The 185039-nt window shown below is 38.5% G+C and carries 163 protein-coding genes and 2 pseudogenes (1 of these 165 only partly in view); 75 read left to right on the forward strand and 90 right to left on the reverse strand.

Going from position 1 to position 185039, the window contains the following annotated elements; translation table 11 throughout:
- From WAA20_RS20100 to WAA20_RS20125, 6 genes are all read left to right on the forward strand, one after another.
- Window positions 1–495 carry the 3' portion of a transposase gene (locus WAA20_RS20100; protein WP_073390584.1) on the forward strand. Its footprint begins 1245 nt before the window's first position, so only the last 495 of its 1740 coding nucleotides appear in the window; its start codon lies beyond the left edge, outside the window; the stop codon is at window positions 493–495.
- 14 nt (window positions 496–509) lie between these two features.
- On the forward strand, window positions 510–740 hold the full coding sequence (locus tag WAA20_RS20105) for a hypothetical protein (RefSeq protein WP_027206638.1): 231 nt from the start codon (window positions 510–512) through the stop codon (window positions 738–740).
- Complete coding sequence (locus WAA20_RS20110; RefSeq protein ID WP_073390582.1) at window positions 740–1474, forward strand: hypothetical protein; 735 nt, start codon at window positions 740–742, stop codon at window positions 1472–1474. The genes WAA20_RS20105 and WAA20_RS20110 overlap by 1 nt, the downstream gene beginning before the upstream one ends.
- Before the next feature lie 155 nt (window positions 1475–1629).
- Window positions 1630–1980 (forward strand): helix-turn-helix transcriptional regulator, encoded by a 351-nt coding sequence (locus tag WAA20_RS20115; RefSeq protein WP_027207983.1) that lies wholly within the window; start codon window positions 1630–1632, stop codon window positions 1978–1980.
- 116 nt (window positions 1981–2096) lie between these two features.
- Complete coding sequence (locus WAA20_RS20120; RefSeq protein ID WP_073390546.1) at window positions 2097–3056, forward strand: hypothetical protein; 960 nt, start codon at window positions 2097–2099, stop codon at window positions 3054–3056.
- 118 nt (window positions 3057–3174) lie between these two features.
- A complete protein-coding gene (locus WAA20_RS20125) occupies window positions 3175–3867 on the forward strand; it encodes a histidine phosphatase family protein (RefSeq protein WP_073390547.1) in 693 nt (230 codons plus the stop codon).
- 134 nt (window positions 3868–4001) lie between these two features.
- Here WAA20_RS20125 and WAA20_RS20130 read toward each other — a convergent pair whose 3' ends face one another.
- On the reverse strand, window positions 4002–5405 hold the full coding sequence (locus WAA20_RS20130; protein ID WP_081373998.1) for an aldehyde dehydrogenase family protein: 1404 nt from the start codon (window positions 5403–5405) through the stop codon (window positions 4002–4004).
- A 570-nt stretch (window positions 5406–5975) separates the two neighbouring features.
- Here WAA20_RS20130 and WAA20_RS20135 point away from each other — a divergent pair.
- Entirely contained in the window at window positions 5976–6146 is a 171-nt protein-coding gene (locus tag WAA20_RS20135) for a hypothetical protein (RefSeq protein WP_167562772.1), read from the forward strand.
- The gene (locus WAA20_RS20140) at window positions 6143–7603 is read left to right on the forward strand and encodes a cobyric acid synthase (RefSeq protein WP_073390550.1); all 1461 of its coding nucleotides are present in this window, start codon (window positions 6143–6145) and stop codon (window positions 7601–7603) included. The genes WAA20_RS20135 and WAA20_RS20140 overlap by 4 nt, the downstream gene beginning before the upstream one ends.
- A 190-nt stretch (window positions 7604–7793) precedes the next feature.
- On the opposite strand, the gene WAA20_RS20145 is transcribed toward WAA20_RS20140, so the two are convergent.
- The 7 genes from WAA20_RS20145 to WAA20_RS20175 form a co-directional block, all read right to left on the reverse strand.
- Window positions 7794–9440 (reverse strand): IS66 family transposase, encoded by a 1647-nt coding sequence (locus WAA20_RS20145; protein WP_338802853.1) that lies wholly within the window; start codon window positions 9438–9440, stop codon window positions 7794–7796.
- 151 nt (window positions 9441–9591) lie between these two features.
- Complete coding sequence (tnpB, locus tag WAA20_RS20150) at window positions 9592–9936, reverse strand: IS66 family insertion sequence element accessory protein TnpB (RefSeq protein WP_110072105.1); 345 nt, start codon at window positions 9934–9936, stop codon at window positions 9592–9594.
- Window positions 9933–10346: a hypothetical protein gene (locus tag WAA20_RS20155; protein ID WP_110072106.1), complete on the reverse strand. Its 414-nt coding sequence runs from the start codon at window positions 10344–10346 to the stop codon at window positions 9933–9935. The genes tnpB and WAA20_RS20155 overlap by 4 nt, the downstream gene beginning before the upstream one ends.
- Window positions 10347–10703: 357 nt before the next feature.
- On the reverse strand, window positions 10704–12197 hold the full coding sequence (locus WAA20_RS20160; RefSeq protein ID WP_073389460.1) for an aminotransferase class III-fold pyridoxal phosphate-dependent enzyme: 1494 nt from the start codon (window positions 12195–12197) through the stop codon (window positions 10704–10706).
- Window positions 12198–12209: 12 nt separating this feature from the next.
- Complete coding sequence (locus tag WAA20_RS20165) at window positions 12210–12632, reverse strand: GtrA family protein (protein WP_073389462.1); 423 nt, start codon at window positions 12630–12632, stop codon at window positions 12210–12212.
- A gap of 11 nt (window positions 12633–12643) precedes the next feature.
- Window positions 12644–13543, reverse strand: a complete 900-nt coding sequence (locus WAA20_RS20170) for a class II aldolase/adducin family protein (RefSeq protein ID WP_073389463.1) — start codon at window positions 13541–13543, stop codon at window positions 12644–12646.
- 165 nt (window positions 13544–13708) lie between these two features.
- Window positions 13709–15301, reverse strand: a complete 1593-nt coding sequence (locus WAA20_RS20175; protein ID WP_073389465.1) for an FGGY-family carbohydrate kinase — start codon at window positions 15299–15301, stop codon at window positions 13709–13711.
- 451 nt (window positions 15302–15752) lie between these two features.
- Between WAA20_RS20175 and WAA20_RS20180 the strand changes: the two are divergent.
- From WAA20_RS20180 to WAA20_RS20215, 8 genes and pseudogenes are all read left to right on the forward strand, one after another.
- Window positions 15753–15890, forward strand: a pseudogene (locus WAA20_RS20180) (MerR family DNA-binding transcriptional regulator); the annotation flags it as partial.
- A gap of 115 nt (window positions 15891–16005) precedes the next feature.
- Complete coding sequence (locus WAA20_RS20185) at window positions 16006–16536, forward strand: GNAT family N-acetyltransferase (RefSeq protein ID WP_073389467.1); 531 nt, start codon at window positions 16006–16008, stop codon at window positions 16534–16536.
- Window positions 16537–16667: 131 nt separating this feature from the next.
- Window positions 16668–18089, forward strand: coding sequence for an ATP-binding protein (locus tag WAA20_RS20190; RefSeq protein ID WP_073389469.1), 1422 nt, complete (start codon window positions 16668–16670; stop codon window positions 18087–18089).
- Between the two features lie 181 nt (window positions 18090–18270).
- Window positions 18271–18606 (forward strand): metal-sensing transcriptional repressor, encoded by a 336-nt coding sequence (locus WAA20_RS20195; protein WP_073389471.1) that lies wholly within the window; start codon window positions 18271–18273, stop codon window positions 18604–18606.
- 142 nt (window positions 18607–18748) lie between these two features.
- A complete protein-coding gene (locus tag WAA20_RS20200) occupies window positions 18749–21523 on the forward strand; it encodes a heavy metal translocating P-type ATPase (protein ID WP_073389473.1) in 2775 nt (924 codons plus the stop codon).
- Window positions 21524–21633: 110 nt separating this feature from the next.
- A complete protein-coding gene (locus WAA20_RS20205; protein WP_242951221.1) occupies window positions 21634–22311 on the forward strand; it encodes a hypothetical protein in 678 nt (225 codons plus the stop codon).
- Window positions 22312–22390: 79 nt separating this feature from the next.
- Window positions 22391–22861 carry a GNAT family N-acetyltransferase gene (locus WAA20_RS20210; RefSeq protein WP_073389474.1) on the forward strand — a complete coding sequence of 157 codons (471 nt, stop codon included), beginning with the start codon at window positions 22391–22393 and terminating at the stop codon, window positions 22859–22861.
- 25 nt (window positions 22862–22886) lie between these two features.
- On the forward strand, window positions 22887–23417 hold the full coding sequence (locus tag WAA20_RS20215) for a VanZ family protein (protein WP_073389475.1): 531 nt from the start codon (window positions 22887–22889) through the stop codon (window positions 23415–23417).
- Between the two features lie 186 nt (window positions 23418–23603).
- On the opposite strand, the gene WAA20_RS20220 is transcribed toward WAA20_RS20215, so the two are convergent.
- Window positions 23604–24530 carry a zinc ribbon domain-containing protein gene (locus tag WAA20_RS20220; RefSeq protein WP_073389477.1) on the reverse strand — a complete coding sequence of 309 codons (927 nt, stop codon included), beginning with the start codon at window positions 24528–24530 and terminating at the stop codon, window positions 23604–23606.
- A 474-nt stretch (window positions 24531–25004) separates the two neighbouring features.
- Between WAA20_RS20220 and WAA20_RS20225 the strand changes: the two genes are divergently transcribed.
- Window positions 25005–26186 (forward strand): hypothetical protein, encoded by a 1182-nt coding sequence (locus WAA20_RS20225; RefSeq protein ID WP_073389478.1) that lies wholly within the window; start codon window positions 25005–25007, stop codon window positions 26184–26186.
- A 131-nt stretch (window positions 26187–26317) separates the two neighbouring features.
- Here the strand turns inward: WAA20_RS20225 and WAA20_RS20230 are convergent, their stop codons facing one another.
- Entirely contained in the window at window positions 26318–26662 is a 345-nt protein-coding gene (locus tag WAA20_RS20230) for a helix-turn-helix domain-containing protein (RefSeq protein ID WP_073389480.1), read from the reverse strand.
- Between the two features lie 133 nt (window positions 26663–26795).
- Between WAA20_RS20230 and WAA20_RS20235 the strand changes: the two genes are divergently transcribed.
- From WAA20_RS20235 to WAA20_RS20245, 3 genes are read left to right on the forward strand one after another with little or no spacing between them, the layout of a single operon-like run.
- Window positions 26796–26993, forward strand: coding sequence for a 4Fe-4S binding protein (locus WAA20_RS20235; protein WP_073389481.1), 198 nt, complete (start codon window positions 26796–26798; stop codon window positions 26991–26993).
- Window positions 26993–27583 (forward strand): 4Fe-4S binding protein, encoded by a 591-nt coding sequence (locus WAA20_RS20240; protein ID WP_073389483.1) that lies wholly within the window; start codon window positions 26993–26995, stop codon window positions 27581–27583. The genes WAA20_RS20235 and WAA20_RS20240 overlap by 1 nt, the downstream gene beginning before the upstream one ends.
- A 9-nt stretch (window positions 27584–27592) precedes the next feature.
- Window positions 27593–27982, forward strand: coding sequence for a C-GCAxxG-C-C family protein (locus WAA20_RS20245; protein ID WP_073389484.1), 390 nt, complete (start codon window positions 27593–27595; stop codon window positions 27980–27982).
- 193 nt (window positions 27983–28175) lie between these two features.
- Here the strand turns inward: WAA20_RS20245 and WAA20_RS20250 are convergent, their stop codons facing one another.
- The gene (locus WAA20_RS20250) at window positions 28176–29678 is read right to left on the reverse strand and encodes a sodium:alanine symporter family protein (RefSeq protein WP_073389486.1); all 1503 of its coding nucleotides are present in this window, start codon (window positions 29676–29678) and stop codon (window positions 28176–28178) included.
- A gap of 450 nt (window positions 29679–30128) precedes the next feature.
- Between WAA20_RS20250 and WAA20_RS20255 the strand changes: the two genes are divergently transcribed.
- From WAA20_RS20255 to WAA20_RS20290, 8 genes are all read left to right on the forward strand, one after another.
- Complete coding sequence (locus tag WAA20_RS20255; RefSeq protein WP_167562754.1) at window positions 30129–32573, forward strand: toll/interleukin-1 receptor domain-containing protein; 2445 nt, start codon at window positions 30129–30131, stop codon at window positions 32571–32573.
- 320 nt (window positions 32574–32893) lie between these two features.
- Entirely contained in the window at window positions 32894–34708 is a 1815-nt protein-coding gene (locus WAA20_RS20260) for a hypothetical protein (protein ID WP_073389489.1), read from the forward strand.
- Between the two features lie 177 nt (window positions 34709–34885).
- Window positions 34886–38380 (forward strand): EAL domain-containing protein, encoded by a 3495-nt coding sequence (locus tag WAA20_RS20265; RefSeq protein WP_073389490.1) that lies wholly within the window; start codon window positions 34886–34888, stop codon window positions 38378–38380.
- A gap of 106 nt (window positions 38381–38486) precedes the next feature.
- Window positions 38487–39002 carry a hypothetical protein gene (locus tag WAA20_RS20270; RefSeq protein WP_073389492.1) on the forward strand — a complete coding sequence of 172 codons (516 nt, stop codon included), beginning with the start codon at window positions 38487–38489 and terminating at the stop codon, window positions 39000–39002.
- Window positions 38999–39808, forward strand: a complete 810-nt coding sequence (locus WAA20_RS20275) for a response regulator (RefSeq protein WP_073389493.1) — start codon at window positions 38999–39001, stop codon at window positions 39806–39808. The genes WAA20_RS20270 and WAA20_RS20275 overlap by 4 nt, the downstream gene beginning before the upstream one ends.
- Before the next feature lie 145 nt (window positions 39809–39953).
- Entirely contained in the window at window positions 39954–41153 is a 1200-nt protein-coding gene (locus WAA20_RS20280) for a hypothetical protein (RefSeq protein WP_073389494.1), read from the forward strand.
- A 101-nt stretch (window positions 41154–41254) separates the two neighbouring features.
- Window positions 41255–42142: a cation transporter gene (locus tag WAA20_RS20285; RefSeq protein WP_073389496.1), complete on the forward strand. Its 888-nt coding sequence runs from the start codon at window positions 41255–41257 to the stop codon at window positions 42140–42142.
- A 260-nt stretch (window positions 42143–42402) separates the two neighbouring features.
- The gene (locus tag WAA20_RS20290; protein ID WP_338802865.1) at window positions 42403–43266 is read left to right on the forward strand and encodes a DegV family protein; all 864 of its coding nucleotides are present in this window, start codon (window positions 42403–42405) and stop codon (window positions 43264–43266) included.
- Window positions 43267–43588: 322 nt separating this feature from the next.
- On the opposite strand, the gene WAA20_RS20295 is transcribed toward WAA20_RS20290, so the two are convergent.
- A complete protein-coding gene (locus WAA20_RS20295) occupies window positions 43589–43825 on the reverse strand; it encodes a GlsB/YeaQ/YmgE family stress response membrane protein (protein ID WP_073389499.1) in 237 nt (78 codons plus the stop codon).
- Between the two features lie 422 nt (window positions 43826–44247).
- Between WAA20_RS20295 and WAA20_RS20300 the strand changes: the two genes are divergently transcribed.
- From WAA20_RS20300 to WAA20_RS20360, 13 genes are all read left to right on the forward strand, one after another.
- Window positions 44248–44655, forward strand: a complete 408-nt coding sequence (locus WAA20_RS20300) for a (deoxy)nucleoside triphosphate pyrophosphohydrolase (protein ID WP_073389501.1) — start codon at window positions 44248–44250, stop codon at window positions 44653–44655.
- A 51-nt stretch (window positions 44656–44706) separates the two neighbouring features.
- Window positions 44707–45450 (forward strand): YwaF family protein, encoded by a 744-nt coding sequence (locus tag WAA20_RS20305; protein WP_338802866.1) that lies wholly within the window; start codon window positions 44707–44709, stop codon window positions 45448–45450.
- A 186-nt stretch (window positions 45451–45636) separates the two neighbouring features.
- Window positions 45637–47547 carry an AAA family ATPase gene (locus tag WAA20_RS20310; protein ID WP_073389504.1) on the forward strand — a complete coding sequence of 637 codons (1911 nt, stop codon included), beginning with the start codon at window positions 45637–45639 and terminating at the stop codon, window positions 47545–47547.
- Between the two features lie 112 nt (window positions 47548–47659).
- Window positions 47660–49129, forward strand: coding sequence for a methyl-accepting chemotaxis protein (locus tag WAA20_RS20315; RefSeq protein WP_073389505.1), 1470 nt, complete (start codon window positions 47660–47662; stop codon window positions 49127–49129).
- A gap of 235 nt (window positions 49130–49364) precedes the next feature.
- Entirely contained in the window at window positions 49365–50063 is a 699-nt protein-coding gene (locus tag WAA20_RS20320; RefSeq protein WP_073389507.1) for a response regulator transcription factor, read from the forward strand.
- 188 nt (window positions 50064–50251) lie between these two features.
- A complete protein-coding gene (locus tag WAA20_RS20325; protein WP_073389508.1) occupies window positions 50252–51181 on the forward strand; it encodes an ABC transporter ATP-binding protein in 930 nt (309 codons plus the stop codon).
- Entirely contained in the window at window positions 51159–51923 is a 765-nt protein-coding gene (locus WAA20_RS20330; RefSeq protein ID WP_073389510.1) for a hypothetical protein, read from the forward strand. Before WAA20_RS20325 ends, WAA20_RS20330 begins: the two co-directional genes overlap by 23 nt.
- Window positions 51924–51939: 16 nt before the next feature.
- Window positions 51940–52677: a hypothetical protein gene (locus tag WAA20_RS20335; protein WP_073389511.1), complete on the forward strand. Its 738-nt coding sequence runs from the start codon at window positions 51940–51942 to the stop codon at window positions 52675–52677.
- A 12-nt stretch (window positions 52678–52689) separates the two neighbouring features.
- Window positions 52690–53973 (forward strand): erythromycin esterase family protein, encoded by a 1284-nt coding sequence (locus tag WAA20_RS20340; RefSeq protein WP_073389513.1) that lies wholly within the window; start codon window positions 52690–52692, stop codon window positions 53971–53973.
- Between the two features lie 62 nt (window positions 53974–54035).
- Window positions 54036–54911 carry a HAMP domain-containing sensor histidine kinase gene (locus WAA20_RS20345; protein WP_073389514.1) on the forward strand — a complete coding sequence of 292 codons (876 nt, stop codon included), beginning with the start codon at window positions 54036–54038 and terminating at the stop codon, window positions 54909–54911.
- Between the two features lie 157 nt (window positions 54912–55068).
- Window positions 55069–56049, forward strand: a complete 981-nt coding sequence (locus WAA20_RS20350; RefSeq protein ID WP_073389516.1) for a hypothetical protein — start codon at window positions 55069–55071, stop codon at window positions 56047–56049.
- Between the two features lie 206 nt (window positions 56050–56255).
- Entirely contained in the window at window positions 56256–57539 is a 1284-nt protein-coding gene (locus tag WAA20_RS20355; protein ID WP_073389517.1) for a histidine kinase, read from the forward strand.
- A 129-nt stretch (window positions 57540–57668) separates the two neighbouring features.
- Entirely contained in the window at window positions 57669–58490 is an 822-nt protein-coding gene (locus WAA20_RS20360) for a response regulator (RefSeq protein ID WP_073389519.1), read from the forward strand.
- Between the two features lie 107 nt (window positions 58491–58597).
- On the opposite strand, the gene WAA20_RS20365 is transcribed toward WAA20_RS20360, so the two are convergent.
- Together WAA20_RS20365 and WAA20_RS20370 are read right to left on the reverse strand one after the other, a co-directional pair.
- Window positions 58598–59362: a hypothetical protein gene (locus WAA20_RS20365; RefSeq protein ID WP_073389520.1), complete on the reverse strand. Its 765-nt coding sequence runs from the start codon at window positions 59360–59362 to the stop codon at window positions 58598–58600.
- 486 nt (window positions 59363–59848) lie between these two features.
- Window positions 59849–60913, reverse strand: a complete 1065-nt coding sequence (locus WAA20_RS20370) for an AraC family transcriptional regulator (protein WP_073389522.1) — start codon at window positions 60911–60913, stop codon at window positions 59849–59851.
- A 149-nt stretch (window positions 60914–61062) separates the two neighbouring features.
- On the opposite strand from WAA20_RS20370, the gene WAA20_RS20375 reads away from it, so the two are divergent.
- The 4 genes from WAA20_RS20375 (at window position 61063) to WAA20_RS20390 (ending at window position 65766) form a co-directional block, all read left to right on the forward strand.
- Window positions 61063–61986, forward strand: coding sequence for a sugar ABC transporter permease (locus WAA20_RS20375; RefSeq protein ID WP_073389524.1), 924 nt, complete (start codon window positions 61063–61065; stop codon window positions 61984–61986).
- A gap of 12 nt (window positions 61987–61998) precedes the next feature.
- Entirely contained in the window at window positions 61999–62970 is a 972-nt protein-coding gene (locus tag WAA20_RS20380; RefSeq protein WP_081373936.1) for a carbohydrate ABC transporter permease, read from the forward strand.
- A gap of 58 nt (window positions 62971–63028) precedes the next feature.
- Window positions 63029–64669 carry an ABC transporter substrate-binding protein gene (locus WAA20_RS20385; protein ID WP_073389526.1) on the forward strand — a complete coding sequence of 547 codons (1641 nt, stop codon included), beginning with the start codon at window positions 63029–63031 and terminating at the stop codon, window positions 64667–64669.
- A 68-nt stretch (window positions 64670–64737) separates the two neighbouring features.
- On the forward strand, window positions 64738–65766 hold the full coding sequence (locus WAA20_RS20390) for a glycosyl hydrolase 53 family protein (protein WP_081373937.1): 1029 nt from the start codon (window positions 64738–64740) through the stop codon (window positions 65764–65766).
- 282 nt (window positions 65767–66048) lie between these two features.
- Here WAA20_RS20390 and WAA20_RS20395 read toward each other — a convergent pair whose 3' ends face one another.
- Together WAA20_RS20395 and WAA20_RS21085 are read right to left on the reverse strand one after the other, a co-directional pair.
- Entirely contained in the window at window positions 66049–67053 is a 1005-nt protein-coding gene (locus WAA20_RS20395) for an IS30 family transposase (protein ID WP_338802795.1), read from the reverse strand.
- The gene (locus WAA20_RS21085) at window positions 67050–67361 is read right to left on the reverse strand and encodes a helix-turn-helix domain-containing protein (protein ID WP_366151405.1); all 312 of its coding nucleotides are present in this window, start codon (window positions 67359–67361) and stop codon (window positions 67050–67052) included. The genes WAA20_RS20395 and WAA20_RS21085 overlap by 4 nt, the downstream gene beginning before the upstream one ends.
- A 392-nt stretch (window positions 67362–67753) precedes the next feature.
- On the opposite strand from WAA20_RS21085, the gene WAA20_RS20400 reads away from it, so the two are divergent.
- The gene (locus tag WAA20_RS20400) at window positions 67754–69043 is read left to right on the forward strand and encodes an IS30 family transposase (protein ID WP_139263702.1); all 1290 of its coding nucleotides are present in this window, start codon (window positions 67754–67756) and stop codon (window positions 69041–69043) included.
- A 289-nt stretch (window positions 69044–69332) separates the two neighbouring features.
- Here WAA20_RS20400 and WAA20_RS20405 read toward each other — a convergent pair whose 3' ends face one another.
- The gene (locus tag WAA20_RS20405) at window positions 69333–69764 is read right to left on the reverse strand and encodes a DUF3237 family protein (RefSeq protein WP_073386944.1); all 432 of its coding nucleotides are present in this window, start codon (window positions 69762–69764) and stop codon (window positions 69333–69335) included.
- Between the two features lie 567 nt (window positions 69765–70331).
- On the opposite strand from WAA20_RS20405, the gene WAA20_RS20410 reads away from it, so the two are divergent.
- A complete protein-coding gene (locus WAA20_RS20410; RefSeq protein WP_073386953.1) occupies window positions 70332–71852 on the forward strand; it encodes a 4Fe-4S dicluster domain-containing protein in 1521 nt (506 codons plus the stop codon).
- Between the two features lie 163 nt (window positions 71853–72015).
- Here WAA20_RS20410 and WAA20_RS20415 read toward each other — a convergent pair whose 3' ends face one another.
- Complete coding sequence (locus WAA20_RS20415; RefSeq protein WP_073386943.1) at window positions 72016–72618, reverse strand: LURP-one-related family protein; 603 nt, start codon at window positions 72616–72618, stop codon at window positions 72016–72018.
- A gap of 262 nt (window positions 72619–72880) precedes the next feature.
- Here WAA20_RS20415 and WAA20_RS20420 point away from each other — a divergent pair, with 262 nt between their 5' ends.
- Entirely contained in the window at window positions 72881–74296 is a 1416-nt protein-coding gene (locus WAA20_RS20420) for a glycosyltransferase (RefSeq protein WP_073386941.1), read from the forward strand.
- Window positions 74297–74605: 309 nt separating this feature from the next.
- A complete protein-coding gene (locus tag WAA20_RS20425; protein ID WP_081373760.1) occupies window positions 74606–76369 on the forward strand; it encodes an alpha-glucosidase in 1764 nt (587 codons plus the stop codon).
- A gap of 236 nt (window positions 76370–76605) precedes the next feature.
- On the opposite strand, the gene WAA20_RS20430 is transcribed toward WAA20_RS20425, so the two are convergent.
- The 3 genes from WAA20_RS20430 to WAA20_RS20440 all read right to left on the reverse strand — a co-directional run bounded on the left by WAA20_RS20430 (window position 76606) and on the right by WAA20_RS20440 (window position 81155).
- Window positions 76606–79029, reverse strand: a complete 2424-nt coding sequence (locus WAA20_RS20430; protein ID WP_073386940.1) for a family 43 glycosylhydrolase — start codon at window positions 79027–79029, stop codon at window positions 76606–76608.
- 513 nt (window positions 79030–79542) lie between these two features.
- Window positions 79543–80148 carry a 2-dehydropantoate 2-reductase gene (locus WAA20_RS20435; protein WP_073386938.1) on the reverse strand — a complete coding sequence of 202 codons (606 nt, stop codon included), beginning with the start codon at window positions 80146–80148 and terminating at the stop codon, window positions 79543–79545.
- Window positions 80149–80552: 404 nt separating this feature from the next.
- Window positions 80553–81155 (reverse strand): ECF transporter S component, encoded by a 603-nt coding sequence (locus WAA20_RS20440; protein WP_073386937.1) that lies wholly within the window; start codon window positions 81153–81155, stop codon window positions 80553–80555.
- Between the two features lie 275 nt (window positions 81156–81430).
- Between WAA20_RS20440 and WAA20_RS20445 the strand changes: the two genes are divergently transcribed.
- Together WAA20_RS20445 and WAA20_RS20450 are read left to right on the forward strand one after the other, a co-directional pair.
- Window positions 81431–83044, forward strand: coding sequence for a CTP synthase (locus WAA20_RS20445; protein WP_073386935.1), 1614 nt, complete (start codon window positions 81431–81433; stop codon window positions 83042–83044).
- A gap of 83 nt (window positions 83045–83127) precedes the next feature.
- Window positions 83128–84363 carry an LL-diaminopimelate aminotransferase gene (locus WAA20_RS20450; RefSeq protein WP_073386934.1) on the forward strand — a complete coding sequence of 412 codons (1236 nt, stop codon included), beginning with the start codon at window positions 83128–83130 and terminating at the stop codon, window positions 84361–84363.
- Between the two features lie 175 nt (window positions 84364–84538).
- On the opposite strand, the gene WAA20_RS20455 is transcribed toward WAA20_RS20450, so the two are convergent.
- A complete protein-coding gene (locus WAA20_RS20455) occupies window positions 84539–86239 on the reverse strand; it encodes a methyl-accepting chemotaxis protein (RefSeq protein ID WP_073386932.1) in 1701 nt (566 codons plus the stop codon).
- Window positions 86240–86440: 201 nt separating this feature from the next.
- On the opposite strand from WAA20_RS20455, the gene WAA20_RS20460 reads away from it, so the two are divergent.
- On the forward strand, window positions 86441–87574 hold the full coding sequence (locus WAA20_RS20460; RefSeq protein ID WP_073386930.1) for a hypothetical protein: 1134 nt from the start codon (window positions 86441–86443) through the stop codon (window positions 87572–87574).
- Between the two features lie 182 nt (window positions 87575–87756).
- Here WAA20_RS20460 and WAA20_RS20465 read toward each other — a convergent pair whose 3' ends face one another.
- A complete protein-coding gene (locus tag WAA20_RS20465) occupies window positions 87757–88191 on the reverse strand; it encodes an Hsp20/alpha crystallin family protein (RefSeq protein ID WP_338802800.1) in 435 nt (144 codons plus the stop codon).
- 105 nt (window positions 88192–88296) lie between these two features.
- On the reverse strand, window positions 88297–88752 hold the full coding sequence (locus WAA20_RS20470; RefSeq protein WP_167562698.1) for an Hsp20/alpha crystallin family protein: 456 nt from the start codon (window positions 88750–88752) through the stop codon (window positions 88297–88299).
- A 384-nt stretch (window positions 88753–89136) separates the two neighbouring features.
- On the opposite strand from WAA20_RS20470, the gene WAA20_RS20475 reads away from it, so the two are divergent.
- From WAA20_RS20475 to WAA20_RS20485, 3 genes are all read left to right on the forward strand, one after another.
- Window positions 89137–89817, forward strand: a complete 681-nt coding sequence (locus WAA20_RS20475) for a YoaK family protein (RefSeq protein ID WP_073386927.1) — start codon at window positions 89137–89139, stop codon at window positions 89815–89817.
- Window positions 89818–89879: 62 nt separating this feature from the next.
- Complete coding sequence (locus WAA20_RS20480) at window positions 89880–91025, forward strand: SAM-dependent methyltransferase (RefSeq protein ID WP_073386925.1); 1146 nt, start codon at window positions 89880–89882, stop codon at window positions 91023–91025.
- A 202-nt stretch (window positions 91026–91227) separates the two neighbouring features.
- Window positions 91228–91566 carry a hypothetical protein gene (locus WAA20_RS20485; protein ID WP_073386924.1) on the forward strand — a complete coding sequence of 113 codons (339 nt, stop codon included), beginning with the start codon at window positions 91228–91230 and terminating at the stop codon, window positions 91564–91566.
- Window positions 91567–91691: 125 nt separating this feature from the next.
- Here the strand turns inward: WAA20_RS20485 and WAA20_RS20490 are convergent, their stop codons facing one another.
- Window positions 91692–91922: a hypothetical protein gene (locus WAA20_RS20490; protein ID WP_073386922.1), complete on the reverse strand. Its 231-nt coding sequence runs from the start codon at window positions 91920–91922 to the stop codon at window positions 91692–91694.
- 339 nt (window positions 91923–92261) lie between these two features.
- On the opposite strand from WAA20_RS20490, the gene WAA20_RS20495 reads away from it, so the two are divergent.
- Complete coding sequence (locus tag WAA20_RS20495) at window positions 92262–93335, forward strand: DnaJ C-terminal domain-containing protein (protein ID WP_073386920.1); 1074 nt, start codon at window positions 92262–92264, stop codon at window positions 93333–93335.
- Between the two features lie 400 nt (window positions 93336–93735).
- Here WAA20_RS20495 and WAA20_RS20500 read toward each other — a convergent pair whose 3' ends face one another.
- The 11 genes from WAA20_RS20500 to WAA20_RS20550 all read right to left on the reverse strand — a co-directional run bounded on the left by WAA20_RS20500 (window position 93736) and on the right by WAA20_RS20550 (window position 109794).
- Entirely contained in the window at window positions 93736–95346 is a 1611-nt protein-coding gene (locus WAA20_RS20500) for an extracellular solute-binding protein (RefSeq protein ID WP_073386919.1), read from the reverse strand.
- A 314-nt stretch (window positions 95347–95660) separates the two neighbouring features.
- Window positions 95661–97166: an extracellular solute-binding protein gene (locus WAA20_RS20505; protein WP_073386918.1), complete on the reverse strand. Its 1506-nt coding sequence runs from the start codon at window positions 97164–97166 to the stop codon at window positions 95661–95663.
- Between the two features lie 176 nt (window positions 97167–97342).
- Window positions 97343–98287, reverse strand: a complete 945-nt coding sequence (locus WAA20_RS20510) for a carbohydrate ABC transporter permease (protein WP_139263696.1) — start codon at window positions 98285–98287, stop codon at window positions 97343–97345.
- Between the two features lie 58 nt (window positions 98288–98345).
- Window positions 98346–99281 carry a carbohydrate ABC transporter permease gene (locus WAA20_RS20515; RefSeq protein WP_073386915.1) on the reverse strand — a complete coding sequence of 312 codons (936 nt, stop codon included), beginning with the start codon at window positions 99279–99281 and terminating at the stop codon, window positions 98346–98348.
- A gap of 18 nt (window positions 99282–99299) precedes the next feature.
- Complete coding sequence (locus tag WAA20_RS20520) at window positions 99300–101819, reverse strand: DUF5696 domain-containing protein (RefSeq protein ID WP_073386913.1); 2520 nt, start codon at window positions 101817–101819, stop codon at window positions 99300–99302.
- On the reverse strand, window positions 101816–102436 hold the full coding sequence (locus tag WAA20_RS20525; RefSeq protein WP_073386912.1) for a YIP1 family protein: 621 nt from the start codon (window positions 102434–102436) through the stop codon (window positions 101816–101818). The genes WAA20_RS20520 and WAA20_RS20525 overlap by 4 nt, the downstream gene beginning before the upstream one ends.
- Window positions 102415–103911, reverse strand: a complete 1497-nt coding sequence (locus tag WAA20_RS20530) for an NHL repeat-containing protein (RefSeq protein ID WP_167562697.1) — start codon at window positions 103909–103911, stop codon at window positions 102415–102417. Before WAA20_RS20530 ends, WAA20_RS20525 begins: the two co-directional genes overlap by 22 nt.
- Before the next feature lie 12 nt (window positions 103912–103923).
- Entirely contained in the window at window positions 103924–104796 is an 873-nt protein-coding gene (locus tag WAA20_RS20535) for a carbohydrate ABC transporter permease (protein WP_073386909.1), read from the reverse strand.
- A complete protein-coding gene (locus tag WAA20_RS20540; protein WP_207649284.1) occupies window positions 104797–105672 on the reverse strand; it encodes a sugar ABC transporter permease in 876 nt (291 codons plus the stop codon). It lies immediately after the preceding gene.
- Between the two features lie 89 nt (window positions 105673–105761).
- A complete protein-coding gene (locus WAA20_RS20545; RefSeq protein WP_073386906.1) occupies window positions 105762–108695 on the reverse strand; it encodes an extracellular solute-binding protein in 2934 nt (977 codons plus the stop codon).
- A complete protein-coding gene (locus WAA20_RS20550; RefSeq protein WP_073386905.1) occupies window positions 108685–109794 on the reverse strand; it encodes a glycoside hydrolase family 43 protein in 1110 nt (369 codons plus the stop codon). Before WAA20_RS20550 ends, WAA20_RS20545 begins: the two co-directional genes overlap by 11 nt.
- Window positions 109795–110173: 379 nt before the next feature.
- Between WAA20_RS20550 and WAA20_RS20555 the strand changes: the two genes are divergently transcribed.
- Window positions 110174–112009, forward strand: a complete 1836-nt coding sequence (locus WAA20_RS20555; RefSeq protein ID WP_073386903.1) for a histidine kinase — start codon at window positions 110174–110176, stop codon at window positions 112007–112009.
- Window positions 112010–112323: 314 nt separating this feature from the next.
- The gene (locus tag WAA20_RS20560) at window positions 112324–113706 is read left to right on the forward strand and encodes a response regulator (protein ID WP_073386902.1); all 1383 of its coding nucleotides are present in this window, start codon (window positions 112324–112326) and stop codon (window positions 113704–113706) included.
- Window positions 113707–113812: 106 nt separating this feature from the next.
- Here WAA20_RS20560 and WAA20_RS20565 read toward each other — a convergent pair whose 3' ends face one another.
- Window positions 113813–114172: a hypothetical protein gene (locus WAA20_RS20565; RefSeq protein WP_073386900.1), complete on the reverse strand. Its 360-nt coding sequence runs from the start codon at window positions 114170–114172 to the stop codon at window positions 113813–113815.
- 276 nt (window positions 114173–114448) lie between these two features.
- On the opposite strand from WAA20_RS20565, the gene WAA20_RS20570 reads away from it, so the two are divergent.
- Entirely contained in the window at window positions 114449–115051 is a 603-nt protein-coding gene (locus WAA20_RS20570) for a hypothetical protein (RefSeq protein WP_073386899.1), read from the forward strand.
- On the opposite strand, the gene WAA20_RS20575 is transcribed toward WAA20_RS20570, so the two are convergent.
- The 3 genes from WAA20_RS20575 to WAA20_RS20585 all read right to left on the reverse strand — a co-directional run bounded on the left by WAA20_RS20575 (window position 115043) and on the right by WAA20_RS20585 (window position 118165).
- A complete protein-coding gene (locus tag WAA20_RS20575; protein ID WP_073386897.1) occupies window positions 115043–117088 on the reverse strand; it encodes a UvrD-helicase domain-containing protein in 2046 nt (681 codons plus the stop codon). The two genes, WAA20_RS20570 and WAA20_RS20575, sit on opposite strands and share 9 nt — an antisense overlap.
- Window positions 117089–117162: 74 nt before the next feature.
- Window positions 117163–117687 (reverse strand): NUDIX hydrolase, encoded by a 525-nt coding sequence (locus WAA20_RS20580; protein ID WP_073386896.1) that lies wholly within the window; start codon window positions 117685–117687, stop codon window positions 117163–117165.
- Window positions 117688–117784: 97 nt separating this feature from the next.
- The gene (locus WAA20_RS20585; protein ID WP_073386894.1) at window positions 117785–118165 is read right to left on the reverse strand and encodes a hypothetical protein; all 381 of its coding nucleotides are present in this window, start codon (window positions 118163–118165) and stop codon (window positions 117785–117787) included.
- A 309-nt stretch (window positions 118166–118474) separates the two neighbouring features.
- Between WAA20_RS20585 and WAA20_RS20590 the strand changes: the two genes are divergently transcribed.
- The gene (locus tag WAA20_RS20590; RefSeq protein WP_338802811.1) at window positions 118475–121687 is read left to right on the forward strand and encodes a fructose-specific PTS transporter subunit EIIC; all 3213 of its coding nucleotides are present in this window, start codon (window positions 118475–118477) and stop codon (window positions 121685–121687) included.
- 80 nt (window positions 121688–121767) lie between these two features.
- Here WAA20_RS20590 and WAA20_RS20595 read toward each other — a convergent pair whose 3' ends face one another.
- Window positions 121768–122250 (reverse strand): helix-turn-helix transcriptional regulator, encoded by a 483-nt coding sequence (locus WAA20_RS20595; protein WP_073386892.1) that lies wholly within the window; start codon window positions 122248–122250, stop codon window positions 121768–121770.
- Between the two features lie 155 nt (window positions 122251–122405).
- Between WAA20_RS20595 and WAA20_RS20600 the strand changes: the two genes are divergently transcribed.
- The 4 genes from WAA20_RS20600 (at window position 122406) to WAA20_RS20615 (ending at window position 125244) form a co-directional block, all read left to right on the forward strand.
- The gene (locus tag WAA20_RS20600) at window positions 122406–122948 is read left to right on the forward strand and encodes a TetR/AcrR family transcriptional regulator (RefSeq protein WP_073386890.1); all 543 of its coding nucleotides are present in this window, start codon (window positions 122406–122408) and stop codon (window positions 122946–122948) included.
- Between the two features lie 19 nt (window positions 122949–122967).
- Window positions 122968–123816, forward strand: a complete 849-nt coding sequence (locus tag WAA20_RS20605; protein WP_073386889.1) for an NAD(P)H-binding protein — start codon at window positions 122968–122970, stop codon at window positions 123814–123816.
- An 82-nt stretch (window positions 123817–123898) separates the two neighbouring features.
- On the forward strand, window positions 123899–124612 hold the full coding sequence (locus WAA20_RS20610) for a DUF1295 domain-containing protein (protein ID WP_338802814.1): 714 nt from the start codon (window positions 123899–123901) through the stop codon (window positions 124610–124612).
- A gap of 107 nt (window positions 124613–124719) precedes the next feature.
- On the forward strand, window positions 124720–125244 hold the full coding sequence (locus WAA20_RS20615) for a hypothetical protein (protein ID WP_073386886.1): 525 nt from the start codon (window positions 124720–124722) through the stop codon (window positions 125242–125244).
- A gap of 92 nt (window positions 125245–125336) precedes the next feature.
- Here WAA20_RS20615 and WAA20_RS20620 read toward each other — a convergent pair whose 3' ends face one another.
- From WAA20_RS20620 to WAA20_RS20665, 10 genes are all read right to left on the reverse strand, one after another.
- Complete coding sequence (locus WAA20_RS20620) at window positions 125337–126263, reverse strand: RluA family pseudouridine synthase (RefSeq protein ID WP_073386885.1); 927 nt, start codon at window positions 126261–126263, stop codon at window positions 125337–125339.
- A 142-nt stretch (window positions 126264–126405) separates the two neighbouring features.
- Window positions 126406–126978, reverse strand: a complete 573-nt coding sequence (pssE, locus tag WAA20_RS20625; protein ID WP_073386884.1) for a PssE/Cps14G family polysaccharide biosynthesis glycosyltransferase — start codon at window positions 126976–126978, stop codon at window positions 126406–126408.
- Entirely contained in the window at window positions 126975–127436 is a 462-nt protein-coding gene (pssD, locus tag WAA20_RS20630; RefSeq protein ID WP_073386883.1) for a PssD/Cps14F family polysaccharide biosynthesis glycosyltransferase, read from the reverse strand. Before pssD ends, pssE begins: the two co-directional genes overlap by 4 nt.
- A gap of 220 nt (window positions 127437–127656) precedes the next feature.
- Window positions 127657–128124 carry a S24/S26 family peptidase gene (locus WAA20_RS20635; RefSeq protein ID WP_073386882.1) on the reverse strand — a complete coding sequence of 156 codons (468 nt, stop codon included), beginning with the start codon at window positions 128122–128124 and terminating at the stop codon, window positions 127657–127659.
- The gene (locus WAA20_RS20640) at window positions 128121–128390 is read right to left on the reverse strand and encodes a PqqD family protein (RefSeq protein ID WP_073386881.1); all 270 of its coding nucleotides are present in this window, start codon (window positions 128388–128390) and stop codon (window positions 128121–128123) included. Before WAA20_RS20640 ends, WAA20_RS20635 begins: the two co-directional genes overlap by 4 nt.
- An 82-nt stretch (window positions 128391–128472) precedes the next feature.
- Window positions 128473–128646: a hypothetical protein gene (locus tag WAA20_RS20645; protein WP_167562696.1), complete on the reverse strand. Its 174-nt coding sequence runs from the start codon at window positions 128644–128646 to the stop codon at window positions 128473–128475.
- A 143-nt stretch (window positions 128647–128789) separates the two neighbouring features.
- Window positions 128790–129680, reverse strand: a complete 891-nt coding sequence (locus tag WAA20_RS20650; protein WP_073386880.1) for a hypothetical protein — start codon at window positions 129678–129680, stop codon at window positions 128790–128792.
- On the reverse strand, window positions 129673–130665 hold the full coding sequence (locus tag WAA20_RS20655) for an ABC transporter ATP-binding protein (RefSeq protein ID WP_338802817.1): 993 nt from the start codon (window positions 130663–130665) through the stop codon (window positions 129673–129675). The genes WAA20_RS20650 and WAA20_RS20655 overlap by 8 nt, the downstream gene beginning before the upstream one ends.
- The gene (locus WAA20_RS20660; RefSeq protein ID WP_338802818.1) at window positions 130649–131371 is read right to left on the reverse strand and encodes an ABC transporter ATP-binding protein; all 723 of its coding nucleotides are present in this window, start codon (window positions 131369–131371) and stop codon (window positions 130649–130651) included. Before WAA20_RS20660 ends, WAA20_RS20655 begins: the two co-directional genes overlap by 17 nt.
- Before the next feature lie 39 nt (window positions 131372–131410).
- Window positions 131411–132481 (reverse strand): hypothetical protein, encoded by a 1071-nt coding sequence (locus tag WAA20_RS20665; protein WP_073386878.1) that lies wholly within the window; start codon window positions 132479–132481, stop codon window positions 131411–131413.
- Between the two features lie 62 nt (window positions 132482–132543).
- Here WAA20_RS20665 and WAA20_RS20670 point away from each other — a divergent pair, with 62 nt between their 5' ends.
- Window positions 132544–133224 (forward strand): response regulator transcription factor, encoded by a 681-nt coding sequence (locus WAA20_RS20670; protein ID WP_073386877.1) that lies wholly within the window; start codon window positions 132544–132546, stop codon window positions 133222–133224.
- Between the two features lie 10 nt (window positions 133225–133234).
- Window positions 133235–134044 (forward strand): HAMP domain-containing sensor histidine kinase, encoded by an 810-nt coding sequence (locus tag WAA20_RS20675; protein WP_167562695.1) that lies wholly within the window; start codon window positions 133235–133237, stop codon window positions 134042–134044.
- Here WAA20_RS20675 and WAA20_RS20680 read toward each other — a convergent pair.
- Both WAA20_RS20680 and WAA20_RS20685 read right to left on the reverse strand, forming a co-directional pair.
- Window positions 134016–135029: a glycosyltransferase family 2 protein gene (locus WAA20_RS20680; protein ID WP_338802819.1), complete on the reverse strand. Its 1014-nt coding sequence runs from the start codon at window positions 135027–135029 to the stop codon at window positions 134016–134018. The genes WAA20_RS20675 and WAA20_RS20680 overlap by 29 nt on opposite strands.
- Window positions 135030–135052: 23 nt before the next feature.
- Complete coding sequence (locus WAA20_RS20685; protein WP_338802820.1) at window positions 135053–136300, reverse strand: nucleotidyltransferase family protein; 1248 nt, start codon at window positions 136298–136300, stop codon at window positions 135053–135055.
- 214 nt (window positions 136301–136514) lie between these two features.
- Between WAA20_RS20685 and WAA20_RS20690 the strand changes: the two genes are divergently transcribed.
- Together WAA20_RS20690 and WAA20_RS20695 are read left to right on the forward strand one after the other, a co-directional pair.
- Entirely contained in the window at window positions 136515–136763 is a 249-nt protein-coding gene (locus WAA20_RS20690) for a PqqD family peptide modification chaperone (RefSeq protein ID WP_338802822.1), read from the forward strand.
- A gap of 123 nt (window positions 136764–136886) precedes the next feature.
- A pseudogene (locus WAA20_RS20695) lies at window positions 136887–137756 on the forward strand (glycosyltransferase); the annotation flags it as partial.
- A gap of 33 nt (window positions 137757–137789) precedes the next feature.
- Here the strand turns inward: WAA20_RS20695 and WAA20_RS20700 are convergent.
- The gene (locus tag WAA20_RS20700; protein WP_073386870.1) at window positions 137790–139046 is read right to left on the reverse strand and encodes a nucleotidyltransferase family protein; all 1257 of its coding nucleotides are present in this window, start codon (window positions 139044–139046) and stop codon (window positions 137790–137792) included.
- A 122-nt stretch (window positions 139047–139168) separates the two neighbouring features.
- Between WAA20_RS20700 and WAA20_RS20705 the strand changes: the two genes are divergently transcribed.
- Window positions 139169–139318 (forward strand): hypothetical protein, encoded by a 150-nt coding sequence (locus tag WAA20_RS20705; protein WP_167562694.1) that lies wholly within the window; start codon window positions 139169–139171, stop codon window positions 139316–139318.
- Window positions 139319–139345: 27 nt separating this feature from the next.
- Here WAA20_RS20705 and WAA20_RS20710 read toward each other — a convergent pair whose 3' ends face one another.
- From WAA20_RS20710 to WAA20_RS20810, 21 genes are all read right to left on the reverse strand, one after another.
- Window positions 139346–141259 carry an asparagine synthase-related protein gene (locus tag WAA20_RS20710; RefSeq protein WP_073386869.1) on the reverse strand — a complete coding sequence of 638 codons (1914 nt, stop codon included), beginning with the start codon at window positions 141257–141259 and terminating at the stop codon, window positions 139346–139348.
- A gap of 14 nt (window positions 141260–141273) precedes the next feature.
- The gene (locus tag WAA20_RS20715; RefSeq protein WP_073386867.1) at window positions 141274–142179 is read right to left on the reverse strand and encodes a hypothetical protein; all 906 of its coding nucleotides are present in this window, start codon (window positions 142177–142179) and stop codon (window positions 141274–141276) included.
- A 14-nt stretch (window positions 142180–142193) separates the two neighbouring features.
- Window positions 142194–142625, reverse strand: coding sequence for a lasso peptide biosynthesis B2 protein (locus tag WAA20_RS20720; protein ID WP_073386866.1), 432 nt, complete (start codon window positions 142623–142625; stop codon window positions 142194–142196).
- A 330-nt stretch (window positions 142626–142955) separates the two neighbouring features.
- Window positions 142956–144068, reverse strand: coding sequence for a glycoside hydrolase family 5 protein (locus tag WAA20_RS20725; RefSeq protein ID WP_073386864.1), 1113 nt, complete (start codon window positions 144066–144068; stop codon window positions 142956–142958).
- A gap of 87 nt (window positions 144069–144155) precedes the next feature.
- On the reverse strand, window positions 144156–145712 hold the full coding sequence (locus WAA20_RS20730; RefSeq protein WP_073386863.1) for a glycoside hydrolase family 5 protein: 1557 nt from the start codon (window positions 145710–145712) through the stop codon (window positions 144156–144158).
- A gap of 110 nt (window positions 145713–145822) precedes the next feature.
- Window positions 145823–146938: a polysaccharide pyruvyl transferase family protein gene (locus tag WAA20_RS20735; protein WP_139263694.1), complete on the reverse strand. Its 1116-nt coding sequence runs from the start codon at window positions 146936–146938 to the stop codon at window positions 145823–145825.
- Window positions 146939–146958: 20 nt separating this feature from the next.
- Window positions 146959–147972 (reverse strand): glycosyltransferase family 2 protein, encoded by a 1014-nt coding sequence (locus tag WAA20_RS20740; RefSeq protein WP_073386860.1) that lies wholly within the window; start codon window positions 147970–147972, stop codon window positions 146959–146961.
- Between the two features lie 42 nt (window positions 147973–148014).
- The gene (locus tag WAA20_RS20745; RefSeq protein WP_073386859.1) at window positions 148015–148974 is read right to left on the reverse strand and encodes a glycosyltransferase family 2 protein; all 960 of its coding nucleotides are present in this window, start codon (window positions 148972–148974) and stop codon (window positions 148015–148017) included.
- The gene (locus WAA20_RS20750; RefSeq protein ID WP_073386857.1) at window positions 148967–149983 is read right to left on the reverse strand and encodes a glycosyltransferase family A protein; all 1017 of its coding nucleotides are present in this window, start codon (window positions 149981–149983) and stop codon (window positions 148967–148969) included. Before WAA20_RS20750 ends, WAA20_RS20745 begins: the two co-directional genes overlap by 8 nt.
- Window positions 149984–149986: 3 nt before the next feature.
- Complete coding sequence (locus WAA20_RS20755) at window positions 149987–151528, reverse strand: lipopolysaccharide biosynthesis protein (RefSeq protein ID WP_139263692.1); 1542 nt, start codon at window positions 151526–151528, stop codon at window positions 149987–149989.
- A complete protein-coding gene (locus WAA20_RS20760; RefSeq protein WP_073386855.1) occupies window positions 151525–152364 on the reverse strand; it encodes a glycosyltransferase in 840 nt (279 codons plus the stop codon). Before WAA20_RS20760 ends, WAA20_RS20755 begins: the two co-directional genes overlap by 4 nt.
- Before the next feature lie 27 nt (window positions 152365–152391).
- A complete protein-coding gene (locus WAA20_RS20765) occupies window positions 152392–153387 on the reverse strand; it encodes a glycosyltransferase (RefSeq protein ID WP_073386854.1) in 996 nt (331 codons plus the stop codon).
- 4 nt (window positions 153388–153391) lie between these two features.
- Complete coding sequence (locus tag WAA20_RS20770) at window positions 153392–154381, reverse strand: glycosyltransferase (RefSeq protein WP_073386853.1); 990 nt, start codon at window positions 154379–154381, stop codon at window positions 153392–153394.
- A 21-nt stretch (window positions 154382–154402) separates the two neighbouring features.
- Window positions 154403–155317, reverse strand: a complete 915-nt coding sequence (locus tag WAA20_RS20775) for a beta-1,6-N-acetylglucosaminyltransferase (protein WP_073386852.1) — start codon at window positions 155315–155317, stop codon at window positions 154403–154405.
- Window positions 155318–155364: 47 nt separating this feature from the next.
- A complete protein-coding gene (locus tag WAA20_RS20780) occupies window positions 155365–156465 on the reverse strand; it encodes a glycosyltransferase family 2 protein (protein WP_073386851.1) in 1101 nt (366 codons plus the stop codon).
- Window positions 156455–157159, reverse strand: coding sequence for a hypothetical protein (locus WAA20_RS20785; protein WP_139263690.1), 705 nt, complete (start codon window positions 157157–157159; stop codon window positions 156455–156457). The genes WAA20_RS20780 and WAA20_RS20785 overlap by 11 nt, the downstream gene beginning before the upstream one ends.
- A 521-nt stretch (window positions 157160–157680) precedes the next feature.
- Window positions 157681–158673, reverse strand: coding sequence for a glycosyltransferase family 2 protein (locus tag WAA20_RS20790; RefSeq protein WP_073386849.1), 993 nt, complete (start codon window positions 158671–158673; stop codon window positions 157681–157683).
- Window positions 158663–159352 (reverse strand): hypothetical protein, encoded by a 690-nt coding sequence (locus WAA20_RS20795; RefSeq protein ID WP_073386848.1) that lies wholly within the window; start codon window positions 159350–159352, stop codon window positions 158663–158665. Before WAA20_RS20795 ends, WAA20_RS20790 begins: the two co-directional genes overlap by 11 nt.
- Before the next feature lie 7 nt (window positions 159353–159359).
- Window positions 159360–160304 (reverse strand): hypothetical protein, encoded by a 945-nt coding sequence (locus WAA20_RS20800; RefSeq protein ID WP_073386847.1) that lies wholly within the window; start codon window positions 160302–160304, stop codon window positions 159360–159362.
- The gene (locus WAA20_RS20805) at window positions 160304–161113 is read right to left on the reverse strand and encodes a CpsD/CapB family tyrosine-protein kinase (protein ID WP_073386846.1); all 810 of its coding nucleotides are present in this window, start codon (window positions 161111–161113) and stop codon (window positions 160304–160306) included. Before WAA20_RS20805 ends, WAA20_RS20800 begins: the two co-directional genes overlap by 1 nt.
- A 224-nt stretch (window positions 161114–161337) precedes the next feature.
- Window positions 161338–161697 (reverse strand): hypothetical protein, encoded by a 360-nt coding sequence (locus tag WAA20_RS20810; RefSeq protein ID WP_139263688.1) that lies wholly within the window; start codon window positions 161695–161697, stop codon window positions 161338–161340.
- A gap of 309 nt (window positions 161698–162006) precedes the next feature.
- On the opposite strand from WAA20_RS20810, the gene WAA20_RS20815 reads away from it, so the two are divergent.
- Window positions 162007–163485, forward strand: coding sequence for a nucleotide sugar dehydrogenase (locus tag WAA20_RS20815; RefSeq protein WP_073386844.1), 1479 nt, complete (start codon window positions 162007–162009; stop codon window positions 163483–163485).
- Between the two features lie 49 nt (window positions 163486–163534).
- Here the strand turns inward: WAA20_RS20815 and WAA20_RS20820 are convergent, their stop codons facing one another.
- From WAA20_RS20820 to WAA20_RS20875, 12 genes are all read right to left on the reverse strand, one after another.
- Entirely contained in the window at window positions 163535–164830 is a 1296-nt protein-coding gene (locus WAA20_RS20820) for a polysaccharide pyruvyl transferase family protein (RefSeq protein ID WP_073386842.1), read from the reverse strand.
- A gap of 72 nt (window positions 164831–164902) precedes the next feature.
- Window positions 164903–165481 (reverse strand): rhomboid family intramembrane serine protease, encoded by a 579-nt coding sequence (locus WAA20_RS20825; protein WP_073386841.1) that lies wholly within the window; start codon window positions 165479–165481, stop codon window positions 164903–164905.
- A gap of 101 nt (window positions 165482–165582) precedes the next feature.
- Window positions 165583–166578, reverse strand: a complete 996-nt coding sequence (hypE, locus tag WAA20_RS20830) for a hydrogenase expression/formation protein HypE (RefSeq protein WP_073386839.1) — start codon at window positions 166576–166578, stop codon at window positions 165583–165585.
- 15 nt (window positions 166579–166593) lie between these two features.
- The gene (hypD, locus tag WAA20_RS20835) at window positions 166594–167637 is read right to left on the reverse strand and encodes a hydrogenase formation protein HypD (protein ID WP_073386837.1); all 1044 of its coding nucleotides are present in this window, start codon (window positions 167635–167637) and stop codon (window positions 166594–166596) included.
- 31 nt (window positions 167638–167668) lie between these two features.
- On the reverse strand, window positions 167669–167881 hold the full coding sequence (locus WAA20_RS20840) for a HypC/HybG/HupF family hydrogenase formation chaperone (protein WP_073386835.1): 213 nt from the start codon (window positions 167879–167881) through the stop codon (window positions 167669–167671).
- Between the two features lie 183 nt (window positions 167882–168064).
- Complete coding sequence (locus WAA20_RS20845) at window positions 168065–170770, reverse strand: carbamoyltransferase HypF (RefSeq protein WP_073386833.1); 2706 nt, start codon at window positions 170768–170770, stop codon at window positions 168065–168067.
- 77 nt (window positions 170771–170847) lie between these two features.
- Window positions 170848–171234: a 4Fe-4S dicluster domain-containing protein gene (locus WAA20_RS20850; RefSeq protein ID WP_073386832.1), complete on the reverse strand. Its 387-nt coding sequence runs from the start codon at window positions 171232–171234 to the stop codon at window positions 170848–170850.
- Between the two features lie 20 nt (window positions 171235–171254).
- The gene (locus tag WAA20_RS20855) at window positions 171255–172334 is read right to left on the reverse strand and encodes a nickel-dependent hydrogenase large subunit (RefSeq protein ID WP_073386830.1); all 1080 of its coding nucleotides are present in this window, start codon (window positions 172332–172334) and stop codon (window positions 171255–171257) included.
- Window positions 172334–172906 (reverse strand): NADH-quinone oxidoreductase subunit C, encoded by a 573-nt coding sequence (locus tag WAA20_RS20860; RefSeq protein ID WP_073386829.1) that lies wholly within the window; start codon window positions 172904–172906, stop codon window positions 172334–172336. Before WAA20_RS20860 ends, WAA20_RS20855 begins: the two co-directional genes overlap by 1 nt.
- Window positions 172906–173358, reverse strand: a complete 453-nt coding sequence (gene nuoB, locus WAA20_RS20865) for an NADH-quinone oxidoreductase subunit NuoB (protein WP_073386827.1) — start codon at window positions 173356–173358, stop codon at window positions 172906–172908. The genes WAA20_RS20860 and nuoB overlap by 1 nt, the downstream gene beginning before the upstream one ends.
- 20 nt (window positions 173359–173378) lie before the next feature.
- Window positions 173379–174242, reverse strand: a complete 864-nt coding sequence (locus WAA20_RS20870) for a complex I subunit 1 family protein (RefSeq protein WP_073386826.1) — start codon at window positions 174240–174242, stop codon at window positions 173379–173381.
- Window positions 174239–176182, reverse strand: coding sequence for a proton-conducting transporter membrane subunit (locus WAA20_RS20875; RefSeq protein ID WP_073386825.1), 1944 nt, complete (start codon window positions 176180–176182; stop codon window positions 174239–174241). The genes WAA20_RS20870 and WAA20_RS20875 overlap by 4 nt, the downstream gene beginning before the upstream one ends.
- Before the next feature lie 357 nt (window positions 176183–176539).
- Here WAA20_RS20875 and WAA20_RS20880 point away from each other — a divergent pair, with 357 nt between their 5' ends.
- The 3 genes from WAA20_RS20880 (at window position 176540) to WAA20_RS20890 (ending at window position 179594) form a co-directional block, all read left to right on the forward strand.
- Window positions 176540–176878 carry a hydrogenase maturation nickel metallochaperone HypA gene (locus tag WAA20_RS20880; RefSeq protein ID WP_196228807.1) on the forward strand — a complete coding sequence of 113 codons (339 nt, stop codon included), beginning with the start codon at window positions 176540–176542 and terminating at the stop codon, window positions 176876–176878.
- A gap of 253 nt (window positions 176879–177131) precedes the next feature.
- Window positions 177132–177674 carry a hypothetical protein gene (locus tag WAA20_RS20885; protein ID WP_073386823.1) on the forward strand — a complete coding sequence of 181 codons (543 nt, stop codon included), beginning with the start codon at window positions 177132–177134 and terminating at the stop codon, window positions 177672–177674.
- Between the two features lie 180 nt (window positions 177675–177854).
- Complete coding sequence (locus WAA20_RS20890; protein ID WP_073386822.1) at window positions 177855–179594, forward strand: carbon starvation protein A; 1740 nt, start codon at window positions 177855–177857, stop codon at window positions 179592–179594.
- Between the two features lie 167 nt (window positions 179595–179761).
- Here the strand turns inward: WAA20_RS20890 and WAA20_RS20895 are convergent, their stop codons facing one another.
- Complete coding sequence (locus WAA20_RS20895; RefSeq protein ID WP_073386820.1) at window positions 179762–179941, reverse strand: hypothetical protein; 180 nt, start codon at window positions 179939–179941, stop codon at window positions 179762–179764.
- A gap of 573 nt (window positions 179942–180514) precedes the next feature.
- On the opposite strand from WAA20_RS20895, the gene WAA20_RS20900 reads away from it, so the two are divergent.
- Window positions 180515–180667, forward strand: coding sequence for a hypothetical protein (locus tag WAA20_RS20900; protein WP_167562693.1), 153 nt, complete (start codon window positions 180515–180517; stop codon window positions 180665–180667).
- A gap of 105 nt (window positions 180668–180772) precedes the next feature.
- Here the strand turns inward: WAA20_RS20900 and WAA20_RS20905 are convergent, their stop codons facing one another.
- Together WAA20_RS20905 and WAA20_RS20910 are read right to left on the reverse strand one after the other, a co-directional pair.
- Window positions 180773–181066: an HU family DNA-binding protein gene (locus WAA20_RS20905; RefSeq protein WP_278246678.1), complete on the reverse strand. Its 294-nt coding sequence runs from the start codon at window positions 181064–181066 to the stop codon at window positions 180773–180775.
- A gap of 274 nt (window positions 181067–181340) precedes the next feature.
- Complete coding sequence (locus WAA20_RS20910; RefSeq protein ID WP_073386819.1) at window positions 181341–181979, reverse strand: bifunctional (p)ppGpp synthetase/guanosine-3',5'-bis(diphosphate) 3'-pyrophosphohydrolase; 639 nt, start codon at window positions 181977–181979, stop codon at window positions 181341–181343.
- 165 nt (window positions 181980–182144) lie between these two features.
- Here WAA20_RS20910 and WAA20_RS20915 point away from each other — a divergent pair, with 165 nt between their 5' ends.
- Window positions 182145–183839: a GGDEF domain-containing protein gene (locus WAA20_RS20915; protein ID WP_073386817.1), complete on the forward strand. Its 1695-nt coding sequence runs from the start codon at window positions 182145–182147 to the stop codon at window positions 183837–183839.
- Window positions 183840–185039: the final 1200 nt, after the last annotated feature.

Consider the following 185039-nt stretch of genomic DNA (forward strand, 5'->3'; position numbering starts at 1 on the left):
TTTGTGTTTTTTGAAGAAAAGATGCCTGTTATAGAGCTGGAACTTAAGCTTTGCGGATATTTTGTTATTGTCACATCAGAAAAGATGACAGCAAAGGAAGCGCTGGAAATCTATAAAGGGAGGGATGCATCCGAGAAACTGTTTTTATCAGACAAGACTTTCCTTGGCAATCACTGCTTAAGGATTGGTTCTGATGAATCAGCCACATCTAAGATCTTCATCGAGTTTGTTGCGCTGATAATAAGAAACCGTATGTACAACTATCTCAAGGATGAGATGAAGGAAATGGCTACCAAGCCTAATTACATGACAGTTCCTGCTGCAATAAGAGAGCTGGATAAAATCGAAATGTCCCGTCAGCTTGATGGGGTATACAGATTTGACCATGCAATAACAGCGAAGCAAAAGACAATACTCAAGGCATTTGGACTTACTGATGCAAATGTAAAATACAGGGCGCAGGAAATAAGCAAGATGCTTGAGATGGCAGATTGATGGAGGGTGATGATATGGCTAGAATGACATCGATGGATGCACTTGAAACTAAGATAGAGAAGGCACAGGAACAGGTGAGCAGAACGAAGAAACAGTATGATGCTGCTCTTGCAAGACTTAGTGATCTGTTGGACAAACGGGATGCGCTCAGAAGGGATGAACTTGTAAAGGCAATCCTAAAGAGCGATAAGACATATGAGGAAGTACTGGAGTTTCTTGGCTCCGGCCAGGAAGAGGCAGAATGATGACTGATCAGACAGAGATAATTGTCATGCTTTTGAAGAAACTTATAGATAAAAACGGACCCGAGTATCTTTTGGAGAAACCTTATGATGCTTATAAAGAACTGAACAGATATATGGAAGCAGACAACGCGGTTACTGCTGCGATGCTTTGTTTTCTGGTGAGCGGGCTTGTGAGCGATGCAGAGAAAGGCTGTGAGCCTGAGGAACTGTCAAAGGCTATACAGAAGAAATGCTGTTTCAACAAGAAGATGTCGGATCTGCTGTCAAAGATCTTCTGTGTACTTTATTCGGAAGAAAACAAGACAGAGTGGAAAGCAAAAGACAGTGAAGGGCTATCGGAGTTCCTGAAACAGGAGCATACTTTCAGATGGGAAGGATGCTCTGTCTGGGATGCAGGGAATGGTACAGTGGACTGCTACTATGATGCGGACATGGTATTGAAGCCGACTAAGGAAGCCGGGAAAACAGATGGTCTGAAGAGTATGCTAAAAAAGAATCCATTTGTTACGACAGATGCGATTTATAAGTTTTATGAAAAGGAACTATGTAAGTACCTCGACCATGAATTTGAAGAGTATTGCACCTGCGATGATTATTACCAACCGGTGGTTGAAGATTTTGAACTGGAATATGATGTGAAAGCCTGGGCAAAGAAAAATGGATTCAATGTCATCTCATGCAATGGAGATGGTAGAGATGACGGATATGAACCCAAGTTCAGAAGAGGTTGGTGAGAGACAAAAGACGACTTTTAGTCGGAAAAATCGTGGAAAATGAGGATTACGAAGAATTGACGCTTTATATATTTAATGATAAGATACGTATATTAGTATATATACATGTACTGTGGATGTAGCATTTCAGTTTTTATGGAAGGATCATTTTATCAATGCTTATAAGAGATCGTATATTTCAGAAACTTGATGAACTGGATATGACACAGAAGGAGTTTTCTATAAGAACAGGTATACCCCAGACTACTATCAGTGATTGGCGTAAGAAGAGGACTAATCCAACAGCAGAGAAGATAATGGTGATTTGCAAGGTGCTTGATGTCACACCGGAGTGGCTTCTTTCTGGGATTGAGCCGCAAGGAGACAGAGGTAACCCCCAGAAATGGTATGCTATAGATTCTGAAACTGAAGTTGGTAGATTAGTAGTAACTTTTAATGCTATGAATCATGGAATGCAGGAGAGGCTTCTAGGCTATGCGGAGGCACTTTCTAAAATGAAATTTTAATTTAAAATTCAAATACGTATAATAGGATTATTATAAAAGCACATTGAATGCAAGTTTTTGACATATAGCTTGCTAACAATAAATATAAATGCAATAATCGGAGTAAGAGAAGGAATATGGACACAAATTTATCCCAGACTATAGATATTACTACTGAAAGAGCCAGATACGATGAATATATAAAAGAGATTTTATCTGACAAGCAGATTTTGGCTAGAATATTAAAATATACTCTTGAAGAATTTCAAGATACAGATATAGATACTATAATTGCCAATATAGATGAACCAGAAGTTTCAAAAGTTAGAGTAGAACCAGGGCATACCAATACAGAGACTATAAAAGGGGCACCCACTGAAGATAATGTGCCTGGCGAAGGGAAGATTTTCTTTGACATAAGATTTTCAGCTTATTCCAAGGATGAGCTTATCAAGATTCTGATTAATATTGAAGCTCAGAAGAGCACGAATACATCAAAGCTAGGATATCATCTTGATAACAGAATAATTTATTATCTGGGACGAATGATATCAGCCCAAAAGGAAGTAGAGTTTGCAAAGTCGGATTATGATAACTTAAAGCCTGTAAGAAGCATATGGATATGCATGGATGCAGGTGATAATGAAGATTCTATTAATCGTATTAGATTTGTACAAGATACTGTATTTGGAAAAGATATAGAGTTTTCTAACATTAATAAGGTTCAAGGCATTATAATAAGGTTAAGAAGTAATGAAAATGTTGCAGAATCGAGGAATTCACTTATAGCAATGCTTGAAGAGCTTCTAAAAAGAGAACCTGTGGATATTAAGAAGCAGCGTTTGTCAGAAAATTTTGGACTAATGATGAGCGTAGATACTGAAAGGAGACTTGGTGATATGTGCAATTTAAGTCAAGTTCTAATAGATCAGGGAGAAGAAAAAGGAAGAGTAAAAGGAAGAGAAGAAGGAAGAGAAGAAGGGAAAGTAGTAGCCAGATTTGAGGATGGCATGAATATAGAAACAATTGCTCATAAATCACAGCTGTCTGTTGAGAGGGTTAAGGCTATCCTGAAAGAGGAAGGACTTATATCTTGATTTCGTATTAGAAAAGCGCTGCTCTACCTGTTGTTATAGCGGTAGAGCAGTTATTATTTTCAATATATCTGTGCATCTATGAATTAATCTGTAAACAATTTTAAAGAGGCAACCAAGTATGAGACTAATATTTGTAAGACACGGCGAACCCAATTATGAAAACGACTGCCTGACGCAAACAGGCAGAGAACAAGCTATCAAAACAGCCGAAAGGCTTAAGAACGAAAATATCAGAGCCATATACTCATCTCCAATGGGCAGAGCTATAGAGACAGCATCTTTTACAGCCAAAGATCACGGCCTTGAAATTGAGAAGCTTGATTTCATGCATGAGATCTGGTGGGGAGATAAGGACAAGGACAGCAGCGAGAAGATTCCACTTAATGGACATCCATGGTCAATTGCTTACAATGTGCTGACAGAGTCAGATGACTATGTTGCAGGTGATAAGTGGAAAGAGCATCCATTTTTTAAGAACAACATTTGTATGGACTATTTTGATAGGATAAACCAGGGAACTGATGATCTTCTCAGGAAGTACGGATTAGAAAGAGAAGGAAGCTTTTACAGATGCGTGGAAGAAAATGACGATACGATTGCTATTTTTGCCCATGGAGGGTCAGGCGCGATCATGTTTTCACGCCTTTTGGCTATCCCGTTTCCAATAGTACTTACAACTCTGCCTTATGGCTTATGCTCAGTGTCAGTTTTTGAATTTTCAGCTCTTAAGGGTGAGATGACGATCCCAAGGCTGGATATTTTTAATGATATGAAGCATCATGATAACCACAGCTTAAAATATGAAATGTAAATATAAAAACTATAAATACCTTAATCTTGTCAAAAGAGATTGAGGTATTTATAGTTTTAATGACATTCCTATTACTTATGCCCGAATTTTATATAAATAGTATTGAGATTATAAGCATCATAGCTTGAATAGGTCTATTTTTCAAACATTTTGATCATCTTAAGTTTAATATCCTTGTAAGGATGCTCTCTCAGTGGCAGATTAAAGTGATTACTTCCAATAAGAACAGAGCAAGGATGTGTAAATTCCATAAATCCCCATTTTCCGTGATAAGCCCCCATACCGGAGTGGCCAGTGCCGCCAAAAGGAACGCCCTTTACCATCATATGAAGGCATACTTCGTTAATGCACCCACCGCCGAACTGGCTTGATGACATTACCTTTTTTGCCCAATTAATGTTTTTAGTAAATATATAAAGAGCAAGTCCGTGTTCTCTCTTTGCAATAGTATCAAGAAGGCTGTCGATCTCGCTGTCCTTGTATGGAACAACAGGAAGAAGAGGATTGAAAAGCTCGTGATTAACTATAGAGTCTGTAGTCTTGCAGGGATATATTATGGTTGGCTCGAACTTAAGAGTCTGGCGATCGCCCTTTCCGCCGTATATAACCCTGTCTTTGTATTCATTACACTCTTTTTCGCACTTGTCGTAAGCGCCCTGGTTGATAAGGTGAGGATATTCGCCGTTAGTAAGCGCATATTTGCCAATCTGGCGCTCAAATTCGATTTTAAGTATTTCCAAAAAGCTCTCCGCAACTTCACTTGCGACAGCAACCTGATTTATATTGATGCAGATCTGACCACTGTTAAGCATCTTAAAAAATGAAATCTTTCTCGCAGCATCCCTAAGATCGGCATCTTTCCTTACTATGCACCAGTTTCCGTTCTCGCCGCCCAGCTCCAGCGCAACAGGAGTGAGGTTCTTTGAAGCCATCTCCATAACGTGTTTCCCAACCTTGGGAGAGCCTGTATAGAATATCTTGTCGAATCCTGCATCAAGGCACATATCCGCAACATCATGCCCGCCATCAAGTACAGCCACATATTTCTCTGGGAAAAGATCTGCGATCATCTTTTTAAGCAGAGCTGTAGAATGCATTGATTTGGAACTTGCCTTAATAACCGCAGTATTACCACCGGCAATAGCAGGAATCAGAACCCCGATCGAAAGCGTAAAAGGGAAGTTAAAGGGACTTATGATAAGCGTATTGCCATAAGGCATCTTGTAAACCTTGGTAATGATACTCGGAAAGCAGGTAAGCCCGCTAAAATGCGTTTCAGGCTTCGCCCATTTGCCAAGTCCTTTAATAGTTTCATTGATCTCAAGGATCAAAGTGCCAATATCGCAAAAGTATGCCTCGGCTATATGACGTCCAAGATCTTTTGTAAGCGCTTCCTCAATTTCCTTTTCATATCGGATGACACAGGCTTTTAACCTTTTGAGCTGCTTTATGCGAAAAGAAATATCGAGTGTCTTTCCGGTTCTGAAAAACTGTCTTTGCTCTACTAATAAATCATCTACATAAGACTGTGATATCATAAGGAAACTCCTCCGTTTTTTTGTATATATTAAAAATATGACGTAAGGGTCAAAAGTCATTTCGATTCGAGCTTGCTCGAAATCGAATATGAATTTATGACCCGCAAAACATGAGCAAAGTAGCACGTAGTGCGGATTTGCGAATGTTTTAGGATTGTGAGAGTTTCGAAGAAACGGAACAATCCGTTAGTCATAAGGTGTCAAAAGGAACTTTTGACACCTACCTCAAAATATAAAAATGATTATCCATACTATATTTTATCTTAAAATTAATCTTACCATGCAAATGCCTAAAAAGGTACTGGAATAGCAATTCAGCTCTTTGCACCTAGTACAGGTCTTATTAACCTTGCGATCACAAAGCTTGGTGGTGAATCAGTTCCATTCCTTAATGAGGGTAGTCACTGGGTATGGACATATGTATTCCTTGGTGTATGGCAGAGCTTTGGTTGGAATTCAATCGTTTATTTTGCTTCAATGGCAGGCATCAACTCAGAGTTGTATTTATAAATGCTTCGTATGTGCTTATTGCATGTACGAAGCATTTTTTGTATAAATGAAGTAGAATATTTGAAAGAAATAGAATATTTGAAAGAAGTAGAATATACAAAAGAAATAGAATATATAAAAGAAATAGTATATAAAAGAAGTAGATTTAAAAAAGTAGAATGTGTAAACGAAGAGAAAGGAATAATCCAGTTACTCTCTAAGAGTATTGGATTGTATGTGACAAGATTATGAGTTCTAGTTCTAAGGTGATCATGGTACAAGGTACAATGTCCAATGTAGGAAAAAGCCTATTAGTTGGCGGATTGTGCCGTGTATTTAAACAGGATGGATATAGGGTGGCTCCTTTCAAGTCACAGAATATGGCTCTTAATTCTTTTGTCACAGAAGATGGATTAGAGCTTGGAAGAGCGCAGGCTATGCAGGCCGAGTGCGCTGGAGTAAAGCCATCTGTATATATGAATCCAATTCTCTTAAAGCCTACAAATGATATAGGCTCTCAGGTTATTGTAAATGGCGAAGTTATAGGTAACATGCCGGCCAGAGACTATTTTAAATATAAGAAAAAACTTATCCCAGACATCATGGCTGCCTACAATGAACTTCAAAAACAGGCAGATATCATAGTTGTAGAAGGTGCCGGAAGCCCTGCTGAGATCAATCTTAAGTCAGATGACATAGTAAATATGGGACTGGCTGAGCTTATAGATGCTCCGGTACTTCTGGTAGGAGATATCGACAGAGGCGGAGTATTTGCACAGCTCCTTGGAACACTACAGCTCCTTGAACCTCAGGAGAGAGCTAGAGTTAAAGGCCTTATAATCAACAAATTCCGCGGAGATAAGAGCCTGCTTGATTCCGGAATAGACATGATCGAAGAGATGGGCCACGTACCTGTAATTGGGACAGTGCCATATACGAAGCTCTTAATAGATGATGAAGACAGCCTTAGCGAAAGACTTGATAAAGACAGCTTTAACGATGGATATTCAATTGATATAGCTGTAGTTAGATTCCCAAGAATATCCAACTTCACAGATGCTGCGCCATTTGAAAGTATCGAAGGTGTAAATGTCCGCTTTATTACAAACCCGAGAGAGGTAGAAAAGGCAGATCTTGTAATTCTTCCCGGAAGTAAAAATACTATCGCAGATCTTAGATGGATGAGAGAATCAGGAATGGAAGCCGCAGTCAAGAAGTTTGCAACAAAAGGTCCTGTAATAGGCATATGCGGTGGTTTCCAGATGCTTGGAAATACGATTAGCGATCCTGATAAGGTGGAAGAAGGCGGAAGCATTAGAGGCCTTTCACTTCTTGATACTACAACTATTCTTAAGGACAAAAAGAACAGAAGCCAGTGCCAGGGAATGCTTGAAGAGATGGACGGCATATATGAAAGCATTTCTCATCAAAAATACGTGGGCTACGAGATACATATGGGCGAAACCAAAAACTTTCAAGGAGAGAGTATAACCTATATGCAGGAAGGAAATGTCTTTGGGACTTACGTACATGGCGTATTTGATGAAGGAGATCTGGCTCTTCGCCTTATAAAGAGAATTGCATCTGATAAAGGAATAGAGCTAGAACAAACCATGGATTATCAGGCATTCAAGGAACAGGAATATGATAAGCTTGCTCAAGTGATTCGAGATAATCTAGATATGGAGTTTATTTATAGTATTATATAAACAGGATAAGTATTGTTATCTGGTCTTATTATTGAATTAGGAAGTTTATCGTAAGCGCTAAGTTTTCCGGTGGTAACGCATGCCACCCCAACTAATTATTAGGTACAAGGGCATAACGCCCATAAAAATATACCCCGATTACTATGATTTCAGTAATCGGAGCACCTTGACAATTCACATATGATAAAGATTACATTGAATCAAAGATGGCATTTTGCTGCTGAATGTAAAGCTTATCCAACGCTTCTTTACACTCGGGATTCCATGGAGAAAGTTTTTCCAGTTCTTCATCACTCAAATCCGATGTTGGACACTTGGTAAGGAGTAGTTTTAGATAAAGATATACATCTACTCCGTTTGCTTTTGCTGTTTCTACCATGGAATAGGTTAGAGCACTTGCGTTGGCACCTTTGGTACTGTCAGAGAACAACCAGTTCTTACGTCCTGTAACAAAAGCCTTACATGATCTTTCGGAAGTATTGTTGTTAAAACTGCAACCTCCATCCTCAAGATATGTTTCAAGATATGGTCTTCTGTTTTGGATATATACTATAGCCTTGTGGAATCTTGTATTTGGGGACGTTTTTTGATCATCTACCCAATTCCAGAATCCTTCAAGAACTGGTTTTTCTTTCTCGATACGATATTTCTTTATGGCATCATAAGTAACGCCCTTCTTTTCATGGATTTTTCGTTCCATATCGAAGAGCCTGTCTATATATACCAGTCCCTGTACAGCAGGTTGGGCAAGATCATACTGCTGGCCTTTAGGAATGGCATCTATCAGATAGCGTCGTATATGCGACCAACATGAAGTCCGCGTACAGTCTTTCAACTTGTTGTACCCGCTGTAACCATCTGTCATCAGATAACCATGAAAACCATCAAGGAAATCTTTTGCAGTATCACCGGCACGAGTTGGTGAGTAATGGAACAATACTATCTGTTCCTTATCAAACTCCCCCGAACGGAATACCCACATGTACGACTTGGATTCAGCTCTTCTTCCAGGTTCTTTAAGAACCTGAACGGGAGTTTCGTCTGCCATTGCATATCTGCCTGAAACAAGTTTTCTTCTGAAGTACTCAGCCATAGGTGTAAAGAACTCTTCAGCATTTTTGGTAATCCAGCTTGCGATTGTTCCACGGCAGATTTCTGCTCCATACATCTTGAAATCTTTTTCCTGTCTATATAGTGGAAGGCTGTTAACGTACTTCTGATACATTACCCAGGCAACAGTTCCTGCTGATGCCATACCATGAAGCATGTGTGGATGTCCATCTCGACCTTTTACGATGTATGGAATTTCTGCATTTACTTTGCAGTTAGGGCAGCCGTAGCTGATGCTGTAATACTCGATTATCTTTATGGCAGGCTTTATGATCTCGATTTCTCTGCGTACAAACTCTTCACCTATCTTTTCGAGGTGAGTACCACAGACTTCGCATTTTCGCTGATCTTCCGGAACATCAAGATAAACCTTCTGTGTCGGAAGGTTAGCAAACTTATCTGCCATAGTGGTTTTCTTTTTACGTGTATGCTGCTCAACAGAGATGAATTCCTGTTCTTCCGGATCATCATCAGATGCAAGAGTTTCCGCTTCATCAAAAAGGCTTAACTGTCCTTCGATATCATCACGCTTTTCACTGGACTTTCCAAAAAGCTTTTTGGTCAGATAGTCTATCTGTTCGCGAAGCCTTTGCTCTTCCGCCAGATGCTCAGCTTCACGCTTATTAGCAGCCTCAATGAGTGAATTGAGATTCCCGATAGTTTTATTTAATTCTTTGATGTTGTCTTTCAGCTCTATAAGCTGAAGATCTTTGGAATCTCTTGTCACTTAAAGCCTCCTTAAGTCTGATACATAGATTTTATCAGACATTAAGAGCAATTAATATCGGCAAATATGCCAAAGTACAAGAAAACTTGACCTCGTATTAATCCATTTAAGGGGCTTTGGAGAAAACTGCACAAAAAGCAGAACCGAAATTTCAAGAAGCTCTGATGGCCTTAGGCTGTTCGATATCGATGCCTGAAAGAAGCCAGTCAAACTCACGCCAGGTAAGATTTCTAACTTCATCTTTATTTCTGGGCCAGCGATATCTGCCTTGCGTAACAGAAAGCCTCTTGTAAAGGAGAACAAATCCATCAGACTCCCACATGAGTATCTTCAGACGGTCTGCTCGTCTTCCACAAAAAAGAAAAAGCGCACTGCTTCTTGGATCCATGTGAAGCTTATCTTCAACGATAGCACATAACCCATCAATGGATTTTCGCATATCTGTATAGCCACAGACAATGTATATCTCATCTGCAGCTGTTATATCGCCGATCATGAAAGACTCCTCAAGACTGAGAGTGTCTTAGAAACAAGATCCGGATCAGCTCCGTTACAAAGAGAAACTCTTGCTCCACCAATCTCGATTTCTATCATATGTGAATTGTCAATGTGCGGCACCACTTTAGGAATATATTCCTCTGGTGGTTCGATATCTGAAACGATATCTACTTTGACCACATCCTGCTTAGAGCAGGTCAGGTCGTGTATATCATCATGCGGACATCGCATTGGAGATGGTACTTCATATGCCTTCTGTCGAAGCCGCTTGATAGCACTATAAAAGGTATTTTTATTAATACCATTGATCTGACACCATTGATCATCGGTCAAACCACTCTGACGACATTCAGTAACAATACGGAACCAATCGTCAAGAGACTTGTAACTTGTTAATGAATCTGACATCTTAAACCTCCTGATATAGACACCAAAATGTTGTCTAATAGTTCAAATCAGCAACACTGGTGTGACAGTAAAATGTGGTCTGTTGTTCAGATTCATTATGAAGTATTTAGGCGGATTTCAGAATCCGCCGGAAAACTTAGCGCTTACAGTTTATCTTTGCCTCTATACTTTTAATAACGAAATATATCTTTGAACTCTACATTTAATAAAGAATAAGATATGTCCTATATGATTAAATAACAAGGCTGCACCAACCCTAAGAATTGGCGCAGCCTTAATTATTAGCTCAAAGCTTATTAGATCAAACGATTATATTTATAATCATAAATTGATGTTTTTGGATCAGACGATGATAATTTAGATTAGTCCTTTATCCGTCTTCTTAACATGTTTAAATACATTCTCAAAGCGGTTCAGCGCTTCATCGATAATCTCAGGCGTATCAGCCATAGATGTGTAAAGCCTTGAACCTGCAAGTGTTACAAGTCCGTTGGCCATGTATGCGGCTCCCATCTTTTCCATAGAATCCTTACGAACATACATCATATCCTTATGCTTCAAGAGTCCTGTTGCGGATTTAATGAAGCTAAGTGATGAGAAGTCAAAGCTCATAGCGCCTGTACATTCAAGGTGTACGATAGAACCTTGATTATATGCAACATAAGGAAGAGAGTATCTGTCGATGAGTCCCTTTAAGCCGTCGCAGAGTCTGTCGCCCATCTTGCCGGCAATCTCGCATGCGCCTGTGCGGGCGATTTCCTGAATCGCAGCAGTACCGGCAACGCAGGACAGAGGGTTAGCAGCAAGAGTTCCGCCAACGTAGGCTCTGTGCTTACCTGTGGCAAGGCCGGCTGCCATAAGACTTGCGTATTCTTTTTTGCCACCAACGCCGCCAGCTGCGGGATAGCCGCCTGCAACGATCTTACCAAAGATAGTAAGGTCAGGACGTACATCGAAGTATTCCTGGGCTCCGCCGATGCCTACACGGAAGCCGGTTACAACTTCGTCGAATACCATAAGTGCGCCGTATTTGTCGCAAAGCTCGCGTACATGTTTGTTGTAATCCTTAGCAACAGGTCTTGTGCCGCTTTCAGGACCTACCGGCTCTATAAGGATAGCTGCTGTGCCGCCTTTAAGCCTGTTTCTCTTAAGGATTGCTTCAAGCATGTTGAGGTCATTTGGCCTGCACTCGTCAGTTTGGCGATATGCTGCAGAAGGGATTCCGTGAGATTCAAGAAGACCTCTAGAACCTGGTATCTTTAGACCATATACAAGCTGATCGGACCAGCCATGATATGCTCCGCCGATCTTGATAATGCGCTTTTTGCCTGTTGCAATGCGGGCGATTCGAAGAGATGCCATGCAGGCTTCGGTACCTGAGCCAAGCATACGGAACATCTCAACGCCGGGCATATGTTTATTTATTTCTTTAGCGATCATAAGCTCTGATTCATGCAGAAGACCTGTTACAGGGCCACATGTTTCCAGCAGCTCGAGAACTTTTTTCCTAACAGGTTCATAATTACTTCCAAGAATAGTAGGACCACCTGCCTGAAGGAAATCGATATACTGGTTGCCATCTTTATCATAAAGATAGGCACCCTCAGCTTTAGCCATACACATAGGGAAAGGCTTGTTGAAAGCAAGGTTGTGCTGCACGCCGCCCGGAATATAGTTCTTGGCTTCTTCAAATACAGCTTTTGAACTCTTGCACTTCTCGTCGAAGTACTTCATAACCTCATTATTATAATATTCATCATCAACTTCCCAGATTGGCTGACTTGTCAGCTCCTTAAGTCTGCGATTGATATCGGCGGGATCATCCCACCTAGAAATACCACAGTTGTTCATTTACATCCTCCTTTAAGCTGAAGCTCTTTTATTAGTATCGAGGGTCGCTTTAAACACTACGAACCTGTCATACAGATATTCAGTGATAAAATTTAGTGCCATATTAAGCCCAGTCACAAGATATTCGTTCCAGCCAAGGCTTTCAACCAGGAAGTTACCACTAATTGTTGTTACCGGTGTGAAAACAAGGTAAAAAGCCGCTACCTGCATCATTGCGATAGGAACGTTGCCCGCTGACTGGAATGTGAATGCGCGGTTCAGCGTAAAATTCCAGACTACAGAAAGGACAAGCGCGATCAGATAACATGGCCAGTAGGGCCAGTTTAATAGTTCATTTAGTATGGTAAAAGAAACTATTTCAATAAGTCCTGCTGATATAGAAAAAAAGACAAATTTGACCATCCTGACGATTTCTTTTTTCTTCCTTTTATCCATATGGCTCCTTTCTATTTGTTTTTCTGTTTAGAATACTTAAACTTGTAAACTGTTCTCATTAGTATACAGTCAAAAGAAGATAAGCGGCCATCTATTCCTAGCGCTTCAGTATACTTTTTGCATATAATAGCTTTATTTAGTAAAAGAGACAGAGCCTGAAGATCATCTTCAGAAAGTCCTTCTTTGGCTTTGGCGACAGCTCCAGTACTATATTTTGGGCCAATCATCTGAGCCATATCATCAAGCTGAGCTTTGAATGGTGCTATTTTATCAGATTCTTTTTCAGGAGCATCCGTATCCATTTTCTTTAATCCAGCAATCTTACAAGCTTCTTCAATTGCATCAGTTCCAATCTTCTTTATAACAGCTCTCTTGCAGACTTCTTCAAGAACTTCAGCTTTCTTCAAAGCATCTTCAACATCTTTTCCCAAGATAAGAGCTCCGTGATGAGCCATCAGCACAACCTGTGAGTTCTTGAGCGAAGATGTGACATTATCAGCAAGCTTATCAGTTCCGGGAAGTCCGTATCCTGCAATCGAGATCTTACCAAGAAGATCTTTTTCTTCAGGAGACATCTCAAGCTCATTAGTAGTCGCAAGTCCTACCGCAGTTGCATAGTCTTGATGAGTATGTATTACAAAGTTCACTTCAGGATACAGCTTATAAGCTGCGGCATGAATTTTCTTCTCGCTTGAAGGCTTGCGAGATCCTTCCCAGGTTTTAGTTTCCATGTCATAGATCGGAACATCACTACCTTCCATATTTTCGTAGCCAAGACCGCTAGGAGATATGGCAAACTTTGTGGCATCTTTCCTTGCGCTGATATTACCCCAGGTCCTAGCTACAAGGCCTTTATCAAGAAGTCTTCTTCCTGTATCAGCAACAAGCTGTTTAATTTCGTTATCATTCATTATTCAGGTATCCTCCCTACTTAGGATCAATTCCTTATTAATAATCTGATCAAAGATGGATATGTTAAAGCACAGGTTTAAATATATGTGTGCTGTATATGTGTTTCAGCCTGTATAATATATAGCTGATATTTTATATATAGATAATGATATGTCGCGTCTATACTAATCATTTAATGCCATAAACGCCTTGGCATTCGCATCATGAAGCTTCACAAATACGTGATAATTCTTATCATAAACCGCCTTATTATCTGGATTTGGAATATACGTATCCTTAACAGTGACGAAATCCCTCGCACTTTCAAGCGAAGGAATAAGTCCAAGGCCAACCCCTGCGATCATGGCAGCGCCAACCGCGCCCACATCCTGTGCATCTTCAACCGTTTCAATCTTGCGATCAAGTATATCTGCCAGCATCTGGCAGGTAACAGGAGATAACGCGCCGCCACCTACAAAACGGATAACTTTATTTGTAGTAACCTTTTTCTCAGAGCATTCCAGCATCCAGCGAAGGTGGAAGCATATGCCTTCAAGAACCGCCCTTAACATCTCAGTTTTTCCAGTCTCCAGCTTTATGTTAAAAAACATTCCAGCCGCATCCGGATCTTCGAACGGGCATCTATTACCGTGAAGCCAAGGGGTGAAGATAAGTCCGCCGCAGCCTGGTTTAGCTTTTTTCACAGTCTCACTAAGATAGTCATAAAGACTCATACGTATAGATGTCTCGGAATCAGCAACAGTCTGCTTTTGAAGATATATACCAATTTCATCAAGAGCCAGATGCTCTTTTACCCATTCAAAACATTTGCCTGCAGTTTCCATCTCGGCAAAATAGTTGTAGATGCCGTCCTTAGCGCCGACAACAGCAGCGATCATGGATACGATATCCACTTTCTGCTTGTCAGTAACAGTAGAAACCCAGCCGGATGTGCCGGAATAGATATGCGTTTCGCCAGGATTTATACAGCCTGCGCCGACACCTATTAAAGTAGCATCGCCTCCGCCGCCAAAAACGCGTGTATCTTCTGAAAGACCGAGCTGCCGAGCAGCTTCTGTAGTCAAAAAACCTACCTCGTCACTACAGTCGATGATCTCAGGAAGATGATCCATCCTTACGCCGTAAGTCCTGCAAAGGGAACGGTTCCAGCAGTTCTTACCATTTCTGGTGTCATAAAGGAATGTCGCGTAGGCGCTGTCCCTTGTCATGACCATCCTGCCTGTCGCCCTGCTGATCAGATATTCTTTTACATCGAGCCATTTGTAGACCTGACGATAGATTTCAGGTTCATGCTCGCGCACCCAGATGTATTTCCAGATAGGATCCTTGACACTCGTGGGCGCAGCCATAGTTATAGAAAGGCTCTTTAAGAGCTTATCAGCGCCAAGACCGGATATTTTTAGTCCTGTGCCGCCGAACTTTTCAAACACGTCTTCAGCTCGCTGGTCCATATAGCTCATAGGACGTCTTAAGGCTTTTCCGTTTTTATCAACAAGAACCAGCCCCTGCATCTGAGAGCAGAAGCTTAAACCCTGGATTTCAGAAGGAGAAACGCCGGACTTTGCAATAAGCTCCCGAGTGGTAGAGCACATAGCATCCCACCATTCGTCGGCATCCTGCTCGGCGCCGCCGTTTTCAAGAATATAGAGCTGATATGAAGCATAGACTCCGCAGATAAATTTAACCTTACCATTCAGAGAAAAAAGACAGGTTTTGACCCCGGTTGTCCCTACATCATAAGCAATGACATATCCCATGACACCCTCCCCCTATTTATCAACAAATGAAAACCAACTGAATCACAAATTTATGATAAAGAAATACATGGACGTTCTTCTTTGAACTCCGTATTACTGGAAATGCCTACATACTAGGTAAAAAAATTTAGAACAAAAAAGATAATTAATAGCCGGATTGTTAAGTACAAACGAAGCATTAACAATCCTCATACTATTACCATAGAATGTCCGGAAGTCCGTGTCAATGGGAATTATATATACTAAAAGTATATAAACGCAGATAAATACTGTACATTGCAGACAATAGCCTGTTGTATGCCGCATGTTTCTTGGGTATAATTATGAAATATGTTGACTCCGACGTAACGTAATAGCTTACGGTTGTATTAAATAGAATCAAAATATTTTTTGCCAAAGAATTACGTAGTGAGTATTGCGTCTGACTATCACGGCGAAGGAGGATTTTCCAATGATGACTGTAAATGAAGTAAGCAAGCTGACAGGAGTAAGCATCAGGACTCTCCAGTATTATGACAGGATCGGTCTTTTGAAACCTGCCAGGTATACAGAGGCAGGCTATAGATTATATAGCGATGAGCAGCTTGATTTGCGCATATAAACTGCAACTCTATGGAATATGTAAGTTATAGAAAGTATTTTATATGTGCAAGGATAGTAAATATATAAAGTATATGCCTATGACAAAAAGGAGGAAGTTATATTTGAAAAATAGCAATGAATCAATGAACAAGATACAGGTAGTCCCCTTTACAATGGACTACTTAAATGATTACTACAAAGCATTCAACGAGGAGATTACCAAATATCAGTGGCCAGATCCATTCGAAACCGAAGATGATGCCAAAGAACTTCTTCAAAGTTTTGTAGATGAGATGGAGTCTGGAGATACACTTGTTTATTCACTTCTTTCAGAAGATGGAACCTTCCTTGGAAGCTCAGAAGTGCACGCTCTTAAAGAAGAGTGCCCCGAAGTAGGAGTTTGGATCGTACAATCTGAATGGAATAAGGGATATGCTTATAAAGCTCTTAAGGCTGCACTTGATGCTGCATTCGAGGAATTTGGCAAGACTCAGTTCTTTTATGAAGCAGATGTTCGTAATATTGGTAGCATGAAGCTTCTTAGAAAATTCGAGGATGAATATGAGATCATAGAGCAGCCGGCTGAAAAGCTGACCACAGATTCAGGCAAAGAGCTGGAATTGCAGGGTTTTATCCTTAAGAGAAAATCTTAATAGTTGTGAATTGCTGTTGAGATGGTTTGACTTAAATGTTTTGGCGGAATATAACACAAATAGAGTATATATTCCGCCAAAAACATGTCTGAAAGATTGGTTTTGGCGATTTATAGGCGAGGATAACATTTATGAAGATTGTTGGAAGAAAACGCGAAAAAGACTATCTGATGCAATGCCTTAAGTCTAAAAGGCCGGAGCTTGTTGTTGTATACGGCAGACGAAGAGTAGGAAAGACATATTTGATCAAAGAATATTTTAATAAGCAGTTTTCATTTTATGCTATAGGCCTTACTGATGAGAAGACCAAGGAACAGCTTAGGGGCTTTAGTGCCAGTCTAAATGAGTATGGTTATGAAGATAAAAGCGTTCCGGCAGACTGGTTTGAGGCATTTTCACGCTTAAAGATGCTTCTTGAAAGTGACAATGTATATCGCGAGCCAATAAATAATAAGAGGGTTATATTTCTTGATGAGCTTCCATGGATGGATACAGTCAGATCAGATTTTAAGAGTGCACTTGAGTATTTCTGGAATAGCTGGGCATCATCACAGGAAGACCTTGTGCTTATAACCTGTGGTTCTGCAACATCGTGGATAATCACTAATTTGCTCACAAACAAAAAGGGATTTCACAATAGAGTAACAAGGCGTATTCACCTTGCTCCATTTACACTTGCAGAATGTGAGAAGCTATTTGAATTAAATGATGTTGTCATGACCAGAAAACAGATGATCGAGAGTTATATGTTTTTTGGCGGAGTACCGTATTATTTAAACCTTATGGATTCACGCCTTAGTCTTACGCAGAATGTAAATGAGATGTGCTTTAAGGAGCTGGGTCCGCTTCATGATGAGTATTATAGTCTTTTTCATTCATTGTTTGATAATCCGAAAAAGCATATGGCAATACTTGAAGCTCTGGCTAAGAAGAAAGAGGGCTTGACCCGGACTGAGCTTTCGAAAATTGAAGAAATTGGCGGTGGATCAATTCTGACCAAAGACCTAAGAGAACTTACTGAGTGCGGATTTATTAGGAAATTTAATTCGCTTTCTGATAGAAAAAAGGATGAGTTTTATCAGATCATAGATCCATTCACGTTATTTTGCATCAAATTTCTAGTGAATAAGAAGTTTGATTCCTGGAATGAATATATCAATTCTCCCGGCTATAATTCGTGGAGAGGTAATTCTTTTGAAATTGTATGCCTTAATCATATAGATCAAATAAAGGCATCTCTTGGTATTAGCGGCATTGAGACAAACGAATTTGCATGGCGGAGCAACGCTGAAAATGGAGCTCAGATAGATCTTATCATTAGTAGAAAAGATGGAGTGATCAACCTTTGCGAAATGAAATTTACAAATGAAGATTATTCGATTGATGCTGATGAATATGAAAAGATACAAAACAGACTTACACAGTTTCAAAATGTATCAGGGACCAAAGATGCTATTCATGTAACAATTATATGTGGAACAGGATATAAGCAAAATAAGTATTCAGGAATTATTCAGAATGTTATCCTGGGTGACGATCTGTTTGATAATTGAAGCTGAGGCGTGAGGCTTCACTAACAAGACAAAGAGCGTGTATAGATAAAGAAGTAGGGACTTAGAAAATTAATTCCTTGCTTCTTTTTTAATTGCACAAAATGTATTTGACAAGATACCCCTAAGGGGTATATGATGAAAAACAAGGATACCCCTGAGGGGTATGAAAAGGAGGCTCTCTATGCCGGATAATTCAAATAAACATGAAGAAATGCAGGAATCATGCCCCCACTGCTCAGGCAAGACCAAGCAGAGGGATGTTAAAGAGTATAAAGACCTCATGAACAGGCTTAAAAGGATAGAAGGCCAGGTTAGAGGCGTTGAAGGAATGCTTGAAAATGATGCGTACTGCACAGATATCCTGATGCAGGTTTCAGCGATAACCTGCGCCCTTAACAGCTTTAACAAGGCGCTTCTTGCTAATCATATGAAAACCTGCGTAGTAGATAATATCAAGGAAGGCAATGAAGAAGTGATAGATGAACTTGTCACAACTCTTCAAAAGTTAATGAAATAGCCTTCTGAAAAGAGATTGTGATTAAGTTGGGTACTAAAAACATGAAGTAATAAGTTTGAAAAGTATAAAATTCCCAACACGACTTGGTGTCGCGAGCTCCACCAATGTTGAATTAATAATGACTCGCGATGTGAGGGTAATCATGAAACAATACAATGTAACAGGAATGAGCTGTGCAGCCTGCCAGACCAGAGTTGAAAAGGCAGTAAATGCCGTTGAAGGCGTTGATAGCTGCGCAGTAAGCCTCCTGACCAACTCAATGGGAGTTGAAGGTTCGGCTCGTCCGGAAGATATAATCGCAGCGGTAGAAGCTGCAGGATATGGGGTCAGCATAAAGGGAAGCAGTGATTCAAAGTCTTCCATTTCAAATGCTGATGATTCCCTTGAAGATAAAGAAACCCCTAAGATGAAAAAAAGGCTCATAGCTTCTATAGCCATCTTGATACCTCTTATGTATGTGTCAATGGGCCATATGCTGTGGGACTGGCCACTGCCGCCATTTCTTGATGGCAACCACGTGGCTATGGGCTTATATCAGCTTCTTTTATCAGGGCTTGTAATGGTGATAAACCAGAAGTTTTTTATAAGCGGATTTAAAGGACTTATCCATAGATCACCTAACATGGATACGCTCGTGGCGCTTGGTGCTACTGCATCATATGCATACAGCGTGTGGGCCCTGTTTGCAATGACAGGGACAGTTCTTAACGGCGATACCGATAAGACCATGTATTACATGAACCAGTTCTATTTCGAAGCAGCGGCTATGATCCTTACGCTCATTACAGTTGGCAAGATGCTGGAAGCAAGGTCCAAGGGTAAGACAACCAATGCTCTTAAAGGGCTCATGGACCTGTCCCCCAAGACAGCTGTAGTCATCAGGAACAATACTGAAACTAAAGTTCCTATCGAAGAAGTAAAGGTAGGAGATAGATTCGTAGTAAGACCCGGCGACAGCATACCTGTGGATGGCAGAGTTGTTGAGGGTGAAAGCGCTGTTAATGAGTCAGCACTTACAGGAGAAAGTGTTCCTGTGGAAAAAGGCTTGGGAGATACAGTATCTGCCGCAACCATCAACACTTCAGGCTATATGGTCTGCGAGGCTACAAGGGTTGGCGAAGATACCACCCTTTCAGCCATCATCAAAATGGTAAGCGATGCAGCTGCGACCAAGGCCCCTATTGCCAAGATCGCAGATAAAGTTTCGGGAATCTTTGTTCCTGCGGTTATAAGTATTGCAGTCATTACCTTTATAGCCTGGCTCATTGCGGGCCAGACCGTAGGCTATGCAATAGCAAGAGCCGTATCAGTTCTTGTAATAAGCTGCCCGTGCGCACTTGGCCTTGCAACTCCTGTAGCAATCATGGTTGGTAACGGCGTTGCTGCTAAGACCGGAGTTCTCTTTAAGACAGCTGCTTCACTTGAGCAGGCTGGCAGAACCCAGATAATCGCCCTTGATAAGACGGGAACTATTACTACAGGCCAGATGAAGGTTACAGACATCATTCCTGTAAGCGGCATTGCTGATAAGGAACTCCTTACAGTAGCCTACGCCCTTGAGTCTAAGAGCGAACACCCTATCTCCAAGGCAGTTACCCAATATGCTTTGGAAAAAGAAATTGAGCTTTTCGAAACAACAGATTTTGAAGCCCTTTCAGGTAAAGGTCTTAAGGCAAAGCTTGGCGGCGAAGAAATTTGTGGTGGAAATCTTGCCTATATAAAAAGTATAGTAGATAGTGTGGGCAATACAGACAGAGTAGGAAATACAGATAACACAGGTAATACAGATGGTGCTGGTATGACAGATAGTACTGGTGTTGCAGGTAGTAGTACAAAGGCACCACTAGAAGACGAAATAGCTAAAGCATCACAGAATCTTGCAAGTGAGGGAAAAACTCCTATATTTTTTGCCAAAGGAGAGAACCTACTTGGAATCATCGGGGTATCTGATGTCATAAAAGAAGACTCTCATAAGGCGATAGAAGAACTCAAGAACATGGGAATCCACACCGTGATGCTGACAGGCGATAACGAGATCACAGCCGCCGCCATAGCAAAACAGGCAGGCGTTGATGAAGTTGTAGCTTCCGTCAAGCCAGATGGCAAGGAAGCAGTCATTAGACAGCTCATGAAGCACGGAACGACCACAATGGTCGGCGATGGAATAAATGACGCTCCAGCCCTTACCAGTGCGGATCTAGGAATAGCCATCGGCGCAGGAACAGATGTTGCAATTGATGCCGCAGATGTGGTACTTATGAAGAGCAGCATAAGTGACGTCGCAGCAGCTATAAGGATTTCAAGAAGTACTTTACGGAATATTCATGAGAATCTGTTCTGGGCTTTCTTCTACAATGTACTTGGAATCCCGCTTGCAGCTGGCTGCTACGTGGCGGCTTTTGGATGGGAACTTAATCCTATATTTGGCGCGGCTGCCATGGGATTATCAAGCTTTTGTGTAGTATCTAATGCACTAAGGCTTAATTGGATTAAACCATATGATAGTGCTAGAGATAAAAAGGGTAAGAATTCCATTACAGGAAATCTTATACAAAAGGAAAATAGTAGCGAAAACTCAGATCAAGTGAAAAATGAGATCGCAAATAAAGTAAAAAATGAAACCTCAAAAGTAGAAAATAATGAGATTTCAAAAGAAACAGATGTTATATTAAAAAATAATACTGATGAAAACAGAAAGGAAGAAACAATTATGAAGATTACAGTTAATGGAATGATGTGTGGACATTGCGAGGCACATGTAAAGAAAGCGCTTGAGGCTATAAATGGAATCGATCTTGCAGTAGCTTCTCATAACGATAACCTTGTTGAGATCACAACATCCGGAGACGTTGAAGAGTCAGCTATCAAGGCAGCTGTAGAAGAAGCCGGATATGAGTATGCAGGTATAGTGGGATAAAATAGCATAAAGGCCATTTCCATTAGACTTTGTTCAAAATCGGATATGATTAAAAATTTAATATTTATAAAAAATGAGTCACTATCTAAATTAGTGACATGGGGCTAAGAATGTTTAACAATCAGAAATTGAAAGAAAACAGAACCCGCAAAGCAATTCTTTTAAATATGCTTATAGCGGCGGTTAGCTTATTTGTAAACGGATTTGGTGTTTATCTTACTATACAGGCCAACATCGGGGCAGGTCCCTGGGATGTACTGAGCCTGGGTGTTGCTAAGACTTTTGGAATCTTATATGGTACGGCGTCGGTAATCATCTCATACAGCATCCTTGCTATTGATGTATCAATGAAGGCGCCTATCGGGATAGCAATGTTCATCGATGCCTTTGTGGTTGGTAAGTCGGTAGATCTGTTCAACCACATAAACCTTGTTCCAAAGTGTAATTCAATGGTTACAGGAATAATCGTAATGCTGCTAGGGCTTGTGATCATGTCCTACACACAGTTTACGTACATGAGCGCTGCCCTTGGCTGCGGGCCCAGAGATACACTTTTAGTAGCACTTGCCAAAAGAGCTAAACGTATCCCAATTGGGATCGTAAGTATTACTCTTTTAAGCCTTGCCACCTTTATCGGATGGCTTTTAGGCGGACCTGTAGGAATCGGAACACTTATCTGCGCTTTTGCAACAGGACCGATCATGCAGATGGCTTTTTCTTCAGTAAAGTTTGATGCAACAAGCGTTCATCACCAGCATTTACTAGAATCATGGAAAATATTCATTTAGTATAACGCATTATACTAACGTCATATGAAGAAAAGCCCTACAAGTGTCCCGCTGAAATGAAGAGAAGAGGTTAAAATATATGGCTATAATTGTTAGACGTGCAAAAAGCGAAGATATACCTGCTATCATGGAGCTTCTCAAACAGGTCAATAAGGTTCACTACGATGGACGCCCGGATCTTTTTAAACTTGCAACCAAGTACACAGAAGACGAACTTGAAGCAATCCTTAATGATGACAATACCCCGGTATTTGTTGCTGATAAAGATGGAAGTATACTGGGCCACGGCTTTTGCGTCTTCCAGCGCCCTGCTAATACAAGGCTCTTAACAGATATACTAACTCTATACATTGATGATATATGCGTAGATGAGAATGCAAGAGGAGAAAATGTTGGCAGATCTATCTATGACCACATTTTAGACTTCGCCCGCCAAAACGGCTGTTATAATGTCACACTCAATGTATGGAACTGCAATCCTGGCGCTATGAAATTTTATGAAAAGCTTGGTCTTACGCCATACAAGGTAGGTATGGAGAAGATACTATAAGCATTATAGAAAGGCAAGAGATTTAATGGTAGTTAGAATCACACTTTTGCAGATGCTGATCTTTATAACGATCATGTGGATAATTGTAAGAGCATCTGTAGCAGTTATAAAAAAGCGCTTTTCAATAAAACATGAGCTTAAGATGCTTCTTGTTTATATATGCCTTATCGTGATCGCCAGATTTGTTTACTTTGATCTGCATATCGAAAAAGGCACGACACCAACGCTTATCATGGTTTTAACATGGACAGCAATATACAGGGTATACACAGTTCCATTCTATTTTCTTGTAGACAGGTATGATGGATGGCTTGTGAATATCATCGGCAACATTGCAATGTTCATTCCGGTCGGCATAGTCTGGCCTATCTGTTTTGAAAAGCTTAACACCATGAAAAAAACAGTTCTTGCAGGCTTTGGTTTAACTCTTTTCATAGAACTAAGTCAGATATTCTGCGACGGAAGACACACGGATATTGACGATCTTTTTTTAAATACACTTGGAGTTGTGATCGGAGCAGCAATACTATTTGCAATAAGAAAGTCCAAAGAATAATGGTTTAAAGTATACTGAACCTATTACTATAAACATAATAATTGTAGATTATAAAAGAAATGGAAAACAGATTATTGAACCTGGTACTATGATCCCAGCTGGACCCATGTAGAATGCACACCAATGTTCAGAAACAGCACAAAAAATGCCCCCTGGCATACATACCGGGGGACACTATTTAAACCATTAGTACAGGAAATTTGCTGCCCATACTGACGCCTGTAATGATGCTAGCTGCTCATTAGTTCTTACCTGCTGAATTTTGATTTCTTCAAGAAGTGAACAGACACTCTTCATAGCATTCATCATATTCTGTGAACGCTGGTACTCATCAAAGGCGCGAACAGCCTCCTGAAGATTATTAACCCTGGTGTTCGAGTATGAATCAACAAAGTAAGAAAGTGCACTGCTAGATCTGTATGCAGGCGGACAGTAACAGATATAGTCCTTGATTGCCAGCACTATTTCATTACGCTGCTTCTCATAATTCTTTATTTCATTCTCAAGCATCGGTATTTCATGGTTCAGATATCTTAACTTCGTTTCCCTTGAAGATTTACGATATTTGTTCTTTAACGGTACTATGGTTAAAAAGAATATGGCAGGCAAAATTAGCAACTTAGCAACCGAGTCCACTGCTTCCTGATTAGATGAGTTGGTTACTATAATGGCATAAATAAGACCTCCACCAAACGCTACTACAAAATTTGCAATGAAGAACCTAACAATGTATTCTGAAAAACTCGGTTTTTCACCCTCATATTCTTTTTCCGCTTCTATTAAATATTGGCGATTTTCTATTGCAAGCGTTAACTGCTCAATCTTTTTAACCGGAGAAATCAATTTATTGTAGAGCGTAAACAGGCAATCGTTGAGGCTCAGGTTATCAACTGATTCTACTCTGTTTGCAAAATCCGTTTCATTTATTCCGGCTTGCGCCATTGATGCCCCCGATACTTCTCTCAATCTAAAGCCGCTTTTATGTCCGGTTTTAGTCTCAACCGCTGCATTCTGAACTGCCACCTCCTCTTTCTTCTTAATCTTGTTCCCGCACGCTGAGCAAAATCCTGCATTATCTGATACTATTGCTCCGCATTTTTCGCAAAAAGCCATTGTAATCCTCCCTCAATTAAAACTAATCATTTTAGTAACTCAAACTACTATGTATTTAGTAGTTGATTTATAAAAATAAATGAAAATCATTTATTTTTGGCTATAGATAATAAATCTCCTTCCAGCATCCCCCTCGACTTGCCAGATCTTATCTAAATATCATTAAGCTCAACTTTCAAAAAATGGAAAATTATGCCTTATTGAAACTGCATTTGATGACAAAAACATTATATATACATGTATATATAATGGCAAGTATCAATAACTGTGTGATACTTCTGTGATATTTGTTTTTGTATGCTTATCTACGTAAACAACAAGCAAACATATTCCTGATCAAAATCAGGAAGTCAAATATCAGATCAAAGGAGAAAATGAGTTTGAATAAATTCAAACTCTAAGACGTGGCATCGCGAGCTCTGCCACGTCCAACCATTAGTCACTCGTTTCACTCGCGACATGAGGTTAATAATTATGAAAAAGAATTTAGGTGTTGCAATTGCAGGAATAGCTATGCTGGCTCTTGTTGGATGCATAGGAGTACAGCATGGAGAGATCATAGAAAACGCAGACGTAGAGGTAGAAACCTCTCAGGTTGTTACAATTGCTAATCCTTGGAGTGATTGCACAGAAGAGGAAGCATATGTAGATGCTCCTAACGGATTCACAGCTCCTGAAGGCGCAACTAATGTAAGATGGAGCATGTTGAAAGATGATCCAAGCGAATACGCATTAGGACCGATGGTTCAGATGACTTTCGACCTTGATGGATCTTCTTTTACAGCAAGAGAACAGGCTACAACAGGAGAAGAGGTTACAGATATATCCGGAATGCATTATGACTGGATCTATTCATCAGATGTAACCCTTGCAAACTGGGCTGGTGGCCAGATGCCTGCAAAGACATTCTTATATCTTGGAGAAGATGAACAGGCTGAGCTTTGCACATGGTTTGATATCGAAACAGGTTATTCATATTCAATAGGCGTTGCAGCCAAAGACCTTGACGGATTCGATATTCAGGCAATCGCAGAGCAGATCTACGATCCCGCAAAGCAGATTGGTGCAAACATGCCTGATGATGAAGTTATAGATGCAGCTACTATCAATGCGACTGAGAATTCAATTGGCGCCATGAAGATGTATAGCGAGGAGTCAGCTCCTGAAATTGATATCACAGGATGCGATACTTTCACCCAGATCGTTGATCAGAAGCTTTCAAAGGGCATGGGATATGCAAATGTAACATTAAACGGAGAAGATGTCCTTCTCGTATGCAGCATGGCATATGACAACCTTGACGGCAATATGGCTGCAATCGATGCAACAATATTCATGTACAAGGATGGAGTTCCCTGCGAAGTTGGTAAGGTTTGCAGTGGCGGCACAGCATATCCTCTTACAGTAGTAGACGGAAAGCTCATCACAGGCAGCAATCACTGGATCTGTAAATATGTACTTTCAGGCGATAAGCTCATGATCATGGAAAAAGCTTCTGTTGTATATGATGAATATGGCGATGGAACATACTTCTATGAGTCAGAAGATGGCGGAGATTATTCAGCCATGAGTAGTGCCGATTCAGAAGAGGTTTTTGATCAACTTATTGATGAAATGTTTGCAGGTGAAGTTGTAAATTTTTCAGTTGTTGAGTGATTTTTAGAGCCTGCAATTCCCCAAAATATAGATTTGAGGAAGCAATCAGAGTTGGTTGCTTCCTCTTTTAAAATTAATCTTAAAAAGAGCTTAAGTCCTATAATGAAGGACTGAGGCTCTTTTTTCACAGATCATAAATTCTCTTCACCCCATTTTTTGAGCTCCAACAAAATAGGGATGAGGCTTTTGGCTTTAGGCGTAAGGTTATATTCAACCCTTACCGGCATTTCATCATACTGCTTTCTCTCAACAAGGCCATCTGCTTCAAGCTCTTTAAGAGAATTAGCAAGCATGGTATTGGTTATGCCATCAACAGCGCGGTTAAGCTGCCCGTAGCGCACAACCTCGTTATAATCGATGACACACAAAATCATGATCTTCCACTTGCCGCCAATAATATCTAATACTTTTTTTAGACTACAGCCCTTTCCTGCGATCTCTTCGCAGAGGGGCTCTTTCTTCGCTATTTTACTCATAGTATCTTTTTCCTTACCAGGTTAATATAAACTGAATACTTGATATATATTTTATACCACCTATAATATGTATATCGGCTAAAAAAATCAAGTATATAAGTTTCAGGCAGAAAGATAGGAGAATTTATAAGACATGAAAAAAGCAGTAAATGACACTCAAAGGTGCGCTGCCTGCGGAGCATGCGCATTACAGTGCCCACGTCAGGCCATAAACATTTATAGAGGCTGCTATGCTGTAGTTGACGATTCTATATGCGTAGGTTGCGGAATCTGTGAAAAGGCGTGTCCTGCAGGATCTATCAAAGTATTAGAAACAGGAGGCACAAGATAATGACAAAACCTAAGAATAAAAAACATTGGTATGAATACCTTTGGATATGGTCAATATTATATTTTGCTCTGGGATTTTTTAACATCCTCTTTGCATGGCTGGGGCTAATAGACTTTGTCCTGCCTTTGATATTTGCAATCGTAGGTGGGAACAAGTGGTTTTGTAATCACCTGTGCGGAAGAGGCCAGCTCCTCTGGGTTCTTGGAAGAAATCTAAAATGCTCAAGGCAAAAACAGGCTCCGTCCTGGATCTCATCAAAGTGGTTCAGATATGGCTTTTTAGCCTTTTTCATGACAATGTTTGGAACAATGATATTCCAGACATATATGGTATTTTCCGGAGTGGATTCACTCAAAAAAGTTGTAAAGCTCTTTTGGACTTTCAAAGTCCCGTGGAAATGGGCATATAATGGAAGTATATTCCCGGATTGGGTTGCACAGTTTGGCTTTGGCTTCTACAGCCTCATGCTTACATCAACTCTTATCGGGCTGATACTAATGGTTATCTATAAAGAACGCACCTGGTGTTCATTCTGCCCCATGGGTACGATGACACAAGGCATATGTAAGATCAAGGCAAAAGAAAGGTAAGGAGAAGATATGACATTAACAGAAAGAGCCGAAAAGGCAGTAGAATTAAAGAGTTCCGGCAAATACAACTGCGCTCAGGCTGTAACCGCAGCCCTCGCTGATCAGACCCCCTTGTCTGAAGACCAGCTTAAGCAGGTCTCAGCCGGCTTTTGCGCCGGAATGGGCAACCTCGAAGCAACCTGCGGAGCATTAATTGGCGCCGGCATGATAGCAGGCCTTAAAACCGAAGGCAAAGGAACCCTCGCTATAACCAAACAGATGCAGGAAGAATTCGGAAAAAGATGTAAAGCAATCAGATGCAAAGACCTAAAGACAGTCACTGACGGAAAACCATTATGCCCCTGTGAAGAATGCGTAAGAAACGCTGTTCAGATATATGGTGAAGTAATGGGACTGTAAGCATAGTGAAGCCTCACACGAGTGTGCGCCGCCAATTTCATCAAATAGGATATTTTGTGTCCAAAACATATAATTAAATGTGAGATTTGGACACAAAATAATTGACACAAGGTATATGTAAGATCAAGGCTGAAGACCATCTTAAGCAGGTCTCAGCCGGCTTTTGCGCCGGAATCGGCTAAGCCTAAGTCATTTACGATGCTTCAGTTACTATTTCTTTTTCATGAACCTTCTGGATTTCATCGTCTGCAGAGAGCATCGGCTTCACATCTTTGCCCAGAAGCTTTCTTTCTACATAGTTCCTTGTAATCTTCATAACCGTTCCGGAGAGAGCGATAACACCGATAAGGTTAGGAATAGCCATCATACCGTTGAAGGTATCAGACAGATCCCAAGCAAGTGTAAGATCCATAGTTGCACCGATCACGATAAAGACTACGAAGATAACCTGATAGAACTTTACTCTCTTTCTTCCGAAAAGATATTCAAAACCCTTGCTTCCATACTGGCTCCATCCAAGAACAGTTGAGAAGGCAAAGAACAGAATAGCTACAGCAATAAAGGCTGAACCAAGCTTACCAAATACTGTTGAGAAAGCCTGGGCAACAAGTGCAGTTGAAACCTGATCAGAGATAACAGCGCCTGTTTCAAGATCTACAAGACCACTTGAAAGAATTGAAAAAGCTGTGATAGTGCAGACGATCATTGTATCAGCAAATACTTCGAAGATTCCCCACATTCCCTGAATAACAGGCTCTCTTACGTTAGAACTTGAGTGAACCATAACTGATGAACCAAGACCAGCTTCGTTAGAGAATACACCTCTTTTCATACCCCACTGAACAGCCATGGCTACGCCGCTGCCTACAATTCCGCCGCCTACTGCGCGCATACCAAAAGCACCTTTAAAGATAGATGCAAATATATTTCCAACCTGACCGATATTTACGAAGCAGACAACAAGAGCACCGATAACATAGATTATTGCCATAAAAGGAACAAGTCTTTCTGTAACAGCCGCGATTCTCTTAAGACCGCCAACGATTACAAGACCTGCAAGTAACATAAGTACAAGACCTGTTGCAAGAGGAGGCACGCTGAATGCAGACTCCATATTTACAGCAATTGAGTTGATCTGACCCATATTTCCGATACCGAAAGAAGCGAGTACACAGAATACACTGAAAAGAACCGCAAGGATACTTCCAACCTGCTGGAAGCCTGCTTTGCCGCCAAGACCATCTCTAAGATAGTACATGGCGCCGCCGCACCACTCATTTTTCTCATTTCTTCTTCTATAATAAATTCCAAGTACATTTTCAGAGAAGTTAGTCATCATCCCAAAGAATGCAACTACCCACATCCAGAAGATAGCACCCGGGCCGCCTGCTGCGATCGCTGCAGCAACACCTGCGATATTACCTGTTCCTATTGTAGCTGCGAGAGCTGTACAAAGGCTCTGGAACTGAGAAATCTGTGTATCCTCTTTCTCAGTATGAGCTGTGATGTGCTTATCCATAAAGATTCCACCAACAGTGTTTCTGATCCAGTGCTTAAAGTGTGAAATCTGGAAAAATTTCGTGAGACATGTCATGAGGATGCCACATCCTACCAGTAGAATAAGCATTGGGAGTCCCCAAACAAAACCATTAACAGCATTGTTTACATTTTCAACATGTGATAAAAAACCAGCCATAGTACCTCCTAACCTTACCGTAATATAAAAAAGGTGTTCCATCTTATCAATGGAACACCTTCGTTCTCGAACATCTTATCATGTTTAACACTTTAACGCAATACATAATTAACGTAAAAAATCAACAAAAAACCAAATACTTCTATCTATCAGTTATTACTATCTGAACAAAAAAAGAGATTGAAATACAACTATTATTTTGTAAACCGAAATCGATTATAACATAAACCAGATGGCCATAGTATATTAAAAGTATATTTATATTCCTATAAAGGTACAAATAAAGCGTTATATATGTTATCTTAAATACGTACGAATGATATCGGCAAAAAATATATATTGTGCACCGGGGTAATCGTTAGGATTTAATGCAGGAATTCTCGCTGGTTTTATTACCGAAGAGTTTATCAGATGATTGATGTTGAGATCTTTCTTAATAGGGAGAGCATTATGTCAGATCTAAAGGGTTTTCATTACGATGCATTCATAAGTTACAGGCACAGTGATATTGACAGCTTTGTTGCGCAAAATCTTCACAAAAAGCTTGAGAACTTCAAGCTTCCAAAATCTGTTTTACCCAAAGTTCAAAACGGCAAGAAAAAGATCGAACGAATCTTTAGAGACGTTGACGAACTTCCGCTTTCTGAGGACCTTTCTGATCCTATAAGTAAGGCCCTTCAAAATTCCGACTATCTTATTACTATATGTACCCCCAGATATCCTCAGTCCAGATGGTGTATGAAGGAAATCGAGGTCTTTTTACAGACCCATCCAAGAGATCATATCCTGGTGGTACTGGCTGAAGATGAGCCTGATAACTCTTTTCCCGAGATACTGTGCTATGAAGATGTAAAAATAACAGATGAAAACGGGCAGATACATGTAACAAGGCGGGAGATAGAACCCCTTGCTGCTGATACAAGGGGCAGTAACAAAAAAGAAATGCTTAAGGCTATGGATATCGCGGTCATAAAGCTATGCGCAGCTATGTTCGGTCTTAACTACGACGACCTCAAGCAGCGCCATAGAGAGCAGAAAATCCGCAGACTAACCGCCATATTTGGAAGTATCGGCGTAGCAGTCCTTGCATTCGCTATCTTTGCAACAGTAATGCTCATCAAGATCAGCAAACAAAACGTAATAATCACAGATCAGTACAACGAACTTCAGGACAGCTTCGCCCAGGCCATGGCCGGAGTTTCCGATAACCTTCTTACAGACGGAAGGCGCAAAGATGCTGCTTATGCTGTCAGAAATGTTATACCTGACGATGGCGAAGGTAAATACAACGTAAACGCTGTCAAAGCGCTGTATAACGCAATGGAAGTCTATAAGTTATCACCGATCTATTCTCCTTCCTGCACATATGACGCGGATTCATGGCTCTATTATTTTGGCATCTCCTGTGATCAGAAATATGTCTTTGTAAATTCAGGAAGTAAAGTATACATCTGCGATCATGACAGTGGCGAAGTACTGGATATAATTGAAAACGATGAGGGGGATACCTTATCATCAGCCTTTTGCGGAAATGATGGCGTGATCATCACTGATGGAGAGGATGCTTTCTACTATTCTATTGGTAATAAAGAAAAAACAGACATCGAGCTACCAGAGTATTCCATTTTATACCCTGCTGATGATGGCAGTATGGTTGTCGCAAACAGTCTGGACGCACTCTGCGGCATTGGAAGCACTGGAGATGTAATTTTTGAAACAGACCTTGCTTCCTATTTTGGAGATGCGTATACAAGTCTTACAGGCATTTCTTTTGAGAAAGATTACGTTGTCTGCACATTCTGGAGCGGTGAAGAGATGGAAGTCCTTTTCATTAACCCTTCAAATGGCGAGATAGAAGATAGCTACACTAAAAGTAGTGATTCTGAGCCTTGCGCTAAACTTTCAGACGACACCCTGTATACCGTCACATCAAACCACGACGAAGACACCGGCGAATGGGACGCCGACATAGTTGCAACCAATATTTCCAAAGATAAAAAAATCTGGAAGCTCACACTTGAAGACTTAGAACTTACCGGAGGCAGGTTCTTTAGTAGCGATGATTATCTTTTCTTCCAGAGCGTTAGCGAAGTAATGGTCATAGACCTTGAAGAAGGAAACCTACTAAAAAGATACCCATACAGCCAGATGATCCTCGAATCCTGGCTCGAAGATGACCCTGACTATGGACCCCTTCTGTACTACGTACTAACAGATGGCTCCGTATTCTGCTGTAACGAAAATTTTCAATCTGAACAAACAGACACCTTCTATACCAAAGCTCCCAAGGAGAAAATAACACAGGCAACCTATTCAGGCTCAAACCTGTATTTCGTACTTGGTTATGAAAGTTATGCCGTACGCTACTCCAAAGAAAAAACCCCGAGTGCTACCGCCTTTGACGAAGACCTCGACTGGGACCAGGCCGTAGACCTCCTCCCCGAAGACGTCTTCGATGATGACAAATATGATATAAACTTCACACAGGTAGACCACGTATATTACTCAGACGATAAAAACTATATTTTCGCTATATTCTCCGACCACACCGCCAAGATATATGACGCTTCCACCTGCGAGTGCGTGAACTCCTTCGAAACCACCCTCGAAATGGCAGACATTTTCCGATACAGCGACCTCACCGGAAGCTACATAATAAGCGGCAGTGATGGCGGAGACAATAAGTCATTTATTCTTGACGCTAACATGCAGATAATCTGCGAGACTGACTTTATCATCAGCGAAGAGGGCAATGATTTTATAATGATGAGCGACGACATTGAATACTATAAAGTTCCGTATATTGATATTAACGCTCTTATTAAAATGTCAGATGAATATCTTAAGGACTATAAACCACCAGTCTCTATAAGAGATAAATATGGTATAAGCTAAAACTTTGAATATTCCTGAGGATGGTAGCCTATAAATGATTTTGGTGTCTTTGAAAATTATATTAAATTCAAGAGCTTGATAGATGGAATAATAAATTCTGTTTAGGATCCGCATGTTTGAGCGAAGCGAGTTCACGACATAGAAGTTCATCCATGAACTTCTGAACATGTCTTAACTACGTCCTGTAGTTTCGGATCCTAGAATTTATTATTTCAGCTATCATGCCTTGAATTTTATATAATTTTCACGACACCAAAATCATTTATAGGCTACCATCCCCAGGAATAGGCACAACCTAACTCTAACCAAGGGGGACGCATATGAGCAACTTTCTGATCATTATGATTTCGTCGGCTGTATTTCTTGCCTTGATCATCTGGCTTACCGTCGACACCGAGCATGTTAAAAAGTGGACCGGCATAGCCTTCCTCATCGCCATCGCCGGCGGAATCTTCATCTACGGCACCATCGATGCCGACCAGTTCAGCTCCATGCCCGTGATCGCCGTACTTAGAACCGTCGTCCACGTCGGCAAGATGTTCGGTAATGCAGGTGACGGCGCCCATGACAGCTTCGTAGGCATCGTAGGTGACAACACACTTACATCAGCCTTTTACTGGATGGTACACTTCTTCGCTTACTATTCAGTTGTAAGTGCCGTAATCCTTGTCATAGGCAGAGATATCGTCAGAGGCTTTAGAACCTGGCTCCTTAGGATCCATGATATCGAGCTTATATACGGCATTGACGATGATACCATAAGCCTTGGCGAAGCTCTTGCAGGCAAAAGACGCGTATCCCTCGTTTTCGTCGGCAAAGGAACCATTTCCGACAGCATCTTAAACCGCACAGGCGCTCTTGTATTTGCCGACAGCGATGCCATGAATCCCAATGCCAAATTAATAAAAAGAATATCTTTGGTAAAGGGCAAAGGCAAAATAAGAGTAAGCGTCCTTTCAGATGATGACGAAGCCAACTATGCCTATGCCATGAAGATGCTAAAGTGCTTCAAAGAAGCTGACATACTCCCTTCCCAGACTGAGCTCGTTATGTTCGGAAGAGCAGTCCTTATAGGAAGCGAGTTCCAGGCTCTTGGAGATCACTACGGTTATGGAAGCGTTAAGGTATATGAAAGAAGCGAACTTGCAGCAAGACTCCTTCTGTGGAAGTATCCCCTTGCTGACACCATAACATTTGATGATAAGGGTAAAGCAACCAAAGATGTGGATGTCCTTATAGCAGGCTTTGGCGCCATAGGACAGGAAGTCCTTCGAAAAGTCGTAGCCCAGGGCCAGTTCTATGGAAGCAGCTTCCATGTACATATATTTGATCCAAACTTTGAAAAAAGAAACGGCTTCTTTAATGCCCGCTATCCCGGACTTTTAGATAATTACGACATTAAGTTTGAAGCCTATGATGCAAGAAGCGAAAAATTCGCAGATTATGTCAAAGATAAGGCAGGGAGCCTTAACCTTATCGTAGTAGCAGTTGGAGATGAATATGTTGGACAAGAGATCTCCAATGGCATCCTTGATGTGCTTGAACTTAGCGGCTCAAGCCTTCCCGTATACCAGTGCTACGCCGAAAAGATAGTTCGTAACCTGCACAGGGAAGAATGTGTGATCACAAACGTCTTTGACTCCGAAATACTTTACGGAACAAGTCTTGATGCCCTGTCAAAAGAAATAAATCACTTCTATTACGGAGAAGGCTCATCTGAGGAACAGTGGCAGGGATGTGACTACTTTAGCCGTATGAGTTGCAATGCAAGTGCTGACTACTTAAAAGGACTAATAGGACGCGTCGGAGCACTGGGGCAGGATGATGAGCGTATGGAGAACCTTGCACAGTCTGAACACTTAAGATGGATGGCATTCCACTATTCTATGGGTTATCAGACCATGACCAGGGATGAGTGTCTTAAGAGAGCGGAGCTATACAAGAGGGATAATAAGGTAAGAATCCTCAAAGATACCGTTTCAAAACGCCATGCCTGCCTTATACCATGGGATGAACTCGACGATCTTTCAGCCTTTGAAAACTCATATACAGGCAAAAACGTTGATTATAAGCAGATGGACAGAGAAAATATCAAGGCAGTTGCAGGAATCATAAATGCTACAGTAAAACCTTAAGTCTGTTTTTCAAAAATCAGGTAAAGATAAGATCGTCAAGGAAAATAAATGGATAGCCGATAATATAACTATGATATAATGTGATTATAGGGGCAAATATCAATTCTGCCCCTTTGTCATATTGCTTCAAAATTACTATTTAAGATCACGCCACAATAACCTAATGAGGGGATGTGCATGAAGAAATACAGCTACAGTAAAGAAGAATTCAATCTGATCGAGAACAATCCCTATCCACTTGCCATTTTTCAGTACGTGGACAAGCGATTGGTTACTATAGCTCTTTCCAAAGGCTTTCTTGAACTGTTTAAACATGATGACAGGCAGGAAGCCTATGACATGATGAACAATAACATGTATGCTCATGCACATCCCGATGACATGGCACGCATAGCAGATGCTGCTTATCAATTTGCTACATATGATGTACTTTTTAGAAATAATATAAAGGGTGAGTACAGGATCATAAGGGCAGTAGGTAAGCATATATATAAGCCTACAGGAGACAGACTTGCGATCGTAGCTTATTTTGACGAGGGACCTTATGTGGAAACTCCGGAAGGAGAAGGCGGAGCGGCTGCTTATTCTTTGAGCAGATCTGTTAACGAGGATTCCAAAAACTATAATAAGAGCTATGACTACCTGACAGGTCTTCCACAGATGACATACTTCTTTGAGCTTGCAACAGCAGGAAGATATAGCATTATTAATGATGGAGATAAGCCTGTAATGCTTTATTTCGATCTTAGCGGTATGAAGATGTTCAACCAGAAGTATGGATTTACGGAAGGGGATAAGCTTCTTAGGAAGGTTGCAGATGTACTTATAAAACACTTTTCTGCTAATAACTGCAGCAGATTTACCGGAGATCAGTTTGCGGCTTATACAGGACAGAAAAATCTCGACGAGCAGCTAAACACCATTCTGGATGAAATAGAGAATGTTAATAGTGGTAATTCTCTCCCTGTTCGTATTGGTGTTTATAAGGCAAGAGATTTATTTGTTGATGCCAGTGTTGCCTGTGACAGGGCAAAGGTTGCTTGTGATTCTACAAAAGGATCATATGTATCAGCTATAAATTACTATGATGAAAAGATGCTCCAGAAAGAAGAGATAAGGCAATATGTTCTTTCTAATCTTGACAGGGCGCTTAGTGAAGGTTGGATAAAGGTCTTTTATCAGGCCATTGTCAGATCCTCCAATGACAGAGTATGTGATGAAGAGGCCCTTGCAAGGTGGCAGGACCCTGAAAGGGGCATGATCTTCCCCGGAGATTTTATTTCTGTCTTAGAAGAATCCGGAATAATCTATAAACTTGACTTATATGTGGTCGAACAGGTTATTAAAAAGATCAAACAGCAAAGGGATGAAGGCTTATATGTTGTCCCTCAGTCTATAAATCTGTCAAGAACGGATTTCTACTCATGTGATATTGTTGAAGAGATCAGAAAACGGATGGATGATGTAGGACTTGACCATTCTCTTCTGACTATAGAGATAACAGAAAGTGTTATCGGAAGAGATTTTGTCTTCATGAAAACACAGATAACCAGATTTAAGGATCTTGGTTTTAAGATATGGATGGACGATTATGGCAGTGGTTACTCTTCTCCGGAACTTCTGCAGAAGATCCATTTTGATACCATAAAATTTGACATGCAGTATATGCGTGATTTTATTAATGGTCCTGCAAACAGGATCATACTTACTGAGCTTATCAAGATGGCTGTTGCTCTTGGTATTGAAACAGTAGTTGAAGGTGTTGAGACCGCCGAGCAGGTAGAATTCCTTAAGGAAGTAGGATGTTCAAAGCTTCAGGGCTATTATTATACAAGACCGGTTCCTATCGAGGAAATACTGGATAGAAGCAAAAGGGGCAAACTCATAGGCTTTGAGAATCCGAATGAGGCAGAGTACTATTCTGTTATCGGTAAGGTTAATCTTTATGATCTTGCAATAACCCATGAAGAAAAGAGCGATGAGCTAATAAATAGCTATTTTAATGCCCTTCCAATGGCTATTATGGAGATGGATGATGAGTATCTTTGGGTTTCAAGATCAAATCCATCCTATAAGTCATTTTTTAAACTCAATATTAGAGATAATGCGAATCTGGTTAATGAGCGCAAAAATATTGAAAAACTATTTGAAGAAGACAGGACAATCCTGCCCAGAATCCTGCGGCAGTGCGCAAAAGACGGACAGAGAGTCATTTTCGATGAAAAGGGTCCGGAAGGGGCACTCATGCATGTTTTTGTTAGACGCGTAGCAGTAAACCCTGTTACAGGAGTTGTAGCCTTTGCTGTGGTAATCCTCGGTGTTGAAAATTCCAGTGAAAAGAATAATCTGAATTACAATATCATAGCCCAGGCACTTACATCTGATTATATCAGCCTGTACCATGTGGATCTTGAAACAGAAAACTTTAAAGAATATGGATCTGGGAATGCATATGACGAGCTAAACGTAGAAAGACATGGTACGGATTTCTTTAATCTGTGTCATAAAGAGATACTGATGCAAATATACGATGAGGATAAGGAGAGCTTCTTTAAGAGCTTTACCATGGAAAATGTAATAGCCACAATGGATCAGACAGGCTCATATACATATTCCTTCAGGCTCTATATTAAAGATGAGCCGATATTCGTTCATCTGAAAGCGGTTCGTATTAAAGGTGATGATAACAATATTATTATTAGTATAAGTAACATTGATGAGCAGAAGAAGCAGCAGCAATCATTTGAAAGGATCAAGGAAGAGCGTACTACTTATTCAAGAATAGCTGCTCTTTCAGGTAGTTATATTGTTATCTATACTGTTGATCCATATACAGGTAATTATACAAATTATGTAGTAAGTAAAAATATTGTCAGACCTAAAATGGCCGGAACCGGTGACCATTTCTTGGAGAAATTCAGAGCTGCCTGTGAAGAACTGGTTTATCCTGAGGACCTTGAGCGGGTTTTAGAAGAACTTCAAATGGACAATATCAAGTCACAGATTGATGACTTTGGTATTTTTAAGATGACTTTTAGAGATATCCATTTAGGTGATCCAAGATATGTTGAGCTTCGAGTAGCCCTTGTTGATGAGAGGGATGGGAAAAAAATCCTCTTTGGTATAAGGGATGTTCATGATCAGGTCAAAAGAGAACAGGAGGCTGCTTCCAAGCTTACTGCAGCAAGAAATGAAGCTAACCTTGATGCTCTTACCGGAGTTAAGAATAAGCACGCCTATATAGACGTTGAAACTCAGCTCAATGAACAGATCACGTTAAATAATGCTCCAGCCTTTGCAGTTGTAGTTCTTGATATCAACGGACTTAAGACAATAAATGATTCACTGGGTCATAAGGCGGGTGATGATCATATCAAAAAAGGCTGTCAGATCATCTGTAAGATTTTCCGTCATAGTCCTGTATTCAGGATTGGCGGTGATGAATTTGTCGTAATTACAAGAGATGGAGATTATAATTATATAGATAAGCTCATGTCGCTTCTTGAAGAAAACAATACTAAAAATATAGAAAGTGGCGACGTAGTAATAGCAGGAGGCGTAGCCAAATATAATGGTGAAAGGTACGTCGCTGACGTATTCGAAAGAGCTGACGCCAGCATGTACGAGAACAAGAGGCGTCTTAAAGAACTAAAGATAAAAGAATCAAATTGAGAGAATCTCTTAATAAAGTGATATAGTCGTCATTAGGTGTCAAAAGGAACTTTTGACACCTACCTCATTAAGATATAACAATAACATAAAATAGGGGGAGAACTTAGTGGCATCGGTACAAAAAGAGATGGATTTCAGAAAGTTATATGAAGCAATAGTTGGTTTTGAAGAAAGCGAAGAGTCGCAGGACTATTATTATGAGGTAATGGATTCTCTTACAGGGAGAAAGAATAAGAACGGAAGTGACGAAACTGTAAGGGACAGAATCCTGAAAGCATACGGAGTGCTCTTTTGCGAAGATACCGGTCTTATAGATGGACAAAAGGCAGGGACTGGAGACGTTGCTGATACTGCTGACAGACTCTATATAGGAGATGCCGGTTATGATCCTGAACACTGGTACAGGATGAAATATCATTTTCCTGTAATTGATGATGACAATTACGATAGATTTGCAGCGCTTGTGATCTCAGACATGCATTCAGGACCATTGCATGAAGCTGCACTAAACGATGGACAGACACTGGTTGTAGGAGAAGCAGATCCCCTCCATATGACTTCTTTGCAGAGGCAGAACCAGCAGCTTAAAAGTGTATCTATTCTTACAGGAGGTGCAAAGTGAGAATAATCGCAGTTGATGACGACAGCACTTCCTTAAAGAAGATCGAAGGCTTTATTACAAAGACAGTTCCTGATGCAGACTTCTTTGGTTTTGACAGCTCTCTTGCAGCTCTTGCCAAAGCCAGAGAAGAAGAGATAGATGTGGCTTTTCTTGATGTTAAGATGCCCGAGCTTAATGGAATTGACCTTGGCAAGTATCTGACAGAGCTTAACCCCTATATCAATCTTATATATCTGACGCAGCATACGGATTATGCTTATGAAGCAATGAAGCTTCATGCCAGTGGCTATCTCAAGAAGCCATCGTCTTCCAAAGAGATTCAAAAAGAACTTGAATCCCTGCGCTATCCCGAGATAAGAAAAAAATATAAGAGGGTATTTGCGCAGACCTTTGGTAATTTCGAACTCTTTGTAGACGGAGAACCTGTAGAATTCAAGTATAAGCGCACTAAAGAGATAGTGGCGCTTCTTGTAAATAATAAAGGTGCCCAGACCACAAATGGAGAGATCATCGCCTCTTTGTGGGAGGATGATGGTGATCCGGAAAAAAAGCTGTCGTATCTGTGTAACCTTCGCCAGGATCTTCAGAATACCTTTTCAAAGCTAAAGCTTGACGGCATTATCCTAAAGCAGCGTGGTAGCATGGCTATCGCCAAAGACAAGATTGAGTGTGACCTCTACGACTGGCTTGAAAACAAGAATGATTCCAAGTACAGATATACAGGAGATTACATGAACCAGTACAGCTGGTGCGAGTTCTTCCATGCAGAACTTGATGAGATAAGTTATGAGCTTGAGGAAGTCTGATGATGCTTTGGATATAGTTCTTACCAGATATAGAATAAGCGATTTTGTATTTTGTTTTTTAACATATCGGATATATGTGTGCTAGTTTTGTGATATTCGTGATATTATTATATATATGAACTTAATAACGTTGCGGAGGTCGAATATGGATTATACCAAATCGGAACATGTAACGATCAGAGATGTAAAAAATGATATCGAAAGAGCGTATAACGTCCTTAATGACTATTCTTTTGATATTGGGATTAAAGATAAGGAATCTTTGAAATTCAGGCTTTTGACCGAAGAGGTCTTAAGGCTTGTAAAGCAAATATTAAACAACCGCCATGTTGAATTATGGTTTGAAGGGAACAATAGAGTATCTCGTATCATCATCGAGTGCGAAGGGACCCTTGAAGGTATCCAGAAGGACGAGCTTGGCTCTATAGCTACGTCCGGAACCGTTACTGAAGATAAGGGCTTTTTCAAAAAGCTTACAGATATGTTCATGATTAAGTTCCCCGAAGAAGAGAGCTGGTCTTTGAAGGAATATCAAAGACAGCTTAAGGCCAAAAAAGCTGAAGATAAGTATGACGTGGAAGCCTGGGATGATCTTGAGAGGTCTCTTGTTGCAAACCTTGCCGATGATATCGAGATTACTACCGGTAAAGACGTAATAAGAATGGTAGTGACCAAGGACTTTACAAAGACCTTGTCCTTTATTTCTGCTCATACCCTTGAAGCAACTTCAAGTCAGATAATCATAGGAACAGGAAAAGACCTTTCCAGAGAGCTCGACAGAGCAGATGATATCATTGATGAACTCTCTCTTGAAGGAAAGAACGCTATTCATGCAAAGCTTGTTTTTGAAGAGACCCTCGGAATGTTAGCGCAGATGATAGAAAACTATAAGGCTGTTGTATGGCTTGAAAAGTACAAGAATAGCTTCTGCTTAAAGCTTGTGGCCAAAACTGAGATGGATTATGACAAGAAGACGGATCTTCTGTCTCTTTCTTCTGACCATAAAAACAGCAGTATAAGAGGCTTCATGGACAAGATCGGAGATGTAATACAAAACGGTCTTCTAAACTATGAAAATGTTGCAAATTTAAGCAGAGAGTATGGCGGAATAATAGATTGCGGCTCATTAGGTATGTATAGCGGCATGGAAGGAATTTCCGAATATGGAATGATGTGGTCGTTAAACGATTACAGAGACAGCCTTGAATATGCAAAGAGTAGTGATGATGCATCCAAAGACGCCTGGGATGAGCTTGAAAAATCAATCGTAGCCAATATCGCAAGCGATGTGATCGTGGGCGTAAAGGGCGACAAGGTTGAGATGACGATCATCTGTAAAATGTAAAGATTGATTAGTTTTAGCTCATAAGATATAAGAAATGATGAATCAATCATAGATCATACGATATATAAGAATTGGTCAATAGATCATATGAGATAATAATTATGGATCATGATTCAAAGAAAACTGAACTCAGGAATCAGCAGAGGATTGCGCTACTGCTTATCCTCTGGCGGCTTCCTGAGTTTTTCACTTCATTTATAGCAGCAAGTGCCAGTGGATCAGTAGTAGTCTGGCTTGAGTTTATCGAAAATGCAAGTATTCTTATTCCTGGTATAATTCTCCTTGTCTTATCAGGGAAGCTGTCAAGAAATCTCAAATATGTATTTAATTACGGAACCGGGAAGGTTGAAGCTATCACAGCTTTGTGCTGCGAAATATTCGATATTACCGGTCTTTTCTGCGTTTCTTTTTTTGCAATAAAAGGGTTGTTTGCGCCTGAAGAAGATGAAAAGTATCTTGGATTGGCACTTGCAGTAAGTATAGCAGGTCTATTTATAGATCTTATAATCTTAAGACAGCAAAAAAAGATACTGTCCGGAAGCCATAGCAAGATGTTCCATACAGCTCTTGTCAGCGCTCAAAAAGAGTTCTTCTTTGATGCTGCATCAATAATAACGCTTGTTATATCACTTGTTTTTGAAGGAACACTCTGGATCAGATATTTTTCACCGGTCGTATGTCTTATCATCGTAGTACCTTTTTTCACTATAGTTATGAAACATTTGAGGGAGTCAGTATCTGAGCTTGTAGACAGGACGCTGGATGAAGAAAGCCAGCTTAAGATAATCAAAGTATTAAATGAATTCTATGACAGCTATGAAGAGTTTGGCGAAGTCAGAAGCAGGATCAACGGTGAGGAGAAGTATATTGATATTGAGCTTACATTTAAAGCTGATATGAAATACCAGGACGTGAAAACGGCAGCTGCGAAGATAGAAGAGCGAATCAGGGAAGAGCTGGGAGATTGTCATATTAATGTTGTTATTTGAGAATGCATAATATTATTATTTGAGTTTGGGCAGCAAAACTAAAACGTCGAACGTAATATAATTGATATATTCTGACTGGATAATTGCTAATTAATGAGAAGAATCGGTTAACTTATGATATGATTGCCCAATGTAGTATTAATAACTACATCAAATGATGTTTTTGTTGTATAATAGAATTCTGATTGTCGCTTAGGGAGTTTTTTCAGCGATTATCAGTAGACTTACTTATAAATTTTTTACTAAGCGGAGGAGTAATGATGAGTTTTCATGTATTTGCAGATGGAACTGCAAACCTGCCAAAACAGCTTCTGGAGGGAATCACTCTTTTACCATGCAGTTATCTTGTAAATGATAATCAGGTTACTTATACAGGAGATATAGAAGATTTTAACGGACACGAGTATTATGAAGGTCTTAAAAACGGAGACAAGATCAAGACAAGTCTTTTAAATACAGCTCTGTTTCTGGATTATTTCACACCATTAGCCCAAAAAGGCGAAGATATCATCTATGTGGCTATGAGCTCAGGAATCAGCGGAACCTATAATGCTGCGATCAATGCTGCAAATGAGCTTATGGAAGAATATCCCGACAGCTTCATTCATATCGTAGATTCACACGGTTGCGGCTTTGGTAATGGAATTCTTGCTCTTAAGGCTGCAAAACTTAGTAAGGACGGCGTTTCCTGTAAGGAAGCAGCTAAGATCCTTGACGAAGCTGTTCCACATGCCTGTCAGTACTTTACTGTAGATGATCTTAATTTTCTTAAAAATACAGGCCGTGTAAGCGGTGTAACTGCTCAGATCGGTACAATTCTTAATATCAAGCCTATCCTCTTTGGTGACAGTACAGGACATATTATCTCCTGCAGCAAAGTCAGAGGCCGCAATAATGCTATTAAGGCTATAGTTAATAAATATGCTGAAAAGAGAATGGATACAGAAGATCAGACGGTTTGCATATCTCATGGAGACTGCCTTGAGGATGCTAATAAGCTTGCTCAGATGGTCAAGGATATTAATCCAAAGGCTAACATAACAATATCCCAGCATGAGCCTTTCTCCGGAGCGCACGTTGGCCCGGGAATGCTTGGACTTTTCTTCTGGGGTACTGAGAGATAAATTCAGCAGAATATAAAGATATTCTATACTGATGTTTTTGTGATTCTCCAGCATAGAGATTATGTGGTCTTTGTTGAGGAAATCAGTAACTTGTTCGCGATCCTGCCTATGAACGATACGAGGAATATTAGTATTACAACTCTTAAAGAAATCGTCTCCCGTATTACTGAATTTGACTAAAAACATGCATTGAAATGGAAGTCTTCAAGTAAAAAGAGAACTGATTACCTTATTCATAGGTATCGGTTCTCTTTTTACTTTTGAATATCATCTTATTTTAATGACATTGCCGGTTTGGCCGTGTCCCGACTTTAAAAAGTGCTTATTTGAAGAGCTTTCTTCCAAGCCAAATGCAGATGCATGCTCCTACTACGGAAACAACAAGGCTTCCGATGAGGTTAGTTGGTGCAAATCCAATAAGTCTGAATACGAATCCACCAACAGCACCACCGGCGATACCAAGAATGATATTCTTAATTGTGCCGGATTTCTCATTCATTAACTTGCTGGCAATGAATCCTTCTATTGCACCAAGAATAAGGCCGAAAATAATTCCCATTTCATAGTCCTCCATAAATATTTTTGGTATCTATGATTATAGCACATAAAACTTAAAGGTTGTGGTATTCCTGAGGATGACAGTTTATAAATGATTTTCTTGTCATGAAAAATATATAAAATTCAAGGCATGATATCTGTATATTTATATTCTAGGGTCCGAAACTCGCTGCGCTCAAACATGCGGACCCTTAACAGAATATAAATATCCATCTATCAAGCTCTTGAATTTAATATATTTTTCAAAGACAAGATAATCATTTATAAACTGTCATCCTCAGGAATATTCAAGGTTTATGCGATATTTATGGGTAATACAGGTTAGATAAATAGATAATAGATATAGTATACTAAGAGTAGTTTTGATTAAACTGAAGCTATAAAAGTAGACAGTTCAGAAAATAACAGAAGTGAGCGAAATGTATGAAAACAGTAAACGTGGTTGCAGCAATTATATGCGACGATTATAAGAATAAGAAAAAGATATTTGCGACCCAGCGTGGCTACGGCGAATTTAAAGATGGTTGGGAATTCCCGGGGGGAAAGATAGAAGAGGGGGAATCGCCACAGCAGGCCCTTGTCAGAGAGATTAAAGAAGAACTTGGAGCTGTCATAGAAGTGCATGATCTTATAGATGTTATTGATCATGACTATGATACATTTCATCTTCATATGCATTGTTTCTGGGCTACAGTAGCTGAAGGGGAGCTGGAGCTTTTAGAGCATGAGGCTGCAAAGTGGCTTGAATATGGAGAGCTTAGAAGTGTTGACTGGCTTCCTGCAGATCTTGCACTGATACCCAAGATTAAAGAGAGAATGAGCGATAAGTAAAACCCATAAAGGGCCTAGAAGTAGAAGATGGAAAGGTGGTTATTTCCAAGTATGGAATTCTTTTGGAAACAACAGGATGATATACCTGCAGGGATGGGCTATCCATTGTTTGGAATAGCTCATATTTTGAGTGTGGGAATTACGTTGTTTCTTACATGGGTGATCAGTTGTTTCATTATCAGGCTAGAAGATAGAAAACAAAGAGTTATCTTAAAGATAATACCTGTTTTGATGCTTGGAATGGAAGTATTTAAGGATTTATTTCTTATCAGTGTTCACAGATTTGGAATAGGATATCTTCCGCTTCATATCTGTAGTATAGGAATATTTGTATTCTTATTTAGAGAATGGCTGCCGTGGAGATGGGCAAAGGAGGTGTTTGGAGAAATTGCCTTCATTATTATCATGCCGGCATCAATTGCGGCACTAATGTTCGCAGACTGGACGATCTATTATCCTGTGCTGAATTTCATGAATATCTATAGCTATGTATGGCATGGGCTTCTAATTCTATATCCAATACTTTTGATCAAACGTAAAGAAATTAATCCGTCAATCAGGCATATTCATTATTGCCTGTTGTTCTTATGTGTGGTTGTTCCGCCAATTTATGCTTTTGATAAGCATTTTGAGTGCAACTATTTCTTTGTGAACTGGCCTGTGCCAAACAGTCCACTTTCTTGGATGGCTTCATTTATGGGCACTCCCGGATACCTTCTTGGCTATGCAGGACTGACCATTGCTGTGATTTTGATCTTGTACCTAGGGGTAGAACTGAAGAGAATAACAAGATAAGAAATTGTGATGATTTGCGGCAATATATCAAAATGACATGATATATTGCCGCAAAAAGTTTGATATATTACCGTGAAAAATGATATATTGCGGCAAAATATCCTCCAAAACTCGATATATTGCCGCAATATATTTATAATAGTAGTAGAATGTATCGTAAAAACGTCTACTTATTTTGGAGAATATATGAAAACTAGCAAAGAAATCGCAATTGAATGGGGAATATCCGAACGTACAGTTTCATATTTGTGCAATAGAGGCAAGATTCCTGGTGCGTATAAAGAAGGTAGAATCTGGCAGATTCCAGATGATGTTGTTAAGCCGGAAGATAGCAGAGTTAAAACAGGGGAGTACAGGAAAAGTGATAACAAAGCCGTTCTTGTACCAAACACTGATAATTCCACCGCGCCTAATGCTACTATGTCCAGAAAGCCTCTTCCCATCGGAATTTCTGACTACGTTCGTGCTCAATCCGAATACTATTATGTTGATAAAACTTTGCTTATCAAGGATTTTCTCGACAAAAAGCCCTTGGTTTCACGGTTCACCAGACCTAGAAGATTTGGAAAAACTCTCAACATGGATATGCTCAGGGTTTTCTTTGAAATGTCAGAAGAAGACACCAGCATATATTTCAAAGATAAGAGAATATGGGCCTGTGGAGAAGAATATACGAGACATCAGGGTAAATACCCAGTTATATTCTTATCTTTCAAAGATGTAAAGTTTGATTCTTGGGAAGCTACTTTATCAAAATTGTCAGCTCTCCTTCAGACTGAATATGGCAGGCATGACAAGCTGGTTGATAGTCCTAAATTGGCGGATTATGAAAAGGCTTATTACAACAAGATAGTAAATGGCTCTGCAAACGAGGTGGAACTATCCGCAGCTTTGGAGAATCTTTCCAGAATGTTATATAAGCACTACGAAACGAATGCCATAATAATCGTAGATGAGTATGATACGCCAATTCAGGAAGGCTATTCAAAAAACTTCTATGACGAAATAATAGGCTTTATGCGTAATCTGTTTTCCGGAGGATTCAAAGATAACAAGTATCTTGCATATGGCTTCCTTACAGGAATTCTTCGCATAGCTCAGGAGAGTATTTTCAGCGGGCTCAATAACCTTTCGGTCAATACCGTACTGGACGATGATTTCGAAAGCTTCTTTGGATTTACCTACCCAGAAGTACATCAGATGCTGGAATACTATGGATGTACTCATAAGGAAAAAGAGCTGCAGCAATGGTACGATGGATATATTTTTGGTAATCAGGAAATCTATAACCCATGGTCTGTTATCAATTACATATCAAAAGATTGTAATCCCCAGGCATACTGGGTTAATGCGGGTAGAAATGAAATCATAGAAGATGTTATGAAGGTATCTTCTGATGATGTTTATGAAAGACTACTTGCTTTAATGCAGGGTGAAAGAGTGGTGGCAAGGATCAACCAGACTACTGTTTACAGATCCCTGTCTGATGACCCTGCAAATATATACAGTATACTTCTGGTTGCAGGTTATTTAAAACCAGTAAAAAAACAGCTACAGGCAGATGGAAGTTATATGTGTGAAATAGCAATTCCAAATAACGAAATCTTTGCAGTCTATAAGAGCGAGATTTTGTCATACTATACAACAATTGGAGTTATCAAAGATGCTACTTCCAATATTATCGCAGAGAGTCTTTATTCAAATGATAAAGACAGACTCCAGAAGGCAGTTGGCGAATACATGACCAAATCTATAAGCTTCTACGATGCCGGAGCAGAAGGATTTTATCATGGACTTGTTCTTGGCCTGATTGCACTAATGGATAACCAGTACAAGATCAAATCAAATCGTGAGTCTGGAGATGGTAGATATGATGTCAGTCTTTTCCCAAAAGATAAAAATAATGCTGGGATAATAATAGAAATAAAATGGGAAAAAGATATGGATCAAAGCGCATTATCTAAACTCGCTGATAAAGCTCTGAAACAAATAGATGACAAGCACTATGACTCTGAAATGGTACAGGCTGGGATTCATGATATCATCAAGCTGGGTATGGCATTTTCCGGAAAAGAAGTAGCGATAAAAGCAAGGTGAACACTAAGAATAAAACTATTACATTGGATGAATAATCCACTGAATAATTGATTCAAATTTGCCGATAAATAAATGTAACATTATGTTTGCACATTTTTATCGGAGAGAGCTTATGAGTCTACAGGAAAAGCACTATCAGGAAAGTAATCTTCTTGCGTTCAAATTTTCATGTATCATTCAGTTTTTTGAAATCTTATCAACTGTTCTGTACCAAGGTGGGCGTGTTGGATTTGTTAACACGGCGATAATGCTTGTAATGCAGGGAATCATTTTTGTTGCTAGTGTAGCCTTCTTTATAATGTTTAAAGGGAAGACGCGTGGCAAATATCTGATGCTTGGATGTCTGGCGGCCGGATATCTGGTAGTAATGCTTGGATCCGTTCACATTACTTATATATGGGCATTTGGACCGGCTCTGGTGATATTGTCCTTGCTTTATGCTGATCTGGCACTTACCCTTGTTACGTCCATATTTACGATAGCTATAAATTTCCTGTATATTCCTTTGTTTTCTACATATTCTACTGAGTATGCAGACAGAATCTATGCTGTACTGACAGATGCTGTTTTCATGATCCTGTTGTCACTCATGGGTATTTTCTATTCAAGGCTTAATAAGAAACAGAACAAGGAATCCTTAGATGAGATAGAAGAAGCTTCAAAACAGCAGCAAAAAGATGCAGAGGTCATCAAAAATATAGGCATCAAGATTGGAGAAAAACTTGAAGATGCCAATGATGCCATGGAATCACTTTCTGATAAAGTTACGTCCAGCGCATCAGCTTCTGAGGAAATCTCTACAGCGATAACCCATACCGCAGAAGCAATACAGACTCAGACAGAGATGAACTCCCATATCACTAAATCTCTCGAAGATATAGCTCATCAGTCAAGAGCTATGCGCAGAAATGCCGATGAAGTTAAAGAAGATATAAACGAAGGTAACAGCCTTGTTAAGACCCTTAATAATAAGTCAAAAGAATCTTCTGTTATCAATGCTGAGACAGCAGAGATGACTTCTAATCTGCAGCAGTCAGCCGGTATGGTAAAAGAGATCGTAAGTACGATCCTCAGTATTTCAGGTCAGACCAATCTTCTTGCATTAAATGCTTCTATCGAAGCTGCAAGAGCCGGAGAAGCCGGAAAAGGCTTTGCTGTTGTTGCTGATGAGATCAGAGCTCTTTCTGAGAATACTAAGGCTTCGGCAGAGCAGATAGCTGCTACTATTGACGACCTCCTCCAAAAGGTTAATACAGCATCTGCAAATATGCAAAAGAGTGTTGACTCTGCTAATGAGCAGAGCGAGATCATTACTGAAACAGGTGAGAAGTTCGAAGTCATCCTCAACAAGGTTACAGATCTTACCTCAAGAGCCGGCAAGATCTCAGACAATGTCGATGCCTGCGTAGATGCCAATACAAAGGTTATGGATGCAATCAGTAACCTTTCTGCTACTTCAGAAGAGGTTGCTGCATCAGCCCAGTCTAGTATTGAGATAAGTCAGGATTGTAAAAATGATATGTCTACTACCAAGGGGCTTTTGGATGATATCCTGAAGATAAGCCGAAGTGGAAGGAAGTAAATCAATAGAAGTAATAATATAAAAAACTATTTTTCCATGAATATATAATTATATAAAATCAGATTCAAGTAAAGCGGTTTCCTGCCATAATTGGTTGTAAGCCGCTTATTTTCTGTTGATTCAGCATTCCTTATGATGTAGTATAATAATACTGTTCTCCACTTATTCACTGAATATATATCTAAAGTAAATTTTGGATTAGTAATAATTTTCTGGAATAAAGTGACATAAACTTATGGAAAAGTATACTTATAGTATTTTTATAATAGAAGACGACGTTAATATTGGAGATATGCTTGAGGAGGCACTTGGGCTTGAAGGATATGAAGTAACAAGAGCTTACTCAGGTACAGAAGCTCTTTTGCTATTAGAAAGGAAAAATCCTGATCTGGTACTTCTGGACCTTATGCTCCCGGGATTATCGGGAGAAGAGCTTATTGGTAAGCTACAGGGGATTCCTGTAATAGTTATGAGCGCCAAATCAGATCTTAGAAGCAAGATAAGCTTATTAAAGGAAGGGGCATGCGACTATGTCACCAAGCCTTTTATCTTGGCTGAACTAATAGCAAGGATTGAAGCCCATCTTCGCCTTGCGGGTGTATCAAAAGGAAGCACTAATAGAAGTGTTGAAGATGAAAGCGTTATAAAAGTAGGCGATGTTGCACTTAACACTTCTCTTAATGTTGTGACAATTGGCGGGCAGGAGACTAATCTTACAAGAACGGAAGCTGCTATTTTAGGTCTTCTAATGTCCAATTCAGGCAGACCCCTTGGACGTAGCACTATCCTTGACAGGATAAGTGAAGATACACCTGACTGTACCGAGAGATCTTTAAAACAGCATATAAGCAACATCCGTAAGAAACTCCAGCTTATGGATAACCAAAATCATATAGATGCTATTTATGGTATTGGTTTCCAGTTTCATACTTAAGAAGATCATTTCAAAAGTAAAAAGATAAAGATTTTAATCTTGACCAAATCTTGACCTTTTCTATACCACTTTCTTGACCGGAGAGTGGTATTTTCTTTTGAGTAGGAACCAAGCAGGGTTTCAAGTTATGACAGACTTGATCCTGCAGGTAATAAAGCAACAATCAATTCAACAAGAGGGCTATAAAGATGGAATATGTATTTAAAGCAAAGAACTTAAGTAAAAGATATGGAAAATTCGATGCACTTTCAGGAGTAAACCTTGAAATACCCAAAGGTGCAATATATGGATTTGTTGGTAAAAACGGAGCCGGCAAAACAACTCTTATAAGACTTATGTGCGGTCTACAGACTCCTACAGATGGATCATATGAGATCATGGGAGCAGAACTTGGTTCTAAAGAGATCATTAAGATGAGACACAGAATGGGAGCTGTTGTTGAATCTCCCGCCATCTACAAGGATATGACAGCAAGAGATAACCTTGTTCAGCAGTGCCTTATGCTGGGTCTTCCTGATTATGACAACGTTGACGATATTCTTAAGCTTGTAGGCTTATCTGATACTGGTAAGAAAAAAGCAAGAAGCTTTTCCCTTGGTATGCGCCAGCGTCTTGGAATCGGAGTTGCTCTTTGCGGAGATCCTGATTTTATCATCCTTGACGAGCCTATCAATGGTCTTGATCCTCAGGGTATCATCGAGATAAGAGAGCTTATCCTTAAGCTTAACAAAGAAAGGGGAATCACCTTCCTAATCTCAAGCCACATCCTTGATGAACTTGCCAAGATCTCAACTAACTACGGCTTCATTGATCACGGCCACATCGTTCGTCAGATGAGCGCAGAAGAGCTTAAGCAGGAATGCAGAAAGTCACTGCGCATGAAAGTAAGCGATGTTAGTCTTCTTTCCAAGGTCATGGATGAAAAGAATGTTGAGTACAAGGTAATTGATGGAAATACAGCTGATGTTTATGCAGAGCTTAATTTCTCAGATGTAGCCAGAGATTTCGAAAAGGTTGGCTGCAACATCATCAAGATGGAAGAGCGAGATGAGAGTCTTGAAGCCTTTTATCTTTCACTTTTAGGAGGCGGGGACAATGCTCAGAAATCTGTATGCTGATGCCAGAAAAACTCTTTACTGCAAAGGCTTTCACATAGGTCTTGCCCTTTTGGTTGCCTATCTTATCATAAACGGCATCTATAATCTTATACTATGCAAGATATTTGGCGGCTACATAATAGCTGAGGAGCTGATATTTTCTTTTAACGGAGTAGCGATATTCTGGATCACAGCTTCGACTCTGATCATATCAGACAGGGACTTTGCTGACGGATGTATCCGTAACAAGCTCATATCCGGAGTTACAAGAACTGACACCTTTATCTCTGCTGTATTTGGCGGAATGCTTCAGGGAGTGATTTATTCCCTCGTAGCTTTTGTGGGCTCATATCTTATTTCACTTGTGATGAGCAAAGGTTTTTTTGACTATACTGCTCCTGAAACAGCAGGATTTTTCCTTGTAACAGTAATGACATGTATAGCAATAGGCGCATTTTCCACAACTTTGGTAATGGTATTTGGCGGAAGCAAGATCGTATACGTCGTTGGACTTACCCTTGCCTTTGGAATGTCTCTGCTGACTGCAGATGTGTTAGATAAGCTGTATCCGGGCACTGGATACTGCAAACTCACAGGCGCCAAGCTTGCAATTTACACCTTTATAGATAAATTCGTGCCTTATTCGTACCTTGCAGCCATGCCACATCACTCATTCAGATACTACCTGACTGGATGTGCAGGACTTACCATTATATCTATCGTAACCGGACTTATTATTTTTGGAAAAAAAGAAATCAAGTAATCATTGGAGAATAGTTATGACCAACTTATATAAAAGCAATATGCGTAGATTCTTTAAAAACATCGTCTTTGTCGGTGGATGTATCTTAGCATTTCTTATTACTTTATGTATATCAAGTAACATTTTTAATATTGCTATTTATCAGCTGTTCGGAGCTGAGACCATGGTTCTTTTCCTTGGAATAGCAATGATCATCTTCGCAACAATATTTGTTCCCTTATTTACTAATGGCGAATACCGTGACGGAGTTATCAGAAACAAGATAGTAGCTGGATTTTCAAACTCTGAGATCTACTTCAGCCACCTCTTTGCACATATGACAGGTGCTATGATCATGTTCCTTTGCTATCTTGCAGGTGGAATCCTTGGTGGAGCCCGTTTTAACGGCACAGAGCTTCTTGGCCTTACAATATTCCTCTTTGCACTTTGGGCTTATATCTCAGTTCTGATGCTTATTTCCTTCAGAATTCAGAATGTCATTGCTGTTGTTATCCTGGCTTTTGCTATTCTTAACATCAACTGGTACTTCATGCTTATGGGTAACGCTTTTATGATGCTTTCAAGAGGTGCTACAAGATTCTTTTTCTCAGTACTATACAACGTTTTTGTTGTTGGCCAGTGGTTTACACATACAGGCTTTTGCGATGAATACGCTAATCCAGGCAATGGCATACAGATCCTTCTTTCTCTTGCCATTATGGCTTTAATGGTACTTGTTGCAAATCTTGGCCTAAAGAAAAGACAGCTTAAATGAGGAGTGAATACTGTGAAAAAATATAGAACCGGCCTTTTAGTTCTTTTGGCCATAATAATTGTATTTATTGGAAGTCTTTCTTTTGTCAGCTTCTCAGGAGCTTTTAGTTCTGACAAAAAAATCGATGGAATAGAAGATGTAGCAATTAAATTCGACGACTTTGAGATTCCTAAGGACGTTAAGGTTGTAGGCATTGGAGAAGCAACCCACGGCAATAAAGAACTTCAGATCATAAAAAGAGAGATCCTTGAAAAAGTAGTAAATAATGGAGATGGACGAGCTATTGCTTTTGAGATATCAGTCGGTGAGGGTCTTATGCTCAACGATGCCATCCATGATCCAGATTCAGACCTTGTTGCAGCTGTTGGCGACCAGACCTATCCTTTGTATGACACACAGCAGATCGTAGATCTTTTACAGTATATGAAGGATTACAACATGACAGTGCCTTACGAAGAGTCGTTGATGTTCTACGGCGTAGACATGCAGGATAAATACACAGGAGTTTATTATCTGCAGGAGCTTATCAAGAAGGGTACAGATCTTTTGTCAAAAGAAGAGCAGGATGTGATCAGCTCTATCGAGCTTTCAGATTTTAATCAGAGCATTGAAAAAAGAGACTTCTATCAGGGCGTTTATGACAGACTTTCTGCTTCAGATAACTTAAAGCAGAAGCAGCTTGCCCTTGTATTCGAGATGATCCTTGAAAGAATTGACTCACCTGATCTTGAAACAGAGACCAAAGAGTTTGGTGATAACAGAGATTATTGTATGGGCAAGAACCTTATGAGCTGCTGGACTCTTGAAGATTACAGAGGCTATTCACAGATCGTTATCACAGGACATAATGCCCATGTTATGAAGGGCTCTGCAAGTTGTATTTATGACGAAGATGACCTTACAATGGGAGATTACATTGACAGACTTTCAGGTGGCAGTTACTTCTGCATAGGAACAGACTATTACAACGCTGTAGTTGATATCCATGTAGCAGGTACTTACGACGATAAGTACGAAAGAACTACAATTTCAACTTGCAGTGAGAACACACTTGCATATCAGGCAAAGTTCATGGAAGATGGCAGATTTTGTCTTGATTTCTCCAAGATTACAGATGAGAATAGTAAGGTGTACGATATAATCAATAACTACAATTTCATGGGAATTGTTGGTGAAGGCTATAGCCCTTCACAGGACCTTTATAAGGGCGAGCGCATGAAGGTTATAGCTACAGAGAAATTTGACGCAGTTATTTATTTCTACTCGATCACACCTATTAAGACAATACATTATTGAATCAAAGATTTAATAATGCAGTAATCAAGTATTACTAAATATCACCTTCCAAGGAGCAATTAATGACATACCTGTTATGTTTAAGCGTTCTTGTAAATATATTACTGATAATAAGGATTATATTTATAAGATATTCAATCAAACAACTTCGAATAGAATACGATGAAAGGGCAACGCTTAGGAGCAACACGCTTATCAGAGTATCCAGCATAGATCCGCTGATCATGGCTCTTGCAAGTTCGATGAATAAGACGCTTAAGCTGTTAAGGGAAGCCTATAACAGGTATGAACATGGCGACATGGAGATAAAGGCTGCGATCACCAATATCTCTCATGATATAAGGACGCCCCTTACGGCTATCAGCGGCTATCTTGAACTTGCCAAAAAGCAGGACAAGAGCCCCGAACTTAGTAAGTATCTCGAAATAATCGAAGGCCGTACTGAGCATATGAAAAAGCTCACAGAAGAGCTCTTTGAGTATTCTGTAATAACTGGGGGCGAGATTACTGAAGAGAAAAAAGCTGTTAACGTAGGCCAGGTGCTTGAAGACTGCATAATGGACTATTATGCAGCACTTAGTGCAAGGGGTATAACTCCTGAAGTAAACATAACTGAAGAAAAGATCGTAAGAAATCTTTATCCAACTTATGTAGAAAGAATTATAAATAATCTCATGAGCAATGCTCTTAAATACAGCGACGGCGACCTTTATATATCTCTTTCCGATGAAGGAGAATTAAGATTTGCCAATTCAGCTGCCAAGCTTTCATCTGTAGACGTTAATAAGCTTTTCGACAGGTTCTTTAGTGTAGAGAACGCAAAAAGGGGTTCTACAGGTCTTGGACTATCCATAGTCAAGGTCTTCGCTGACCGAATGGACTGTCCTATAAACGCAAATTATGAAGATGGAAAACTTGCAATAAGTGTTTCTTTTTAAATCAAAATTGTACAGTACAGGGATGCCAAAAGCGCACCTGTACTGTATTTTTATGCCTTGGTGGACATTTGTTGGACATGGGTATTTATACTACAGTTTGTAAAGTGATTGAAAACAAATTCAAATGATACTTAATACAAATGAAAGGGAGATTATTATGAAAAGAAACAATGTAGTAAACACAATGATTTTTGCTCTTACAACAATGATGTCTGTAGTAACTGTCGCTGGATGTGGAAATAGTGCAGCTGATAAGGCCAATAGCCCTGAAGAAAGTTCTGAAGGATTTGTTATAGATGAAAGCCTTGCATCAACACCTAAGACAGATACTGTTGCAACAGGTGATGAGATCGCTGAGCCGCCATATTTTACAAAAGGTGTATATGCTAACTATGCAAGAGAAGCAGAGAATCCACCGAAGACATATTTTTATGTATTTAACACAGAGGATTACGGCTATACAGCAGATGGAGAAAATGACGATATAGGTCTTCCGTTCGATATAACCCAGGAAGAGGGCAAGGTTCTTTTTTCATTCGGTGGTCAGGATGGCGCTGAAGATACTCTGATCATTACTGGTGCAGAGGGCGGCTTTGTATATGGATATTTTGAGGATATTCCGGAGCGCGAGCTTGTGTTTGAGCTTGTAAATGGCGCAGAAGCTGATGGTTTCAGTGCTGTGAATTATCTTAATGCAGCAAGCGGCGAAGATCTTGTTTACAACGATGCAAACGGATGGAGCGTAAAATATGATCCTTCCTGCATTGAAGTAAGCGGCGGAGGCCCTGCAACATTTTTCGTATATACAGGCGAATGTGCAGGAACCAGCATGATATCTGTTACATACGATGTTGATATGGATGCAGAAGCTAAGGCTCAGGATCTTGCAAAAGCATATGGCGAAGATGCAACTGTAACTGATTGTATTTTCCCAGGAACAGAGGATGTTGAAGGATTCTATGTTAATGCAAATCCTGAACAGATGGGCCCTGGCCTCTATGAGTCTTCATTCATAAGAGAATATATGGGCGGATATCTTATATTCGAGTTCACAACTCATGTATGCGGTGATGATGCGATTGATATTCCTGTAAGTGATGCCCTTGCATCAATCATTGATAGCCTCTCATTTGAATAAAATCAATAGAATTCTGCAATCATAAAGAGCCAATCTTAAGGAGATCTCTTGGAATCTTCTAAAAACAGATGTTATCTATTAGTATAAAAAGACGCATCAAAAGGCACCTTTAGGTACATACTGATAGTAAAGATATAATGCACCAGGTATAGGTGGGATGGCTATGCCTGGTGTTTCTATGATAAAATTTAAATATGGGAATCGATATGAGTAATCCAAATGTTCAGACAATAATCGCGCTCAATATGGCGCTCATATTGCAGCTTGTAGGTGTTGTGACGGCTGTTCTTATCGATCCTTACGTCAAAAAAGAAAACAGACGTAGGGCTTATCTTATTGCGCTTATTGTTGCTTATCTGATCATAGAGCCGCAGATAAGCGAGCCATATGGTCGCGAACTTTTTGGAACCCATGTAGCGTTGGGGTTTACTATAACATCCTGTATCAGTTACATAGTAAGAGTGTTCGTTCTATATCTGTTTATCAGGCTTTCCGGCAACGACTGGGGGCTTAAATATCTTTTTAGTATAGTTCTAATAAATACAATTATCTGTCTGACTCCTTTATTTGCTCCTTGGGTATTTAAGTTTACGGAGACTGGTCGCTGGGTTAGAGGACCGCTTGGTCTGGCTCCGTTTGTAACAAGTTTTATCCTGATATTGTGGCTTGTCATAGGAGCTTTTATCAAATATAGAGGCCTTAGGCGAGCAGAAAGCCTTGTGCCTGCTATAATCGCGATCATTGTCGCAATAGCTGTTTTCATGGACCTGTCACTTACATATAATCCTCCGGTGTCTTTCCTTACTGTGGCGATAACTGAGAGCACGGTATTTTTCTACATCTGGATGCATCTTCAGTTTGTTAGGGAACATGAGGATGCCGTTAAGGCAGAGCAGAGGATCAAGATCATGATATCGCAGATCCAGCCTCACTTTTTGTTCAACGCCCTCTCTACCATTCAGGCGCTGACTGAGACTGACCCTGAGAGAGCTTCTAAAGTAATAGAAGAGTTCGCTGTATATCTGAGGCAGAACATCAATTCTCTCAATCAGGATTCCCTTATCCCTGTGAAAAAAGAAATTGAGCACACCAGAGCCTATTCTGACATAGAGCAGGTCAGATTCCCGTCTATACGTATTGAATATGATATAGCTGATGAGAACTTTCTCATTCCGCCGCTTACTATTCAGCCAATGGTTGAAAATGCAATCCGTCATGGTGTAAGAGGAAAGAAACACGGCTGGGTATCAGTAAGTACCTATCTGGATGGAGAAACACATGTTATTGTAATCTGCGATAACGGAAAAGGTTTTGATGTAGATAAGATGATGGAAGCTACTGAAAAAGGTGATCATATAGGTGTTCGAAACGTAAGAGACAGGATTGAGAGTATGACTGGTGGAACCTTCTCCTTGGAAAGTGTGGTAGGAGAGGGCACGACTATTACTATTAGAATACCTGTCAGAGCGGATGATGTTGAATTCGAATAAAAAATGAATTTAAATTATAGAAATACGCATTCACTGTGTATTTTGTGAGTTGATGAATTGGTGGATAATAAAGCCTTAGTTACATGATTATTGAATCTATGATTTACGGATATAAATGGGTGATAATTGATGAATGCTATATGTGTTGACGATGAGGCATTGATCCTTACAAGGACAGTTAATCTGGTAAAGAAAACTAAATTATTTGAAAATGTTGAGTCGTTCATGGACCCATATGATGCTATAGATTATCTGGATTCGGCTTCTGTAACGCTTGCACTCCTTGATATAGATATGCCTCAAATGGGTGGACTGGAGCTTGCTCAAAAACTTAAGGAGAAGAATCCGGATATCAAAGTGATCTTTTTGACAGGATATTCTGAATATGCAGTTGATGCTTACGCTCTGCATGCTACAGGATATCTTCTTAAGCCTATAAGCTATGATAAGCTTGTGTCTGAGCTTGAATATGCTTTGCAGACAGCAGGATCTGCTACAGAATCAGGCACTAAATCTAAAGATGTGCCAAGAGTTAAAGTAGAAACTTTCGGATATTTCAATATCCTTGTAGACGGCAAGCTTGTAGCCTTTAAACGCAATAAGGCCAAAGAACTGATCGCATGCCTTGTTGACCGCCGCGGACAGTTTGTCTCCAGAAAAGATATTTTTTATATATTGTGGGAAGATGATGACTACGACAGAGCAAAGCAGAAGTATCTTGACACTATAATACGAAGCCTTAAAGATACGCTTGAAGAGTACGGTATCTCAGATATTTTTGAGATCGAAAGCGGCCAGATGCGAATAGTAGCCGACAAGATCGATTGCGACCTCTTTAAATTTCTTAATAAAGATAAAGCTGCTATGAACAGCTTTACGGGAGAGTACATGAGCTCCTATACCTGGGCCAGCGAAACAGAAGGGTATCTAACAGAGATGATGGAGATTTGATCTTCATCATCTTTTTCTATCCCTGCTAGATATAAAACAAAATATTTTTATATGCCTGAAAAGATATGAACTTTAAGAGCCTTTGTAATGCCAGAATAAGTTTGACTTCATAAACCCTTATAATGCTTAGATAGATATAAAGATAGTAGGAATAGACCTATTGTTTCTGTTATGTGATATATCATGGATGTCCATACGATGCCTATTTCGCGACCCATGAGATATACGGTCTGCATCTGTATCGATGCAAAAGAAATAAGGAATACTAAAAGTATTGCCATAGATGATAATTTTAAGAAACGATCATTTAAAAAGATTCCCGTCATAACAACGCCCAGTAGGATGGCGGAGAGAATTTCAATATACTTAAATCCGTGGGTCATGTTGTAAAGCATTACGAATGTCCCGTCTGTCATGCCTTCTCCAAGAGAAAGAGCATCCATCAGAATTCCAATAAATCTCCTGTACATGATCGAAGTGAAAACGTAGATGAGTTCGGCCCCTACAAAAATAACAGCCCAAAGCTGAAAGAGTCTGTTTATCGAGGATATAGATAGGGAAGCAAGCTTATCTCCAAGATATTCTTTCTGAAGATTCTCCATGTCTTTTCTGTCATCTTTTTCAACCAGGCTTAAATAGTGATTTAGTTTCTTATATGCGTGAAAGAATATCAGTGTGATTATGACTATCTGTAAGGCTGATACAGCCAACTGAGAGCGCCACAACACGATATCAAGCATGTCAGGAGTTAACGAATTGTTACTTTTTACAACAAAACGTATAACGCCTTCACAGAGTGCTGCAATTATTTTGGTGATTGCAGTCAACAGTATGGCATTGGATAATATGTGTTTTTTGATGTTTATATACATGGATGCTCCCTTGAATAGTATTTAATTAATCTTACCATATTTGAATTTTATACTGAAGTTGCCAGGGAGTAGTGCCAGGGTTGTCCATTTTCATAAATGATGCCAATAAATGATCTTTCGGGAGTCCGATTTTTCGGGCTCCCTTTTTTGTACATTGGCAACCTTGATGTAAAAGTTTTTCACTCAGCTTGCCATTTATGGTCGATTTTTCATGGAGTTTGCCAACGAAAGGAGATTTTACATGAGTTTTGCCAATGATGGGCGAAATCAGGACTTCATGAGCCAGTAGAACTCGTGTATTCCGACAGATTTCTGAGGATACAGTTTAAAGAAAAGAAGGACTGAATATTTATTTGCTTTTTTCGAGTAAAACAGTATTTTGTTATATGTGCAGAAAAAGCATATCATCGGTTATATCGGAACATAATTATTGGAAAAAATATACCGGTCTTACCATTATGATTACAATGGTAAGACCTCTTTGTTTTATGGTGAAATATGTTTTGCCCGGTATTCCTTTGGAGTCATATGATACTGTTTTTCGAATAGAGAGTAAAAATGTGTCCGGTTGGAGAATTGCAGGTTCTGTGCAATTGAAGAGATGGATTCCTTTGTGTTTACAAGATCCATTGCTGCTTTTCGCAAGCAGAAGGTCATTCCATAGTCGTAAAGGCACATACCTGTAAATTTATTCACTATTCTATTAAGGTAATCTCCGCTGTAATTAAGTACTTTCTCAAGCTCTGAACGGGTTACTCGTCCATTTCTTTCCGTCATAAGGTGTTCGACACGGCTAAACAGGAGCTGATCATTTCCCATACCCATTTCTACTTCGGTGCAGTGGTAATTGTCTGTGCTTGAAATAAAGTAAAGCAGTTCAGATAACAGGCTTCTCATCTTATATGAAGATCCAAAGTGAGGAAACATCATTGTGTTCAGCATTTCGGTTGAAAGATTCTTTAACTGCTCAAAGCCGGTAGCCTTTGCGAAAGCGGGTATCATATCCAGATATGCTTTCCGATCAGGATTATCGAGATCTGAAATGATAAAACTGTATAGGTTGCTCTTCATAAAATCCTTTTCAGAATGAAAAGAAGAGTGTTCTGCAACCGTTAACAGTTCACCAATCATACTGGTTGACAGTCCTACGAACAGGATGCTTGACTCTGTATCAAAATTTTCTGCATGTCGTATGCCTCTATTTATGAGACAGCATGTGCCGGCAGGGTATTTGTAGTCTATATCTTCTATGCGCTGCGTCACAGTTCCACTCAGAACTATCATGATTTCGTAATAATCGTGGAAATGAAGGGGATGATCATGAAATGCTTTGTCATGGCCTTGAAAAGAATCCCTGGCGTAAAAGGATTCATCTTCTGAAAATGTTATTGAGTTCATATAATCATCTTCTTCGGTACCGCTACAGAATTCATATGTGATCTGGTAGGGCAGCTTTAACTGATAATAGTTTGAATCGCTGCCAGTATTTATGCTGAATGACGCGTTTGGTTTTGCACTTGTTATATAGTCTTTGGATACTTCTCTTAACATAATTGTCTCCTAATCATTCCCATATATGTTACAAATTTTACCACCAAAGTCGTTTCGTGTCATTGTTTGTCCTTTTGACGAACGATAAAATCAAAACATATCAAAGAGCTTGAAACGCTGATATTACTGAATTTAGGAGGAGTTTGACCATGGGGAGAGGAGAATATCTGATTAAGAATCTGAAACGGCATTGGATGTTATTGCTGATGCTTTTACCGGCACTCATATATGTCATAGTTTTCAGCTACATCCCAATGACTGGCATAGTTATGGCGTTTAAGAAGTATCAATATAATGGGGGCATATACTTTTCACCATGGAATGGGCTGAGTAATTTCAAGGCACTCTTTATATCAGGAAAACTTCTGCAGGTAACAAGGAACACGCTTTTGTACAATGTAGCATTCATCTTTTTTGGAGTTGTATTCGAAATGGGAAGCGCCATCCTTCTGAATGAGATCATCAACAAACTGTTTAAGAAGACGGTGCAGTCCCTTATGTTTCTTCCATACTTCATCAGCTGGGTTGTGGCAGGAGCAATAATCTATAACGTCTTTAACTACGAGCGCGGCGTATTCAACAATATCGTAACATCTTTTGGAGGAACGCCTTTTGACATTTATAACACGCCGGGGGCATGGCCCTTTGTCCTGATATTCCTTAAGCTGTGGAAGCAGACAGGATATGGATCAGTAGTATATCTCGCAGCAATTACAGGAATGGATCAGGAAATGTTTGAAGCTGCATCAATCGATGGTGCTTCTGCATGGCAGAAGATCAAATACCTTACAATTCCTTCCCTCCGTCCCACGATGATGATCCTGGTACTTCTTGGTATCGGAAACATCTTCCGCGGTGATTTCGGGTTGTTCTACCAGACCGTAAAGAGCAGCGCACTCCTTCAGCCGATGACTGATGTTATCGACACCTATGTCTTCCGGTTGCTCATAGACAATGGAAATGTAGGAGTGTCTGCAGCGGCTGGACTGTACCAGTCAGTTCTTTGCTTTATCACGATTATGGTATGCAATAAGCTGGTGAAAAAAGCCAATCCGGATTATGCACTTTATTAAGGGAGGTAATAAATGTCTGCTGAAACCATCAGCCTTACCGAAGGCACAATAAATGAAGAACAGAAACTGTCTGATAAGACAGTGATAAGAAAGAAAAAGAAAATAAGCAGCGATCAGCTCTCAGTAAATATTGTGGGGGCAATTGCAGTAGGAATATTCGCACTTATATGTGTGATCCCTTTCTACCTGATAATAGTTGCGTCATTTACCAGTGAAACCTCACTGATAAGAGATGGATATCCTATTTTGCCAAGGCTTTCAGAACTTAGCTTGCAGAGCTACGCATTGTGTTTAAAGAATCCTACAGCGATTCTTAAGGCATATGGGATGACAATAAGCGTTACGGTAATAGGAACTTTTCTTTCTGTGATGCTTGCTACGATGACGGGATATGTACTTAGCAGAAAGGATTTTCCGTGGAGAAACCAGTTTTCGTTTTTCTTCTTCTTCACAACATTGTTTAATGGTGGCCTCGTGCCATGGTACCTGATGTGCACACGTTATCTTAATTTCAAGAACAGTATTGTGGGGCTTATCCTTCCGCTGATGTTCTCCGTGTGGAACATGATCATTGCAAAATCATTTATGACAGGAATTCCTGCAGAGATTTCGGAATCCGCAAAGATAGATGGTGCAAATGACATAACCATATTTGCAAAACTTATATTGCCACTAAGTAAGCCCCTTATCGCAACGCTTTCTCTTTTTGCAGCACTGGCATACTGGAACGATTGGTACAACTGCATGCTGTTTGTGACAAATGAGGATATGTTTACATTGCAGTATTACCTTCAGAGAATCCTTGGAAGCGCAGAAGCGATGAGGATTGTTGCTGAAAAATCAGGTATTGCGCTTCCTTCAATTCCACTTGAGGGAATGAAAATGGCAATGACCATAATTGCGACAGGACCAATAGTACTTCTTTATCCGTTTGTGCAGAGATATTTTGTCAAAGGACTTACCATCGGAGCTGTTAAAGGCTGATATTACGAAACTGAGTGTAACCGGGGAGAGTAATAGAGAATAAAAGGAGGATATTCTAATGAAAAAGAAGGTATTATCAATTGTGCTGAGTATGGCAATGACAGCTAACATCCTTGCAGGATGTGGCTCAGCAGCAGGCAATGCGCAGTCCGGAGCAAACACAGGGGATACAGTCATTGCTGATGAAGCAACAGCAACGGCAGGGGCTGTGTCACTTGAAGGGCTCCCTGCGGCTATAGGAGAAGGTATCGTAAAAGCTACACCAGAAATGTATAAAGATGTGGATCTGTCTAAGCATAAGACTGTAAACATCACACTCATAGGAGATACTCCTACAGCTTGGAGTGATGTCCTTGCTAAAACAAATGAGTATCTTGAGCCATTTAATACTGATGTTGAGGTGAGTTTTTTAAGCTGGTCAGATTATCAGCAGATGTATTCACTTACACTTACAGGCGGGCAGGTTGACCTTATCTTTACTGCACCATGGTGCTTTATGTATACGGAAGCTGCAAAGGGATCTTTCTATGTTCTTGATAATGCCTTTGTAGCAAAGAACATGCCACTTACAAATAAATATCAGGCACCGGAAAGCTGGGATGAAACTACTATTTCAGGTCAGATGATAGCTGTTCCGTCAAACCAGGCTTCTCCAATGGGAAAGATTGTTGCTATAAGACAGGATCTTGCAGATAAATATGGAATCAGTTCTCTTAATAACTGGAACGACTATATGAATTTTGTAAAGACCATCGCTGAAAAAGAGACACCTGAAAGCGGTATCTATGCTCTTGCAGCTGCCGGTGACAATAACGAGCTTTGGGATGTTTACAGACAGCAGGAGGATACATTCCTTGCTCTGGACAGTGATTACTTTGATCTTATCTACAATTATAAAAAAGGTGAATTACCTGATGCTTCAGATATAAAGCTTGTTTATGAGACAGATCTTTTCAAAGAATATGCAAAAGATATGAAAGAACTTGCAGATGCTGGGGCATGGAGCAGAAGTGCACTTACAAATACGGTTACAGATGATGATGCATTCGGAAATCTTCAGGGCGCGTCAATCGCATGGAATACATCAGTATTTACCTACATCGAGCAGGCAGAGCAGACAGATGGCGTTGTAGGAGCAGCATATGATCTTACAAAGAACAACCTTGTGGGCTGTGAGAATTATTCAAATAATGACATGGCAATAGCTGCAGGAAGTGCTGACCCTGCAAGAGCTGCTATGGTACTTGATATTTTAAAGTGCGATACATATATAAATCATCTCTGGATACTTGGTGTTGAAGGCGAGCACTATACTGTAAATGACGCCGGAGAGTATACAGAAACAGATAAGGCAGGCGACTTTCCAGCATATGCAATATCTGCATCATGGGCTATCAAAAATGGAGACCTTAAAGAAGCTGGCGAAGACCCAAGAGCAACAGAAGTAACTGACAGCTGGGAAGAGAGAGTAGTAAGTAATCCTACAGTAACATTTGTTTTTGACGATTCAAATGTGGCAGATTATAAAGCTGCGGTAGGCACAGTACTTAAGGATTACGTTCCAATGCTTGAGCTTGGGCTTGTAGATGACGTTGATGCCACAATAGAAAAGATGATCAAGGAATGCTATGACTCCGGACTGCAGAATGTTCTTGATGAATTTGATGCTCAGTACGAGGCATGGAAAGCAACAAGATAAGATAAAAATGGGAAAAGCCGCTGTTAGATGCGGCTTTTCCAAATATAAAACATAAGGGATTATGCGTGATGAAAACTAAGTTTGCATATGGAGCAGACCTTGGCTGGATGACACAGCTTGAGGACATGGGCTTTAAATGGATAAATGAAAAAGGAAAGACGGTATCATGCCTTGAAGCGGTCAAAGAGAAAGGGGCAGATTCAGTGAGATTCAGGATATTTGTAAACCCTCCTGAGAAAAGCTTTGTAGAAGAAAAAGACGGTACAATGGTAATGCTGGGGTACTGCGATGCCAAAAGAGTAGTGGAGGCAGCAAAGAGGGCAAAGCAGGCAGGTATGCGGATAATGCTGGACTTTCATTATTCTGATGAATTTGCGGATCCAAAGAAACAGTACATTCCTAAAGAATGGGAAGGTCTGTCTCATGAAGATCTTTGCCAAAAGGTAAGTGAGCATACAGAATATGTTCTTGGGATCATGAAAGAGCAGGATATATACCCTGAGTGGGTTCAGGTGGGCAATGAAATAAACCCCGGAATGATGCACCCCATGGGAGATTTAGAAAATCACCCGTTCCAGCTTGTTGAGTATATAAACAGCGGCTACCTCGCTGTAAAGAATGTATTCCCAGACTGCAAGGTTGTTCTTCATCTGGCAAGCGGTCAACATCCAAACTGGGTAATGCCGTTTTTGGAAAACTTCTTTGAAAATGGTGGGATGACTGATGTTCTTGGTTTTTCCGATTATCCTTACTGGTGCGATCTCATAAACAAAGAAACTCCGGAAGAAAATGTTGATTCAAGCATAGACAATTGGACAAGGTGCTTGGATATGTACAGAAACAGATTCCATAAGCCTGTCATGATTGCTGAGATAGGTGGTCCTGAATACGAAGAGAAAGAAACAAGGCAGCTTATCGGGGACACAATAAGAATGCTAAAGCGTGTGCCTGAGGGTGAGGGGCTTGGGATATTCTACTGGGAACCGGAAGTATGTTCAGAAGTCCTTCCTGATGCGTATCCGCTTGGAGCATCAAAACTCGCTAAGAATTATACCCTTCAGCTAACGGAAGCACTGTCTGCATATAAGGATGCATAAATATGATCGTCATGTGTGAACTACGCAAATGATAATTGAACGTCATTTGAAAATTTAGGTGCACATTTTTTTGATCTAAGTATAAATGTAAAGGTTACCGCATAAAATCTGAGTTTGTAGTACTTATTAATGTCAGGTTTTATGCGGCTTTTTTTATTTTTGGACATTATAATCAGAGAACTGACCATTTTTTTGCATAACTAAGCGGTCACTTCTCGATGTTTTAAAGAAAATATGCACTTAGTCCTGCAGATTGATTTTTCTGTTATAATTTTTAGTGAATTACTTTTTTAACAATGAAGGCTTCAATATCACGCTATCCGGCATGATTTTGTGATAATGGAGCGTTTCCAGGAGCTTCTTATCAACTAGCATTTCCGCCAGTGCGAATGGCGTACAGTTGTTTAACGAAGCTCTTGGATAATTGTTGATGTGGTTCATCATGAGTGTTATATCCGCTTGGGTCAGTCCGGAAAAGCTTGTCCCTTTGGGTATAACATATCTGATGAACTCATGGTTTTTCTCGATCATTCCTTTCTGCCAGGAACAATAAGAATCGCAATAGTATACTTTTGTTTTGATTTCCCCATATCGATCACATTCCAAAGCTAAAGGATTAGAGAATTCTGTGCCTCTGTCTGTGATTATGACCCCGAATATCTTTTTAAATACATCTATTCCTACCTGATCACATAGATCGTTTAACGCATTGATAACGCTTGCCTGAGACTTGTTTGGAAGCAATAAGGCAATCATCAGGTGGCAATTCCTTAACATCAATGTAAGTAGAACGGAGCCTTTCTCATTGGTTCCAATCACTGTATCCATTTCACAGATTGGTACATCTGGATTTTCTGCTATAAAGCTCTTGAAATCAGCATATGTTCNNTCAAAGGTAAAAATATCATGATTTCGACCGTTTCCATGCTTATATCTGGTTTTAAATTTGACCTTTCTTGGTAAGTCAATGTTTCTAGCTGTAAGATAGCATCCGTTAACCAGGTTATAGAGTGTCCTTTCGCAGCATGGTAGCTCATTTGCATGATTATAGAATACGGTGGATATGGATTGCCCGTTAAGCAGAAGAGGAGATACCAGATTGTCGATATCTGCGAGTTCAGAAGGAGAATAAGATATTCCTGTACGAGAATTCTTTAGAGTATCCTCGTATAAAAGCTGGGCACGTTTGGCATGATACTTGAACTTAATATAGCGACATGCGTCATGACCAATACCTATATCAAGCCTGTCACAGCCATTACAAACAAAAGGTGAGTTGACTATCAAATGACACTGTTGTGGGGTAAAATCTTTACATTTATCTGTATGACAAATCCCAACACAATGAGCGCATGTTCTGTTACATGATTCATCACCACNNATACATGTGTACGTTCGCAGCTTTTTTCATGTATACATAGATGGATCTTTGATCGAGCTTCAGATACCTGATATCGATTTCTCTGAATTTCCCTTGCAATAGTTGATCTTGATTTCTTGAGTTTCTTTGCAATCATATTGATAGAAAACTTTTTTTCAAGTAACTCCTCAATACAAATGCGTTCTTGGAATGTAAGGTGTTTATATTGCGACATTGTTGACTACCTCCCATAAAGAAAGTAATCAACCTGCAGGACATAGGCAAATTATCACATAAAAAACACACATAATGCAAAGGTAACTGCATATGTGTGCATTAAGTCCTGCAATAGTGCACTAGGAGATTCAATTATCAGGGAGTAGTCCATGATATTTAACTATTCGCAAAACGCAGCTTTAACGAAAAGTTAAAGTATTAGCTTATTTAACTACTAATATTCTATTTTAAACGCAACAATCCTACAGTAAACGCAACAAAAAGAACTACTGTTGCATTTACTGTAGGATTTCTTTTATTCTTATGATAAATATGTATTTCGGATGATGGTCCTTGGTGTTCATATGATGATCTAGATTATATGAAAGGCAGGTGAAGAAAATGTCTCATATGACATTAGATGACCGTGTATCCATCCAAGAAGGTCTTGATAATAATCTTTCTCCCAGTGCAATTTCCAAAAAAATAGGCAAAGCTCGTTCTACAGTTATTCGGGAAATAACTAAACGTAGAGCTTACAAAGGCAAGCGTTACCCAGGTGCAAAGCCACCCTGTGTACGAAAAAAAGACTGCGTAGTGTTTGGCTTATGCAATAACAAGCGATGTAGCAGCCCCTGCAGAAATTGTCATGCATGCAAAGATATATGTCCTGAATATTTTCCAAATGAGTGTGAAAGGCTTAGCAAATCACCGCATGTATGTAATGGATGCATTAAAGCTCCTTCTTGTAACTATGACAGATATTATTACTATGCTTCATATGCCCATAATTCGTATCAGGACATACTGATAAGCACTAGGGAAGGAATTAATCAGGATCCCGAGTCTCTCCAGTTATTGGATGATATTATCTCCCCTCTCATAAGAAAAGGCCAGTCTCTTTCTCATATATTTGCCAATCACGCTGATGAAATTGGCTGCAGCCGAAGTACTGTTTACAGATATTTAAATGATTCCGTACTTACGGCAAGAAATATTGATTTGCCTAGACGAGTCAAATATAAGGCGCGTAAGACTTCAAATGGTAATAAGCTGACCAAAGAAGAAAAGCTTATGGTTTTATCTAGAAGCTATGAACGCTTCAAGAAATATATGGAACAGAACCCTGATACGGAGGTTGTTGAAATGGATACCGTTGTTGGGCCAATATCTACCAGCAAAGTATTACTTACTCTCCTGTTCAGATCATGCAATCTCATGCTTGTTTTCCTTTTGAAGCAAAAGACTCAGAAGGAGGTTATCTATGCATTAAACTGGCTTTGTGATGAACTAGGAATAGAGTTATTTAAACAGTTATTCCCTGTCATACTAACGGATCGTGGAACGGAATTCTTAAATCCTGAAGCAATTGAATGCGACCGATATGGGGAAATCAAAACAAAGCTGTTCTATTGTGATCCACAATGTGCCTGGCAGAAAGGTGCACTGGAAAAGAACCACGAATTCATAAGGTATATCGTTCCTAAAGGCACTTCCTTTGATGATTTGACTCAGGCCGATATCACTCTGATAACCAATCACATAAATAGCCTCGCACGTGATAAATATCATGGAAAAACGCCGTATCAGTTATCAAAAGTATTAATTGACAACAGGCTCCATGAAATCATGAAGCTTGTTGAAATAAAGCCGGATGAAGTTTTTCTCAAGCCTGCGCTCATCAAAAGACAGCGTAGATAGTTCATCCGTATCCATCTATTAGTTCCAGCTAATAAATGGACTCTTTTGATTATCATATGTCACGTCTCATTCGAAATGCAACAAATAATAATACTAGATTGATGTGTTGCATTTAGTGTGAGAATTTAGATGCCAGACATCTTTTTGTGATGTCTATAATTGAGAATAATCGATGATATAAATAAAAACAACGAGAACCAATATCCGATAAACACTGGTTTTCGTTGCTTTTAGTATAAGAATCATTTATATCAGAATTTGTTGCGTTGACCTTGAAATTTTAGCTAGCTTATTTAACTTTGATATGAATCTGGATATGTCCTTCCTCATCTGTTCCGCCGATACTTCCGACAAGCTCCATATTTTCAAGAACCTTAAGAGCTTCACTGTCTGTAAGGATCTTAGGAGTTGTTACAAAGTCTCCACCTTTATTAACGCCATTATTCTCTATGAAGATTCTGCAATCCTTACCTTCGAAGTCTTTTCCCTGAAGTATATATCTTGCAGATAAAGATCTGAAGTCGCTTCCGACATCCTGCTTTTGTGTATCAACGCCGCCATTAAGGATATCACCATTAAAAATATCACAGTGACAATAGCCGTTAAAAAGAATCATGCAGGCATCGCCGCTGTGCCCCTTAACTTCATTAAATTCTGTGAGAATTACGTCGATTGTGAGAATTTCTGTGCCCGACTGAGCATTTTCAAGTAAATTAGTCAATGATTTTCCCCCATTATGTATGACTTCTTGAATGTAAATTACAGAAACGCGCATTTACTGCGTGTTTCGTGATTCAATGAATCGGTTGGCAATAGAGCCTTCGACGAAGTCGAACTCCATTGGCTCTATTGCTGCATTTTTGAATCTATGATTCAAAAATGTATGACTTTTTGTCACTTCGTTCCAAAAGTCATGTAATACAGACATTATATATTTGTGCAAAGAACAGTGTCAACTTTAGTTCCAATCTGGATTTGAACGATTTAAATAATTGCTTTAAACTTCTTTTTTAGTATATAATTCAATTCGGATTTACTGCATAAGAAAAATATCTCAATAGAATAATTGATATTTTTTAAGTAAATTTTTACCTCAAATCTAATATTTTAAGGTTTTAACGAATTTTTGCACAAAATTATCATAATACAGTATATAATAGTAGTGTGTAATATTAAATAGTGGCTGACTATGTCTAAATTTAATAGGCTTTTTGTTCGATAATCACTAGAAGAAGGCTATATGGCAATGTAGTTCAAACATTTTAATAATAAGGAGATTTATATGAGTATTCGTGGCATCTATACGTCGGTAAACGATATTCGTAAGCGTGTGTTTGCGGAAGTCGCTAAGCTGTCCTACAACTATAAGGATGGCGATCTTTCAGAGATGGAAATGATTCCATACCGTATCATTCCTGGCGAGGAATCCAAGTACAGAGAAAGTGTCTTTCTTGAAAGAGCTATTGTTAAAGAGAGAATGCGTCTTGCCATGGGCTTATCTCTTAGAAGCGCTGCTGAGCATGCACCTGTATCCACAGGAGCTGAAGAATGCGTTAAGCCTGAGAAGTATTATCAGCCACCTCTTATCAACATCATTAAATTCGCTTGTAACAAATGCCCTGACAACGTAGTTACCGTAAGTAACCAGTGTCAGGCTTGTCTCGCACATCCATGTCATGAGGTTTGTCCTCGTGATGCTATCAAATTTGATCACGGTAAATCTGTTATCGATCAGGAAAAATGTATTAAGTGCGGCAGATGTATAGAAGTTTGCCCTTATAATGCTATCATCCGTGTAGAAAGACCTTGTGCTAAGGCTTGCGGCGTTAAGGCCATTAAATCTGATGATCTTGGACGAGCAGAGATCGATTATGATAAGTGCGTAAGCTGCGGAATGTGCCTTGCAAACTGTCCATTTGGTGCTATCGCAGATAAAGCTCAGATATTCCAGGTAATTCAGGCTATTAAGAGCGATACTCCTGTATACGCAGCTATTGCTCCTGCTATCGTAGGCCAGTTTGGACCTGACCTTACTCTTGATAAAATGCGCTATGCATTCAGGGCTCTGGGATTTACAGATGCTGTAGAAGTTGCTATAGGTGCTGACCTTTGTACACTTCAGGAAGCTGATGACTTTATAAAAGAAGTTCCTGAAAAGCTTCCATTCATGGGAACATCCTGCTGTCCTGCATGGTCAGTAATGGCTAAGAAGGAATTCCCGGAACAGGCAAAATGCATATCCATGGCACTTACACCTATGGTTCTTACAGGAAGACTTCTCAAACAGCAGCATCCTGACTGCAAAGTTGCTTTTATCGGACCTTGCGCAGCTAAAAAGCTTGAAGCAAGTAGAAAGTCAGTTCGAAGCGATGTAGACTTTGTTCTTACTTTCGAGGAAGTTATGGGTATGTTCGAGGCTAAAGGCGTTAACTTTGCTGAATTCGAGACTCATAATACAATGCATGGCGGATCCGGAGACGGTAGAGCCTTTGCCATCAGCGGCGGCGTAGCAAATGCCGTAGCAAATGTTATTAAAGAAAGATATCCTGATAGAGACGTTAAGGTTGAAAAAGCTGAAGGTCTTGATAACTGTAAGAAGATGCTTGCTCTTGCTAAAGCAGGCAAATACGACGGCTACCTTCTTGAAGGTATGGCTTGTCCGGGCGGCTGTATAGGCGGTGCCGGAACCGTAATGCCTATTGCCAAGTCCAAAGCTGCTATTCTTCAGAATCAGAAACAGTCTAGTAAGGCTCACTCTTATGAGAGTACATATGAGGAGTGGTTGGAAGAGCTGGCTGAAAGGGATTAAATTTCAGAAATATATATATAAGGAATCTGAAGTAGCTTCGGGTAAGTAATGAATTAAAATGATACAATAGCTTTACGTTACATCGAATAAAAATAATAAAAATTCGCCGGAAATGAACATGTTCACTTCCGGCGAATTTTCATAATATCTTAGATTGATTATCTTAGCTGGATGAAGATGAAGACGATGATGCAGAAGCTGCGGATGCCCTGTCTTTGATCATATGCTGAAGTGTAACAAGGATCGCAACTATGATCTTCTCATACTCTGTTTTGTATATATCTACGCAGTACTTATCATGTATAGAAAGCATTTTTTGTGAAATAACAGCTACTACTTCCCCATTTCCATCATAGATCTCGAAATTAAGTCCAAGGATATTGCCTCTAAGCTGCCATCCAAGGCCTTCAATGTTAGTGATGTCCTTGATTATATGGAATATCTCGTTTGAAAGCTCGAAGTAGGTCCCATCTTCCATGGTTATGTAATGTCTTTCATGGAGTGAGAAGATTTTTTTCTCAACATGAGCAATCCTTCTATCAGCAGAATCAAATATATCTGTCTTATCATGTAGTGAAAAGAACTTGCTCTGGGCACGATACACTACATTCTCCATATTGTCAGTGATATCGATCTTGTGATGAAGCGTGAAAACTTTTGTGCTTGTGAATAATGACTTGGCAGGGGTTCCGAAGTTTGCAACATTGTTGACGTTGGCTTCCTGCCCTGCATCGCGATAACGATGAACCTTAGAAAAAACTCCCATCTAAATACCTCCCATTTACTAATAAAAACTGAATCAAGCGAAACAAAGAACTAAATTTCTATCAGGCTTAAGATAAGTATATTTGCAATTTCTCTTTGTGTAGTTCACAATAATTATGAAGATTTGCAAATATCTTATCTTAGAATTCACCTATAGATTTAAGCGACTTTGAATCTTTAGCAAAAAAATATACTCAAAAAATCTTTATTACAGTATAAATATGATTATTGTTTTCAGCAATATTGAAAAGGAATAAATATACATGAAAATCAGTCTTTTGAACGATTCTTTTCCACCTGTAATTGATGGTGTAGCTAATGTAGTCATGAATTATGCAAGTATCCTCCACGAAATGGAGGGTAATAGCGTTATGGTCGCGACTCCCAAGTACCCAAACACTAACTACTATCAGTATCCGTATCTTGTAATTCCGTATCAGAGCTTTGATACAACCGAGATAATCAAAGGATACAGAGCGGGTAATCCTTTTGCCATAAGGGAATTCCAGGATATGAAGGATTATAATCCTGATATCATCCACTCTCACTGCCCTGTATCTTCTACTGTTCTTGCAAGGCTTCTTCGCCGCGAAACAGGGGCTCCTATTGTTTTTACATATCATACTAAATTTGATGTAGATATAGCGCGTGCTGTAAAAGCTGAACTTGTTCAGAAAGAAGCTATAAACGTCCTTGTTAAGAATATCGAAGCCTGTGATGATGTTTGGGTAGTAAGTAAGGGCGCCGGAGAAAACCTTAAGTCTCTTGGCTACGAAGGCGAATACCGCGTTATGAACAACGGTGTTGATTTTGCCAAAGGAAGAGCTTCTGAAGCCGAGATAGTTGAGGCAACCAAGGACTATGATATTCCGGACAACGTTCCTGTATTTATCTACGTTGGAAGGATCATCAAATACAAGGGGCTTCCTATAATCCTTGATGCCTGCGAGCTTCTTGATAAGGCAGGAATGGACTTCAGAATGGTATTTGTTGGAAGCGGACCAGATGCTGATGAACTAAAAGAAAGAGCTAAGAACCTTGGGAAAAAAGTCATTTTCACAGGTCCTATATATGATAGAAATGTACTTAAAGCGTGGAACACAAGGGCAGACCTTTTCCTGTTCCCGTCTGTTTATGATACTAACGGTCTTGTCGTAAGAGAGGCTGCAGCCTGCGGCCTTGCGAGCGTTCTGATAAAAGACTCCTGTGCTTCAGAAGGCGTAACTGACGGACGAAATGGTTATATCATTGAAGAAAACGCTCAGTCTATGGCAGACCTTATCCAAAGAGTCTGCAAGGACATGGATGCTGTCCATGATGTGGGTCAGCATGCAATGGATGAGATATACATATCCTGGGAAGACAGTGTACATATGGCTTACGAGCGTTACGGAGAAGTTCTGGAACTAAAGGCTGCCGGCAAGCTTGAAGATCACAGAAAGCTTACTGCAAGACTTGAAGATTACTATTCTCTTCTTGAACCATACAAGGATGCCCTGACGCGTTTCCCTTTTGATATTCAGGATGATATTAAGGACTTTTCCCACGGACTTTATCACGGGGTTAAGAACTTTTCAATAAACTCAACCAACAAGGTTAATGATGCTATTGAAAAGTTTTACAATTCATATGACAAGTTTATTTCTGAATTAGATATTGGATCTAAGGATTGGCACTAAATCCATAAAGACTGCTTTCTATTTCGAGGCTATAAGAATATATATGAGGTAGGTGTCAAAAGTTCCTTTTGACACCTTATGACTAACGGATTGTTCCGTTTCTTCGAAACTCTCACAATCCTAAAACATTCGCAAATCCGCACTACGTGCTACTTTGCTCATGTTTTGCGGGTCATAAATTCATATTCGATTTCGAGCAAGCTCGAATCGAAATGACTTTTGACCCTTACGTCATATATATTAGTAGTCGAATTTTATTTATTTCTGATAATAAACCTGATCTAAATAATATGGGGGACGAAAATCATTTTGGAAAATAATAATACAAATGATATAGTCAAAAACAACATAATCAAAGACTTCAGAAGCATGTCCTTCTACCAGATATGGATTAGGAGCTTTGCTGACGGCAATGGTGATGGCATTGGCGATCTTCTTGGCGTTTACAATAAGCTTGACTATCTTAAGTCTCTTGGAGTAGACGGAATCTGGTTTTCACCGCTCTACCCCTCTCCTAATGCTGACTTTGGTTATGATATATCAGACTATTACAACATTCATCCTGATTATGGCGATCTCGACCTTTTCCGTAAGGTCTTAAAGGGTGCTCATGACAGGGGACTTAAGGTTTTGATGGACCTTGTTGTAAATCACACTTCTGATGAACATAACTGGTTTCTTGAAAGTAAAAAGAGCCGTGACAATAAGTACAGCGACTACTACATCTGGAAGGATCCCAAGATCGTAAAGGGCGAAAAACGCCCGCCTAATAACTGGGATTCACTTTTTGAAGGCAAAGCCTGGGAATATGTACCGGAGAGAGACCAATACTATTTACATATTTTTGCAAGAAAACAGCCAGACCTTAACATGGACAATCCCGTAGTCAGAGAAGAAGTTAAGAAGATCATGCGATTCTGGCTTGATATGGGCGTTGACGGCTTTAGAGAGGACGTTATCACCTTCATATCAAAGCATCCTGACCTTCCTGACGGATATCCATTTATTCCTGTTGCCAACGGTATGCCTTTTTATAAGGACGGGCCAAGGATTCAGGAATATCTCAGGGAATTCAGGGATGTCTGCCTTGAATATGGTGCGCTTCAGATAGGCGAAGCACCGATGACTACAGTTGAAACTGCTCTTTCGTATATCACGGGCAAAGAGCGAACACTTGATATGATGTTCCACTTTGACCATATGATGGCGGATTGTTTTCTGACAGAGTATATACACAGGGATTTTAACCTTGTAAAGCTTAAGAGCGCCTTTAGTAAGTGGCAGACAAGGCTTCTGGGTAAAGGCTGGAATGCTCTTTATCTTGAAAATCATGACCATCCGCGTATCATTAGCCGTTATGGCAATGAAAAAAAATACTGGAGAGAAAGCGGAACTGCCCTTGCGGCGAGCTATATATTCCAGCAGGGCACACCTTTTATCTATCAGGGCCAGGAAATCGGCATGACCAACATAAGCCTTAGCTCCATAGATAAATACATTGACGTATCATCTCACAACAATTACAAGAATTTCCATACTAACGAGCCTGAAAGAAAGCGTCTTAAAAGGATTCAGATGTCGAGCCGCGACTCTTCCAGAACTCCTATGCAGTGGACTCCTGAAAAATATGCAGGCTTCTCTACTAATAAGCCATGGTTTTATATAAATCATAACTATAAGACTGTTAACGTAGAGACTGAAGACAAGGATCCGGACAGCATCCTGAACTTCTACAGGAAGTGTCTTTCTTTGAGAAAAGAGCATGAAGGGCTTATTTATGGCAGATATCGTGAGTATTTCCATTTGAGCAAGAAGCTGTATGTGTATGGAAGACGATGGAAAGATGAACGTTATCTTATCGTGATCTCTTTTTCTGATAATAATGAAAAGTTAAAGGTTCCGAAAGGATATGATCTTAATGAAGCCGAGCTACTTCTATCCAATTACAATGATACTGATAGTATAGATTTATATTCAGATTTACGCCCCTATGAAGTTAGGCTTTTCAAATCTATAAAAGAAGGTTTAACGCATTTAAAAGTTCCTCACTTGCAGAACAATTCTAAAGAGTGAGGTTAGATAATAACAGATGTATTTAAAATGCAAAGGTTATATTTAATATGCGAAGGTTGTATTAAATAGATGCTTAGTAAATAACAAAAGAAACAGGATATCATCGATCGTTTGATTATCGTGATACCCTGTTTTTTATTACCTTGTTTTAGGATACAGGTCTAAAATATGTCTTTAGCCCCCGATTTTAATCGTTTTATACCGAATCCTTATTTTATTGCAAATAATTCTTGGACTTATTTCACTGCAAAATTTGTAGGAACTGCGCTGCTATCGCCACTTGCAATAAAATCTATAGTAATGCTACTGCCTGATGCAAGGTCTGCATTCCAGCTTGGAGCTGTTACTGTAACTGTAGTACCGCTTTGACCTGACAACTGGGCATTCCAGAGATTATCAATACTATTAGCATAGTCAAATGTCAAAGTCCAGTTAGAAAGTGTCTTACCGGAATTATTTTCGATAACGATCTGACAGTGGAAAGAACCACCCCAGTTATCTACAACAGTATATGTTGCTGTTACACCTGTAGGAAGTGATGTCTGTGAAGGTGTCTCAGAAGGTGTATTTTCAGGCTCTTGCGTCTGGCCGCCTGTCTGATTACCGGTTTCTTCTTTAGGCTGTTCGGATGGCTGATCAGAAGGCTGATCATTATTGCCGCTAACAGGCTCAAATGTCCACTGCTGGTTGGTTTTACCATTATAAGACCACTGGCATACGTTAGTTCCGTCCTTAGTGCCATGTTCGTATACATCTACAACCTTAGTCTTGTTACTTGACTTGGTTCCAATGATATATACGCCGTCGGTAGATGTAGTCATTACTGCAAACTGCTGTGCATCACCGCCCCATGCAGTGTAGATCTGGAGGTTTGCACCGTCTACGTCTTCTCCGTTAGCTACGTCAAGCATAAAATTGCCAAGCTTGTTGGTAAGAGTGATATAACCATCACCTGTGTTAGTTACATACCACTTCTGTCCATCTACGCCGGAACCTGTTCCGATCTCAACGTTCTGTACAGCTTTTCCTGTATTTCCTGTAACTTGAAGGTACTTCTGTGCATTTACGTTCTTGATATAGTACCAGCCATCCTGGATTGTAGCTACGCTTCCAGTATTGACAGGCTTATCTGTAGTTGTTCCCTGTGAAGGATCCTGTGTTGCAGTACCATTTCCAAACTGCCAGCTGCTAATAACGATATCATCTGACATTGTGAAAAATACATTTTTTACACCGCTAATCTTATCGAAGCTGCATGTAACATCTGTAAATGTAAGGTTATCACCTGTTGCCGGAATTGTGAGATATCCAAGGACCTTACCATCAGGCTTATCCTGAGTCATGCGGATAACACCGCCATTCTTAGAAGCAACGCTTAAACTAACGCTTGTTGCACCACTTCCAAAATTAAGTCCTGATACACCACTCCAGTCGCCTCTGCTATAAGCTGCGATTGCATCACCTGTTCCGTATACATTTACGCCAGCCTGCCATGCAAATGTAGCTCCGCTTGTCTTTGTAAACGCATCAAGGTTCTTTACCTGACTTACACCTGTTAATGTACCCTTGGCATTATTTATTTTGCCATTGGAAAAAGAAATTGTATCAACGTGAGTTGTACGATAACCCTTCTGGCTTCCGAACATCTGCTTATTAAGCCATTCTGCATGGTAAAAGATATAGCTCTGACCATTTAATGTAACGATAGAATGGTGGTTATTACCTGTTGTACCAAAGAAATCTCCAGGGTTATTAAGGCATGTTCCCTTATATGTGAAAGGTCCCATAGGGCTACTGCTGGTCATATATGCGATCCTTGCATTACCGTAAGGGCCGCCGTTCCAGTTAGTACAATAAGTGTAGTAATAGGTATTTCCTACCTTATTGATACCAGAGTCCTCAAAAGACCAAGGTGCATCAATAGTTACAGGATTGCCTGCAAGGCTTGTCATATCACTTCCAAGCTTTACAACTCTGTGAGTCTGAGGGTTAGATGATTTTCCACTTGGAACACCGCCTCCAAAGTATAAGTATCCTGTTCCGTCGTCATCTACCAAAACAGCCGGATCAAAAAGCCATTCTACATTACTGCAGTTTGGTGTACTTCTTGTGATAAGGGCTTTTCCTATAGGGTCTTTCCATGGACCTGTAGGGCTGTCTGCTGTAAGAACGCCTATACCACCGCCGCTGTTTGCAAAATATAAAAAGAATTTTTCCTGACCATTGATCTTTTTATGACATGCACAGGGTGCCCATGAATTAGTAGCCCATGAAGCAGCACCGCCGCGTCCTGCTACGTCAATTGAACCATGATCTGTCCAGTTGACCATATCAGCTGATGACATAACATTGATATGTGTGATCTGACCGTAGGTATTTTCTGCTGGATTCTGCAGATTCTGATCTCCGTCGTTAGTACAATAAACGTAAACTCTTCCGTTGTACTCCATTGCACCGGGATCTGCGCTGAATTTCTGTGTGACACAAGGATTGTGATTAGACAGGTCTTTATAACCTTTAGTCAAGGTTATTCCCTGAAAGGCTGCAGCTTCTCCAGCTGCATACGATTTTACTCCCCACGCACCTGCTCCGGGAGCAAGTAACAGTGTTGCTGTCGTAATTATACTGAGTATTGGCAGCAATAGTTTTTTGTGCTTCATTATTTTAACCTCATGTCGCGAGTGAAACGAGTGACTAATGGTTGAAGTGGTGGAGCTCGCGACACCACTTTGTGAAGTTTGAAATTTTTTCAAACTTCTTCCTCCTAAAATAATGACCCCTAAAAAAATAAACAGATTAACCTCCTCTCCTTTTATTTACCCCATATATCAAGCAGATGTAAAAACTCTGGCATCTGCTAAATATAGCTAAAACTTATTTTTATTCATAAGTATTAATTTATAACAAAAAAATCTCAAAGCCAGTTGTACACTGCCTTTGAGATTGATTCTAACGGTGGTAGCAATTATTTTCCTCATCAATTATTGCTATTTTCATCTTTATAATTGCTATATATGAGTAAAACTATTGATTTTATTGTAATAATATACAAATATCGTTTGATATTTTTGTAGCTTCGCGATAGTAAAACCATTATTCTATCTTCTGATATTTCCAGATATCTAGAAGCTACTCACTTTTCACTCGTAAATATATAAAGGTACCAGGAATATTTATGCTAATTCTTCAACCTGTTTTTTAATATAATCCCAATCACTACAGCGGTGGAAATTGGTATTCGGGAGTTCTGCATTCTTATTCCATGGGCGATTGAAAACCATGACTTTGAGGTCCGGCAGATGATCAAAGAATTTGAAAGCCAGTGGTGAATCTTCTATGGCAACATCAAATTTCATCTTGTAATAATCCTCAAGTTCAAGCGTAAACTCACTATTCTTGATAAAACTGTCCCGTCCGTATTTGTTAAGGCAAAAGAGCTTTACACGTTCAAGACCATGTTCATCAAGCCACTTGCGGGATGGTTCATAAACACTGGATGGGCGTCCGGTTATAATGGATACATTATGGCCCTCATCCAGCCATTCATTAACTGTTTTAGAAGCTCCCGGAGTCTCTTCATAGGTCATGAGTACCTCGGGGAGGTGAGCTTCTATCATGAGCTTTTCGTACTCGTCTTCTGAAAGGTCGAAGGACTTCTGAAGATTAAAGAACTGGATATTCTCATATGGAACTTCTTTATTAAAGAGATCTCCTGCAAGCTTCGAAAGAGCTCTTGCAGTCTCACATAAACAATCGTCAAAATCAATATAGATATTCAAATAAAACGCCTCCTGAAAATTTCCAAAATATAGCACCATTGATTTTACCATTAAGACGGGAGGTTGTGAAGGATTCCGGAGGGAGGCAGTTTATAAATGATTTTGGTGTCTTTGAAAAATATATTAAATTCAAGAGCTTGATAGATGGAGATTTATATTCCCGCTTAGGGGCCGTATGTTTGAGCGAAGCGAGTTTCGGACCCCTGGGAATATAAATCTCCAGATATCATGCCTTGAATTTTATATATTTTTCATGACACCAAAATCATTTATAAACTGCCTCCCTCCGGAATCATCAAAGTTACTGTTTTTAATGTGTAAAATGCAAATTATATGCTTGGGGAACAAAAAAGGTACCTTTCTGATAAATGTTCTCAGAAAGGTACCTTTAACCAACTAGATACTTAAATAACCCTGCTATCGGAGTTTTTATCGTCTTTCTTTCCGGAATCGCTGTCTGTAGCGGATAGATACTTTCTAAGTGGAAGCCAGATAGCGAAGGCAAGGGCGCTTCCGATGAGGGCGGTGATGAGTTGGACGGTTGAGAATTGTGCCTGAAGTGCCGGAAGCATTTTTTCCTGCATGGGCTGTGGAAGGAAAGTGGGAAGGAGCCATAGGGAGATGGTGAGGCCCATGACAGCTGCTTTTACTACGCTTCCTACGATCATGCCCATACAAAGGCGAATGTCCTTATTAATACTATTATTTATCTTTTTATATAATAACCATACAAATACTACTAGTATGGCGTTGCCAAGCATTACCATTGGGATCATTGCAGGAACGGCTGACATAACGGGGCTTCCTGTGATAATGAAGGCTGTTATCGGGGTGATGATGCTAAGGATGATTCCGCATGCAAGTCCTGCAGTAAGAACTGCGATGATGAGGCATGCATTGATTATGGGACCTGTAATAAATACACTGAGATTTTTGAAGAACTGGCTCACGATACAAATTGCGAGCAAAATACCTGTTACTGCGATTTGCTTTGTTGTGATTTTCATATCTCTCCCTCTTTTCTATATTCTTGTCATAGCTTAATTATACATCACTAAATTAAAGATTCAATGTCACGTTATAACGTTCACTAAAAAAGCTCATAAAAAACAGTCTTGTAATACTTGACAAATCACCGATAAGGTCACATAATAAAGCGTCAAATTAATAGATGAAATTTTTTTGCACGAAGAGCCGACAAAGGCGTCTGGTATCTTTTATAGGATACCCGTCACCTTTTTTATACCGGTTCTTTTTTGTTTTATAGGAGAAGGAGACTTTTATGGCGACAAAATATGTATTTGTAACAGGCGGCGTAGTTTCAGGACTTGGAAAAGGAATAACAGCAGCATCTCTGGGAAGACTCTTAAAAGCCAGAGGTTATAAGGTAACAATGCAGAAATTCGACCCATATCTTAATATCGACCCAGGTACAATGAACCCGATCCAGCACGGAGAGGTGTTTGTAACAGATGACGGTACAGAAACTGACCTGGATCTTGGACACTATGAACGTTTCATCGATGAAAGTCTCGACAAGAATTCCAACGTAACAAGTGGTAAGGTTTACTGGTCAATTCTTCAGAAGGAGCGTCGCGGCGACTTCGGAGGACACACAGTTCAGGTAATTCCTCATGTTACTAATGAGATCAAGAGCCGCTTTTACCGCAACGATACTGACGAAGATATGCATATCGCCATTATCGAAGTGGGCGGAACTGTTGGTGATATTGAATCTCAGCCATTCCTTGAGGCTATTCGTCAGTTCCAGCACGAGGTAGGCCCTCAGAACTCCATGATCATTCTTGTATCACTCCTGCCCTACCTTAGATGTTCACAGGAGCTTAAAACAAAGCCCACTCAGGCAGCTGTTAAGACTATGCAGGGAATGGGTCTTCAGCCAGACGTTATTGTTGCAAGATCCGAAGTTGATTTTGATGACGAATTAAAGGATAAGATCGCACTTTTCTGCAATATTCCTGCAGACAACGTTCTTAAAAACCTTGACCTTAAATATCTCTACGAGGCTCCTCTTGCTATGGAAAAAGAGCACCTTGCCCAGGTAGCATGTAAGTGCCTTGGCCTTGAATGTCCTGAACCGGATCTCACAGACTGGAATGAGATGGTCAATACTCTTTATTCATTAAATCATACAGTAAGTATTGCTCTTGTTGGCAAGTATACACAGCTTCATGATGCTTATATCAGCGTAGTTGAAGCTCTTAAGCATGGCGGAATCTCCAATAAGGCTGAAGTTAATATTAAATGGGTAGATTCTGAGACAATCAATGATGAAAATGTAGCCAAGGCTCTTTCAGATGTTGATGGTATCCTTGTTCCCGGAGGTTTTGGCGACAGGGGTATCGATGGAATGGTATGCGCTATCAGGTATGCTAGAGAAAATAATGTTCCATTCCTTGGCCTTTGCCTTGGTATGCAGCTTTCCATCGTTGAATTTGCAAGAAACGTTGCAGGAATCCATGATGCAGACTCAATTGAGTTTAATGCAGGCACTCAGCATCCTGTTATTGCATTCCTTCCTGACCACGACGCAGATGATGAACTTGGCGGAACTCTTCGTCTTGGTTCATATCCATGTACATTAAAAGAAGGCTCTCTTGCACACAGACTCTATGGTTCATGTGATATTGCAGAGCGCCATCGTCACAGATATGAAGTAAATAACTCATTCAGAGAAGCTTTTGTAAATGCTGGTCTTTGCATATGCGGAACATCACCTGATAACAGGATCGTAGAGATGATCGAGAATCCTTCATGTGACTTCTTCATCGCAACTCAGGCTCATCCTGAACTCAAATCAAGACCTAACAGACCACATCCTCTCTTTGCGGGCCTCGTAGAAGCAGCTCTTAAGCACGAAGAGAGCAAAAACTAATTAGTTGAACGTAGGATTCAAAAATCACTTTAAACAATTATATACCAAAAATAAGAATCAAAATCTTTATAACAGGAGGCCATATGTACACACTTAATGAGAACTATTTAAAACTTCCGGGAAGCTATCTGTTTTCAGGAATCGCAAAGAAAGTCGCAGCTTATCAAAAAGCTCATCCGGATGCTGATATCATTCGTCTTGGTATTGGTGATGTAACACAGCCCCTGTGCAAAGCTGTTATAGACGAGCTTCACAAGGCCGTTGACGAGATGGCAAGTGCTGATACCTTCAAGGGATACGCACCAGACCTTGGTTATGAATTCCTTCGTCATGCTATGGCTGAAAACGACTACAGAAATAACGGCTGCGATATCGCTGATGATGAGATCTTCATCTCCGATGGTGCAAAGTCAGATTCTGCCAACATCCAGGAGATCTTCGGCCAGGACGTAAAGCTTGCTGTATGCGACCCTGTATATCCTGTATATGTTGATTCCAACGTTATGGCAGGAAGATGCGGTGATTATGATGAAAAGACAGGCATGTGGAGTAACGTAATCTATATGCCATGTACAGCTGAGAACGGCTTCGCTCCGGAGCTTCCTACAGAAACACCTGACCTTATCTATCTGTGTTTCCCTAACAATCCAACAGGTGAAGTTATCACAAGAGATGAGCTTCAGAAATGGGTTGATTATGCTAATAAGGTTGGCGCTATCATCATCTATGATGCAGCATATGAAGCTTATATCACAGATCCTTCAATCCCTCACAGCATCTATGAGTGTAAGGGTGCAAGAACCTGCGCTATAGAGCTTAGATCTTTTTCCAAGAATGCGGGATTTACAGGTCTTAGACTTGGCGCAACTATCATTCCTCACGACATCGTAGTAGCTAAAACTGCTATAGGAAAAGAAAACGTCGAGCTTCACAGCCTCTGGGCAAGAAGACACGGCACCAAGTATAACGGTGCTCCTTACATCGTACAGCGCGCAGGTCTTGCATGCTACTCAGAAGAAGGCAAGGCTCAGATCAAGGAGCAGGTTGCTACATACATGAAGAATGCCAAGTACATCAAGAATGGTCTTAAGGAAGCCGGTTACACCGTATACGGCGGCGAGAACTCACCTTATGTATGGCTTAAGACTCCTGACAACATGACAAGCTGGGAATTCTTCGATATGCTTCTTGAAAAGGCAAATGTTGTTGGTACTCCAGGTTCAGGCTTTGGTCCAAGCGGCGAGCACTACTTCAGACTTACTGCTTTCGGAAGCTATGAAAACAGCGTAAGGGCTATTGAAAGAATCAAAAATATGTAATCACCATAATGGGATATAATTATTTTTTGATTCCAAATATATATTAGTATAATCAGTTCAAAACATAATAAACCCCCTAAGATGGCTGCTCGTGTAATAAAACGGAGTCACTTAGGAGGTTTTTAATGTCTGATTATCTTTTTCTAATCTATAGATAAAGGGATAATGCTTTATGTTAAATTGTAAATGAATTACGAATTTCCTTGAGTTCGTTAGAATTATCCTTGGTTTCAGCAACTACAGTTACTACGCCTTCAGAAAGCTGTGCCACATCTGTAGTCTTCTCTGCTACAGTCGTAACAGCCGTTGCAGCTTCTCCGATCGTCTTTGAGATATCAGCAACAGAAGTGCTTATATCATTAGTTGCTTCCTGAAGTTCTCCGATCTGATCATAAATTGAACTGAGAGCATCCGAGAAACCCTTTGCATCTGCTTCATACTGTTCACTCATGTCAAGGAACTTATCATAATCTGCAGCAACATCATTACTTACATAATCAAGTGTTCGCTGGAGACATTTGCTCATTTCGTTAACTGCATCCTGTACTTCTGCAACTATCTGCATGATGTCGTTTACAGTCTCTGAAGACTGGTTTGCAAGGGATCCTATTTCAGTAGCAACTACAGCAAATCCCTTACCTGCATCACCGGCACGTGCAGCTTCGATTGAAGCATTAAGAGCAAGGAGATTGGTCTGACTAGAAATATCCTGGATAGCTCCTGCAAGGGTATTGACTTTTTCAACAGCTTTCGATTTTTCAAGAGCTTCTTTACCCTGAGCATCAATCTCATCATAAATAGTCTTGGTTTTCTGTGATGCTGCAATTGTTTCCTGATGAATTCCTGCAGCTTTTTCACTGATCTCTTTAGCCATATCAGCTGAATTAAGTGCAGAATCAGCAATCTCATCAGCTTTTTCTTTTATTGAATTAGTATTATTACTTATAAGATCCGTTGATGCTGATGTCTCCTGCATTGATGCTGCAAGTTCTTCTGAAGTTGCTGAGTTATCTGCATTGGCAGAATCAATCTTGAATGTTATATCTGAAAGAGTTTCTGCATGTTCGGCAAGATTATCTGATGTAGCACTTATCCTTCCAACCAGATCACGAAGATTTTGCTCCATTTCTCCGATGGCTACGGCCATAATACCTGTTTCATCTTTGTTTTTTTCCATCTTTTCAAGGTCGCCACTCTTTGTGAAGTTTAGATCACCAACCTGCTTAATGATACCTGTAAGACGTCTTATAGGTCTTGTGATTCCTGCAGCTGCCAGGATACTGAATCCGAGAAGTATAAGGCCAAGCAGTACTGAAAGCATTATACTTGCGTTTCTTACTGTATTGATCTCAGCCATTATTTCAGTTTCGTTGGCAACAATGACTGCGACCCATTTAGTTGAAGATATTACCTGATAAGAGCCATATTTGGTAACGCCATTTTCATCGACATAATGGAACACACCATTTTCTTCATAATTACCTGTAGGAATCGCTTTTAAAATAGCTGCAACATTGTCATTAAAAACAGTCGTTCCAAGCTTATCCTCTTTTTTGTGATAAAGAAATGTTCCTTCTCCATCTACTACATAAACATAACTGGAGGAAATACCATTAAGACCTTTTCCATCAAGTCTGGTTTTCAGGATCTCATAATCTGTGTTCTCCTCTCCATTTTCTTCGACCAGATCATCAACAAGTTGAGAAGACAGGGTTACTATATCCTGCATGTTATTTTCTGTTACTTTTTGAATTGCACTTCTGGACTGTGGAATAATATAAACTATGTTTAAAAGAAGAAATAGTAATACGCATCCAATGATCAGCATAATGATCTTGGCGTAAATAGAAAAAATATTTATAGATCTTTTTTTCATGCAGATACCTCCAAATAGTGGTTATCACGTTTTACGAATTTATATCGGCATATTATTATTATTAATTAACTCTTTTATACTCCCCATATAAAGAAATATGATAGAATATAGAGAATTACAGTATTTTTTCAACTGGTTTTAATTGCACGATAGTACTAATATATTCATAGATCGATGTCTATGTATGGAGGGATCATTAATATGAAAAAAAGAAATAATATATTAAAGGTATTAATTATTTCGATATCAGCGTTGGCTTTATCCGCCTGCACGTCTCCAAAGACTAATACTAATGCCCTTCCTGATACGGTTACACCTGCAGAAAATGTATCCGGAGTAAACGGATCAAGTGATGATACTAATTCATCAAATGAAGGATCTGCTTCCGCAGGTGAAACATCTGCTGATGATGCTTCGCCCAGTGATAATACTACAGATGTTTCTACAAATGATGAAGCAGATGCCAGCGCCAGTGCAGCAACTTCTACTACTGTCTACAGAGATCCTATTAGTCCGCAAGAGCCTGTTAAAGATGGATATCTTAATCTTGTTTTCCTTGGGGATGAACAGTTTCTGACTGGAGCAAGTGAAGGAAATACGATTCCGGATCTCATGGCTAACAGATTCGATTATGTTGAAGTATATAATCTTGCGATAAAAGACACTATGGGAGCTATTCCACGCTCACAGACTTCGACTGATCTATCTGCCTACACAGAACCAGGCTTTACAGCCATGGCTCATGTCCTTGCAGGGGATATCAAGATTTCATCATTTGGCGATAAGGTAAGTCAAAGTGCTATTGATGCCTGCAGCAAGGTCAATGTTAAAACTGTAGACTATTATGTAATAGGTTATGGCTACCATGATTATTACAACGGCGTTGAAGCAAAAAATGAGAGCAATCCTGAAGATGAACACAGCCTGTATGGAGCTATTGTCACAGGAATAAAGATATTACAGGAAGTATCACCTAATGCACAGTTTATAATATGCAGTCCATACTATTGCAGATTCTTTGATGACGAAGGTAATGATATAGGTGATGCATTTTCTGTAACAAAGGGACTTACAACACTCGCTGTATATGCTAATGAAACAATGCTTGCAGCAGAAGGAAGTACAAATGCACTAAAGCTTCCTGCTATCAGCGGAACACTTTTTGACCTGAACGGTCATACTTATAGTCAGTACCTTGAATCAGATTGCCTTACCATGAATATTAAAGGTAGACGCATCTACAGCGACGCACTGGCGCGGGTTATAAAATATCATTTGGGATTTATTGGCGAAGAAGAAGCAAATAAGACTATTACTATCGCAGATTATAATTAATGTCTGCTCAGAAATAGTGAAGTAATATCTGTAACGTATTACTAATACCAGAATTATAATCATTAACTACATTAAAATGCTAATAGCTTCATAAAATGCAAATAAAAGCCGCGATAAAACTGGAAGTATGATATGTACCCAGTTTTATCGCGGCTATTTATTCTTTATTTAAATGAACATGTTCATTTAACTTCGATCTTCATAACGTCGTCATTTTTCTGCTCAAGTTCTTTTTTAGGAAGAATAATGGTAAGAACGCCGTTTTCATAAGCTGCATTTATATCCTCAGGCTTCATGTTATCGCCAACAGTAAAGCTTCTGTGATAGGACATCTCTCTGCGTTCCTTGCGGACATATTTACCTTTAGAATTCTTCTCATCCTTATTCTCTTTGTGATTAGCACTGATAGTAAGGACGCCGCCTTTAAGGTCGATACCGATATCCTTCTTATCGAATCCGGGAAGATCAGCCTCAAGCTTATAATCGTTGTCTTCTTCGATAACATCGGTCTTCATGGTATCGAACTCCATAAGGTCATTACCAAAGAACCTGTCAGTTGCGTGATCCCACATATCGAAAGGATCCATTATCTCATCAAGATCATTTTTCCATAACATAGGCATCAACATAATAAACACTTCCCTTCTATATTTACAGCTATTAGCTGTAATCATAAATCCCGAGTCATTTAAACTCGTATATATTTGTGCGGTGTAAAAAGATTATGCAATAGCAATTCTCTTGGTCTCAGGCTCTACCGGCTGTTTCTTTGGAATAGTTACTGTCAGAACGCCGTTTTCATAAGCTGCTGAGATATCTTCTGCTGTTACATTTTCAACTCTGAATGTTCTTTCAAATGAGCTCTTTACTCTTTCTCTTCTGATGTACTTGGGTTCTGGCTTCTTGTCATCAGCTTCTTTATTCTCAGCATCCTTGTGGCTGGCTGTGATTGTCAGGATGTCTTCCTTGAGAGAGATGTTGATATCACTCTTTTCAAATCCCGGAAGATCTGTGATCAGCTGGTAGTCATTTTCTTCTTCGATCACGTCTGTTCTCATGTTACTGGTGGATTCAAGACCTGTTCCCCAGAAGTTTGTGAACATGTCGTCCATAAGATCGAATGCATCGTTATAATATCTGTTACCACAATTTTGATTTCTTCTACCTGTTCTCATCATAATAGTCATCTCCTTACTATTTATTTTTATTTATCATTTCGAGGAATGTAACTTTCATCTCCTTGTGACTATGTTATAGCACAGATAGAACAGCAATCCAATTAACTAGGAATTATATAATTCTAAAGAATTTATGTTCTATTTGGTATATAACAGTTTATAATTTGGGAAAAGAGTACCAGTAGGCCTAAATAAGCGCTATAATGTATATGTTTTCGCAACTTTGAATCAGAAATCCGCATTTACTGCGGATTTCGTAAGAAAATGAATCGGTAGGTAAATAGGCCTAACACCGAAGGTGTTCTCAATTGGCCTATTTACATGACTTTTGGAACGAAGTGACAAAAAGTCATGAGCAAATTACGTGGCGAGGTCAAGAACAAAATGAAAACCCAAAGACAGATGTCAGAATCAATGCTGCTTGCAGTAATTCTTGCTATTGCAGGCGGCTTTATGGATGCATATTCATATATATGCAGAGGCGGTGTATTTGCTAATGCCGAAACAGGCAATATAGTACTGATGGCTATTAACCTTTCAAACCTTCATATTACCAAAGCTCTGCAGTACCTTATACCTATAACAGCCTTTGCGCTTGGAGTTGTAGTATCTGAAGTTATAAGACTTAAGAATAACGAACAGGGTATGTTCCATTGGAGGCAGATTTCTTTACTGATTGAAATAATAGCGCTTGTTATCTCTGCATTCATGCCCCAGAGCATGAATCTGATAGTTAACTCACTTATTTCTTTTACCTGCGGAACGCAAGTTGCGACCTTCGCCAAGTTCCATGGATACGCTATGGCAACAACTATGTGTACGGGTAATCTGCGAAGTGGAACCCAGAGCCTGTCTCAGTATTTCATTCACAAAGACAGGAAGATGCTGAGTAAAGCCTTAATGTATTATGGCTGCATCGCATTTTTTATAGTCGGAGCTATCATTGGAAAATATACTTCCGATATATATCAGGAAAAAGCAATTCTTGCCGCTTCCGTTTTACTGTTTGCTGCGTTTATAATGATGTTTGTAGATAGAACGAGTTTGAATAAATTCAAACTCTGAGAAGTGGTATCGCGAGTTCTACCACTTCCAAATATTAGTTTCATATGATATGAGGTTTACCAATGAACGAATTAGAACAATATATAAAGATGATGATAGAAGCTGACGTGACAAAGATCATAATCAGCAATCCAACTCGTAGCTCCAATGAGTTTAAAAAGCTTGTAGTGGAGCAAAATAAAGACAAATACCAGATCTCCAAATATACACAGACTCAGGTATTCCATGAAAATCTGAGCAAAGCTGATATTGCCGGCAGATGCTTCGAGCTTACAGAAGGTCTTTTCAAGCAGCTTAACGGTATGTCAGATTCGGAAGAGCATATCATCCTTATATCAAAAAAAGGAAAAGCTACCTATAAAGTTAAGAAAAAGGCTAATGATCAGGTAGTTCTGAATAAAAAAGCTCCATCAGGAAAAAAGAACTATATCCTTGAAGAAGGCATGAAGATCCCACCACTTGTTGATATGGGTGTATTCACCCAGGATGGAAGCGTTGTTAAGTCCAAGTATGATAAATACAAACAGATCAACAGATTCATCGAGATACTCGATGATGAGATTTCATCAGGCAATATAACAAAACTCAATGTTATAGACTTTGGATGCGGCAAGTCATATCTTACTTTTGTTGTTTACTACTATCTCACACATATCAAGAACATTGATGTCAACATGATAGGCCTTGATCTTAAAGAAGCTGTTATCAAGAACTGCAACGAAGCTGCAAAGAAGTATGGATATGATAAACTCCACTTTGAACTTGGCGATATCAATGGTTATAAGACTCCATTTGATGTAGACATGGTCATAACGCTCCATGCCTGCGATACAGCAACAGATTTTGCTCTCTATAACGCAGTTAAGTGGAATGCAAAGATGATCTTCTCAGTTCCATGCTGCCAACATGAACTTAACAAGCAGATTAAGCCTGAGAATCTCAGTCTTATGTCAAGATACGGCATTATAAAAGAAAGATTCTCAGCCCTTGCAACAGATGCGATAAGAGCTAATATTCTTGAGTGTCAGGGATATAAGACTCAGATTCTTGAATTCGTAGACCTTGATCATACGCCTAAGAATTTGCTGATTAGAGCCATCAAAAGACCTGTTACCCCAAAAGCCAAAGTCGTAACTGCAAAAAAAGAGATAGATGGCATGATAGCAGAGTTCGGTTTTGAACCAACATTATATAAACTTCTTATGTAATATCTCTATGCTTTGTCTGTAACAAAACAAATAATACTTTTGATTCGAGAAATATTTTAATAAATATAGTAACGATAGTGCTGACTATAATTATTGCTATCGTATATAATAAAATTATAAATAAAGTGACATTGTCTCTTCGAAGCAAAACGAAGTCATGACTATAGGCCCATATACAAAGGGGCCGGAATTGGAGGCTATAATGAAAAAAACTAACGAACAAGACGACGAAAAGAAAAAAGCTCGTAGAAATAGAAAAAGACTTTGTATAGGTATAGCTTGTTCTCTTGCAATCGGCTTTGCAATTGGTCTTAACTGGGACAAGCTTGAGCCTGAAGTAAAAAAGATATCATCTAAGGCATTTAGTAAAGGAAAGGCTTGTTCAGCCAAAGCTTTAGATAAAGGAAAGAAAATTCTCGAAGAAAAGAAGGTTGCTGATAAAGTCGATAATCTTAAAGATTATGCAGACAAGCTCCTCGTATTATCAGAAGCATATACTGACAAAGCTAAAGACATATTGAAGCAGATAAAGGACATGTGATACATGTCCTTTATTTGTGTATAAAATATTGATCTTATTTCTACATTTATGTTAGTGTTACCTAAAAGAAAAGCTCTGCTACCTGAATTCAAGTAGCAGAGCTTTTATATTTATACTCTTATAGATCAGTTTGTAACTGCTTTAAAAAGGCATCCGAATGCAACTGCTATAAGAACTATCGGAATGATGAGTATGGTACCGATTCCGAGTATCAATCCTATCAGGATAAATGGGAAGCAAACTACTGCAATAAGTACGCCAATGAGTTTAAGAAGTCCCCAAGTTGCTTTAAAAGCTATCTTTATAAATCCAAAGAGAATTGAAAGTATGAATAATACTAATAATGTTGTCATCATAAATAGCTCCCTTCCGCCTTACGGCTATGTTTTTTCTTCTTATGAAACCATATTATCGCATAGATACTCGAAAATAAACAGTAGAATCTGCAAGTTAACAGAGGGTAATTTGCTATCATAACAGTCTTTCGAATTATATTTATCGTTATACAGATTACCTGTGAATTCTTTTGCGCTATAGCTTACATTCATTTTTTTTGCAATATTGATCGCATTTAGGTTTTAATCAATTTTTTATAGGTTATAAGGCTTCAAAAACCTTGTTTTGTTGTTCTATATGTGATAGAACATTAGTAACAGATAAAATATCCGGCATTGTCGAAAGGAGGGCGATGCTATATGGCAAAAAAAGATTATTATGAAGTTCTGGGCGTTAGCAAAAGCGCTACAGATAAAGAAATAAAGGCAGCTTACAGGAAACTTGCCAAGAAATATCATCCGGACACTGCTGGAGCAGATGACAGTTCGAAGAAGAAATTTGAGGAAATAAGTGAGGCTTATTCTGTCCTTAGCGACCCTGAGAAGAAGAAATTGTACGATACTTACGGGTTTGACGGTCTTGAAAATGGCGGACCTTATACTGATACTCATAGCCAAGGTTTCTCTGGTTCTGATGGGCATACGAGATATTATACGCATTTTTCTGGTGATCCCGGGAATATGGACGATATATTCGGGGATATCTTTGGAAACATGTTTGGCGGCGGACGCGCGGCGCATAGAGGGCATTTCCATTTTGACAGCGATGCTTTTAACAGTAATGATTTTGATGGTAATGATTTTAACGGTTATAGATTTAATGGCAATGACTATAACGATTATGGCTTTAATGGCAGTAATTTTAATAGTGGCTCATATTATACAGGCGATTCTCCTTTTAGAGCGCAGGATACCGCCCCTCTTGATATCCATTCCGATATAGATGTATCTTTTGACGATGCAGTATTTGGAGCCGAAAGAAGGTTAACCCTCAAGGAAGAAGGCGGAAAGACTGTAAATTTGCAGGTTCACATCCCTGCAGGAATTGAAAATGGTAAGAGCATACGCTTAAAAGGCAAAGGGAACCGTATGGGCGATAGATACGGTGACCTGTACCTAAAGGTACATATCATTCCCAAAGAAGGCTTTGAAAGAAAAGGCGCTGATATTTACACAGTAGCAAGAGTGCCCTTCACTACTGCTGTGTTTGGCGGAGAAATAAAAGTTGATACCGTTTATGGACAAGTTATGTGCCAGGTACCCGCTGGAATGCAGTCAGGTGGTAAGATAAGGCTTAAGAACAAAGGTGTCCCTGTTATGGGTCATAAAGATAAAAATGGAGACCATTACGTCACGATTGAAGTAATAGTCCCCAGAAATCTTTCAAAACAGGCTTGCCAGAAGCTAAAAGAATTCGAAAAGCTGGCAGGATAAGATTAGATAACTCAAACTTCGCACTTATAAAACTACTTAATAACTTGAATATTCCTGAGACTAGCCATTAATAAATGATTTTCTTGTCTTTGAAAATCATATTAAATTCAAGAGCTTGATAGATGGAGGTTTATATTCCTGTTTAGGGTCCGCATGTCTGAGCGGAGCGAGTTCCCGACATAGAAGTTCATCCATGAACTTCTGAACATGTCGTAACTACGTCCTGTAGTTTCGGACCCTGGGAATAGAAATCTCCATCTATCATGCCTTGAATTTTATATAATTTTCATGACAAGAAAATCATTTATTAACGGCCAGCCTCAGGAATAGGCGAAAACTTAATTATTTTACAAGTGCGAAGTTCTTGAAAATCTGAATTTAGCCATAAAACATATTGAAATCATAGCATTCCATTAACTTCATCAATTACGTCAAGAAGGCCTGCATCTATATATTCATCAATGATCTTGTTCCATACGTCTTCTACGGGTTCTTCACTAAGCATGACGTCCTTGAAGATATCTTTAACCTTTATAGAGAAGCCGTTTCCAGATTCATATAAAGCCTTAGTACATTCGTAGCTATAAGGCGGTATTTCAAGGGTTCGTGCCTTTTCCACTCTCTCTTTATCCATTTGAACATAGCTGTCTGGCACAAGGTTAGGGAAGCCTGTGCCATCATTATTGCCATAATTCCAGCAGACAAGAGATGCAAACATTTCAAGGCTGTGATACTTGTCAGATGGCTTATCATACAGGATCGTAACCTGGCCATTATCGTCCATACTATAAGTATCATCTACTATGCCAAAATTACTAAGAAGTGTTCCTTCTTCGGACAAAAGATAGTCGTATAAAGCAAGTATCCTGTCCATCTTTTCATCTGATACTTTCGAACTGATATAAGTTTCGCTCCAGGCATAATCCCAGGCGGTGTAGTAAGTGTTACCATCTATCGAAGGAAGAAGGTCCAGATATTTGACGTCTTCAAAAAAATCATGACCGTGCATTTCTTTCCAGTACTGGCCGATATTTTCATATGTCTTGGTATTGCTTATGCCGCCATCAATGCATATGGCAGCACTTTTGCCGCTCAGAAATTTTTCCTCTGCCTGAGAAGTAGTTGTAAAAAGGATGTCCTCTTCTATCGTGCCCTCTTCATACATGTCTCTGACAAGGTTCCAGGTCGGCAGGGCGTCTTCACCAAGGCTTTCTCCTGCAAATATAGCAGGAACATATTTCTCTCCATTTGAAACCCAGTAAAAAGATGAATCGCCTACAGCCGCAAGAGGCATACTATAAGTAAACAAAGGTGCGATCAGCATTGAATAATCCTTGGAGGTCATACCTTTTATATCTGTATTTTCACTATCTGTCTTAATGATAGCCTGGATCATATCCCTGAATTCATCCCAGTTTTCAGGCTCTTTGGTAATTCCGGCAGCTTTAGCAAGATCCCATCTGTAAAGGATAGTCCTGTCCTTAACTGTCTCTGCCTGCTCTGAGTATGTCTGCCTGAAGATACAATAGGTCTTTCCATTTATCTGGCAGGTCTCCGTCTCAGGAGAATCCATGTATCTGCTTAAATTCTCATATTTTGAAAGGTCGCTTGGGATCTCATGTAATAATCCCTGTTCAGCCCATTCACCCATGGTATTGGATGTACGATATGCTCCTACAAATATATCAGGAAGCGTATTGTTTTCAGCCCAAAGCTCTATTTTTGAATAATAGTCATCCCAGGTTATGTTTTCAGGAACTATAGTAATATTAAACTTTTCTTCGATTTTCTTTAGTACTTCATCGCTATCTTTTCCTTCAAGGGCTTTATCTATCTGCCAGTAGGCGATAGAGATATCGAGATGCTCATCATATGTGGTAGTTTCACTGCCTTTTTCAATAACAGGTGTATTTTTACCACATCCCGATATAAGCATGTTTATAGCTATGCTTATAGATACAAGAACTGATATTTTTCTTTTACCGCTGCTGGATTTAAACAAGATAGACATATGAATATGCTCCCCCAGATCCCCTTTTTGTTCATATGCTTGATTTAAGATCTTTTTTATACGTTAGATAAAAAACTCTTTTACCAAGACTTGAAATACCGTAAACGAGATTTCATATGAACGATATTAAAAGTATACCACATAATCAAATAAAAACGCAGAAAAGCGCCTTTTAGTCCAAAAAGGAAAGCGACTATTAAGGCCGCTTTCCCTTAGGACAATTATTTATAAACTACAAAACCAATGAACAACTAATAAAAGAATCATATATCAATAATATGAGGTAGGTGTCAAAAGTTCCTTTTGTATATATATTATTCTCCTGATTCTTCTTCGCCTTCCTCATCTGTCTTCAGATATTCCTGCATATCTGCATCGTAGTCGTGGTTTTCAAGATCTGCTATAGCAGAATCGATCTGTGACTGATAAGTATCAAGTGCTGTCTGAGGTGAAGATGTTCCGCTTGTGATCTCTTCGATCATTGTGTTGATGACGCCGTTGAGCTCTGAGAAGCCGTTAATGGAATTGATCTTAGCGATCTTGTTGTTATAGATGTAAGATACGTTCTCAACTGTCTCGCTGTCATCTGCCCAGCTTTCAAGCTGATCTTCCATAAGGTCATCCCACTCTTCGTTAGTATCAGCTATATCTGTGATGAGATCATAGATAAGTGCTACTGTTTCAGGATCTTCGATTCCGTTAAGCATGAAGCGGCAGCCGTTTTCCTTACCATAGCAGGACCAGTCATCTGCAGAATCTCCCTTAGGGAATGGTACCCAGCCCCAGTCATCTTCCATCTCATTAAGATATGCATATGAGATCCAGAACTCTTCAAGACACATCATGGACTTGCCGTCTCTGAAATCTCCGATAAGTGAATCCCAGCTGTCTACTGACCAGTCAATCTGTCTGTAATCAACTGTAGTTGTGAAATCCTGCATTGCTGTAAGGGCTTCTACAACCTTCTCATCAGAAAGATCAATAGTGATACCTGAATCTGTCTTTTCTGCAACCTGAGCTCCGTTAGAATACAGATAGCACCAGCCAAGGTTTTCTCTTGCATTGAAGCCGTAGATATCAATTGTTCCGTCATTGTCAGAGTCGATATTACCCTGAAGGGCTACTTCTTTGAATTTACTCCATGTCCATTCATCACTGTTAGCAAGTTCATACAGATCCGGAAGGCCGTTCTGCTCGAACAGTGTCTTATTCCAGAAGATACCGTATCTGATCTCAGGATCCTTGAGAAGGAATGTGTAGTTCTTTCCCTTATATTTTCCTGCTTCTACAACATCAGATCTCCATTTATAGTCATCAAAATCAATTACGCCAAGGTCACTTACAGGATAAGCGATTCCACCTTCTATAAGGGAAGGAAGAACAGTTGTTGTAACAGCATATCCGATATCACAAACAGGGTCGCCTGCAAGAACGCTGGTAACATATGCATTAACGTAATCTCCGCCAAGATCTACGAACTCGATCTTACAGTTATAGTTCTCTTCTACGTATGCGATTCTCTCTGAAAGAGCAGCTTCGATCGCATTTTTCTCAGGGTCTGGAGTCATATCATAGTAAGATCCGATTCTTACTACTCTTCCGCCAAAGTCGTATTCAGGCTCCTGAACCTCTTCCTCGGTTGCGGCCTGACCAGCATCAGTCTCCCCTGTATCTACTGTCTGATCCGCAGCATCAGTAGATGAAGCCTGGGTTGTGTCAGTGTTCTGTGCATCTGTTGAGCTACATCCGGCTGCACTGATAACCATCACAGCACTTGTAAGAACTGACATTGCACGCAGTAAAGCACTTCTCTTTTTCATAGTTTTCTCTCCTTTTTATATAGTTTGATTATTAAGCTACATATTCTTCATAGCTTTTTCTTTCCATTCTTACTACATACTTACTTTCTTACTACATACTTACTTTCCATCCTTAATACGTACTTCCTTTACATTTTTAAATCATTCCAGCCTTGACTATTCCCAGAGGACTTTCATCATCCAACGATACCTGAACGCTCGATTCCTTCTACAAAGCTCTTTTGACAGAACAGATATAAGAGAATGAGCGGTATTATAGAAAGAATCGTACCTGTATTGTTCATCATGGATACAAATCCGGGACTGATGAAGTTCATTGAACCGCCGAAGCCTTCATACTCTTTGTATACATTTACTGCAAGTGATCCAAGCGCTGAAGAGATCACTTTTGTATTGTTAAGATACAGTGATGTATAGAAGGAATCCGTCCACTGCCATACAAATCCAAAGAGGAATACTGTAACCATCATAGGTACAGCACTTGGGAGCATTATCTGTATAAAGGTCCTTAGCTTACCACAGCCGTCTACAAATGCTGCCTCTTCAAGCTCTCTTGGCATTCCCTTAAAGAACTGCCTCAGCATGTATATGTACAGTCCATTTCTGATACCCATGCAGGTAAATGCCTGTATGAAGAAAGGCCAGTAGGAATCTATCAGATTCACAGTTCCGCCTGTTGTCAGCTTGAAGATTCCAAAGATATCAAAGAATCTGTATCTTATGAAAAGAGGAAGCATAACAACCTGAGGCGGTACGATCAATGTAAGGATCACGCATCCAAACAGGAGCTTTTTGAATGGAAATCTGAATCTGGCAAATCCATATGCTGTCAGAAGGCAGGCAAAGAGCTGGATGAAAGATATAAGCGCTGATAAAATTATGGTTCTTATAAGCACTGTCCAGTAATCCATTCCGCTTATAGCCAGCCTGTAATTATTCAGGGTGAAGTGCTTGGCTATATATTTGACGCTGGAATCATACAGGTCTTTTTCATTCATAAAAGAGATGCTTATCTTTGCAAAAAGAGGCTGCAGGATTATAAAACATATCCCGACAATAACTGTTCCTCTGACTATGCGAAGCAGAAACTTTCCAAGCTTTTGCGCACGGATTTTTAGCATATCGCTACTTGGCTGCTCTACTCTCTTTATCTTTTTGGGGGATTCTAATATTAATGCCTCATCTCTCATCGTAGTAGAATACCTTTCTTGAAATATACAAGCCTACAACCAGCAGTATTACTGAAATGCATATAAAATATATCCATGCCATTGCGCTTCCAAGGCCGTACTTAACATCTGAGAAGATAGTACTTTTAATCTTGCTCATAACTTCGTTGGTCTCGTTGGTGAATGTATCAATTATTGTGTAGACACTGTTGACCAGGATAATAGGGCTTATCATAGGGAAAGTAATCTTCCAGAAGCTCTCCCAGGCTGTAGCTCCTTCAATGCTTGACGCCTCATACAAGGACGGTGATATTGACTGAAGAGCTGCAAGGAAAATAAGTATCTGAACGCCTGAAGCTATGATAATGTCGTATATCCCGTCAATTGCTGATGTCAGGTAATTGATTATGTTGACCGGAAGATCTGTGTAATTTATGAGAAGATACGATACATTTAGCATTGCCTGGGTATCTTCTGCGCTCTGGCCTGTCTCACTTAAGGTCCTTACAAGTAGATCTGAGTTTTCAAGTCCCAGGATAACTCCCGATGTAAGTATTACCGGGAAGAAAAAGATGCTTCTTGCAATTGCTCTTCCCTTGAACTCCTGATTAAGAAGATTAGCGGAAAAGAAACTGAATATAATAACAAGCGGTACTTTTAAGACCATGTCCCCTATTGACCTAAGGAGCATCTGATTAAACTCAGGGTCTATAGTAAGAAGCCTTATATAATGCTCAAAACCGTTCTTGAGAGCAGGAGTCAGAGCGTAGCCGCTGCTTGTTACTTCCATGTTGCTGAGACTGAATTTGACAGATTCAACGATAAAAGGAAGGAAGCTTCCAAAAAAGCCAACAAGGAAAGGTATTATAAAAAGTAGTCCAGCTAAAGCTTCTTTTCCTACAAGGGTGAGCTTTATATGCCCATCTATTTTCTTGAAATATCCCATCTGCTATTCCTCTTTTTCTCAGTCTTTTCTGATAAAACTTCTTGCTTCTACAGTTACTCCGTCGACTGTTATGGCGCTATCCGAATAATTGACGTATATCCTTGTTCCGTTATCATAAGTTACTTTTACAAGATCTTCTGAAAGGAGCTCGTGACTTACGATACTTACATCTGTAAGGCCTTGCAGTACCTCATTTACTCTTGCATAGTCGCTTACGGCTTTTTCTTTCCAGGAAGAATACTGAACGCTGTACAGGTCATCATAGTCAGTTTCCTTAAGAAGTGAATTGTCCTTATAGATCCACAGATAATGAAGACCTGCGCCGCACTCTACTGACTTAAGTAAGCTGGTCTCATAATCATCTGACATGTTCAGAGCTTCGCCGCTATAGGAAAGGCTTCCGTGGATGACCATTTGATAAAAAGGTATCTCCCTGTCAAGGATCCTGTACCTGTTTGAATATAATGGAACGTTGATCATCTGGTTTAAATAGGGGAAAGCATATGCATTTGCATTATCACCCATTATTGCTATTCCACCGGAAACCGCCTCATTAAAGCTCGACTCATAAAGCGATATCGCTGCTTCTCTGTCTGTGTAACGTTCCTCAAGATAGTCTGAATATAGTCTGTAGGTGGCATAGGTGAAATCCACACCTGTGATCTCATATTTACTTATTCCATTAATTAGTTTCTTTGTGTAATCCATGGCAAAATACGGGCTGATAAGATCCGCTTCTTTGCCTGTAGAACTGCTTCCAGACAGAGAATATTCTTTACTGTAAACAACAGTGTGATCGAAGTATCCCGGTGCATTACTAAGGGTTGAATATCCGTCAGTAAGCTTATTCTTGTATACGTTTTGTATATCTAGTGTCATGTACGTATTAACACCAAGATCTTTTTCTGCCTGTAAAAAAGAGTTAAGACTAAGTCCCTGAGAAAGCTTACCTACAGGATTAACCTCGTAATTTGCATATCCTTTTAGTCCGTCATTCATCCAGCCGGAATAGATAAGAGTCTGATCGGATACACCTTCATTTTTAAGCTCATCAGTTATGATCTTTGCTTCCTCATAGGTTGTGAGAGCTTCTATTGCTCTGTATCTTACTCCCAGGATGGTCTTGTACTTATCTATCGCTCCGATAAGCTCGGTATAAAGAGGTATGTCTCCGGTTTCAATAGCAGTTTCCTTAAGCTTTCCGCCTGCTATGAGATAATCTCTGTAAAGGCCTGCCATGTGGCTGTAATCGGCCTTTTCATCACTTAAGAACTTGAACCTGACTTTATATGTATCCGAAAAGTCTTTGTTTCCATACAATTGGTAACTATTGGCTCCGACTACGTTGGTTAATGATGCTTCGCCGTATGAAAGATAATCAAAGCTGCAATATATGTTGTTATATGATGTTGTCTTTCCGGATACGCCTGCATTTATAGTGCCGTAGCCATCACCGTTTTCTATGATCGCAAGGAAAGCCTGATTTTCAGTCTTTAATCCGTACACAGGGAGCTTGATCCCGTAAGTATCATCTGTTTCTGACTTTTTGGTGCTAAGAAGCTGCTGTGACAGGTCCTGTCCATATATTCTTGAGCTGTATCCTGACAGGTCACTTTTTCCATTATTAAGATCGATAAGAGCGCCGCATCCGTCAGGAACAAACATATATCCGGTATCATCTAACCCCGCTGCACCAAAGTATGGCAAGAGGTCAATACTTACAAGATAGTAGCCATCTTCGTTATAGGTTACCTCCATAGGATCTACGGATACTGTAAGGCTGTCATTATCAAGGCGGTACTCAACTCCTATAGTGAACCAGGGCTTATTATTGGTATCTTCCGATGTTTCAAGCTCTGAATCTATTTCATAATCACTTTGTGTATATCCTGCATCCTGAAAATACTGGGCAAGGTCTTCTTTGATATAATCCTTTACACCGTCTCTTAATCTGTAATAGTTGCCATCAGCGCCTTCTTCCAGTACATAGTTTCTTCTAACCTTTTTGGCTGTTTTATCATCCATAAGGCTTACAAACTGCTCGAAGCGCTCTTCCGAGATCGCCATTGGTAAAAGTAGCTCTTTTTCCATATCTCCAAGGGTATAGCTAACCTTATATCCGTCATCAAGCATTTCAATCTCAAACTGTCCGTGGGATACGCAGTCATTGTAGCTGTCCATGGTTGAGACCTGTACATCTTCGTTGAAATACCTGATCTGGAGCTGATTTTTCATTATCCTCTGATAGTAGGGGGATGCGATCTGGTCATTTTCTGTATCCTGAGGATTTGAAAACCACAAATGCCCTGTTTCATTGTCCTTAACAGCGAATGTTACATCCTCTTCGTTCAGATACAAGGTGAGATAGTCATTTTCACACACCTTATTCATGCCCTTTGGAGCATCCTTGTCAGAAGGTCCTCCTATCGCGCTTGCATCAATGGGATTAAGCAGACCGACCACTACCATATTTGATATAAGTAAAGCTGCCAGTATTCTTTTGGTTTTAGCTTTAATTGTGTATTCCGGCTTCTTCATCTAAACCTAAGCTCCTTATAAATCGTTGCTACAAAAGTGATCATTCTTCCTATGACATTGAAGAAAAGAAGTCCTATAAACATGATTATTCCCATGCCAACGACTGTTATGATGCAGGTTACAATGGTCTTTTTGACCGTGTACTGGTGGGTGATCATGGTCCCAAGGAAAAGAAGGAGGAGCGCCCACATAACACTTACGGTCTTAAATACCATATAAAAGCTTCCTTCATTACTTGTGATAAAGTGACTTACTGCCACAAGGGGAAGTCTTATAAGTACTATTGGAGCCATGGAATATCCTACAGCTATGAGGATATCTATCATCCTTCCCTTTCCTTCCATTAGCGATGTCGTACACCAGTTAGCCGTGCACCACAGCACATATACAAGGACTATGGTAAAGATATCTACTACTATGTTGAGTTCTGAAAGCCTGTTCATGTTGTAAAGAAAGCCTGTGCCCTGTTTTTCTATGGACAGGGTGATGATCGTCAGAATCACTATGGTAATAGCGGCCCCAAGGCTTCCTCTTTTCTCAAATTTGAGATCCCAGAACCCGTCAAAGGGGTGAAAGATCACGTGAAATAAATACTTTAATGATTTTCCATATAGCATTTGACTTTACCTACCCATTTTTTGTATGCAAAAAATCCTTTGATACAGATTGCTGTTACTATAACAATGATGATGATAAGCATTCCTCTGGCAAAAAACTTTTCCATCATCTCTTTTCTGTAGTAGTAAAGCGCTTTGGAATAGTATTTCCTGTTATTACCAAGCTTGAAGTACTCCATGGCAGCTTTATAATCTTCTGCATCCATGCTGGCTTTACCAAGTCCGATGTAGGCAAGCTCATTGTTGGAGTTATATGTAGCCACTTCATTCCAGAGTCTTGTAGCTTCTTCAGAGTTACCGATGCTATTGTTCCTGATGGCTCCAAGAAGAAGTTCTCCATAGTCTGTGATATCAAACTCCATCACGTTTCCAAGGACGTTGTCCAAAACGAATATCTTCTTTTCATCCTCAGAAAGAGCTATTGCTACAGGCTTTTGGAAATTGCCTTCCTTGATGCCTATCTGTCCGAATACGAAGAGATTATTGCCGTCGTAGTCGTAAGCAAATATCTTGCCATCGTTGTTATCCAAGACGAAATAACAGCCATCATCATTAACTGCCACATCGCAGAAGGAAGACCATCCATTCTGGTAACCATCGAGATCGCCGATTATCTTGTTGTTACTAAGGCGCCTGAGTACATCTACTCCGGTTGGATTAAGCCTTCTTATGGCGTCAGCTCCTGATGCAAGATCTTCGCCGCTTAGATTGTTGATCGTTGCATAGATGAAGTTCTCTTTATCAACGCATATGTTGCTGTACTCAGTAGGAACGATGGTTGCCATTCTCTCCTGCTGTTGTTTTGTGGAAAAATAGTTCTTCCAGATATAGGTAAACATGCTTACAGATACTTCTGTTGCACCCATAAATCCCTGGAATTCGCCGTTTTTATCGAATTCTATAAGACCCATGTTGATTCCGTAAGCAATAACATAGATCCTGCCTGCATGATCTACAACAACTTTGATTGGTGTATACTGCTGGGAATCAGTTATAAGTGTGGTGACAGGTCTTCCTATCTCTCTTACGAAAGCTCCTTTTTCATCAAGCTCAACCAGTCTGGAGTTGCCGCTGTCTGCAATGTATATGTGGTCTTCATCTGTCACGAATACTCCCTGTGGCTCTTTGAAGGTATCTGAGCTGTCACTGGCGCATGTATACTCATTCAATACATTTCCGTCAAAATCTGTGACCAGTATTCTTGAATTACCGGTATCTGCGATATATAACTTCTCACCTTTAAGGAACATATCCTTTGGGAAATTCAGGGTTGTATCAGAGTTCTTATCTCCTGCTCCGAGAAAAGATTTTTTATATAAAAAGGTGTGGGGCTGGGCTACAGCTTCTCCCCAGAAGTTATAGTTGTAGGATTCATATGGAGCATTGGCACTTGCACTTATAAAACTTGCTATCCATATGCCTGTAGTCACTATGAAAAGCGCCAGTATTGAGATGAGAGGTTTTGGTTTTAACAACATAAAACTCCTTTATTCCTTGATTCCTGAAGATGCCATTGTCTCGATGATATTGCTCTGGCTTGCTATGAAGATTGCAATAGGAACGATCATCATTATTACTGCTACAGCTGCTGTTGCTCCTGATCTTGCTATACCTGCAGCTGATATCTGGCTGAGGGCATAGGGCAGGGTTTTAAGCTCTTCACTGAAAATGTAGTTAGATCCCTGAAGGTTCCAAAGATCCTGGAAACAAAAGATTATAAGGGTAAGCCATGCAGGTTTAACCTGCGGCATCGCTATTTTCCAAAAGACTTTGAATTCGGAAGCTCCGTCTATTCTTGCGGCTTCAAGAAGTGAATCCGGAAGCTGCTCCATAAACTGCTTCATAAGGAATAGTCCCAATGGTTTTGCTATTGCAGGAACTATAAGTGATGCGTAGGAATCCAGCCATCCTATCTTGGACATTATGAGGTAGTTGGGTATGGCTGTTACCTGGGTTGAAAACATAAGGGCTGTAACTATGATCCAGAAGATCACCTTCTGTCCTGGGAACTTATACTTGGCAAGGGCATATGCACAAAGACTTGCTATTATAAGATGCCCGAAGGTTCCTACCAATGTTATAAAAACTGTGTTAAAGGTATATCTTGCAAATGGAACCCATGATCCGCTCATAAGGACAAATACATCATGGAAATTGTCCAGTGTAGGATTTCTTACGAAAAATCTTGGAGGGAATATGAACAGCTCTTCCAAAGGCTTTAAAGAATTGCTGATCGCAAGTACAAGTGGCAGCGCCATGAATGATCCAAGTATTACAAGAAGCGCTATGCTGAAAACATCTCCCACCAGTGAATGGCTCTGTTTTGCTCTTTTTTTGTGTTTAAAAGGATTAAATGCCATTTATTTACCGACCTTCCTTAATAAAACCTGTACAAGTTTATTGCATAAGATCATTACCATGAACAAAAGAGTAGCTATTGCTGAAGCGTATCCCATCTCAAATCTGACGGTACCATAGTCGATAAGATGTGATACAACAGTGTGCGCCGCGTAGTTAACACTTGGGAACCCTGCAAGGGCTGCCAGCTGGTCATGTATTGCAAATGAGCTTGTGATCGTCATTACCGCGCCGAACATGAGCTGTTCTTTCATCGCCGGAAGTGTTATATACCAAAGCTCCTGGAATCTGTTCCTTATACCATCCATGTAGCCTGCTTCATACAAGGTCCTGTCTACGTTCTGAAGACCTGCTATGAATGATAGGAAGCCTGTTCCCATACTCATCCAGAGGATTACGATTATGAGGATCGGCATTATGTATTTCTCATCTTCAAACCAGAGTATTGGCGAATAGGTTATACCAAGTTTCATGAGCCATGCATTGGCCATTCCGTAGGTATCACTGGAAAAGATATATCTCCAGACGATAAATGCCTGACCTGAAATAGTCGGAGCATAGAATACAAGCGTCATGAAAGCTCTTATGACAGGCTTTTTGATATCATTGATCATCCATGCTATGAACAGGGCCATGAAATAGCCTATAGGACCTGTTATGGTTGCAAACAGGAAGGTATTTTTAACCGCCTTTAGGAATATCTCATCTGCAAAGAACAGGTCTATATAGTTCTTCCAACCGATAAATCTGGGACTTTCAAGTACATTGAAGTATGTAAAGCTAAGTCCCATGGACGTGCATACCGGAATCAGGTAGAATGCCAGAAAGAGGATGCAATACGGTCCTATAAACAGATATGCGGTTTTACTTTTTTTCATGCTCTTTAGGAGCAGTTTTAGCCTTATTTTCAGATATTTTAGTATCATCTCAACCTCATGTTACGACTGTAAGGAGTAAAATCAGAGATCTACTCCCTCGCCCTTAGCGGCAGTCCGAATTCCTGTCTCTTTGCATCTATCTCTGAATTGATGGTCTTTACAATATCCTGAAGTGTTTCCCTTGGATCTTCATTGTTGTTATAAACTGTGTAGAAAGCGTTCTTGATATTTCTTTCTGTATAGTAGCTTCCGGGGATCTCAGGAATAGCCTTGACTTCCTGCATCTGCATCATAAGCTGTGCATAGTCCTTTGAAGACCATGGAAGATTTGAAAGAGCTTCAAGGTTTGCAGTTGCTACTCTTCCTGATACACCAAGGACTGATTCGATCTCATTGCCGTATTCTGACTGAGTCTCGCTGCTCATCCACCACTTAAGGAATTCCCATGCTTCTTCTTTCTGATCACTTGTTTCCATGATTATGGACGCGGTCTCCCAGGATGAAACGCTTCTGTCGAGCCTTGTTGATGTTACATTGCCGTCTGAATCATAGGTACTTACTTCATAACCAGGAACAACTGTGAATCCCCAAAGTCCTCTTATCTCAGGTGCAAATACTGACAGATAGTTATAATTGGTATAGTCTCCTATTGCCAGCGGCATCTCACCAGTTCTGAATCTGTTGGCAAAATCGAAGGTTACCGGCATTCCATAATTTACATAGTTGCCTGACCACTGCTTGAAGGCATCTACAGCTTCCTCAGAATTTAATCCACTTGCTGTTCCATCTTCTGTGTAGTAGCTTCCCTGATGCTGGTACAGGAACATTGCAAATGTGGTGTAATCAGGGAATATTCCAACGTTCATGTTATTTTTCTGGATTACGGAAAGTACCTCGTAGAACTCATCCCAGGTATTTGGAATGGAAAGCCCAAGTTCTTTTAATATGTCTGCCCTGTAGAACATTACATGGAAAGACATGGTCTGAGGAAGGGCGTATACACCGCCTTCAAAGGTGAACTGCTCAAAGGCACACTCGTGAAACCATTCCTTAACCTCTTCAAAATCCTCAAACTGGGTCAGATCAGCTACCGCATTTCGTAGTGCATAGTTAATTGGCTCCTTACCTGCAACGCCAAGTGCGACATCAGGGCCTCTTCCTGCAAGAGTTGCAGATAACAGGACATCTTTGTTAACAAGTTTGATGTTTACTGGGATCTGAGTGTCAGGAACGAAGTAGTTATCAGCAAGCTGCTTGATGATAGTAGCCTGGTCTCGTCCGCCTCCTGTCATGCTTGTTACATTCGAGCCATCTGCAAGGATCCATACTTCCAGGCTGTCTTCGCCGTATACTTCGCCAATGCTGTCATAATCTTCCACGAAGCTTGCCATGAACTTTCTGAATTCATGGAAGAGCTTTTGGAAAAATCCTGCTTCGGCCTTAGGAAGGGCCACTTCTTTGCTGCAAAGAAGTAGATAATCTACCTCCAGTGGCTGCTCCTTCATAGATAATTCCCATGAACCAAGGGATACGATGTTGTCCTTAAATGCTGACCACTGCTTTGCTATGGTTCTTGGATCATTTATCATTTTTTCAAGCTGGTTCTGAAGATTATCTATTGTGGCAAAAGAACTGCTTGAAAGTCCGCTGGTATATGAAGTCAGAAGTTCTCTGATCTCTTTTATCTCTTCATACTGATCAGCAAGTATCTGCAATGCTTCAGGGGCCTTTTGCTCCAGCTGATAATCTCTCATGGTATCTGCAGATGAACCTATTATCATAAGGAGCTGTCTGTAGCATCTGTTAAGCTCTCCTATGCAGCTGTCAGTCCTTCTTATGATCTCTGATAATTCATTTCCAAGAGTAATCTCCAGCTTTATCTCATGCTTTCCTTTTTCAAGGTAGAACATGTAGGGGTTATCTGTATCAGCATTGGCCATGGGAGAAAGTCTTTTGAGCTGCCAGTCATTGTTGTATAAGAACTTCAGTTCTGCAGCTTCCTTAAATGGAACTTCTCCGTCAATAGAAAGGCTTCTTATTACTGTTACACCTGTGTTGATATTCTGCCTGTATCTAAATGCCAGGGTATAATAGCCATTTTCTGGTACGTCAATTTCCCAGCTAATCCACTGACCGACCTTCTTCCAGTTATTTCCGCCTATTTCATTGAGCCTTGTTTTACTAGGGCTATAGGGTTCTGATAAAGGAGAGGTCCTGTCTGATATGGGATATAAGGTGGAATCAGACTTGTATACTGCATCTTCTCCTTGTACCTTGATCATGACATCGGCGCCAGCATTATTATCGTTTCCATTAATACTTAGATAATCAGTATACGAAGGAATTACCGGTGCCTGCTTCAAAGTTACCTTCCCGATCTTCATCGGTTCTTTGGTTGATTCAAAAGTCAGAGTATTGGTTCCCTTTTTAAAGTAGAAATAAAAGGGGTCTTCATAATAACCGTCGCTGTCTTTGATATAGCTTTGAAGCCATGTATAACACTCTGCCTGCTTAGGTCTTACATCGTTATCTCTGGAGTCTCTTTCTATATCTTCTGCATCTGACCAGATTCTTGATAATTCGATGTAGCCGGCGTTTTCAAAAGGAATCTCTCCATTTACATAGATGATCCTCTCTATTGTGTTGTTTTTTCCTTTGGTCGGGTAATAATCTAAAAGAATGTTGTAAAAGCCTTCGCTTTGAACCTCGAATTCATAAGTGACGTTTCCTTCTTCCAAAGTACAAAGGCCGTCATCTTCTAAATAGAAGCCATCATCTGCTTCAAGGAAGTTTTTTCCGTCTATGACAACTTCTTCATCAGGATATGCGGCACCATTTTGAAGATGGTCTTTTATATAGGATTCGTAATCTATTGTTTCATGAATAGTACTAAGAAGATCATCACTGCTTCCTACTGATACATTTTCATTATCATCCGCTCTGGCTGTGATCCCGGATAGCGATAAGATAACGCTTGTTGTCAATAATGAAGCGATTATTCTTTTACTATTATTAGTTGCCATCGGCTAATCCTCTTTCCTGGTAAGCGATCTTCATGCTGTTATCATCCATAAATCTGATATCCAAAAACAGATATGAGGACTCTGAGAGTTTCTTGCTATTCCATCTGTCGCCAAGGTATATGTACCTTTCAGCTCCTGTATCGTCTATGCATGCATTAAATACGCATGTGCTCTGGGATTCAAAGGTTGTGTGATTAAAGTCGAAGATACAGGGATCTCCCATGTTCTTCCACTCTCCCATCACTGAATCTGCCATGTAATATCTGGCCTGATTGGGCGCCCATCCTGTGCAACCGGATGTGATTAGGTAATATTTATCTTTTCTTTTAAATAAAGCCGGCGCTTCTCTTTGTGCCCCCGGGAACAGTCTTATAAAATCTGTTCCGTATACTGCATCCTTTGGTTCTGTCGCAAGATATGTATACTCATCGTTTAGTTTTGATATATATAGTGTGAGGTTTTCTTCACTTGAATAGATGATGTATGCCGTGTCATCGTCATCTATAAAGAGATTCATGTCCCTTGCCATTCCCCTGCTTTTTGGGAAAAAAACTTCCTGGTCATCAGGACATACGTTAAGTCTGTATCTGTCGATGAACTTTAAGGGTCCAAATGGGGAACTGCTTACTGCAACGCCTGCTGATGCAGCTGCATATGAAGAATTGCTCTCTTTTGTAGGTCCGTCTGCATGGAACCACAGAACGTACATGCCTGTTTTCCGGTTATATATGAGCTTTGGCCTTTCTATGATGGCAGTTGTTGAATTTATGCATTCATAGATATGATCCAGCTCTTCTGCATTTTTTCCTTCATAGAGTTTTGTAAAATAGGGATCGGTATCAAGAGCTTCTCTTGATGTAATATTCCTCATTATGATGCCTTCATATTTCCAGTTAAGAAGATCATCTGAGCTATAGGCTCTAATACCGCCATGGGCGCCGTTTGTTTTATCTTCTCCAACCCAGATCCATTTAGTAACAGTACTCCCAGCCTCTTCATCAAAAAAAGACATCCTCTGGATCTGACCACCATGGGCCTGAATGTGACGTCCATCTGTATCTAAATATGTTTTGCCATTTGGAATATCTTTATAGAACATAAACTTGATCCCCCAGTGATATTATAGAACTCCCCTTTACAGCAATATTCTACAAAAAGGGTCACGTGTTTAGTATGCAATATCTTTGAATGATGCTTGTATATTTATGGGTTATTTTTAGACGGGGATTTCTTTAGAAATGGAATCTGAATGTATTTTTTTACGTTTTATAAAATATATACATTCCCATTATTGATAATATGGAATATTTGCAGATTTTGATTAATATTTTTCATAGCATTTTGCTTTTTTTATTTATAATATTTATATATCACTTTCTTTTTTATTGTTGGGATAGATACTACAACAATAAAAGTTTTCAGAAACATCATATGTATCATGTTTCTGTTTATGATCAAGATCATGCGGGGAATGACTAATGGGGAGTAAAGCAGGTAACTCTACTGCTAAGCAGGGGATTCTATATAAGTTCAAGCGTCAGCCGATTCAAAAGCAGTTCACCGTTATCACCGGTGCTTTTTTGGTTATAATTCTTGTTCTTTCTATACTACTTTTTGCCTCCATCAAAAAAATATTCCTTCAGAATCAGCAAAACTATGCAGATATGTATGCAAGCAGGTTTAGTAACGAGCTTGATAATGTCAGCTTTCAGCTTGAAGTACTTGGCAATGACTTTCAGAACTCTGCCATATGCAAGGAGCTCCTTTCCAAAGACAGATATTCTGAGTTTTCAAGCGATCTTATAGATGAGATAAATAATAAGGTTGCATCTGTCAAAAGCCTTAACTCGAATATTGCTGATATTGCCTTTGTTAATGATACTCTTCACATGTCTGCTATCTTTTCTGAAGAAGACCTTAGGCTTTTATATGAAAGCTCTCTTTCCGATCAGAGCATCACAAGCGCTATGGGGCTTCATAAAAGCAGCATCAGAGCTCTTTCATCAAAAACATACTATATCTATTGTTATAAGATATATCAAAAAGGTAATATCATCGGATGCGTCTTTATTTCTCTGGATATTGATAACCTGATAATCGATGATAAGGGAAATACTGGTACGTCCTCTGATTCACTGGAATCCAAGGCATCATCTTTTTTCCTTATGGACACTAATGGGAATGCCTATCCACTGGACAATAACTCCGAGCTGTTTACTGATGTTGTACTTGATTTCTGCCAGAATTACATTTCAGACCCCGCGCATGAAGATAATGATGGTAATGTAAGCGAGAGCTATACCTACTCTGACAGTAACTATGTTATCAGTCTTAATTATTCTGAAAAGTCGGGTTGTTACATCATAAGTAGCGTTTATATCGCTGCGATCAATAATTACCTTATCTTTGCGTGGAGACAGATAATAATTATTCTTATAGCAATTCTACTGTTTACCTTACTTTTGGTATATGTGTTTTATAAAAACATGGTGCAGCCCATCAATAAATTCAGCGGTATTATCTCCAAAATGACGCAGGATAGCCAAAGGCATCTTCCGGAGCCTATTGTTGTGGATGGATGCGCTGAAGTTCAGGATCTTACAGATTCTTTTTCCACACTATTTGCAGCTATTGATGAGCTTAATAAGAAGATATTTGATACTACGACCAAGTTGTACGAAGAAAAGATACGCGGTCAGGCGACTGAGATATCCTACTTTAGAAGCCAGATAAACCCGCATTTTCTATATAACGTTCTTGAACAGATCAAGTCTCTGGCTCTGTCCAACAATGTTCCGGAGATTGCTTCCATCGCGGTTGCCATGGGCAAGATGTATAAGTACAATGCCAAGGGCGATCCTATAGTTCCTTTCAGGAACGAGCTTGAAATGACTAAAGCCTATATTGATATCCAGAAATACAGGTTCAAGGACAAGTTCGATATCATATACAATATTCCGGACGAGGCGCTGGATATACCGGTCATCAAGATAATCCTCCAACCGATCATTGAAAATGCGATACAGCATGGCATAGAACCTGCGCTTCACAATTGCATGCTCTATATTGGCTGCAATGTTTCGAAAGATCTTTTCACAATAGAAATAAGGGATGACGGGGTTGGCATAGACAAGGAAAGGTTGCGGGAGATCAAGGAGGTTCTTGATACGCCGCATTACGAAGCCAATACATATGTTGGTATCTACAATACCAATGCAAGGCTGATGCTCCAGTATGGGCCTTCATATGGTATTACGATAGACAGTCAGGAAAATGATGGTACAGTTGTAACGATCAAGATGCCTAAGCAGTAAGGCAAATCATTCATGTTCGCATTAATCATTGTCAAAATTTTATGACGTAAGGGTCAAAAGTCATTTCGATTCGAGCTTGCTCGAAATCGAATATGAATTTATGACCCGCAAAACATGAGCAAAGTAGCACGTAGTGCGGATTTGCGAATGTTTTAGGATTGTGAGAGTTTCGAAGAAACGGAACAATCCGTTAGTCATAAGGTGTCAAAAGGAACTTTTGACACCTACCTCATTTTATGACATAGTAGATAAATTCATAGACGAGCAATTGGGTTAATTATGAATAAGACAGTAAATCAGGATAAGGGGTGCTTATGCATAAAGTTCTTTTAGCAGATGATGAACCAAGTATAACTGAGTCAATGAAAAGTATCATTCCCTGGAGCGATTATGACATGGAAGTCTGTTATACGGTTAATTCCGGTCATGATGCTTATAATCTTATCAAAGATAAGGATATTGACCTTGCGATTCTTGATATTAGGATGCCGGGCTATAGCGGGCTTGATATAAGCAAGATGATATTTGTTAATAATCTCAAGACCAAGGTTATCATTGTAAGCGGATATGCGGAATTCTCCTATGCTCAAAAGGCTATTACTTATGGGGTTCTGGGGTATCTTTTAAAACCTGTGGAATATGAGGAGCTTGAAGTCCTTCTTCTTAGGGCGCAGCGAATGCTCTCAAGTGATGAAGGCAGGGACCTGTCTGCTGATTTCATGAATTATATTGAAGAAAACAATACTGCCATGATGGAATCGTATTTAAAGGATCAGGGGCTTGGCTGCGAGCAGTATTATATTGCTTCAACCTATGGCAATGTCGCTTCACCTGTGGATCACGGAATATCTTTTTCCATAGGAATAGGTCAGAATATATACATATCAGATAAAAGCTATACCGAGGCGGATTTTAGCAGCATCACCTATGCAGGGATCGGATTATTCCCTACAGCCGTTAATATCGCTTCTCTTCGTCATGCGATCTATGAATGCGGCGCCATGTGCTTTAACAGCTTTATGAATGGTGAGGATGAGAAGGCTTCCATTGTGTGTTCGAGCTGCGCAGGCTTTGAAAAGACAAGTCTGTATAAGTCTATTACTTCCGCAAATAGCTTCAATGAAAAGGATAAGCTTATCGTCCTTCTGAATAACCTAAAAGAGCCAAAGTACAGGTCTCAGATGAACATAAACTCTACTATGAGGCTTAATAATCTTCTGTTTTCAAATACTCAGCTGTTCCCAAATGGGCAGGATTACTATATTTATAACTATAAGCAGCTGATCCATGACTACTCTTCATTCGATAACCTGATTGACAGTCTTGTTTTTCATCTTGGGGATGCTTCTGAAATAATAGAGGATGATAAGAGCTTTAGTAATACTTATTTCCTTAAGATAATGAAATATATCAACACTTATTACAATGAAAACCTGTCTCTTAAGGATGTGGCTGCTGTTGTTAACTTAAACCCTAACTATGTGAGTCAGCTTTTTAAGAAAAGTTCGGGATCAACTTTTTCACACTATCTTACAAATCTTCGAATAACGAATGCCAAAAAGCTGATCTCTACTACTAATACATCAATAAACGAGATCGCTTCACAAACAGGGTTTAATGATTATTTTTACTTTTTAAAGACATTTAAAAAGATGACCGGGAAGACTCCTAGTGAATATAGGGCTAATCCGGAATAAAGGCAGAACTAATCTCGAACAATAATAAGGATAATTTTAATAAAAACAGGGATCTGTGAATTGTCACTCACAGGTCCCTGTTTTTGAGGTCATATCGAAATGATACTCATTCCTTTATATAAAGATGTTCAAGATCTCCGTCTACAAATCCTGTAGATATACCCATATATCTGTTCTTTAAGTCTTCTGCATGCTTGCCTTCATCAAGATATCTGAGCATTACCTGTATTGCATCTTCTAATACATCGTCCCATTCTGCAACCTGCTTCCATGAAAAGGATGAATCTGCGCAAAAATCTGCTTCTGATGCCCAGTCATCGTCTTCGGGATCGAATGATGATGCTACTACCAGTTCGATGGACCATGAACAGTTACCGTCTTCATAGATATTAAAGCAAAGGCCCTGGCCTTCAGGAAGTCCTTTTTCTATAACAGAGTTGATCCATTCTTCAAATTCTTTGTACATATATCTTTAGGTCTCCTTTTAGAAAATTATTACGAATTTTTAATTGCAAGATATGTTTAAAATCACGTAGTTTACGATAAACTCCTACCGTAATTCTATGTCATGATAAATGTATTAAATATTACTTAATGATAAATATGATCAAGAATATCATCACAGAGTTTGCTAAAAAAATATAATTATTAGTCCGATATTAATGTATCTCCCAAATAATTAATTACTCGCTCTACCAGTTCAAACCATTAGTCACTTGCGGCATAAGGTTATGAGGTTAATATGACTACAGACCAGATCAAGAAACAATTGGAAGAAATGATAGCGCACGCTGTATATCAGGCCATTAGCGATCCTATAAATTCAGATATGTGGACTGCTTTCAGGACCTGCCTTCAGGATGCTGAAAACCAGCTTGCCAATATGGGTAAGCCAAAACCCAGTGCTGCTCCCAAGGTAGATCAGCTAACTGCACGTATGTTTTGCATCTGTGTTAAAGTGCCGGTTGTTGACAGCCAAAAGCGCCCTTCTCTTCTTCCAAATGATATGAAGGATCTGATAAGCCAGTCTTTTATGCTTGTACGCGAATACTGCAAGGAGATCGTAGGTCGCGAATTAAACTGGTGCAAACTTAGCTTCTCCACCGGTCACGGAGATCTTATTATCATGTCTAATGGCGCTGATAAATGGAATGATCTTACCTTTGGTGCATGGGCATCAAAACTCCAGAACTACTGTGTTAATAACAATAAGCCTGTAGAAAGCATGTATTTTTATGTAAGATTCGCTCCGGATGAAGCGTTTGATAATGACAAGAGTCCTGATGCTCTGAATAAATTTATGATGCTGGAAACCGGCTTTGAAAAATGGTACTCATCAAAATGAGGTAGGTGTCAAAAGCGGTGTCATATTTCCTTCAGACAATACGCTTATGCGGCTGGTTGCTCTGGACATGGCTGTATATAAGCGGTGTCTGGAGAGTTTGTCGTCAGGATATCTGGATGAATCTGCATCCGGAATTATTACGCTGTCAAATTCAAGGCCTGCGGCATGGGCAAGCTCGATCAATATAGCGCCTTCTTTTGGAAGCTTCTTATCACCTGTGATGACTTCAGGAGCTTCTTTTCCCAGAACCTCTCTTACATAGTTAAGGCTCTTCTTGTTCTGACAAACCAGTGCGCAGAGGCCTTCTTCGTTAGTACTCTCTTTAATGGTTTCTTTGAGGACTTTAATATACTCCTCATTAGTGCAGGCCTTGATCACAGGTTCTGTGCCTTCTCTTTGAACGCTCTGGGTCTCAACTCTGATCTCCTCAGGAAGTAGTGATGTGAACAGACTAGTTATCTCAGGAGATGATCTGTAGCTTGTAAGAAGGGATATAGTATCTGTGCTCTTCTTATCAGTTGAGAAAAGATCTTTGAGTTCGTTAAAAGTAACTGTACCTGGGCGTATTGCCTGGAACTCATCGCCAAGCAGCATGAATTTAGCTCTTGGGAAGAATTTTTTCAGGATCATCATCTGAGCCTTAGTATAGTTCTGCACTTCATCGACCATACAATAACGTGCGTTACGGTCACACATGCCTGTAAGGGACATTTTAAGGTAGAACCACTCTATTGCAGAAGGGCTGTGACCTATGAGGCGTTTGGAAATGGCATCATAATTAAGCCATCCGCAGTTTCTGATAGTCTTTAATGCTCCGCCATAATCGTTTTCAAGCTGATTCTCTGCAGCCTTTTCTTCTCCGGGCTGCTTCTCGTGATTGTCTCTTTTCCTGTTTTTAAATACTCTTCTGGCTCTTGTTTCAAGCTCTGTAGCTGCAACCTGAACGAGTCTTACTCCCATAGGGATGGTCTGCGCGAACTTCTCTACAACAGACTGGACCTCTTTGGCTGATAATATCAGTTCATCCTTTTGGTATACAGGAAGGAAATCACCGTCGTCAGGTATGAGGAGTGAGAGCATGTCGTCGATTGCTTCAAGGTCCCTTCCGTCAGTTGCTGCAGGATTCTTGTCTGCCATAGGGATACTGCAGGAATCCATGAATTCCTGCCATGTGAGTGTATTTGGATTAGACTCGCCAAGGTCAGGAAGTACACTATCGATATACTCACGGAAAACAGGGTTTAAGGTGATCATATATACCTGATCCGGGCGAAGATTCTCTCTTTGTTTATAGAAAAGGTATGCGATTCTCTGAAGTAGAACTGATGTCTTACCTGATCCAGCGATTCCTGATACAAGGAGCGCAGGTACATCGGGATGTCTTATTACTGCGTTCTGCTCTTTCTGAATGGTTGCGCTGATAGACTGCATCTTGTCTGAACGCTGCCTTGAAAGCGATCTTAAAAGGAGCGGGTCTTCAATTGCAATCTGCGTGTCAAAATATGAATTGAGCTTATCTTTATCAAGATCAAACTGGCGTCTTAGCTGAAGATCAACGTCAATTCTGTTACCGTTAACTTCATAGAAGGTATGTCCGTTCTCCTGATTATAGTAAACTTCTGCGATCGGGCTTCTCCAGTCAACTACTATCGGTGTAGCTCCATTTTCTGACATTTCAACGTTACCGATATAGTAGCTTTCAGGCTCTTCTGACGGGTCGAACTGAAGCTGTATCTTTGCAAAATAGGGAGCCTTTAATAAAGACTCTATTCGGGTCTTTTTGTTCCTGAGTGCTTCGCTCTGAACGTTGTAAGTATCAATATATCTGTTCCATACTTCAAGCTCGCCATAAGTTTCCGCCTTGGTCTCATCATCAGCAAAGTCGAGTCTTATATTGTCTCTGATGTCATTTTTTTCTTCTGTTGCCTGATTATCAAGGCTTCTTATGTCTTCTTCAAGCTCGTTGTTCATCTTAAGAAGCTTTTCGTATGTAGTTGTTAAATGTTCCTGTTCTAGTTTAAAGATATTTTCTTCCAAATTAACCTCTTTTCTTACTAAAAGGCCTTAGCTCCTCTTAATATAATCGGAACTTAGGCCCATATTGATAACCATTATTTAGAATGGTTCAATTTCATATATCTGTTCCAGGCAATGATCGCACCTGCGAACTTAAAGTCGCCTCTATCCATCATCAGCTCGACTTCTTCAAGTGAAAAGAGCTTTTGCTCTATTACTTCAAGTGGCTCCAGATTTCGATCTTCCTTCGTATGGCAACGGGCGGCAAAAAGATGAACGACTTCGTCAGAATATCCCGGAGATGGATATATATATCCTAATGATATAAGCTCGTCTGCAATGTACCCGGTCTCTTCATATAGTTCGCGTCTGGCGGATTCTTCCGGCGTATCATTTTCATCAATCGCGCCTCCCGGGAACTCCAGATCCCAGTCTTTAAAGGGATAGCGATACTGTTTTAGAACGCATACCTTGTCCCCGTCTATTATTGGGAGTACATGCACTCCTGCTTTCATTTCAACATAAGAATATGGACCAACTTTGCCATTTCTCTCAAGGTGGTCCATATGAATCTTAAATCGTCCTATTGATGTTATTTCTGAATCTATTACTTTGTACATTCTTGTCCGTTTCTAATATCGCATTTATATCATATGTTATTTTTTGATACCCCAAATATACTTCTGCATTTTTGAATTATAAAAAGAGGAAATGAATTCAATTCATCATATCAAAAAGAGATACTTGTTCAAATGGTGAATTTTCATCAAACATCATATCATCATCTTCGCTATTTGAGGAGGTTTCTTTTTCCAGATTAATTAAATCATTTTCGTGACCAGCTGATTCTTTTTCATGATCAGCTGAATAATCGAATTCATCTGTAAGATCAAGAGTTCTATTAGTTGCAGCAAGGACTCCTGCCTGAATCTTCTTGATGCCCCATGAGTTGTAATAGTGAAGCTGCGAAAGTAACGTGCGCATTTTATTTATGGAAGAAGCACCTATATCTTCCAGATCTATATAGAGTATTCCATTAGTATCATGTGCGCTATACCCCTTAGAATTAAGGATTTCGATAACCTGATTCTTGTCCATGCTTCTCCTCCTTGCTTATTAGCACTTTTTTCACGATCAATGTGAATTTGGCACTAATCTCCCATCTCTTTTCCTTTTTATATTCTATCACTTTTTCTCGCATGGTTCGACTAAATCAATAATCCAGGCACCCTCTAAAACTGTAAAAAGATCCACTCCAACTTCCTGCATGTATTTCATTGCTATTAAGCTGAATTAAATCCAATGATCAGCCGATATATTATTCTGAATGAAGCGCATTTTTTTATACATATGACTTACCTGTTCTCAGGAACAAAGTGACAAAATATATAACTTGTGGAGAAATAGATGGGCTCAGATAATTCCAACAAAAGTGATCTATCCAGAGTTATCATATTAGATCTTATATTAGTCATAGCATTCTCAGCCTGCATTATCATCACCACCCTTATGTATGGTAATGAGTCTAATAAAGCTGCGCAAAAATATGTATCTTCAAGCGCGTTTTCTTTGGAGCACGATCTTGAGATACAGGATTTTGAAAAGTGGGATCTCATTCTGACGGATTTCGTGAACTATTATGATATGGATGCCACTGTTTTTGATAAAAACGGTAATATCACGTACTTATTCGTTCGCGGTGCCATTAACTCGTCAGATGCTATTTCTGAAACTCTGAAGATAGGAAATACCGGTTATTCTGTCACTGTTTCTGCTATCCCTAATGAAGTTACCATCATTGATAATAATACTGTATCTGTTTCCCTAAATATACTTCTTATCAACGTTTTCATAGTTATCATTCTGATCGTAACCTCTTTTGTCCAGTCCTATAGAAATCAGATCGTCAGGATGGCTACAATTGACGAACTTACAGGCATTTCCAACAGAAAATCTTTCATAGAACGTTATGAAAGATTGAATACTAAAGGCAAACTTAAGAATGCTGCCATATTCATGATCGATGTTGATAAATTCAAGGGAATCAATGATACAAGCGGTCATGCATCAGGTGATGCTGCTCTCAAATATATTGGACACAGGTTAAAAAAGCTTGAGAATTCCGACATGATAGCGGGAAGATGGGGCGGTGATGAGTTTATCGGTATTATTGCGTCAGAAAACGATGACCCGGTCAAGCTGGCAGATAATGTACTTAGCAATCTGATGGAAGATGTCAGAAAAGCAGAGATCATAAAGGGATTTACTATTTCTCTTAGTATAGGTGTCGCTAAAGTTCTGGACGGCACTAAAATAAACGTAAATATGGAGAGAGCTGACGAAGCCCTGTATGTTTCCAAGAATAATGGCAGAGGAAGGCTATCTATTTATGATGATCTGTCTGATAAAAAAACAGATGCTATTCCTGAATCAGGCAGTATTGCCTCTTTGGCAGATTCTTCTACTGACACTTGCACTGCGATTGATAACGTTAATAAGCTGATAAACGAAGAATCTATAGCTGAGTCAGACAAAGCCGACGACGCTAATAAAGACAGATTCTATGATCTGCATTATGAAGATACTTCCCTGGCACATGAGGATGCAAAGATTTCCCAGCAGATACTTAGCGGTATCATAGATGGTGTTAATCACATGATTCCTTTTGCCCTTGGCGGCGGTGTTCTTATAGCTATTGCTTTTCTGACTGATGCAGCAAGTATTGATATCAGTACTCTTGATGTTAATGAGCTTAGCAGCTTTGGTACTATAACTGATTTCGCTGCTTCATTTAAGTCTCTTGGAGATCTTACTTTTAATTTCATGTTCACGGTTTTCTCTGCATTTCTGGCTATGTATCTTGGCGGTTATGAAGCCTTTGTTGCCGGCTTTATGGGTGGTTACATGGCTTATTCGGGTGGTGTAGGATTCATTGGTGCTTTTTTTGCGGGAATAGCTGCAGGATATAGTGTTAAGCTCATGAAGAACTTTGTAAAAGAGCTTCCGGATCACTTCAACACTATTTCTTCTCTTATTATCTATCCTGTACTTAGTCTACTTTTGATAAACCTTATGATGTATTACATCATCAGTCCTTTGTCCAATATATGTAATTCTACACTTACAGAAATGCTTGAAGCCTTCTCACATTTAGGAAAGCTTCCTCTTAGCATAATAGCCGGTTCTATGATGGGCTGCGATATGGGTGGACCTGTTAACAAGGCTGCATATTATTTTGGAACCAAAGCTCTTAACAATAAAGAATACGATGTCATGGCCTTTATTATGGCTGCAGGCATGACTCCTCCTTGTGGTATAGCACTTTCGACTTTTCTTTTCCCAAACAGATTTACTAAGCCTGAGCGAAGAAGAAGCGGTATCACATTCCTTATGGGGCTTGCCTTTATAACAGAGGGGGCTATTTCATATTTACTTGCTGATGTGATAAATGTAATGATCTCCTGCATGATCGGTTCAGGGGTTTCGGCTCTTTTATCTGAAGTTTTTGGTTGTACGCTGATGGCTCCGCATGGCGGCATTTTCGTTTTCCTCATAGCGGGAAAACCTGTTTTGTATTTCATTGCGATCATGATAGGTAGCCTTGTAACTGCCATTATTCTTGGTTATATGAAGAAGGTTAAGGATATGAAGGTCAAAAACAGATTGAAGCTTCCCGGAATCCTTATGCTTATAATATCTCTTGTTATGTTTACCGGGTGCGCCAGAACTGATAACAATACTAATAATATACAAGAAGAACCGGGCCACTATACCTTTGCCTATACCTGTATGGATGGGAGCAATCCTTATTTTGAAGTGATATTGGAAGAAATAACTGAACTTGTTGAAAGCAGAGGCGATACACTTGTTGTGTTCGATGGTCAAAATGATATCTCAAAGCAGCAAACCCAACTTGAAGATATGGCTTATCGTAAGTATGACGGAGTTTTCCTGAATCCTGTAGATTCTGAAAAGGTCATAACTCCTCTTAAAAAAATAAATGAAGCGTCTATACCAGTTGTATGTTTTGATGCCCAGGTAGAAGATGCCTCCTACATAGACAGTTATATTGGATCTGATAATTACAATNCGGGTAAGGTCGTTGGTGAGGATCTGGTAAAACGTGTTCCTGATGGAGGGTCTATCATTATACTTGACTCTCCTGCTACAAGATCCGCCAAAGACAGGGTTGAGGGTTTTATCGACTCTATCGAAGGTACGGGATTTGATATTTACTCAATGTATGACTGCGGCGGAGATGAAACAAGGTCCTATGAGGCTACCAAAAAGCTTCTTGGCCTTAACAGCGAGATAACTGCTATCTTTGCAGAAAATGATCCTACTGCACTTGGGGCTTTGAAGGCTGTTAATGAGCTCGGATACACAGATTGCATTATATACGGCGTAGATGGCTCGCCTTCCATTAAACAGGAACTTGCCAAGGATGATTCGCCTGTCAAAGGAACCGGGGCCCAGTCTCCTGTATCCATTGCCAGAAAGGCGGTGGAAATAATGTATAGCATACTTGATGGGGAAAATGTAGAGAAGACTTATACGATAGATACTTATCTTATTACTTCTGAAAATATCGGGGATTACGATATAAAAAGCTGGCAGTAACTGCCAGCTTTTGACTTATATTTCTATTATCTAATTAACATATTCTTTATGAGTCTTGATAAATAGCCTGATCTGTCTGATTACACCTTGTTGATATTCCCCTTGGCGATCATCTCTTCAACCCAGAGGCGAAGGGATTCTACAGATGCTGAAATCTTGGAAAGCTGCGCCTGGATATTGTGGAAATCTTCAAGCTCATCATCTCCGATCTTGCCATCTGCTGTGATCTCAATAAGACGCTCCTTCTCACGATTCATGTTGTTGAGTGATGCAAGCATCTCAAGTACGATCTGTGACAGCTCTTTTTTAGGAATTGCAGGAACATACTGCTGTCCAATAGGGCATTCATGTGAACAAAAGTAATTGTTTATAGATGGATTTTTATAATATTTAGCCATCATCAGAACTTCATCCGGATGTGGCAGTGATTTCTCATTCTCAATTTTCTCAAGACGATCTGCTGATATGCCTGTAAGTTCAGCAGCATCCTCTCTTGTAAGATCAAGTGACTCTCTACTGGTCATATAAAGGTTCTTGTTTGGTCTTACTGATTTCTTACCCATAGTCTCTTCTCCCAACTAAATAATTTCATAGTGATTTGTAATCACACATAATAATAGCATACTTTTCATGGTTTACAAACAATAATAGGGGTGTTATTATGAACATGTTCATTTAAAACGATATTGCTTTTATTCATAAAATAAGGAGATTATATATGCCAAAGATCATCATGCATCTTCAGGAGCAGATAATAATGCAGGCTGAGAAAATGCTGGTTCAGGACGGGCCTGAAAAGATCAGTATCAGGGGCGTTGCCAAGGCTTGTGGTATAGCGGTTGGGACAATCTATAACTACTACCCTACCAAGGATGCGCTTATTGCTGACCTTATCCTTCACAGGTGGTCAAGGTCCAAGGATGATATCTACAAATCGCTTGATGGTGTTACAGATCTTTTTTCAGGGTTGGATATCATATATGAGGGCATATCACAATTCATAGTGGGCAATCGTAATGTATGGCGTGCAACTGCTGTATCCAAGCAGTTTTCGCACTCTTATGCAGAATATCATCAAAAGCTTTCGGGCGAAGTCTCTATTCTGGTGTCTTATCTTCTTATAAGGCTCCCTAAGGAAAAAGACAGGATATATGTAAAATTTGGTCAGGAGGGCGCAGATGCTTTTATTTCTGAGAACATTCTTCTGTGCTTTTCCAATAAAAATATAAATATGAGCGTGCTTAAAGCTGCGCTTTCATAAAGGGTAAAGGAGATTTTTCATGAAAATAGTACTTGCGGGTGCATACGGACATCTTGGCGGAGATATTCTTAAGGCACTTGAATCTAAAGGACACGATATTGTCGCGCTTGATTTTAACGAGCGTCCTATTGCTTTTAGCGGAAATGGCACTGTCACATTCAAGGCATGCGATGTTACCAAAAAGGATATGCTTTCAGGCCTCCTCGATGGCGCTGATATTGTCATCTCCACTGTAGGTCTTACCAAGGCTTCTAAAGAAGTTACAAGTTACGATATCGACTTAAACGGTAACCTCAATATTCTTGAGGAAGCTAAGAAGGCGGGCGTACCTAAATTCGTATATATTTCTGTTATTCATGCTGATGAGCATCCGGAGATTCCTCTTCTTGATGCCAAGGCTAAATTTGAAAAAGCGCTCAAAGAAAGCGGTCTTGAATACATTATCTATAGGCCAACAGGTTATTTCTATGACATAGTGCACGTACTTAAGCCCATGGTAGATAAAGGGGCAATAAATCTTCTTTCAGGCAAGCCCGGTGTTGCAAATGTTATAGCGACTGAGGATTTTGCTGATTATATTGTTGATCACCTTGACGAAAAGAATAAGACTATTTCTATCGGGGGAACTGAAACCTATAACTACGATGAGATTGCTCAGATGTGCTTCGAGAGTGCTGGAAAACCATGTGTTATCAAAAGAGCTCCTGCATTTTTGTTTGATATCCTTATCTTTATCAATACTATAAAAAAGACAGGAAAGGCAGACATCATCAAATTCAGCAAATTTACTCTTACCGGAGACCTTGTCGGTGAGGTCAAATATGACAAGCAGAGTTTTTCAAAATTTATAAAGGAGTCTTTTAACTAAAATGAACTTTCAGGGATTACTTGTTTTATTTATTGTAGCTTTAATTTTCTGTAGTGTTGGATTTTATAAGTTTGTATATTTTATGTCTGTAGGATATGGTCTTGCAGTTGCAGCTATCGGAGTTGCTCTTTTAGTCTTTGGTTTTAATGACTACTCTACTATGGGTATTGTTCTGGGTTCTGTTTTAATGATCGTATATGGTTTCCGTCTGGCAGGATTTCTTATGTACAGAGAGCTCAAAAACGGTGCATATAAAAAGGTTCTTGCAGATGCCTCAACAGGCACAACGACTTTATCTTTTCCTATAAAAGTTTTAATGTGGGGAGGTATGGCTCTTTTGTATGTGCTTCAGACGTCTCCTCTTTTCTTCAGGCTTGATAATATGGTAAATGATAATACCTTTATCTATGCGGGATGTGCAATTTCTGCTTTGGGAATCGTTATAGAGACTCTTGCAGATATTCAGAAGAGCAATCAGAAGAAAGTTCGCTCAGATATGGTTGCAACCAAAGGACTTTACAGCGTTGTAAGATGTCCTAACTATCTTGGTGAGATCCTTTTCTGGACAGGTGTATTTGTTGAAGGTATTACTGCTTATGCAAATATCCTTCAGTTTATCTTTTCTTTTGTTGGATATATTCTGATCCTGTATGTTATGGTTGATAGCGCTAAGAGGCTTGAGATCAAGCAGAATAAGAATTACGGAAGCAAGGATGAATACTGGGAATATGCAAATAATACTCCTATTCTCTTTGCATTTATTCCTTTGTATCATTTATCGAAAGTGGAAGACTGATTCAGGCTTTGCCTGTTTTTTAAATAGAAATTAATCTATCTACTTCTATATTAGTGGATACTTCCTGTATCTCTATTTCAATATGATTATTATAAGGTTAATATAATATGAATAATAATACTACTTCAAATAGCGTGGCTATAGGGGATGAATATAAGAGTTTTACAATAACGCTCGCTATGGTTGATGCTATGCCTGTCATTTTGTTCGCAGCTACATGCGTTGTCATCGGCTTAATATTTAATAATTTAATATTTACGATCGGTGCTGCCCTGACCATCTTGGGTGGCATTTGTAAGGTATTGTGGAAACTTCTTATTGCAGCCATTCATAAGGATGTACACTTTTTGAACAGACCGCTTTTTATTGTCCTTATGCCTATTGGTTTCTTATTGATGATCCTTTCTGTTATTATCCGTGGATCTTCGATTAACTGGGCAAACGTTTTATCTTCGGTTTTTTCTTTTCCTTCTATTATATTTTTTGTATTGGGAATTTTAGGACTGACAGCTATGACTATATTCTTCAAAAAGCATGATAAGACAGATGTCAGGAATAACTGGATCGAGCAGCTTACTAACTGTTTTGCACAGGCTATGTTCTTGGTTGGGGTTATCATTACATGCAGGTAATGGTCATAAATTGCGGGATATAATTTGTACATGTATAGGAGTTCATGGCTGAACTTCTATTTACCAATTACAGGATGTAGTTTCTACATATTCTAATATTTTGACAATGTTTCCGCCATATCCTTCGGAAGTTCTGCATCAAATGATAGTCTCTTGCCTGTGACAGGGTGAAGGATTTCCATATGAGATGAATGGAGGGCAACTCTTTCCATTCCATACCAGTCAGGAAGGTCACTTCCATATAGGCCATCGCCCAGAAGGGCATGGCCTATTGATTTCATATGAATCCTTATCTGATGTGTTCTTCCTGTTTCAAGACGGAGTCTAACAAGAGCAAATCCATCATTTGTTCCACTTTTTATCTTCTGCTCCACTACTTCATAATGAGTAATAGAAGGATCTCCGTCTTCTCTTATTGATCTTACCATTTTGACTCCGGGAGCAAGGCCTATAGGGCTGTCAACTATTCCCTTGGGGTTCTCGAATACTCCACTACATAAAGCCAGATATTCTTTAACCTTGATTCCGTTTAGGCTCTGATCGTTCAGGCTGTTGGCTGAGTATCTGTTTTTTCCAAAGACTATAAGACCTGAAGTCTCTCGATCAAGTCTTCCAACAGGTCTGATCACATGATTTTCCCCATTTTGCTTAAAGTGCCAGGCGATATGATTGGAAAGAGTGCTGGTAAAGTGGTTCTTAAGAGGATGAACTATTATTCCAGCCGGTTTATTTACTACGATTATGTCTTCATCTTCATAAACGATGTTTAGTTCGCCTTCCATAGGGACTATCTGAGCTGATGCTTCAGTGTTCTCATGAATAGATACATGCAATAATTCTCCCACAGAAACCTTATAAAGAACGTTGACGTGCTTACCATCAATTAGTATTCCATCTTCAAAAGCTTTGGCATGGCTTATTTCACGGCGCGATAAATGAAGCTGGTCTTTAAGTAGTTCTTTGACCAGCTTTCCCTCATCTTCCTTTTTTATTTTGTAATCAAGGTTTCTTACTGACAATTTTAGTTACCTGTTCTCTGTTCTTTTTAATTGGAGTAGTGTTTGATTTGAAAATACTATATTTCTATTTTAGTCATTAAAAAACAGTATATTTAATGAAATTATTGCATACATTAAATATACTGTCTAATATTAAATTATCCTATACATTATGTGATGAAACAGATTTTTTTACAACCTTTTCATTCTTACCAAATAATCCTGAAAATTTATGGAACGCATGCTTCTCAGAATATGAAGAATTATCTTCGATACAATGAATGACTATATCTTCAACCTTTCTTTCTGGCTCAATATATGGTCGGAATTCATAACTATCGATATTGTCTATCATGAATTTCATGTATTCCAAATTCATACATATGAGTAGGCATTTGTTATGCTTAAGAGCATGCGCTGCTTCTATCTGATGGTCATCTACATGTTCGCCATACTTACGAAGCCTTGGAACAACTATAACCGGCTTATTCTTTCTAAGACCAGCCATTATAGTACCGACTCCACCATGAGAGATCAGTAATCTACACCTATTGATACAATCTTCAAACTGAGGACGATCCATAAACATAAATGTCTTACAGTTTTTCGGAATATATGTGCAATGACCATATTGTATTACGAATTCTTCTTCCGGCATCATGGCTGCAAGCATCTCAATCTGCTTCATGAGCCTGTTCATTTGGAACTTCTGAGTTCCGACTGTAACAAAAATCAAAATATACCGCCCCCCACAATCGCTTTATCATACTTCTGTGCTATCTCTGACCATTGCACAATGAATGTGTTAACATGCTTGTACAGTAACTTACCAGTAAGGGATAATTCATTGACTCTGGCAAAAGATTCAATGAAAATAACCTTCTTACCCATCATCTTGGCAAGTCGGCAGAATGGATATGATATCAAAGCGCCTGTGGAAATAACAACTTCCGGTTTTTCCTTGATCAATATATAAACAGCCTGGAAAAATAAGAGAATAAATTTAAAGAGAAAAAGAACCTCTCTTCTATTCATCTGAGGAACATAGTACTGAATTTCCTCGACTTTACCATATTTCTGAAAATTATTCTTCTCGGTTACCCAACAGCAATCATATCTCTCTGTAATGCTTTTGAGTCTGGTCAACTCCTCCATGTGACCACCTGAAGATGCTACCAACAATAACTTCCTCATATCATCTCTCCCCTTTTCAACCCATTAACGAACGAATAATTTCCCCAAGTAGCGTATAATTAATACCGGTAAATCATAGCAAATGTACTATCATAAAAACTATCATATTTTTTGATTTTTTTGCTGCGTTTCCGTGTTTGTGAATTATACAAATAATATACTATAGCTTGAGTTATTTTTTTGTTCAATAATATGAGTCTTTTTTCAATTTCAGATTACATCAGTATTTCATGACTTTTCTATATGCTTTTATAAGCACTGGCCTTACAGGTCTTAAGATCATCCAAATCTCGTGAAAAAATCTGTATAAAGAATTTGAACACGAGTAGAGTTTCCCTTTTCTGATAAATCCTTCAGCATAAGCTAGCATATGATCCATACTAAGAGGTCCTTCTATACCTGTCTGACTTTCACCAAGAAGATAAATCCCCGTTTTATCAACATGATGTACAGAATGTGTTACGTATATGCCTGTATCTCTCCTATAAAGGCATATATCTCCTCTTTTAAGCTTCCTGTCAATCTTATTAAGAATAAGACTATCTCTTCCTCCGACAAGGATTGGATACATACTAAAACCAAACGGTGTCAGTTTGACTTTTTTACCTTCTTTAAGGCCTTCAAGATATATAGGCATCCATGCATCTGTATGGATCATCTCATCACGATTCCCCGGTTGCTCCATCATGACAAGATTACTCCGGCGCTTTTAGCGTTTTCTATAAACTCTCCAAGATCTTTAGATGCAGTCTGCATATCTATATCGTACTCATCCATTATGGCTACTAAGAGCTCGTCAAAAGTCTGATCTTTTTCTTTTAATGCATTTATTATAAATAGTGCTGTATCGTTAAGATCCATCATCTTATTTACATCCATAAGCTTTGAACCGGTAGGCACTAGAAATGGCTGCCCCGATACTTCGCATACTGAAAATTCAGTATTAAGTTTCATAAGAACTCCTTTTCTTTTGATATGACATATGGTGACAGTTTCCTGCCACCATATGTGTCCTAATAATCAGTTTAAAAAGTGATTACCATATACGGCCATAGCTAGGCTGACATGGATTATAGCATGGGTTCCAGCATGGATCATAGCAATACTGCTCTTTGTTACTGCCTGTATTATAATCAGGACAAGCATATACACCTTCAAGTGTACCATTCATGGAAGCTTTAAGCTCAGGTTTTACATAAGCCTTCTTCATACTCACTCTCTCCCCTTTCCGAGTTATTTAGAACGGTAACTATCATAGCAACAAACCATGCTACAATCAAGGAAAGAACAGCATTCTATCATATTTGTAAGATAATTACCTCAAACTGTTTTTTATCTATAATATTGCCCAAATTACATATCTCCAAATACAGCATTTTTTAGTACATATGCTGCTTCCGGATCCATATTGCAGGAAAGCTCATAAATACTTGCTTTCTCAACGATAGTCTGTGTTACACTTGCCACCTTCTGTGCCATTTCTTCACAAAGCGATTCAGAAAAAGTTGAAGAAAATACATAGCTTATCTTCTCACGTATATCAGGTACCCGAACGGTATTTTCTTTAGCCTGTTTTAAAAAGACGATAGCACCAAGTTCTACTTCTGTGTTTATATATTTACCTGATGACCCGCACCACGGAAGACCGTATACATACAATTTCCCGTCTCTTTCGCGGCACACAGTAACATCTCCGTCAAGGACTTTGCATCCAAGCTCTTTTTCCCAAAGGCCTGCCTGGGTACTCTTTCCTGTGCCTGATGATGCAGAAAAGACCACAGCCTTATTGTTATAGATCACAGAAGCTGAGTGGATAGACATTGCATCTTCAAAAAGGATTCTGTTATAAAATATCTGCTGAAAAGCTCTAAATACCACGTTCCTCATCATAGACAGATATTGCTCTTTACCAATCTTCCGGGCAAGTGATCCATACGTTTTATCGCATAAGTATATATTCGTCGTACGGAATTTATCATTACTTTTCATCAGCCTTACCCCAAGGTGATGCTTACCGGGATAAAACATCTGCATTTTATCCTTATCGCGATAAAATGAGAAATCGCCAATGGAAGTTCCTTTATCAAATAAATATCTGGCAAATATAGGATTATATTCGATCACTCTGATCGTCATGTCAGTTTTACGATTTCCATCGTATATAAAGTCCGAGAACCTTTCATGCAGATACTCAGATCTGCCATGAAAATCAATAACGAAATCAGCTATTTTTAATTTAACCAATATCTTTCACCTTAACATTCCCGTCTTCTAAAACGAATTCTCTATTGCAATAATCAAGGACACTCTTTCTATGTGTTATCAGTATGCATGTAGGCCTTGGTGTAAGCTCAGAAAGGCTTTTGAGAAGCTGACTTTCCGTGTTTTCATCAAGGGCGGATGTCGCTTCATCCAAAACAACGAAATTAGATTTTCTTATAAGTGCTCTTGCAAGACCAAGCCTTTGTGCCTGTCCCTCCGAAAGGCCTACGCCTTTTTCCCCAATAACTGTATCAAGGCCTTTGGGAAGCTTTTCAACAAACTCTCTGCATATTGCCATATCAAGTGCTTCCCAAATCTCGTCGTCTGTAGCATCTGGTTTTCCTATCTGGATATTCTTCCTGATGGTTCCGGAAAAAAGAGTATTACCCTGTGGAACGTATGATACAAACTCTCTTACTGTGGCGCTAAGCTGCATCTTGTTTCCAAAAGTATCGTAATAGCATATTTCGCCAGATGAAGGATTTATGAAATTCATAAGGAGTCTTATAAGCGTGGTCTTACCTATTCCTGATTCACCAACAATACCAACAAAATCTCCCGGCTTTATATCAAAGTTTACATCTGTAAAAATATAGTCTTTGTCATAAGCAAATGAAAGATCCTTAACAGATACCCCCATTGATTCCTTGAGATTTCTGTCTTCCAACTTATATTCCATTGGAATTTCCTGAATATCCATTACTCTTCCTGCAGATGCGAAGATAGAAACAATTCCCGGAAGTTCACGCATAATAGAAACAATTGGAGCCTGAATTCTTCCAAACAATGTCAGAAATAATGTCATGGTTCCAAAAGTTATCTGGTTCTTCGAAATCTGATCTGCAGCATAAATAAAGGCAAACATGTATCCCAGCTGGAATGTTCCACCCATGACCATATTCGAGCCGGCAGCCAGTTTACTTTTCTTCCAAACCCAGTGAAATCTGTTGCTACGNAAGTTCTGCAAGGTCTTCCGAAAATCTGTCCTCACTGGAAAAAGCCTTAACGACAAGTATATTAGCTAGGCTTTCCTGTATAAATGACCTGTATGCTGTCTCAGATTCCTGCACTTTAACCTGATATCTCTTAAGTCTTCTTCCCAAAATATATGCAAGAACCATTCCTATAGGTGTAAGAAACAATGCTGAAACCGCAAGAAATCTGGAGTTTTTATATAAAGTGAAAAACACAAGTACAAGTTCTATCATAAAGACAATAATATTAGGGATGACCCTAACCATTCCATTAGCAATGTTAGCTGCATCCGATGTCATTCTGGTCATCATATCGCCCGTATGAAATTTCTGTGTACCAAGCCATACAGATCTTATGATCTTATCGTATATCTGTTTACATATACCAAATGTATACTTTTCATACAGCATTGCTGCTAAAAGATCTGCAACAATCTGTCCAATAAGCATTATAAGGATAGTCGCCACAAAAATAGCAATCGATATTTTAGTGATTTTTCCATCACCAGCCATATCTATGATCTTCTGAGATATGATCGAGTATTCTATACCGACATAAGTCAATATAATACTAGCTGCCATAATGGCAACTACTCGTCCGATATATGGCTTTGTGTAGATAAAAAGCCATTTAAAATAGTCTCTTCCCCTGTCTTTTTCTTTCTTGAACTTTTTGTAATACTGTTTTAATTTCCCCATTTCTTAACCTCTTTCAAAACCTAACGAAATTGTTATCTCCTACCATTTTGTAATACTGCTCTTCAAGTAATAATACGCTTTGAGCGGCATTACCCCTTTATTAGACCACTTGAACTTTAAAACAAACAGGCCCAGATTTATTCTTTTGTGGATCATTCCCTTTTTTTCATCGTAATATGGAATAGTCACAGATTCTTTTTCAAGAGATAGATATTTGCATCTATTGTCTGCAATTCCCCACTTTTGTCCGAGTTTTATATAGTCCTCAAAGCTCTTTTGCGGATCTTCTTTGGAAAAAGAGTAAGTCTGCACGCACATTCCAATGAATGGTGAGAAGCTTCCGTCTTTAAACAGATCCATCTGGAGCTCAACTGCTCCGTCCCCGCTAAGAACTTCACGCATCTGATCTATTATAGACTCTTCTTCTATATTTCCCCTTACGTCTATTAAATCCTTTTTTAATCTTTCAGGGTCATTTTGATAGATCTTTTTACAATCATGGTCAAGAAGCCATGCGATCCTCATTGGCGCATCTTCTCTGACATCAGAAACTCCCTGATATAATGGCTTCCAATTGCCGGGAGCCTTGTCATAAGCTTTTATAGCCACATCTATTCTATCTTCCTGATGGATGGCAATACAAAAATCCTTTATTCTTTTTTGGTTCGTGGAAACAGTATGATCATCCGTATCATATGGTACAAAGCCATACGCCGGCAACTTTGTTTCTCCCACTGAAACATCAAATTCAAAGCAGACCTCATTACAGTCACCATCTCTTACAAGCATTTCCTGATAATGCTTAATGAGTTCTTCTTTTGGCTTTAAGTGGTTCCCCACAATATTTATCTGTTCTGGTAACTCCTGAGCATAATATCCAACAGTAAAATCCGCGTAGGGTTCGCCTGAAAGTGGAATCTCCAACTCATATATGGGACATGAATCAACCAGATATGTATCTCTTACAATAGTTCTGATACCCTCAGATGCATCCTCCATCCCTGTAAGAGCGCGTCCCCTGCCGTTTTCAGAAAACAGCTTCCACATAAGTCTGAAACTTGCTTCTGCATAGTCAGCAGCCTTATTCAATTTTTCCCCCGATAATTCCATTCAATTCCTCCAATGGATAGTATATAATTTAACCAAAAGCCCATTATGCAGTGAGGTACACTATGGTTTTAATGATTATTGACGATGATAGGGATATTTTAGAGATCAACAGAAATCATCTTACAGATGAAGGATATAAAGTCCATACCTTTCAGACGGCTGATGATGCCATATCTGCGCTTAAACAGATTCATCCGGATTGCATCGTTCTTGATATTATGATGCCCGGAACAGATGGCCTTAGTGCCATTAATGTCATCAAAAAATATACAGATGCCCCAATTATTCTCCTCTCCGGGCTGGCTTCAGAAGACAATCGTGTTGAAGGGCTTATGTCCGGCGCTGATGACTATATGGTAAAGCCCTATAGCTTAAAGGAACTATCCGCCAGAATAGGGCTTCAGATCAAAAAGAAAAACATTACAAAAGCAGCTAATACAATAACATATCCGCCCCTTCAAATCAAGCTTTTAGACCGCAAGGTCTTCTATAATGGCGACGATGAGATCATACTTGCTAACCGCGAATTTGAGCTTCTTTTGCTCCTTACCCAGAATCCCGGAGTCGTTATTCCTTTTGAGACAATTGGCAAAAAAATCTGGGGCATTTATCAGGAAAGCGATCGAAGAACTATAATGGTTGTTGCAAGTCGTCTAAGAAAAAAGCTGGAGAGCTATGGCGGACTTATGAACTGCATAGAGACAGCATATGGAAAAGGCTACAAATTCATTATTCCAAGATAGGAAGTGCAAAATGAACGATAACTCAAAGAAAAAATATGATGCACCATCTCTGGCGGTAGAGGAACTTTCTAAAGGATTATATGAATCCAATCTTAAGCTTGGAGATATCAATAAAAAGCAAAGAGAGTTTTTTTCAAACATCTCCCATGATCTGCGTTCACCAATTGCTGCTATCCGTAGTGCAATTGAATATCTTGAGGAAACTCCTGATATTGGCATAGAAGAACGCGAAGATCTGTATAAGCTTATAGACAAAAAGGCCGCATCGCTTGAATATATGATAGATGAAATATTTCTTCTATCCAAGTTGTCTACAAATAATGCAATAGTAAAGCCGGTTCCTCTTCCCTGCGGTAATTATCTGGAAGATTTTTTCTTTACAAACCAGGCGGATTCAAAATTTAATGATGTGGATCTTGTTCTTGATGTACCTATGAACTTCGAACATGTTGTTGAGATAGACCCTAACTATTTTGACAGAGTCTTGAACAATCTCTTTGATAACGCTCTTAGATATCTTGGAGAAGACGGAAAGATAACGCTCGGTGCAAAAGTCGATGACTCTAATACACATGTGATCATATCTGTCACTGACAACGGCAAAGGAATCGATGCGTCTAATATTGATAAGATTTTCGATAGAACATTTACAGGAGATGTCTCAAGAACTCCTTCCGGCAAATCTGGGGCTGGCCTTGGCCTTTCCATTTGCAAGAAGATCGTAGAGATTCATTCAGGAGAAATTACCTGCAGATCAAAAACAGGCAGCGATCATGGCACTACATTTGCCATCACACTACCCCTTTTGCAGTCTTTATAACTGCTTTTATCACGTTTTTGGTGGTCTGAGTCACAATGTAGTATGCATACTGCATTGTGATTTCAGACTTTTTGAATAATCTCAGCGAGTTTTTAACATTATCGTTACTCAGGATCTCTTTCATCCAAAGTTTTTTATCTTCCAGGCTCCATTTATACTTAGCCATAAGGTCATACTTTTGTCTTAGATAAAAAACGATCCAGTATCTGTTTATCTTTTTCTTATATTTTTCAAACAAGCCTACACGCTTCATTACGTCAACATAAGTTTCATAGATCAGATTTCGATTTGCCATTTCTTTTTCGCAATCGGAGATCNTTTTTTCCTGAACTCTTGAAAGAGTATTAACGCTCTGATAGCAGTAGTAGATCAGCTTATCATCTATTACGTTGACTTTACTTGCATATCTGAGATAATCCAGCGTAAAAACAAAGTCTTCTCCAAGTGTTATATCATTTCTAAACCTGATACTGTTATTACGTATAATCTCAGTTTTAAATATTTTATTCCAAATGACACCAAAATAGTGATGTCCGGGATCTCTAAGCGTATCTATAAGATACTTGTTTCTGGTAACAATTCCTCTTTTTTGAAGGCTCTTTATAGGATAGCAATCGTTATATACAACACGAAGATAATTACAGATACACATATCGCAGTCCCCGCCTTCCAGGGCGTCTACCATTTTTTCTAAAAATGTATCTTTAGCGTAGTCATCTGCATCAACAAACATGACATATTTTCCTGTTGCCTTTTCAAGCCCCAGATTTCTAACTTTTGAAACGCCTCCATGGACAGACTTAAAATATTTGAAGCCGGGTATTCCCTCATATCTTTTGCAGATAACAGGGGTGTTATCTGATGACCCGTCATCTACTATGATTATTTCCTTTTCTTTATAAGTCTGTTCTAACAAAGACTTTATGCATCTTTCTATAGTCCTGCCTGAATTATATGCAGGTACGATTACTGTAACCAGATTCACTTTTATAAACTTCCTTGAATATATTAAAGAATCTTTGAATTCTTCATCATCTTGATCCTGTACTGGGATCCGGCAATCTTATCCTTGACGCCGTAAACTTTATTTCCTTTTGTAAGCTTAAAGTATATGGTCCTAAAAGCTCTGTGTATCCATGCTATTGGTAACAGAAAATGATACTTTTTGCAATAGGAATATTTATCATCAATGTCTTTGGCAGATGGAAATAAGGCTTGCAATATCCTGTGTTCNTTTTTTTCTCCTGTTTCTTTTTTGCCATTAACATATGGGGACAGTATTCCCAAAAGGCTGTAACTGGATCTGTCAGAAAGATCTTTTTTTCCAACAAATACTATGTCATATAAAAAAGCCTTCTCATCTTCAGGATATACCCTGTCGACCTTTGGAAGAACGCTTTCATCCATTCCAAAATATTCTATGCACTTGGTAAAATATACTGTGCAGAACTTTTCAAAGCCCATTTCTTCAAATACTCTGTAGAATCTTTGAAAGTCTATATCATCTTTATAGCGATTAACAAACAAGGCTATATCGATGAAGTATCTGCTCTCTATGCCTTCAACAATGTAATGCTTGATTATGTGAAACATCTGCAATATGAGATGCTCTGTAGGCCCAAGTGTCCAGACCGTTACATCGTCTGTTATCGGGGCCTGTATAAGTGTATCTGCATCATCCAGCTTTTCTTTTATGAGGATATCTATATTTTCTCCATGATAATCTTCCCATAATGTGTAATGTGCTTCAATCTTGAGGCCATTATGGGAATAAAGCTTAACGTTATTCTTGCTGTCAGCTTCGTTATAGCTAAATCCAAGCCTCCCTGTCAGGATTTCATGTACTTTGTCCTTATCTTCCGGGGATAGCTTAAGATCGAGATCCCTGCTGTATCTTAAGAAAAAGTCAGGATATAACGCCGCAAGCACGTATCCTTTTAAGACAATTGCCTTGATGCCTTCTTCCTGAAAACAGGAGATAACATTCTTAAACTCCGAGAATTTATTGTAAGAATCAAAAAACTCTTTTTTGGCTGCTTTGTTCCACTTATCCATAAGGCTCTCTTCAACTTTGAAAAAAGCAGGATCTTTATTTACTGCATTATTGAGTAGTACGCCGCACTTATTTAGCCATCCAAGAGCTATAAGAGTCCCCCAGTCACATTTATCGTAAGATATTTCTGGTCTGATGCCATCTACTGCATATTTCTGCAGCCTGATGAACTGTTCAACCAGTAATAATTTGTCTTTTTCCATCTTAACTCCCCAATACTACCCTTCATATCAGTACACCACTGACAGAAAAACGTTTTCTGTCGCCTCTGTGCAGTATTTTTTATTCTTTTACAATAAAATAAACTTGATATTTCTTTCACTATAATATAATATTGTTTCGTCAGAAAAAACAACTGGTATGAAAAATTAGTTTTAAAAAACGGGGTTAATGATGAACAAAGAAACAAAAATTAATTTGATCAAAAAAATTGATGTCACAGATATGGCCGGGGATAAGGTCATGATTGATTTTGAAAGTGGCAAATACTTCCTTCTCAGAGGCACAGCAGTTGATATCTGGGACAACATCCAGAAAGAGACCACTGTGGGAGAGCTTGTAAAGACTCTTCTTGGTATTTATGAAGTAGATGAAGAGACATGTCTTAGCGGCACAGAACAGTTTCTTTCACAGCTTGAGGAGGCTAATTTTATTTCTTTAACTTAAACCGGACAGGATGATTCTATTATGGAGAATACCCGAGTAAAGGTCAGCATAATAGTTCCTATCTACAACGTTGAAGACTATCTCGAAAAATGTCTCGATTCCTTAACATGACAGACGCTTAAGGAAATTGAGATTCTGGCAGTTAATGATGGCTCTATAGACGGCTCACTGAAGATACTTGAAAGATATTCAGAAAAATTTTCAAGTATTGTTGTTTTATCCAAAGAAAACGGTGGGCTTTCTGATGCCAGAAATTATGCATTCCCATACATACATGGTGAATATGTTGGATTTGTCGATTCAGATGATTACGTTGATCCTACAATGTACGAAGTAATGTACAATCGCGCTGTAGCAAGTTCTGCAGATATTGTAGAATGTAATCTTCATCACACTTTTGACAATTACGAGGATACCGAGATAGGCAGGCAAATTCATGATAAGAGCGAACTTATCATGAATGGCAGATCCGTTGTTTGGAACAAAATTTACAAAACTTCATGGCTTTTGGAGACTGGCGTCAGGTTCCCAAAAGGGCTTATTTACGAGGACGTTAACTTCTATTGCAAGATAGTTCCTTTTCTTGGCAGGATTGAATATGTTGAAGAACCCTTTGTCCATTACGTACAAAGAGGCTCTTCTATAAACAATTATCAAACTCTGAAGACTATGCAGATATTTGATATTCTTGACGATATCTACGCATTCTATGAAGAAAAGGGATTTATGGAAGAATATAGGGATGCTCTTGAATTCCTGTACACGAGAATTCTTCTTTGCAGCTCCTTGTCACGAATGTCCAGGATCAAAGATCCTTCAGACAGAAAAAAGGCAATAAAGGCCAATTGGGATAAGCTGGTAAGTACGTTCCCTGATTGGAAGAATGGACGGTATCTTAAGGAATATAATGGAAAAAATGCAAGATTTATGAAAGCCATGAATCCGTTAACATATTCTCTTGCAGGTTTTCTACTACCAATACTAAAAAAATAGCAGCTATCGATCTTTGATCGTAGCTGCTATTTTTTAATCATTTTTTAACAGTCCAAGCTCATCCATAATGTGAATCCTTCTTTCACCAACATCTATCTTCTCTCCGATACTGTAGAAATCTTCTTTATGGTCTTTTCTTCTAATCAGGTACTTAATAGCTCTGTGTATCCATGCAAACGGAAGAAGTACTGGATATTTTCTTGCATATATATATGTTTTTGGTAAAGCATCAAGTGATGGAAATACCATTGAGAGCTTTCTTTTAAGGCCCGTTTTAGGTGCCTTTGCTTCGCCAGTAAAATAGGCTTCCATTGCGCCCATGATCTGCCATCCAGCAACCTTGTCCTTGGTTATTCCAACTTTAAGAAGGTCCAGTTTAAGATCTTCTACGCTATGATCCAGTGTATAAGCATGATTTTCAAAAACCTTGTCTGTCATTTTAAGCTCTTTTATACAAATTTGGAAAAAAGCTTCTACAAACTTTGTATATCCAAGTGATTCGATATGTTTCCAAAAAAGGTCAAAATCTATATCATTACAATATCTGTTCACGAAAAGAGTTGTATCTATCAGATATCTTATTCCGATACCTTCAAGACTGAAATGTTTTATAATATGGAACAATTGGTATACAAGGTGCTTTTCATAGCCAAGTGTATTAACTTCTATTCCGCATGCAGTAGTCCTTATATCCGTCTGAGGGCTGCTAAGCTCCATCTTATTAAGAATATCTATTCTTGGTCCAGTATAGTCCTCCCAGAGCCTTGTATGAAGTTCTACGACATGGTTTAATGCCTCATTAACATATACCTGAACGTGAATCTTGGAATGCTCTTCATTTTTTACATATCCGCAATCTGTCAATATTTTTTCGGCTTCTTCCTTTTGCGCTTCACTTACAAGGATATCGCTATCGGCACTGGTTCTTTCTGCATATTGAGGATACAGATCAGCCAGTAATAAACCTTTGAAAAATGTTAGCCTGATTCCCCTTTTTTCAGCTTCCTTGCAGATAGTCTTAATCCCATGATTTTTGGTCAGTTCCCTGAACATTATAGTACGGACAAATGCGCCATAATCAGCTATTACTTCTTCTGATATACATTTATTGTGATCGTTGTACTCCTTTATAGGTTTGTACAAAAACGCAGATAAGGAGTTATCCCCAATCATTCTTTTAAGATTGTTATAATCCAGATCTTCTTCGTAACTTCCACTTTCAGGTATATCATTTCCATATATGTGGGATCTGCACAGCATAAAAAGCTTATCGATAGTTGTAGTTCTCATAAATAGCACCCCAAAATACAATTCTTACAATTATGTATGTTTTCTTTACTTAAAATAATGGTTCTTATATACTTATAACTGTCGAACAACAGTTCACAAATAAAAAAAGGAGGACGTATGAAATGAAGGCTTGGAACACACCAGTTATGGAGTCCCTCGAAATCAACGAGACAGCAGGCGGCTATAACCAGATTACAGAGCACGATGGTGTTATCAACTACTCTGCAGGTATACCAGCAGAAGAGTACGCTAGCGGACCACTTCCTAGATAATCTTAGGGCTTTAATTAAGAAGGAGATTTATTCTCCTTCTTTTTTTATGCTATATTGATCAAGAAATACAGCGCATGAAACAACCTTTGCTTTCCAGTCAATATTATCTGCAGTGTTCGGCTTATCCATTTCTTTTTTTACCAATTCAAGATCATAGTACTTACTGATCTTATCTGATACCATCTCAGAAAGGCTTCGAACATTTTTGACGCCAAATCTGTCAAGGCGAAGCACTGCATCAGCACTCTGTCTTCCTCTAAACCTCATATTTAGTCTAATCTCATCCGGCACATAGTCCTTAAGATATTCTCTTACCAGCCTTCTCTCAATCCCATCCCAAGCAAAGCATTTATATGGTAACGCAAGACATAATTCCAACATTCTCTTATCCATTGTAGGATCACGCATTACAATGCCATAATAAAGACCTGCTTTAGTATTTACAACACCGGTTAATTGCAGTACTCCATTTGAAAAAACACGTCGAATGTATGTCTCTCTGGTCCTGATAGAGCCTGTCATTCCCTGAAAAATCTTTTCCCACTCAGACTTTATGTTATGCAATTCGAATAGTTCTTTTTTATAACCTCTTTCGTCGCAATAAATCTCTGAACGTTTATTAATAGAAAAAAGCTCTTTCATGAAACGCTTAGCAAAACGCTTTTTTATAATTCCCTTTTTCCTGGTGAAAACTTCAAACTGTTTATACGCTTCTATAAAATGAAATCGTGTAATCAGCCTTTCCAGGGTATTCTCCATATTGCCGTATGAGATAGTATCATTCCCATATGAACCGCTCAGAACAACCTTTACGCCCTGTTCCCTAGCCTTAATAAAGCTGTCATTAAGCCATACATAATTAATAAGTGCTTTAAACGGTAATTCCAAGTAATCACATAGCTCTTCCACATGTGTGAACAAATTTTCACCTTCACATTCCAAAAAGCTTGGATTAATATTAGGATAATGTTTACAAAATTCCAAAACTTCCTTTGATTCATCATCGATCTTATAGCCACTTGTTCTACCGAATTTTTCAACATAATCCTTTAACGGAACAGATGTATAAGAATATAATTTCTTGTTTTTCTTTTCTAGATAGTCTGCAGCAACACTCCCAACAGCTGTAGAGTCCAAACCGCCACTCAATAATATTCCATATTCGCCATCAGTTCTTAGCGTATCTTTGACGCAATTAAAGAAAGTCTCTCTGAAAAGCTCTCTGCACTTTTTGTCATCAAACTTTTTCATTTCCTCTATGGAATAAATTGGGTCATAGTATCTGACTATCTTCTTAGATATACTTCCAGACTGATTTTTTAAAATAATACCGGTTCCGTATGGTAATATGTACACACCTTCAAATGGTGTCAATCCGTCAAAAAGGAAACAATACGATAAATCTGTTGCCTGAGAAGCATACATCCACTTCTCACAGATTTCAATATCGGGAACAGCATCAGTAATGGATGATGTCAATGTGGAAAAATAGACCTTACTCCCATTTACATAATAATGTATACATCTGTTAGAAAGATGGTCCGTGTACAATCTAAACTCATTTTTGTTTTTATCGTAAATTGCAAAAGAAAAAAGTCCTAGTACATGATCTCCAAATTGGTCTCCCCACTTTTGATAAGCCTTAAAAAGAAGTTCTCCATCGGTAGCTGATCCATCAGCAAAAATCTCTTCTAGTAATTCGTTCCTGTTATCAAGAATAACATCTGCTGTAAAGAAGATATTGTCTTGTACAAATGGAAGCTTTTCTAGGCGCGATTCCTTTGTAATGTACTGCAATCCGCATTCCATGTATACATTATGTTCAAATATCCTGTCTGTTCGATCAATTCTATATTTATTTATGCATTTGCTCATCTTATCAGGAATATTTGAATCTATGTTATTACCTGATAAATCAATGCACCCCCATATTGCTGACATTCTATATCACCCCATTACACATTACTCTCTATATACTCCAATATTTCATTAAGTGTGTTCTGTTTTTTATTTCTACATATCTTGTGTACGGCAATCTGATTAGATAAACCTATACATCTCACCATATCATCAGGCTCAAGCCTAAATGCCTTATTAAAAAGCCAGTTTATGAAAATACAGTCTAAAATAGTCTTAAGTTTATCTGCTCCTGTAATCTCCATTTTAGTAAGTTCAGTAACATCCTGAACTTCAACTCTGAAGAGCGCATCAACTTTTGCAGGTTTGTTATAGAAATCGTTTTCTCTTGAAACCTCAAATTTATTAAGATCATATCTAACCTGTCTTAAATTTGTTGTATCAAGACCATTCTTCTCTACCTGATCTTCGCAAAGCTTCTGAGCAGGAAACGCCGGATACGAAATAAACTCACCATTTTCTAATACTATTCCTGTCACATCATCAGCCATAAGTAAGGCGCCTCTTTTAATAAGCTCCGTAGTGAGAGTTGATTTACCTGCTCCACTATCTCCTGCTACAATTATTGTTTTATCCTTTATTCGCAAACATGCTCCATGTATCATCAGCATCTTACGATACCAAAGCAGTATTGAAAGACATAATCCCGGAAGGAAAACCGCAGCATCATCAACAGTTCCATTCTTGTATTCAATAAAATTGATAGTTTTCTTATTATGAATGTAGAATAAGCCAGCACTGTTATGGAACCACATCTCACCCTTCATTATTCCTTTATAATAGCCTTGCTGAATCTGCGGTTCAATAAAATCAGGAATTCCCCCATATATAATCTCTATATCTGTCTCTATAGGTTCTTTTTCCAATTTTACAAACTGTGGAAATTCATAATCCGACGCAAGTGTAAGACCATATATTTTGTAATAATGTTTTTTATTTTTCATAAAAATCAAACTCCTTAATATGTTGCAAACTTAGCAACTGTTGTATATTCATCTCCATTCCCTCCTGTAGCCCAGAGATTCCCACATCTTAGCCACGCATGGGCTTCAAGTTTACCCTTTTCTGTTTTCACGCCAAGGTATATGGTACAAGGGATGTTCTTTTTTATTAAGAATTTTCTTAATGAAAGTGCTCTTACTAGGCACTTCTCTTCCCAAGGAAGTCTTTCTGTGATCCTATTGATGTGAAAAGCATATAGCTTTGCTAAATCAATCTTATCCCTGCTTTCCTCATAAGGAGTTTCTTCTCCTCTTACTCCAAGCCTGTCTTCAAGCTTTTTAGCAGGTGTATGCTTAACAATATAGCGATAGTAAAAAGAATAAATGTACGCCTTTATTGTTACTGACTTTTCTTTGTTATCAAATATAAAGGATCTTAAATTAATCATAATAACACCAAGTTTTTATAATATAGTTCGAATCTGTTAAAGCGCCTAAAAATGCCCTTTTTATAAGTTAGGGTAATCTAACAGCATAAGTGTATATACAGCCACCAAGCTCCTGCGCGCATTCAAAATATTATCAGTCTTCTTTAAGATGTGGAAAAGGGTTTCTTTAGAATTTCAATAACCCTGATAGAATTATCTCTTCCCCCTAAATCAATTGCCCCTAAAACTGTTACATACCTTATTTCAAAAACAAATCCTTCAAAAACGGAGTAATTTTAACATAAATCAAATGCCCCGTCAATGAAGGATTTCACTGTAAACTCTTACACTTTATGAAATTTTATGTCCATTAATTAATGCTTCCGCTATCTCTGGAAAATACCATTTCAGATTCTTTCTATCCATAATTGCATAATTAGTCACTTCTGCTGCGGATTTTGCATTTGACCCATTATCCCAGAGTATCGGGCACGCTCCTATTTCAGCTGCTTTTTGTGAATAATCGGCTGTATATTGAACTCTATCAACGTTACTATCACCTGTAGTTCCAAACTCACCTATTACTATTGCATATCCTCTATCATATAATTTTTTTATGTTATCAAAGCCAGTTTCCATTTTTTCATATTTTAAATAACCATGAACGCCAACTAATAGCCTATCTTCAACAGAATCAGTAGGAAGTTCAAAATAATCTATATTTCGCCCATCACAAGTGGCTGCATAAGTATTTATAAGCAAAAATCTGGTAGCATTGTTTGATCCCGTTGCTCTAACCAAATCAACAAATAACTGATTCCAATTATTATAGATAGATAATGATTCATATGGAACATCGGTCCATCTGGTATTATCATCTACCATCTCATTAAACCCCTCAAGGATCAAATGATCATCATAATCTTTTAAACATTCTGCAATCTGTATTATCATATTGGCAACCTTATCACGGTTGTCATTGTAATTACTCTTGGAAGCCTTGATCCAACCATCATTACCTGTATCATGATGAATATCAACTATGCAATACATACCGTTATCAATAACCATAGAAACAACTTCTGATACTCTCAAAAGCCAATTAGGATCAACATTTCCTTTTTCATCAATATGGTTCATGTATGTTACAGGTATCCTGACCGTTCCAAAACCTTTATCTGCAATCATTTTGATAAGGTCTTCTGTAATAGGTGCATTCCACCAAATTGTTTCATATGTACTCGGATTTGCATCCATAGTAAACATATTGTTCCAATCACAAACATCTAGTGAATTACCGATATTAATTCCAACGCCCATTTCTCTTACAAAGGCTCTTGACTCTGATGATTCAGCTACTACCTGCTGTTTTGGTATACCTATGTACCAAAAAACTACTACTGCACATGCTGCAACTATTAGAGCTGTAAAAACTGCTATTATTATTCCAATCTTCTTTTTCACGTCTATCTCCTAAACTAGCCTATATATTTCTTAATTAGTGACTGCTACATGCTGTAATTACAATCACTACATTAAATTCAATCCNTTTTATTTACCGCCAGTAATGATCAACTCCACAAGTTCTTCATTAGGCCACGTAAGTGTTTTCCTATCAAATATAGCCATCTCATTAATATGACCGTTATCCCACCATATAGCAGGAACTCCCAGAGCGTTAACATACTTTAAGTATTCTGTTGCTCCTTCAATACGATTATCTCCATCCTTGGAAATCCAGAAAGCCCATTCTCCGATAATGACATTATACTTTTGTGTAAACTCGGTCATAATGGCAAATTTTTCCTGCATATTACTAAGCGTAAAATAACAATGCAAACCAACAAGTATCTTATTGTTTGCAGTATCCGATGGTAAAACAAACGCATCCAAAACCTTCTTTGTTGACATTGCAGCATAAGTATTTACAAGAAGATATCTATCTTTGTTATTCTCTCCAGTTGCCCTGACGGTATCAACGAATAATTGATTCCACATATTCATTGCAGCAAGATCTTTGTCAGGAATATTGTCATCCCATTGGCATTTTTCATTGACCACCTCATTGAAACCTTCAAGTATAAGTTTTTCATCCTTACTCTTGAATCTATCTGCTATCTGGGTGACCATATATTCAACTTTGTTCTTATTACTTTTGTAATTGCTCTCTGATGCCATGATCCAGCCACTATTACCCGTATCATGCTGAATACTGACTATAACATACATATCATACTTTAACGCCCAGTCAACAACCTCTTCAACCCTGTCCAGAAATGCTGTATCAATTGTTCCATTATCAGACATGTGGTTAAAATAAGTAACCGGAACTCTCAATGTCTTGAAACCTCTGTCGCTTATTGCCTTGATCATATCTTCAGTTGCCACAGGATTTCCCCAATAAGTTTCAAGTTTGGCAATCTCCGAACTTACATCGTAGTAGAAATCCTCAAGTTTAAGATCTATCTCTATAGTTCCACCAATAACATCGCCTGTCGTTTTAACACCATCAAATGATGACATAGGCTGATATACGTACTCAGTTACTTCATTTTTCATTGTAAGTGTATGGGAACCTATTAGATTGCCCATTGTAAACTTTGAACCTGATGAAGTTGTAAATGTTGCATTTGTAATAGTACATGTAAGTGGCTTATTCTGAGCATTAGCATCATGTGATACTATCTGAATGGCAAAAGAATCACATTTTGTACTGGTAGCCGCCTTAAGAGAATCTATTTTCCAGACAAAATGAAGAGATCCATCATATGAAAAATATTGATAGGATGACGCATCCCAGGCGCTATATGGGTTCGTAGTATATATCGCTGCAGCCTGATAATCAATCGCCTTATTCGAGCCAATTGTATCCCAGTCGCAAACGTCAAGATCATTACCAAGGCTCATTCCATTACCCATGTCTTTAAAAAGCTCATCAACTGACAGATCTTCGCTCGCATATACTATATTTGCATTCTGTGAGCTGACAACAACCTTAGTAGAACTGCCGTTTTCAGCACTGGCAATTCCGCTTTCAGTGTACATTCCGCACGACATTACGCAAAATGATAATGCAATTATTAACATTATTGATAATAATCTTTTCATAAGTTAACCTCACGCTACTAATAATACAGTTGATACTCTGTATACATTCTCATATAAGCCATTTTTGCTCCTATTCTCTTTGGCTTTCCTTCAGTAATTCTATATTAATATCAGTTAAGAATCTTATCTAGCTCACAGAAGTGATTTAGAGATTTTTCTGCTATTTGATCGATCATTTCCATCGGGCAGATATACTCTTCCTTCATAACATTTTCCAGACACAGCTCTTCAATATTTTCTATTGCAAAAAAATCCCCTGCAAAATTGATATCGTTTAGTACGGTTGTCATTTTGTTGTTGTAGATTATCGGAATAACATACTTTTGAAATCTTATAGCCATTATCATTGCATGAAACCTGCTTGCAATAACCATGTGACATTCTCTGAAAAGTTTGATCATATAATCAATATTATAGTTATTTCCATAAGTTATATTCTTTACAAGATCTATATTATCACAGTTTTCCATTATTCTTGATGCAATCATGTTATCACCCTGTTCTTCACAAAATGAAACAATATAGACTTTTTTTCCTAATGTTGATAAATAATTACATATCGAAGCCATTTTTTGGATATATTTTTCTACTATGCTATTATCTCTATTAAGGTAATCATCTTTCAGAGGATTAACAACAGAAATTATATAATATCCATTGTCCGTTATCTGTCCCTTCTCTATTCCAAAAATGATATCCGGCGCATATCTTACATTAGGCATTTCTTTAAAAAGATTAAATGAAAACTGATCTCTAAATGAAACCTCCGCAGCAAGTGCGAAACATCTGCGATATTCTTCCAGATATCTCTCGCTCTTCCATGGTCCAAAATTACAACCAATTATATGAGGATGTTTTTTATACCATTTATAGTCCATAATTTTGGTCCAATCAGATGCTTCCGCAAAATATGACCCTGTTATAAATACACTCTGCTCAAAAAGNCCTGAGCAAAAATTTATAAATGGAATTTCTCTTGCTACCAAATCATAGTCTCTTTTTATAAGAGAAAAAATTTTATGTATCATTTTCATTGGAATTGAATCCAAGACAATATATTTTAGATTCTGAATGCCTGTAAAACTATCTCTATATTTTTTTAATCCAAACATCACAAACTTCGTATTTGGATATCTTTTGCAGATAATACTAATAAACAGGTCATCTCCAAAATTATTATTTACGAATGCGCGTAGCAGAACCATTCTTCCCCCATAAATTTTCAAAATTATTGATTTGGCATATTCTATTTTCTAAATAGAATATTTTTAGCATGATATAAAAAGAAATAGCATCTAAATCTTAATAGTACAACCATTACTTTCTGTCGTGGTCTTAAAAGCTTGTTATCTAGTTCCAACAATATTGGTTTAAATGTGTCATCACCTATCATTTCTTTCAATTCTTTTTTGAATGAAATATACCCGCCTGATTCATAGGCATTTCTGAGCGTTACATATACCGAAAAAAATCCAGAAGCAGAAACTCTTTTCTGAATCCGACTGTCCATATTATCATTAAAAAAATCAACTATTCTCAAATGTCTGTTTTTGCATAATTGCCAGATATTCTTTCGATAAGCATGCGTAAAAGATGTCTCATTTACACGATAATAAACCAACTTATCCGGTATAAAAACAGCTTTATTTATCTTCTTACTTATATAAAGATGAAAAAGATCATCCTCTGGGAAAAAGTCTCTTTCTGAAGGAAAACAATCACAAGAAATCAATGACCTTCTATACATTTTTCCCCAAATATATCCAGGATAATTTTTGTATCCATCTGCATATATCTTTCCAATAATCGGCAACAGATATTCATCAAGTATCTGTTGTTTATCAATTACAAGACTCGGAAATTCATAGGTATTTGTTATAACATTACCATTATCATATTGAAAATGGCTGCAAGAACATACATCAGAACCAGTCTCTATCATTTTTTCAATCATCACTTTAACAAAATCATCAGCCAAAAAATCATCGCTATCTACAAAGCAGATATATTCTGACGTTGCAAGTTCATAACCATCTTTTCTTGCAGAAGAAACACCTTGATTTGCCTTATGAATAACTTTTATCCTGCTATCTTTCTTTGCAAATTCATCACATATTCTAGGACTATTATCTGTAGAACCATCATCAACTAATATGCACTCAAAATTTGAGTAGGTTTGCCTCACAATACTTTCTATACATTGTCCTAAGTACTTTTCCTGATTATATACTGGGACGATTATTGACACAGAAGCTCCCATAAAATCTCTCCCCTTATCTTATCTAATCGAATCGTAATTACATTAAAAATTTTTTTTCAGATATGCTATATAATACATTTTTATCAGTTTTTTCACCGGGTAATATTTCGAGATCTTTAGATACTTAATCTTGTCTCTGAGCATTCTAATATATGGTTTTATCAACTCCTGATAATCATCGATACCTTCTTTTTTCATCTGTTCTATATTTCTCCAAAGGAAATATAAATATCCATCTACTGCAATATCAAATAACCTTTGGTTTCCTAGCTCTTTATAAAAATCTATTCTGTCTATAACCGCTCCCATAGAATCGTCCAGTTCTTTTACGGTAAAACTGCTATTAGTAATGGAATCTGCTCGTTTTCGATAATAGTACAATACATCTGGTATTAAGATTGCCTGTTTTGCTTCGTGAAGGAGACGGTGATACACATATGCATCTTCATGAATCTTCCCGGAAGGATATTTTATTTTATCAACTAGTGATTTTTTATATATTTTATTGATAGGAATAACAAGCTTTACTGTATTTTCAGCAGAAAAGGCTTCGTCTTCCATCTCTTTTTCTGTGATTACTATTTTGGCATTTTGCTTAGCTACGATATCACTTGGAATAGTTTCTCCATCTTTAAACAAGATGTAATTACACATAACTATTCCAGCACCTTCTTTAATTGCTGTTTCATACAATACTTGTATGTATGTCGGATTCACAATATCATCGGAATCAACAAAGCATATATGCTCACCTTTAGCTCGGCTTATGCCTAAATTCCTTACGTCAGCAACTCCACTGTTTTCTTTATGTATAACTACGATTCTGGAATCTTTCAAAGCATACTCATCGCATACTTCTCCACTCCCATCCGTAGAACCGTCGTCAATAAGTATCAATTCAAAATTGCTATAGGTTTGTGAAAGAATACTGTCAAGACATTCCGGAAGGTATTTCTTAACATTAAAAACAGGGACTATTACTGAGACTTGCACGCTATTCATGCTTTTTTATCCTTTTTAATAAGACCATCTTTAAACTTATATAGTACTTTTGTAAATCCGGGAAAAACCTGTAAATAATGAATTTGATCTTCTGATCAATCCCTATATTGTTACATCTGACTGCTTTTAAATATATGTCTTTATATGCCTTTCGCATCTTACTTTTATATTCTTTGCTACCAATTACGTCACTTTCTCTTATATTTTTCAAAATGGTATTAGCATATCCTACATATGTCATTTGTAATAATTCTTTTTCATTATGCCGCGTATAAAAATCTATCTTTTCTAAAGAAGTTGCTATACCGCAATCACACTTTTCTATGCTGGATGAACCTCTTGTGGCTGAGTTTTGTGAATAGTAATAATAATACAATTTAGCATCGGTTATAAGAACCATATCGGCGTTATAAATAGCCTTAAATGTTGTTGCTCCGTCTTCATAATATCTAAGATCTTCAGGAAATCTCACATTATCCCAGAGTCTTGCATCGAATAGCTTCCCCCACACCATGCTATACATGATTCTGTATTCTTCTTTTAATAATAAATCTTTAGCTGGAATGATCTTATCATGTGACGGTTTTGTAGTTACTGCTTCAAAAACTGTTTCATTGTATTTTTTAGTAGTGTTGCAAGGCTGGCACCAGACAATATCAGCCTTACTGTCAAACTGTTTATCTATTAATATTTGCAGGTAGTCGGGATGAATATAATCGTCTGCATCTACAAAGCAAATAAAACTGTTCTTATCCTGGTTTTCCACATAACTAAGCGCCTTATTTCTTGAACTTGCTGCACCTGCGTTAATTTCTGATGAAATACAGATTACTCTGCTATCTGTAGCTGAATAATGCCTGATAATGTCTAAAGTATTGTCTGTAGATGCATCATCAACAACTATAACAGATAAATTCTGATAAGACTGCTTCAATATACTATCCAGGCACCCACCTATATATTTATTCGCATTGTATGCAGGAACTATTACATAAACCCTTTTTCTCATTAATTAAAACCTTCTTTTACGATGAACAATTTTAGTTATTTTGAGAATCAATTTTAAAAAATATTCATATTCCTCTGTCTTATGGAAAATAGCGTAGTTCATAAGATTGGGCACTATCACACACATAAACATCTTACAAACAAATAGCAAATATATATTTGATACGGGAATATTTATACATATAAAGTATGTTAACAATTCCTCGGCTACAAATAAAGTAAAGCATTCAAGTATAAGTAATAAATATTTTCCACTACCCATAAAGAAATATTCATTAAACAAAAGTTTGGCCTTCAAGATCATTTGTACTGACTGTGAAATAATAGTTCCAAGAATAACACCGACAAGTCCTAAGTATTGAACCAGGATCAATGAAACCACTATATTCATTACCATACCAATAAATGATATATATTTATCTTTTTCAAATAAGCCAGCGCTGGTAAGCGTTATCCATAAAGGCGACTTAATGAACTGAAAAAATGCATTAAACATTACGATAAATACTGTAACAACAGGCAATGTCATGTCTTCATTCTTGGACCACACTATAGAAATAAAATCACTGGACAAACAAAATAAGGCTGTCGTTGCAAATGAGGCAACAAAAAGTGTGATAAGCGTTAGCTTTTTAAGAATATTATACACATATTCTTTTCCTTCAGAAGCAATAGCATTACCTATACTGGCCTGCGCAGAATATAGCGCCCCAGATATAAATGTCGATATATAATTGACCAATGTATTATAATTAGACATAAAACCGACAGAAATAACGTTTACAAAAGATGAAATTATAAGATTATCTGTAGATGTAAGTACTGTAGTTGATACTTTTCCCAGAAAGATATTCTGTACATCCTTTAGTATTTTTCTTGTTTCCTGTTTTTCAAGAGATGACTTGGTATCTTCAAGAACAGGATAAGCTTTTTTCACATGCAGGGTTTTGATTAAGTTGAATCCCAGCGTTAATACAATTTCTGCAACAATATATGCAACAAAACTTCTGGTGATCGCCAGCGCAACTATCTTGGCAATGGGTGTGACTATATTATTGATCATAGTGATGTGTCCAATAATATATCCTCTTTGATCTGCTGTAGCCAACGTAAAGTTATATGAATATAAATATGTTATTGCAGTTTTAATAAGGAACAGAACATATATTCCCGTGATATATTTGATGTCAAATGTCGTGTCTTTGATTATATATCGTAAAAAGGGGACAAGGCACATTCCTACTACAAAAATAAAAATTGCTACCATTCTATAAATCCATTTATAGAAATTCATTATTGCAGCAATTTTTTTCTCATCTTTTTCTCTAAGAGGCTTATACAGATTGAAAGTTACTGCCGAACCAAATCCCAGTTCTGAAAGAGACAAAAGAGATAAAATATTCGAAAATAATCCATCTATACCAAGGTATTCTGAATTTAATATATAAATAAAAATAGTTCTTGATATAAATCCAATTGCTATAGTTATTACTGTATTTATTGTTGTCCAAATACTATTCTTAATAACATTTTCACTACGCATCACTTAACAAACCTTTTAATAATATGTTTTTTAATTCTATAATATTGATACAAAAAGTAGTTATATTCCTTTACTGTTTCTATTATTCTCTGCAGCATACCAATATGAGCATCCGGATCTTTTCTATAATCTTCATAATATTTCTTATATACTATCTTGTATCCTGTCCATGCCTTCTTGGGGCTTTTTGTAATTTGCTCCATACCATGCTGTATATAATGGAACAGCACCTTTTTTACTCCGTAAATCCTGTAATTCTTACTGATTCTGAGCCACATCTCATAGTCCTGTCTTGCCGGAAGGCTTTCATCAAAACCTCCAAGCTTAACTAAGGCACTTTTTCTCATAAGACCCTGAGATGTACTTCCGATATAGTCATATTTGAGCTGGTCATGAAATGTAATCTCATCCTTATATAACCTTGTTGTGTAGTACTCACTTACTGTCGGAGGCTCCGTAGATATATCAACAACATCTCCCAGACAATAAACCATAGCTACGTTTTCATCAGCATCTTTAAATCTGGCAAGCTGCATTTCAAGCTTCTCAGGTTCCCATGTATCATCATCATCAAGAAAAGCCACATACTCGCCTTGAGCATTAGTTATACCAAGATTTCTGGCAGCGCATGCCCCTTTATTTCCATCCTGTTTGATGTATTTTATTCTGTCTCTTCCAGAAAATGCTTCTGCAATTAACTTACTTTCTTCACTATTATTCTTATTATCATCTACTATCAGTATTTCAAGATCCTGATATGTCTGATCAAGAACACTTTGTACAGCTTTTTCCACGGCTTCCGGTGGTCTTTTATATGTTGTTATTACTACTGAAACCATTTATGTCCCCTATCTTTTTTCTGATTATCATTTTTTTACATAATAATATCTTGATAAAAAATAGTATTTTATACCTTTTACAAAACCCATAACCTCTATAAACAATAAAGGTTTTCTTCGTGCCTCTATCAATCTGCTACTATTAAAATCGTAATCCTCTATCTTGTTAAGCTCTTTGCCAGCATCCTTTAATGACATGTTCATTAGTTCATGATATAAGAGCTTTATATGTATCACACTAAAGTTACTGATCATATATCGATAATTTATGGAATCAAGATATTCATAAAGACATTTGCTAAGTCTGTTATATTGATTAACTCTTACTATTCCTCTGTCAGGTCCCATAGAAGAATCTGACCTATATAAGTAATAATAAAGTCTTTCATTAGTTACTTTAAGCTTGTTTATGTGCATCAGATAAAACAGATTAAAGCATACATCTTCTGCAATTACAGGCTTAAACACAGGAAATCTGATATTTCTGTTTTTTATAATATCCGCCCTATATAATCTATTCCATACCTCAAAACCACAACCATAGTTTAGGAAATTGTTAGAAATAAATTTCAGTCTTTCTTTATCGGAGCCTATTTTATAATCACCTTCAAGAAAGTCTCTTTCTTTTTGATTAGTTCTTCCACCATCTTTTCTTACATAGGAATGATAATAATTGAAAACATATAAATCGTTGTCTTCTATCCCACGAACTGCAGTTTCAATTAGTTTCAAATCCATAAGGTCATCACTGTCTGCAAAATAAATATATTTTCCAGAAGCTACCTCTATTCCTTTGTTACGAGTATCTCCCTGCCCTGAATTTGGTTTATCTATAACTATTATTCGATGGTCTTTGGCACTATATTCATTACAAATAAATAAACTGTTGTCCGTTGAACCGTCATTTAAAAGAATGAGCTCAAGATTCTTATATGTTTGATTCAGTATACATTCAATTGTATTGCTCAAGTACTTTGAAGCATTATAGATTGGTATGATTACACTTACCAGATCTTCTTTCATCGTATTAATTCCTTTTTGTCATTCTCCATATCCTGTAATACAGGCCTGCATTAAGCTTATATAAAACAATCTCAAATCTCTCTCGTGCACTAAAGCCTTTAGATGCCTTTTCATAACTATTTACAGCACTTAAGAATTCTTTTCTGTAACATTTCTTTATCCCGCCATCATCACTGACTGAACGAGCACAGTTTAAATTGAAATAGCACATCATATGAAGGCAGTGCATAACGCCTTTGCGCCAAAGAGCTTCTTCATTATTATCTCTATAAAAATCTATTCGTTGAAGGTAAGCTGCTACAACCTTGGAATCCCTATGTCCATTCATGACACCAATTATGCTGTCTTTTCGTTGAAGGTAATAATATAATGGAAGATCCACAAAACAGATATTAGAGCATTTATAAAGAGCTTTATATGTTGTAAATTCATCTTCGAATATTTTTCCCTTTGGATATCGAAGCTCTGTAAACAATTCTTTTTTATAAAGCTTATTCCAAGCGACAGTCAGTTCAAGTTTTTTATCTCCGCTATAATAGCGGTTCTGAGCTTTATGCCCGTCCATTATATCTACTTGATGATCTGTCCCAAAAGATACATCTGTTTCATCCGGTTCTCCATCATAAACATACTTGTAAGAACACATGCTTACATCTGAATCCGTTTGAAGTAGTGTATCCATCAATATTTTGAACATATCCCTATGAATATAATCATCAGAATCTACAAATGCCAGATATTCGCCTTTTGCCGCTTCTATTCCTTTATTTCTGGCATCAGAAAGGCCGCCGTTTTCTTTATGGATGACCACTATCCTGGAATCTTTCTTGGCATATTCATCACATATTGAAGCGCATGCATCTCCGGAGCCATCATCTACAAGAATGATCTCAAGATTTTTATATGTCTGTCCTATTATGCTGTCTATGCATCTATGAAGATATTTTTCAACATGATAGATTGGAACTATCACAGTTATCAGTGGATTATTCAAATTATATCCCGTCCTTATTATTTACTTATCAAGCTCGTCTAATAAATCTTTAGAAATATCACTTCTTACTTTTCTGCAAAAAAGATCCGGTACACTTTTTAGTTTCTGATAATCTGCCTTAGTCAGTACGGTTACTTCCCTGGGGAATTCGAAGTATGTCAGGTTTCTCCAATTAACAAGCCATCTGGCTTCCGGTTCATCATACTTATAACATCTGGTCTTGAACCTCGAATTATGCACTACTGTATGAAAATATTCTTCATCAGGAAACTGCATAATCTTCATTTTATGATTAAACCGTGGATGAGATCTTTCAAAATCATCAATATATCTGGCACATTCATCAGTAACAGCCCACTGTGCACATCCATAATATATGTCATAATCGCTGTCATGTTCATGAATAGTACCATTAAAGCCAATCGTAGTAACACTCATGACTATTGATGCTATAGTATTAAGAAGTTTTTTGGGATTTTTATTGGACGCTCTTCCATATGGATTATCTTTCATATAAAAAAGCTTATATTTTCTAGAAAACTCCCAGTCCTTAGTCCCTGCGATAGGACAGCCCCTTATAAACTCTTTCCCCTTATTACTTTCAAAAAATTGCTTAATTTCAACATTAGTCTTGATCGGATAATCAAGATTTTGCATCATCACATAATAGTCATAACTTTTATCACTGTTTAGTGCTGTACGAATCAATTCAAAGCTGGCATGAATAGCATTATATCCACCCCAATAAACCTTATGTCTGTTTGGTGTAAAATAAACACCTCTTATATCTTTTAAAGCTTTTTTGAAAGGTTCAATATCTTGTTTTGCATCTACGTGCACATACATATCAAAATCCGAATCTGCACAAAGTCTTCTTGCACACCTTGCAACAAGCTCGGGATCTGTATGGCACAAATTCAAGAAAGCAATTTTCATAAATCACTCCAATATATTTATAGATTATGCAAAGTCCAAGCTATGTTTTATCGTTTAAACTTATATCCGACCACATGAAGCATTGTTGTAGCCAAAAATAGTAAGTGAAACCATCTCTTTTTTAAAATAACGAATGGTATTCTTTTTACAAGTGAGCCATTTCCTATGGAATATTCACTTATTAGTTTTAAAACTCTTTTATCTTCTACAAAGCTTTTAAATCCTTCGTAGCGCTGTTTTCTGCTTGCATTTGCATTCTTTCCTGAAAGCTGGAAAGCCATCTCTACTGCAGACATAACTATAGTTCCGGCAAAAGTATATGTAATATCTACTCCAGAGCGCTTCTTCACTCTTTCAACAAGCTTCTGTCTTGCATCGTTAAGCTTTTTCTTGCCTTCCAGTTTAGAAAAAGGCTCTCTTTCGTATCTGTATATAGCAGAAGTTGATCTGGTAACCAGATAATAATAACATTTCTGCTGGACATATACTTTCTTACAGCAACTAAGATACTCAGAAATAAAGCAGGTATCCTCTCCTACCTTTAATGTTTCATCAAACTTAAGATCGTTATCTATGATAATGCTTCTTTTACAAAGCATTCGCCAAAGTGCCGGGTTTTCTACGTATAATGAGCCAGGCACTCCGGCGATCCAATTGTTTACGTCTTCATAGGAAAGACCTATAAAAGCAGGCATTACATCTTTGATTACTTCTTCATTCTCATATATATCTTTTGAAAATCTTGGAAGTGAAGTCTCATAAATCTTTCCGTCTTCATACCTGTAATAGCCATATATTACTGCATCTGCTGATTGCTGCTTGATTATATCAACAAGTTCACTACAGGTATATCTTTCCTGAAAATCATCTCCATCAAAGAAAAAGATATATTCTCCGGTAGAAGCTTTTATACCATCATTTCTGGCGGCAGAAACACCTTCATTCAGCTTATGGATTACTTTTATAATATTGTTTTTACTTGCATATTCATCAAGTATTTCTGAAGTTCCATCTGTAGAACCATCATCAACAACTATAATCTCAAGGCTATCTTTCTCATAGTCCTGATCCAGTACACTTTGAAGACATTTCTCTATATAATCCCTGATATTATATGCAGGAATAATGATACTTACTTTAGTTTTCATCTATAACGTGTCCTTTTTTCCATAATCTATTAATACCTGCTGATAATTTTGGCTCTCTTCGTCCGGTAAAATACATTCCAAAGATCAGAAGCGGAAAACAAATAGCAGCATTCATTACATATGCTTCCATGATCGTATAAAGCGTATAAAGTATTATAAATATCCTGTCTCTTACATCCATCCTTGAGTTAAAAACTATCGCTGCTAAAGATATAAGAACAAGGTATACAATACCGTAACATACCATCATCCAAATGTAGCAGTTATCAAAGATCATTCCGTCAATCCAGTAACCCTTCCAATATACCTTTGAGTCGAATTCTACAACCTTACCAAATATAGATAATCCTTTCATATCATATGCGACTGCACCATATAAAAGTCTACCTGTAAACAACTCATTAAGTGTTTCAAAAATGCTTAAAAAGTAGCCATTAACAAATCCTATAATTATGGTTACAAAAAAGATTGATAAAAAAGCATACAGGTATTTTGAAAAAATCTTTAATAAAAACTCATAATATTTTACCAAGCCATTCTTTAACATTGTAAGGGCAATTAAAAAACACGCAAAAGTGATTATGGTCAATGCCGTATTTGAATCACAAAAAATATAGAATACATAGTTGATAAGCCAAAGTACACCTAATTTTAATGGCGTGAGTTTTTTGAAATTAGAATATAAAAACTCCATGGAAATCCAGCAGATATACATAGAGAAAGTATTAGCATGACCCTGATAAAAGGTCATTCTCTGTACACCATTTCGATATGAATAAGGCACACTATATGGATTTGATAAAAAGTTGATCATATATACAATGACATGAATAGATATAAGAAACGCCTTAAATTTCCATACTATATTAAGTACCTTTTCAAGATCAACATCCTGTATTCCAATAAATAGCAACGCTGTAAAATACAAATAAAAGTAATAGCACTTAATACATGTGTACACACATAAGCAAAATAAGCATACCGAAAAGATAAGCTTTGCATATGTGTACCTCTGAGTTATCAGCTTTACTCCAATAATACCTGTAAAAAGCATAATAATAAGATTATCTACTATATCCGGCTTTTTCATAATTACCGAAGAGTCTGTTATATTCTTGTAAGCCAAAAGCAAAAGAGCACATGTATATAACATCTGTATGAAGTTTTGTCTGTTCTTTAAATTTCTTTCAGCCAATGATATAGAACTCATTATCTTTATGCCTTTGCTTTTAATTCATAATAAATTGCAGAGAGTTTTATAAGCCTAAATTTCAACAGTACGTATTCATGTTTTTTATACAGCGGAATCATTTTAAACTTAAGTTTTCTCATTATTTTTGCTGTAACATCGGAGTTGTAGATCCTTTTGATACATTTACTACTATCTTCTGACGCCGCATACTCTCTGCATAAGTTTGTAATTACCCTAAAATAATAAATATCTGCCTTATATCTAAGATCCTTATTACCTATCTCATCAAGATATTTCTGTCCAGCAGTATATAACATATCTGTTATCCTAAGCCTATCGTCCGTTATGCTCTTTCTCATGGCGCTTTCGTCATGCTGCCTGTAAACCAGAAGGCATTTATTGACAAGCTTAAAACTTTTACATTTTTCAAAATAATCATAGACAAAGAGAAGATCTTCGCCTATTTTAATGTTTTTGGGAAATCTAAGATGATACTTATCTATAATATCTTTCTTGAAAACTTTCCCCCAACACTCATTAAAAGAAGATGATGCATACATCAGCTCAAATATATATTTTGAATCCTGACATGTATTATCTTTAAAATCAAAATAAACGTCTTTTCCCCGGCCGTCAGGATATAATATCTTTTTGGCGTATGCCATAAAATCAGGCATATCCATTTCAAGCCTTGAAAAAAGATCTTCAAAGGCATCTTCTTCCAAATAATCATCTGCATCAAGAAATAGGATATATTTGCCACTGGCATTATCTAGTCCATTATTTCTAGCTGTAGATACCCCTCCATTATTCTGATAAATATACCTTATTCGATTATCTTTTCGAATATATTCTTCAATTATGTTTTTAGAATCGTCAGTACTACCGTCATCTATAACTAACACTTCAATATTTAAGTCAGTTTTTTTTAGGATGCTATCAAGACATTCAGAAATGTATTTTTCAGCATTATAGACTGGGATTATTACTGACAGTATAGCCTTATTATTTTCCATTTTTTGAATCCGCTTCAGGGATTATTCCCAAAATAAAATCGTCTTCATCAAGTGTAAACTGCTCTACAAGGCGAGCTTTATTAGAAAACAGCTCCATCACGAATATAACTCCTGCTACCATAACAAATCCTATGGCAAAAAATAACATACGTTTTTCCCATAAACGACCGAAACCGCTGTATGTTCTTCTTGCGCCATCAGCTGAATCCAGAATCTGAACAGCATTAGTACCGGTTATATTCCTCATCTCTATAACAAAGGATTCTGCAACAGCATTCGCAACAGCTTCTGCAACATTAGGATCAGTATAAGTTGCTTCTATCATGATTACGACTTTATCAGAAGATGAAACCTTAAGCAGATCAGCTATTTCAGATGCAGAAAACCCGTACTGAGGCAAAGAAGATGCCGCTCTTTCACATACCTTAGAACTAGTTATTACTTCAGCATAGCTGTTCATAATTATCATTGCATCATTAGATTCCTCTACATTACCATAGCTGTTACTGTAAAGTCTTACATATGATGAATAATAGTTACTTACGTCTGAATTCCATGTAAGAACAATACCTATTGCAAACATTAAAAATGCCCCTGCAAGGCAGATTATTATCTTATTCCAGACGGTTTTAAAACTTATTATAAAATCTTCAAATCGGATATCTTCATTAATATTCATTATTCACTTATCCTCTTTTTCTACCATTAGCATTAACTCTGTATACAAGAACCAATATACCGGAAATCAAAATACATACCACACACGCTACCACACTGACTATCTTGTTGATTCGATAGTTGTTAGTGATAGAAACATCTTCTATTTCATTAGCCTCAGGAGTTGTTACATTAAATGTATATGTCTGTGTAGCTGTCTGATGAGTTATTCCATCTGAATCTACATATGTAAAATAGAAATCAACACTCTGAGAACCTGGGATTGTAAAGATAAGGTATACATCAGCAGTTTCTACGGCGTTACTTGTAAGTGATCCAAGCTCATGATACTGAGGTACTATAGTGCTTCCTGACATATGAAGAACAACATCACCAATGGAAGTATTACCACTATTATGATATGTTACACCAATTCGGTTACCAGATCCTGTTGTTGCCTCTGTTGTAGCATCATAATTATCAACTACGACGATACCGCTATCTGATACAGGAATCTGTACAAGATTAACGATTTCATTATGAGTAATGAATGCATCAGCAAAAGTAAGTGTCAAATAACCAAGAACCTCTGTTGTACTAATTGCTTCAGATGCAACGAGTCTTAATGAAGTATGCTTCTCTTCGGTTTCTTTGAAATATCCAAGATAGCCTACAGCTGTCTTACCATATTCTGCATATATAAGATTATCAGGCTCTGTAAATGTAACGTATGCATTTCCTACTCGCTGAGTATAGCTTGTATTTTTTACTGTAATATTTAATGTAAATACTTCACCCGGAGTAATATACTCTCCACCATCAATACTATAAGATGTGATGACCAAAGTCGCATTATCAAGTGGTTCAGGTTCGATAGCACTTGCCTTAACACCTGCAAACGCAAAAGACGCGGCAAACATAACACATGTTATTAGAAGGATTAAGACAGTTCTTTTTATATTAATAGACTTCATTATCTCTGCTCACCTTCCTTTATGCCGTTCTTATTCTTAGTAAGAATATCAATATCATTCTGAGTAAGTGAATAATTCTTAGGAGTTGATTTGAATTTCCTTCTACGCCTTACTGTCTTTCTCAGATTCTTCTCCTCGAAATAGTTATAATCTTTAATATTCTTTCTATACTGGGATTTTTCCATTCTGTTAGCAATTATTCCGCCATTCTTCTTACCATAAGGAAGAAGAGCCACCTTGGCATCAAATATCTGTTTCTTAGTTGAAATATTTACACCGCCAACCAGAACATACTTGTCTACTGATGGAATTAGAACTTTAGCATCATTTACAATGCTAATTGAAGGCAGATCATAAATGATAAAATCATATTCAAACTTAAATCCAGTGCAAAGAGCCTCCATCTTGTCACTGCATAAAAGTCTTACCGGAGTATTGTACCTTTCTCCGGATGCAATATAATACAGATTTTCATATGATGTGTTACAGATAATCTCTGATTCATCTATATCATCTTCAGTTAAGTATGTTGCAAGATCCATACCTGCCGGCGCACTTATTCTCTTGAATTCGTTACCTTTTCTGAAGTCACAATCAACAAAAAGTGTCTTCCATCCAGCCTCAGACAAAGCAATAGCTATGCCAAGTGCCACTGTTGTTGTTCCAACTCCACTTCCAATACCTGTAAAAAGGAATGAACTAGCCTTATATTCACGCTTCATCTCGTATATACCGACAACTATACGGTCTATCGCTTCGTTGACAGCAGGAGTTTCATTCCCATACAACTCTAAAACTTTTTCTTCCATGCCTTTCCTTCCCTTACTTGGCTAATTATTCCTAGCCCACAGTATATCCATATTACATCAAACCTTATCTACTATAAACAAATCCTATAATATGGTCAAGTAATCTAACAATGTTGAAAGCATGCTACTATTTGTATGCTAGCTGTATTCAAATGCCTTATTTCTGCTATTACTTACAATAAAAAACCGGCAGGAATAAACCTGCCGGCTTGCAAACGCCTTAATTACATTTCAACTATATGATATCCTTCCGAGCTAAAAGCAAGTACAAGCTCCTGGATAAGCTCATCATCGCTTTCATATTTTGCAAGTGCTTTATTAGAAGGAGGATATATTTTTTTATTTCTTTTAAAATCATATAAGCTAAGTAGATGATTTATCACAAATCTATCTTTCCTTAAGTAACGAACAAAGAAATAAATGTCATGTGATATCAGCCAACTGTACATTTCTTCTTTTGAATTAATAACTTCTTTAACATTATTCTCGAAAAACTCTAATAGCCTTGCGTCATCCTCATCACACAGAACAATACTAAACAATGTATTACCATAAGAGTACTTCTTACAATATAATTCGCTCAATACGCACGCTTCCTTTCTGTGAGTATATATCACGAAAACCTCTAACACTTATATTTTATCAATTATAGCTATTTTTCAATATAGTCATAATTACCAATAATTAGTTTTTTAATAACCGATTAAAAATATTGAATTATCCTTTTTTGTATAAAGTGCTACATTATTATTTTCGCAAAATGTTATCGATGATAACATTTTTGCGATTTTCAAAATAAACAATTGACTTTTTCCCTTATAATGTTATTGTATATATAGTTGTTTATAAAAATATTGTTATTTCTAATAACATTCAATCAAGGGGTATTTAGAATGAAAAAAATTTCTCAATCATTACTTACTAATACAATTATTACTCAGCGCAAAGCTCTTAACATGACTCAGGCACAACTGGCAGAAGCTACAGGTATCAATCGTACCATGTTAAGTCATCTTGAATCAGGCGAGTATATGCCTTCTATTCCTCAGCTCGAAGCTTTGGCTGAAACATTAAGCTTTGATATTGTAGATCTTTTTGAAGATTCTGACAATGGAAATTCTTTACCAAAGGCTTCACCAAAAAATATCGCAGTTGCCGGCACTGGTTATGTAGGTCTTTCACTTGCTACACTTCTTGCTCAGTACAATCACGTAACTGCTGTTGATATCATTCCTGAAAAGGTTGAAATGCTCAACAACAAAAAGTCTCCTATCCAGGACGATTATATTGAAAAATATCTTGCAGAAAAAGATCTTGATCTTACCGCCACAACAGATGGAGCATCTGCATATAAAGATGCTGACTTCGTTATCATTGCAGCTCCAACAAACTATGATGCTAAGAAGAACTATTTTGATACATCTGCTGTAGAAGCTGTAATCGAGCTTGTATTATCTGTTAATCCAAATGCTGTTATGGTAATCAAATCAACTATTCCTGTAGGATATACAGCATCTGTAAGAAAGAAATTCAACACTAACAAGATCATCTTCAGCCCCGAATTCCTTCGCGAATCCAAAGCTTTATATGATAACCTTTATCCATCACGTATCATTGTTAGTACAGATCCTGAAGATGCTGCTCTCGACAAAGCAGCTCATGAATTTGCAGCTCTCCTTCAGGAAGGTGCTCTTAAAAAGAACATCGACACTTTATTCATGGGATTCACAGAAGCTGAGGCTGTTAAGCTATTCGCCAATACCTATCTTGCTCTTCGTGTATCATATTTTAACGAGCTTGATACCTACGCTGAAAGCAAAGATTTAAATACTAGTCAGATCATTAATGGCGTATGTCTTGATCCTCGTATTGGTACACATTATAACAATCCTTCTTTCGGATACGGCGGATATTGTCTGCCTAAGGATACAAAACAGCTTCTTGCCAACTATCAGGACGTTCCTGAAAATCTTATAGAAGCTATTGTAGAGTCTAACCGCACAAGAAAAGACTTCATTGCTGACAGAGTTCTGGAAATAGCTGGAGCTTACGGTAACTCTGAAGCATTCTCCAAATCAAAAGAACACGAGGTTGTTGTGGGCGTATACAGACTTACAATGAAGTCCAACTCCGATAACTTCCGCCAATCTTCTATTCAGGGCATTATGAAGAGAATCAAGGCAAAAGGTGCTAAAGTTGTCATTTACGAACCAGCGCTTGAAGATGGTTCTACATTCTTTGGTAGTGAGGTTGTTAATGACCTTGAAAGATTCAAGAAACTTAGCCATTCAATCATTGCAAACCGCTATAATAGCTGTCTTGATGATGTTAAAGACAAGGTTTACACAAGAGATCTGTTCCAGAGAGATTAATGATTAAAGGTGCTATTGTAAAAATAGCACCTTTTTACTACTTATTTTTCTAACTTATTCCATGATAAATGTTCAGACTTTTATCAATCATCCAGTATAAAGACTTGAGCGGTTTATACTTTCTTTCCATCTTCTGTATATCATTTTCATTAATGATACTTTTTTTAACATTTGAAGATACTCCAAATATATTGTCTTCATTCATCTTATAGGCTAAATTACATTTTTTCAAAAACGCCTCAAAAGCATCATACTTTGCTTTATAGGAATCATTAAAATAAGAATAATCAACTGCTTCATATAGTTCAAAAAGATTTTTAAATTTCCCAAGCTCTTCCGATGAATAACAAGGGATATTATAAAACTGTGCTATTTCTAGAGTTCTAGAATCACAACTGTTCACTACTCCTGGGATTCCAGCCAGAATTGGAACAATATTCCCATGAATCCTCGATCCAAAAGACATACTAAAATTGTTTTCAGACAGATATCCAATCCAATCAGAAACATCAGCAAACATATTTACTTTTTTATCAAAAAGCAAATTACAGCCTAAATAACCATTCTTTCGAACATGCCAGATGATCTTTTTAACATTTCCATCTGTCATAAAGCCAGGAGAATATAAATACTCGCCATACTCATCCTGGTCAAAAAATTCGCTTTGGGGATATAGTTTAAAAATATCACGATAGCGTTTAGTTTTTAGCTCTTTATTATGCCCATTTACAGCAACTTTAAGATTATTAGAAGAAATATTTTTCTTGATTATTTTAAGATCTCGTCCACGCTGATAGATTGAAGGACACCCACCAACAAAAGCTTCTGTAAAGCCTAATCTATCAAAGAATTCCTTAGTAATATACCCCCGAAGACATATATCTCCCCCGGTAGAATAGACCGCATCTATAAAATCAGCAGCCTCGTTACCAATTTGTCTTACAAGACTATCAACTGATTCTTCTTTACCAAGCTGGATTCCACATGAGATAACATATACCGGTATTTTCAGCTTCTTTATAAACTTCGTATTTTCAACAAGACGATCTGCAAATTCCACCGAAAATATATTTGCGCATGGCATAAGAACTGCATCATAATTATCATTTACAGAATCCACATTTCCTGAGTAATCATAAAATGAGTACTCAAGATCATCTCTATACAGTTCGGACAGTATTCCCTGATACCAGACCTTATTTCCATAATTTGGATAAGACGTATATCCTTCTTTTATCAATCTTTCCTTCAACGAGGAATAGTCTGTAGGGTTAAAAACATCATACTCTGACTTACTACTTCTTATATAGATAAGTAGCTTTTTTACCAACGTTTCTTTTCTCATATATTCTTTCCTTTACATATTAAGCAAAAACAACTAGTCACATGGAAATAACAAAAAAGACTCATTTAGTTTTTAATATTTTCTTGTACCCTTGTTGAGTATATATCCCATGAACGCACCGATAACTCCTCCAATAATGTGCGCCATATTAGATACATTATCTGCAACAAACAAACCATCATAAATCTGCTGACCGATGTAGATAACAGCCACCAGTATAAATGTAAGTGGAATTTCTCCCTCTTTAAAACCGGTAAATGAAGACAGCATGATAAATGCAAATACCACACCACTTGCACCGCATAGTCCAACGTTTGGGAAGATAATGTAATTGATAAGGGATGTGATAACAGCCGTTATTAATATAACTTCGATCATTACTTTGCCGCCGTTCTTCTCCTCAAGCATTGGTCCAAGAAGTAAAAGGTACGAAGCATTGCCAATAAAATGGCTCCATCCCGCATGCCCAAAGATATATGTTATGAATCTAACATATGTAAGTGGATCTGTAAGTGATGAATGGTAAGTCATAAATAAAAGCTGGGTAATAGTTCCCCCTGTAAGAATCCCAGCAAGTGTAGCTACAAAACATATTGCTACAAGCCATAAAGTCACTGGTGCATTAAAAGAAATTGTTAGTCGTCTTTTCATCGTTAATGTCTTCTGGCTTAAGCAGCCTCCCCTTCCTAAGATATATATATAAGACCATAAATCTTATGTAAATGCAAATTCTAGTATGCTGACTCGTTAACTTAACAAATCCTTGGTAGCCCCTCACCCTGAAGGATATCAATAGAGCGCTTTCCTCCGATCCTGGTCTTTAAGATAACTTCACCGGCATTTTCAGATTTAACTTCTCCAATAATAGCAGCATCTTCCCCGTATTTGCTACCTTGAATTATCTTAAGTGCCTTGTCTGCATCTTCTCTATCTACTATAGCAACAAGTTTTCCCTCGTTCCCCATATATATGGGATCAAGACCCAGAAGTCCACAAAAGTCCTTAACTACCTGCTTTACAGGTATAGCTTCATCCTCAATATAGAACGTCTTACCGGAAGCCTCTGCCAGTTCTTTTAAAACTGTTCCAAGTCCTCCTCTTGTAATATCTCGCAATGTCCTAACTCTTATATTATTAGACAAAAGATTCTCAACCATATCTACCAAAGGAGCATTATCACTGGTGACATTGGTGTCAATTTCCATTCTTTCAGATAAAATAGCTGCATGGTGGTCTCCCATGGTGCCTGACACTATTATGACGTCTCCGTCACATGCATTTGAAGCCTTTATATCAACTCCATCCGGTACTATTCCGACTCCTGCAGTATTAATATAAAGCTCTCCAGATCCATTGACCACCTTGGTATCACCCGCTACAATCTGTACTCCTGCTTCTTTTGCAGTCTCTGCCATAGAATGAACTACTCTTTTTAGCAGATCAATCTTAACACCTTCTTCAAGAATAAAGCCACATGTAATATACTTTGGTACAGCTCCTCTCATAAGAAGATCATTGACCGTTCCACATATGCAAAGTCTTCCAATGTCTCCGCCTTTAAACTCAGGAGGAGTAACGACAAAGCTGTCAGTTGTAACTGCTATCCTCGCAGATCCCTCTACAACTGCACTATCTTCCATCTGATCGAGAGTGTCATTTTTAAATTCACTCGCAAATATTTCATGTATAAGTTCTGAAGTAGCGCTACCCCCACTACCATGAACCATTGTGATTATATCCTGCTTCATTTATTTTCCTTTCCGTTAACCACGTCTATTATTCGAATAATATGTAAAGCATCCGCCCTCTGTAGACACCATGCAGGCGCCCTGCGGTGTCATAGGCGTACAAACCTTGCCATAAAGCGGGCACTCATAAGGCTTCTTTTTGCCCATAAGAACCTGATCGCAGCTGCAAGCTGCATTGATTTTATGATCATCTGTTAGATCATAGCTGCCTGCATCAAATCTGGAATATTCTTTTTTTAAAACCATTCCGGACCCTTCAACAATTCCCATTCCGCGCCATGCTGCAGAACTTTTTTCAAAAAATGTGTTTATAAGGTCTCTTGCCTTTTTATTACCATCTTCATTAACAACTGAAGGATAGAAGTTCATGACCTTTCCCTGACCATAAGAATTAACAATTCCGTACAGTGCGATTAAGATCTGCTCTCCTGAAAAACCTGCAACTCCAAAAGGTATATTGTATTTAGAAGCGGTCTTTTCAAAACAGTGCGAACCTGTTATAACAGACACGTGACCAGGCGCTATGAATCCGTTTATAGGAGCTCCGCTATCGCACAGCCATTCTATGACTTCAGGCATAGTCTTAAGAGCAGTCAACAGTTTTATATTTTCTAAACTCTCTTCAACTATAGTCTGCATCAAAAGTGCATATACCGGCATAGTTGTTTCAAAACCAACAGCAGCAAAGATAAAAGTTGTATCAGGCTCTTTTTTTGCAATATCAACTATATCCAAAGGGCTATAGACCATCTCAACTCTGGCGCCCTGACCTTTTATCTGAGATAAGCTCCCTTTTTGTCCAGGAACTCTGATAAGATCACCAAATGTGACAATGCAGGTATCCGGATTCATTGCTAGATCAAGAAGGCGATCAACATATGAAGACGGCGTAACGCATACAGGGCATCCAGGTCCTGATATTAAATGTATTTTAGGGGAAAGAAGTCCCGGAATTCCATTTTTGGCAATAGCTCCTGTATGACTTCCGCATACTTCCATAATATTCATTTCAGGGCCGTCATAAGTGCCCAAATATTCAATGACTTTGTTTAAATCCATGATCGGATATTTTCTCCCTAGATAATTTCTATTAAAATGCTTCAAGTTCGCCAAAAAGCTTCTCAATCTCTTCAGCTTCAGACTGAGATACTTTCTGTATTATGCATCCCGCATGAACCAAAACCCTGTCACCTTTCTTTACATCTACAAGTCCCATTCTTGCATTTACAGTATTACCATTGAAATCCACTATGGCATTTTTATCTTTTATTTCTATTACTGTTCCCGGTAATGCTACACACATATCGTTATTTCCTTATTACTACTAATTACTTTTTATTTATATTTACTAATTACTAATATATTATTATTAATCAACTGCCCACCTTTATTGGCACAGTTTCCTTTTTACTTTATAATATCTTTCTTATAACTATGTAATATCGTCATTATTATAATTTCACTATTTCTACATTATAACTGCACTTTATACGTTATTTCTCACGACGCATTGTGATAAATAGAGCTGCCCAAGCGCTATACCTCCATCTCCCGGAGGTACAATACTGTTTTGATAAAGCTCGTATCCTTTTCGTTTGCAAATAGTCTGAATATCAGTATTTAAAATACGATTCAAAAAGCTTCCGCCGCTAATAGCAAGCTTTATTTGGCCCAAATCGCCTACTTCCATATTTCCGGAAAGCTCTTTTTCAGAAGCAGAATTCTTTATTATCCTTTCAGCAAGCTTCACTGTCACATCTGATAATGCCTTGTGAAAAGAAAGTGCAAGCACTTCTTTATCTTCGCCCGAGGCTATCAACCTGCACATATCAGCTATAAGCCTTGACCCATCAAGATAATAAAAATCATCATTCTTGATGATCTTTATCTCAAGATTCAATAAATCACTGATTATTACAGCATCTGGTTCTATTTTAGTCAGCTCATTGGCTTTCACCACGCTTGTGTTAACCTTCACTAGATTATTTGTATTCGCAGCTTTAAGTTCAGACTTCGCTAAATTATGTGCCTTTCTAGCACAAATTTCAAGTTTTGCAGGGCACTCACCTTCATAGGTATTATAACAACAAATACCAAGAAGTGCTGAAACCGCGTCAAACAGGCGTCCCATGGACGATGAACGTATCGTATTAATGTCATGATCCAGCGCTGCTTCTAATAATCTGATATCCGGAATCTGATCATCTTTAAAAGTATCTTTAACGCGCCCAAATACTAATTCTATATCTTTTTTGTCTATATATCCTCTGCCCTCTGCTTCATGAAGATAACAAAAAAGTGTCTTAGCTGCATCTTTTGAGCTTTCATCTCCGCCAGTCATCTTCACAGGTAATAGGCTTCCCATGTGCTTAACGCTAACATTCCTGCGGTTTTTAAGATCACCATCTTCAAGACCGCCATTTTGAGCATCTTCTATATTGCATAAAAAGAATTCGCTTCCCCAGATGCTTCCATCGTCACCATAACCAGTACCATCATAAGCTATTCCAACAAAAGTACCCTTTATATCATGCTCACAAACTGCCGCCATTACATGAGATAGATGGTGCTGAACCTGCAATACATTGCTGCTACCACCGGCCATATTCTCAGCCTTTTTTACAGAAATATATCCCGGATGTTTATCGCAAACGTATCTTTCAGGCTTTATATCCAGAAGATCTTGCATATGACTAACCGCCTTGTCCCTTGCGTTGGCAGCTTCAAGGTCATCAAGATCACTAAAATGAGCCGAAAGATATGCCTTATCAGCTTTACCCAGAGCAAAAACAGCCTTGAGGTCTCCTCCTGCAGCAAACGTCTCTTCCTTAAGTTCAAAAGGAAGATCAACAGGCCACGGAACAAGCCCCCTTGCCCTTCTAATGATCTGAACAACATCTCCGTTAACCTGATATATAGAATCATCAAGTGGTGTGAGGATCTTCCTTTCATGCGACAACATAAAATCCGGCCCACCAGTTCCAAGATATTCCTTCATGACTCCTGGATCTGTAACAATTGGCTCGCCGCCTCTGTTACCGCTTGTCATAACAAGTGGCCCAGTCTCTTTTAGCAAAAGAAACTGAAGCGGACTACATGGAAGCATAGCTCCTATCCTATCACTTCCTGCAAGCACTTCTTTCGCAAAAGGCAGGTCTTCATCAGGCACATCCTTTATATCTAATAAAACTATCGGTCTTGGATTTGATCTTAAGATCTCCTCCTCTTTTTCAGACACCTCACAGTATTTCTTTATAGAATCAATATCCGAAAACATTACAGCAAATGGCTTTGATTCTCGATTTTTCCATGCTCTAAGCCTTCTTGCAGGTTCGCACATATATGGAGAAAAAACAAAATGAAATCCGCCAATATCAAGTACCGCACCAATTTTTCCTTCATTTATGCATTTTACGGCCTTTTGCAAAGCTATTTCATTTGTATAATTCACTTTACTAACATGATTATTGTTATTATCTATACTTTTTTTGCTACTAATGTTTTTTTCTTGATTAGAAGAATGTTTTTCTTCTACACTAATCGTATGACTAAACAAGTCACCCTTATGATCCATATCGACATCTTCGAATTTAAGCTGTGGACCACATTTGTGACATGAAATCGTCTGAGCATGTCGTCTGACATCGCCCCTCTTTGTATATTCATTAAAACAATCCGGACACATTTCAAACATGTCCATTGTTGTAGTGTCTCTATCATATGGAACTGTATGCATTATTGAGAACCTGGGTCCGCAAGACGTACAGCTTATAAAGGGATATCTATAACGATTGTTATTTATATCAAGCAGTTCTTCTACACATCTATCGCATACAGGAAGATCCGGCGGAAGAAGCCTGACCTTATCTTTATGGCTTCTGCTATCCACTATCTTAAACTGCGCCCTAACGCCTATCTCAATGTAGCCTGCACATTCCTCATCAAATACTTCTTTAGAAATCTCTTCAGAAGAAATACTATTTATAACCGCACCATACGGCGGATAACTTTCGATATTACAGGTAAACTTATTAAGGCTATCATCATCTGCACACGCATAGATAATAACAATACCACCGGAATTTCTTACAATTCCGCCAATATTTAGTTCTTCAGCACATTCTGCCACAAAAGGCCTGAATCCTATTCCCTGGACAAGTCCTTTTATTGTAATACGCACATACCTATTCATATTTACCATAATCTCTATAAAAACTTCAAAAAATCATGGGGAATGGCATTAGCCATTCCCCAAATAAAATGTATAAATTATTTCTCTGCACCAGGCTGTACCGGAGCTGCCGGCTTTTCCGGTTCCGGTGGACGATCATAATGTGCAACAAACTTTTCACTTCCAGGTGTCTGATAACCCTTTTCCATATGCAGACACTTCTTAGGACACTTCTGAGTGCAGTATCCGCACTGTATACAGTCAAATCTGTTGATCTCCCATGTACGTGCTGTTCTGTCAACCTTGATAGCTCCTGATGGGCAGTTTATAGCACACAGTGTACAGGATATACATTTATCAATCTCAATTTCAATGTGACCACGGCTACCCTCAGGATAAACCGCAGGCTCAAATGGATACTTTGTAGTAACCGGCTTTTTGAAGAGGTTACTAAGCATCGTTTTCTTAAAAGTCATTAAACTCATGATGTTTTTTCCTCCTTCAATCAGCGTTCTGTACATGAAATACAAGGATCGATACTTACAACAAGAGGACCTACGTCTGAATAATCAGCCCCCTTGAGCATCTCGCAAAGTGGTGCAATATTAGCAAAGGTGGGGGTACGGATTCTCATACGATCAAGAATTTTTGTACCATTACCTTTAACATAATAAATTGCCTCTCCTCTCGGCTGCTCTATTCTCATGAAATATTCGCCCTTAGGGAATCCTGCAACCTTAGTCTCAAGCTCTCCTGCAGGAATCTTTGCAAATGCCTGACGAACAAGATCAATACTCTGGAACAGCTCTTTTATACGTACTTCAAGTCTTGCATAACAGTCACAATCATTTGATACAATAGGTTCAATATCAAGTTCACCGTAAGCACAGTAACCTGTAAGACGGATATCATTCTTTATTCCGCACGCTCTTGCAAATGGACCTACAGCTCCGAGTTCATGTGCCTGCTGGGTTGTAAGAATTCCAATACCCTTTGATCTAGACTGAACTGAGTAATCTTCCAAGAATACCTTAGCAATATTCTTTATCTCTTTTTCCAGAACATTCATCTGATCAAGTATGAACTTCTGCTGATCAGCATTTATATCGCGAAGAACGCCACCAACCTTATTAACAGAGAAAATAAGACGTCCGCCACATGTCATCTCATGAATATCAAGAACCTTCTCACGGATTCTCCATGCTTCATAGAAAAGAGATTCGAATCCAAATGCGTCAGCTGCAAGACCAAGCCACAAAAGATGTGAATGAAGTCTTTCAAGCTCAGACCAGATCGTACGAAGATATCTTGCTCTGTCCGGAACCTGAACATTCATGATATGCTCAACAGCTTCAACATATCCAAGTCCATGTCCAAATGAGCAGATACCACAGGTACGCTCTGCTATATACATCATCTCATTGAAGTCTCTCTTCTCAGCAAGTCCTTCAAGACCTCTATGAATAAAACCTATACTAGGAATAGCCTCTTCAACCACCTCATCTTCGATAACAAGATCAAGATGCAGCGGTTCCGGAAGAACCGGATGCTGGGGGCCAAATGGAACTACACTCTTCTTACCCATTAGTTCTGACCTCCTTCATTATTATTAGCTGCAGCTGCGGCTTTGGCAGCCAGTGCTTTAGCCTTGGCTTCAGCGATTGCCTTTGCTTTAGCTTCTTCAGCAGCTCTTGCCTCTTCTTCAGCCTTTCTTGCAGCTTCCTCTGCAGCCCGCTTCTCTTCTTCTATGCGCTTTTTCTCATCTTCTTCAGCCTGAGCCTTCTTCTCAAGAGCACCAGCTGGAAGCATAGGAGCTTCTTTCTCGATACGGTAGAACTTTCCATGATAGTCAACATCTATCATTTCGATATTTACATCAAAAAGTTCAGCCATCTCATTTTCATAGAAAACCGCGTATGGATATACCTTACAAATACTTGGTACCTGCTCGAATACCTCGATTACAACGCGAAGCAGAGAATACTGATAAGTCTCATCATCAGCAAAAGTATAGCTAAGCTCATACTTCTCATTTACATATGCAACGCAGATCTGTGACAGACGAAGACCTGCCTCTTTTTTCTTCATAACCTCGAACAGGAGCTTATCTACAGGGATAATCTCATGAATCTGTTCTGGATTCATAACATTGCTCATTAGTTAGCTCCTTTCTGGCTCTTAACAAGTGCATCATGTTCATCCGAACGCTGCTGGAAAAGAGCTACAGCCTGAACGATACCATCGATGATAGACTGTGGTCTTGCAGCACATCCCGGAACATAGATATCTACAGGAATAACAGTATCAGCTCCGCCTAAAACATTGTATGTCTCCTTGAAGATACCACCAGTACAAGCACATACGCCAACTGCTACAACAACCTTCGGACGAGGCATCTGATCGTAGAGCTGCTTAACAACAGGTGCATTCTGTGCATTAATACCTCCTGTAATAAGGAAAATATCTGCCTGCATAGGGTCACCTGTATTCACAACGCCAAGTCTTTCCGCATCATATACGGGTGTCAGCGCTGCGAGAACTTCTATATCACATCCATTACAGCTCGATCCATCATAATGGAGGAGCCAGGGGGATCTTTTTACATTCATCTTAATCATCCTTTCTCACATCAGCCGATCAGCATCAGAACCATCAGGTTAACGCCGCCTGCCAGAAGTGTTATGAACCAGCTAAGTTTCAGCATGTCCTTCCACTTCATACGTGCTGAAGTATTGTCTATAAGAATCTCCAGGAAATAAGTAGCAAGTATCACAAGTACAGCTGCAAGATAGCTCCATGGATTCTTATTGATAATGAAAAGAGCTTCTACAGAAAGCATGAGCATTGTCTCATACCACTCTGTGATCTGGAAATAGGCAAGGTTCTTAGCTCCCATCTCAGTTGTAAGACCCTTTACAAGCTCCTGGTGAGGATGATGAGACTGAGCGCTGTCAAAAGGAGATTTACGCATCTTAATAGTAAGAATAAATACATAAGCTACAAAAAATCCCGGCATCTTGATAATAGCGCTTGTATCCTGGTTTATGATCTCATCGATCTCGAAAGATCCTGTTGTAAGATAAAAACCTACAGCTGCAAGAAGCACAGCTGGTTCATATGCCATATCCTGAACCAGTTCACGTAGACCACCCATAGTACTCATAGGAGATCCTGTAACTGTTGCTGCAAAATATACAAATACAGCAGCTGAAGACAGAACGAAGAAGATCATAAGAAGATCAACTCCAGCATAGAACATACATCCTGTCATTATAGTAAGAAGAAGGTATGACAGAATAAGGAATGACTGAGATCTGTCAACTACGATAACCTGCTTCTTAAAAAGCTTGATAACATCAAACAGTGGCTGTCTTATCGGAGGTCCCACACGTCTTTGCATTCTGGCAGAGATCTTACGGTCAAAGCCTTCAAGGATTGAACCAATAAGCGGAGCCAATACTATGTAACAAAGAATAAGTATCATTTTTGTCATAAGATTGTACCTCCGAGTGTCTGGGATATGATCATACTGAGCATAATAATAAGTACTGCCGCTGTAATAGCCATACTTGGAATCATAAGCTTACGCTGACCGCATACATTCTTAAAATAAAGGTTAGAAAGGACAAGCTCCTTATCTTCACCCATAAAGCCAACGAACGCATCATTTTTACCTGTATTAATACCGTTCATATATGACAGCTTCTGATTAGCCTGCAGTTTCTTGTTATGGATAAATGCAAGAATAGGAACTGCAAAGAAGAAGCATATTAATATAATAAGTATATATAAAACATTATTGCCGATAACCTGCTTAGACTCGCCAAACATCTCAACAAGAAGCGGATCCACATATGTTGAAGACAGCAGCGGGAACAGCACGCAAAGGGCGATCATAAGTATCGCATGTATCGTAAGAGAGATCATCTCATTACGCTTTGTAATATCCCTTACTACAGGCTTATTAGTATGAGCTATAAGCTTACCAAGCCATTTGGTCCAGTAGAAAGATGTTGTAGCTGAACCAAAGCAGATGAAGAATACCAGCATGATATTTCTTTCATCAACTGATGCCTTAAGAGCTGCCCACTTAGAAATGAGCATTCCAAAAGGAGCAAGGAACATTCCACAGATTCCAATAAACATAAATACAGCTAGTACAGGAAGTCTGTATAAAAGACCATGCATATTTTCAACATCACGGCTGTGGAGAGAGTTCTCTGTAGCACCTATATCCTGGAAAAGGAGTGATTTTGAAATTGCGTGGAATATCATAAGGAAACATCCTGCCCAAATTGTCTCAGGTCTACCAACTCCGGCACATGCAACCATTAGTCCAAGGTTAGATATAGTAGACATGGCAAGAACCTTCTTACCATCGCTCTGAGCTATAGCCATTATGGAAGCTGAAAGGAATGTAAAACCACCAATAAAAGAGATCATTGTTCCTGTCAGTGTACCTGACATTGCAGGTGCAAGACGGAAAAGGACATAAATTCCGGCTTTAACCATTGTTGCTGAGTGAAGAAGTGCAGATGAAGGTGTAGGTGCGACCATGGCTCCCAAAAGCCATTTTGAAAATGGAAGCTGAGCTGCCTTAGTAAGAGCTGCAAACGCAATAAGAGCAACACCTATGATTGCAGCCTTAGAATATGAATCTCCGTGTACCTGAGCAAGCTCTACCATAGCCTTAAGAGATACAGTATGCTCTTCAATGGCAAAATACAAAATTCCTACTGTAAGAGCACATCCGCCCAAAAGGTTGATCCACAATGCTCTGAAGGAATTGAATATAGCTTCCTCTTCCTGAGTATATCCAATAAGAAGGAAAGAACATATACTTGTTGTCTCCCAGAACATTTCGATCCACATAAGGCTTTGTGATAAAACAAATCCAAACATAGCTCCCACGAAAATAAACAGTATCATAAAGAAATAGTATCTTCTGTCCGGAATATTCGTGTGATAATGCTGATAACCATGCATATATCCAACAGCATAGATAATGATGAGTGAACCTATGATTCCGATGATTATACACATAAGGATTGATAGATGATCTACGCGGATATGCGCGATTCCATCTACATCAAACTTCGGCCCGAAAAACTCAAGCCATATGATTGCAAATGTCGGAATTATTGACATAAGACTGATCCATGGACGCTTGTACTTAAAACTAAGAAAAGTAGCAACGCACATGAGAACCAGATCAGCAGTAAAAATCAGCTTGTCAACATCCCTGGTCTGAACATAAAATTCCTGCGGTTCAAATCCAGAAAGCCCCCATTGAACAACAAGAATCCCTACCGTGATCATTATGATGACGGCACTTACATAGGCGATTGCATTTCTTATCTTATTAATTCTGATACAATACATGAAAACAGAGATAATAAGCGGAAAGCAAATAAGAAATGGTATTTCCCACATATTTGTAAACTCCTCCTGGTATTATGATTGCATAAAAAAAGCGCAAGAATATGAGTACAGATCGGCTGAGCCAATGCCTAAATCGTCTCATAAGCTACGCCTTTCAATAAGCCACAATCTAATATACATCGAAACACGTTCTAATTCTAGTTAAAAGTTTCACAAAATATATGGCAAATCTCTATGATATGTGCTAAAGTTAGTTCGATTATTTTAGCTATTTTTACTTAATCGAATTACTATTTATATTTTTATATAAATTATTAATATGACATAAGGGTCAAAATGAACTTTTGGCACCTACCTCATTAATATATGGAGTTTTCATACTCCGGAAAGAATACTATCATGCATGAAATGAGTTATATAATGCGCCTTGCCAAAATGGCGATAGATACTGCTACTAGCAATAATGCAAAATCTGTAGAATCCGTCTCTATACAAGTCGGCGAAATGACAGGCCTTATTCCTGAATATCTAAAACGTTATTATCCTAAAGCTGTCCAGGGAACTATACTTGAAGGTTCTATGCTCCAAATAGAGTATCTTCCGGTACTCGTTAGATGCAGAAACTGCAGTTGTGAATATCATCCAGACAGAAGCAACGAATATCTGTGCCCTTCCTGCCGTGGTAGCGGAAGTGATCTTCTAAAAGGCAGAGAATTTCTTATCAAAAATATTGTTATAAATGACTAAATTAACATGCAGCAATTAATCAGCCTTAAAATATTATATCTAAAGCATTTTCTGCCAATAAACCCATTACAAAATTAATGTCAATTATTAAAAAAGCATAAATTCACCATATTAACTCCAGCCCTTCAAAGTGCTAAAGTCTATATTATATTTAATCAAAGAAATAGCACAAATATTATATATTTTGGAATAACAGATTCTTAAAAGCATAATATTTCTAATTTATAAATCGTTAGGGTGCAAGGGAGCATATATGGGAACAAATACATATCTCGACGAGGTCTTAAGAAGATATTCAAGTTCTTTTGATCTTTACAGGGATTATTCCATTTACGGCGAAAAGTATCCGGCATACGGATACTTTTTTTCATTAGGAGAAAAATACGTTCTGAAAAAAGAGGCTAATCTCTGGTCCATTCGGGCTTATGAGCATGTCCTTTTCTGTCAGACAGATACTCTTACCACAGAATACATAGATCATCTTCATAAAGTAATGGAGGATCATATGGAGCCTGAACTTGTAAGAAAAGGCCAGAAATATCCTGAAAAAGATCATATGATCTCATACCTGACAATAGTTGTGATATCTGAAAACACTCCAGACAAAGAAACCATCAAAAATATAAGAAAGTTTCGTTTTGATAAAGGTTATCTTTTTAATTTCAGGGGCCATAGCGAAGGCGGCTTTCTATGTGCATGTCTTGATTCCAAAGAAGTATATACCAATTACAGTGGACGAAGACTCAAGAAAATGTTTGAAGACGTTTTTAGATTCATTGAAAAAAAGGCTTCTTAAGGCCTACATATCTTTTTTGCATAAAGATGCTCTTATAGCCGGATGGGCCAAAACAGATCATAAACAAAAACAGCTCATTAAACCACTCTTACTGCAGACTGGTTTATATACAGTATCAGGTTAGTCCATGATTTCTTCCTGATACCAATTCAATCAAAATCATAAGGAGGAGATAGTATTATGAATGCAGCAGTATTATTAATTGTCAGCATAGCTATTCTTGCATGTGGATATGTATTCTACGGCGGATGGCTTGCTAAGCAGTGGGGCGTTGATCCTAAGAGGAAGACTCCCGCTCATGAACTTGAGGACGGTATGGATTATGTTCCTGCCAAGACCCCTGTTCTTATGGGACATCACTTTTCTTCAATAGCAGGTGCAGGCCCTATCAACGGACCTATTCAGGCCGCAGTATTTGGATGGGTTCCGGTTCTTTTATGGGTACTCATCGGAGGTATTTTCTTTGGCGGAGTTCATGATTTCGGAGCTTTGTTCGCATCTCTTCGAAATAAGGGCCAGTCTATCGGTGAGATCATCGACAACTCTATGGGCAAGAAGTCCAAGAGACTTTTCCTTACATTTGGATATCTTACTCTTCTCTTGGTAGTAGCAGCATTTGCTTCTATCGTTGCCAGCACATTTGGTACAACAACAGCTGCCGGCGTAGCAGTTGAAGGCGCTACTCTTGCAGCAAATGAATCAACAGCAATGATCTCTTTCCTTTTCATTGCTCTTGCAATAGTATTCGGTTTCTTCGTATATAGAAAGAATGCTCCAATCGGTATCGCATCTATTTTCGGCGTTCTTGGTATCGTTGCAATTGTTGCAGTAGGACTTAAGTTCCATCCAATTGCTCTTACCTATAACACATGGATGATCGTGATCGGTGCATATATCCTTGTTGCATCCGTTACACCTGTTTGGATCCTTCTTCAGCCACGTGATTACCTCAGCTCATTCCTTCTTTACTTCATGATCGCTGCAGGTGTTATCGCAGTAATCGGAGCTGTTGTTACAGGTAATGGAAACTTCTCTGTTCCTGCATTTGGTGATGCTGCTCTTAAAGGAACAGGCGTATTTACAACAGGTACAATGTTCCCTGCGCTCTTTGTAACAATCGCATGTGGTGCTATATCAGGTTTCCATTCACTTGTATCTTCCGGAACAACTGCTAAGCAGCTTGATAACGAAAAAGACGCAAAACCTGTTGCATTTGGTTCAATGCTTATCGAGTGTGTTGTTGCTGTTATCTCACTTTGCGCTATCGGCTTTGTATGGGTATCTGCTTCAGACGGAACATATGCATCTCCTACACAGGTATTTGCAGGCGGTCTTTCTGCTATGATCGGATCTTTCGCAGGCGAAGGTGCACAAAGTGTTATGTATCAGATGCTTATCCTTGCAGTATCAGTATTCTGTCTTACATCACTTGATACAGCTACAAGACTTGCAAGATATATGCTTCAGGAGTTCGTACTTGAAAACGGACAGAGCTACAAAGATGCTAAGGGTATCGGTCGTATCGTAGGTAATCCAATCGTTGCAACAGCTATCACAGTAGTTCTTGGTGTCGCTCTTGGTCTTACAGGCTATACTAAAATCTGGCCACTCTTTGGTGCAGCTAACCAGCTCCTTGCAGCTCTTGGTCTCATCGCTGTTTGCACATGGCTCGGTCAGGCAGGCAAGAACAACAAGATGTTCTTCGTACCTATGGTATTCATGCTTGTTGTAACTATTGTTTCCCTGGTTCAGACAATCATTGCCAAGGTTAAGGCATTTAATGCAACAGGCGACGTTTGGGCTGTAATTCAGGCTGCTATTGCCGTTCTTCTTGTTTCACTTTCACTTGTACTTGCTCACACAGCATTCAAGACTTTGAAAGCTCAGCATGATGCTAAGAAAAATAAGAAGGCTGCTTGATAATTCTTCCTTAACAACATGATCATATTAGCGTCTATGGCGCACTCAAAAAAGCTGGTGGTCACATAAGTGATCTCCAGCTTTTTATATTTACTTTTAACAAATCAATATAATAACCCCTTCAGCTTCTGAAGGGGTTTATAGCATATCAAAATATCTTTTATATATCAGCTAATGCCTTTTAACAGATCCCTGATATCGCCAATGCTCTTTTCCTTAACATATTCCGGCGTGTACGCTCTAAGCCACTTTCCATAGGCGTCAACAGTCATTTTTCTTGGAAGCGATACGCCAAGCTTTCTATGGATCATAATAGCATCTTTTAACTGATTTGCGGTTGCCTGCATATGTGCCTCCTTTTCCGGAATATAATTCCTGCATTATAAAAAATGTTAACGGAAATCCCCCTCACGCACATAAAACATGTTCAAAGAGGAGCGTGTGCAAAAAAGTTATCGGCAACCTTGAGCAAAAACTTTAGTACTGATTTGAATTTTTTTAAAAAAATTTTTCCAAATACCGAAATCCGTTCATAGCATACGTTTATTCGTCATATTATTATTTATTATTTGTATATTTTGGTATAAAATTAGACTATAAGGAACTTTCAGTAATTTAATTCTTCACTATCATTTTCTTATTTATATAAAAATTATTTACTGATATATGACTTTTTGTCACTTCGTTCCAAAAGTCATGTAAATAGGCCAATTGAGAACGCCTTCGGTGCCTAGCCTATTTACCTACCGATTCACTTTCTTACGAAATCCGCAGTAAATGCAGATTTCTGATTCAGAGTTGCGAAAACATATACTATTTGAAAAATTCGGAATGTATATTATTAGTATATTTTATTTCTGATAAATTTAGTTTTATAAAACAGTAACCCTTATTTCCCTATTCACCGAATGGAGGTTATTATGCAAAAAGATGATTTCCGAAAACACTTAGATCAGCTCATAGCCCAGGCAGTTTTAAATCAATCTTCTGATCCCATGCATCGTAATGACTGGATCAAGATCAGAGAATCACTTCAGGATGCACTTAATGCACTAAATGAACTGGATTCTTAAGACATTCTGTAATCAAAAGAATCTTTATGTCAGATAACTTATTGATTATAAGTCTTTTGCACAAAAAAACACCACCGGAGAACCGGTGGTGTTAATTATTTCTAATTATTTCTTGTTAACTGCATCCTTCAGAGCCTTACCAGCTTTGAACTTAGGAGCTACAGAAGCAGGAATCTTGATTGTAGCGCCAGTCTGAGGATTCTTACCATTTCTAGCTGCTCTCTTAACAGTCTCAAATGTTCCGAAGCCAACAAGCTGAACCTTGTCCTTCTTCTTAAGAGCCTTTGTTACTGTGTCAACGAAAGCCTTTACTGCTGCGTCGGAGTCCTTCTTAGAAAGACCAGTTTCCTTTGCAATTGCATCAACTAATTCGCTCTTGTTCATTTTGTTTTCCTCCACTCTTGGATTTATTTTTTTATGAACTGTACTCTGTTGGACCCTGCCAACAAACTTATTTTACTGCTATTCTACGTAATTTACAACATAAAAATGCGATATTTTCTAACTTTTTTAAATTTTTTTCTCTCAAATCCTCATAATCAGTGATTTTTATGGTCTATGTATCCTTTTTTACTGATTTTATGACACTTTTAGCAGTACATTTATCATCAAAATCTTATGTTTACTAAATGAATATTTTAACTTCTGGACAAATAGGGTGCATTTTAACGCATTATTCGTCTTCAAGTTCATCTTGAAGAATAAAACATTTGATTGATTCGACAAGGGATTTTAAATGATACTTTAAGATAAATACAGCATCATTGTAATCATGATACTCGTACTTGATAACATCCAAAAGCGGATAGACATACTTTTCTGTTTCTTCTATATATTCTATAACCTTTTCTCTGGAAAAGGCATTTGACATGGTAGATACATTATTAACTCGGTCGAGCGCTTTTACTATAGCAGCCGTACTGTCTTTGGCTATACCGGCAAAATACTCTTCTATTGACTGATCCTTACGCTTTGTTAGTCTGTCTACGCAGTCACGGATCTCCTGTGGAAAAGGAAGTTCTGAAGGCTCAACATCACAGTCTTCACATATATCATGAAGCATTGTTACAGCAAGAACTTTATCTTCTTTAATTCCAAGTGCATGTGCCTGACACGCCATCATAAGTGGGTGAATAATATAAGGGATCTGAGCTTTTTTATTGAACCTGTTGGTCTTTCTCATAGCTCCGCGATGCTTTTCAATAGAATATTCAAGAGCCAGGTCAAGATTTTCCAGATGCTCTGCTTTTGCAGCCTTCTTAAGGCGCTTGTACATATTGTTTTCAGAAAAGATCTTATCTAATACTTGCATATGAACACATATCTCCTCTATAACGGATCTACGGTGCTCTATAAGTATAACAATTTAAGTATTTTTACGTCAACTTTCTACATAATTAATACTTTTTATCCGATAAAGCAAATGGAGTGTTTTTGTTTAAAGTCAGTTCGTCAACATGTAATTTTGAGGCAGATAATGAACGAGAAACCATCCCGCATACTATCAAACACAAAAATATATCTTCTTTTTATTATCACAACCGTACTTCTCATCCTGGCAGCCGTTTTTATTGATAATCTCAACTACAGGCTGTTTTCAGGTGATGCCTTAAATTATACTTCAGGCTGGACTATATCTGTTGATCATGATGTTTCAGACATCACAGATCTTAATGACTACTATTTTGAGTGTAAAGCCTACAAAACAATTATCAGCATCAAAAACACCATTCCTAAAGGTATTTCAAAATTTTCTACCATAAGCCTGCCTATATATCTGAGCGCTATAGATGTTTATATTTCCAATAAGCTAGTTTATTCTTACGGGGCAGATTTATATAACAAAAAGCAACTGGTTGGTAGCGGACTCCATTTCATCACTCTGCCTACTGATTGTTCCGGAGAAAATATCAATATAGTTATTCGTCCAAGTCAGGATGATGCCTTTTCAAGGCTTAACAACATACAGATAATTGATACTAAGGACGTATATTCTCTTTATATAAAGCAGCAAACAGGACGTTTTTTTGTATCTGTTTTCCTATTTACTTTTGGCCTGATCTTAATCGTTGTTGGCACATGTATCACTATTTATTTTAAAAACCTGAGCACAATCATCTTTATTGGTCTATTGTCAGTATCAGTAGGCTTATGGACATTGACATCCTCTTTCACCAACCAGGTTCTTCAACCTAATCTTTTGGTCAATACATTTATCGAGTATTTTTCTCTTTATTTAGCCCCATTATGCTTTCTCCTATATCAAAAGACATTTTACTCTTTCATCAATAAGCCCATGAGGATATACTATATCATCAATACCTCAATATTAGCCCTTTTCAACTTGATAATGCCAATCCTTCATTTTGCTAACATTTATCATATATCTGAAGGACTATACATTTTCTTTGCTATATGTGTGCCAATCATTCCATTTATAATACTACTTACAGTAAGACCATCTTCGATGTCAAAAGATACAAAGCAGATTTTTACAGCCGGAAGCATTATAATTCTCCTTACATCCATCGTTGATATGTTAAGACATTTCATACTCACTTTCATTAGTGTTTCCAATACATACGATTTAGGTTCTCTTCTTCCTTATGGAACCTTCTTCTTTATGGTTACACTGATCGTCGGATATAATATACAAATTTATAAATCAGTAGCTGTTGAATTTGAGAAAAGAACATTTGAAAAGCTTGCCTATACCGATTCCCTGACAAAGCTTGGTAACAGAGCAAAAGCCGACAAAGATATCGTCGGTTATGAAAAGAGCAAAGAGGAATACGCAATAATATCGCTTGATCTTAATGGTTTAAAACAAGTTAATGATTCCTTGGGACATGATCTTGGCGACAAACTACTTATCACGTTTGCAGAGATTCTGACCGAAGTCTTCGGATCATTTTGTCAGATATACCGTTTTGGCGGTGATGAATTTATGGTCCTTTTAAATGATGCAGATTTTGATAAGGTGTCTTATTGCATAACCAACATGATATCTCTTGAAGAGAAAAAATCTAACGAGTTACCTTTCAAGATCGATACTTCCTTCGGTATTGCCAGAAGCAGTGAAATACCTGATAATGATACCTTTTCTGTCTACAAGCTAGCCGATAGCAGAATGTACGAAATGAAACTTGCAAACAGTAAGTTCAGGCATTAGAGATTGACTCAATAAGTCGAAACGTCATTTGTCTTTTAGTTAGTGCGTTTAAAGTCCTTTTAAATAGTTTTGTTATCTTATTTTTGACTTGTGCAGTCTATACCCAAATTGTCCACATAATAAACTTCTGGACAATTTGGGTATATTTATTTCTATTTCATCAAAGCCGCATAAATACTGCATTCTAATTTAACTTATGGACATTTTGGGTGTCTAACATACGGACATTTAGGGTGCGTTAGTATTTTATTATGGACAATTAGGGTACATAAACAGTTGTATAAGAAGTGCACATTATAACTTATGGACAAAATGGGTGCAGCAAAACACCTAACCCATCCAGTAAATATGCTTATTTGAATAAACTTATGGACATTTTGGGTGTTTTATTTAGTGGACATTTGGGGTGCCCCCTATTTGTCCATAATTATTATTCTATACCTTTCTAACTTGCTCTTAGAACCAGTATCAATTTCTTAAAATAATCCTCTAGTTGCTGGATTTATCGATGTTTAATAGTACTAACTTCTGTCAAATAGGGTTTAACACTCATTCTTTATTCTGTATTCCTCATATATTTCTCTAAACTTCTGACATTTAGGGTACAAATTATGCTTAAAAAAATATGCTTTTTATTTATACTATGCTTAGAAATAATTACTTACTAAGATCACATATTACAAAAGTTTATTTAATGGACAAAAAGGGGGTCTTTTTCAACCCTAAATGTCAGAATATTACTTGATTTGATTAACTTATGGACTGATTGGGTTTTTCTTTTTGGAACTTCTGGACTATTTGGGTCATCATCAAAGTTGTTGTTTATTTATTATTTGATTAATAACAACAAGTTATTTTATTAATTAATAAATGCTGGAAGCCGTATAAACACTGCATTTTTACTTTCTTATGATGGACAAAAAAGGGGCAGAATCTGACATTTAAGGTGTTATATCTGGCATAATAGAGTTTAAATCATGGACAATCTGGGTGTTAATATTTTGATCTTATTATGGCAGATTAGGGTACTACTTTAAGCGGAATCGGATTTAATTTATGGACAATTTGGGGGATATTTATTTTTTTCTGACTTTTGGGGTGTTATTCTGACAAAATGGGTGTTATAATCTAACTTGGTAAGTCTGACATATAGGGTTTTGTTCTGACAAAAAGGGTGTCGGGACATCAAGAGGGGGTATT

This window comes from Butyrivibrio fibrisolvens (assembly GCF_037113525.1).
Classification (GTDB): domain Bacteria; phylum Bacillota; class Clostridia; order Lachnospirales; family Lachnospiraceae; genus Butyrivibrio; species Butyrivibrio fibrisolvens.

Excerpts from the sequence above, each read along its gene's own strand:
- WAA20_RS20105 (WP_027206638.1), top strand. The coding sequence starts at position 510 with ATGGCTAGAATGACATCGATGGATGCACTTGAAACTAAGATAGAGAAG.
- WAA20_RS20110 (WP_073390582.1), top strand. The coding sequence starts at position 740 with ATGACTGATCAGACAGAGATAATTGTCATGCTTTTGAAGAAACTTATA.
- WAA20_RS20115 (WP_027207983.1), top strand. The coding sequence starts at position 1,630 with ATGCTTATAAGAGATCGTATATTTCAGAAACTTGATGAACTGGATATG.
- WAA20_RS20120 (WP_073390546.1), top strand. The coding sequence starts at position 2,097 with ATGGACACAAATTTATCCCAGACTATAGATATTACTACTGAAAGAGCC.
- WAA20_RS20125 (WP_073390547.1), top strand. The coding sequence starts at position 3,175 with ATGAGACTAATATTTGTAAGACACGGCGAACCCAATTATGAAAACGAC.
- WAA20_RS20130 (WP_081373998.1), bottom strand. The coding sequence starts at position 5,405 with ATGATATCACAGTCTTATGTAGATGATTTATTAGTAGAGCAAAGACAG.
- WAA20_RS20140 (WP_073390550.1), top strand. The coding sequence starts at position 6,143 with ATGAGTTCTAGTTCTAAGGTGATCATGGTACAAGGTACAATGTCCAAT.
- tnpB (WP_110072105.1), bottom strand. The coding sequence starts at position 9,936 with ATGATCGGCGATATAACAGCTGCAGATGAGATATACATTGTCTGTGGC.
- WAA20_RS20155 (WP_110072106.1), bottom strand. The coding sequence starts at position 10,346 with ATGTCAGATTCATTAACAAGTTACAAGTCTCTTGACGATTGGTTCCGT.
- WAA20_RS20160 (WP_073389460.1), bottom strand. The coding sequence starts at position 12,197 with ATGAACAACTGTGGTATTTCTAGGTGGGATGATCCCGCCGATATCAAT.
- WAA20_RS20165 (WP_073389462.1), bottom strand. The coding sequence starts at position 12,632 with ATGGATAAAAGGAAGAAAAAAGAAATCGTCAGGATGGTCAAATTTGTC.
- WAA20_RS20170 (WP_073389463.1), bottom strand. The coding sequence starts at position 13,543 with ATGAATGATAACGAAATTAAACAGCTTGTTGCTGATACAGGAAGAAGA.
- WAA20_RS20175 (WP_073389465.1), bottom strand. The coding sequence starts at position 15,301 with ATGGGATATGTCATTGCTTATGATGTAGGGACAACCGGGGTCAAAACC.
- WAA20_RS20190 (WP_073389469.1), top strand. The coding sequence starts at position 16,668 with ATGAAGATTGTTGGAAGAAAACGCGAAAAAGACTATCTGATGCAATGC.
- WAA20_RS20195 (WP_073389471.1), top strand. The coding sequence starts at position 18,271 with ATGCCGGATAATTCAAATAAACATGAAGAAATGCAGGAATCATGCCCC.
- WAA20_RS20200 (WP_073389473.1), top strand. The coding sequence starts at position 18,749 with ATGAAACAATACAATGTAACAGGAATGAGCTGTGCAGCCTGCCAGACC.
- WAA20_RS20205 (WP_242951221.1), top strand. The coding sequence starts at position 21,634 with ATGTTTAACAATCAGAAATTGAAAGAAAACAGAACCCGCAAAGCAATT.
- WAA20_RS20210 (WP_073389474.1), top strand. The coding sequence starts at position 22,391 with ATGGCTATAATTGTTAGACGTGCAAAAAGCGAAGATATACCTGCTATC.
- WAA20_RS20215 (WP_073389475.1), top strand. The coding sequence starts at position 22,887 with ATGGTAGTTAGAATCACACTTTTGCAGATGCTGATCTTTATAACGATC.
- WAA20_RS20220 (WP_073389477.1), bottom strand. The coding sequence starts at position 24,530 with ATGGCTTTTTGCGAAAAATGCGGAGCAATAGTATCAGATAATGCAGGA.
- WAA20_RS20225 (WP_073389478.1), top strand. The coding sequence starts at position 25,005 with ATGAAAAAGAATTTAGGTGTTGCAATTGCAGGAATAGCTATGCTGGCT.
- WAA20_RS20230 (WP_073389480.1), bottom strand. The coding sequence starts at position 26,662 with ATGAGTAAAATAGCGAAGAAAGAGCCCCTCTGCGAAGAGATCGCAGGA.
- WAA20_RS20235 (WP_073389481.1), top strand. The coding sequence starts at position 26,796 with ATGAAAAAAGCAGTAAATGACACTCAAAGGTGCGCTGCCTGCGGAGCA.
- WAA20_RS20240 (WP_073389483.1), top strand. The coding sequence starts at position 26,993 with ATGACAAAACCTAAGAATAAAAAACATTGGTATGAATACCTTTGGATA.
- WAA20_RS20245 (WP_073389484.1), top strand. The coding sequence starts at position 27,593 with ATGACATTAACAGAAAGAGCCGAAAAGGCAGTAGAATTAAAGAGTTCC.
- WAA20_RS20250 (WP_073389486.1), bottom strand. The coding sequence starts at position 29,678 with ATGGCTGGTTTTTTATCACATGTTGAAAATGTAAACAATGCTGTTAAT.
- WAA20_RS20255 (WP_167562754.1), top strand. The coding sequence starts at position 30,129 with ATGTCAGATCTAAAGGGTTTTCATTACGATGCATTCATAAGTTACAGG.
- WAA20_RS20260 (WP_073389489.1), top strand. The coding sequence starts at position 32,894 with ATGAGCAACTTTCTGATCATTATGATTTCGTCGGCTGTATTTCTTGCC.
- WAA20_RS20265 (WP_073389490.1), top strand. The coding sequence starts at position 34,886 with ATGAAGAAATACAGCTACAGTAAAGAAGAATTCAATCTGATCGAGAAC.
- WAA20_RS20280 (WP_073389494.1), top strand. The coding sequence starts at position 39,954 with ATGGATTATACCAAATCGGAACATGTAACGATCAGAGATGTAAAAAAT.
- WAA20_RS20285 (WP_073389496.1), top strand. The coding sequence starts at position 41,255 with ATGGATCATGATTCAAAGAAAACTGAACTCAGGAATCAGCAGAGGATT.
- WAA20_RS20290 (WP_338802865.1), top strand. The coding sequence starts at position 42,403 with ATGAGTTTTCATGTATTTGCAGATGGAACTGCAAACCTGCCAAAACAG.
- WAA20_RS20295 (WP_073389499.1), bottom strand. The coding sequence starts at position 43,825 with ATGGGAATTATTTTCGGCCTTATTCTTGGTGCAATAGAAGGATTCATT.
- WAA20_RS20300 (WP_073389501.1), top strand. The coding sequence starts at position 44,248 with ATGAAAACAGTAAACGTGGTTGCAGCAATTATATGCGACGATTATAAG.
- WAA20_RS20305 (WP_338802866.1), top strand. The coding sequence starts at position 44,707 with ATGGAATTCTTTTGGAAACAACAGGATGATATACCTGCAGGGATGGGC.
- WAA20_RS20310 (WP_073389504.1), top strand. The coding sequence starts at position 45,637 with ATGAAAACTAGCAAAGAAATCGCAATTGAATGGGGAATATCCGAACGT.
- WAA20_RS20315 (WP_073389505.1), top strand. The coding sequence starts at position 47,660 with ATGAGTCTACAGGAAAAGCACTATCAGGAAAGTAATCTTCTTGCGTTC.
- WAA20_RS20320 (WP_073389507.1), top strand. The coding sequence starts at position 49,365 with ATGGAAAAGTATACTTATAGTATTTTTATAATAGAAGACGACGTTAAT.
- WAA20_RS20325 (WP_073389508.1), top strand. The coding sequence starts at position 50,252 with ATGGAATATGTATTTAAAGCAAAGAACTTAAGTAAAAGATATGGAAAA.
- WAA20_RS20330 (WP_073389510.1), top strand. The coding sequence starts at position 51,159 with ATGCTCAGAAATCTGTATGCTGATGCCAGAAAAACTCTTTACTGCAAA.
- WAA20_RS20335 (WP_073389511.1), top strand. The coding sequence starts at position 51,940 with ATGACCAACTTATATAAAAGCAATATGCGTAGATTCTTTAAAAACATC.
- WAA20_RS20345 (WP_073389514.1), top strand. The coding sequence starts at position 54,036 with ATGACATACCTGTTATGTTTAAGCGTTCTTGTAAATATATTACTGATA.
- WAA20_RS20350 (WP_073389516.1), top strand. The coding sequence starts at position 55,069 with ATGAAAAGAAACAATGTAGTAAACACAATGATTTTTGCTCTTACAACA.
- WAA20_RS20355 (WP_073389517.1), top strand. The coding sequence starts at position 56,256 with ATGAGTAATCCAAATGTTCAGACAATAATCGCGCTCAATATGGCGCTC.
- WAA20_RS20360 (WP_073389519.1), top strand. The coding sequence starts at position 57,669 with ATGAATGCTATATGTGTTGACGATGAGGCATTGATCCTTACAAGGACA.
- WAA20_RS20365 (WP_073389520.1), bottom strand. The coding sequence starts at position 59,362 with ATGTATATAAACATCAAAAAACACATATTATCCAATGCCATACTGTTG.
- WAA20_RS20370 (WP_073389522.1), bottom strand. The coding sequence starts at position 60,913 with ATGTTAAGAGAAGTATCCAAAGACTATATAACAAGTGCAAAACCAAAC.
- WAA20_RS20375 (WP_073389524.1), top strand. The coding sequence starts at position 61,063 with ATGGGGAGAGGAGAATATCTGATTAAGAATCTGAAACGGCATTGGATG.
- WAA20_RS20380 (WP_081373936.1), top strand. The coding sequence starts at position 61,999 with ATGTCTGCTGAAACCATCAGCCTTACCGAAGGCACAATAAATGAAGAA.
- WAA20_RS20385 (WP_073389526.1), top strand. The coding sequence starts at position 63,029 with ATGAAAAAGAAGGTATTATCAATTGTGCTGAGTATGGCAATGACAGCT.
- WAA20_RS20390 (WP_081373937.1), top strand. The coding sequence starts at position 64,738 with ATGAAAACTAAGTTTGCATATGGAGCAGACCTTGGCTGGATGACACAG.
- WAA20_RS20400 (WP_139263702.1), top strand. The coding sequence starts at position 67,754 with ATGACATTAGATGACCGTGTATCCATCCAAGAAGGTCTTGATAATAAT.
- WAA20_RS20415 (WP_073386943.1), bottom strand. The coding sequence starts at position 72,618 with ATGGGAGTTTTTTCTAAGGTTCATCGTTATCGCGATGCAGGGCAGGAA.
- WAA20_RS20420 (WP_073386941.1), top strand. The coding sequence starts at position 72,881 with ATGAAAATCAGTCTTTTGAACGATTCTTTTCCACCTGTAATTGATGGT.
- WAA20_RS20430 (WP_073386940.1), bottom strand. The coding sequence starts at position 79,029 with ATGAAGCACAAAAAACTATTGCTGCCAATACTCAGTATAATTACGACA.
- WAA20_RS20440 (WP_073386937.1), bottom strand. The coding sequence starts at position 81,155 with ATGAAAATCACAACAAAGCAAATCGCAGTAACAGGTATTTTGCTCGCA.
- WAA20_RS20445 (WP_073386935.1), top strand. The coding sequence starts at position 81,431 with ATGGCGACAAAATATGTATTTGTAACAGGCGGCGTAGTTTCAGGACTT.
- WAA20_RS20450 (WP_073386934.1), top strand. The coding sequence starts at position 83,128 with ATGTACACACTTAATGAGAACTATTTAAAACTTCCGGGAAGCTATCTG.
- WAA20_RS20455 (WP_073386932.1), bottom strand. The coding sequence starts at position 86,239 with ATGAAAAAAAGATCTATAAATATTTTTTCTATTTACGCCAAGATCATT.
- WAA20_RS20460 (WP_073386930.1), top strand. The coding sequence starts at position 86,441 with ATGAAAAAAAGAAATAATATATTAAAGGTATTAATTATTTCGATATCA.
- WAA20_RS20465 (WP_338802800.1), bottom strand. The coding sequence starts at position 88,191 with ATGTTATGGAAAAATGATCTTGATGAGATAATGGATCCTTTCGATATG.
- WAA20_RS20470 (WP_167562698.1), bottom strand. The coding sequence starts at position 88,752 with ATGATGAGAACAGGTAGAAGAAATCAAAATTGTGGTAACAGATATTAT.
- WAA20_RS20475 (WP_073386927.1), top strand. The coding sequence starts at position 89,137 with ATGAAAACCCAAAGACAGATGTCAGAATCAATGCTGCTTGCAGTAATT.
- WAA20_RS20480 (WP_073386925.1), top strand. The coding sequence starts at position 89,880 with ATGAACGAATTAGAACAATATATAAAGATGATGATAGAAGCTGACGTG.
- WAA20_RS20485 (WP_073386924.1), top strand. The coding sequence starts at position 91,228 with ATGAAAAAAACTAACGAACAAGACGACGAAAAGAAAAAAGCTCGTAGA.
- WAA20_RS20490 (WP_073386922.1), bottom strand. The coding sequence starts at position 91,922 with ATGATGACAACATTATTAGTATTATTCATACTTTCAATTCTCTTTGGA.
- WAA20_RS20495 (WP_073386920.1), top strand. The coding sequence starts at position 92,262 with ATGGCAAAAAAAGATTATTATGAAGTTCTGGGCGTTAGCAAAAGCGCT.
- WAA20_RS20500 (WP_073386919.1), bottom strand. The coding sequence starts at position 95,346 with ATGTCTATCTTGTTTAAATCCAGCAGCGGTAAAAGAAAAATATCAGTT.
- WAA20_RS20505 (WP_073386918.1), bottom strand. The coding sequence starts at position 97,166 with ATGAAAAAGAGAAGTGCTTTACTGCGTGCAATGTCAGTTCTTACAAGT.
- WAA20_RS20510 (WP_139263696.1), bottom strand. The coding sequence starts at position 98,287 with ATGCTAAAAATCCGTGCGCAAAAGCTTGGAAAGTTTCTGCTTCGCATA.
- WAA20_RS20515 (WP_073386915.1), bottom strand. The coding sequence starts at position 99,281 with ATGGGATATTTCAAGAAAATAGATGGGCATATAAAGCTCACCCTTGTA.
- WAA20_RS20520 (WP_073386913.1), bottom strand. The coding sequence starts at position 101,819 with ATGAAGAAGCCGGAATACACAATTAAAGCTAAAACCAAAAGAATACTG.
- WAA20_RS20525 (WP_073386912.1), bottom strand. The coding sequence starts at position 102,436 with ATGCTATATGGAAAATCATTAAAGTATTTATTTCACGTGATCTTTCAC.
- WAA20_RS20535 (WP_073386909.1), bottom strand. The coding sequence starts at position 104,796 with ATGGCATTTAATCCTTTTAAACACAAAAAAAGAGCAAAACAGAGCCAT.
- WAA20_RS20540 (WP_207649284.1), bottom strand. The coding sequence starts at position 105,672 with ATGAAAAAAAGTAAAACCGCATATCTGTTTATAGGACCGTATTGCATC.
- WAA20_RS20545 (WP_073386906.1), bottom strand. The coding sequence starts at position 108,695 with ATGGCAACTAATAATAGTAAAAGAATAATCGCTTCATTATTGACAACA.
- WAA20_RS20550 (WP_073386905.1), bottom strand. The coding sequence starts at position 109,794 with ATGTTCTATAAAGATATTCCAAATGGCAAAACATATTTAGATACAGAT.
- WAA20_RS20555 (WP_073386903.1), top strand. The coding sequence starts at position 110,174 with ATGGGGAGTAAAGCAGGTAACTCTACTGCTAAGCAGGGGATTCTATAT.
- WAA20_RS20560 (WP_073386902.1), top strand. The coding sequence starts at position 112,324 with ATGCATAAAGTTCTTTTAGCAGATGATGAACCAAGTATAACTGAGTCA.
- WAA20_RS20565 (WP_073386900.1), bottom strand. The coding sequence starts at position 114,172 with ATGTACAAAGAATTTGAAGAATGGATCAACTCTGTTATAGAAAAAGGA.
- WAA20_RS20570 (WP_073386899.1), top strand. The coding sequence starts at position 114,449 with ATGACTACAGACCAGATCAAGAAACAATTGGAAGAAATGATAGCGCAC.
- WAA20_RS20580 (WP_073386896.1), bottom strand. The coding sequence starts at position 117,687 with ATGTACAAAGTAATAGATTCAGAAATAACATCAATAGGACGATTTAAG.
- WAA20_RS20585 (WP_073386894.1), bottom strand. The coding sequence starts at position 118,165 with ATGGACAAGAATCAGGTTATCGAAATCCTTAATTCTAAGGGGTATAGC.
- WAA20_RS20595 (WP_073386892.1), bottom strand. The coding sequence starts at position 122,250 with ATGGGTAAGAAATCAGTAAGACCAAACAAGAACCTTTATATGACCAGT.
- WAA20_RS20600 (WP_073386890.1), top strand. The coding sequence starts at position 122,406 with ATGCCAAAGATCATCATGCATCTTCAGGAGCAGATAATAATGCAGGCT.
- WAA20_RS20605 (WP_073386889.1), top strand. The coding sequence starts at position 122,968 with ATGAAAATAGTACTTGCGGGTGCATACGGACATCTTGGCGGAGATATT.
- WAA20_RS20610 (WP_338802814.1), top strand. The coding sequence starts at position 123,899 with ATGTCTGTAGGATATGGTCTTGCAGTTGCAGCTATCGGAGTTGCTCTT.
- WAA20_RS20615 (WP_073386886.1), top strand. The coding sequence starts at position 124,720 with ATGAATAATAATACTACTTCAAATAGCGTGGCTATAGGGGATGAATAT.
- pssD (WP_073386883.1), bottom strand. The coding sequence starts at position 127,436 with ATGAGGAAGTTATTGTTGGTAGCATCTTCAGGTGGTCACATGGAGGAG.
- WAA20_RS20635 (WP_073386882.1), bottom strand. The coding sequence starts at position 128,124 with ATGATGGAGCAACCGGGGAATCGTGATGAGATGATCCATACAGATGCA.
- WAA20_RS20640 (WP_073386881.1), bottom strand. The coding sequence starts at position 128,390 with ATGAAACTTAATACTGAATTTTCAGTATGCGAAGTATCGGGGCAGCCA.
- WAA20_RS20645 (WP_167562696.1), bottom strand. The coding sequence starts at position 128,646 with ATGAAGAAGGCTTATGTAAAACCTGAGCTTAAAGCTTCCATGAATGGT.
- WAA20_RS20665 (WP_073386878.1), bottom strand. The coding sequence starts at position 132,481 with ATGGAATTATCGGGGGAAAAATTGAATAAGGCTGCTGACTATGCAGAA.
- WAA20_RS20670 (WP_073386877.1), top strand. The coding sequence starts at position 132,544 with ATGGTTTTAATGATTATTGACGATGATAGGGATATTTTAGAGATCAAC.
- WAA20_RS20675 (WP_167562695.1), top strand. The coding sequence starts at position 133,235 with ATGAACGATAACTCAAAGAAAAAATATGATGCACCATCTCTGGCGGTA.
- WAA20_RS20700 (WP_073386870.1), bottom strand. The coding sequence starts at position 139,046 with ATGAGAACTACAACTATCGATAAGCTTTTTATGCTGTGCAGATCCCAC.
- WAA20_RS20705 (WP_167562694.1), top strand. The coding sequence starts at position 139,169 with ATGAAGGCTTGGAACACACCAGTTATGGAGTCCCTCGAAATCAACGAG.
- WAA20_RS20710 (WP_073386869.1), bottom strand. The coding sequence starts at position 141,259 with ATGTCAGCAATATGGGGGTGCATTGATTTATCAGGTAATAACATAGAT.
- WAA20_RS20715 (WP_073386867.1), bottom strand. The coding sequence starts at position 142,179 with ATGAAAAATAAAAAACATTATTACAAAATATATGGTCTTACACTTGCG.
- WAA20_RS20720 (WP_073386866.1), bottom strand. The coding sequence starts at position 142,625 with ATGATTAATTTAAGATCCTTTATATTTGATAACAAAGAAAAGTCAGTA.
- WAA20_RS20730 (WP_073386863.1), bottom strand. The coding sequence starts at position 145,712 with ATGAAAAGATTATTATCAATAATGTTAATAATTGCATTATCATTTTGC.
- WAA20_RS20740 (WP_073386860.1), bottom strand. The coding sequence starts at position 147,972 with ATGGGAGCTTCTGTGTCAATAATCGTCCCAGTATATAATCAGGAAAAG.
- WAA20_RS20745 (WP_073386859.1), bottom strand. The coding sequence starts at position 148,974 with ATGAATAGCGTGCAAGTCTCAGTAATAGTCCCTGTTTTTAATGTTAAG.
- WAA20_RS20750 (WP_073386857.1), bottom strand. The coding sequence starts at position 149,983 with ATGAGAAAAAGGGTTTATGTAATAGTTCCTGCATACAATGCGAATAAA.
- WAA20_RS20760 (WP_073386855.1), bottom strand. The coding sequence starts at position 152,364 with ATGGTTTCAGTAGTAATAACAACATATAAAAGACCACCGGAAGCCGTG.
- WAA20_RS20765 (WP_073386854.1), bottom strand. The coding sequence starts at position 153,387 with ATGAAAGAAGATCTGGTAAGTGTAATCATACCAATCTATAATGCTTCA.
- WAA20_RS20775 (WP_073386852.1), bottom strand. The coding sequence starts at position 155,317 with ATGAAAATTGCTTTCTTGAATTTGTGCCATACAGATCCCGAGCTTGTT.
- WAA20_RS20780 (WP_073386851.1), bottom strand. The coding sequence starts at position 156,465 with ATGAAAACTAAAGTAAGTATCATTATTCCTGCATATAATATCAGGGAT.
- WAA20_RS20785 (WP_139263690.1), bottom strand. The coding sequence starts at position 157,159 with ATGGAGTTTTTATATTCTAATTTCAAAAAACTCACGCCATTAAAATTA.
- WAA20_RS20790 (WP_073386849.1), bottom strand. The coding sequence starts at position 158,673 with ATGGAAAATAATAAGGCTATACTGTCAGTAATAATCCCAGTCTATAAT.
- WAA20_RS20795 (WP_073386848.1), bottom strand. The coding sequence starts at position 159,352 with ATGAATATTAATGAAGATATCCGATTTGAAGATTTTATAATAAGTTTT.
- WAA20_RS20800 (WP_073386847.1), bottom strand. The coding sequence starts at position 160,304 with ATGAAGTCTATTAATATAAAAAGAACTGTCTTAATCCTTCTAATAACA.
- WAA20_RS20805 (WP_073386846.1), bottom strand. The coding sequence starts at position 161,113 with ATGGAAGAAAAAGTTTTAGAGTTGTATGGGAATGAAACTCCTGCTGTC.
- WAA20_RS20815 (WP_073386844.1), top strand. The coding sequence starts at position 162,007 with ATGAAAAAAATTTCTCAATCATTACTTACTAATACAATTATTACTCAG.
- WAA20_RS20820 (WP_073386842.1), bottom strand. The coding sequence starts at position 164,830 with ATGAGAAAAGAAACGTTGGTAAAAAAGCTACTTATCTATATAAGAAGT.
- WAA20_RS20825 (WP_073386841.1), bottom strand. The coding sequence starts at position 165,481 with ATGAAAAGACGACTAACAATTTCTTTTAATGCACCAGTGACTTTATGG.
- hypE (WP_073386839.1), bottom strand. The coding sequence starts at position 166,578 with ATGAAGCAGGATATAATCACAATGGTTCATGGTAGTGGGGGTAGCGCT.
- hypD (WP_073386837.1), bottom strand. The coding sequence starts at position 167,637 with ATGGATTTAAACAAAGTCATTGAATATTTGGGCACTTATGACGGCCCT.
- WAA20_RS20840 (WP_073386835.1), bottom strand. The coding sequence starts at position 167,881 with ATGTGTGTAGCATTACCGGGAACAGTAATAGAAATAAAAGATAAAAAT.
- WAA20_RS20845 (WP_073386833.1), bottom strand. The coding sequence starts at position 170,770 with ATGAATAGGTATGTGCGTATTACAATAAAAGGACTTGTCCAGGGAATA.
- WAA20_RS20850 (WP_073386832.1), bottom strand. The coding sequence starts at position 171,234 with ATGAGTTTAATGACTTTTAAGAAAACGATGCTTAGTAACCTCTTCAAA.
- WAA20_RS20855 (WP_073386830.1), bottom strand. The coding sequence starts at position 172,334 with ATGGGTAAGAAGAGTGTAGTTCCATTTGGCCCCCAGCATCCGGTTCTT.
- WAA20_RS20860 (WP_073386829.1), bottom strand. The coding sequence starts at position 172,906 with ATGAGCAATGTTATGAATCCAGAACAGATTCATGAGATTATCCCTGTA.
- nuoB (WP_073386827.1), bottom strand. The coding sequence starts at position 173,358 with ATGAATGTAAAAAGATCCCCCTGGCTCCTCCATTATGATGGATCGAGC.
- WAA20_RS20870 (WP_073386826.1), bottom strand. The coding sequence starts at position 174,242 with ATGACAAAAATGATACTTATTCTTTGTTACATAGTATTGGCTCCGCTT.
- WAA20_RS20875 (WP_073386825.1), bottom strand. The coding sequence starts at position 176,182 with ATGTGGGAAATACCATTTCTTATTTGCTTTCCGCTTATTATCTCTGTT.
- WAA20_RS20880 (WP_196228807.1), top strand. The coding sequence starts at position 176,540 with ATGAGTTATATAATGCGCCTTGCCAAAATGGCGATAGATACTGCTACT.
- WAA20_RS20885 (WP_073386823.1), top strand. The coding sequence starts at position 177,132 with ATGGGAACAAATACATATCTCGACGAGGTCTTAAGAAGATATTCAAGT.
- WAA20_RS20890 (WP_073386822.1), top strand. The coding sequence starts at position 177,855 with ATGAATGCAGCAGTATTATTAATTGTCAGCATAGCTATTCTTGCATGT.
- WAA20_RS20895 (WP_073386820.1), bottom strand. The coding sequence starts at position 179,941 with ATGCAGGCAACCGCAAATCAGTTAAAAGATGCTATTATGATCCATAGA.
- WAA20_RS20900 (WP_167562693.1), top strand. The coding sequence starts at position 180,515 with ATGCAAAAAGATGATTTCCGAAAACACTTAGATCAGCTCATAGCCCAG.
- WAA20_RS20910 (WP_073386819.1), bottom strand. The coding sequence starts at position 181,979 with ATGCAAGTATTAGATAAGATCTTTTCTGAAAACAATATGTACAAGCGC.
- WAA20_RS20915 (WP_073386817.1), top strand. The coding sequence starts at position 182,145 with ATGAACGAGAAACCATCCCGCATACTATCAAACACAAAAATATATCTT.